The organism is Novosphingobium sp. FW305-C-30-35, assembly GCF_058783135.1.
Genome location: NZ_JBYSYJ010000001.1, coordinates 1 through 221837 on the forward strand (window position 1 = coordinate 1; position 221837 = coordinate 221837).

Here is a 221837-nt window from a genome sequence, read left to right on the forward strand (position 1 = left end):
CTATTCGCGCCTTGAAGCTCAGGCCCCATCGTGCTGCAGGAGTTGTCTCTTTCAGGGTGCAGCTTTTCAGCAGACCAATCGCCAACTCCGGCGTCCCCGCCATAACAGATCGGGCAGATTGGCCAGATGCCGTTAGTATCTCGGCAGTATCGATCGCCGAAAATGCCTTCGGTGATGTTGTTGTGCAAAGTCCCGTCGATGTCTTGAATGACCAGACACGGTCGTACTACGCCATTGTCGAAGGACTTGATGATGGCGGGACTGTTGTAAGCTTTGGCTATGCGCGTGGCGGTGATGGCACCAGCCTTGCGCAAATGCAGCGCGGGTTTTACCGGATGCCCAACGGTGCATGGAGTGCCGTCGGCACAGCCTCAGCAGCAGCGATCGAAGTTTTGACAGACAAGGCCCAGATCAAGGCCAGTGCCCTTCCAGCAACGACGCCCACTACAACCACATCTTCAGGCCCGAGCAAGCGACGCGGCTTGCTCCTGATGCTGGGCAGGACAAACCTCGTCTTTGATAATACCACGCCGACTACCCATCGGCGTGCGTTTACGCTGCCAGCCAATGCCAAGCGCATCCGTGAGGTGATTTTCAGCCATTCCTCGGCTTTTCAGGTGCCTGTCACTCTGGCTGCGATCACATCTGTTACTTCGGTTGGGAACTTCGCCGCGGCAGGGGCGGCGTGGCAGCCGTTGACGTTCAACGGTGGCGCGCCCACCGGCAACATGCCGCCGCGTGCTGGCGCCAATCGCTACGCCATGCTTGCCTCTGATTCCGCCAACTTTGCTTTGCTCGATCGCACAGATGTAGTGGGCGCTGGTAAAATCGTGATTGTTTCGGCGTTCCTTGGTGGTGGCGGGTCGCCAGTTCTGCTCGGCCAGGCAGGAACTGACGATTACCGAACGGACTGGGAAGCGCGAGCGGACTTCCCATCGGTCATGCGTTGGAACACTGGCGATTGCGTAACCAATCCCGCAAACTTCACGAGCACAGAGAACCGCGTTAACGGCACCTGCATCGCTGGACTTGTGGTGGAATGCGACGACGGCGAACTGATGAGCATCGGCTTTGTCGGCGACAGCATCACCAATGGCGCGGGCATCACCGGAGCCAATGGAGTGCGCTATGGCCAAGGGTGGGCAGAAAAGCTGGCCTATGGCCTGAATTCAAAGCATCGCGGAGTGCTTCCTACGCTGCTCGGGTGGTCTGGCACCAGCATGGCGAACATCCGCGCCAATGCGCTCGACCTATACGATTTCTGCGCGGCGCGCGGCTTGCCGGTGCCAAACATCCTTTTCACACCCAACGCTTCGCCGAACTCGATGGGCACTCCGCTGCTGGAAAGCCAGATGACGGCCCAGCGCGCGCTATCGGATGACATCGTGAACCGTGCACTGGCGGCAGGATCGCAGGTGGTAAAGTGGCTTTGCCTGCCGGTTGATCCGACCACAAAGGATCTCGATCCCAGCGCAGACCCGAATGATGGCGACAAGTTCCGGCGGAATTACAACGATGCCGACAGGGCATTGGCTGCACTGCAGACCGGAGCGGTCATCGCTGACTACGACGCCGCCATGGCCCTTGGTTTCGATGCAGATGGGCAGGCGCTGTTCAACGATGCCTTGGAGGATGATGGCATCCACCCGAATGCTGCTGGGCATGATGTGCTGCATGACATTGGCCGAAGTGCTGCGCGCGTTGTCATGCCAGCGGCGGGGTATGCCGTCGGTGGACTGGTGACCGTATGAACTGGCAAGAGATTATGCAGATGTGACATTATGCCTCCGCTTGTTCCGGTGCCGATAAGGTCCTCGGTGACGCTCATCGATCGGCATTGGTTCCGTTCGAGATGGATGTCGAATGAAGGTTGTGGCAATTGTCGCAGCAAATGGCGCGCGCAGTTCGATTCATTTTTTTGGGAAGGGACAATCCCAAAAAGCGCTTTTCTGCATTTCATGAGATGGCGCGGCGCTTGTCTGCTGAAGGCTACCTTGTCGAATTTTTCGAGTCCGTTCGTGCGCAGGCTAACATCGATCTCAACAGGCAGCTGGACCTCTTTTGGCCAGGTTTGTCCAACAAGATCGGTTCGGGACATCCGGCTCATCTCCGCATAATCAGGTTATGCGTGAAATCCCTACTGATGTTGCTGAGTCCGGAACGGATACTGCTCTTTCGAGGTGTTCTGTCAAAGGACGCCTTCAGGTTGGCTTTGGAGCTGGAGCGGTATCTCGATTCCGTTGCTGAGCATGTTGTTCTGATCGGCCACTCTGCGGGTGGAATTGCTGCAGCGAAGGCATCTGACCATTCGAAAGTAAAAGGCATCGTTTGTATGGGATACCCCTTTCGTCATCCCGATCGTCCACCCGAGCCCTACAGAACGAAGGTCTTGTCCAGAGTCTCCAAGCCCATGCTCATCGTGCAAGGGAGCCGGGACGAATACGGGTCGGACCCCGCCTCATTCGGGCAGTTCCTGCCTAAGGATTGCAAAGTGCTGATCGTTCCCTCCGGCCACGATTACAATGATTTATCAGAAGCGGACTTGGACAAGGTCCTTGCCAGCTTGAGGCTATGGCAGGAATTTAGCAGACCTGCCGCCGTGCTCAGCGCGAAACTCGAACTGTAGGCAAAAAGAAACCCTGCCAGTTGTGCGACGCGGCAGGGTTCCAGGTCGGTGTGGTCACACCATTGTCCGCCCATTTACTCACCCAGGCAGGCGGACCTGATGCAGCATTCGCACAGATGGTTCAAGGCATTCCAGTAAACCCCGGCTCTACTCGCGCGCGAAGATGACCAGACAGAGTTGATCGCAAGCACCGTTGCACCGCCTTCGTTGTCAGCAAGGCTCTGACAACGCTCCCCCACTGATTTCCGCGCGCGCGCGGGGCACCTTTCGGCATCGGTCGAACTGGAGCCCCGCACGATGTCATATCCATCAGGTTACGAGTGGCTGGGTCTGCAAGGCCAGCTCCCCCGAACAATCATAGAAAGCCTCAAGCTGCTCGACGTTGCCGAGGTGGTGGGCAAAGGATCGAACGCGACCATCCTTGGCTGGCGCGACGAGCTCAAAGCAGCGGGCGTTAAGATCCAGGGCTATTCCGATGACGACATTCCCTGGTGCGGCCTGTTCGCCGCGATCGTGGCGCATCGCGCGGGCAAGCGGGTGCCGGAAAATCCCCTTTGGGCGCGCAACTGGACGAAGTTCGGCTCTCCGGTGGTGAAGGCCGCGCTGGGTGACGTGCTCGTGTTCGAGCGGCCTGGTGGCGGCGGACATGTCGGCTTTTACGTGGGCGAGGACAGGACCGCTTTCCACGTCCTGGGTGGCAATCAGGGCAACGCCGTGACGATCACGCGGATCCGCAAGGAGCGCTGCATCGCCGTGCGCCGCCCGGAATACACCGCACCGCCTGCCAGCGTGCGCCGGTTCGAGCTGGCAGCAGCAGGCGCGCTTTCGGGCAACGAGGCATGACCGGCGAGCGCTTCTACTGCGCGCTGGCCGTCGCACGCTGGCAGGCGGGGCCATTTTCGCCCTGATCGACCAACTGATGGAGGCGTTCTGGTGATCATCAATTTTCTGAAGGCGCGCGGGACTCTGCTCGCCCTGATCTTCATCGCGGGATGGGGCGCTGCCCTCAAGTTCGACAACCATCGCCTCACCGGGCAGCTTGCCCAGTGTCAGCAGGGCAAGGTGCTGATCGTGGCGGCGGTGAAGGAAGCCGACGCGCTGGCCGAGGCCGCGCGCGAAGACGAAGAGCGGCGCCATGCCGCGAATGCGCAAAGGAGCGAGGTTTCCCATGATCAGGATCTGGAACGCGCGGCTGCTGCTGCTCGCAGCTATCTTGCTGCCCATCGCATCGCCGCTGGCGGGGTGCGCGACCAAGCCGATGGAAGTGCGGGCCGCAAAGCCCCTGCCACCGCCGAAGGTGGAAGTGCCGGGGTTCCTGCAGAAGTGCCCGCCGATCCCCTCGTGGCTGTCTCAAGTCGTGATCTGCAGGCCTGCACCGCCGCCGTGACTTATGCCGTGGCGGCGCACAACTGGGCCGCAACGATTGATCCGCCGGAGACCGAACCGGCCAACTGACCCCGCCCATCGCCGGGATCCGCAGAGGAACGATTCGCGCTATTGCCGAATCGTTCCTTTTTCGTTCTCAAAGCCGGATGGGGCGGCGCAAACTCGACAAGATCACCGATTACGTCCGCGAGGAGTATAACCTGCGGGTGACGTGCCTTGGGTGCGGTCATGTCGCGGTGCTGTGCTCGCGCACGCTGATGGTGATGAGCCGCCCGAACAAGAGCGACAGGCTTGACGTGATCGAACAACAGCTCAAATGCCGGAATTGCGGGGCGCGCAATGCGGCGTTGCAGCCGACATCGCGGGATCCTGACCCAATCGTCTAAGGGTTCTCAATCCGGCCGACGAGTGCCCCGGATGAAATCGATGGTACCGCGGACGGCAAGATACTCGCGGCGTGCCCAGAGCGCGCCCAGGATCACCAGCGGAACCGACGGGAAGCCAAGAATGACGGCGAACATTATCATCCGGCCATGCTCATCAGAGGGGCATCACTTTTCGAGCAGCGCCAGCGCCCCATCGTTGATCAGCTCGATGTCCTCTGGGCCGAAGCCGAGCAGGCGGCGGCGGGGGTACCTGGTGCGGACGCTCTTGCCGTTGGGGGCGCGGCCGACGAAGTCTTCCTTGCCATAGTGGTGCGCGGCGGCGGTGTGGCCGACCATGCCCTCGAACCCGATGGAGCCTTCATCGGGTGTGACGCGCAGCTTCATCGAGCGGGCGAGCTTGATCTTGGGGAACATCTTTTTCGCGCGGCGCACGCGGCCCTTGCCCGAGGTGAGGCGCTTCCTCGGCTTGCGCGGTTCCATGGCGCTGCCATCGGGCTGGATGTTGGCGGCGATGCGTTTGGCGTTCTCGCGGCGAAGAGCCTCCATGGCCTTGCGCATCACGCGGCGGCGCTGGCCGGGGGCGAGGCGGTTGAGATAGGCCGCGAGGAAGGGTTCGAGCTCGGCGAGGTCTTCCGCCATTGATCAGTCGGCCTCTATCGGCGCGACTTTCACCGGTTCGCCATCGTTCGCGCGCGTCCAGATCGAGGTGATCGGGCCGGAGGCATCGCGCAGCGGCTCGGCATCGGGGAACAGCGGCACCTGTTCGGGCACGACCTGCAGCTGCCAGCCACCTTCGACCGCATAGGCGACGATGATCTCGCGCAAGGGCAAGGTCATCTTCACGTCGAAAGTCTTGTCGCCCATGATGTCGACTTCGAAGGGGAAGCCCGGCGCGTTTGGCTGGGTGATGTCAGGCTGCTGATCGCGCAACCAATCCACCACGACGAAGAACAGGCCCTCCGGCTCGCCGGTGAAATCCTCGTACACCACGTTGAGCTGGTATTCCCAGGCGAAGCCGCGCTGGCCGTTCTTGCTGGCGCGCGTGGTGCCCTGTTCGATCCACATCGCCAGCTTATCCGGATTACGGACCAATTCGGGATACATCGCGGTGATGGCGGCGCGGAGCAAGTCGGGCTTCTTCACGGCATCAATCCTTGCGTTCGTGGCGTAGCACTTCGATGTGCCAGGTGTGCCGCACCGCCTTGGCCAGCAGAGCAAGGGCCAGCAGGGCGAACAAGGCCGAGACAGTGAGCAGGCAGGCCATCACGCTTCTCCGTTTGGACCTGCAGGCGGCTGTTGCAGGCCGATTCTGCGCCGGAACAGGAAGGCCGCGCCATCGAGCAGCAGGGGAAAGCCGACGAAGCCCTGCGCGATCGAGAGCAGCACGGCGGCGACCGGGCTCAACTGCTGATAGCTGACCAGCACGACCGAGATGGTTGCAAAGGCGGGCAGGGCGGAAAGCTCGGCCAGGGCGATGTATTGCCGGCGTCGACGCCAGTGCAGTGCCAGCACCGGATCATCGGGCAGATCGGGCGATGCGCCATAGAGCTTGATGCCAAGGCGCGCGACGACGACGGTGGTGGCGGCGAACAGCGAGGCTGCCCACCAGAACAGGAATTCGCGCCAGTCTTCGAGGTTGCTGCCCATCTTCAGTCCCACAGGTTCACAGTTTCGAGGGTTTGCGATGCGGCCTGCGGGGGATCCGGCAGCGTCACGGCGGTGCCCTTGGCAATCACGGGGCCAAGTGCTGCGAGCAGGGGATTGAGTTCGAGCGCAGCCTCGACCACGCCGCCCGAGGTGGTGCCCAGCTCGCGCCAGCACATCGCGTCGAGCGTGTCGCCCTGCTGTGCGGTTACAGTTCGGGGCATGGTGCCCTTTCCCTGATGATCCGCCACGAGACGCTGTTGACGAAAGTGTAGCGAGGGCACCGCTCGACGAGGCCAAGGGCCTCCATTTTGATCAGTTCGCGGCGCATCTTGCTGGCAGACACGCGCAACCGGCGGGCAAGAATGTAGCCCGGCTCTGACGGATCGGAAAATGCGGCGAGGATCTGCGTATGGTCCATCAGATCAGCTCCACGGTGGTGCGCGGCACGGCGAGGATGTCGCGGATCGCGGCGGTGGCGAGCTTGCGATAGTCCTCGGCGGTGAGCAGCTGGGGCTCGGCGCGGGTCTGGCCGTCGGTAGTGGCGGAAAGATCGCGGTGCAGCTCGGCCAGCTCGGCAGCGGCGTGGAACCGCACCGCGCGGGTATAGAGTAGGGTCAGGCGATGTTCGCCGCCGGTCGTGCGATCAGGCTCGACATCGGCCAGGGTGCTTGCGCCTTCCGATTCCTTCGTCGCGCGCCACCAGGCCAGCTCACCTTCGACGGTGAGCAGCCCGCCCTCGATCGCGCCGACGAGGCGGGTGTGGGTGACCTGATCGGTGATGCGCAGCGCATCGCGCATCGCGTTGCAATCCACGTCGGGATACCAGCCATCGCCATCGACTTTCGAGTTGGCCGGAGACGTTGGCGAGGCTGGCAGCGCGACGAAGGTCATTTGCGGTTCCTAAAGGGTGGGGGGTGAGGTTACGGCCTTTGGTTCGCTTGCGCTGCCTCGGTCGCTTCCGCCCCCCGGCTCGGGTGGAGCAGCTCGGGATCAGGTGGCAGGTGGGCTTGCCGGTTCGGACGCGGCCTTCTTCAGTTCGCGGTCGAGGGCTTCGATCAGCTTCTTGACGCCAGCGCCCTTGTCGAGCGTCAGGGCGGACTGGAAGCAATCGCGGGCGTTCTTGAGCAGGCCAGATTTGCCACCGGCAACGGCATTGTCGGCGGTGGCGTCGAAGGCGTCGGCGGCGCGCTGGAAAGCGGTGCCGAGCGCCTTGTAGAGCTTGGCTTCGACCTGGTCGAACATGTCGCGGCCCAGCAGCAGCTCGTCGAACTTCTGCAGCGTCACGAGGTCGATCGAGGAAGCGGGGGCGAGACCGGCCTCTGCCACCTGTTCGGCGATCAGGGTTGCGGGCTGGCGCTTGTAGCGCTCGGGCAGGGCCAGGCCGTAGCGCAGGAAGTGTTCGGCAAGGCGAAAGGCCAGATCCCAATCAGCGATATCGAGCGACCAGATCAGCATGTTGCCGACGATCTCGTCCTGCGCAGGGGTCTCGGCCGCAAGCGCGCCTTCCACCCATGGCAGGTACTGGCCGATCATGCCGCGCTTCGCCTCGATCTTCTTGTCGGTCGACTGGATCTGGCGCAGGCGGTTCATGTCGATCTGCAGCGCGGCAAGGAGCTGCTGATACTCGCTGGCAACGGGGCCGCTGGTGGGCATGGCAGCGCCGCCCGAGGCAGGTGCTGCGCCACTGGCCATCTCGGCCAAGATGCGTTGGCGATTGCGAAGGGCGGGGGAGAACATGGCGGCGGCTCCTTGGATGGGTGGCCAAGCTATCCGGCGCTTGGCCGGCCAGTCAGGTTATGGAGCATTTCGCTCCCCGTGCTGGCCTCTGTCTGGGCTCTTGCGGCACCGCCCCGAATGGCAGGAACCGCCGTCAAAGCCTCCCGGTGGTATCTTCAAAAATGCCCCTCTGGTTGGCTGAACCCGATAGGGTCACCGGGCCAGAGGGGCAGTCGTCGCACCGGAGCTGGGTCGAAGGCTCCGGCAGGGTCTGGGCTCAGGGCTTACGGGGCGACGCGGGCAGGGGCAGCGCCGAGGACGATATTCTCGACCAGGGCGACTTCCTCGTAGTCCTCGACCACGTAGTCCATGTTGACGCTTTCGTAGTTGGCGATGCGATCGTATTCCGGCTCATCGGCCAGACGGCGGCGGCGCGTGCCCTCCTGGTTGTAGATCGAGAGGTTTGCGAGACGCGTGATCAGCAGCGCGTTTGCCGGGAAGTATGGCACCTGGATTGCCTGCAGGCCGCCCAGCGTCTTGGTCGAGCGCAGGATGCGATCCGTGGCTTCGACCTCGGTAGCCGTTGCGCCGGTTTCCTGCGCGATGTTGAAGTACTTGTCGTCAACCAGATCGCTGCCGACGATCACCACCAGATCAGTGCTGTTGCGGATGCGATCGGGCAGGAGGCGCTTGGCATCAAGCACGAGGGCATCGATCGAGCTGTAATCCGCCTCGGCGTGGGCCGAACCGCCGGTGGCGTTGTAGGCCGCGTTGGCATCGAAGAGCTCAACGCCAGCCTTGACGTAGATCTTCTTGAGCGCGGCGTTGTTGGTCCCGTCGGTCTTAACCGTCAGGTTGCCATCGTTGAAGACCTGCGCCGGGGCCTTCGTGCGGATCTTGTGCAACCAGCCTTCGGCCAAATCCTGCAGCAGCGGGTTGGCCACGATATCGGTGGTGGCAGCGCGGCTCGTGCCGTTCCAGCCTGCCATGATCAGATCGCGGCCCTGCTGGCGCAAGATGGTGAGGGCGAGCAGCTGCTCGAACTCGGGGCGGTGACGCCATGCATCGAGCTTGTCGTACCGGCGCGACCAGTCGAAGTTTGTCTGCAGACAGTTGTAGCTGTTCGTTTCGCCGTTGTCGGTCGGATCGGTGGGGTTGCGACGGGTGCCGCCCGAAGTATCGACACGGCCAGCAATGGGGCGCGTGGTTTCAAGGCCGAGAGTCTGGCCGGACTGCTGCGGCACATTCTCGATATTGATCAGCCCGAGGAATTCGATCGATTCCTTGAGCTTTTCTTCGAAGCGCTGCTCGACCGTGGGCGCGACCGAGAAGGTGACGGACGGGTTTGACACGCCGTTGAGCGAGGCGATGGTCGAGAGGTAGCTGGTGAACAGCAGCCGGGTTTTATCAAGCATCTTTGGGGTCCTTCAGCATTGGTGCGGGACGAAAGGGGAAGTGCGGGGCTGGCTGCGGATCAGAATTCGGCCTTGAGGCCGGTGGCGTTGCCGCCGGTGGCGAGAGTGCGCTGCGCGAAGCCCTGCGGGTTCGAGTCGGGGGTGAGCGCCGGGGTGGCTTCGAGCTTGTCCGTTACCGCCTTGACGTCAGCGGTCAGCTTTTCGATCGAAGACTTGGTGTTGGTCGAAACCTCAGTCACCGTCGTCGCCAGCTGGGTGAGGATTGCGCCGAAAGCTGCAAATGCCGTGCCGTCAAATTCCGGTGCGGATGGGGCAGGCGGCGTCTTGGGCTCCTCCTGCGATTGCTGCTGGGCGGCGTTGCCGCCGCGCATGCCATCGAAGAACGCTTTGATTGAACCAAGCACGCCTGTCGGATCGGGATTGGCAGCGGGCTCATCTGCGAGCTCGAGGGTGAACTCAGTGGCGGCGGTGAAGAGGTTGTCCTTGTCGAGCTTGCGCGAGGCAAGGGGGTTTTTGTCGCCCTGCGAGGCAGCGAACTGCAGCATCTCCGTGCCGAGGCTGGCCGGGCTGTCAGTGACGGCGAGACCAACCAGGTAAGCCTTGCCGCTGTTAGCGAAGTTCGGGCTGATCTCGATCGAAGAGTAAAGCTTCTGGCGCTTCTTGTTCATCGCGATCAGGGCATCAGTGACGTCCAGCTCGGCAAAGAGTGCCAGCTTCTTTTCCGTCTTGCCGGCGAGTTCCAGCTCGATCTCTTCGGCCTTGAGCGAGAGCACATCGCCATAGGCCTGGAACGGCGCGTCGGCGGTGATGCCACGGACATGCTCCATGTTGATGCGCGCAGCATAGGTCTGGCGATTGTAGGTTGCAGCTGCATCGACGATCCACTGCCGTTCGATCGTGCGGCCATCGGTGGTCTGGCCTTCGACAGCCACTCGGAAAAATCGCGTCTTCGCCATGGGTTCGGCTCCGGTTCTCGGTTGGTGCCGTTCCCCTGGCGGGTGGGAGCGGCTGATCTGACAGTCGCCAAAGGACAGTTGCCGGGGCCTCTTCGCAACGCGGGCGCGTTGTAAGCCGCGCAGTCACAACGCAGCGGGGGCGAAAGGCCGGGAACAAGCGCCATAGCTTGCCCGCCATGGAGCCACCTGATCACGACCAGGGCGACGAGGAACCGACCGGCGGGGGCGGTGACTCAAACGTCATCAAGTTTCCGGGTGAGCTGACCCGGCTGAAGGCGCGCGCGCTCTACTGGCGGCACTGGACCATGCAGCAGATCTCGGAAGAGCTGCAGGTGCCCTATTCCACCGTCGCAACATGGAAAACGCGGCACAAGTGGGACGACGCCCCGCCGATCGCGCGCGCGCAGGAAGGCACGCTCGAGCGCTACCTCGCCCTGATCGACAAGGACAAGAAGACCGGCGGCGATTACAAGGAGATCGACCTGCTCGGCCGTCAGCTCGAACGGCTCGCACGGATCGAGCGCTATCGCGAAGGCGGGAACGAGGCCGACCTCAATCCCAAGCGCAGCAATGGCGCGAAGGCCGCGAACGCGAAGAAGCAGGAGGTGAAGAACCTGATCACGCCCGAGATGGCGGCGAAGCTGCGCGCCGACATGGAGGGCCGGCTGCACGGGCGGCAGAAGGGCTGGCTGCTGACCAGCACCAATCTGCGCACGCGCATGATCCTGAAATCGCGGCAGATCGGCGCAACATGGTATTTCGCGCGCGAGCGGTTCCTCGTCGGCATGGAGACCGGCAAGAACCAGATCTTCATCTCGGCAAGCCGCGCCCAGGCGAACATCTTCCGCAACTACATCGTCCAGTGGGTGCAGAAGGTTTGCGGGGTGACCCTGAAGGGCGACCCGATCGTGGTGCAGCGCGGATCGGACGACGAGGATGCAGAACCGCTCGAACCGTTCGAGCTGCACTTCCTCGGCACCAATTACCGCACCGCGCAGGGCTATCACGGCGATGTCATCATCGACGAGTGCTTCTGGATCTACGGCTTCGAGGAGCTGTTCAAGGTCGCCTCGGCGATGGCGACCCAGAAGCAGTACACCATCACCCTGTTCTCGACGCCCAGCACGCTGGCGCACGAAGCCTATCCGATGTGGTGCGGCGATCGCTACAACCGCAAGCGCCCCAAGGCCGACCGGGTGCAGATCGACATCAGCCACGAGGCGCTGAGGGACGGCCAGCTTGGCCCCGATGGCATCTGGCGGCAGATCGTCACCATCTACGACGCGATCGACGGTGGTTTCGACCTGGTCGACCCCGAGCAGCTGCAGCAGCAGTATTCGCTCGAGGAATTCGACAACCTCTTCCGCTGCATCTTCCTCGATGACAGCCAGAGCATGTTCCCCTTCGCCATCATGCGCCGTTGCATGGTCGACAGCTGGGATGCCTGGGCGAAGGACTTCCAGCCCTATGCCTTGCGCCCCTACGCGGGCGAGGTCTGGCTCGGCTATGATCCCAACGCCAGCGAGAATGGCACCGGCGACGACGCCGCGCTGGTGGCAGTGGCCGCGCCCAAGACGATCGGGGCCAAGTTCCGGGTGCTCGAAAAGAAGCGCCTGAAGGGCCTCGACTTCGCCGCGCAGGCCGAGGCGGTGCGCGAGTTTTACGACAAGTACAACGTCACCAAGATCGGGATCGACATCACCGGCGCGGGCAAGGCCGTGCACCAGCTGGTGAGCAAGTGGTTCCCGATGGCCCACGCGATCACCTATTCGGTCGCGACCAAGACGCAGATGGTCCTGAAGGCCAAGAACGTCATCACCAGCAACCGCCTCGAGTTCGATGCCGGGTGGCTGGACATGATGCAGGCCTTCATGGCGATCCGGCCCGAGATCACCAAGGGCGGCACGCAGGTCACCTATGTGGCGAGCCGCGCGGGCGGAACGGGCCACGCCGATCTTGCCTGGGCCGTGATGCACGCCCTGGCCTTCGAACCCCTCGACATCACCGAGCCCGCAAGCGGCACCACCACAGTGGAGGTTTACGATAATGACTAAGCGCAACAGCAGGGCTCGGCGGATGGCGCGGAACCAACTTGCCGACGTCGGGAATTTGCCGGTCTCGGCCAGTGCGATCAATGCCGATGGTACCAAGTCGCCGGTCCAAGCCGATATCGCTTTCACCTTTGGCGATCCAGAAAGCGTGATCGACCGGCGCGAGATCTTCGACATGTTTGAAGTGGCGCACAATGGCCGCTGGTATGAGCCCCCGATCAGCCTGACCGGGCTTGGCCGCGCCTATCGCATGGCACCGCACCACCAGAGCGCGATCCTGCTCAAGCGCAACCTGCTGACCGCGAGCTTCGTGCCCTCGCGCTGGCTTTCCATGGCCGAGTTCGAGAAGTGGGCGCTCGACTTCCTCGTGATGGGGAATGGCTACATGGAGCGGGTGGACAACCTTGCAGGCAGGCCGCTGGCGCTACGCTGCTCTCCGGCGGCATGGACGAGGGTAGGGCTCAAGCCTGACCAGTTCTTCTGGCAACCGCGCCAGGGCGGCGCGTGGGTGGCCGATGCGGTTGAATATCGCGCTGGCTCAGTGTTCCACATGCTTGAGCCCGACCCCATGCAGGAGATCTACGGCATGCCGGAATATCTCTCGGCGTTGCAGTCCGGCCTGCTCAACGAGGCGGCGACGATCTTCCGGCGCCGCTACTACCTCAACGGCAGCCATGCTGGCTTCATCCTTTACCTCGCCGACGAGGGGATCACCAACGAGAGCGCCGACGCGATCCGCAAGGCGCTGCGCGGGGCGAAGGGAATGGGGAACTTCCGCAACCTGTTCATCCATTCGTCCAAGGGCAAGCCCGACGGGATCAAGCTGCTGCCGATCGCCGAGGTGGGATCGAAGGACGAGTTCCTCAACATCAAGAGCGTGACCGCCGAGGACCTGCTCGCCGCGCACCGCACGCCGCCCCAGCTGCTCGGCATCGTGCCCAAGAACACCGGTGGCTTCGGCAACGTCAACGACGCCGCGGCGGTGTTCTACGAGATGGAGATCATGCCAATCCAACGCCGCATGCTGGCGATGAACGATTGGCTTGGCGTGCCGGCGGTGGCGTTCGAGCGGCCCGCGATTGCGCTGCAGGTTGGGCAGGCTGGGGGCGCAGCGACGGCGCGCGCGTGATGAGCAAAGAATTCCTCGTCGGTAGGCGGGGGCAGGGCCGTTGGCGCGGTCCTAACCGGCGGACTGGACTCCGCCACGAACCGAACGGTCCGGACGCGTCTTGCGGCCGAATCGATCCGTCCCGCCTCTCGGCCGAGAATGGAACGGATAGAGAACATAGAAGCGGAGTCCAGTCCCATGTTGAAAGAGTTTGATGACCTGTTGCCGGTTGATCCGGTCAAGCCGCTCGCCCCCTACATCGGCGGCAAGCGCAATCTAGCCAAGCGCCTGGTGCAGCGGATCAACGCCGTGCCGCATGATACCTATGCCGAGGTGTTCGTCGGCATGGGCGGAGTATTCCTGCGCCGGGATCGCAAGCCGAAGGGCGAGGTGATCAACGACTGGTCGGAGGACGTGGCGACGTTCTTCCGCGTGGTGCAGCACCACTATGTGCCGTTTCTCGACATGCTGCGCTTCCAGATCACGAGCCGTGCCGGGTTCGAGAAGCTGCTGGCGATGGAGCCCGGTTCGTTGACGGACCTGCAACGTTCAGCGCGGTTCCTATATCTGCAGCGCCTTGCGTTTGGTGGGAAGGTCAACGGGCGGGGGTTCGGCGTAGTTCTGGGCAGCGGCGGGCGCTTCGACGTGACCAAGATCGGGCCGATGATCGAGGCGGTGCACGAACGGCTTGCGGGCGTCATCGTGGAGCGGCTGCCCTGGTCGGACTTTATCACCCGGTACGACCGACCGGCCACGTTGTTCTACCTCGACCCGCCATACTACGGCTGCGAGACCGACTATGGCCGGGACATGTTCCGGCGCGAGGAGTTCGAGGCCATGGCCGAGCAGCTGCGCGGCATCCGTGGCCGGTTCATCCTCTCGCTCAACGATCATCCCGAGGTCCGCCGGATCTTCGACGGCTTCACGATCGAGGGCGAGCAGGTGACCTATTCCGTTGGCGGAGGCACGAATGCAAAGGCGTTCGGCGAGGTGATCATCTCAAACTAGACGTGCAGCTACGCCAAGAGTTGCATCAGCGTTCGCACACCGATTATGGATCAACCGCGCGCATTAACCCGCCCGGGCATCAACCCGGAATCGTTTCGGACGTCGGGTTAGGGCGTGCACTCTGGACCATTCAGTTTCATGGCCGGGCATAGCTTTCGGTGACCGCAATCTGGCGCCTTAGTTAAGCTGCTTCGTCATCCGCACCGTCATCCATAGCGGCCTTGCGCCACTCGATGTCCAAGCTGATATCCATCGGAAGCTCGATTTTTTCACCTTCCGGTCGGGTCGAATTCCAATGATCAAGGTCCAGCGACAGTTGCACGCCGTCGTCGACCATTTGTTCACGGCGCATGACCGCCGACTTGCGCATGTTCGACGGCGTTGTCTCGGGATCATCAATATCAATCCAGAAGAAAGCGCCTTGGCCCGCTGACGTGGGAACAGCATGGTACGCGCGGTAAGGGCGGCCACTCGCTCTATCTTTGCGAACCTCCTGTCGAGCAGCGTCACGGAATTGTGCAGCTAGCATGTCCACTGGATCTTTCGGTACAGGCATAGGCCAGCCCTTGCGCATCGCGAACAAAGCCACATCACGCATGTCGATCTCAGCTTTTCCCGTTTCCTCCCGATAGAGGCGGATAAGCTTCTGCATATCTTGAGCTTTTGACATTTCCCGTCCTTATTCGCCGACTGGCGCAATGTTTCCAAAACCGTCGACGTAGGCCGTCGGCAATACATAAGACCGAATTTTCACTTGATGCTGCCGGAAGCGTTCATATCTTCCGGTGATATGCTGCAACTGACCTGCGACAATGCCAGGATGAACGCCCTGACTGCGTGCAAAACCAATCATATCGCGTTCTGAGAACAGCGGAGCCTTCCGCTCAACGAAGGCCCGCATTTGCGACTTCGGAACACCAAAATTGGCTGCAGCTTCGTTGGCGAGCCGTTCTTCTTCCGGAATGTCAGAGCCAGTTCCCGCGCGCGCACCATCCAATTCGGCATCGAGCGTCATGGCGGACTTGCCATGGCCGAGACGCACGTGCTCCAACTCGTGGCGGAGCACGAACCAAAAGTTATCATTCCGGTCGTGACGCAGTGTCATGCCGACAACCGGCGAGTGATCGTTCAACCAAAAGCAAACGCCGTCGATTTTTGCAGTCGGCAGGGTTTCGACGACTACGTACCGGATTCCTGCCATCGCAAGGATTTTGGGGACTTTCCGGACGTTCTCAGCAGAAACCATAAGAGACCGAAGTTCGCGCAACGCTCCATCAAGTGCCTCCGGCGAATAGCGCGGGACAAGCATCTCTGATGCCATCGCACGAACCCGATATAGCCAAGCTAGCTGCGCGGGTGTTGCATCGACATTCACCTGCGTCTTCTTCGCAGCGTGGGGCAAAATCTCAATATCGCTGACTTGCGATACGCCGAAGAACGCAGTCAATGCTTCTTCGACCTCGGGAACGTTCCGAGGGTTTGCTGCCCCGAGCCACCCGCGCTTTGCCATTTCTGCAATTGGCAGACCGCCAAACAAATGAGCACGAGTAGAACGGGCTGGATCCGGACGAGCAGAAGCTTTCGCCAAAGCGAGATCATATTCCTTCTGCAAATTCAAGAATTCCGAGGCAGGAACGCCAAAAACCTCTTCGAGAAGCAGGGCGGTCTCCGCATCGAGGGACTGTTTACCCAGTACGATCTTATTGATCGTGGCATCGCCCTTGCCAATGACCATCGCGAGAGTACGCTGGCTCCAACCTCGCTGAGCGAGAAGCCACTCGATGTACTGTCCAGGTGTTTTGAACTCCGGCATTGCATTGATCCCCTACCACGACTCTGGCTGTGTTCCTATAGCCAAATTTCGAAATAGAGCTATTTAGAAATTTGGGGGCCGGGAACACCCATTCACACTTGCGATAACAGCCACGGCGGCATGCCTCATTCATGCAGTGGCAGGCTAAGCTTAACCGTGTAAGCGCTTTGCGTCACCAATCTGACCTGACACACTTAGGCGTGGCTAACGCAGACGCCCGCGGCAGCGCCGAGCGCGAGGAGCAGTGGCATGGGGCCGGTCTAATTGAATTGCCATGCGTTGCCACGGGAATAGGCATGTGCAGGGAGAGGCGCGCGGACTTCGTCAGTCTCTCGGCATGCGCAAAGGCTAGTCGGCCCCACCCCGCGCCCGCTGACGCCCAGATGCTCCTCCACTGGGAAGGCTCACCACTAGCCCCCGCGCGCCGCGCTTGCCCCCACGCCCCGCCTGCTCGCTTTTCGGGTTGAAATTACGCATGGGAAGGGACCGCTACGCGGGTTTATTCACATTGAGATGTGGGGTTTGATCGGGATCGACGGTGCAGTTGCCGATTAACGCAGAATTCCGATCATTACGCACCTCTCCGATAGAGTGAGGGTGCAGTTAGGCACAGTTCTTGCGCCCTCGGCCCCTGCCGAGCCCCCGGAGCGGCCATAGCCGCTCCGTACACGGGTGCGGCCCGTGCTCCGCCTTTGGCGGATACTGCGGTGAAGGTGGGGTGACGTGATCAAATTACGTGTGGCGAAGCCACTCCTTTCCATAGGGGATATATCCCCTCCCGGTTTCTCAAGCCCTCGAAGATTCGCGCTCCTGGTCCAACAGACGCGCGATGCGGGCAAGCGTTTCTCCCGCGAGGTTGTCGCCTGTCCACGTGTCGCGGACCAGTTCCTGCGCGCTGAGGCCATCCAGCATAGACTTCCACTCAGCCGCCTGCGCTTCCTTGCGCCAGCGCGCATCGTCGGGGATCGGTGCCTTGCCCAGGAGATGCTTGATGAGCCCCTCGATCGACTTCGGGATGAGCAGAGCATAGGCGTTGGTGATCTGTTCGACCTGCGGCCCTGCTTCACCCTTGCGCTCTGTCGGCCTGCTGCGCCGGACCCAGTGCAGGAAACCTGCAGCCCGGAGTCGGCGCAGGGCCGCGTGTACCGCCGCATAGGAATGACCCACCGCGTCGGCAATCGTGGCAATTGCCGGTTCCAGTTCGCCAGTCTTGAAGTCGACGAACCGGGTATAGAGCACCTCGAGTACGTCCAGTCCGATTTGCCCGAGCACTCCGTTGCGACATCCGGGGTGGGCGCGCTGACGTTCGCGCCTGGTCCTCCGTTCGAGCTCCCTCGCGCTCTTTAGAATGGCGCCGATGCGACGGCGGGCACCGCGCTTGGTGCCGTCGGCGATCGGACGCCAGATGCGCTTTTCGATCTGGCCTTCGGTGTAGCTGTTGCGCCAGACGGGCTGTCCGGACCGGAAGGCTTTTTGCGGCTTAGCGCTGGCGACGATTTCGCCGATCGAGCGGGCGCTCATGCTGCACCTCGCACTGCGGCGCGGTCACGTCCGGCATGATGGCTCCCGGTGGTGGGAAGCCATCCAGCAGTAGATCGGCCCACTCCTGCGCCAACTCGCGCCGGCGCGGCATGTAGAGGTAGCGATTGTAGATGATCTCGACGCCTTCCTGCACATGTGCCAGCATCAGATCGATGATCTCGCGATCGTCCTTTCGATCGGCCAAGGCGGCACGCTCGTTCATCACGGTGGAGAACGTTGCCCGCCAACCGTGAGGCACGTGCTTCCCGGTGAAGCCCACTTCCCGATAGTGCTTCGAGACGGTCGACGGCGATATCGGCTTGTCGGCCTTCGTCATGCCGGGAAACAGCCAGGTCTTGCTGTGGCTCAGCAGCATGGCGACTTTCACCACCGCTACGGCCTGTTTCGAAAGCGGCACAATGAATTCGTACGTCGCGTCCTTCTTCTGGCTGCGCGTGAGCTTCATCTTGTCGGCCGGAATGCGCCATATTGGCTCCGGGCCATCCAGCCCCTCGAACTCGGAGCGCGCTGCCATCCAGACCACGCCGGGGCGCGCCGCCGTCAACGCCAGCAGGCGCGAGGCCAAGCGAACGCCCCAGTAGACGCCCGACGTCGCCTCGGAGTTGCGCAGAACGCGTTGCGCGTTGAGCACGGTCAGCATTGCAGGCCGAAGTTCCGGCTCGCGCGGCTTCAACGCCTTCTTGATCAGCGCTGCCGGGTCCGTTTCCGCCAGCCCGCTCGAAATCGCCCAGACGAACACATCCGAGATGTGAATACGAACGCGGTGCGCCATTTCCAGCGCGCCGGTCTTTTCGATCTTCCGTATGGCATCCAGCACCATGGGCGCGGAGACCTTCTTGATCGGGATCGCGCCGAACTCCTTGAATACGTGCCGCTCGAATCGTTCCAGGATCTGCCGAGCATAGCGAGGCGCACGATTGGACGTGGTTTCGCGGTGCCACTCGCGTGCCACCAGCTCGAAGCTGTCGAGAGCCTCCGCCCGCTTGGTGACCTTCTCCTGATGGCGCACCACCGAAGGGTCCTGCCCGTCGTCCACCAGCGCTTGAAGTTCGTTCCGCGCCTTCCTGGCTGCCGCGAGCGATAACTCGGGATAGGTGCCCAGCACGATCTGCTTTTGCTTTCCGGCAAACCGATAGCGGAAGCGCCAGGACTTCGTCCCACCCGGCAGCGCGTGTAGGTAGAGGTTCCCGCCGTCCGCCAAGCGCTGCTCTGGCGAAGTCGACTTCAGGTTCTTGCAGGCCTTGTCGGTCAGCTTCATTCGATACCACCAGCGGTGCCATCAAAGTGATGGCACAGGGCTGATAACGAGTGGCAAAGGATGGGAAAAGAGGGAGGCTGAAATTCAGCGTTTCCGGGCACTTTTGCCAATGTGTGGCAATGGCTGGGAAAGTAAAGTGGCTCCCTGAGTAGGATTCGAACCTACGGCCGCTCGATTAACAGTCGAGAGCTCTACCGCTGAGCTATCAGGGAGCAGCCCCAGTTCCCCGGGGCAGGAGCGCGCTAATAACAGGCGATTCTCGTTTGGCAAGCACCTGTTTCGAGATTTTTGCTCAGACCATGAATTGCTCGGCGAAGATGCGGTCTTCGAGGCTCTGGCCGCGGTCGAACATCAGGGTAAGGCGGTGTTCGGGCCAGGCCTTCACACGCACTTCGCGGACATCGCGCACTTCCTTCTGATCGGCCACGACGAGAACCGGCCGCTTCACCGATTCGAGCGCCTTGAATACGATCTCGTAGGTGTCGGGCAGAATCGCGCCGCGCCACCTGCGGGGACGGAAGGGGCTGATCGGCGTCAGCGCCAGCATGTTCGAGGACAACGGCAGGATCGGGCCGTTGGCCGAGAGGTTGTAGGCGGTGGAGCCAGCAGGGGTAGCGACGAGGACGCCGTCGCAGGCCAGTTCGGGCATGCGCACCTTGCCGTTGACGCTGACCTCCAACTTGGCGGTCTGGCGGGTTTCGCGCAGGATCGAGACTTCGTTGATCGCGCAGACCGAATGTTCTTCGTCCGAGTTGGTTATCGCAGTCATGCGCAGGGGCGAGACCGAGATCTGGGTGGCCTTGGCCAGTCGCTCCTCGATGCCACGGCTCGACCGGTACTTGTTCATCAGGAAGCCCACTGTGCCGAGATTGAGCCCGAAGGCCGGCACGACGTGGTCAATATCGAGCATGTGGTGCAGTGTCTGCAGCATGAAGCCGTCGCCGCCGATGACCACGGCCGCCTCTGCCTGATCGAGAGAAACCCAGTTCCTGCTCTTCAGAAGGCTCTCGTAAGCGTCCTGGGCGCGCTCGCTGGGCGAAGCTACAAGCGCTAGGCGAGTGAAGTCCGGCATCAGTATCAAAGCCCCCATCTGACGCGACTGCATCGTACCGGAGCGGGGATATGGGGCTAACTGAAGCCGCGCAATGCACAAAAGTACTGGAGCGGGGGCTTGCCGCGAACGGGGAACGCTTTGGCAAGGTTCCGCTGCTATTCGACGCATCATGCCTCACCGCCTGACCTTGCCGGATGCCGATGCTGGCCGGGATGCTCTCACTGGTTTGCCGGGACTGGCTGCGGCAAGATCGTGGCTGGCGCGGCATGAGCCGGACTTTGTCCATGCCATGCTTGTCGGTCTGCACCGCTTGAGTTCGGTCAACTTGGCTTACGGCCATGCGGGCGGAGATACTGCGCTGGCTGAAATAGGGCGACGTATCGCCGATTTTGCGGTCGACGAACTGGACCCTGGTTCCTTGGTGGCGCGCGTGGGCGGTGGCGAGTTCCTGATCGCCAGCGACGGCACTATCAGTCGTGAGCGCTGGCAGTGGCTGGCAGAAGCACTGACGCGCCGCATCTCTCGCGGTCTGCCGGTGCGGGGCGAGATGCTGCACCTGGTTCCACGAACGGCGCTGTTGCGCGGAATTCCGGGCGAGGCCGGGGCGGCAATGATCGACCGCCTGGATCAAGCGCTCGGCGCGGTACAGCAGCAAGCCGGACGCCGCATACTCTGGGCCGATGGCTCGCACCGGGCGCGAGGTCGGAGTGCGGCGCGGCTTGAAGCCGATCTGATCGGGGCCATTTCGCGGGACGAGATCGGACTCGTGTTCCAGCCACAGTATCGCGTGGCCGACGGCGTGCTGGTCGGCGTGGAAGCTCTCGCGCGCTGGGACCATCCCCAACTTGGCCGGATCGGCGCGGAGACGCTTTTCGCCCTTGCCGAGCGTGGCGATCATGTGGCGCAGCTCTCACGGCATATCGCGGGCAAGGCACTGACGGCGGCGGCGGGGTGGGGCAAGCTCGCGTTGTCCCTCAACGTGACAGCCGAGGATCTGGCAAGCGAAGCATTCGCTGCAGACTTTCGCGAGTTATTGGTCGGAACCGGGTTCGTGCCGACGAGGCTTACGCTGGAAGTGACCGAACATGCGCTGGTGGCGGACTTTGCCCAATCAGCAGCGGCGCTGGCGGAGCTCGCTTCAGTGGGCGTGCGCATGGCGCTCGACGATTTCGGGACGGGCTATGCGAACTTCCGCACGCTGAAGTCGCTGCCGCTCGATACGATCAAGCTCGACGCATCCATGGTCCGAGACGTCGACAGCGATCCGCGCGACAGGGCAATCCTGACGGCGATCGTCGCGATGGCGCGTGCGCTGGGGCTCAAGATCGTGTGCGAAGGCGTCGAGCGCGAGAGCCAGCTTTCAGTGCTGCAGCAAGAGGGCTGCGACACGTTCCAGGGTTTCCTGCGATCAGGACCGATCAGCGCGGCAGAGGTCTCCGCTTTGCTTTAGGCGGCCTTCTTCGCACGCTTCACGATTGCAGCCAGACCCTTCGTCATCTGTACCAGGCCGTTCAGGCGTCCTTCGGCCGTGCCCCAAGCCCGGGTGATGACCAGCTTGTTGTCGGGACGAAGCTTGGCAACGCCGTTGAGCCTCTCGACATAGCCGATGAGGCCGACGGGGTCCGGGAAGGTGTCCTTGTGGAAGCTGACCAGCGCTCCCTTGGGGCCGACGTCGATCTTCGCGATATTGGCGGCGATGGCCTGGCGCTTGACCTCGATCAGGCGCAGCAGGTTCTGCGTGGGCGCGGGCAGGGGTCCGAAGCGGTCGATCATCTCGGCGGCGAGGGCCTCGACCGCGTCCGGTCCTTCGGCGTCGTTCATGCGGCGGTACAGGGCCATGCGCACGGCAAGGTCGGGGACGTAGTCCTCCGGGATCATGATCGGCGCGTCGAGCGTGATCTGGGGGCTCAGTGCCTCGCGTTCGCGGGCGAGGCCGATGTCGCCGGCCTTCGCCGCAAGGATCGCATCCTCGAGCATCGACTGATAGAGTTCGAAGCCCACCTCCTTGATGTGGCCCGACTGCTCGTCGCCGAGGAGGTTGCCGGCGCCGCGAATGTCAAGGTCGTGGCTGGCAAGCTGGAAGCCGGCGCCAAGGCTGTCGAGATCGCCAAGAACCTTGAGGCGCTTTTCGGCGACTTCGGACAGCGCCATGTCCTCTGGCACGGTGAGATAGGCGTAGGCGCGGATCTTGCCGCGACCGACGCGTCCGCGCAGCTGGTAGAGCTGGGCCAGCCCGAAGCGGTCGGCGCGGTGGATGACAATGGTGTTGGCCGAGGGGATATCGATGCCGCTTTCGACGATCGTGGTCGAAAGCAGAACCTCGTACTTTTTCTCGTAGAACGCGCCCATCCGGTCCTCGACCTCGGTCGGGCTCATCTGGCCGTGTGCTGTCACGAAGCGGACTTCGGGCACATTTAGGCGCAGCCATTCCTCGAGCTCGGGCATGTCGGCGATGCGCGGCACGACGATGAAGCTCTGCCCGCCGCGCTGGTGTTCGCGCAGCAAGGCCTCGCGCATGACCATATCGTCCCACGGCATGACATAGGTGCGCACGGCCAGGCGGTCCACCGGCGGGGTCTGGATCGTGGAAAGTTCACGCAGGCCCGACATGGCCATCTGCAGCGTGCGCGGAATCGGCGTGGCAGTGAGGGTGAGGACGTGAACGTCCGCCTTCAGTTCCTTGAGCTTTTCCTTGTGCGTGACGCCAAAGCGCTGTTCCTCGTCGACGATGACCAGGCCCAAGCGCTTGAACTCGACCGACTTGGACAGGAGCGCATGGGTGCCGATGACGATATCAACCTTGCCGCTGGCCAGCCCGGCCTTGGTTTCGGCAGCTTCCTTGGCGGGGACGAGGCGCGAGAGGCGACCGATTTCCAGCGGGAAGCCGTTGAAGCGTTCGACGAAATTCGAATAGTGCTGGCGCGCCAGCAGGGTCGTCGGCGCGATGACGGCCACCTGGACACCCTGCATGGCTGCGACGAACGCCGCGCGCAAGGAAACTTCGGTCTTGCCGAAGCCGACGTCGCCACAGACCAGGCGGTCCATCGGCTTGCCCTCGGCCATGTCGCCGAGGACGTCGTCGATCGCGCGTTCCTGATCCTCGGTTTCGTCCCATGGGAAGCGGTCGACAAAGGGGCCGTAGCTGGTGGGATCGACGGGGAGCACCGTGCCCTGTCGCAGGGCGCGCTGGGCGGCCGTGGCCATGAGGTGGCCGGCCATCTCCAGGATGCGTTCGCGCATGCGCGCCTTGCGGCGCTGCCAAGCCTCGCCGCCCAGCTTGTCCAATGCAACGCCATCGGCATCAGAGCCATAGCGTGAAAGGACGTCGAGGTTTTCGACCGGGATGTAGAGCTTGTCGCCACCGGAATATTCCAGCTGGACGCAATCGTGCGGGCTGTCGCCGACGCCAATGGCTTCGAGGCCGAGGTAACGGCCGATGCCGTGGTCCATGTGGACGACGAGATCGCCCGGCGTAAGCGCGGACAATTCGGCGAGGAAGGCGTCGGCATCCTTGCGCTTCTTCTTGCGGCGGACGAGCCGGTCGCCGAGGATGTCCTGCTCGGTCAGCAGTTCCAGATCGTCGCTGGCAAAGCCCTGTTCGAGCGGGAGGACCACGGCGGCGGGTTTTCCCGTCGCCGCAAGGCCCAGTGCCTCCTGCCAGGTTTCAGCCATCTGTGGCGTGAACTTGCCGGCTTCCGCCAGCAGCGAGGCGAGGCGTGAGCGCGAGCCGGCAGTATAGGCCGCGATGATCGGCTTCTTGCCGCGCGTGCCCAATGCCGAAATGTACTTGGCGGCCGCTTCGTAGATGTTGGTCCCACCGGAGGTTGCGGCAGCGCGCTCCGGCGTGAAATCGTGGCTCGAAGTGAAGCCGAAATCGACAACCTGCTTCGATTCCGGCTCGGCAAAGATGGTGGTGCGGTGCACCGGCCAACCGGCAAGCGCCCGGTCCAGTTCATCGCGCGAAAGATAGAGCGCGGTTTCGGCCAGTGGACGGTAGCTGCCCGGCGCCTTGGACGAGGAATCGAGGCGCGACTGGTGATAGTCGGCAATGTCGGCAATGCGTTGTTCGGCAGCCTTGATCGCAGTCGTGTCGATCAGGACAAGGTCATCCTCGGCCAGATGATCGAACAACGTGACGAGCCGGTCTTCGAACAGCGGGAGCCAGTGCTCCATGCCGGCAAGGCGACGGCCATCGGTGATGGCCTGATAGAGCGGATCGCCGGTGGCGTTCGCGCCAAACAGTTCGCGGTAGCGGCTGCGAAAGCGCTTGATGCTGTCATCATCGAGCAGGGCTTCGCTGGCTGGCAGCAGGAGATGCGTTTCGACCGGCTGCACCGAGCGCTGCGTGTTCGGATCGAACAGGCGCAGGGTTTCAAGCTCGTCGCCGAAGAAGTCCAGCCGAAGGCCGTGGTCGAGGCCAGAAGGATAGATGTCGAACACCGATCCGCGCACCGCGTACTCGCCAGCGTCGACGACCGTGTCGGTGCGCGAATAGCCTTGGCGCTGGAGGAGTGCGATCAGGCTTTCGCGGCCGATCTCGGTGCCCGGCGAAAGCAGGCGGGTGGATTCGCGGATACGGAACGGCGTCAGGACGCGCTGGAGCGCGGCGTTGATCGTCGTGACGAGCAGTTGCGGTCCGCTGCGCTTGCGCTGCAGCCGCTGCAGTGCGGCGAGGCGGCGGGAACTGACCGATAGCGCCGGGGAGGCACGGTCAAACGGCAGGCAGTCCCACGCCGGAAAGTCGATGACTTCAAGGTCCGGCGCGAAGAATGCGGCGCTCTCGACGATGGCCCGCATTGCCGACTCGTCAGGCGCAATGAAGACGGCGCGACCTTTGGCGGCGCGGGCGAGATCGGCGAGAACAAGCGGCTGCGCGCCACGCGCGACGGACGAAAGCGTTAGCGGCGTCTTGGCCGAAAGGATGCGGGCGAGGTCGGACATGGCAGGCTTAACGCGCGAGAGGCAAAATCAGCGCGGGATCTCGACGTAGTCCAGCTTGCGCATGGCGTCCATCATCGCACCGGCATACTTTTCGGGCACAGGCTGTGTGCCGAGCGCCCATGCCATGATCTCGACGTCGTCTTCCTCGATCAGCTCTTCGAACCAGGCTACCTGCTCGGCCGACCAATTGGCGTGGTAGCGGTCAAAATAACAACCGATCATGTAGTCCGCTTCGCGCGTGCCGCGGTGCCAGGCGCGGAAGTGCAGGCGACGAAGGCTCTCGGGGGCGATTGCAGCAGGCTCGGTCATGCTCTGCCGTTAGGCCCATCGGCCCAGCGAGACAAGGGTCCTGGCCCCATGCCAAAGGGCATCCCGGCGCCTCCGGCCGAAGCCGTCCTTCCCCGCGCCGGAATGCCCCATCGCTTGGCCGCGCGAGTTACTTGCCCCGCAGCGCGGCGATGATCTCGGTGGGCTGGCGACCGACCATGTCCTTGGCCAGTTCCTTGATGATCGCGTTCTGGGTGCCCTTGCCGATCTGGTGACGCAGTTCGCCCAAGGCGCGCGGCGGAGCGATCAGCACGAGCTGGGCGATCTTGTGACCCCGCACCTGCCGGTCGAGCCAATCGGCTACCGCGGCACAATGGGCGGTCTCGTCCTGCTGATGCGGCGATGCGTGGCTGCCGCCGCTGGAGTGATTGTGCTCGACGAGCGCAGGCGTTTCCATGGCCGCGAGTTCGGGGGCGGCTTCGGTCCCGGCGTTGCGGTAGAGTTCCCAGGCCTTGCCATCGACGACGGCAATGACGGCTCCATGAGGGATCAACATCGTTTTGCTCCTGCTTTCGTTATCTTCGAAAGCAACTCAAGCACCGGCTCAGCACCTGAACCATGCGCTGGGTCAAAAATGGCCGTGAATTTCGCTTTGGGCGGCATTGGCGAAACGTGGCCTTGCAGCCTATGTCGGGCGGGCGATGCGTCCTGACCTGCTCAACCCCCTGTTCGCGGAAAGCTCCAGCCTCAAAGGCGTGGGGCCTGGTCTGGCGCGCCCGCTAGAGAAGCTGGGGCTGACCCGCGTCAAGGATATCGCGTACCACCTGCCCGATCGCTGGGTGCTGCGCCGGGCGGTGGCCAATCTGGACGAGGCGGGGCTGGGGGAACAGATCGTGCTGCCGCTGACGGTGCGCGATTATCGTCAGTCGGCCGGGCGCGGTCCTTTCAGGGTCATGGCCGAGGATGCCGCTGGCAACTATGTCGCGCTTACCTATTTCGGGCGAGCGGCCTATACCGCGAAGAAGCAGCTCCCCTTGGGCGAGAAGCGCTGGGTGGCGGGCAGGCTCGACCAGTTCGGCCAGACCTGGCAGATCGTGCATCCCGATCATGTGAGCGAGGACAGCGCCGGCATGCTCGGCCAGCTGAACGAGCCGGTCTATCCGCTGTCAGAAGGGCTGACGCAGGGGCGGGTTCAGGCCCTGGTGGCGCAGTCGCTGGCGCACCTGCCCAAGCTGCCGGAGTGGATCGAGCCGGGCCTCATCGCGCGAATGGGCTGGCCGTCTTGGGACGCAGCGCTGCCGACTGCACACAAGGCCGAGGACAAGCTGGCCAAGGACCGGCTCGCCTATGACGAACTGCTGGCCAACAGCCTCGCCCTGATGCTGGTGCGGGAGAGCAACCGTGCGAAGAAGGGCACGCCGCTGCACGGGGACGGGCAATTGCGTGCAATGCTCAAACTGCCGTTCGAACTGACTGGCGCGCAGAAGCGCTCGATTGCCGAGATCGAAAGCGACATGGCGCAAGGCGCGCCGATGCTGCGTCTGCTGCAAGGCGATGTCGGGTCTGGCAAGACGGCGGTGGCGCTCAATGCCATGCTGATCGCGGTGGAGGCGGGCGGGCAAGCCGCGCTGCTGGCGCCGACCGAAATCCTCGCGCGCCAGCATGCCGAGACTCTGACGCGGATGGCTGTAGGGACAGGCGTGAACATCGCGCTGTTGACCGGACGCGACAAGGGCAAGGCGCGCGAATCGATCCTGATGGGGCTGCTCGATGGCTCGATCGACATTTGCGTCGGTACGCACGCGATCTTCCAGGAGGCCGTCGCCTACCGCAATCTTGCGCTTGTGGTGATCGACGAGCAGCACCGCTTTGGCGTGGGGCAGCGCCTGATGCTGACCCAGAAGGCGCGGCGGACTCCGCATTGCCTGGCGATGACGGCCACACCGATCCCGCGCACGCTGACCCTGGCGCAGTACGGGGAGATGGACGTCTCGCGGCTCGACGAAATGCCGCCCGGCCGTCAGGCCATCGACACCCGCGTGATTTCGACAGAGCGCCTTGCCGACGTGGTCGAAGGAGTGGCGCGGCACATTGCCAAGGGTGCGCAGGCCTACTGGGTCTGCCCGATGGTGCGCGAGCTGGAGACGGAAGACATTGCTGCCGCAGAAGCGCGCTATGCTGCGCTGAAGGAGCGGTTCGGGGATACCGTGGTCATGGTTCACGGCCAGCTGCGGCCCGAGGCCAAGGATGCGGCCATGGAGCAGTTTGCCCGAGGTGACGCGCAACTGCTGGTTGCGACGACGGTAATCGAGGTCGGCGTCGACGTGCCTAACGCGACGCTGATGGTGATCGAGCAGGCAGAGCGCTTCGGTTTGGCCCAGTTGCACCAGTTGCGCGGGCGTGTCGGACGGGGCAGCCAGCAATCGACCTGCCTGCTGCTGCGTGGTGAGGCTCTCTCGGAAACCGGGCGCGAGCGGCTTGCTCTGATGCGAGAGACGCAGGACGGCTTTCGCCTGGCCGAGGAAGACTTGCGGTTGCGGGGCGGCGGAGAGCTGCTTGGCACCCGGCAATCGGGCGATACGCCGTTCAAGGTGGCGGACTTCGAACAGATCGCGCGGTTGCTGCCGCTAGCGCATGATGATGCACGACTGCTGATGGAACGCGACGGCGGTTTGTCGTCGCCAAGAGGGGAAGCGGCCCGCGTGCTGCTCTACCTTTTCGAGCGGGATTGGGGCGTGCAACTTCTCAGGGGCGGCTAAGAGGCTGATCCGAGGGAACGGTTGGGCGGCGCGAAAAAGGGGTAAACGCGCCGCCCGCTCCCTGAATTGCTTACTTGCCAGCGGGCTTTGCGGCCGCTGCATTCGCACTCTGGTCGGCGCTCTTTGTAGCGTCTGCGAAACCTTGCGCGGTCATGCCGATCATCAGACCGGAGGCGCCCTTGGCGACCGAAGTCTTCGGCAGCTTCACGCGAACCGTACCCGCATCGAGCACGAATTCGGTATCGGTCACTTCGGCGACCTTGCCTAGCTGGGTGGTGCCATCCGAGGCATAGACCGGCGCATCGACAACGATCGCAGCAGCCGTATCAGCCTTTGCCGCTGCAGCAGCCTTTTCGGCAGCCGCATCCAGTTCGACCTTGGTCATGCCGAGGACCGGGCCCTTGGGACCAGTGCCGAGTGCGGTCAGCGCCAAGGTGGCGGTGTTCTTGCCGGTGTCGATCACGAAGTTGGGCGCGTTGACGCTCTTGATCTTGCCGACTTCGGCGCCGGCAGCATCATAGACAACAGCGCCGACGGCCGGTGTGGCCGCCGCCGGCGCGGCCGTGGTGGCTTCAGCCGTGGCCGTGGCTTCGGTGCCAGCAGCTGCGTCTTGTGCGTTTGCTGCGGTGGCGATGGGTAATGTGGCGACGAGAAGGGCAACAGTGAGTTTGCGGATGGTCACGAATGGAGTTCCTGTCCTGTTGATTGGGTAACCCGGACAAGGTCGTCTTTGTCGTTCCGCAGCGAAACCCGGTTTGCGACTTTGCGAGACGGATTTGCGGGCCAAATGAAGGAGTTGTGGCAGGTGCGCGATGAACCGAGCAGCCTGGCCAAACGAAAAGGGCGACCCGAAGGCCGCCCTTTCGATCACCTTCGAAGGTGAAATGGTCGGGGAAAGAGGATTCGAACCTCCGGCCCCTGCCTCCCGAAGACAGTGCTCTACCAGGCTGAGCTATTCCCCGACCGATCCGCCAACCGGTGACCCGGCTGCGAGGCAGGGGCGCCCTATACGAAGCAGTTCCAACGCTGGCAAGCGGGTAACGCCAAGTTTTTTCGCCGGGAAATTTCGGCGGCGATTTTGCTCGAGCCCGCCCGCGCAGCTAGAAGCGAAGCCATGCCTGAACGCGCCGATTCCGCCCGCCATTACGAACAGCAGTATCTCGATCTCATGCGCGAGATCTGGGAGCGCGGAGACGAGCGGGTGGATCGTACCGGCGTTGGCACACGATCGGTCTTCGGCGCGCAATTGCGCTTCGACCTTTCCGACGGGCGCATGCCCTTGCTTACGACCAAGCGGGTGTACTGGAAAACAGCGACCCGCGAGTTTCTGTGGTTCCTGACTGGCGATACCAATATCCGCAAACTGTGCGCTCAGGGTGTCGAGATATGGACGGACTGGCCGCTGGACAAATACCGCAAGGCTTCCGGCGATGACATTTCCCGCGCCGATTTTTCGGCACGCGTGGTGGAAGATGAAGCGTTCGCCCGTGAATGGGGCGATCTCGGTCCGGTGTATGGCAAGCAATGGGTAGACTGGCCGGTCTATGAACCGGCAGGCGATGACCTGTTTCGCCGGCGGGAGTATGGGGTGAACCAGGTTGCCGACGTGGTCCGCTCGCTGAGGACCAATCCCGGCAGCCGTCGCCATATCGTCGAGGGCTGGAACGTGGCCGAGCTTGACGCGATGGCGCTGCCTCCCTGCCACAAGACCTACCAGTTCCACGTCAGCGGGAACCGGCTGAATGGTCTGCTCTACCAGCGCAGCTGCGACGTGGCGCTGGGCCTGCCATTCAATCTGTGGGGTGCGGCCCTGTTCATCCGCTTGCTAGCGCAGCAGTGTGATCTCGAACCAGGAGAACTGGTTTGGATGGGGGGCGACACGCATCTCTATCTCAACCACGCCGAACTGGTTGAAACCCAGCTCGCCAGAAAGCCTTCAGGAGATCCTCGGCTTTCGATCCTGCGCCGGCCGGACTCAATCTTCGATTACAGGATCGAGGATTTTCAAGTGACCGGTTATGCGCCGCAGGGCGTGATCAAGGCCGACGTTGCGGTCTGAACCGGCAAAGGGCGTGGACTTACTGTTCGGCATCCATGAAATTGATGCGCTGTCCTTCAAACAATTCATGATCCGGATTTGATCTGGCGCAAGACGATTGGATGAGAACGCCGCCATTCCCTTGCAAGCAAGGCAGGAGAATTGGCGTGGCGATCATTGGCATCAAGCGGTTGACATGGATGGTAGAGGAGGTTGAACCTTGCGTTCGCTTCTTCCGCGATTTTGGGCTGACGTTGATCGAGCAGAACGATGGCTCGGCGCTTTTCGAAGCGGCCGACGGTTCTCAGTCATTGTTCTTGAAGCGCGGTCATCCCGATCTGCCCAAGGGTTCGGCGCAGACGACGAAGGGCGTCCATGAATGCGTTTGGGCGGTGGACAACGCGGAAGGGCTGGAACGCCTCAAGGCTCGCCTTGAGCGCGTCGTTGACCTGGCCACTGATGCTGAGGGCGCGGTCCATTTCGTCACGCCGTTCGGGCAGGCGATTGGGCTGCAACTGTGGCAGCCGCGTGCTGTCTTTGGCGCGCCAACCCCGCAGAATACGGTGGGCCGGATTGCCCGCCTCAACCAGCCGCGCAAATGGATTGATCGGGCGGTGCCAAAGCGCACGCACCACTGCGTCTGGACGTTTCCGGACGTGCAGGAGGCGGTGGCTTTCTATCAGGACATCCTCGGCTTCCGCATCACCGACATGCAGAAGGGCTTTGGCGTCTACATGCGGGCGGATGGCTGCTACGAACATCACAACGTGTTCCTGGCCGATGCGCACGCGCCAATGCCGGGCTTCAACGGGACGCTGAAGTTTCACCACGCCAATTGGGAAGTCGAGGATATCGACGAGCTGATGGTGGCCAAGAACTACCTCGACAGGCGCGGCTACACTTACGGTGACTGGAACTGGGGTTTCGGGCGGCACAGGCTGACCTCGGCCGCGTTCCTTTACGTGCCGTGTCCGGCGGGTGGCGAGGCAGAATACGGTGCAGATTGTGATTGCGTTGATGACAGCTGGAAGCCGCGCATCTGGGACGGCGCTTTCGGAACAGCGATATACATGACCAACCTGCCGGACTTCATGAAAGGCGAACCCAATTGGGACGTGCGATATGCCGGGCCTGACGAGTTGCGATATCACCCGGCCGAAACGGCACGTCTCTTGGACGCGGCCGAATAACCATGCATGGCATTGATTGGGGGGCATCCATGGATTGCCTTTGTCCTGCAACGGTCCATCTCTTATGCGCCCTTACGGTGCAAGCATATGGGAGAGGGTGTTACCGACATGGACGTGACGTTATACGTGCTGGCTGACCAAGGCAGTCCTGTCGCTCGCGCATGAGTGGTCTGTTCGATCTTTCTGGCAAAGCGGCCATCGTTACCGGCTCCACGCGTGGGATTGGTCGCGCGATTGCAGAGGCGCTTATCGCAGCCGGCGCAAGAGTGATGATCTCGAGCGAGGACCCGGCCGATACTGCGCGCGTGGCCGCGGAGCTGGGCATGCCGGGTTGCCCCTGCGACGTGAGCGATGACGCAGCGCTGGCCCACCTAGTGGCTGAAAGCCTCGAGGTTTTCGGGCGGATCGACCATCTGGTTTGCAATGCCGGAATCACCGGTAATCCGGGTTCGTTCGCGCAGATCGACATGGACGATTATGCTCGTGTCATGGCAATCAATCTGCGGAGCCAGGTCGTGCTGTGCAATCTTGCCCTTCCGCATATCGCGGCGAGCGGCGGCGGTGCGGCCTTGCTGATGGCCAGTCTCTCGGCTCTGCGAGGCAACCTTAGGATCAATGCCTACGCTCTTGCGAAGGCGGGCGTAGCGCAACTGGCACGCAATCTCGCTGTGGAGTGGGGACCTAGCGGAGTGCGGGTCAATGCCATCTCTCCCGGGTTCATCGCCACGGAACTTTCGCAGCCGTTGCTTGATGATGCCGCTTTCATGGCGCGTCGCATGGCGATGACACCATTGCGTCGTCCTGGAACGCCGGATGAAGTGGCGGGCGCTGCGGTGTTCCTCGCTGCGCCGGCCGGCGCGTTTGTCACCGGCCACAATCTCGTGATCGATGGCGGAACTCTGATCACTGACGGCAGCTGACCGGAGCATCGGGCTCCTGTTGGAACAAGAGGCGCTTCGGCGCTTTGTGATCCTCGGACGATATATTAGCCTTGCTAGAAAAGACCTTTTTCGATCCGCCGGACGGCGGAAGCGAGAAAAGCTCTGTGAAATAAAATAACAAGAGTATATAACTTTGCGTCTGTCATGCTTTCCCATATGGAAAGCGCGATTCGATGTGGGAGAGTTCAGATGCAGGTCTTCGCAGCATGAGCGGAAGCGTGCGCGGCAACATGGCGCCGTTGGCGCTGCATGTGCCGGAACCGAAGTTCCGGCCGGGCGACGAGGTCGATTATTCGCACCTCGAAATCCCGCCCGCCGGTGCGCAGCCGCGTCCTGACGAGCAGTGCACCGCAGCTGAAACGCAGGGGCTGTGTTTCGACCTGGTTCGCGTGCTGGGCGACGATCATCGCGCAATCGGGCCATGGGATCCGAAGCTCGATGCCGAAACCTTGCGGCGGATGCTTCGCACCATGGCGCTGACCCGGGCCTTCGATGACCGCATGTATCGCGGCCAACGGCAGGGCAAGACCAGCTTCTACATGAAGTGTACGGGGGAAGAGGCAACCTCCGTGGCCCCGGCAATGGCCTTGGCATCTGACGACATGGTCTTTCCGAGCTACCGCCAGCAGGGTATCCTGATTTCGCGGGGCTACCCGATCGTCGAGATGATCAATCAGATCTACTCGAACCGGGCGGACAAGCTGAAGGGGCGTCAGCTGCCGATCATGTATTCGGCGCGGGAGGCTTCGTTCTTCACGATCAGCGGCAACCTTGCGACGCAATATCCGCAAGCGGTGGGCTGGGCGATGGCCAGCGCGATCAAGGGTGACACCCGGATTGCGGCCACCTGGATCGGCGAGGGATCGACGGCAGAGGGGGACTTCCATTCAGCGATGACCTTCGCAACCGTCTACAACGCGCCGGTCATCTTCAATGTCGTCAACAACCAGTGGGCGATCTCTAGCTTTTCGGGATTTGCCGGCGCCGAGCGTACCACCTTTGCCGCTCGCGCAATCGGTTATGGCATGGCTGGGCTGCGGGTGGACGGCAACGACCCCCTGGCAGTCTATGCGGCCACCAAGTGGGCAGCAGACCGCGCTCGATCGAACGCCGGGCCCACGCTGATCGAGCACTTCACCTATCGCGCCGAGGGCCATTCGACCTCGGACGATCCTGGCCAGTATCGTTCGGCGCACGAGCGTGAGGAGTGGCCGCTTGGGGATCCGATCAATCGGCTCAAGCAGCATCTGATCGCGCTCGGCGAATGGTCCGACGAGCAGCACGCCGCGATGGATCGCGAACAGATGGACATGGTCAAGGCCGCGACCAAGGAAGCTGAAAAGAACGGCATCCTCGGCCATGGGCTGCATCACCCGTTCCACACCATGTTCGAAGACGTGTTCGAAGACTTGCCCTGGCACCTTCGGGAGCAGAGCGAGCAGGCAATTCACGAGCGTCGGGTCAAATGGCCAGAGTGGTCCGAGGAGGGGAAGCAGCCATGACCCACGAAGAATCGCCGGTCAGCCTCGCCGAGGCTCCGACCCGCCGCCTCAACATGATCGAGGCAATCAACGATGCGCTCGACATCATGATGGAGCGCGATCCAAACGTTGTCGTTATGGGCGAGGACGTCGGCTATTTTGGTGGCGTGTTCCGCGCCACCGCGGGCCTGCAGAAGAAGTACGGCAAGACCCGCGTGTTCGACACGCCGATCAGCGAGTGCGGGATCATTGGCGTGGCTGTCGGCATGGGCGCTTATGGCCTGCGCCCCGTGCCCGAGATCCAGTTTGCCGACTACATCTATCCGGGGCTCGACCAGTTGGTGTCGGAAGCGGCACGCTTGCGCTATCGTTCGGCCGGCGAGTTCATCGCGCCGATGACCGTGCGCTCGCCGTTCGGCGGCGGCATCTTCGGCGGGCAGACGCATAGCCAGAGCCCCGAGGCGCTGTTCACGCATGTCGCCGGCCTGAAGACGGTCGTGCCGAGCAACCCGCACGATGCAAAGGGCCTGCTGATCTCGGCGATCGAGGATAACGATCCGGTGATCTTCTTTGAACCGAAGCGCATCTATAACGGCCCGTTCAATGGCTACTATGACAAGCCGGTCGAGCCGTGGTCGAAGCATGCCGACAGCGCGGTGCCCGAAGGCTACTATTCGATTCCCCTGGGCAAGGCCCGCATCGTCCGTCCGGGCAACGCTTTCACGGTCTTGGCCTACGGCACCATGGTCCACGTGGCCGCCGCGGTTTGCGCGGAAAAGGGCGTTGATGCCGAGATCATCGACTTGCGCACCCTGGTTCCACTCGACATCGAGACGGTGGAAAAGTCGGTGGAAAAGACCGGCAAATGCCTGATCGTCCATGAAGCGACGCGCACTTCGGGCTTCGGTGCAGAACTCTCGGCTCTGGTTCAGGAGCGCTGTTTCTATCACCTCGAAGCCCCGATCGAGCGCGTGACGGGTTTTGACACCCCCTATCCACACAGCCTCGAATGGGCCTACTTCCCAGGCCCCGTCCGCATCGGCGAGGCCATCGACCGCCTGACGAAAGCCTGAAGCCATGGGAACCTATACATTCCGCCTGCCCGACATCGGCGAAGGTATCGCCGAGGCCGAGATCGTGGCCTGGCACGTCGCCGTGGGCGACATGGTCGAGGAAGATGGCCGCTTGGCCGACATGATGACCGACAAGGCAACGGTCGAAATGGAAAGCCCCGTGGCGGGCAAGGTCGTCTCGATCGCGGGCGAAGTCGGTGATGTGGTAGCGATTGGTTCGGCACTGGTTGTCATCGAGACGGAAGGGGAAGGGGAGGCGCAGGCGCCTGCTGCGGCGCCAGCCCCTGCGCCCGCGCCCAAGGCGGAAATCGTTGAAGAGCGCATCGAGGTCGAGACGTCGGACGCTGGCGACGCGGCGCGGGTTGAGGCAGCTGCACCGCCGCCACCTTCTCCACCGCCACCTCCGCTTGCCACGGCAGTGCCTAAGCCTGCTCCCGCGCAGGCGGTAGAGCAAGTTCGCCGCGGCTACGATGCCAAGGTCCTCGCGAGCCCGGCCGTCCGCCAGCGTGCGCGCGATCTCGGCATCGATCTGTCCGAAGTGCGCCCGTCCGAGGAAGGGCGCGTGCGCCATGCGGATCTCGATCAGTTCCTCGCCTACAATGCAACGGGGGGCTATCGCTCCGCCGGTCCGGAGCGTGGCGATGAGGTGATCAAGGTCATTGGTATGCGCCGCCGCATTGCCGAGAACATGGCGGCATCAAAGCGCCACATTCCGCACTTCTCCTATGTCGAAGAGTGCGACGTTACGGCACTTGAAGTGATGCGCGAACAGCTCAATAGCAGCCGCGGCGACAAGCCCAAGCTGACGATGCTGCCGCTGCTCATCACCGCGATCTGTCGTACCCTGCCGCAATTCCCGATGATCAATGCCCGCTACGATGACGAAGCTGGCGTGGTGACCCGTTACGGAGCGGTCCATCTCGGCATGGCGGCGCAGACGCCGGCGGGCCTGATGGTGCCGGTGATCCGCAATGCGCAGTCCCTCAACCTGTGGCAGCTTGCGCGCGAGATTGGCCGTCTTGCTGAAGCGGCGCGTAATGGGAGCGCCAAGTCGGATGAGCTTTCGGGCTCGACCCTCACCGTCACGTCGCTCGGACCCTTGGGCGGCGTGGCGACGACCCCGGTGATCAACCGGCCCGAAGTCGCCATCATCGGACCCAACCGGATAATCGAGCGGCCGATGTTCGTGCCCGACGGCATGGGTGGCGAGCGCATCGAGAAGCGCAAGCTGATGAACATCTCGATCAGCTGCGACCATCGCGTGGTCGACGGCCACGATGCCGCAAGCTTTGTCCAGGGAATCAAGAAGCTCATCGAAACGCCGGTGCTGCTACTGGCTGACTGATGTGATAGATGTGCGGATCGGAGGTACACATGCCGACGACCGATCCGCGCATCGATCAGCATATCGCGAATGCAGGAGCATTCGCTCGACCGGTTCTCGAGCATTTTCGGGCGCTGGTGCATCGCGAGGTGCCCGAATGCGTCGAAGCCATCAAGTGGGGCATGCCGCACTTCACGTTGGGCGGAAAGAACCTGGCAGGCATGGCGGCCTTCAAGGCCCATGTCTCGATCTTCTTCCATAACGACGAGGTAGCGGGCGGGACGGGTCCGTTTCGCAGGATCGCATCGCTCGAGAATTTCCCGGACGAGGCCACTGTTGTCGAACGACTGAACTCCGCCGTCGCCCGGCTTTCTGCGCCAAAGGCAAAGTTGCCGCGCGCTTCCCCCAAGCCAGTGCCGGAACTCCCCGAACCCTTCAGCGCCGCTCTGGCAGTCGCTGGGCAAGCAGAGCGCTTTGCGGCAATGCCTCCCGGTCAGCGCCGGGAGTACATCGAATGGATCGTCGAGGCGAAGACCGAACCCACGCGGGACAAGCGCATTGCGCAGGCGGTCGAATGGATTGGCGAAGGCAAGAGCCGCAATTGGAAGTACCAGAATTGCTGAAGGCACAGGCAGCGAGAAGAAAATGTCGATCGAGGCCAAATGCTCGTGGTTGAGCGTTGACAGCCTGCAAAAGCTGCCATAGAGGCGGCGCTCCCAACGGCGAGCGGGTGTAGCTCAGTTGGTTAGAGTGCCGGCCTGTCACGCCGGAGGTCGCGGGTTCGAGCCCCGTCACTCGCGCCATTGGGATGATGAAGAAGGCGCCTCCGGGCGCCTTTTTCTTTGTGCGCCACGCGGCGCTCCGTTGTGGAAAAATTCCCGCTTTCAAGCCCGTTGACAGCCCACACGGCCTGCCATAGAGGCGCGGCTTCCAAGAGGTACGCGGGTGTAGCTCAGTTGGTTAGAGTGCCGGCCTGTCACGCCGGAGGTCGCGGGTTCGAGCCCCGTCACTCGCGCCACCACTTGGTACGGTGCCTTCGTGGCACTTTTTTGACGTTACGCGGGTGTAGCTCAGTTGGTTAGAGTGCCGGCCTGTCACGCCGGAGGTCGCGGGTTCGAGCCCCGTCACTCGCGCCACGTCAGATGCGATGCAAAGGGCGCCTCAGGGCGCCCTTTCGCGTTCAGAGCGCCTAACCCTTGAACGGCGCGGTGTCGAAATAATCGCGCCACTTCACGATCTTGCCGTCAAGCACCTCGAAAATACCCATTAGGCGCAGGGATACGAAAGTCTCGCCTGCAGCGTTGACCATGTGATCGACCCGCTCGGTCAGGACCGTATTGCCGTTGGCAGCAATCGCCAGCATGTCGACCTTGATGCGCGCAATCCCCATGTCGTTTTCGAAGCCTGCGACCAGCGCAAGGCCTTGCTCGATGCCGATGGTGTGGGTCATCCCCACGTTTTCGTAATCGGTCTGCTCTGTGAAGTATTCCCGCACCGCAGCGGCAAATCCGCCGGGTTGCTCCCACATCGCGCAGAAGGCCTCGACGGTTTCAATTGGACCAGGCATGCCATTCTCCCCTTTGCGTTAGGCAAAAGGGTAAGGAATCGCGTTGCACTGTCCAGCAACCTTTGCGCTCAACCCCAGCGGCCGGTTTCCATCCAGATCAGGAAGCGCCGCAGCGGCAGGAGCCAGACGGTTCCAAGCACGATGTAGGCAAGGGTCTGCAGCAGGACGTGCCATTGCCCGATGACGCCGGACAAAGCAGCGACGCCCAACGCATAAACGATCAGGCCCAGGACCAGACCGAGAATGCCAATGGGCTTGCGCCAGGTCGGCTTGTAATCTTCCCTCACCTTTGGCGCTCCCACGGACCATAGATTCGCGTCGGCGTTACCACGGCATGCAGCGGGGCGTCATGCGCCTCGCGGGGCAGGTGCTCGACCAGCTGGCAGTCCCAGGCAAGGCCGATGGGAAGGGTGGACGGATGCGCTTCAAGCCAGCGGTCGTAATGACCGCCGCCCTGGCCAAGGCGCCCACCATCGGCGCTGAAAGCAACCAGGGGCACGAAAAGCACTTCGGGCACAACCTCTGCGGCATCCTCTGCTGGTTGGACTATGCCCTTCCACGGTCCGGGCGCGAGCAGTTCGTCCACCCACGGCGAACTCCACTCGCGAAACACCATCGGCGACGAGCGGTCGGCAAACCACGGCAGTGCGATCTTGTGACCGGCCTCATGCAGCACCTGCGCGTAGGCGGTTGCCGGTGCCTCTGCCGGGCCGGCGAGATAGATCCCGACGGTCGCGCCTTCCGGTACCATCGCCATGACGGGCGAGGGCGGCCGGCGGAACATCAGCGCCTTCACGCGGGCATCGAGCGCTGCGACGTGGGCATTGCGCCGCGCTCTAAATTCGGTGCGCAACGCATTCTTGGCTTCCACAAGGTGCTCCGGACAGAAAGGAGGGGGTGACGGGCCCACCATGGGTCGTTTGCTCGGAAAATCCTCTGACGCCTCGACGTCAGGTGGGGACCGCTTGCCCGGGACCAGGATCCCAGACAGGGGCAGCCCCCTTGGATTGCTTATAGCCTCAGGGATGTTCATGCGGCTCGTGCCGGGCAGATCCCGTCACGACCTAGTTAGGCGCTGACCGGCCCTTGCTCAAGGGCGGCAGCGAGTTTTTCGATGCGTTCTGCCAATGCGTTGACGCGATCGACCATTGCAGGGTCGATTTCCGTGCTTTCGATCGAGGCGGGAGCGGGCGTTACCGGTTGTGCGGCATCAGGGGCAGGAGCGCCGTTGTGCGCTTCGTGCAGCTCGTCTGCCATCATCAATGCCGCGAACAGAAGCATCCGCGTCTCGCTTTGCTGGCCACCGATCTTGCGAGCACGCTCGTCGACCATGCGGCCGAGCATCTCGATATGGGCTTCCTCGCCGTCAGCGCAGGACACCGCGAAGTTGCGGCCGCCGATCGGTAGACTGACGTTGCTCATGACAGGGGGCTCATGATCGGGGGCTCATTTCGGAAGACCTGCCAGCAACAGATCAAGCTGTCGCAATTCCTGGGCGACCGTGTCCTTCAGGCGTCGATGACGAACCTTGAGCAGCGCCAGCTCTTCGCCCGCTGCAGCCCCTGTGGTTCCCTGTTGCGCGACCACTCCTTCGACCCGCACGAGCGCCTGCTCAAGCCGGTCCAGAGCGGCGCCGAGTGCTTCCGTCGCCATGGCTTGGCACGCTAGCACAATCGCATGGACGCGCAACACCATGGCAGGACTGCGCCGGGGAAAGTCGGGCGCAGAAGCTCATATTGTGCATCTGCAATAAAGAAGCCGCCCTGCCAGCCTTGACCCTTGGCCCCATGGTGACCAAAGAGACCCCGCTCCGAATCACCGGATTCATGCGGCCACAGCCGTTCGGCCGCTCGCAGGGAAGGGCTTTTTCAGCATGACACGCGATTCCACCGCGCTGGCTCCCATGGCCAACGCGATCCGTGCGCTTGCCATGGACGCGGTTCAGGCAGCCAATTCCGGTCACCCCGGCATGCCCATGGGCATGGCCGACGTGGCGACGGTGCTGTGGACGCAGTTCCTGAAGCACGATCCTGCCGCGCCGAAGTGGTCCGACCGTGACCGCTTCATCCTGTCGGCCGGTCACGGCTCGATGCTGATCTATGCGCTCCTTCACCTGACTGGCTACGAAAGCCCGACGATGGAGGACATCCGCAAGTTCCGCCAGATCGACAGCGTCTGCGCCGGTCACCCCGAGAACTTCCTGATCCCGGGCGTCGAATGCACCACCGGCCCGCTGGGGCAGGGCCTTGCCATGGCCGTCGGCTTCGCGATGGCCGAGCGTCATCTCAACGCGCAGTTCGGTGATGACCTGGTCGACCACCACACCTGGGTTGTCGCCGGTGACGGGTGCCTCATGGAAGGCATCAACCACGAAGCCGTGGGCCTTGCCGGGACGCTCAAGCTCGGCCGCCTAAATGTCCTGTGGGACGACAACAAGATCACCATCGATGGCGACACGTCGCTGTCGACCACCGAAGACATCCTTAGACGCTACACTGCTTCAGGCTGGCACGTGACCTCGTGCGACGGTCATGACTTTGCCGACATCGCCCGCGCCCTTGCCGAAGCCAAGGCAGATCCGCGTCCGTCGCTGGTCGCCTGCCGTACGGTGATCGGCAAAGGTGCGCCCAACAAGCAGGGTGGCCACAACGTTCACGGCGCGCCGCTCGGCGCTGACGAAATCGCCGCCGCCCGCGAATATCTTGGTTGGACTTCGGCGCCGTTCGAAATCCCGGCAGATATCCTTGCCAACTGGCGCACGTCGGCAGAAGCCGGCAAGGCCGCTCGCGCCGAGTGGGAAAAGCGCGCTGCGGCCAACCCGCAGTCCGCCGAACTCGCCCGCCGCATGGCAGGTGACCTTCCGGCCGATACAGGTTTCGATGCCTACATCCAGTCGCTGATCGCCACCCCGCCCAAGGTTGCGACCCGCAAGTCCAGCGAAATGGCGCTCGAGGCGTTCACTGCAAACGTGTCCGAGATGGTCGGTGGTTCGGCGGACCTTACCGGTTCGAACAACACCAAGACCAAATCGACCGCCCCGTTCACGCCCGAAAGCTACGACGGCCGCTATGTCTACTACGGCATCCGCGAGTTCGGCATGGCCGCCGCGATGAACGGCATGGCGCTGCACGGAGGAATCATTCCCTACGGCGGCACCTTCCTGGTGTTTTCCGACTATTGCCGCAACGCCGTGCGCATGTCGGCCCTGCAGCACGTTCGCGCGATCTACGTGTTCACCCACGATTCGATCGGCCTTGGCGAAGACGGCCCGACCCATCAGCCGGTCGAGCATGTCATGAGCCTGCGCATGATTCCGAACTTGCTGGTGTTCCGCCCGGCCGACGCCATCGAAACGGCGGAAGCGTGGGCCCTGGCGCTGGCCAACAAGGATCGCCCGTCGGTCCTCGCGCTGACCCGCCAGAACCTGCCGCCAATCCGCTTCGACGCCGAAATGAAGAGTGCCAAGGGCGCCTATCGTCTCGTCTCGTCCTCGGCCGCACGCAAGGTCGTGCTGCTGGCAACCGGCTCCGAAGTCGAAGTGGCGATGAAGGTTGCTGCAGCTCTGGAAGAAAAGGGCCTCGGCGCCGACGTTGTCTCGGTTCCGTGCTGGGAACTGTTCGACGAACAGGACGCCGCCCACAAGGCAGACCTCCTGCCTGCCGACGCGCTCAAGGTCTCGATCGAGGCTGGCGTCACTCTTGGCTGGCAGAAGTATGTCGGTGATGGCCTGTCGATCGGCATCGATACCTTCGGCGCTTCGGCTCCGATCGACGCCCTCTATGATCACTTCGGCCTCACCGCCGAAAAGATTGTCCCGCAGATCCTCTCGCGGGTTTCGTAATTCAAACAGGAGATACCTGACATGGCGATCAAGGTTGCAATCAACGGTTTCGGACGCATCGGGCGCAACGTCGCCCGCGCCATCCTCGAACGGCCCGATTGCGGCCTTGAGCTGGTCTCGATCAACGACCTGGCCGATGCCAAGGCCAACGCCCTGCTGTTCAAGCGCGACAGCGTCCACGGCGCGTTCGCGGGCGACGTTTCGGTCGACGGCAACGATCTGATCGTCGATGGCAAGCGCATTCAGGTAACGGCCGAGAAGGACCCGGCCAACCTGCCTCACGCCGCCAACGGCATCGACATCGCGCTGGAATGCACCGGTTTCTTCACCGATCGCGCCGGCGGCCAGAAGCACCTCGACGCTGGTGCGAAGCGCGTGCTCATCTCGGCACCGGCCAAGGGTGTCGACCTGACGGTCGTCTATGGCGTGAACCACGACAAGCTGACCGGCGACCACCTGATCGTCTCGAACGCCTCATGCACCACCAACTGCCTCGCGCCGTTGGCCAAGGTCCTGCATGAATCGATCGGCATCGAGCGTGGCCTGATGACCACGATCCACTCGTACACCAACGACCAGAAGATTCTCGACCAGATCCACAAGGACCCGCGTCGTGCCCGTGCCGCTGCCATGAACATGATCCCGACCAGCACCGGCGCCGCCGTTGCCGTGGGTGAAGTTCTGCCCGATCTCAAGGGCAAGCTCGACGGTTCGTCGATCCGCGTCCCGACCCCGAACGTCTCGGTCGTTGACCTGACCTTCACGCCGAAGCGCGACACCACCGTCGAAGAAGTCAACGGGCTGCTCAAGGCCGCTGCCGAAGGTGCGCTGAAGGGCGTGCTGGGCTACACGGAAGAGCCGCTGGTCTCGATCGACTTCAACCACGATCCGCACTCGTCGACCATCGACAGCCTCGAGACCGCCGTGCTTGAAGGCAAGCTGGTTCGCGTCCTGTCGTGGTACGATAACGAGTGGGGCTTCTCCAACCGCATGCTCGACACCGCGGGCGCAATGGCGAAGTTCCTCTGAGGAACTGACGCGATGAGCGGGCGTCTCGGAGGCATTGCACGGCATGACCGGCCGCGCGGGCCTATCGAGACGCTCGATCACGTTTCCGTCACGCGCGAACTTGGTGTTCGCGGTGACCTGCGCGGGGCAATCCGTCCCGGCAAATCCGGTCGCAGGCAGGTCTCGCTGATCGAAGCCGAAAGCTGGGATGCCGCTCTGGCGGACCTCAAGCTGACCGCAGATGAAATGCTTCCCTGGCACGTGCGCCGAGCGAACCTGCTGGTCCGTGGCATCCGCTTGCCCCGCGAGGCTGGGAAGGTCATCGCCATTGGCAAGAGCCTGCGGATCGAGACAACCTGCGAATGCGACCCGTGCAGCCGCATGGACCAAATACTGCCCGGCCTGAAACTTGCGCTGATGCCTGACTGGCGCGGCGGGGTGCTCGGCCGGGTGATCAGCGATGGCGAAATTGCCGTCGGCGACGAAGTGAGGATCGAGGAATGAGCTTCAAGACTCTGGACGATATCGGCGATCTGACCGGCAAGACCGTGCTGGTTCGCGAGGACCTCAACGTGCCGATGCAGGGCGGCGTGGTGAGCGACGACACGCGCCTTCGCGCCACCGTTGCCACGCTGAACGAGCTATCGGACAAGGGCGCCAAGGTTCTGGTGCTGGCGCATTTCGGCCGTCCGAAGGGGCAGCCTTCGGAAGAATTCTCGCTGAAGAAGCTGGCAGAGCCATTGTCTCACGTGCTGGGCCGCCCGGTCAGCTACATCGACTGGGAAGGCGACAAGGCTGCGGTCGCGGCACTTGCGCCGGGGGCTATCGCGGTGCTTGAAAATACCCGCTTCTTCGGCGGCGAGGAGAAGAACGATCCGGCTGTGATCGAGCGCTTCGCCAGCCTCGGCGATATCTACGTCAACGATGCCTTCTCGGCTGCACACCGCGCCCACGCCTCGACCGAAGGCCTGGCCCACGTGCTGCCCGCTTACGCTGGTCGCGCCATGGAGGCCGAACTCAAGGCTCTGCAGAAGGCCTTGGGCGAGCCGGAACGTCCGGTCGCGGCCGTTGTCGGCGGTGCCAAGGTCTCGACCAAGCTCGACGTGCTCAAGCATCTTGTGACCAAGGTCGATCACCTGATCATCGGTGGTGGCATGGCCAATACCTTCCTCGCCGCGCGCGGGGTCAATGTCGGCAAGTCGCTGTGCGAACACGACCTGACCAACACCGCCGAGCAAATCCTCGACAATGCCGACAAGGCGGGCTGCACTGTCCACCTGCCCTACGACGTGGTTGTGTCCAAGGAATTCGCGGCCAACCCAGCCAGCTTGCGTACCTGCAACGTCCATGAGGTTGCCGAGGATGAGATGATCCTCGACGTGGGGCCTGCCGCCGTCGAGGCTCTGGGCGACGCGTTGAAGACCTGCCGTACGCTGGTGTGGAACGGTCCGATGGGCGCGTTCGAGACCGAGCCGTTCGATGCGGCCACTGTCGCTCTGGCCAAGACGGCCGCTGCGCTGACAAAGGAAGGGTCGCTGGTTTCTGTTGCCGGTGGTGGAGACACTGTGGCCGCGCTCAACCACGCCGGTGTTGCCGCCGATTTCAGCTACATATCGACGGCCGGCGGTGCGTTCCTCGAATGGATGGAAGGCAAGGAACTGCCGGGCGTGGCAGCCCTCGAACGCTAAAAAATTCCGGAGCGCGTGTTGCACTGCGGCACGCGCTCCTTTATGGCGCATAACCGCATAGGTATGCGCCATTTCAGACGCTCTTGGATCTTCGGGAGCGTCTTTCAAAAGCGCTTTTACGCATAGGTATGCGGAGACGGAATTCCGCCGTTTCTGCAAGGAACAGGACCCGCTGATGAACACGACCGAAATGACCGCGAAGATGGCCTCCGGCAACGGCTTCATTGCCGCACTTGACCAGTCGGGCGGTTCGACGCCGAAGGCTCTCAAGGGCTATGGCATCGAAGAAGGCGCGTGGGCCTCGGAAGAGGAAATGTTCGGCCTGATCCACCAAATGCGCGCCCGCATCATTCGTTCGGATGCTTTTTCGGGTGAGAAGGTCATCGGCGCCATCCTGTTCGAGCGTACGATGGACGGCACGGTTGATGGCAAGTCGGTTCCGCAGGCGCTGATCGAAAAGGGCGTCGTACCCTTCATCAAGATCGACAAGGGCCTCGAGGACGAGGCAAACGGCGTCCAGCTGATGAAGCCGATGCCGACACTTGACGACCTGCTGACCCGTTCGAAGGCTCTGGGCGTCTATGGCACCAAGGAACGCTCGGTCATCAACTCGGCCAACCGCGAAGGCATTGCTGCCGTGGTTGCGCAGCAGTTCGAAGTCGGCAATCAAGTGCTCAGCCACGGCATGATGCCGATCATCGAGCCTGAGGTAAACATCAAGAGCGAGACCCGCGCCGAGTGCGACGCGATCCTGCTGGAAGAAATCCTCAAGAACCTCGATGCCCTGCCCGAAGGCACGCAGGTGATGCTCAAGCTGTCGCTGCCGATCGTGCCGTGCACGTTCGACCCGCTCGTCGCGCACCCCAAAGTGCTTCGCGTGGTGGCCCTGTCGGGCGGATACAAGCGTCCCGAGGCTTGCGTCGAGCTTGCCAAGAACACCGGCATCATCGCCAGCTTCAGCCGCGCCCTGCTTGAAGACTTGCGTCACCAGATGACCGACGCGGAATTCGACGCTTCGCTCGCTGCGGCAATCGACGAAATCTATACCGGCTCGACGCAGAAGACTCTCATCGCCGCCTGATTACCGTTTGAGAGGACGGAAAGGCCACCCCGTCACCGGCACAGCCGGGGCGGGGTGTTTTATTGTGCGGTGTTATCGCGCGACGCTGAAGTGAAACAGGTAGTCCGATGGCTTCAGCTTCTTGCCTGCAAGACGGCCCGGCTCGACTGTATCGAGCATGATCCCGTCGGTCGGCTCACCAAGAGTGAAGCGCCTGGTCTCGAACGTGCCGCCGCGCTGCAGGGTTGCTTCGACGATCACGCGGCCAGCCCAGATGCAACGCGCATTCATCGGACAACGGCTGTCTTCGATCAGCGAATCGACGCGGACCTTGTCGGAGCCGACGAGCGTTGTCTGGCCAACCATCGCGTTCCCATCGGTGCGTTCTGGTTTCGTGGTGGTGGCGCAGGCGGCAAGAGCAACCGCAGGGACAAGGGCAAGGAAGGCTTTGGTCATCCCCCGACAATGCTCCCGCCGGATGAACCGTTCCGGAACCGAAGTTGCAGCAGCGGCGGCTAACCGATAAGGCGCGCGCCATGGCAAAGCTTTCCTCCGAACTCTACCTGATCTCGCCCCTCGATGTTGCGGGCACTTTTCCTGACAGGCTCGTGCGCGCCCTTGATGCAGGGCCGGTGGCCGCATTCCAGTTCCGGGTGAAGGACGTGGACGAGCACGAGGCTGCGCGCCTTGCCGAGCCGCTCCAGCGCATCTGCGCGGACCGTGACGTGGCTTTCATCGTCAACGATTCGATCAGCCTGGCCAAGCGTCTCGGTGCCGACGGCGTGCATCTTGGGCAAGATGATGGTGACGTGAAGGACGCCCGCGACCGCCTAGGCCGTAATGCGCAGATTGGCGTTACCTGCCACGACAGCCGGCATCTCGCCATGGACGCGGGCGAGGCGGGGGCGGACTATGTTGCCTTCGGCGCCTTCTTTCCTTCCAGCACCAAGGACACCAAGCACGTCGCCGGACTCGACCTCCTCGAATGGTGGCAGTCGATCTTCGAGCTGCCGTGCGTTGCGATCGGAGGAATCACGCCCCAGAATTGCGCGCCGCTGATACAGGCCGGCGCTGACTTCCTGGCGGTCAGCAATGCGGTGTGGGGTGGCGACGAAGTGGCCAACGTGGCAGCTTTCTTCGACGCCATCCGGGCAAATCCGCGACTGAACGAGGATAGCTGACGGAACCGGCGGCAAGGGCAGGGGGTTCTGGAGAGGAAATGTCTCCGGAGCGCCAATGTCCCGTTTCAACCTAGCCGCGTCGTCCTTACTCGTACTGAGTGCCCTGAGCCTCAGCGCCTGCAATTCGAACAAGCCTGAACCAGCCCCGAGCGAGACGGTGGCAAGTACGCCTGCGTTCGCGGTTCCCATGGCGTCGAACGATCCCGCCCCGGGTCAGCCGCCACAACAGGAAGACGCGGCGCGTCCGGTCATGCAGGCGCAAGTAGTTTTGGAACGGCTCGGGTTCTCGCCCGGCATCATCGACGGCAAGACCGGCCTATCGACGACAAATGCCGTGAGCGGTTTCCAGAAGGCAAACGACCTGCCTGTGACTGGCAAGTTCGATGATGCCACGATGAAGGCCCTGTCGCGCTGGTCGAATATTGCGGCAACACGCGTCGTCACGATTCCCGAAGAGTTCGCCGCAGGCCGCTATGCACCGCTGCCCAAGGACCCGGCGCAGCAGGCCAAGCTTTCGGAAATCGGCTACACATCGCTCGAGGAGAAGCTGGCCGAGCGCTTTCATACCACGCCAGAGGTGTTGCGGGGATTGAATCCCGCCCTGGCGCAAGAAGCAGCAGCGCGCGAAGCTTCAATGAAAGAGCGCCAGACTCGCAACCCGCCCACAGCCGACACACCCCCGGTCGAACCGTACCGCGCCGGAATGCAGCTTCGCGTGCCTAACACCGGTGGCGACCGCCTTGATCCCGGCATGGTCGATAACAAGGGCTGGCTTTCGACACTGGCCATGCTTGGCGTCAGCGACGCTCAGCCTGAAGCTGCGCGCATCGTCGTCAGCAAGTCCAAGGGAACTCTTGAAGCCTACGACAAGTCGGACAAGCTGGTGGCCGTCTTCACAGTGACAACCGGCTCCTCCCATGATCCTCTGCCGCTTGGCGACTGGAAGATCAACGGAACGTCCTACAACCCCGAGTTCTCCTACGACGCCAGCCTGTTCTGGGACGTGCCCGACAGCAAGGGTGAACATCTCCTTCCGCCCGGACCGAACGGCCCCGTGGGCGTTGTCTGGATCGACCTTTCCAAGGAGCACTATGGCATCCACGGCACCCCTGAGCCGCAGACCATCGGACGCACTGAAAGCCACGGCTGCGTTCGCCTGACGAACTGGGACGCAGCCCGGCTTGCGCAGATGGTAACGGGTGCGACGAAGGTTTCGTTTGTAAGCTGATGCCGCTTCCCATGCGTGCTTCATCGTGCAAGACAGGCCACCTGTTACACCGGATGGAGCGGAAATGAGCGGCATGGTCCCAAGGGAACTGACACTTCGTGGCGTGGTGCTGGGCGCGATCCTGACGATCGTGTTCACGGCCGCCAACGTCTACCTTGGCTTGCGTATCGGCCTGACGTTCGCGACTTCAATCCCTGCGGCTGTGATCTCGATGGCTGTTCTGCGTGCGTTTTCGGGCGCAACCATCCAGGAGAACAACATCGTCCAGACGATTGCGAGTTCGGCGGGCACGCTATCGGCGATCGTGTTCGTACTCCCCGGCCTCGTCATGGTCGGTTGGTGGGCAGACTTTCCCTACTGGGAGTCGGTCGCAGTCATTGCCGTCGGCGGCATCCTCGGCGTGATGTACTCGGTGCCGCTGCGCCGAGCCTTGGTGACCGGGTCCGACCTTCCCTATCCCGAAGGCGTTGCCGCCGCTGAAGTTCTCAAGGTGGGGGCAGGGGTCGGTGGCGCGGAGGAGAACCGGAAGGGTCTTGCTGCAGTGACTGCAGGAGGGCTCCTCGCTGCGCTCTACCCGTTGCTCGCCAAGATGAAGCTGGCCGTCGAGGAAGTGGGCGGGGCGTTCAAGGTCGGAACCGGCGGCTCGATGTTGACCGGTGGACTGTCGCTCGCCCTGGTCGGCGTTGGCCACCTCGTTGGACTTGCCGTCGGTATCGCCATGCTCGTCGGTATTGTGATCAGCTTCGGCATTCTGCTTCCACAACTGACGGCAGGCGGGATTCCGGCCGGAACCGAACTGTCCGAATTCGTCGGCACGGTTTTCCGCCAGAAGATCCGCTTCATCGGCGCTGGCACGATCGGTGTCGCAGCGATCTGGACGCTGCTCCGTGTGATTGGCCCGATCGTGAAGGGGGTGACTGCGGCCATCGCTGCCAACCGCGCCCGCAGCGGTGCCGGGATGGGCAGCCTTGACCTGACCGAGCGTGACATTCCCATCGGCATCGTGGGAGGAACCATCATTGCGGCGATGATCCCGATTGCCCTGCTGCTGGCAGACTTCGCCACCGGAGGCCCGGTCGCGGCCGCGCTCGGGCTATCGCTGATCGCGTCGGTAATCTACGTACTCGTCGCCGGCATCATCATCGCCTCGGTCTGCGGTTACATGGCCGGCCTGATCGGCGCGTCGAACAGCCCGATTTCCGGCGTTGGAATCCTCGCCGCGCTTGGCATCTCGCTCCTTCTCCTTGGCCTGTTCGGACGAGGCCTGGGCGAGGATGACACCAAGGCGCTGGTCGCCTTCGCCCTGTTCGTCACCGCCATCGTGTTCGGCGTTGCGACGATCTCCAACGACAACCTGCAGGACCTCAAGACCGGCCAGCTCGTCGGCGCAACGCCGTGGCGTCAGCAGGTCGCTCTCGTGTTGGGCGTGCTGTTCGGGGCACTCGTGATCCCGCCGATCCTAGACCTGCTCAACTCAACCTTCGGCTTCCAGGGAGCGCCAGGCGCAGGCGAGAACGCGCTTTCGGCCCCGCAGGCGTCGCTGATCTCCGCCATTGCCCAAGGGGTGCTCGGCGGCAATCTTGACTGGAACCTCGTCGGCCTCGGCGCCGCGATCGGCGTGGGCGTTATCTTCGTCGACGAGATTCTGAAGCGTACCGGCAACCGCTCGCTCCCGCCGCTCGCTGTCGGCATGGGCATGTACCTGCCAACCTCGGTCACGGCGATGGTGATCCTTGGCGCGGTACTTGGCCACCTTTACAATGGATGGGCCGCCCGCCAGTCCGCGCCCGAATTTGCCGAGCGCATGGGCGTCCTCACCGCCACCGGCCTGATCGTCGGTGACAGCCTGTTCAACATTGCCTACGCCGCAATCGTCGCGGCTACCGACAATCCCGATGCCCTGGCTGTGGTCGAGGACTTCCCGGGCGCGCTGCCATTCGGCGTGATCGCGTTCGGGAGCATCATCGCCTACGCCTACTGGCGCATGCGGCGTGACAGTGCCGTGGGATCAGCCTGAGGTAGAGAGGTTGACCGGCCCGGCATGAACGCAACGCAGGTTGAGTTGCGTATCGTCCGTCGCCAGTTCGCGCAGGATTTCCTCGCCGTCCATCTGGAAGCGGCGGCCGGCGAACACGCCGCTGGTGATCGTCACCCGGTCTGCCAGGCGCAGATAGGTGCCGCGCGATCCATCAGGTGTGATATAGCTCGAATCCGGGATCGTCTTGAACCCCAGTTCAGGCTTCTCGACCGGAAGCACCGCGGCATCGCCCGGCACTTCGCAAGTCCAGCCGCCCTTGGGCAGGACCATCAGCCTGCCGCCCGGCACCGCCTGGGCAACGCCAGCAAGACCGAGAACTCCGACTGCGAAAACAACCATGCGCTTCATGCTCGTTGCGCTAGCACGTGGCAGCAGCGTTGGGCAATCGCGCTTGAAGCTTTGGGCCCGAACCGCTAAGGGCCGCGCTTCCCTACTCACGGTAAGGCTCTTTCCATCATGAAGATCAGCGGCGTGGACATCCGTCCGGGCAATATCCTGGAATACGAAAAGGGCATCTGGAAGGTCGCCAAGACCCAGCATACCCAGCCCGGCAAGGGCGGCGCCTTCATGCAGGTCGAGATGAAGAACCTCATCGACGGCCGCAAGACCAACGTCCGCTTCCGCAGCGCCGACACTGTCGAGCGCGTCCGCCTCGACACCAAGGACTTCCAGTTCCTTTACGCCGAGGGCGAGGACCTGGTGTTCATGGACGTCGAGACCTACGACCAGATCAACCTGTCCAAGGATCTGCTCGGCGATGCCGCGGCGTTCCTGCAGGATGGCATGACCGTACTTCTCGAAATGTATGACGAGCGCCCGATCTCGGTGCAGCTGCCGGAACAGGTGGAAGCCACCATCGTCGAAGCCGACGCCGTGGTGAAGGGCCAGACCGCCTCTTCGTCGTACAAGCCCGCCATCCTCGACAATGGCGTGCGTGTGATGGTGCCGCCGCACATCGAGAGCGGCACGCGCATCGTCGTCGACGTGTATGAGCGCAGCTACGTCGGCAAGGCGAACTGATCGATGGCAGCCATTTCCGGCCTGATGCGCGTGATGGAACGCGCGGCGCGCAAGGCGGGTGGCCGCCTGCGCCGCGACTTCGGCGAGATCGAGCATCTTCAGGTCAGCAAGAAGGGCCCGGCGGACTTCGTCTCGAAGGCCGACCAGCACGCCGAACGCACGCTGTGGGATGAACTGCGCGCGGCACGTCCGGGCTGGGGCTTCCTGATGGAAGAAGGTGGTGAGATCGCCGGTGAGCCGGGCAAGCCGCGCTTCATCATCGATCCGCTCGACGGCACCAGCAATTTCCTCCATGGCATTCCGCATTTCGCGATCTCGATCGCCGTGCAGGAACCCACGCTGGACGGGAAGGGCTGGGGCGAAGTCACCGCAGCGCTCGTCTATCAGCCGATCACCGACGAAAGCTTCTGGGCCGAAAAGTCGCAAGGTGCATGGCTGCAGGACCGCCGGTTGCGCGTTTCGGCGCGTCGCCATCTCGACGAGGCGCTGATTGCCACTGGCATTCCGTTCTCCGGCCGGGGTGACATGGGTGAATGGATTCGCATCTACAGCGAGTTGGGCCCCCGCATTGCCGGTATCCGCCGTTTCGGCGTCGCCTCGCTCGACCTTGCCTGGGTCGCAGCGGGCCGTTTCGACGGGTTCTGGGAATCCGGCCTCTATCCCTGGGATACGGCAGCAGGTTGCCTTCTCGTGCGCGAAGCCGGCGGTTTCGTGTCCGATTACAAGGGGCGCTCGCACCCGATCTGCGACGAGACGATCCTCGCCGGCAACGATGCGCTGCACTCGAAGCTCCACAAGCTTCTCGTTGGCGCACTCCGTAACGCTTGACGTTGCAGGACGGCGCTGGCTAAGGCCGGTGCCGTCCAGTGCCCCTGTGGCGGAATGGTAGACGCGAACGACTCAAAATCGTTTGTAGAAATACGTGCCCGTTCGAGTCGGGCCAGGGGCACCATTCCCTAATCGACAGCATCCGATCCGGATCGCAGCGCCGATTGCGCGGCAAGCGCGCTGACCTGCTCGGGCGTCGGCGTCATCTGCCCCTGTTCGAGGCGCTTCTTCCGTTCTTCCTCAAGTTTCCGCAGATAGGCTGCGCGTTGCGCAGGAGTCATCCGGGCAAGTGCAGCCTGGTCAACCTCGATGATGATCGTGCCGGGCGCGGTCGTCATTCCCTCGGGAATGATGCTGCTGTTGCCGTCCGACATCCCGCTGCCATCCATGGGCGCGCCGAACTGGCCATTGAAGCCGGCCTGTCCCGAGGACGACTTGCGCTGGCTGGAGCGGTTGTCCACCAACTTGGCCTTGCCGCTCCGCGCCTTGGCAGCCTGGCGCTCGGCATGACGGTCGGCCTGCGCCATCGCCTCCTGCGCATCGCCGTTGGCGAACACGGCAATCACGGTCGACAGGGCAACGGTGAGTACCGCAAAGTGGCGGTACATGCGGGGCTGGATACCAAGAAAATGATCAGACGGCGCGGCCATGGCTAAGGGACATACCTGATGCGCCGTTAAGGATGATGCCCCACAGCATGGTTAGCAAAGAGCTACGGAAATGGCGGAGATGCGCTTGCGTTCCGCCTATGTTCTGGTAATCGCAATCCATGGCCAAACCCAAACGTCGCTTTGTCTGCCAGGCCTGTGGCAGCGTCACCACCCGCTGGCAGGGGCAATGTGTCGATTGCAGCGAATGGAACACGCTGATCGAAGAAGCTCCGGAAACGATCTTCTCGGCCAAGCATGACCTGTCGAGTGGCGGCCGCCGCGTTGCCTTCGTGCCGCTCAATGCGCCGGTCGCGCTTCCGGTGCGCCGGTCCACAGGCATTGCCGAGTTCGATCGGGCACTGGGCGGCGGGCTTGTGCCCGGTTGTGCTGTCCTGATGGGCGGTGATCCGGGCATCGGCAAGTCAACCTTGCTCCTTCAGGCGGCGGCGAAGATCGCGATGGCCGGTGGCGAGGCAGTCTACATCAGCGGCGAAGAAGCGTCGGATCAGGTTCGTCTGCGGGCTGACCGCCTCGGCCTCGGCAAGGCGCCGATCCAACTGGCTTCGGCTACATCGGTGCGGGACATTCTGACCACGCTGGGATCGATGAACCCGCCCTCGCTGCTGGTGATCGATTCGATCCAGACGATGCATTCGGACCAGATCGAAGGTGCACCGGGCACGGTCAGCCAGGTACGCGGCTGCGCGTTCGAACTTATCCGCTATGCCAAGGAAACCGGCGTCTCGCTGGTGCTGGTCGGCCACGTTACCAAGGACGGCTCGATCGCGGGCCCGCGCGTGCTCGAACACATGGTCGATGTGGTCATGAGCTTCGAAGGGGAGCGCAGCCACCAGTATCGCATCCTTCGCGCAATCAAGAACCGCTTCGGCGCCGTGGACGAGATCGGCGTCTTCGCAATGGCCGGGGCAGGGCTGGAAGAGGTCGGCAATCCCTCGATGCTGTTTCTTTCCGGGCGCGAGGATCAGGTCGCGGGCAGCGCAGTCTTCCCGGCACTTGAAGGCACGAGGCCGGTGCTGGTTGAAATACAGGCGCTCACGGTCCGACTCGCGAGCGGGGCCACCCCGCGGCGCGCCGTGGTCGGGTGGGACAGTGGCCGGCTTGCAATGTTGCTGGCGGTGCTCGAAGCCCGATGCGGCTTGAGCTTTTCGACGGCCGAAGTCTATCTCAATGTCGCCGGCGGTTACCGCCTGACCGACCCGGCCGCTGATCTTGCCGTGGCCGCAGCGCTGATCTCAGCCTTGTCGGACCGTCCCTTGCCGGCGGCTTCGATCTGGTTCGGGGAGGTCTCGCTGGCTGGCGAGGTCCGGCCGGTGGCCCACACACCCGTTCGCCTGCGCGAAGCGGCCAAGCTGGGTTTCAGCCTCGGCTGCGGACCCGAAGCAGGCGCGGAAAAGGTCGACGGTCTGCGCTACTCCCCGCTCAAGCTGCTGCCAAATCTCATTGACCGCATAATGGGCGGCTCATAGGCTCGCGGCGCAATGACCGGTCTTGATTATGTCGTCCTGATCTTCCTGGGCATCGGTGCCGTCGGGGGATTCATACGTGGCTTCATCGAGGAAGTGCTCTCGCTGGCCGCGTGGTGCATTGCCTTGCTGGCAGTGCATTATTTCCACGCACCGCTGACGCTTTGGCTGGCCGGCCATCTGCCGACCGAGACTGGCGCCGGGGTCCTCGCATTCTTCCTGCTGCTGTTGCTCCCCTATCTTCTCACGCGGATTATTGCGCGTCGGATGGGGGCTGCCAGTCGGGATTCGGCGATTGGACCGATTGATCGCGTGCTGGGTTTCGGGTTCGGCGCGGTCAAGGGCTTCATCATCGTCGTGCTGGGCTATTCGATCATCGTCTTCGGCTATGATCTCGTCTGGGGTGAGGATGGGCGTCCGGAGTGGATCGTGCAGTCGCGCGCCTATCCCTTCCTCAATGCCGCAAGCGAAGAATTGCTGACACTGATTTCGGAGCGCCGTGAAGAGGCTGCCGATCAGGCCCGTGAAGTTGCCAGGCGCAAGGCGCGCAAGCAGTTGCTGGGCGAATAGAATGACCACGCGCGGGCTCTACACGCCCGACATCCTGGGCCAGGCCATGGTTTTGGCACAGTATCCGTGGGTGCCGGATGCGCCGTATCACGGCGCGGCCAGGTCACGCAGTTGTGGCAGTTCGATCGAACTTTCGCTTCGCACGGACGATACTGGCGCCATAGAGGCAGTCGGCGTTCGCCCGCACGCCTGCGCAGTTGGCCAGGCAGCGGCTGCGGTCTTTGCCGAGCAGGCTGCTGGCCGCTCCCGATCCGACATTGAACGGGCACGGGTGACGCTGGCGGCATGGCTGGCGGGGGAGGGCAACCAGCCTGAGTGGCCGGGCATCCACTTGCTCAATCCGGCGCTCGCCTATCCCGCTCGCCACGCCGCGATACTGCTCGCATGGGATGCCGCACTTGATGCTCTGCCGGAGCATGTCCTTCCCTGATCGAATGCGGGGCTTGCGGCAGGCGACGCCGCTTGGCTACAGCGCCCTCCGATAAGAGTGACGCGGGGGAAATCGAGTGCCAGATACCATGAAACACGGGGCCGCGGTGGAGCCGAGCGCTTCCGACATCAGGCTGGTGATCGCTGCCAGTTCGGCGGGTACCGTGTTCGAGTGGTACGATTTCTTCATCTACGGCACGCTTGCCGCGATCATCGGCAAGACGTTCTTCCCATCCGACAACGCAACGCTCCAGCTGCTACTGGTGTGGGCAGGGTTCGCCGTCGGCTTCGGCTTTCGTCCTCTGGGCGCCGTGCTGTTCGGCTTCCTGGGTGACAAGCTGGGCCGCAAGTACACATTCCTCGTTACCGTGACGCTCATGGGTATCGCCACCGCAGGCGTCGGCCTTATTCCCTCGGCTGACAGCATCGGCCTTGTCGCCCCCGCAATCGTCATTCTTCTGCGAGTCCTCCAGGGCCTTGCGCTTGGTGGTGAATACGGCGGCGCTGCGGTTTACGTGGCAGAACATGCACCGGGTGGTCGCCGTGGCTATTACACCAGCTATATCCAGGCCAGCGTGGTCGGCGGATTCGTACTCAGCCTCATCGTGGTCCTGACGAGCAAGAGCGTGATGAGCGAGGCGGTGTGGAATTCCTGGGGCTGGCGCGTGCCGTTCCTGGTCAGCCTTGCGCTGCTTGCGGTATCGTTGTGGATGCGCCTCAAGCTTTCGGAAAGCCCTGTCTTCAAGGCGATGAAGGAGCAGGGAGAGCTGGCAAGCAATCCCTTCGTCGAGAGCTTTGCCTATCCAGGTAACAAGCGCCGCATCTTCATCGCGCTGTTCGGCATCGCCGCTGGTCTGACCGTTATCTGGTATACCGCGATGTTTTCCAGCCTTGCGTTTCTCAAGTCCGCGATGCGACTTGACGACACCTGGGCGGAGGTCATCGTCGGCATAGGCGGAGCGATCGGCATGGCGTTCTACCTTATGGCCGGCGCACTTTCAGACCGGATCGGGCGCAAGAAGCCGATCGTGATCGGCTATGCCGTCACTCTCCTGCTGCTCTTCCCCACGTTCTGGCTTCTAGGGTCGGCCGCCAATCCGGAGCTTGCTGCAGCAGCGCAAAGAAGTCCTGTGCTCGTGTCCGGCGCGGAGTGTGATTACAGTCCGTTCCAGGGCGAACAGACAAGCAAGTGCGGAAAGCTGCTTTCCGATCTATCCGCCTCGGGGATTTCCTACTCTCTGGAGCAGAAGGGCAACTTTGCCGTAACTGTCGGAGGCGAAGCGCTAACTCTCGCGGACTATCCATGGACTGAAAAGGCAACGGTAAGGGCGCAGGCACTCCAGAGCGAACTGGCAGCCTTCGGCTATGATTTTGCCAAGGTTAAGCCTTCGCCACTCCGTCTTGCCCTCATCCTCGCCGCGCTGCTGCTGCTCATGGCGATGTCCGGCGCCACGTACGGCCCGGTCGCCGCCCTCCTGTCCGAGATGTTCCCGCCGCGGATCCGTTACAGTTCGATGTCGATCCCCTATCATCTTGGCACAGGATATTTCGGGGGTTTCCTGCCGCTGATTTCGAGCTACATCGTCGCCCGAACCGGCGATCCCTATGCCGGTTTGTGGTACACCTGGGTGATCGTCCTCGTTGCGTTTCTGGTCTCCCTGTGGGGCTTGAAGCCTGGACTGCCCGCTGATTTCACGGACGACTGACATCACCTTTCCTGCCCCGCCAGCCCCGACGCTCCGTCTCGGCTTCGATGCCGAAGCGCTCGCCGCCAACTGGCGCGCGCTTGATGCCCTGTCCGGCCGCGCGAGCGCTGGTGCCGCGGTCAAGGCTGATGCCTACGGGGTAGGCGCGGCGCGGGTGGTCCCGGTGCTTGCCGCAGCAGGCTGCGGCACCTTCTTCGTGGCGCACTGGACTGAAGCGGCAGAGATACTGCCTTACGTGCCCGCTGCATCCATAGCAGTGCTTCATGGTCCCTTGACCGGCGAAGAAAGCGAGTTTGCAAGGGCAACAGGTGTTCGTCCTGTCATCAACAGCCTGGAGCAGGCGCGGCGTTGGAGCAGTGGCGGAGGAGGCCCTTGCCACCTGATGGTCGATACCGGGATGAACCGTCTCGGCGTGCCGCTTGGTCAGATTGGCGATCCCGCGATCACTGCACTTCAGATCGACCTGTGCATGAGCCATCTGGCCAGTGCGGACGAGGACGTATCGCAGAACGAATCTCAGCTGCAGTTGTTCGAGGACGTCCGCCGCAGCATCCCGGCCCGGCGTTACAGCCTCGCCAACAGCGCCGGCATAGCGCTCGGCAAGGGCTATCACGCCGACCTGACCCGGCCCGGGCTTGCGCTTTATGGCGGCATCGCCAGACCCGAACTGGCGCCGCACATCCGACCGGTCGTCCGGCCCGAAGCGGCGCTGCTGCAGACTCGGACACTGCGGGCGGGCGACAGGGTGGGCTACAACGCACTGTTCACTGCCGATCAGCCGATGCGGATCGGGATCATCTCGCTCGGTTATGCCGACGGATACCTGCGATGCTGGTCCTGCATCGGCACGTTTCTTTGGCAGGACCGAAAGGCTCGGGTCCTGGGGCGTGTCTCGATGGACCTGACGATCGTGGATCTGGCGGAAATGCCCGATTGCCATGAGGGTGAATGGTTAACCGCGGACTACCAGCTCCCTGCTGCAGCCGCGCAAAGCGGGCTTTCGCAATACGAATTGCTGACATTGATGGGCAAGCGCTTCTCGCGCCAAAACGGATTCTGACTGGGGTTGTTAAGATTTGTTGCGCCGCACATGCTGCACATGCTAATACTAAGCAACGTCGCAGTGGGGGCCCAAACCATGGCCAGTGAGTCCAAGTCCGGCGGCACGGTTATAATCAAAAAGTACGCAAACCGTCGCCTCTACAACACCAGTACCTCAAGCTACATCACGCTCGACCATCTTGCTCAGATGGTTAAGGACAATGTCGACTTTCAGGTGATCGATGCCAAGACGGGTGCGGATCTGACGCACGCGATTCTGACCCAGATCATCATGGAGGAGGAGTCCGCCGGCGAGCAGATGCTGCCGACCAATTTCCTGCGACAGCTCATCTCCATGTATGGCAATTCGATGCAGGCATTCCTGCCCGGCTATCTAGAAGCCTCGATGGAACATTTCCGCGAGAACCAGGCCAAGATGCGCAAGGCGATCGAGGAAAGCATCGGCGCCAATCCGCTCGCCCAGATCGCACAGCGTAACATGGAAATGTTTAAGGCTGCTGCCGCCGCTTTCGTTCCCGGCGCGGCCACCAAGGACGATAGTACCCCCGTTGCCGAGGGCGACGACCTGGACGTCCTGCGCAAGCAGATGGCCGACATGCAGAAGAAGCTCGACGAGCTTTCCAAGTAAGCGGTTTTCCTTCCCGCCTTTCCGTCATTTTGAGCTGATGACGGCATTGCGGGAAGCGCTTTTGCGCTTTAACGCGCTGCCTCATGAACAAGCCCGCAATCAAGCACGCGCTCAACGTCAAGCGCGCTGACGACTTCGCCCAGTGGTATCAGGCCGTGATTTCCGAGGCCGAGCTTGCCGAGGAATCCGGCGTGCGCGGCTGCATGGTGATCAAGCCATGGGGCTACGGCATCTGGGAACGCATCCAGAAGCTGATGGACGCCGAGATCAAGGAAGCGGGCGTCGAGAACTGCTACTTCCCCCTGTTCATCCCGCTGTCCTACTTCGCCAAGGAAGCCGAACACGTCGAAGGCTTCGCCAAGGAAATGGCGGTCGTCACGCACCACCGCCTGATTTCTGATGGCAAGGGCGGACTGACGCCCGATCCCGAAGCCAAGCTGGAAGAGCCGCTGGTTGTTCGTCCGACCTCGGAAACGGTGATCGGCGCGGCGATGGCGCGCTGGGTCCAATCGTGGCGCGATCTCCCGCTGATGGTCAATCAGTGGGCCAACGTCGTGCGCTGGGAAATGCGCACCCGCATGTTCCTGCGCACCAGCGAGTTCCTCTGGCAGGAGGGCCACACCGCGCACGCCGACGAGGCTGACGCGATGAAGGAGACGCTGCGCGCGCTCGAGATGTATCGCGCCTTTGCCGAAGGTCCGCTGGCGATGCCGGTCATCGCCGGGCCGAAGCCCGAGAACGAACGCTTCCCCGGCGCGGTCGAGACTTTCTCGATCGAGGCCATGATGCAGGACGGCAAGGCGCTGCAGGCCGGCACTTCGCATTACCTGGGCACGACCTTCGCGCAGGCCGCGGGCATCCGTTATCAGGACAAGGAGGGCCAGCAGGCGCTGGCGCACACCACGTCATGGGGCGTTTCGACGCGCCTGATCGGCGGCGTGATCATGACACATGGCGACGACGACGGCCTTCGCGTCCCACCGCAGGTGGCGCCGCAGCAGATCGTGATCCTGCCGATGCTGCGCGACAACGATGGGGACGAAGCGCTGCTTGCCTACTGCGAAGAGATCCGCAAGGCGCTGGCCAGCCAGTCTGCCTTCGGCGAGCGTGTGCGCGTCCTGCTCGACAAGCGTCCGGGTAAGGCCACGCAGAAGCGCTGGGCCTGGGTCAAGCGCGGCGTGCCGCTGATTCTGGAGATCGGCGGTCGGGACGCAGAGGGCGGGCAGGTTTCGGCGCTACGCCGTGACCGGCTGTGGCGCGAGGACGCCAAGCCGAACTTCATCGGGCAGGCCAGGGAGGATTTCATCGCCTCGGCTGCGGTAGAGCTCGAGGCGATCCAGAATTCCCTCTACGAGGAGGCGCGCCAGCGCCGCGATGCGCAGATCGTGCGCGACGTGACGGATCTTGACGGCCTGAAGACCTACTTCGCCGAGGGTAACAAGTATCCCGGCTGGGTCGAAATGGGCTGGAGCAAGCCGACCGGTGCCGCGCTGGACAAGGTTGTCGAGCAGTTGAAGGCGCTCAAGCTGACGATCCGCAACACGCCCCTCGATGCCCGGAAGCCGGATGGGGTTTGTCCGTTCACCGGCGAACCGGCGGTCGAGAAGATCCTGATCGCCAGGGCTTATTGATCAACAAGGGTGGCAGGGAACTGCCGCCCTTTTTGTCAGGGCCCCTTGGCGCTGCCGGTCGTGGCGCTAGTCTCGGCCGCATGAGACACGCGCTTTACCTCGTCCCGTTCCTGTATTCGTCTGCAGTTCTGGCCGCGCCCGAGGACGCTATCTCCGAGGCACGGCTGCGGGCCGATGTGGAGAAGCTCGTCAGCTTCGGCACGCGCCATACGCTGTCGTCGCAGACCGACCCCGAGCGGGGGATCGGTGCGGCGCGTAAATGGGCCGAAGCGGAGTTTCGCAAGAGTTCGGCCGCTTGCGGCAACTGCCTGGAGATCGTCCTGCCGGAAACGGTGGTGAGCGGTGACCGTGTCCCGGTGCCGACCCGTCTCGTCAATGTGGTGGCCATCCAGCGCGGTACCGAACGTCCCAGCGAGGTTGTCATCGTGCAGGCGCACATCGACAGCCGCGTGTCGGACGTGCTCGACGCGACGAAGGATGCGCCGGGCGCTAACGACGACGGCTCGGGCACTGCGCTGGTAATCGAAGCTGCGCGTGTGCTGTCAAAGGAGAAGTTCCCCGCCACGATCGTCTATGCTGCGCTGTCGGGCGAAGAGCAGGGGCTGCTCGGCGGCAAGCTGCTGGCGGACTATGCGGCGCAGCAGGGCTGGACCGTGAAGGCCGTGCTCAACAACGATATCGTCGGCGGCTCGACTGGGTCCGACGGCTACAGGGACGATGCACACGTGCGCGTCCTGTCCGAAGGCCCTCGCGCCGATGCGACCGACGCCCTCCGCGCCCAGATGCGCCGTTATGGGGGCGAGAATGACAGTCCATCACGCAATATCTCGCGCTGGATTGCCAAGCTGGCGGATAAGGATGATGCCGGGCTGGCGGTGCGGCAGATCTGGCGGGCTGACCGGCTCGGCCGGGGCGGGGACCAGTTGCCTTTTTCCGACAAGGGCTACCCCGCGATCCGCTTCACCGTGGCGGTCGAGGATTACGAACACCAGCATCAGGACTTGCGCACCGAAGGCGGGGTGAAGTTCGGCGATACTGTGGACGAGATGGATTTTCCGTATCTTGCCAAGGTGACGCGACTGAACGTGCGTGCGCTGGCAAAGCTGGCGCGCACGCCGATGCCGCCCGCGCCCGTGGTCAAGGGCGCAGTGCAGCCCAGCACGGACATCGCGTGGCAACCGGTGCCGGGGGCCGCGCGCTATGTGCTGTGGCAACGCCGGACCGACGCGCCGATGTGGGAGACGCGCGTGCTCGAAACCGTGGAGACAAAAGCCAGCCTGCCTGGCGTTCGCGCGGACGACTGGCTGTTCGGCGTCAGTGCAGTCGCTGCCGATGGAGACGAAAGTCCCATCGCTTCGGCTGTACCGGGCGGTCAATTCGGCCCGTTACCCAAGCCGTAACTTCTTGCCATCGGCGGGCATAACGACCACATGCCGCCAATGGCCAAGAACAAGTTTCCGCAAGGGCTCCCGACGCGCCAGCAGGTGCTGGACTTCATTGCACAATCGGACGAGCCTGCGGGCAAGCGCGAGATCGCCAAGGCTTTCGGCCTGAAGGGCACCGAGAAGATCGCGCTCAAGACGCTGCTCAAGGACATGGCCGAAGAAGGCCTGATCGATGGCAACCGCAGCGCCTTCCACGCCATGGGTGGCGTGCCGCGCGTAACGGTGTTGCGCATTGTCGAAATCGATGAGGGCGAACCTGTCGCCATCCCCGACAGCTGGCAGCCGGAGGACGCAAGCCCGCCGCCGCGGCTGCGGGTCGTGGAGCCGCGGGGCAAGGCCAGGGACCGCGGCCCTGCGCTGCGCGTCGGTGATCGCATTCTGGCGCGCACTGAGGAAGCAGGGAAGGGCTGGCTCGCCCATCCGATGAAGAAGATTCAGGGCGGCGAAGAGCAGTTGATGGGTGTCGTCGAACTTGACGGCACTGGCAAAGGCTGGCTCGCGCCGGTCGACAAGCGCGTGCGCAATGCCGTGCCGATTTCGGACCTTGGTGGCGCAGAGGCGGGGCAACTCGTGCTGGCCGAGCCTGCGGGGCGCTCACCGCGTTCAGGCATGAAGGTGGTTGTCGTGCTGGGCGATCCGCTGGCGCCGCGCGCGTTCAGCCTGATCGCGATCCACAAGCATGGCATTCCGTTCGTGTTCCCCGAAGCCGCGCTCCGTGAGGCCGAGGAGGCGGCGAAGCTGCCGCTCAGCGAAGACAAGCGCGAAGACCTGCGGCATCTGCCGATCGTGGCGATCGACCCGGCCGATGCGCGCGATCATGACGACGCCATCTGGGCCGAGCCGGACGGACAGGGCGGCTTCAACGCCCTTGTCGCGATTGCCGATGTCAGCTTCTACGTTCGTCCCGGCGGCCAGACCGACCGTGAAGCCCGCAAGCGCGGCAACTCGGTCTACTTTCCTGATCGCGTCGTGCCGATGCTGCCCGAAGTGCTGTCGGCAGACGTCTGTTCGCTGAAATCGGGCGCAGACCGTGCCGCGATGGCTTGCCACCTCTCGATCGACAGCGAGGGGCGGATCAAGGATTGGCGCTTTACCCGCGCGATCGTGCGGATCGCCGAAGTGATCGCCTATGAAGAAGCGCAGCGGCGCATCGATTCAGGGGAAGCCGAGGCGCACCTCGCCAACTTGTGGGACGCGTGGCGGCTGCTGGAGAAGGCGCGCAATGCACGCGATCCGCTGAACCTCGAACTGCCCGAGCGGCGCGTGGTGCTCGACGAGCAGGGCAAGATCGCCGAGATCGCGATTCGCGAACGGCTCGATGCGCACCGGGTGGTCGAGGACTTCATGATCGCGGCCAACGTTGCTGCGGCCAAGGCGCTGGAGGCAAAGGTCGCTCCGGTCGTCTATCGCATTCACGAACCACCTAGCCGCGAGAAGCTGGTGGCGCTCAAGGACTATCTGGCGACATTCGATCGCAAGCTTTCGCTGGGGCAGGTGATCACACCCTCGCTCTTCAACCGCATGCTCAAGGACATCGCCGACGAGGCGGAAAAGGCGCTGATCATGGAGGCCGTGCTACGCAGCCAGACGCAGGCCTACTACGGTCCGCGCAATGCCGGGCACTTTGGCTTGAGCCTGGGGTCCTACGCGCACTTCACCTCGCCGATCCGACGGTATTCGGACTTGCTGGTCCACCGCGCGCTGGTCGACGCCTATGGTCTGGAGCAGCCACGGCCCAAGGCCGATCTGCCGCCGACGTCCGGTCTATCGGACCGTGACCGGGGCGATCTCGCGCGGGTTTCCGAAGCCATCAGCAATGCCGAGCGCCGCGCGATGGAGGCCGAGCGCGACACCATCGACCGTTACGTCGCGGCGTGGCTTTCGGGAAAGGTCGGCGAAGTGTTCGACACGCGAATCACCGGCGTCCAGAAGTTCGGTCTGTTCGCCACCATTATCGGTCTCGGTGGCGATGGGTTGGTGCCGGTATCGACCCTCGGGGCGGAGCGTTTCAACTATGACGAGAAGGCGCAGCGCCTGATCGGTGAACTGAGCGGCGAGGAGTTTGCCATGGGGCAGATTCTCAAGCTGCGGCTTGCCGAGGCCAACCCCCTTACAGGGGCGCTCAAGTTCGAGCCGGTTGACGTTGCCGAAGGCGTCCAACGCATCGAGCGGCGTGGCGGCAAGATGGAACACAAGCCCAGGCGGCAGGGAAACTATACCGCGGGCAAGCGGGGTCGCCCATCGAACATCCGGCACCAGGGCAAGCGCAAGTGATCAACTGAACCGGTCGATTTCCTCGTCGGAGATCGCGCCGGGGACGATCATCAGCGGGCAGGGGAGCTGCCCCGCAATGCCGGCAAAGTGGCTGACGAGAGGCCCGGGATTGCCGCCTCCAGCCGCGCCCAGCACCAGCGCGGAGACTTCGGGGTGCTCGCCCAGATATTCGCGCACGACTTTCGGTCCGTCACCCATACGCACCGAGATCTGCGGAGAAAGGCCTGACTCGCTGGCCAGGCTTCCGGCGGCAGTCATGGCGAGGACTTCCGCCCGATCGCGCGCTTCCTCCTCGATCGTGGCCTGTACCCCGCCGAATGCCACGAACTGCTGTTGCGGCACCAGGGCAAGAATGTGGACCGTGCCATCGGTGCGGACCGCGCGCCTTGCCGCAAAGCGCAGCGCTCCCTTGGCTTCGTCAGTCTCATCCATGATGACCAGATATATGCGCTGCGACATGGCGAACTGTCCTCTCGATGCACACGTATCGGCAAATTCGTATGCGGCGCAAGCGGCAAGCCACTTGACCCGACGCGCCATGCTGGTGAAATGGGCGTGACAAAAGGTGCAGGGGAGGTTTCCGCTACGGACTCCCTGCGGCTTGCCATCAGGACACGGAAAAACACGCCCATGCCCATCGCCATCAAGATGCCCGCCCTTTCCCCCACCATGGAAGAAGGGACGCTTTCCAAATGGCTGGTCAAGGTCGGCGACAAGGTTTCCTCGGGCGACATCATGGCCGAGATCGAAACCGACAAGGCCACGATGGAGTTCGAGGCTGTCGATGAGGGCACGATCGTTTCGATCGACGTTGCCGAGGGTGCCGAGGGCGTGAAGGTTGGCACCGTGATCGCGATGATCGCAGGCGAGGACGAAGATGCCAGCGCACCTGCGCCTGCCCCCAAGGCCGCTCCTGCTCCGAAGGCGGAAGCCGCGCCAACGCCTGCCCCTGCAGCAGCGCCTGCCCCGGCACCGGCCCCTGTTGCTGCCGCAGCGCCTGCCGCCAAGGGCGACCGCGTGATCGCCAGCCCTCTGGCCAAGCGTATTGCCGCCGACAAGGGCATTGACCTTGCGGGGATCGCCGGATCAGGCCCCAACGGCCGCATCGTCCGTGCCGACGTCGAAGGTGCCAAGCCTGCCACCGCCGCGCCTGCGGCCACTGCACCAGCCTCTGCTCCGGCAGCGGCACCTGCTGCGGCTCCGGCACCTGCAGCCGTGCCCGACTTTGGCATCCCCTATGAGGCGACCAAGCTCAACAACGTACGCAAGACGATCGCTCGCCGCCTGACCGAGGCGAAGCAGACGATCCCGCACATCTACCTTACCGTCGACATTCAGCTCGATGCCCTGCTCAAGCTGCGCGGTCAGCTCAACAAGGCGCTCGAGGCGCAGGGCGTGAAGCTTTCGGTGAACGACCTGATCATCAAGGCGCTGGCCAAGGCGCTGGTGCAGGTTCCCAAGTGCAACGTCAGCTTCGCGGGCGACGAACTGCGCACCTACAGCCGCGCCGATATCTCGGTCGCCGTCGCGGCGCCTTCTGGCCTGATCACGCCGATCATCGTCGATGCCGGCAACAAGTCGATCTCGGCCATCGCCACGGAAATGAAGACGCTTGCCGGCAAGGCACGCGAGGGCAAGCTGCAGCCGCACGAATACCAGGGCGGCACGGCTTCGCTTTCCAACCTCGGCATGTTCGGGATCAAGAGCTTCGACGCGGTGATCAACCCGCCGCAGGCGATGATCATGGCCGTGGGCGCGGGCGAGCAGCGCCCTTACGTGATCGATGGCGCCCTGGGCATTGCCACGGTCATGTCGGCAACCGGCAGTTTCGACCACCGCGCCATCGATGGCGCCGATGGTGCCGAACTGATGCAGGCGTTCAAGAACCTGATCGAGAACCCGCTGGGTCTGGTGGCCTGAGCCTGATCGCCTGAAACAAGTCGCAGGGGTGCAATGATGGCCGATCCGCTACCACAGGGCGAACCGGCCATCCGCATCACGGCGATGCCAGCTGATGCGAACCCCGCCGGCGATATCTTTGGCGGATGGCTCATGGCGCAGATGGACATGGCGGCAGGCATTGTCGCGGCAAGAAGGGCCAAGGGCCGCGCCGCGACGATCGCCGTGGAGGGCATGACCTTCCATCACCCGGTCCATGTGGGTGACGAGGTTTCGGTCTATGCCTCTCTTGCCAAGGCGGGACGCACTTCGATGACCATCGATGTGGAAACCTGGCGCCGCGCCCGCACCGGCGAGGATCGCCAGAAGGTAACGCAAGCACGATTCTTCTTCGTCGCCATCGACGACGAACGCAAACCGCGGCCATTGCCGCAGACAGACTGACAGGAGCATTTGCGTGGCTGACCAATACGACGTCATCGTCCTCGGATCGGGTCCCGGCGGCTATGTCGCGGCGATCCGCTGCGCGCAGCTCGGCCTGAAGACGGCCATTGTCGAGCGTGAGAACCTGGGCGGCATCTGCCTCAACTGGGGCTGCATCCCGACCAAGGCGCTGCTGCGCTCTGCCGAAGTGCTTAACCACATGAAGCATGCGGCCGCCTATGGCCTCGCCGCAGACAACATCCGCGCCGACCTGGACGCAGTGGTAAAGCGCTCGCGCGGGGTGGCCAAGCAGCTCAACCAGGGCGTCACGCACCTGATGAAGAAGAACAAGATCACCGTCCACATGGGCAACGGCGTGCTCAAGTCGGCAACTTCGGTCGAGGTGACCGGCGGCGTCGATGGCAAAGGGGGCACCGAGACGATCTCCGCCAAGCACGTGATCGTCGCAACCGGCGCCCGTGCTCGCGATCTGCCCTTCGCCAAGGCTGATGGCGAGCGCGTGTGGACTTATCGCCACGCGATGACGCCCAAGCAGATGCCGACCAAGCTGCTGGTCATCGGCTCTGGCGCGATCGGTATCGAATTTGCCAGCTTCTACAACGACATGGGCGCTGAAGTTACTGTCGTCGAGATGATGGATCGCGTCGTGCCGGTTGAAGATGCCGACGTGTCTGCATTCCTCGAAAAGGCGCTGACCAAGCAGGGCATGAAGATCATGACCGGCGCGGGCGTCGAGAGCTTGGCGGTCTCGCCCTCGGGCGTGAAGGCGAAGATCAAGGGCAAGGACGGCAAGGTTGCCGAGGCCGACTACAGCCACGTCATCGTCGCCGTCGGCATCGTGCCGAACACCGAAAACATCGGCCTCGAAGCATTGGGCGTGAAGGCCGAGCGCGGGATCATCGCCATCGACGGCTATGGACGCACCAACGTCAAGGGTCTCTGGGCCATCGGCGATGTGACGCCGGGGCCGTGGCTGGCGCACAAGGCAAGCCACGAAGGCGTCATTGCGGCAGAAGCCATTGCCGCCGAGCTCGGCAACAAGGACGTTCACCCGCACCCGATGGACCGCGCCAACATTCCGGGCTGCACCTACTGCCACCCCCAGATCGCCAGCGTCGGCCTGACCGAGGCCAAGGCCAAGGAAGCCGGCTACGAACTCAAGGTCGGCACGTTCCCGTTCATCGGCAACGGCAAGGCCATCGCCTTGGGCGAGCCCGAAGGCTTCGTGAAGACCGTGTTCGACGCCAAGACCGGCGAGCTATTGGGCGCGCACATGATCGGCGCGGAAGTGACCGAGATGATCCAGGGCTATGTCGTCGGCAAGACGCTTGAGACGACCGAGGCCGAACTGATGCACACGGTGTTCCCGCACCCGACCATCAGCGAATCGATGCACGAAAGCGTCTTGGCGGCTTACGGGCGCGCGATCCACATCTGAGGATGGGCATCTGGCATCAAAAAGGGCGCGGACGGTCATCCGTCCGCGCCCTTCTTTGTCTAACTTGTGAAATCAGTAAGGGATACTGTCCACGGTGAACGCGTTCACAAACTGACCCGGCTGCATTACGGCTGACCGTCCGCTCACGAGCCACGTCGCGAAAACAGCCGCTACAGTGTTCCCCTTGCCTTCCTGGCGATGCACTCCGCGCATGGCATAGTCGGTGCCGCGGACGTTGATCTTGTTGAATGTCACTTCGAATTTCCCGGACTTGCCCCCGACGGCCTTCCCGGTCTTCCACGTGATAGTTCCTTCGACCTTGGACCCACGAGGAATAGCGACCGTTCCGTTTTCCAGCACATCGTTGACCACTGAAAAGTTGAACTTGTCACCGACCTCGACCTTTTTCGAAGTGATCTCGGTGTCGGGAGTTACCGGAACCAAAGTGCTCGCCGGCAGCAATCGGGCGGAGGTCTGAACAACTGCGGATTGGGCAGTAGGCGTTGCGGCGACTGTTGCAGTTTGGGATGTGGCTTCTTGCGCAAAACCAGTGGTGGCCGAAATCAAAAGGATTCCAGCGGCGCTTATGACGAACTTCATGTGTTGCTCCATTCCCCTGTTATTTCAGAGGCGTCCCACACGTGTTGCTGAAAGACAAGGTCCAAATTGAAACAATTCTTGTTGGGAAGGAACGCTCGCCTTTCTCGTCGCTTTCCAAGGTGAGGAGAGAGTTCAATGGAATTCGAGATCGAAGAACCCGTGAATCCGCTGCCTTGGGAAGCAGAATGGCGCTGCAAGACGGTCAAGCCGGGTCATGCAGTCGACCGCGACGACATGAGCGTCAAGGCGCTGGAAATCCCGGAGTCAGAGGAAAGCTAAAAATTTGGCGGACAGGGTGGCCGTCGAACAATGCCGTAAAAATGGAGGATTTAAGCCATTTTCCTAATCTTTGCCAGAAACGATACCCCCAATGTTACCCCCACGCGATGCAAGCCAGCCTTCGTAGGCCGCCTTATGCTTCGGGCAAAGATCCTTCCCCGGCGCTGGCGACGTGGTGCATGTAGCACAGATCGGCGCGTCGCACGTACCGCTCTTGCGGGTGGGCACCTTCCAGTCGCATTCGAGCGTCGCCGGTCGGCCGCACGCGCAGCGCTTGCGCCGTCCGCTGGTGCAGACAAAGCCGCGACCGACGCCGGGAATCTCAACAGGGTGGCAAGTCACGCGCCATCTGCCTCAATGCAGATGAACGGATCGCCCTTGCAGCCGCAGCGGCAACCATCGTCGAACGGGAACCCGTCGTGCGTGCGACCATCGAGAACGCGGCCGGCGGCCTTCTTTCCAGCTTTGCGCATGACCACGAATCGGTCGCCATGAAAGCCGCAGCCGCCTGCGAGGTTAAGCCACTTCGACTTGCCGCCATCGACGTAAGTGTTGGTGTAGTCAGCCCGCCAATCGGGATCATCCTTTTCGCGGTCTATGGCCAGTTCCCACTCGCCCCACTGCTTGAACAGGAAAGGCACCCTCGCTTTCGCGCATTGGTCGCGCAGCGACCTTGCCCAATCCGGGTGCATCGGCCGGGCCTTTGGCCCACTTTCGCCGCCCACAATCACCCAATCAAGATCACGCAGCCACTCGTAGCGCAGGGCGACCTTACCCAGCAGCGGCTCCATGGACAGCCCAATCCACGGAATCCCGTACTTCACCTTGAGTGCGATCAGGCGTGGTATGTCACGGTCGGCTTCCTCCTGGTTGACGACGCTGGCGATCAATCCGGCGTTGCGCGGCCAAGCCGAGAGTGCGTGCTCGCCCAACGCTTCGATGCGCCTTTCGATCATAGGGAGGCGCTTGGTCACGATCTGCACGTCCATGGCGTCGACTGAGTGAATCGCACCCCATGCGGTAGCGAACCACTCGATCGGCACTTCCTTGTCGAACAGGTCGGACATGCTCTGCATGAACACGCGCCGACGGCGACCGTGATCTCGGATGAAACTCTCTGCACCTTCGTTGAGCTTGCGCAGCATGGTGAAGGCCCCTTTGATGGGCCGACGGGAAACGCCGGGCCCCCAAAGATTGCCACCGGTGCGCTTTGCCCACGTCTCGGCATAGCAATGGTCACAGCCAAGGCTAACCTTGGAGCACCCCCACCAGAAATTGACGGTGCTATCGGTCCACTCGATCGCGCTGGCTTCAGCCATCGACACTATCCTTCCTGACAAACTGCACCGGCGGCGGCATGAGGCTGGCAATCTCGGTCAGCCGCTGGAGCGCTAACTGCTCGCACGCCTGGGAGCGCGCCAACTCGAACCGGAGGTTACGCAGCTGCGTCGCCGCATAGGACTGCACCTCGAACAGACCATCGGCGGCCTTGTCGGCCAGCGCCTTGTGCTTCTCGACCTCGGCGCGAAGGCCACGCACTTCGGAGCCGTGCGACAAGCCACGCGCGAAAGCCTCGTCGCGCAGGCGCCGAACCTCGGCCCACGGGTTGAGCCACCAGGGTAGGGTGATCTTCATGCCTTCTTCCCCTTGGTCTTGCGCTCCCGCCTGCTTGCGGCTGCGCGCTGGCCAGCGATCACGCGCCGGCGCCACTCCTCGAAGCTCGGGCTAAGGCCGCGCTTCTTCACGATCTTCGACACAGCCTGCTTGCTGATGCCGTGCTTCCCGGCCAACTCCGCCATCGTCGCGCCCTTCGCGTACTGGCGTGCGATCTTGTCCCCTCGGCTGCCGGATCTCGGGCCGCGTCTCGTCATGCCGCAGCGCTCCATTCCGTCGGCTGCGCCATCCAGGCGACGACGTCGCTCTCGCGCCACGCCACGCTATTTGCGCCCAGCTTCACGGACTGCGGGAACGTGCCTTCGCCCATGCGCCGGTAGATGGTTCTTCTTGAGAGGGACGTGCGCGCCATGACGTCCGGCAGGCGCAGGAATGCGTCAGTCAATGCTACCTCCTGAAAATCTGTCGCAGCAGCGAACAAAGGCCTGGCGCACCGTCTCGAAGGGCAGGGTGACGCCGTAGGAATAGGCGACGTCGGCAATGGTCGAACCGATGCCCTTGCCGTTGAACCAGCAGCGAAACAGGAACTCGTCGAGCGGCTGGCTCGGTTCGGTGCGTCGGAAGCCTACGCGGCGGGGCATGTCGCCTCTCCCGCGTACTCTTCCACGGCAGCGACGACGTCGGCCACGCGCTCCCACTTGTGGTAGATCCCGTCTGGCGTCTCGAAACCGGCAAGCTCGTCAATGTCGGTCTGGATCGTCAGCAGATCGAGCTCGAACAACAGCAGGTCGGTGCGCAGGTGCGCCTCCTCGCCCAACGCATCGAGCCGCGCGCCCTGATAGGGATGGCGGAATCTTCTGCGGATTATGGCGAGAGCATCAGACACACTCGTATTCCTTGATCTGAAAGGGGTGCGGGCGGCGGTCGATTTCCCAGCGCGTCGGCGGTCTTGCGCCCGCTGCGGGCCAAGGCGACGCGCCCGCCTTCTTGCTGTCCCACCCGTTGAACAGGCGGACGTGGACGCTCCGAAACCCCACCTCCTGACCTTCCTCGTTGAAGATCGTGCAGTCGAAAGGCAGGTGGCCGGGGTTCGGAGCGTAGGCCACGGTGTCAGGCCTCCGTGCGCGGCCTGGTCAGTTCGGAGCGGCGGCGCGCGATCAGAGCGTCAAGCTCCTCGATCACGTCGTCGGGCAGGCCCACGCGGATCTTCACGTACTCGTCGTCGAAGTCCTTGATATGCTGCTTGTTCTTAGCTGCGGCGATGCCCTTGCGGATGGACTCGACCTTTGCCCACCATGCGGGGCGCTCGGCCTCGTCCTGCGGCTCCTCTGTCAGAACCTCGCCCGTATCCGGGTCGTAGTCGTGCCCTGCATCGAGCGCGCGGGCGGTGGCCTCGTCTACTTCGGTCATACCCCGGCTATCAGTCGCGGCAGGTTCCGGTTCTCTGCGCCCGTCCTGCTCCAACTGCACACCGGCCTCGGTCCCGGACTGGTCGGCCAGCATCGCGGCGTCGTCGCGGCCCGGCAGCGTGACCGGAGCGTCTGGCTCGACTTCGAGCATGCGCGCTGTCGATCGTGCGGTGATATCGAGATCGGCGCCCTCAACGTCGACAATGTCGCTGGACATGGGCAGCGACTTGCTATGCCGGCGCATGACGGTTTTCTTGGCCTGCTCACCGAACCAGTCCACCCAAGGGCCGGACGGCTTGCGCGGATTACCCTTCTTGTCCTTGGTTGCGCCGGTCTGCGAGCATTCGCGAACTTCGTCGATCTCGAAGCGGCGCATGACCTCGTAGGACTTGGAGCCGTCCTTGTAGGTTGCCATCGAATAGGCCGCGACGATCTGGTCGTCGGTGGTCTGCTCGCGGGACATTTCCAGCAAGGGGCGATGCCGGAGCATGCGCTCCGTGCCTTCCTCATAGATGAACGCGCCCTGCTCGACTTCTGCGCGGTAGACAACCTTGCAGGTTATGTCGGTGATCTCGCCGGACTGCAGGATCTTCTTCCGCAGGCCGTAAACCATCGGCATGTAGGCCACTTCGAGCGCCTGCTGCCACGCGCCCTGACCATCCTTGTAGTTGCGCTTGAACACGACGAGCGCAGCCTCGCGCTTGTCAGGGATCAGCCCGTCAATCGCGCACTTCTCGCAGGCATTCAGGAGCGAGCGGCGATCAGCGCGCAGCAACTCCGGGTCCGCCTTCACGGCAGCCATGAGAACGCGCTGAAACTTCTCGATCGTAATGTGGCTGGGCAGAACCATCTGGATCTGCTGCGCGACCTTCGACACCTGCCCGTTGAATTGTGCGAGGGCCTGGTCGAAGCCGGTCATGTTGGTGACGGCATTCATGTGTTACTTCTCCTGTTGGCGCGCCAGTTTTTCGGCGCGTGATCTGTAGTGGTGGTTGGCATTACCTCTGCCCATGGCGACCGCTTCCTGAGGTGTGCGGCCCCGGATTATCCGGTTGCGCAAAGTGCGAGAGGGGACGTCGATCCGTTCAGCCCACGCTTCCAGCGTGAGCGTCTCACCTTCGATTGTGATAAGGTGGTTGCCTCTGCGGTTGCGTCCCTGCGTGACGCGATCGGCCCAACGGCAATTTTCAGGACTGTATGGACCGTAATTATCGCGGCGATCTATTGTCGCGCCTGGATAAGGTCGTGGAGCCATATCGCTGTAGAAGGCATCGAACGAATGCCAGCGGTCGCAGACCAAAATGCCACGTCCACCGTAGTTGTGGAATGCGGCGCTTTCTGGGTTCCCGCAGCGGTCCATCATCGCCCACCAGACGCGATGGAAAGCCTTTCGCTCGGTTGCGTCTGAACGCTTTTGCTTGCTCGGCTTGCGGCACTTATCGCAACCTGTCCGAGTGCCATTGCGAAGGTCTCCAGCCTTAATAAGCCGGGTCTCCCCGCAATCGCAGCGGCACTCCCAGAAGCGCTTTCCAGTGAATCGCACGACAGTGAACTTGCCGAAACGCTGGCCAGAAATATCAAATCGGATGAAGCCCTGCCTCACCGGTAGTTCCCTTTGATAACAGGCCAGATGCGTGTTCCGGGGATCTCGCGCTTGCCAGCCTTGACGAGGCGCTGGATCGCCTTCTCGATCGCCTCCACGACCTTCGGGTCGTCCTTCACGGCGCGAAAAGCCTTCGAGACGTCCTCGACCTTGCTGGTCCATTCCTGCTTGCCCGACACGCTCGCGCCAGCATCGGAGCGCACCGGCTCGGACTTGGTCACGGTGGCAGCGGCAGCGAGGGACGCGCGCTGCATTTCCTCCTCGGCGGCGCGGCGCTTTTCCTCGGCATCGGCCAAGGCCTGCTGACGCTCCTCGTCGGTTGCGGCCTGCTTCTTCGCCAATTCAGCCTGGCGCTCGGCATCGCGCGCAGCCTGTTCGGCTGCGCGGGCACGATCGGCAGCCTCGCGCTCCTCGGCTTCACGCTTGGCCTGCTCTGCCTTGAGGCGAGCGTCGCGCTCGGCAACGTAGGCGTTCCCGATGCCTTCGACCTTGCGCTTGGCATCCTCGACGCGCTCGATCAGCGCATTCTTCTCCGCATCGACGAGGCGTCCACCCTGCAGGTATGGTTCCTTCACCGCCTTGTGCGTCTCGCTGATGTGCTTGATCTGCGCACGGTAGAGGTTCACGAGATCGCCGCACTTGGCGAGGCTTTCGTCGTCCTCGGCCTTGGCGCGATCGGCTGCGTCGATGGCGGCATCGAACCGGGTCAGAAATTCGGGTTTCTCCTCCAGGAGCTTCGCGCGAAACTCGACGGGGATAAGCTCCTCAAGCGGCGGCTTGTTGTGCCCCATGGACGCGACGGCGGGCTTTGCCTCGGGCCATGCAGGGACGTCATTGAAGATCGGCTGGGTAGCCATGTGCGTGCTCCTTCAAAACGGCAGGGGGTTCTTGGGGTCGAGCGGGTCGTACTTCTTGCCGACGACCGCGTAGGCGCTGTCCGGCGCATGCTCCTGCGCCCACTCGCGGCGCTTGAGCATGAAGTCGTAGTCAGGAAGAGTGATGGGATCGGTGGCGCAGGCGGGCCAGACGCGATCGAGATCCACGTATTCGCCGTTGGCCATGGCCTGCCAGCGATAGGAGCGGTCGAGCACTTCGCCGGTCACAGGATCAAGCGGCGGCCCATACCACACGCGGATTGCGGCCTTGATGGAGCCGGAGCGCAAACGCATCCGATAGTAGCCCGCAATGGGCTGGGTGACGTCGAGGCCGTATCCGGCGGGCGCTGTCCATGCGCGCCGTTCGCCGTAGGCCCGACCTTTGCGGCGGATCGTCACGCGAACGCCTCATGCAAACCGGCGACGAGCGCAATGACCGCAAAAACGATCATGCTTGCACGCTCAATGCCTGTGCTGCGCCCGGCTTCGGTAAGGCATAGCGCCGTGACCGCGAAGCAAACTCCGATCACAGCGTCCACCGCAGCACGAGGAAAATTCCGCCCCAAAGGACGAGAGAAATCCAGAACGCCGTGAACGGCTGACGGAAGGGGATAAGCAAAGACCCCCCAAGGCGGCATCTTCTCGGGCTCATGGATTTATCCTTTCATGGAAGGCTTGTGCGACCAGCAGGAAGCCGGTCGCAGCGGGAAGGGCTGCGAACATCGCCGCAGTGGTGAGAAGGAAATCGCGGGGATTTTCCCGGATAAGCTGGGCAGCAATCGCCAACTGACGCTTCACGACAGCACCCATGCGATTGCAGTAGCCTGCGCTTCGGACAGGCCGTGCCGAACCTGTGCGGCGGTGCGCGCCTGCACGATGGCGTAGTCAATGTCCTCGTTGGTGAACGCCGTGACCTTGTTGATCAGCGGGAACCCGGCACGGACAAGGAAGTCGAACCGCTCCTGCGTCGGATCGAACCAGAACCGGGCATGGTTGAAGAACACATCCCGTTCGCCGTTGCTGGCAAAGTAGCCGGTGGTGACGAGACGGTCGCTGTCTTCCTCGTCGTAGCGGTAGAGGGTCCAACCGTCGCAGGGGTTGATCCCTTCGACCGGCATGCACCACTGCGAGAAAGAGGTGAGGGCTTCGGTGGCCATGGTCAGGCCTTCCCGTCGATACGGGAGAGAACCTCACGCGCGGCGATCATTGCCTGAACGACGTCAGACTCAAGGCGGACAGGACCGTTTGCGACCAGAAGGCCGGCAAGCTCTGCGTTCCTCACCTGAGGATTGGCTAGCGCGCAGGTTAACCTGCGCAGCGCCTTCACCGCTGCATGAGCCTGCCCCGCAAGGCGTGCTTCGATAGCGGCGAATCCTCGCTCAATCTCGAACCGCTCGAAGTTGAGCGTGCCGCCATTGTCGAGATCAACCGAGCTTTCATCGGCCAGCGCGTCGCGCAGGTCGCAACCGATAGTGTTGCGCGCCTCGTCCTCGATCGTGCCGGAGATCGTCGCCGTGGCGAAGATAGTGACCGGGAAGGAGAATACCTGGTCGCGCCCGCCCGCTGCATCGGCGGGGGCGACGGTGAGGCTGGAAACACCGGCAGTAGCGGGGGCAGGGCCGGTGGGGACGGGGGGATTTGCAGCGACAGCCAGATTCGACATTGGTGCTCTCCATCATGCGATGGGAGCCTTATGTCTCAATGAGAAATGACCGTCAACCTATTTTGTCGCAATGCGACAAATGGACCGTAAACCTATAACTCCTGCCCGACGTACACGACGCGCCCGATCACGGTAAACGGAGCAGTCCCAATGGGAATGGGCTGGTGCTCAGGGTTGTTCGAGCATGGCAGCAGCGCCAAGGGATTCTGCGAGAATTGCTTGAACGTGCACTCGCCGTGCTCGTTCATCACGACGTAGAACTTGCGATCGACAAGCTCACGGCTGTCAGGATCGACCACCACAAAGCCGCCGTCCACGCCCTCAGGCACGATTCGATCCATCGAATCGCCATCGGGCCGCAGCACGAACAGGTTGTTGCCCGGAAGGTTGTCGGGAACAGGGATGGCTTCCTCGCTCATCTCGACAGCCTCGCGCCAGTTGCCCGCGGCGATCTTCCCCACAACCGGCAGGACACGCGCCGGGATGGTGTTGAGCAGTAGGTCGGTAGGGCTGACCTGCAGGACGTTGGCCAGGTCGAGAAGATAATCAGCCGAGAGTGCCATCTTTCGCGCCTCCAGCTTGGCGATGGTCGACGCTGTAAGGTCGGCAGCCATAGCAGCGCCCAACCCTTCCATCGTGAAGCCACGTTTGATCCGCCATTCCTTGATGCGGTTCGGTGCGTAAATTCGGTCACGGCTCATTCGCATATTGATACACCGCGCCACCTAGCACGGCACGTCACATAAAGCCAAATTTCTGATTGCCTGTCATGTCGCATTGAGACATAAGGTGTGCGCTATGGACTTCGCACACTTCAGAGAGCTCAAAGGCTGGACCCTCGACGAGGCAGCCAGCCACGTAAGACAAGGGCACGACGAGTTCGCCGGTGTCAACGGCAGCGTCGTGTCAAAGCACGAGCGCGGTTTGCGTTTCCCCAACCCTGACCTCGTCAAGAGATACAGCGAGATCACCGACGGCGCCGTCACCTTCGACGACTGGCACACCGTCTACAAGGCAGCGCGCGAGGCGCGCGAGGCACAGGCCGCAGCCTGACCCCTTCCGGCAAGGGGCGGCCAAGCGGCGCGACGCTCCTTTCCCGGCTTTCCCTTCGCGCCGTGGAGTGCCTGTCATGGATCTCTACCTCGGGACCAAGGCCGTACTGGCCCGTCCCATGTCCAGAGCGGACTACAACACCTATCGCGGCTGGGTGCTTCCTGCCGACGAGAACGGTGACGATGCCGGAATGCTTGTCGAGTACGTCGACGGCGGGAAGGCCAACCATCCTGACCACGCCGGTTATATCTCATGGTCGCCGCTCGACGTATTCGGTCGCGCGTACCGCGTTTCTGGCAATCTGACCTTCGGGCAAGCGCTCGAAGCCCTCAAGCAGGGCAAGCGCATCGCTCGCTCCGGCTGGAACGGCAAGGGCATGTGGCTTTGTCTCTCCGGCCCCCTCGAAGGCCGCACGATCAACGCGTCGTCTTTCTGGTCCGATCACTGCCGTGCCTACGCAGAGGCCAACGGCGGTATGGCCACCGTCCTCCCCTGCATCAACATGAAGACCGCCACTGGCGAGATTCTCATGGGCTGGCTGGCAAGCCAGTCGGATATGCTCTGCGAGGACTGGTGCGTTCTCGATGAGGAGGCCTCGTCCAATGACTGACGAAACCTTTGAGACCGCCGCCGCCGACGGCAGCCGTCGCACTGCCGCAGCCACCACCCTCTCCGACCTGATCAAAATGCTCAAGGACGGCCAGTTCGATGCGGACAGCGTCGAGCCGCTGCGCGAGTTCGCCAGCAAGCTCGAAGCCGTGGGCATGGATACCGACCGCCGCGCCAAGGGCACGATCACGCTCAAGATCGAGGTCGATTTTGACCCTGACCGCGAGTTCTCGGTCCTCACGCCCAGCCTCGCCTTCAAGCTCCCGGTCGAAAAGCACGGCTCCACCGTCGCTTGGTTCACCACCGACGGCAGGCTCACCCCGAACAAGCCCAACCAGGGCAACCTGTTCGGCTCGATCCGCGAGATCACCACGCAGGCCCGCGAAGTCCGCGGCTGACCTGAAACCCCCGAAAGGACAAGGCCATGGAAGAACCCACCACCGGCGAAGGCACTGCCGAGAACACGCAGGACAGCGCCGCGCCTGAGGCTGTTGCGCAAACCTACAGCAGCTCCGTACATTGCGATCACGTCGTGGATCGCACCGGCGAGCTTCTCAAGAGCGCCATTGGCGTTGCCGAGGAGCACTTGCGCCCCAGCGTCGGCATGATCCGCGACCCGCGCGACAACACGCCGGCGCACATCGTAATGGGGCCAAACGGTGCCGCGATCCTCGATCCCGGCATGTTTGACCTGTACCGCCAGTTCCCGCTGGCGAGAAAGGGCACCGTCCGCCTGACGACGCTCGACAGCTTCATCGAGGTCGTAAAGCGCTTCGCGTTCCCGACGTCGGCCATCTTCGCTTGCGACGACATGGCCAAGCCCAGCCTGACGGCGATTTTCGACTATCACCCTGCGAACGAATGGGCTGACGAAAAAGCCGCGCTGGCGATGATCCAGAACGGGCACCATCGCGCCTCTTACGCCTTCCCGCTTTCGCCTGAATGGCAGGCATGGGTCGGCATGGACGCCAAGCCGATGGGCATGGTCGAGTTTGCTCGATTCCTCGAAGATCATATCGTCGACGTCTCGGCCGATCCGATCGAAAAGTTCGGCGCTGCCTCGCAGGCGTTCGTGAAGGCCAATCGCGGCAACCTCGCCACGCCGACCAAGCTGATCGAGATTTCGCGCGGCCTGCAGATCTACGAAAGCTCCGTCATCAAGGAGGCCAAGAACCTCTCGACCGGCGAAGCGCAGTTCACGTTCGACAGCCAGCACACCGACGGGGACGGCAAGCCGCTGGTGCTGCCCAATATGTTCTCGATCGTGCTGCCCGTCTTCCGTGGCGCGTCCGACCCGTTCCGTCTGGTCGCGCGCTTCCGGTACCGCAAGACCGGCGAAGGGCTGAAATTCTGGTATGAGCTGTGGCGGCCGGACCTTGTGTTCGACACAGCGTTCCAAGAGTCGATCGCCGCAGTGGGCAGCGAAACCGGCCTGCCGGTCTACATCGGCGCGCCGGAGCTCTGACCGATGGCGACACCGGCCTTCATCCTGCGCCTGATGCACCACAAGGGACTGTCCTCGACCGCCTGCGCCAAGCTCGGGCCAGAGGATGCTGAAGCATATCGCTTCGCCCAAGACCTGCGCCAAGCCTCGATCGAGGGCCGGTTGCTCGCCGTATGGACCCACCCGGCCAACGAGCTCGCAGGCATCGGCAGGACCGTGAACGGCAAGTTCCGCGTCTCGGTCCAAGCCGCCATCGCAAAGGCTCTCGGGCTCGTAACCGGCACGTCCGATTACCTGTTCCTGTTTCGTGGCGGCTCAATCGCCATGGAGTTCAAAGCCGACGGCGGCAGCCTCAGATCCTCGCAGCGTGATTTTCGCGACTGGTGCCTCGCCACCGGTGTGCCCTTCCACGTCGTCAGATCGCGTACCGAGGCAATGGACGTGCTGCGCAACGCTGGTGTGCTCGTGCAGGAGCGCGGCTGGTGAGCCTGTTTGAAGAGTTTCAGTTGGCGCCGGACGTGCCGAAGGGGCTCGGTCCTGCCATGGTCGGCGGTGGACCAAAGGCAAAGCGGCGCGCGCTCGACTATTACCCCACACCGCCGGAAGTCACGCGCGCCCTGCTGCGCGAGGAACGGAACTGCATCGCTAGTTTCGCCCGCGATAACCGCGTGTGGGAGCCTTGCGGCAGAGGCGGCGCCATCATGCGCGTTCTGGCTGAGTACGGCTTCGTGCCCGTAGGCACAGACCTTGTCGCAGATTCAGAGAACGACGTCGCAGCCCTCGATCTCCTGCAGGCCAAGCGCGCCAAGGCGCGCGTCGTCGTGACCAACCCACCCTTCACACCTGCTGCTGCGATGATCCTGCACCTGCTGGAAGCCCTGAACGTCGATTACCTCGCCCTGCTGCTAAAGGCGACGTTCTGGCACGCTGACGAGCGCACCGCACTGTTCCACAAGCACCCTCCCGCTAGAATCCGCGCGCTGACGTGGCGACCTGACTTCTTGGGGGGCGGAAATCCCACCATGGAGTGCGCCTGGTTCATTTGGCAGCGTGGCTGGGCCAGCGGCACGCACTACAGCGTCCTGCCGCGTGAGGACGATCTGCAGGAATGCCTGCTATGACCCGCCCCCGCGCCGAGATTTTCGCGAGCAGGGCCCGCCGTCTCGCTTCGCAGGCCCGACGCTACGCCATCCTCGCCGCCTATGAGCGAGGTGAGAAGGCAGAAGCCATTGCCGCAGAGCACAGCGTCACCGTGCGCCTCGTCGCGCTCTACGCGGCGCAAGCGGGCATTTCCCGGCCAAGAGGCAGGGCGAGGAAGGCTGCGTGAGCGGTTTCATCGCCATGTCGCGCGATGCGCTGAACCACCCGCTCCTCAAGGATGCGGAGCGCTTCCGCGCATGGTTCTGGATCGTCGGCAATGCTTGCTGGAAACCCACGCGCGTCCGCATCAAGGGCGAGACGATCGAGCTACAGCGTGGAGAACTATCGTTCTCTGTGCGCTTCCTCGCGGACAATTGGGGCTGGTCGAAATCGCGTGTCGACCGATTCCTCTCCGATTTGCGCGATGAAGGCATGATCGAAACGCGATCAAAAATCGGGACAACAGCGGGACATGCAGCGGGACAAGGCCAAAGCATCATAACCGTCTGTAATTACGCGAAATATCAGGACGTAGACGGACCTAAGCGGGACAACGATAGCCCGCATAGCGGGACAACAGCGGGACAACAGCGGGACAACAGCGGGACAAATAAGAACAAAGAAACAAGGGAACAAGATAAGGGTTATATACGAGAGGGTAGTTCTATTACGCCGCGCGAAGGCGAAAACGAGCAAGCCTCCCCCCGCTTCGATCTGAAGAAACTGACCTTCGATCACGTCTGCGCTCACCTCGCAGCGAATGGCGTCTCGAAGTCCCGCGCAGGCTCCGTCACTGCCGGTTGGCGCAAGAAGTATTCCGACGGTCAGATTCTCGACGCCCTCCGAAGATGCATGGAGGCCAGTCCAGCGCCTCCCGATCCCGTCACCTTCATCTTCCAGCAACTCGCCTACCAGACAGCATCAAGGAACCCCGGCCATGAACGCAGTCACGAAAATTCACCCGCAGAGCCGAGTGATCCAATCGCAAGAGCCGCAGTTAAGCGACAGGCTGCAAGAGCTTCTGCGCAGCGGAGAGAGCAAAATCGTTGGCCCGAAGACAGCGGCCACCTTGCGCCAGTGGATCCTTGAAGCCGAGGCGTACGAAGCCAGCCTCGATCTTCCCACCATTGAGCGGATCGAAAATCTTGTCGGACGCCTCTCACTCGCCACCGCCAAGCGCAAGCTCGCTGAAAAGGAAGCCGCAGAGATCCATGACCTCTACTGGCGAGCCCTGCGCAATCTCCCCCTCATCGACCTGGCCGCTGCATTCGACGAGCTCTTGCGCACGGCAACATTCCTTCCCGTTCCGGCCGAAATCCACACCAAGGCCAAGGCCATCGGTGCCGCTCGCGGATATGCGATCTCTCGCGCCAAGCACCTCGTATGGCGACACGAGCGCGAATACATCCCTCCGCCGGCCGACATTGTCACCGCCGAAGAGCTGGCCGAGATCAAGCGCCAGGCTGGAATTGGACGGGATTTGTCGGGAGCACCCGCATGACGACCTTTGAGAAAGCGTTAACCGCCAAGCCCGAATTTTCGGGGGTTTCAGGCCATATGGTCGGGGAAACGGGGGCAAACGCGGCCAATGGGTTAGGTGTGGCGGGGGCAGCGCCTTTGGTCTCCGATGCCGAAATAGATGCCTTGGTTGGCGCAGGCTACGATTGGCACTCGGCTTATCGGCTTTTGCAATCCAGCGCCCACTCGCGGAACACCCCCACCCCACAAGAGGCCCGCCATGACTGACCTCTACCCCCTCGCCATCATCCTCACCCCCATCGCGCTCCTGTGCCTAGCCTATGTGGTCCGTGAATACCGCAGGGCTATGGATCAGTTCGAGTTGGCAGGTCGTGGGGTGCAGCATTGGAGTGAAGCGGAATGACTGGGACTGCACATACGCCTTTGCCTTACGAGTGCTTTCAGGATCGCAGCTACTACGACATGTGGTGCGTCCGTCGCGTGAACGAGCGCGAGTGGGGCAAAGGCTTTCATCTGGTCAACGGCGAAGAAGCCGCTGCATTGCGCGATATGCTGAACACGCGGGCAGACAGCCATCACCGGCTTATTGAGGCGCTGGAGTGGTATGAGGAACAGGAACGCTTGTGCCGACTGATCCACAGCGAAGGCGATGCAGGCCGACAAGCGCTGTCTGCTGACGGGGGGAAACGCGCCCGCGACCTTCTCGCAGCCCTCAAGGAGGCAGGCCGATGAGCCGTCGAGATTGGACCTTCACCGGCATATGCGGGCACGAAGGCTGCACAGAGCGCTTCACCTATCGCTATCCGACCCGGCGCGATCTGGTGAGCAGCTACGAGGTCAAGAACTACAGCGATGGCCGATGGCGCTGCGTAAGGCACACTCGCCCAAATGAGGTTCTGTCTGCCAGCAATCCGACGACAACGCACGAACTGGTCTGCGATCAAAAGCCATACGGCAAGTTCTGGGGGAATAGTGGTTTCGTTCACGGCCCCGGCTTCAAGGCATTCGCTGACGACTTCCCGGCAGGCACCAAGATCATCGTAACCACGCAGGTTATCCTGCCAGACGAGGAGGCAGGCCGTGGATAAGACCTGTGGAACGTGCCGGTGGTGGGGCGGTCGCGTGTCGGGCCGGGTTTACGATCCCGGGCCGTGCAGACGCTATCCGCCCCTTCGCATGGGGCCGACCAGTTACGAACAATATCGCCCCGTCATGTCCATCAATGACCTGTGCGGCGAACACCAACCCAAGGAACCAACCCCATGACCCACGTTCCATACCCCGGCTGCTATTGCGCCTATTGTGTCGAGGGAGCCAAACCAATCGGCTACATCAACGCAGAGATGCTGAACCGCAAGATCGAGTTCGAAGCGAACGGCATGGTAATGTTTGACCGCCCATGCGGCGCGGCCACTATGCCGCTTTATGCAGAAACCCCTTCCGCGAGGATAACGGGCGATAAGGACAGGCCAGTCCAGTCGAGGGCGACCACCGAAGCCACCCGCCGCCTTGCCATCGAATGCCACCGTCTCCGTTCGGTCCTGCGCTGGATAGCCGACACTGGCTACGTCGATCACCAATCCGGCAACCAGAACTTCGAGCACCTGCAAAGCATAGCGCGGGATGCACTCACCCAACCCAAGGATCAATCTCATGTCTGAAGTAAGCAAGAAAACGATGACGCTCAACCTGTCCGAGCGCGAAATGGCTGTTGTGGAAGAGATGGCAAAGGAAGCTGAGCTTTCGAAGACTGCCCTGATCAGATCAGCCCTTCGGCTTTATCAACTTGTTAACCAGCGTATCCGCGACGGCGAAACAATGAGCTTCAGTGGCGACAAGGAGCGTATCGCCATGTTTGTTGGCCCGAGCTTTGCGCCCTTCCACACGGGAGATGCGTAACCATGACCAAAGTAAGCCAAGAGGCGCGGGAAGCGGAAGTGACCCAAGACGATATTGGCTGGGCAACAAGCGCAGCGCAACACCTTTGCTCCCCGCAAGACAGGGATGCCGCAATACGATTGCTTGCCCAAGCCTTCGCCCGCCACCGCCAGTCTGCCGAGCGCGGGGAGGTGGTGGAAGTGGGCATTGCAGGACCGTTTACCGGTTCTGATGGTGGCTTCACGACTGCCATATTCCACGCATCGAAAGTGCCGGTCGGGACCGTCCTCTACACCCTCCCCACACGACCGGAGGCAAAGCCATGAGGTCGCCTAGCGTCGGAGAACCCGGCTATCTGCCTTATTGCGGCGGGTGCTCAACATTTAACCGGATGCGCAGGGATGAACAGAAACAGGCATTTGTCTGTAGTAGCTGCGGCTTGGAAACTCGGCGCGTCAACGGCGAGGATATGTTCGATAGGACCGCACCGGAGGCAGCATGACAGCGGAAGAGATAGCGGCCATGCAGACTGAACCTGAACAGTGGGCGGTAGAGTTGTGGACCGAAGCACGCCGACGCCATGACGTGGCGAAGCGTTCGCCGGGGTTCTACAATCAGGAATCGGAACTGATCGCCGCCCTAACCATCCAACGCGCCTTCGAGGAACGGGAGCGGAAGCTGCGGGAGGAGGCAAAGCGAGAGACGGAACTCCTTAATCTCGCAGTCCGCGCGCAGGAGGCATTGCAAGCCAGCGCATACCGGGCGGGAATGAAGTTCGGTTGGAATTGTTGCGATGCTGGTGCCTCTGAGAAGTACGCGCAAGCTATGGAAGGAACGGAGCACATCGCGGAACTGAAGCGCATCCGCCAAGCCCGCCAAGCCCTCAAGGAGACCCCCGATGCAGGATAGCATAACCCATGAAGCGCTTGAGGCGTTGAGCAAGGCGGCGGTGCAGGGGGTTTGGGAGATCGCTGCTTACTACACAGGCACCGGGCCGGATGAAAAATGCCACGGGCTTGTCGAGGTGGAAGATTTCCCCATCGGGATCATAGACGAGGAAGGGGCTACGGCGGAGAGCCTGTCTCCAAATCTTGAGTTTATCGTCGCCCTCGTCAACGCCTACCGCACCGGCCAGCTTATCCATGCTGTGCCGAGCGGGGATGAGGTGGAGGCTGTGGCGCGCAAGCTGGCCCCGTTTATGGAAGGCGGGCGTGAATACGATCAGATGCCCGCAACCCGTCGCGAACTCAAGATATGGAGCAGCAACGGCATGGCGCTGATTAACGATGCCACGCAGGATGACGCGCAAGAGGCTGCCACCGCCGCAATCACCGCATTGGACGCGGTAAGGGGGAAGCAATGACCGACACAAGACAGGCGCTGGAAGAGGCGTGGGAGCATCTGTGCCAAACCAGCCTATCATTCCGGCGATACGCCTGCACCACCATACCGGGCGGCGATGGATGGACCATGACTGGCAGGTTTTGCCGCTTCCTCGACGCAGAAGCATGGACGGATGCTGCAATGATGCTGGTGCCGGAAGGCAAAGGCTTCTGCATCATGGGGAATGCAGCCAAAGTGGGGAAGCATGTGGGAGTTGGCGACATGCCCGCCCTAGCCCTTCTCGCCGCCTGTCTCAAGGCTAGGGAGAACGGTGATGGATGATCTGGTGGCAAAGCCTACCGGACAAACGCGCCATGGTGTTCAGGAATGGTGCTTGCCGGACGGACGACTATTCGAGGTGGACTTTGCCGAGCAAGACTCGTCGCCCATGATCCTGACCAGAGCGGCTGAAATGGCGTATCACCGGGGCGGGCAGACACACCCGATTTGTGATTACGACACTCGCATGGCACGGCAGGAGATCACTGGCGAGGAGGATCGCGTTCTCACCCTAACCGCCCGCATCCGGGCCCTCGAAACCTCGCTTGCAGAGGCTGGAGAACAACTGCGCACAAACGCCGAGACGCTGGCCCAAGTGCCCGCCGCTATCGCAGAGGCCCGCCGACAAGCGCTTGAGGAAGCGGCGAAGGTGGCGGAGAGTGCATCTGACCGCAATTGGCCGCCGCCTTCTGACATTCGCACATCAATCGCCCAAGCCATCCGCGCCCTCGCATCAGATCCTTTGCTGGATAGGCAGGGGGATGGTAAGGAGGGGGTATGAGCGAGTTAGTCAGCGCGCTTTTCATCCTTGCCGTGCCATTCCTGTTCGGCATTGCGGTGGGGATCGAAATTAAGCGACGTCGCCCGCCATCAGCTTATGAGACGCTCGGCAAGATGGTGGCCATCAACATGGTGGCAGTCAACCGGGACCGGATTTGGGTCGGCAACGGCTGCTTGATCAGCAACACCATGGAAATGGAATACGATGGCCAGCGGCTTGAGGTTGTTGTCCGCAGTAAGGACCATGTGGTATAGGGGACACGTCTCTTGTCGCTGCGTAGCGGAGGCAAGCTAAATCCCGGTGACGGGTCGGGGACTTGATCACCCTCGTTATAAGGGCGGCGAAGGATTGGGGGTTCCCGGTCGCGCCGCCCTTAGTCGTTATGCGACGTACCCAAGTCGGCCTCATTGCGCATTAAGACATTCTGCGCGATAATGCGAGGCGATGCAGCGCCCCATGCCCCCCGAGCTACACCCCGGAGGCGCGTTCATGCCCGACAACGACGGGCTGGGCGCGTGGGCGCGCGCCTGTTTCATCGACGACGGCCACCCCCTGACCAACCCAGACCACGCCCACCTGCAGCAAGCCTCGATCGGCTGGCTATGGACGAACTACACCGCGACGGCAGCCGGGCGATTTATCGCCGGTGAGGCTCGCATTCCCCGCGACGGGGGCTCGAAGTGGTCGCAAGCGATGGCTGCATTTCAAGTCCAGCAATGGTTCGGCCACGTCCCCAACTTCATCATCACGATCAGTACCGAAGCTGCGGCGATCATGGACGACGCCTCATTCTGCGCGCTCGTCGAGCATGAGCTTTACCACTGCGCGCAAGCTGTCGACGAGTTCGGCGCTCCCAGGTTCAACAAGGAAGGCCTCCCGGTCTACACGATCAAAGGGCATGACGTTGAAGAGTTCGTGTCTGTCGTCGCACGATATGGCGCCGTAGATACCGCTGTCGCCGCTATGGTGCGAGCAGCGCAGGACGGGCCCACCGTCAGCCGTGCCAGCATTGCCGCGGGCTGCGGGATTTGTAGCGCACGGAGAGCCGCGTAATGCCGAAAGCGCGGGGGGACAAGGCGGGAACCAACACAGGCGTCGGCAAGCGCAAGCGCGGGAATCCCGGTGGGAACGGGCCACTGTCGGAGGCTGACAAGGTCGAGATCGTCACGCGCCTGGCCATGTACGACACCGTAGGAGAAATACACCGCAGCCTGGCCGAGCGTGGCGTGGAAGTGACCATACAGGCTGTGGCCAACTACAATCCGACCCGCAGCACAATCCTCGCGCAGAAGTGGGTTACGCTGTTCCATGAAACACGAGAGCGATTCCACGCCGAGATGATGGCGGAGCCGATGGCGCAGCGGGCCTACCGGCTTCGCCAGCTCCACAAGCTCTACCTGCAAGCCGAGAAGAAGGGGGCAATTCCGCTCGCGGCCTCGCTTCTTGAGCAAGCTGCCAAGGAAACTGGCGGGCTCTACACCAACGTCACTAAGGTCAAGGGACAGTTGGACGCCGCAACGTCGCCTGCCGAGGTCACATCGGACGAGCAGCGTATTATGCTGGCTGACCGCCTTAAAGACGCGATGATGAAGCGCGCGAAGGTTATCCCGGCCAAGCAACTGAGTGACCAGTCGGCCAAGGGCTGACGATCATGGGGGCGATCGACCAACTCGCTGATACCTTGCTGGGCCATAATGGCGGTCCACCGCTTGACGACGACGAGATTGAGAATCTCCTCTCCGAGCTATCCGATGAAGAGATCGAGGCGCTGCTGCAGCCTGTGCTGGCTGAAGAGCATCACGCCAAGTTCAACAAATTCGCCAACTTCTTCCCCGACGACGGGCCGCTCTCGCGCCATGGCTACCCAAAGCACATGGAGTTCTTCCGCGTCGGCAAACAGTACCGAGAGCGGTGTTTCATGGCCGGCAACCGCGTCGGCAAGACCATCACCGGCGCATACGAGACGACCGCACACCTGACCGGCCTCTATCCAGATTGGTGGGATGGCAGGCGGTTCTCCAAGCCTATTCGCGCCTGGGCGGCCGGTGACACGAACGAAACCACCCGCGACATTATCCAGGCCGAGCTCCTGGGGGCGGTTATCTACGGTGACGACGGAGTCCGCACGTTCGACGGCTCCGGCATGATTCCACGCGACTGCATCGGCGCGGCCAAGTGGAAGATGGGCGTGCAGGATCTCGCCGACTTCGTGTTCATCAAGCACAAGACCGGAGGTTGGTCGCACCTTGCGTTCAAGGCCTACGAGCAGGGCCGCAAGAAGTTTCAGGGGACAGCGAAAGAGCTAATCTGGCTCGACGAGGAGTGCCCGCTGGATATTTACAACGAGTGCCTGATCCGCACCGCGACAACGCGTGGCATCCTCATGCTGACCTTCACGCCGCTTTCCGGCCTGTCCGACACCGTCATGCAGTTCCTCGGCGACGATTTCAAACCGAAGGGCTAGGCGGCAGGGCTGTGACCTGGTCGGGCTTCCGCTGCCGCCTGCTCTAAAGCGGTTACATGGCAGCCTCCATCGCAAGCATTGCTGATTGAGACATAGGCAACCTAGCACGCCGCCTGCATTTGTCCTATAACGACGGTTGAGCGACGGTAGCGGGGGCACAAGTGCCAGAGGTCAACAGTTCCAAATTCTTTGTGACAGCGGGTTGGGACGACGTGCCCCATCTCGACGCGCAAACGAAAGAGGAGCTGCTTGAAAACACCCCTCCGCACCTGCGCGAGGCGAGATCAAAGGGCACACCATCACTTGGCTCCGGCGCCATTTACCCGATCGAGCAGGAGCAATTCACCTGCGCTCCGTTCGCCATCCCGCGCCACTTTGCAAAGGCCTATGGGCTCGACGTCGGCTGGAACAAGACGGCTGCGATCTTCGGCGCGTGGGACCGCGACGACGATATTCTCTACATCTACTCCGAGCACTACCGCGGCCACGCCGAGCCCTCGGTGCATGCAGCCTCGATCAAGGCGCGCGGCGAGTGGATCAAGGGCACGATCGACCCGGCAGCCAAGGGCAGATCGCAGCGCGATGGCAAGCAACTCCTCGCTGATTACGTCAACCTTGGGCTCAACCTGGTTGAAGCTGACAATGGCGTAGAGGCTGGAATCCTGCACGTCTGGGAGCGCATGGCGTCCGGTCGCCTCAAGGTCTTCACATCCTGCCAGAACGTGCTGGCCGAGCATCGGCTGTACCGTCGCGACGAGAAGGGCGCGATCGTCAAGAAGTTCGATCACGCGATGGACGCGCTCCGTTATCTTGTCCGCATGCTGCCGCTGATCGCCGGCACGCCGCCGGTCAAGCGCAACTTCGTCTCCGACAACACCACGGTCGCCGACACCCTTGGAGGGTATTGAAATGAACGTCCCGGGTAATGCCTTCTTCGACGTCAATGACAGTTCGGCACAGGCCGAGCAGAAGCGCCGCGAGTGGCAGAAGATTCAGGACGCGGTGCAGCCGATCATTCTGGAGCTAGGCAAGCGCATTGCCGACCGCATCACGCGCCGCAAGCCGATCGAGGAGCGCTGGCTGGAAGACCTGCGCCAGTATCATGGCATCTACGAGGGCGACATTGAGAATACCCTCAAGTCGGACAAGGAGCGCTCCAAACTCTTCATCAACATCACCCGCCCCAAGACGCGCGCCTGGTCGGCACGCCTGCAAGACATGCTCTTTCCGGCAGACGAGAAGAATTGGGGTATCGACGCAACGCCGGTGCCGGAACTGTCGCGCAAGCAGCGCGAGCTTGCGCGCCGGGCGGACGAGGCCGAACAGAAGACCGCAGAAGCCGTAGCGCAGCACAACGCCGACGTTGAGCAGGGCGGCGAAGGCAACCCCGATATGCTGGAAACAGCCACGTCACTCGCAGCCATGGCCCGCGCACTGCGAGAACAGGAACGCGACCAGCAGAAGGAAATCGAATGGGCTCGCAAGCGCCGCGATGCGATGGCCCGCGAGATCGACGACCAGTTGACCGAAGCCAAGTACGCCGCGCGTTGCCGTGACGTGATCGAGGACGCCTGCAAGGTTGGCGTCGGAATCCTCAAGGGTCCGATCGTCAACGACAAGGGGCGCGCCATGTGGGTAGGCGAGGGTGCTGACTACAAGCTCGAAGGTAGCGGGAAGGTCCGCCCTGGCGTTCGCCGAGTGTCCTACTGGCATTTCTTTCCCGATATGTCGGCCGAGAGCATGGAGGAATGCGAAGATACGTTCGAGCGTCATCTCCCGAACAGGAAGATGCTCCGACGCATGGCCAAGGATATTGGCTTCGACGCAACCGCAGTGCGTGAATTGCTGAAGGATGGCCCACAAGGTCAGGCATCGGGCGGTGGCTCCGACGATCTCAACTTCATGACCGAGCTTCGCGCCCTCGAAAACGGCGGCAAGAGCGGCGACGTTCTCAACGACTTCCGTGATCGCTTCGTCGTGTGGGAGTTCATCGGCACACTTGAGGTCGAGGAAGTCTGCAAGATGATCCGCGCGCTGGGCCGTGCCGAGGATGCAGAGCGCGTCGAGAAGGAACATGACCCGCTCGATCCGCTCATGGTTCGCCTGTTCTTCTGCGGGCAGAAGCTCTTGCGCATCGACGAGGATTACATCCTCGACAGTGGCGCCAGCATCTACAGCGTCTATTCGTTCGAGAAGGCCGAGAGCTCGATCCTCGGTGGCGTCGGTGTCCCGCGTCTCATGCGCAATGAGCAGAGCATGCTCAACTCCGCCGTTCGCATGATGATGGACAACGCAGCGCTGGCAACCGCGCCGCAGGTCATCATCGACAAGGAAAACATCGAGCCCGAGAACGGTTCGTGGAAGCTCTCGCCGCGCAAGATATGGCTGCGCCTCAAGTCGGCTGTCACACCCGGCCAGCAGCAGGCCAGGGTGTTCGAGACTGTCGACATTCCCATGAATCAGGCATTGCTGGCCGCGATCGTGGAGATGGCGGTCAAGTTCGTCGACGAGGCGGTGCAGATGCCGCTGATTGCACAGGGCGAGCAGGGGACACACGTTACCCGCACGTCGTCGGGCATGGCGATGCTGTTCAACTCGGCCAACGTCAATTTCCGCCAGGCCGTGAAGAATTGGGACGACGACGTCACCGCGCCGCTCATTACCCGCATCTACGACTTCAACATGCAGTTCTCCGACAAGCCCGAGATCAAGGGCGACATGAAGGTGGATGCACGCGGCACGTCCGTCCTTCTCGTGCGCGAGGTGCAGGCCGAACAGTTGATGCTCATGCTCCGCGAATGGTCGACGCACCCAATCCTTGGCGTTGGATTCCGCGCCTATCACTGCATGCGAATGGTCCTGCAAGCTATGTCGATCAGCCCCGACGACTTGCTCATTCCCGAGGAAGAGTACCTCGAGAAGCTCAAGGCCATGTCGGAAAGCGGCGGTGAAACCAGCCCTGAAGAGATCCGCTCGCAGACGCAGCTACAGATTGCGCATTTGGACGGCGAGAACCGCCTGCAGGTCGCAGAAATCAACGAGCGCATTGCCATGCTGCGCATGCAGGGCGAGTTCGCCAAGCTGGCGCAGAACAAGGACATATCGCTCGCGCAGATCGACGCCATGTTCAAGAAGTCCATTGTCGAAGCGCAGGCCAAGCTCGCGATCGAGCAGGGCCGCTCGCAGAGCGACGAACGCAAGCTGGCGGTCGAGGTCGCCATGGAGCGCGAGAACGCGCGCCGCGCCGAGCAGCAGGGCCTTGAGCCGACCGGCTCCGGCGGTGCGATCAGCATGGGCGCAAGGCCAGCGGCATGAGGTCGGACCCCACATACACCACTTGGGGAACGGTCAAGCCCAAGCTCGAAGATGAGCTTGCGCACGTCAAAGATCGCCTCGTCTCCGCAAGGCCGGAAGAGATCACGCTCCTGCAAGCCCGCGCGCAAACCCTCATGCAGGTGCGCAACTGGTTCAACCAGGGCGCTCCCGAAGACAAGCCCATCATCGGTGACGACCCCGCTTACTAACCCCCCGCAACAGGAACCTTGACGATGAATACCCAATCGGTGCAAAATGCAGGTCAATCCGAGGCAGCCGCCGACGCGCCTACCGAGGATATGGAGTTCGACGCCGATCTCGACGCCGCGATCTCCGCTATGGATGGGGCCCCTGCGGACAACGCGGCGGCAACCGGAGAGCGGGAAGAGCAGCAGCAGAGCGCCGCCGAAGCCCCGGCCCCCGCTTTCAATGCGGCGGCAGATGCACCTGGCGCGGACAGCAACGCTTCCCCGCAGGGCTCGGCCACAGACGATCCATGGGCAAATGCCCCCGCTGAATTGCGCGAAGCCCGCGAAAGAGAGCTTCGGGATTGGGATCTGCGGTTCCGTTCGGCCAACGGTCGGGTTTCTGCCTTGCAGCGCCAATTGGCGCAGTTCCAGCAGCAAACCCAGCAGCAGCCGGCGCAACAGCAGGAACCGCAGCAGCAGCGGGAAACGCAGCAGCCGGTCGCGGGCTCCTCAGGTATCAACCTGCAAGACCCCAAGTTCCAGCAGTTGCGCGAGGACTTCCCCGAGGTCGCAGGACCGCTTCTCGATGTTATTGCCGATCTTTCCTCGCAACTAGGCAATGTCCGCCAAGTCGCCGGAACCTTCGAGCAGCAGCAGACGCAAGCGTTTCTCGCCCAACAGGAACAGGCCCTCGCACAGGCGCACCCGGATTGGGTTCAGGCCGCGACGGACGACCGATTTGCCGGATGGCTGCAAACCCAGCCCACCGCGATTCAGGAAGCGTTCCAGCGGAACCATGATGCCATCGTCAACGGCCAGGATGCAGCGCTTGTCATTGGAATGTTCAAGCAGGCCGTCGGGTTCTCCTCGCCACAGCAGCAGACCCCAACCAATCCTGCACCGACCCAAGACTCTCGACGCCAACGGCAGCTTGCCGCCGGACGAGACGCGGGACGGAACAGTCCACCGGCAGCCAGCGGCATCGCAGACAATGACTTCGACGCTCACCTCGATGCGGCGATCGCGAAGTTGGACAAGCAACTCTAGGCGCTGACGGCCAAGGTCGTGGCGCCTGCGATTGGGGGCCACGATCATGGCAATCACGAATTACGGCGACATTTCGCCTCGTACCGCGGCTCACGCCATCCCGAAGTTTCTTTCGCACGTCATGCCGGTGCAGGTTCTTGCCCGCCTTGGTCAGCTCGTGCCCATTCCGAAGAACAAGAGCACGACGGTCAAGTTCCGTCGCGCAATTCCTTACGCGGCCGTCACGACTCCGCTGCAGGAGGGCGTGACCCCTTCGGTCAGCGGCACCTCGTTCGAGGACGTGACCGTCACCCTGCAGCAGTGGGGCGACGTGCATGGCCTGACCGATGTGATCGAGGACACGCACGAAGACCCGGTTCTCATGCAGATGATGCAGCTTTCCGGTGAACAGGCGGGCGCCACGACCGAGCAGGTCATCTACAACGTCGTGCGCGGAGGCACCTCGGTATTCTTCGCCAACGGCGCTTCGCGCTCGGCCGTCAACACCGCGATCAGCCTGAACAAGGTCCGCGCTGTCGTCCGCACGCTTGAACGCAACAAGGCCAAGAAGATCACTTCGGTCCTGTCGCCGTCGGTCAACATCGGCACCAGCGCGGTCGAAGCCGCCTATGTCGCTGTCGGCCACACCGACCTGGCGCCGGACATTCGTGCGATGAACGGCTTTGTGCCGGTCAGCAAGTACGGTTCGATGAAGCCGATTTGCCCCGAGGAAATCGGTGCAGTCGAAAACGTGCGCTTCATCCTCACCCCGGATCTTGCGCCGTTCGCCGATGCCGGCGGTTCGGCAAGCGGTTCGGTGCTGTCGACCGGCGGCAGCGCTGCGGACGTCTACCCCGTCCTGTTCTTCGGCCAGGAAGCTTTCGGGCTTACCCCGCTCAAGAACCAGAAGACCAAGGAAGGCAACAACCTCGCGGTCGAGCCTTCGGTCATCAACCCCGGCACCAAGACCAAGGACGACCCGCTCGGCCAGCGCGGTTACGTCGGCTGGAAGTGCTGGTTCGCCGCCGTCCGCCTCAACGAGACGTGGATGGTTCGCCTCGAGGTGGCCGCCTCGGCGCTCTGACCTGACGCCGGGCGGGAGTGATCTCGCCCGGTTCTTATGATCGCCATTCAGAAGGAACAGGACAATGGCAGCAGAAATTCGCACCGGCACTTATGTCGGCACCGGCGCTGCGGTGAACATCGAGCTCGGCTGGACGCCTGACTACGTCAAGGTCGTCAATGTCACCGACGGCGACGAGTATTGGGAATGGTTTGCCGGCATGACTGCTGCGCACGCCATCTACACCCGCTCCGTCACCGACAGCGCGACGACCGGCGTCGCCGGTATCTCGCGCATCACGGCCAACGGCATCAGCCAGCGCGTGCCTACCGATTTCGCGAGCAAGAAGGGCTTTACGGTCGGCACGGCGCTCTCGGAGAGCGGCGACACCTTCGCCTACATCGCGGTTCGCAACGGCGGTTACTGATCGTCACGAGGGCGGCCCTCATAGCGGGGCCGCCTTTTGACGAAGGGAAAAGGACACCCCTCACATGAGCGAAGAAAAGACCATCCGCTGCGTTGTGACCGGCCCTGACGCCGGCAAGCTGACGCACGTTCCCACGATCGAGGTGAACGGCAAAAAGGCCTCGTTCTCCCTCAACAACAAGATCTCCCTCCCCGAATGGGCCGTCGAAGCTCTGGAGAATAGCTCCGGTTACGACGTGCAACGCCTGGGTGAGGATGAACCAGCTTCGCCTCCCGTCCCTGCGGACGGTGACGGCGAAGGTGCCGACGCGAGCCCGGGGGGTGCAAGCGTCGGCACCACCACCTTCGACCCCGAGGCCATCATCGAGGGCAAGCTCGACGATGTGAAGGCAAAGCTCGTCGGCCTTACCGCCGAGCAGCTTGACCTCGTTGCGGCTGCCGAGATCGACCGCGAACAGCCCCGTAAGGGCGTCGCTCTCATGATCGAGGAAGCCAAGGCAGCGCTCGCGGGCGGCCAGTAACGCCCGCAACCCACCCCCCACCGTTTCACCCCCCAGAGGACGCAACCCATGGAAAACCGTATCAAGCTCGACCAGGCAGACGCCGCCACCCTGCGCCACTATGCAGAGGTTTCGCTGGGCCTCGAAGTGAAGACCGGCACGAATGCCAACCAGCTTCGCGCCAAGATCAAGCAGGCCGAACCCGATTGCGAGTATGTGCCTACGCTTCCCGGCAAGCCTGCGCCGATCGTGCAGCAGGCTCCCGAACAGCCGCAGGTCGTCGAGCGAATCGTCGAGAAGATTGTCTATCTCGAACGCCCGGCACAGACCGATGCGCAGATGCAGTCGACGGAGCGCCCGGCTGCCGTATCTCGCCCTGCGTCTCGTGAGCTTATGCACCCGTCTATGGACCCGAAGGTCCGCGTGCGCGTGCCCAAGACTGACGACAAGCGCCGCCCCAAGGACGTCACCTTGGGTGTCAACGGCGACATTTACCGGATGCAGCGCGGCCAGTGGGTCGACCTGCCGTATCGCTTTTACCTCGCCCTCGAAGATGCGGTTGAACGCGCCGCCGTACCAGATCCTGAGCGGATCAACCCGGTCACTGGCGAACCGCTTATGGTCTGGGAGGAAGTCCACTCTTACCCGTTCGAGGTCGACCGTACCTGCTTCCCCAGCGATGCGGAAATCGCCGCCTGGGAACAAGCCACCGGCTCCGGCTTCAAGAACGTCGCCTGACGAGGAGCGTCGGACGTGGCAACCTTCCTGCAGCTGGTCAACAAGGTCGAGCGCCTTTCGGGCATCATCAACCAAGGCCAGCGCCTCACGACGATCGTGGGCGCGCGTGGCAGGCAGGAGAAGATCGTCTATTGGACTTCGCAGGCGTGGGAGGAAATTCAGCGCGAACGACGCGACTGGACGTTCCTTCGCAAGCAGTTCGATGAAGCCCTTACCGTAGGGCAGGCCACGTACACTGCGGCGCAACTCGGCATCACGGACTTCGGCGGATGGGTGAGCGAGGCGGACAACTTCCGCCCGTTCACCCTCTACGACCCGGCCCTTGGTCGTGCAGACGAAACCCGCCTCAAGCCGGTAAACCATCGCGCCTGGCTCGACGCCTTCGACATTGGCAGCCACGACGCGACGCGGCCGAACGCCATCGCTATTGGATTCGACCGCACCCTCAACGTCGGGCCCAAGCCTGATAAGGGCTACGTTCTTCGTGGCTGGTATCGGCGCAAGATCCAGACCATCGCCGCAGACAGCGACGTGCCATACCTCGACGAGCAGTACCATGACGCGATCGTCTATCGCGCACTCATGATGCTCGGAGAGCACGACGAAGCGCCTGTCGCCATTGGAACGGCGCAGGCCAAGGCTCGCGTGCTGCATTCTCAAATGCTGGCCGAGTTTACGGACCCGATCGAGACGTGACCCAACGAGTAGACACATTCGCCTTCGGCGGAGGGCTAGATTCCAACTCGGCCGCGCTGGCTGTCGCGCCCGGCGCCATCATCGCAGGCATGAATTACGAGCCCTTGGCCGAGGGATACTCGCGTGTTCAGGGCTATGAGCGCTTCGACGGCAGGACGGCGCCCTCAGCTGCACGCTTCTGGACGCTCGACTTCGATCAGGGCGGGCAGGCCTTTGAGATTGGTGACGTCGTCACAGGACTCACCTCTGGTGCTACCGGCACGGTTATCCTCGATCCGGTAGACCTGACCGGCTCATGGGGTAGCGGAACGGCAGCCGGCACCCTTGTCATGACCAACGTGACCGGCGCCTTCGAGAACAACGAGGTGCTGCGGGTAAGTGGCTCGCCTTGCGCCATTGCCGACGGTATCAGCACAGAGGACAGCGCGCCGGACGCGACCTTGCGCACGACGTGGTCACGCGCTGCTATGGCCTATCAGCGGTCGATCATCGACAAAGTACCGGGCGAAGGCCCGGTGCGTGGCGTCGCAGTGCATCGCGGTGTGGTCTATGCCTGGCGCAACAACATCGGATCGACGCGCCTTGCCTGCTACCGCGCAACTGCAACTGGCTGGGTGGCAATGCCGACGCTCCGCCGGTTGCCGTTTACTCTGGGATCGACCGAGATCGTCGTTGGCGACATTGTCACTGGCGCATCGGCTGGCGGCAGCGCGCGCGTTGTCGATGTGGTTGTCGATACTGGCACGTTCGGGACAGCGGACGCGGCTGGTTATCTCGTCGTCGCGGACCTGTCCGGCACGATCAGCAATGCCGAATGGCTCAAAGTCGGCGGCGTTGACGTTGCGCGGGCAGGTGCAATCTCGGCATACAACCTCGGGCCCGGTGGGCGCGTGCGCTGGCTTTCGCACAACTTCTACGGCGCGTCGAACCTCTATCGTCTCTACGGCGCAACTGGCGCGTCGCCAGCTTTCGAGCTCATTCCTGACGAGGGGCTGGTGCTTATAGAAACTGGCATGGCCGTGGATACGCCAGAACGTATCTTCGAGATCAGCAATCACCTTGGCCTGACCTTCCCGGGTGGTTCGGTGCAGTTCTCTGCGATCCTCAATCCACGCTCGTTCGAGGTCGTCCTGGGTGCCGGCGAAATCGGATTCGGCACGGACGTTACCGACGTGGTGCAGGCCAACGAAACGGCAGTGGCGATCTTTGGCAAGGAGAAGATTGGCGTCCTGCAGGGCAGCGACCGCGAGAACTTCGCCCTCGACGTCTTGACCGAGGAGGCGGGGGCAGACGCAGACAGCGCGCAACAGATGGCGCGTACGCTCTACATGGATCTCCGTGGCCTGCGCAGTCTCGATGCAACACAGGCGTTCGGCAACTTCAAGACCGGTGCGCTTTCCGGTCGTTTCGAGAAGTACCTGAACAGCAAGCGCAAGGCTGGCGCCACGATTGTCGGCAGTTTCGTGGTCAAGAGCAAGAGCCACTATCGCGCGGTCTGGTCCGATGGGACCGGGTTCGCGGTGAACATGGGGGGTAAGAACGCCGAAGCCATCCCGTTCGACCTGGGCGATATGCGACCGTTCTCATTCGGGCGCGGCGAGCTTTCGGACGGCGAGGGCGTCTTTGTGGGCGGCGAGGACGGGTACGTCTACCGGCTCGACAGCGGCAACAGTTTCGATGGCGACCAGATCAAGGGCTTCATTTCCACCGGCTTCCTGCAATGGGGCGGGGAACAGGAATGGCGCATTCACAAGTGCGTGTGCGAGCTCGACGCGCCTGCTTCTGCCCACCTCTCGATCACGGCGCAGTTCAACTATGCCGATGGTGACGTTCCGATCTCCGGCGCCAACAGCTTCAACGTGACCGGCAGCGGCGGGACGTGGGGCGCGACTAACTGGAACGAGTTTTACTGGTCCCAGCCCGTCGAGGGGCGTGCGGAATCCGACATCGATGGTATCGGCTACAACGTGTCGTTCATCTTCGCGACGGCAGCGGACGTCGACGAAGATCCGCACGTCTTGCAAGCCTACAAGGTCTGGCGCTCTCCGAGGAGACAGCGGCGGTGACTTCTCCCTGGTACAATCCCAAGCTCCTCGAGCCCAACACCCGCGCGACAGCCGAGCAGGTCAATGCCGAGCTTACGAAGATTGCCGCGGCGCTGGACCAGTTGCCTGCGCCTTCTGCCATTGGGACAGGAGCCGGGACCCCCAATTACACACACTATGCCTATGCCGACAGCGCAGACGGCACGGCCAACTTCACGACCGGCGCGGCGGGGAATCGTAGCTACATCGGGATTGCCACCAATCAGGCCAGCGCCACGCCCAGCCCTTTCCCGGAAAACTACTCGTGGTCGCGGCTCAAAGGCGCGGACGGAACAGACGGTGCGGACGGGACCGACGGTTCAAATGGTCAGGACGGCGTCGACGGCGGCTATCGTGACTTCCGGTTCATTCGCTCGATCGCTCAACCCGCGACTGCGACTGGCGACGTTCCGGCAGGATCTTCGGATTTCATTCCAACCGGCACCGATCCGGTCTGGGTGACGTCGGCGTTCCGTGATGGTGCAGGCGCGCGCAAGTCGGCCTGGGAGCCATGGGTACGCCTCACGCCCCTCCCTGCTGCGCAACAATATTCCGCCGTGGTGACGTACTATGAAGGCATGCAGGTGCTCTACAATGGCGGCACCTATATCCTGATTGTGCCTTCGTCCATCGGGTTCGCGCCAACCGGCACCGCGCAAGCCAATGCCAGCTGGGACGTGGTGGCTGCGCCGGGCTCGCCTGGCGCGCCAGCAACGCCACCAAGCGGTTTCTCGGCGACGATCGACCTCACAAGTGCGTCGTCAGGGATCAACCTCCGCACGATAGCCGACGCAGCCGGATACACCGGCCTCAGCGACGCAACGATCACCTTTAACGTTCCAAGCGGTGTCACGATTACAGGCGTCGGCAATGGCGGTATAGCGATCGACAGCGGAACCTGGCCGAGTGCGAGTTACACGATTGCGCTCACCATTGTCGTTCAGAACGGCGGCGTCGTTTACGGCGGCGGCGGGCGTGGTGGCGAAGGCGGACAAAGCGGCGCTGGCTTGTCTGGCGGCGCAGGCGGCGATGGGATTTTCCTGCGCGAGAACATTTCGGGCGGAATCACGATCGACAGCGGCGGCACTCTCAAGGCTGGCGGCGGCGGTGGTGGCGGTGGCGGCGCAAATTACCGCGTTCTTAGCGGCGGCATCTATGGCGGCGCCGGCGGTGGCGGTGGTGGTGGTGCACCGAACGGCATTGGCGGCGCCGGTCAGACGACGGAAGTAGAGGCGGAAACGTCAGGCGATGGTTCACCTGGCACAACGTCAGGCGGTGGTGCAGGTGGCCTCGGCGCGTTCGACCTGACAGCTGCTGGCCGTGACGGTGGCGCGGGTGGCAACTTCGGAGCGGCCGGCGCCGCGGGCCTTGGCACTAATGGCGGCGCAGCTGGCGCGGCCGGATACGCAATCCGCAAGAACGGCAAGACCGCGACAGTCACCAACAACGGAACCGTAACAGGAACAGTCGGATGAGCACCTTCACCGAATGCTGGGATACGGCCACGCTTGGAGCGGCAGTAACAGTCTCCGATGGCCTGCCAGAGCCGAGCAACACCGAAGGCCTGCCTTGGCGGCTTTGGCGAAGCCACAATTTCGCGGGGACACTGACCGAGAAGAAAGCCGGCACGCCAAGGCGCATGATCTTCGAGCTTGAGCCCCTGAACGGCGCAACCGTGTCCTACGAGATTATCGACGGGCTGGGGCACACATTCACCATTGGGACATAAGCAGACTTCGCGCAGAGTGGAATTTACACTATTGTGGCGATGACGGGGGTTACGATCATGGCTTCGAGCGTTCGGTTTATCAGCATCAGCGACAACAATTCGGAGCGGACCGAGCTTTTCGACACGCTCACTGCAACCGGACAAACTGATCCCGTTCGCCTGCAAGGCAGAGTGAAAGTGCAGCTTTCTGGCAGTGCCACGAGCTTAACCGCGATAGTTGAGCACGCCACGCGCGATCCAGGTTCGGCGGAAGCGAATTGGGCGCCCGTCGAGGACGACCCATTCACAGGCGACCTGTCCGCCGGCATGTCCCCGCGCCCCTACGATGATCCAGCAATCGGCTGGTGGCGAGTGCGCGTCACTGCAATTAGCGGCGGAAACTGCAAGATCAGCATCATCGGAGAAAAGGCATGAGCCTGCTCACGATTGAAGCTCAGGCTGCCAAGAGCGCAAAGGCGGCAAAGGCAGATCGCATTCTTGCCCAAGCTGCGAGGGCAGCGGCCGACCTTGCCCAAGAAGCGACAGAAACGGCGCGCGACGGGGCAGAATCCGCACGCGACGAGGCTCTCAACTATGGCGGCGCTCGGTTGTTTCGCTCGTGGGCCGATGCCTCGGCAGCTACGTTTACCGCTGGCGAGTACGCCATGGTCATTTCGACCGACACGGGAACGCACACGGATCCAGTCGTGGGCGGTACCGTCAACAACGCGGGCGTTTTCAAGTACTCCAGCAGCCCTGCCGGTCTTGAGCGGGTGGGAGATTTGCAGGGCCAGATTGCAAAAGGCTGGGCAGAAAAGGCCAACACCGCCGTCCCGTTCCTCCTGCGATCTGACCTGCTTGCAGCACCGGGCGCGACCGATGGTTATGGCGCGACCGTCACGGTGGCGGATAGCGGCACGCATACGGCTGTTTCGGGCGAAGTGGCGCTGGGCGGTGCAGCGGCGACAGTGGGTGCGGCGATCCCGAACGAAGGGCGCTATACCCGCGTTTCGGGGGCCTGGCTTCGGACTGGCGATACTGACCGGCAGGGATCCAATGCATGGGCAGAAGGCACAGAGCCGGGCGGGCCGGGGACGAAGAGTGCGAAGGGGTGGGCGGAAGATGCTGCCGATCAAGTCGCGCTGCTTCAGTCCACACAAACCATAGGGCGTCCGGTTGGTTCAACCCTTGTTACTGGCGCAGGTGCGGCGAATGCTGGCACTTACGTTTTTGCCAACGCACTCCAGTTTGACGCAAACGGTAATTCCTCACTGCGGTTGTGGAACAGATCGAGCAGCGCGCAGACCATCAAGTTGCGCCGCTACACGGTCAGCAGTGGAACGGCCACACCGGTTTCGGGAAGCGCATGGGTGTCGGTGACGGTCCCGTCAGGGCCGGGTGCATTCACTATCGACACCACCGCCAATGGCTTTCTTGAAGGCGAGGCTGTCGGCATTTCGATGAGCGTGGCTTTTCTTGCCTATGTCACCGGATCAACCGGAGATAGCGGCGGGTATTACACGACTTCTACGGCCGATGCAGACGCATTTTCAGCATCGCTTGTTACGAACATTCAGCTTCAGATCGGCATCGATATGCCGTTCCAATACGTCACGACCGAACGTGTGCAGACGATTGAAGCTGATGTTGTGACCGCGCAGGAGTATGCGGCCACCGCTAACGCGGGCCTTGCTGATCTAGGCGAACTGGGTTCCGTGATTGTCGAGGATCATGCGGGCACGACCCAGTTTGCAGGCACCTCGTTCGGCGGCTGGGCTGGCGTTGTCGAATTAGCCGATACGCCGGTCGGCACGATCATCAAGCGCATCGGATTTGATGGTGTTTATGTTGCTGGCACGGCAACAAAGATCAACCTCAAGGTCTACTCTCGCGCCAATACGGAAACTGCCGCACCACCGACAAACTGCACGCTGGTATTTGATCAGGATTACACGCTGGCAAGCCTCGGCCTGCCCGCTGGCGCTACTGATCGCAAGTCAATCATGATGGAGTTTCCCGTCAGCTTTACCACGGCATCGGGGCAGGGCCTTGCCTACCGTTGGGAAGCGCAGGACGGTTCCAGTGCGCGTGTCGCATCTTCGGCGGGCTATCTCTCGGACGCCACTGCTACGGCCAGCGAGCGTGGTTGGTATTACTCAACCACTGGCACCAGCACGTACACGGCTGTCGGATCGCCAAATCGCCTGGCTGTGCGCGTTGCCCGCGATGGATACAGTTCAATCCTTAAAAGCGACTTCATGGCATCGGCTTCGCTTTCGGCACTTTCTGTAGCGGGAACGACTGTAACGATTGCGGGCAGCATCCGGCGCAACGGCAACGATTATCCGTTCTCAAGCAATGTATCCCTATCCCTGGCTGCGTCAGGCAAGGAACGCATGGACAAGATCGTGGTTGATCGGTCCACGCTGGCGGTTTCGGCGGTTTCTGGATCGGCACGCGATGCGCAGCTTGATAGCCTCGAATGGCAGGGTGCAACGCCCTCGAACGCGATTGTTGTGGCCCGCGCGAGGGTTGGCGACACACGCATTACAGCGCAGGATACCTCTAACTTCCGAGGTCTGATCAAGGTAGGAACGGAAGGGGAGGTGGCTGCGTATATTGAGCGCAATCGCCGCATTCTTCGCAAAGTCATCGGCAAGGCAATGCGTGGCGGCGCGATAACCTTGGCTGGCTACGGTGACAGCATCACCGCAATTCAGTCCAGCACGCCGCCGTTTACAGCGAATGGCACCATGCGCGACCGTGCCTTAACCTACTTGTCGAACTACCCATCCGACACGCTGGCGACCCTTACGCTCTACGATACCGGGGATGGCGCTGGACTAGTTCACACCCGCCTCGGGTGGAACTGGAAAATCAAGGCAGCACTGGAAGATTTGGGCGGTGTCGTAACATACGACAATTACGGCATCGGTGGAACAACCAGTCAGAGCACGACTGGAAACGGGCTTGATCCGTCTCGCATCGCTGTCCCGCTTGCTGCTGTGCCAGATGTGGTGGTCATTGCATTCGGCATGAATGAGCGCGGGGAGAGCTATACCTACGCCAACATCCTGAACATGATCCAGCAATTCCAAGCGGTTGGCACGACTTGCATTGTAATGGGTGTGCCAAGGCCGAACGCTAATCAGTCTGTTTCGGCGTGGCGCAGGACCAATGACCAGCTTGGAGCGGCAGCAATCGACGGCGGGGCAGCTTTTGTCTCGACGGTAGCCATTGCTGATGACCGCAACCTTGGCGGGATCGGCGTTCCGGCTGAAGCGCTGGCATCGGCCAACACGATCACGGGCGGGAACAATCATCCGGGCATCTATGAACTAGAGGTCTATGGGGATAGCGCGGTTGTGCAGTTGGGGTTGACATGACCCTCGCCCAAGCCATCCGCGAAGGGGAGCAAGGCCGCTGCCAGCGCATAGCCTCTCCCGGCAAGTGGAAGGTCTGGCGCGAGGGGGACAAGGTTAAGCACGAGGTGCTGAGATGAAACCGCAACCTACCCACCAGGAGCTTTCAGACCGAATGGACAAGTTCGATGGAAAGCTCGACGAGATCCTCAAAGCCTTTGGGGAAATGAGGGATTCCGTGTCCGAGGTGAAGCAATCCCTTGTGCAGGTGGAAAAGGACGTCTCCGAGACGAAGGATCTCGTCGAGGCTTGGGGCGCGGTGAAAACAGCCGGAAAGTTCATCAAGTGGCTGGGCTCGATCGCAACCGGGCTCGTGGCTGTCTACCTCCTCGCAAAGGCGGGGATGCAGCACATGGTAGGGAAGTGACTATGTCGGATCCGCGGTGGTTGGAGATCGCTAGGGGATACATCGGTGTGCGCGAAGTGCCCGGGGTAAAGCATAGCGGCGTCATCATGGGCTGGCTCAAGCGGCTCAAGTCGTGGATCAAAGACGACGAAACGCCTTGGTGTGGTGTTTTCTGTGCGGCGGTCATGCAAGAGGCTGGTCTTCCCTACCCGCCCACATACCCCCGCGCGAAGGCATGGGCAGACTATGGCGCCAACCTGCGCAGCACGCACGTAGCGCCCGGCGCAATCCTTGTGTTTTCGCGTGACGGCGGTGGGCACGTCGGCTTTTACGTGGGCGAAGATGCAACCGCCTACCAAGTTCTCGGCGGCAATCAGGGCAACGCGGTCAGCATCACGCGCATCGCCAAGAGCCGTTGCATCGCGATCCGCTGGCCGCGTGGCGAGCCGGTGCTTGGCAGACCTGTACGGATGGCCACAAACGGCGAGTTGTCGAGGAATGAGGCATGAATATTCGCAGCCTCGCCGTGCTGTCCCTCGCGCTGCTCGGCGTCGGGGTGCTGTTGCTTATGGCTTACCTCGCGTTCCGGTCAGGGGCTAACCTGGAAGCAGCCGGCTGGCTGACTGCGGGCTTCCTGTCGCTGCGTGAAGTCGTCTCGAAGATTGAGAACGTCGCAATGAACATTCGCAACGCTTCTGGAGAGCAGGCGAGCGGAAAGCCCGGCGATCCGGTTCATGTGCAGGAGGAAACGTGATGTTCGGCAAGCTGTTCAAGAAGGTGGTTCTTCCTCTCGCAAAGCGAGCCGTTGAAAGGGAGATCGAGAAGAAGCTGGGCAAGCCCGTCAAGATCGACGACGTGATCGACGTCGCCAAAAGACTGTGACCACTTGGCTCTTGCGCAACCTGCAGTGGGTTCTCGCGGCAGGGTTGCTCGGTTTCATCGTCATTTCGCTGGGTTCGGCCTTGCTGCACGCAGATCGAGACTTGCTCTGGCCGTGATTTTCACGCATTGAGACAAGGCTCCTCCACCCGAGGCGCCATGCGTTACTCCGGCCCCGCTTCGGCGGGGCTTTTTTCTTGTCCCAATGAGACACCTCCGGTAATGTCACCGATGATTTTCGGGGGCGATTATGGCTTACGACGCAAGCGGTAAGTGGTCGATGGAAGATGATGGCGTCGCATCGCGCGTCGCTGCGATCTCGTCGGGCAATTCCGACCTCATGAAAGCAGCCCGTACGCAGGGTTTGCAGTCAATGCAGCGGCGCGGGCTGGGCAACTCCTCGATGGCAGTTGGCGCGGCTCAGGGGGCAGCATTGAACGCTGCCGTTCCCATCGCTTCACAGGAAGCCTCGCAGATCGCGCAGAAGAACCTGACGCGCATGGGCGCAGATGCCGACATGGAGAAAACTCGGGCTGCGCTGGCGGCCGAGCAGCAGAAGGCAATCCTATCGTCTGTTACGGACCTGACCGGGCAGCGCTTCAACGCAATGTCCAACACCCTGGCCAACGACAAGATTCCGGCCGGCACGCGCTCGGCTGTGCAGTCCTCGATCAACGCACAGTATCAGCAGGCCATCGACCAGCTACAGAACCTCTATGGCATTTCGCTGTCGGCGCCCGCGCAGGCAGTTACCGCACCCGCCACAGGAACGCTCACGCCTGCCCAAATCGCTGCGCTGAATGCCACAGGCGGGTACAACGGCTTGTTCCGCGGCTGATGAACATTCGGCCCGCCCGCTCGGTCGACGCACCAGCGATTGCAGCGCTTCTCGCCGCTCGCGTGATCGACACATGCTATGCGGGGATTGACGAGGTCGACGTTCCTTTCGCGCGCAAGATGTTCGCATATGCTGCGCAGCGCCACGGCAACACCAACGAGGGCGGCATGTTCCTCATGGTGGCAGAAGACGAAGCAGGCGAGATCGCGGCTTTCTGCATGGGTTCACTCGGTCGGGTCTATGGCGTGGGCAAGCGCCTTGTTGCCTGCGACAACTACCTTCTTGGCCGCAAGGATTGCCCTGCCATCGTGCTGCGCAACCTGTTCGAACTCTACGTCGGCTGGGCCTCGGGCAATCCTCGGGTGGCAGAGATCGGCGCTAGCTGGTCCGACGCGCTGCCCGGCTCCGACAAGTGGACTCCGATCTTCAAGCGCATGGGCTTTGAACCATGCGCGCAGTCGTTCCGTCGCCTGAATGTGGCGCAAACCCAGGCAGAAGCAGCATGAGCAATCCCATCAAAGCTATCGGCAAAGCCTTCAAGGCCGTCGTGAAGGTGGTCAAGAAAGTGGCTTTGCCCGCTCTCGCGATCGCGGCAGTCGTGCTTACCGGTGGCGCGGCGCTTGGCGTCCTGCCCTCAGTCGGTTCTGTTCTGGGAGGGCTCGGCATAAGTGCCAGCTCTACGCTAGGCGGAATATTAATGGGGGCGGCGAAGGCCGCTACCTTCGGCGCGGTCGGTTCTGCGCTCACCGGCGGTAACATCATCAAGGGCGCTACGGCTGGATTCATCACCGGCGGCATTCTTGGCGGTGCAAATGCAGCGCTCGGTGGCCTTGGTAAGGCGGCTCAGGCTGGCGCCGGTGGTCTTGGCAATGCGTCGAGCATCAACCAGACCGCACTCGAAAGCCTGCGCAGCGGCACAAGTGCGGCTACGTCTGGTGCCTCTGGCGCAGTGACGCAAGGGCTTGGAACCGCTGCAAATGCAGCCGCGCAAGGCGGTGGGGTTGCCGCGGCGACCGGCGCAGGTGCTCCGGTTGTTGCTCCTGTCGCAGCTTCGGCAACTCCGGTTTCGTCTGGCGGCGTCATGGGCTTCCTCAACCGCAATCCCATCGTGGGCGGCATGGTTATTCAGGGGCTCGGTCAGGGCCTCATGGCAAACGAGCAGAACAAGGCGGCGCAGCGCGAGCGCGACCAGATCGCAGCCAACTACGCCGATACGTCGGGGCTGCCTCAGTATCAGTCGCCAGGCGGCAACGGCTACGCGCCGGCCGCTGACGTGTTCAACGCTGCAATCTACTCGGGGAAGAAGGTTTCCTACGACCCCAACACCGGCAAGCTCAAGGTGGGGAACTGACACATGGCGGGTCTTGGCACACCGGCGCCGCAGGGCATGCAGCAGCGTCAGCCGACGCAGCAGCCCATGCAGCAGGAAGAGGAGCAGCAATCGGGCGGCGGCCAGCAGGCCAGCGCAAAGGAGCAGGCTGCTTACGAAGAGTTCGCGCAGACCTTGACGGACGTGATCTACCCGCAGGACACGCCCGGGCAGGTCTACCCGCAGATACTCGCCAACCTGCAGGGTCAGTTCGATCCGCAGGTGCTCGGGCTGTTTGATGGCGTGGAACCTGCCCTGACCAACTCGCCGCAGGACAGCGTGGCGGCGACGTCGGTTCTCGTTACGCTCGTCGTCGACAAGAAGATGGGCCTTCTCGATCAGGCGTTGGCGGCAGAGGGCCAGCCCATGCAGCGGGAAAACGAGCCCGGCGAGGAAATGCCCGGCCAGCCCGAAGAAGATCCGGCTGGATACCGTGGCGAGAACGAGGACGAAGGCGATTACTCGCCGGAAGCCGTTCTCATGGAAGGCGGCAAGCTCGCAGTCGAGGAGCTTATCGAGGTCGCAGAGGCCGCGAACATTCACGATTTCTCGCAAGAAGAGATCGACGGCGCCTTCTATCGGGCGCTCGACCTGTTCCGCGTGGCTCAAGAGAAGGTCAATCCGCGCGTCGTCCAGTCGTTGCAGCGCGGCTTCGAGCAACTGCGCATGGCTGACCAGCAGGGTCAGCTTGGCAAGGTTCTCCCCGGACTGCCCGGCGGCGCACCCATGAAGCAGGGGGCATAAGCCATGGGCGGGCTCGGCACGGTACTCGGTGGAGCTCTGTCCGGCTTCGGTGCGGGCATTGCGAAGCAGGGCGAATTGGACTGGCAGCAGCGCCGTGACATGGCGCTCGAAGGCCTCCGCAATCAGAACCAGCAGGATAACATGCGTCTGCAGGCAAGCGAGCAGCGCACCACGCAGCGCGAGCAGGCGGACCTGAACGACCGCAACGACGCGCGCAAGACCGCGCGAGATACCTCGTCGACCATGACGATCGACAAGAATCGCAGCCAGCTGGACACGGCTTCGCGCGAGCGCCTGGCTCGCCTTGAATCTGCGCTGCGCAGCCAGCAGACAGCAGAGTCGGCGCGCATCGAGGCGCAGATCCGCAGCGGTGAGATTATCGACACCCTGCAGGACGCGGACGGCAACTATTACGCCTTGTACCGCAACGGCCAGCAGAAGCCCTTGAATATCAAGGGCGCTCCCAAGGCTCCGGCTGGCGGCGCTGGCGGCTCCATACTCGATCGCGCAGGCGGCGCGCCCGGCTCACAGCCCGCTACGCCCGGCGCGAAAGTTTCCATTTCCAACTGGTGAGGTCCAATGCCCCGTAGAGTCACGGTCACATTCGCGGATGGTTCCTCGCACGTTTACGAGAACACTCCTGACGACGTCACTCCGCAACAGATTGTCGACCGAGCTACGAGGGAGTTCAGCAAGCCAGTCAAGAAGCTGGACGGCGGGCGCGGCATGCTTGAGCGCGGCGCCCGCGCCGTGGCTGATACGGTGTCAGGAGCAGTCGGCGCGATAGACAATGCGATGCAGCCTCTCCGTGAGGCGGTCGGCTACGATCCTGAGGAGCAGAACCGCAAGACCGATGAGCTTGCCCGCCAGATCCGCGAACGGCAAAGGGCCGACCTTGCGAAACAGGACGGCATCCTCGACACGGCTGGCGACCTGTTCACGCGCGGCATGGCCGGTGCAAGTGCTGGCATTGAACGTGTAGCGTCCGGCCTTGCTCTGAATGACGCCGAGCGCCAGCGCTTTGTCAGTCGCGCGCGCGAGAACGAGGCCATCGCCAAGACCGGCATTGCTGGCGAAACGACGTGGGACGCTGCTACCGGAAATCTTGCAAAGATGCCGGGCTTTATCCTCGAAAAGGGGATCGAGAGCTTGCCCTACATGGCGACTGCCGCGGTTGGCCCGTTCGGCGCTTTGTCCAACGCAAGCGCGACGACAGGCCAGATCGCGCAGAGCCGCGCCGAGGCCGACCGCAGGCAGGACGCGAGCGGCACTGACGTTGCAATCGCTGCGCCGTTCGGAACCGTCTCTACCCTGATCGACAGCCTCAGCCTCGGCGCAATGCGCAACGGTATCGGCGGCGGCCTTGCGCGTGGAATCATGCGCGACGCTGCGACTGAGGGTCTGACCGAGGCGGTGCAGAGCGGCATCGAGTACACCGGCGGCGCCGTCGGGACGGAGCAGGGCTTCGACCTGGGCGAAATGGGCTCGCAGATGTTGCAGGGCGGCCTTGTTGGCGCTGGCGTCGGTGGTGGCTTTGGCGTCGTCACCGAGGGCGGCAAGGAGGCGTTCGACGCAGCGGGCCGCATCAAGTTCCGCCGGGCCGACGACACACGTTCGCCTGCCCCGGGCGTGCGCGAGATGGCGCTCAACGACGCGGTCAATCTCACGCCCGAGGATCTTGCCAGCCCGCTCGACAATGGGGACATTGCCGCCGGTCGCGCGGAGATCGCCAACGCGACGGCCAGCAAGAAGGTCGATGCCGCGCTTTCGCAGGCTGGCCTGCCCAAGGTCGGCAGCAAGGTCAACGTCTCGAACCTGCCCGGCGGACGGTCCATGGCTGGCACGATCGAGGACGTGTTCTCCGACGATACCGGCACTGGTGTTGTCGTTCGCCCCGAGGGCGGCGGCAAGCCCATGCGCGAATACCTCGACACGCTCAACGAGCTTGGCGTTTCGATTACCCCTTCCGACGCGCTGGCCGAGGCTGACGCGATCGACGCGGCGCTCGCCGCGCAAGCATCTGCACCGACGGAGGTTTCCTCTCCCCTTCCTTCGGCTGGCGCAGAGACGCCGTCGCCTCGCCCTTCGGGCCGCACTCCATCCAAGGCTGCAGGCGGCGGCGTCAACTCTGCAATCGTGGAAGGCCTCAAGAAGCGCGGCTTTTCGGAAGGCCAGGCGCTTGGCATCGCCGCAGGCATTCACGCGGAATCGGCCAGCAACCCCAACGCCAAGAACCCGACGTCTGGCGCGATGGGTCTTGGCCAATGGCTCGGCCCGCGCAAGGACGCGATCCGCAAGCGCTTTGGCGACAACCCGACGCTCGATCAGCAGCTCGACTTCCTCGCTGACGAGCTTCGCGGCGGGGACGCTGGCGGCAAGTATGTGCTGGCACAGAACGATCCGGCCAAGGTTCTCGACGCCTACGTGCGCAAGTTCATGCGCCCGGCGGCTGGCGCTGAAACCGACGGCGACATTGCGCGTGGTATGGCTGCGCTTGGCCAGGTTCCGACTGACGCTAGCCCGCTCGTTCCTGAAAGTACTACGCAGTTTGCTGATCGGCCGCAGCGCGAAACGCCCTCGGTCGAGGTTACTGCGGCTGCGCCGGATCTGCCAACCGGCGGCGACATGGCAGGCCCGGCGATTGATAAGGAATGGACCGCTTTCGCGCCTGATTCTGGGACCATCGGCATTCCAAGGGCGGAAATGCCGCAGGTCAAGGCCGAGCATCGCGGCGCCATGGTCAACTTCCTCAACGCCCGCGGCATATCGCATGCCGAGGAGGAGGTGGCAGCCGACACCCTCAAGCCATCGCAGGCGGAGTTCTCGCCATCGAAGGTGGAAAAGGCAAAGAGCTATGAGGGTGGCAATCGTGCCATCCTGATCTCGGCTGACGGATACGTGGTCGACGGCCACCACCAGTGGCTTGCTGCCCGCGACAACGGCGAGACTGTGCGCGCAATCCGCTTGGACGCGCCGATCCGCGAAGTGCTTCAAGCCGCGCACGAGTTTCCAAGCTCCGAAACTGCCGATGGCGCAACGTCAACGAATACCGCCGGGCCGCAGGATGGTGGGGTAGCTGCCACTGTCGAGGCCCCGAAGGCAGGTGGCTCCGAGGCCACCGCCACCGATAGCGCCGCGTCTGCGGGCGGTGCTGTCACTCCTGCCCGCGTAGAAGACACCGGCACCGGCAAGAGCGTTGCTGTGATCGGCGCCAACGAGGCAGAGATCGCCGCTATCAGCGCTGCCGTGCCCAAGGCCATGGGTATGAAGCGCAAGGACGGCGCGCTCGTCTACTCGAAGAAGTATGCCGACAAGATCCGCGCCGCGCTGGCAGGGGTGACAGAAACTGTCACCCCCAAGAGTGACGCCAAGCGCGAAGGCATGTCGAAGGACGAGATCGTCCGTCGTCGCGCCGAGTTGCTTGGTCGCGCACCAATGGCAGTCGATGAAGAGTTCGCCGACATGATCGCGCGCAAGGACTATGAGGGTCTGCGCGGCATCCTGCGTCCCGATAATCCGAAATCGCGCGCCGTGTTCGCCGAAGCAACCGGCATCACGCTGCCCAAGACGCAGCGCGACACGTTTGCGGCACTTCGTGAATGGGCAGGCGTCAGCGAGGAGCAGGAAGCGCAGCGGCAAAAGGCCGAGAACGATCGTATCAAGCGCGAAAGCGACGCCCGCGATCGGGAATGGGCGACGAATGCAGCCGAATCCACAAAGATGCTTGACGAGAACGGTGTCGAAACGACCGTCCGCCAGTGGATCGACAGCAAGATCGAGCAAGGCTTTGACCGGCTCGAGAACGTCAGCAACGGCGCTGTGCCCAAGTGGGTATTGCTCAATGCCCAGGGCAAAGGCTTCAAACTGCAGAAGGACTTTCTGCGGTATGCGCGAATTGCCTTGGAAGGCCGCGCGCCCGAGAAACTGACCGACGAGCAGATTGCCCAAGAAGAGGGCATGTCGGTCGAGGACGTGCGTGCCTCGAAGCATCTGTTTGCCAACGGTTCCGAGCGTATCAAGCTCGCTCGCGAGGAAGGCAAGGCTGCCTTCGATCGCGGCGATGAACGTGTGCTGCCGAGCTACCTCTCGGACATGCCGGCAGGCGTGAAAGAGGAGTGGTACGCCGGGTGGGATCAGGCGAACCTCGCCGATCCTGTTCCCGATGTTCCGGCGAATCCCAACACGAAAGACAGCATCGGCACCAACTCAAAAGGCTTTCCGCTTTACGAAGATGAGGACGGCGTCCGTTCCTATGTCGATCGGGGTATCCGTATTACGGAGCCCGTCGAAATGCGTCCGGTTCGCGGTGCTGGCATTCAGACGAGTGTCGACAAAGCTGCGCGCCGCGGCGAGTTTCTGACCGAAGAAGAGCGCCGCGAGAAGATGGGCGCCCGTCCGGTCGACCGCAGCGCCGCGATCATCATGGATCCCGCTGCTGGCACGGTGAAGACCGTGCCGCTCGGCGGCAAGCGCGCGACCGACAAGAAGGCGAACCCCTACGTCAAAGTGGGCGAGCGCTACACCCTGAAACAGGACGTTGATTATCTCAGCGCTGGCGGCACATACGTGGTCACATCGACCACGCGCACTGACGCATTCTTTGAGAATGTCGACACTGGCGGGCGCACGAGGGTTAAAAACTACCTGTTGCAGCCCGCGCTAGGCAATGGCGTGATGGTCCCGGCTGCAGAATCGACGACAGCAACAGTGCAGCCCGCTCTCAAGCCGACCGATCAGGCAACAATCGACCTCCTGACTCGCATGGCCGAAGCCGAAGATAACGGCAGCTATGTGACGATCGAGATCGGCTCAGCCCGCGTGAAGATGATGGTGGCCGAAGGTCTCATCATCGAGAACAAGGGCAAGAGCGATGCCATGTGGATCACATCGGAGAAGGGCCGCAAGCTCCTTGACGATGCTGGTGTACCGCACGCGCAGTCGCCCAAGCCTGCTCCCAGCCAGAACCGCCTCGTCACGGATGAACGCGCGGCAGAGCTACGCGAACGCCTGAAAGCCAAGCTCAACCCCGGCCGCCTGAATAGCGGCATTGATCCCGAGATCATCGCGATCGGCACCGAGCTTGCCGTCTACCACATCGAGAAGGGCGCACGCCGCTTCCAGGCGTTCGCCAAGGCGATTGCCGAAGACCTCGGAATGAAGGTGCAGGATCTGCGCCTCTACATGCGCGGCTGGTACAACGGCGCGCGGGACATGATGGAGGACGCGGGCGAGAGCGTGGCCGGAATGGACACGCCAGACGAAGTCGCAAAGTCGATGCGCACGCTTGAGCAGTGGGCAAACGAGCCTGCGGTGACAGAAGGCGCAAATGCTGATACAAGGGCCGTCGATGCTGAACTTCCGAACCGCGTACCTGCAAGCGATGCGGGAACAAGCCCCGGCGATGTTCAACGAACTTCGCCGGTCGGGCGCGATGGACGCGCACCTGAACAAGAAGGCAGCCGAGGCTCAGGCGATGTTTCGCGAACTGACGGAGGGCGCACCGACACTACCGGGCAGCGGAGTGCTGGCGGACCCGCAGACGGAGCGCGAGGCGACCGAGCAGGTGTTCGGGACGCTGATAGCCTTCCCGCCGGCGACCGCGACGCCGGATCTCCCCGAAAGGCCGCCGCAGCCGTAAAGGGCACGGATTGGGTTATCGAACCCGGTTCGCTCGACGAAAGCCGTTCTCTGGCGCAGAAGGCCCGCGACAACGTCGAAGCCATCGCCTTGGTCAAGCAGATCGAGCGTGAAGGGCGGCAGGCAACGCGCGAGGAGCAGGCCGTCATTGCCCGGTATATCGGGTGGGGCGGGCTCAAGAACATCTTCCCCGATCCGGTGACGGGTGAGTTTGGCAAGGGCTTCGAGACGCTGGGGCCGCGCTTGCGCGAGCTCCTGACCGACGAGGAATACGCGACCGCACGCCAGTCGATCCAGTACGCGCACTATACGTCAGAATCGGTCGTACGTCCGATGTGGGACATTGCGCGCCAGCTTGGATTCCGAGGCGGTTCCGTGTTCGAACCCGGCATGGGCACCGGCAATTTCCGTGGCATGATGCCCGCCGATATTGCGGCAGCCAGCAGCTACAGCGGGATCGAGTACGATCACCTGACCGCCTCGATCGCCAAGCTCCTCTACCCGCAGTCCGGCGTTCGGCAGGCCGATTACACCCGCATGCCCGGGATCAAGGGCGCGGTGGATCTCGTCATTGGCAACCCGCCATTTTCCGAGACGGCAATCTCGTCGGACCCTGATTACGCCAAGCACAAGTTCCTCCTGCATGACTTCTTCTTTGCGAAGTCATTGGATGCCTTGAAGCCCGGCGGCCTCCTCATGTTCATCACCTCGGCGGGGACGATGAACAAAGTTGGCGACAAGGCGCGGGCCTATCTGGCTGACCGGGCTGATCTCGTCGGCGCGATCCGGCTGCCGGGCAACGCATTCGAGCAGAACGCCGGTACGTCGGTCACGACCGATATCGTGATCCTTCGCAAGCGCATGCCGGGCGAGAAGCCAGGCGATATGTCGTGGGTGGGCACGCAGGCCATGAGCCTGCCAGATCGCGACGGCAACACCGTGCAAGGCAACGTCAATCGCTACTTCGTCGAGAACCCGCAGATGGTGCTTGGCGAGCAGGGAATGTTCGACAAGCTCGTGGCGGGCCCGCGCTATGCCGTGCGCGCACCGAAGGGCTTCAATGTCGAAGAGGCTATCCGCAAGGCGGCTGAGAGCCTGCCCGGTTCCGTGGTGGACACGACGCCGCCCGCCATGGCTCCCGGCTTCATCGCGCCGGACGTCGACCTTGGCAGCGGAGAGCGCAAGGACGGCTCGTTCTACCTCGATCCAGATGGTCGCCTGATGCAGTTCCGTGGCGGCGCAGGCCGCCCGGTACAGTCACCCGGCAAGGGTGTGACCGGCGGTATGTCGGCAGCTGCGCAAGAGCGCGTGCGCGGGCTCATCCCGGTGAAGGATGCACTGCGCGAAGTCTATGCGGCAGATCTCAAATCGGATGGCGTGGCTGGGGCAGCGGCACGCGAGAAGCTGAATAAGGCCTATGACGCGTTCACGAAGAAGTTCGGGCCGATCAACAAGACCGATATCTCCTATCGTCGCCCGAGTCGCGTCGAGCTCGAAGGCTTGCGAGCCGAGGCGCGAGAGGAAGCACGCCTTGCCGGAACCGAGTGGGACGATGGTTCCTTCGACGTGCAATCCTATCTGGACGCTGGCGCGAAGCTGACCGAGATCGCAAAGGCCCGCGAGGAAGCGCGCGAAAAGGCGCTGGCCGACGGGCGAATCTGGAACGAGGGCACGTTTGATTCGAACGACGTGCCCGACAAGGTAATCGAGAAGCGCCCGAACCTCGACCCGTTCATGGAGGACGACGAGGCTTATCGCCTGGCTGCGATCGAGCACTACAACAAGGACACCGGCGAGGCGGCAAAGGGCCGTGCGTTCTTCGAAAACGCCATCACGCTCGATCAGACGCCGAAGATCGCGTCAGCGAACGACGCGCTCCTCTACAGCCTTAACCGCTTTGGCCGCCCGAACCTACGGGAGATGGCACGCATTGCCGGGAAGTCGGAGACGGCGCTTATCGAAGAGCTTGGCGACCGGCTTTTCGAGACACCCGGAAAGCCCGGCTCATACGAGACGGGGGAGATGTACCTGTCCGGCAACGTCCGCGAGAAGCTGGCGATTGCACGGGCGGAAGCTGAGCGCGACCCCGCATTTCAACGCAACGTCCGCGCGCTCGAAGCTGCGCTTCCGGCCCCGCTGACGCCCACCGAGATTGCAGCGAACCTCGGCATGCCATGGCTGCCGACCAAGGTTGTGCAGCAGTTCGCAACCGAAAAGCTCGGGCTGCGGCAGGCGAACGTCACCTACCTCGGCAAGCTGGCGCAGTGGACTGCCACTGGCGATACGACCAGTGCCGCGGCGCGCTCCGATTGGGGCACAGAGCGCATGGACGCGATCAAGATCCTCGAAGCCGCCCTTAACCGGCAGACGCCGGTGATCCGCGACAAGATCGAGACGGCGCAAGGCGAGAAGACCGTCGTCAACGAGGTCGCGACCCAAGCGGTGCAGGACAAGATGGCCGAGATGAAGGCCGCTTTCCGTGAATGGGTGTGGACCGACCCGGACCGCAGCGCTGCGCTCGTGGATCTCTACAACCGCGAGTATAACAGCCTTGTCGCGCCCAAGTTCGACGGCTCCTACCTGACGACGCCGGGGATCGCCTCGGGGTGGTCATGGCGCCCGCACCAGCGCGCGGTCATTGCCCGCATCATCCAGAGCGGCAACACCTACATGGCCCATGAGGTCGGTGCCGGTAAGACGTCGGCGATGATCGGCTCGGGCATGGAAATGAAGCGCCTGGGCCTTGTCAGCAAGCCCATGTACGTCGTGCCCAATCACATGCTCGGGCAGTTCACCAAGGAGTTCTACGAGCAGTACCCGCTTGCCCGCATTCTCGTGGCCGATGAGCAGCGCTTCCACACGTCGCGGCGCAAGGAGTTCATTGCGCGCATGGCGGCGGAAGATTGGGACGCCATCATCATCACGCATAGCGCGTTCGGCTTCATCCCGATGTCCGACGACTTTACGGCTCAGATGATTCAGGACCAGATCGACGAGCTCGAGGATCTTATTGCGGAGATCGGCAAGGGGCAGGACGTCCGCATCACGCGGCGCAAGGTGGAGCAGCAGAAGGAAGCGCTCTCGCAGCGCCTCGCAGGTCTGACCAACCGCAAGCGCGACCAGGTGTTCACGTTCGAGGAAACCGGCGTGGACTTCCTGTTCGTCGACGAAGCCCACTTGTTCCGCAAGCTCGACTTCTCGACCAAGATGGGCAACGTGAAGGGCATCGACCCGGCGGGCTCACAGATGAGCTTCGACCTTTATGCCAAGACCCGGTTCCTCGAAGGGCGGCAGCCTGGGCGCAATCTGGTGCTGGCATCCGGCACGCCCATCACGAACACGATGGCCGAGCTTTTCAGCGTCAGCCGCTACCTGCAGCAGGGCGAATTGGAGAAGCGCGGCCTTGGTCATTTCGACGCTTGGGCGGGCGCTTTCGGCGATACCGTCACAGCGCTCGAACAGGATGCGGCCGGCGGATACAAGCCTGTCACCCGCTTTGCGCAGTTCGTGAACGTGCCTGAGCTGTCGGTCATGGTCCGGCAGGTCATGGACGTGGTCGGCGCGACGGAGCTTCGCCAGTACGTCAGCCTGCCCAATCTCAAGGGCGGTGGTCGCAACCTCATCACCGTGGAAATGACGCCGGAGCAGGAGCGCTACAAGGCGACGCTGCAATCGCGCATGGAAGCGATCAAGCAGCGCAGCGGGCCGCCTCAGAAGGGGGATGATATCCTCCTCTCAGTGATCGGTGACGGGCGCAAGGCAGCGATAGATTATCGCCTGATCGACGCCAGCGCGCCGAAGGAATCGGGCTCGAAGCTCGAACGCATGATCGAAGAGGTCGCGCGTCGCCACAAGGAGTTCACCCGCACGGCGTTCCACAAGCCGCTGCCGGGCGGCGCTGGCTTCTCCGAAAAGCCAGAAACCTATGGTCCGGCCACGCAGATGATCTTCTCGGATTTCGGGATCAACGGTGACTTCCCGGTCCACAAGTACATCAAGAGCGCGCTGATTGAGCGAGGCATTCCCGCCAGCCAGATCGCGCTCATTCAGGACTTCAAGACGCACATCGCCAAGCAACGCCTGTTCAACGACATGAACGAGGGCAAGGTGCGCGTGCTGATCGGTTCTGTCGCCAAGATGGGCACCGGCGTAAATGCGCAGAAGCGGCTTCGCGCTCTGCACAACATGGATGCGCAGTGGTACCCGGCCAACGACACGCAGCGTAACGGGCGTATTATCCGCCAGGGGAACATGAACCCCGAGGTGGAGATCCTCGACTACGCCACCAACGGCACCTACGATTCGACCATGTGGGGCCTGATGGCGAAGAAGGCCCGGTTCATCGAGGGCTTCATGCGTGGCGATCCGACCATGCGCGACATGGAAGACCTGGGCGAGGCAAGCCAGTACGAGCAGGCCTCGGCGATGACGACGTCAGATCCTCGCATCATGGACCTGACCGAGTGGAAGCAGGAGCTTGAAAAGATCGAGCGCCGCCAGATGGCCCACGAGCGCGAGCAGCAGAGCGTGCGCATGCGCCTCGCCTCGGCACGGAACGAAGTGACCGAGCAGGACCGGCTTATTCCGCTGATCCAGAGCGATATCCAGAAGCGCCAGTTGCAGGAAGGCGAAGAGTTTTCCGTCACCCTCAAGGGCGAGACGTTCGAGGATCGCACCGAGTATGGTGCAGCGCTCATGGCTACCATGGACGCGCTCGTCGAGAAGTCGAACGGCAGGGAGTTGCGCGAGGGTGTCGGCGAGTTCGGCGGATTCCCGCTGGTGGCCGAGGCCTACCCCCGCACCGGCGGCGAAATGGCGCTATCGTTTTACGTCAAGCGCGCCGGCGGGCGCGAGACCCGCGTCGACATGGGCACGGACGCGCGCGGGCTGGTGACGCGCCTGACCAACGCCATCAAGGGTTTCGACAAGGATCTCACCTATTCGGAGAACCGCAAGGCCGAAGCAGAGCAGCGCATTGCCGACTTCGAGCCCAAGCTCGGCGCGACGTTCGACGATGGCGGCAAAGGTGACGCGCTGCGGACCAAGATCCGCGATCTCGAAGCAACCCTGAAAGCCGAGAGCGAAGCGCGGGACGCAGCGCTGAAAGCGCAAGCAGCGCCGGAAGCACAGCAGTCGATTCCCGAGGCGGCGCCGCAAGGTGCCCGCCCGGCGGATATCCGCACAGCATTGCAGGAGCAGCTCGCGAACCTGCGCCTTGCCGACAAGGTCAAGGTGCGGCTGGTCGACACGCTGGGCGGCGCGGCCGGTGAGTACCGCGCTCAGATCGTGACGATCGCGCAGGACACGCCGCAGGGCGAAGTCTTCACCCTGAACCACGAGGCTATTCACGTTCTGCGCGACCTCGGCCTGTTCAACACGTCGGAGTGGGCCATCCTCTCGGCCAAGGCTCGACGCGAGACAGGCCTGATGCGCTCGATCCGTCAGCGCTACGAGGCGGGCTTCCGCCAGCGCGGCATGAGCGGCGCGGCGCTGGAAGAAGCGCTGATCGAGGAAGCCGTGGCCGATATGTTCGCCCGGCACCAGGACGGACGCTACAAGGCGGAAGGTACAACCGATCGCCTGTTCAAGATGCTGCGCCAGTTCTTTGAGGCGGTGCGCAACGCCTTTGCCGGTCGCGGGCTGCGCACCGCAGAGGGTGTCATGCAGGACGTGGCCGATGGCCGAGTAGGCGCGCGTAACAGTCAGGAAATGCTTGACGGTTCGGCGCGGCAGAGCGTCGCGGACGCCACCGGCACCGAGGCTTTCAAGCGCTGGTTTGGTGACAGCAAGGTCGTGGACGAAAACGGCAAGCCGCTGGTGGTCTACCATGGCGGACATTTCAAAGCCTCTGAGTTCCGCCAGTTCGACGCCGACCTAACCGATCCGACCAATGATCTTGGAGCAGGCTTCTATTTCAGCAACGATCGCGGAGACGCAGAAGGGTATGACTATAACCGCGAATATGGCGCACCACAGGTCATTGAAGCCTACCTCTCAATGCAGAATCCGTATCGCGTTGGGACGAGCTCTAAGCCTGCCGGCGCCACAAAGGAAAGCGGTGAGGTATTCCGCCAAGCAGTCGAAGCGGCTGGCTATGACGGGATTATCGACAATACCGTAGGCGCAAAGTTTGAGCCGGAAGGTAGCGGTTATCGCGCTGGTGATGGCCGCACTCACTATGTCGTGTTCCGCCCAGAACAGGTCAAATCTGCGATCGGCAACAACGGTGCATTCGATCCCAACAACCCCGACATTCGTTTCTCCATCCCCGAGCGAGACGACCTTGTCGCCCTGGGCGGCACGGAACCGACGTGGAAGGGCAAGGTGGCCGACGCGTTCGACCGTTGGCGCACAGCGATGCAGGACCGTTACCTGCCGCTGTTGAAGGTGCAGCGCCAGATCGAGGAGCAGACCGGCAAGTCGCTCCCCGTCTCGCGCAACCCGTACATGGGCGAGGAGCTTATGACGGGCCGCATTGGTGCGCGGCTGGAACGGCTGGCCGAGGAGCATGTGCAACCCCTGTTCGACGCGATGCACGCCGAGAAGGTCACGACTGAGGATCTGGAATCCTTCCTCTATGCCCGGCACGCACCGGAGCGGAACGCGCGGATTGCCGAGATCAATCCCGAGTTCACCGAGGGCGAAGGCTCCGGCATGACCGACCTTGAGGCGGCGGCGATCATGTCGCGCGTCCGCAAGGCTGGGAAGATGGAAGCAATGGAGCGGCTGGCGAAACGGGTCGACCAGATCCGCGACGACGCGCTCGACTATCGCGTGCAGACCGGGCTGATCTCCAAGGAGGAAGCGGACGAGTGGCGCAGCACCTATCAGTTCTATGTTCCGCTGCGCGGCTTCAAGGAAACCGGCACCGACGCCATCCCCGATCGCATGAACCGCTCGGGCGGCGGCATCAACGTACGCGGACGTGAGAGCAAGCAGGCATTCGGGCGGCGCAGCCAGGCAGATAGCCCGCTCGCCTACCTGATCCTGCAGGCCGAGGAGGCAATTATCCGCGGCGAAACCAACATCGTCGCCGCGCGCTTCTACAACCTCGCGAAGGCCAACCCTGACAAGGAGTTCTGGTCGATCAACAAGCCGACCGTGCGCCAGCGCATGAACGAGGAGAGCGGCCTCGTTGAATCGTACACGACGTATAACCTGTTGGCCGAGGACAAGGATTGGACGGTCAGCGCCAAAATCAACGGGCGCGAAGTGCGCGTTACCATGAACAAGCAGAACGTCGACGCAAGGCGGCTGGCTGACGCCATGCGCAACCTGACCCAGCACCAGCTTGATTGGGTGACGCTGCACATGGGCAAGGTGAACCGCTTCCTTTCGGCGGTGAACACGAGCTACAACCCCGAGTTCATCATCACCAACGCCTTCCGCGATTTGCAAACTGCGACGTTCAACCTGTCCGGCGAGGGCGTGAAGGGCATCGTGCGCGGCACCTTGAAGGATTACCGCAAGGCGCTGGCAGCATCAGCCAAGGGCGCGTTTGGCAAGCACTCCGGCGAATGGGGCAAGTGGTACGACGAGTTCGTGATGAACGGCGGGCGCGTCTACTTCAACAAGGTCGAGAACGTCGAGGAGATCAAGAAGCGGATCGCCAGCGCTGCCGAGATGGCCAAGGCCAAGGCGGGAGAAGGTGGGCCGCGCCTGCAGGCCAAGCGCCTGTTCCTCGCTGGCCGCGATATGATCGAGAACCTGAACAACGGTGTCGAGAATGCCGTGCGCCTGTCGGTCTACAAGAACGCGCGCGAAGCTGGCCTCACTCCCGCCCAGGCGGCGAGCATGGCGAAGAACGTGACCGTGAACTTCAACCGGCGCGGCACGGCAGGCCCGGCGATGAACGCGGCCTACCTGTTCTTCAATGCCTCGGTGCAGGGTTCGGCGCGAATCCTCATGGCGCTGCGCTCCCCGCGCGTGCGCAAGATGGTGGCTGGCGTGATGATCGCTGCTGCTGCTGCCGAGATCCTGAACGCGATGATGAGTGCGGACGACGACGACGGCGAAAGCATCTACGACAAGATCCCTGCCTTCGAGAAGTCGCGCAACATCATCCTCATGATGCCGGACGGCAAGAGCTACATCAAAATCCCGATGCCCTACGGCTACAACGCCTTCTGGGAGGCGGGCCGCTCGGCCGCAGAGATCGCGCGGCGCGGTGGTGACAGGTGGCTGGAAACCATGGGCCAGTTCGCCGGCACCGTGGCCGATGCCTTTAACCCGATCGGCGGCAGTGACAGCCTGCTCAACATTCTCTCGCCCACGATCACGGACCCGATCGTCGACCTGACGTTGAACAAGGACTTCACCGGCAAGCCGATCATGCCGGACCAGTCTCCCTATGGGCCGGAGGAACCGGACAACCAGCGCTATTTCAATAGCGTGGGTCCGCACTGGAAAACCATCACGGAGTTCCTGAACGCATCGACGGGTGGGGATGAGGTGCAGCCAGGCGCAATCGACGTTTCTCCGGAGACGCTTGAGTACCTTTCCGGCACGGTGATCGGCTCTGCCGGCGCCTTCCTTGATCGCAGTCTAGGGCTCATCGGAAAGTCGATGGACGAGTCCGAAGACATAACGGCCGATGATATCCCTGTGGCGCGCAAGGTTGTGGGTGGAAAGCCGAGTTGGGTCGACAAGTCTGCATTCTACGACCGCTTGCATGCGGTCGAAACAGCTATGGACCGAACGGAAAAGTACCTCGAAGCGGGCAATCAGGAAGCTGCTTATGAGTACGCCATGGACAACAAGGCTGCGCTCATGCTGGAGGGCGCGGCAAAGCAGGCGCGCAAGGATATGCGCGAGGTCAGAAAGGCCCGTAACGAGCTTGAGGTGGCAAAGGATCGCGATCAGATCGACGATGCCACATACAGAGACAAGAAGGCTATCGTCCGTCGGGCAGAGGAACTGGTGACGACCGATTTCAACTCCCAATGGGTAGCCGTGATGAAAGCCAGGCGTGACGAAAGCGGCGGTGACTGATACAGTCGCTGCCGCTCATGGCTGAAACCATTTCAAACATCATCATCTACGCGGTCGGAGCCGCGTTTGTTCTCGCGCATGTAGCGCTGTTTGGTTGGGGACTGTCCCTTGCCAAGCCAGAATCCCGACGTGCCATAGGGCTTTTCGGCACCGGACTGCTCGCGATGTTGTTTTCGGTGGCAGGTTGCGCCCACTACATATCTAGGTAGGCGCTGGGAGGCCGAACTCCTGCGCCAACTTGGCCATGCCCTTCGCCGTCACCCTGACCTGCTCGGTCACCTTGTCCCTGCCGTCCTGCGTCGTGACGGTCGTGACCTTATGCTCCAGATAGCCTTGCGACACCCGCCCGGCGTAGCCTAGCCAGCCAGTGCCGTGCCGTCGGTAAATCCAGTGCTGTTGCTGCAACCACGCGAACAGATCTTTAGGGCGCATTTGCAAGGCCTTGGCCGCATCCGTGATGCAAAACGATCCGTCGGCGCTGGCGATGCGATCCAGCGCTTCGGCTTTCGGGGCCAATGTCGCGTTGGCCTGCTCAAGCTCGATCACCTTTTCGCTGTATGAGAGGAGCAACCCGCGCATGGTGGCAGGGTCGTTGAGGGCCTTCATAGGATCGACCGGCTGAGCCTGTGCCTCCAACTCCTGCCAACGGTCAATGATGCGAGCGCGGAGGTGAACGTCGTATCCTGACACGAGAATGAGGCTTTCGCGCTTCGGCAGGTGATAAGCCATCAAAGGGCGTCCACCATTTGATGCTTCGGGCTTTTCCTCAAAAGTGAGGGAAAGGGCGCGAGCCATCGCTTCAACGTCACGTCGGACATTATCGTGCCGCTTGCCGGTCAGTTCCGCGATCTCGCGGCTCGACATGGTCTGGACGCCCTGAGCGTCTATGCGGGCAAGGCTGCTCACTGTGCTTCTGCCTGCTCGAGTTCGAACGCCATTACGTCGAACATGATGCTTTCGATCAGGTGCGTAGGGCATTCGCCTTCGCCGTACTGCGCGAGAATCGCGCTGCACTTGGAGACGATGGCCGAGAGATCGCAAGCCGGGTGCGCAACCAGTTCCTCGAACAGAGGGTAGATCGCTTCCTCTGCGCGCTCGATCTGCGCGTCGTCCTTTGCAAGCCGTCTCATGGGAAGAGCGGCGTTGTACGCAGCGAAAACGGTATTGAACCCTCTGGCAGGGCTGATAGGGGCAATAATAGCCATGACGTGGAAGCCTCACGTTTGTGGTTAGGGCGTCTTGGGAGGACCAACTCCCTTGACGCCCGCCTTTTATTGCGCCAGAAATTGCGCATGTCAACAATATCTGGCGCAAAGAAATCACGAGGTAGGCCGCGCGTGGATGGAGAGCCCGTCAACGTCCGCCTAGATCGCGTGATGATCGAAGCTCTCGACCGTTGGCGAGAAGCGCAGCCTGACATACCTTCACGGCCTGAGGCGATTCGTAGGGGTATGAAGGCATGGCTCTCAGTCGATTGATTTTATTGCCAGCACTGCTGGCGGTTTCAGGGTGCGTAACTACCCCTGGGAGCACTGTGACAGTGCTCAGCTACAACCCAGCAAGCGTAGTTCTCGAATACACTCGTTGGTACGATGGCGAATTTCAGTCGGCCATGCAAACCGCGCAGAATTACTGCGCTCAAATGGGTAAGAACGCGCAGGTGGGGGCTACGAGCCCGGCTGGGCCAAACCCAATCGACCGCGTCGTCACGTCTTTCAACTGCATTTAGCCCGCCCTACGCGCCACCGTCAGCAGATCCTCTGCTGGCCGCATGCCTTCCAGCAGCAGTTCAGCCCACTCGCAGGCGATCGCCCGGCGGCGCGGCATGAACTCGGCGCGGTTGTAGGCTGCTTCGACCTTGTTCTCGGGTACGTGCGCCAGCATGAGGTCGATCACGGCGCGGTCGTCGGCAATCCCAGCGAGCTTCGCCCGCTCGTTCATGATCGTGGAGAAGGCTGCGCGCCAACCATGGGGGACGTGCCTGCGGTGCCAACCTGCGCGGTTGTAGAGATAGCCGATCGCGTTCTCGGATAGCGGGATATGGGCGTGACGCTGGCCGGGGAATACCAGCTCGCCGCGCCCGGTCAGGCGATGGACGGCGCGCAGAACGTCGACGGCTTGCGGGGCGAGGGGAACGACGTGGTCAAAAGCCTGCTCATCCTTGCGATCGAGGGTGAGCTTCATGCGCTCGGCGGGAATGTGCCAGTACGGCTCCTCGCCTTCGAGATCCTTGAACTCCTCCCATCTCGCACCGCGGACAACGCCCGGGCGAACGGCGGTGAGGGCGAGGAGGCGCGACGCCAGCAGCGTGACCGGCGACGCGCCCGACTGCTCGGTCTTGGTCAGCAAGTCGCGCAGCTCGTCCAGATCGAGCACGGCTGGCTGCTTCTTGGCCTTCTTCTTTGGCAGGAGCGCAGCATTCAGATCCTTGGCCGGATTGTCGCGGGCGATGCGCTTGGAGATTGCCAGCACGAAAACACCGCTGATGCGCTGCCGGATGCGCTTGGCCGTCTCGACCGAACCGCGCTTCTCGATCTTGCGGAGCATGTCGAGGACGTCATGGGCTTCAATGTCGTTGACCTGCCGCTTGCCCAGCGTCGGGAATACGTCGCGCTCAAGCGAGCGCAGGACGTCGGCCTGATGCACGTCGGTCCAGCGGCCCTTGTTGAGCTCGTGCCATTCACGCGCGACCGATTCGAACGAATGCGCTTCCTCCAATCTGGCGGCCTTGGCCTCGCGCTGCTTCTCGGCGCTCGGGTCGATGCCTTGGCGCAACAGGCGGCGGGCTGCGTCGCGTCTCTCTCGCGCGTCGATCAGGGTGACGTCGGGATAGGGGCCGAACGAGAGGAGCTTTTCCTTGCCGGCAACGCGATACTTCATGCGCCAGAGCTTGCCGCCGTTCTTGCGCACAAGGAGAAATAGACCCTTCTCGTCGGCGAGCTTGTAATCTCGCTCGGCTGGTGCGGCTTTGCGGATCTTCGTGTCGGAGAGCATGCCGATACCCCTACTTGGGGGTATCGTTTAGAGCGTTACCCCCCGAATTACCCCCTTGGGCCCGGTCCATTGATGGCACGCGGTGGCACACCGCGCACGTCCCAATGAGACATAACCCCAGCAATTGCTAGGGTTTTTGGCATGGGATGGCATGGGATGGCAAGGTAAATTGGCGGACAGGGTGGGATTCGAACCCACGGTGAGCTTCCACCCACGGCGGTTTTCAAGACCCATGTGGGTAGCTCCTTTGTGCCGACATAAAACCACGATATTCCGGCATTGTCTAGCGCTTTCTACTCTGAAAAACCGTTGTGGGTTGTGTCGCTCATTGTGCCGACTCCGGTCTGTGCCCGCATCGCTTCCTCGGGCGTCAGGTATTGCAGATATTCCTCGGTCTGCTTGATCGTGCCGTGCCCGAGCTGGCGTTGCAGAGCGTAGAGATTGCCGCCATTCACAAGGTATTCGATGGCATAAATGTGCCGCAGGGCGTGCAGGCTGAAAGGCGTGTATTTCCACTTGCCCTTCTGTGCCGCTTTCCGTGCCCGCTTCTTTGCATCCTGCCAGTTCGTTGACGCCTGCTTGTAAGGGTGCGGTTCGCCGGTCTTCCGATCCTTGGCAGGGAAGGGCCAAAGGCTGTCACGCGGCTGCTTCTCCAGAATGGCGAGCGCTTGCTCGTTTAGGTGAACTGCACGCGTGCGGCGGCTCTTGGTATCTGTCAGCGTGGCGGATGCCCTGCCTACGTGAATGTCCGACCACTGCAACGTTGCGCCTTCGTCTAGGCGCATCCCTGTTGCCAGCAAGAACCGGGCGAGGGGTTGCAGGTTACCGTATGCGAGCGAGATGGTCGTCTCAATCGAGCGGGTGTCTGGCCTGATGAACTGCGGCTTGGTATAGCGCAGTTGCCGCTTGCCTATTTCACGAACAGGGTTGATCGCGCCCCATCCGCGCTCAATCGCAAACTCTGCGGCCTGAGAGAGCACGGTAAGATCGCGGCGGATCGTTGGTATCTTTGCGCCGTCGGCCTTGCGCTCATCAATGTAGGTGACCACTGACAGCTTGGTGATTTCATCCCACCACTTGCCCTCGAACCTGTCCAGCAACTGCAACGTTGAAACGTCGTAGCGGGTCACTGTTTTAGGCTTCAGGCGGCTCAAAGACTCGGTGCGGAATGCCTGCAAAACCTCTTCGAACAGCTTACGGCTTGTGCCGTGGTAAGGGCTATGCTGCTCCAAGAACAGCTTCAGGCGCTTCTCCGCCTCTCTGCGATTTGCTGTCTTAAGGGAATGCCTGCGTTCGACCCCTGCCACCTGAACGCGGGCGTAGTATATGCCGTTTCTCTGGTAGAGGTTGCTCGGCTTAGGCATTGGCTTTCCTTGTCCCTGATCCATCGGGCTAGTTTGAGAGTATCGAACGTCCACAGTTTTCCGAACTTGGCAGCGCCGGGAATTTCGCCACGCTGGGCCATGGCTTGAACTGCCCGTCGTGAAAGTCCGGTTTTCTCCATGACCTGTTCGACTTTGATGCGCTCGGCTGTCATCGGTCTGCCTCCGACATATCCAGGTATTCAGCAACGGTCTTGCGTAGGAGTAGGGCGGGCCATCTCATGCCACAGCCCTTTGCAGCTTCCCGGCAGTCTCAAGAACATCTGCCAGTGTGTCCCATGCTTCGTAGGTTTCGTCTGGAACCTCGATGCCTGCTTCGTCTCCGATGATCAGGGCAAGTTCGATCCTGTCCAGTGGATCTAGCTGTAGATCGTGGAAGGTGGCGTATAGGTCATCGGTGGGGATGCCTTGGTCTTTGAGGTAGGTGAGGATGTCAGGCATTGGTTGGCTTCCGTTGAGGCAAAGCCTTCTCAATCCTCTCCAGCAACTCCACAGCGGCAAAATAGCCCTTGGGGTCACGGTCCAGCTTGTCTCCGTGTTCTCTGTGACGGATGGTGGTGTGCCATTCGGTGTAGGTCATGGGGTCACCTCAGGTTCATCGCGGCGCGTTCGGTGGCTGCGGCTGTCCGCCATGCCTCGAACTTCATCCGCTTGGCTTCGGCCTGTGCGCGCAGGGTTTCCGCCTCGAATGCAGCGGCTTCCCAATCCTGGCAGGCAAGTTCGTATGCCGGGTCTGCCTCGGCCAGAGCCTCGGCTTCAGCCGCGCTCTTGACCGTCGCCCGGTGCTTGATGAACAAGGCGGCGCGGACACGCTTGCGGCGCATATCCATGCTTTCTGCCCTGATCTTGGCTTGACCGGCGTCCACGAAAAGGCGCTCTGCCATATCAACCGCCTTGTCGATGTCGGGCGCGGTCATTGCTTGGCGGCTCATTGATCGTTCTCCATTTCCCATGCGACCCGCCCCGGCCATGCGCGCCAGTAGGCATCGGCCATCGCAACGGCAGACTTCCCGCCAAGGCATTCCCCCTCGAACGTCTGCCATCCCCGCGTATGCTGGCGACGGTGGTGGCCTTCACAGAGCGGGATGGCGTGCTTATCGGCGACCTTGGTGCCCATGCCTTTGCCGCCTGCATGATCGACGTGCGCGGCTTCCATGCGGCCCTCACACAGGCCATAGCCATCGGCTGCGCAGGGACGCCCCCTGAGCCACTTGAGATAGCTTGTGGCTACCTTCCAAGCGGGACGGGGAGCGTTCTTGTGGCGAGGGCGGACATTTACCAGCATGACGGACCTCAGAACGGCGGTAAGCCGTCGTCATCGCCCCAACCGCCACCGTTCGAGCGATTGCTGGCCTGCTGGCGATCGGCAGCGGCGCTACGTCCACGCGGGTTGTCGTTGTTGTCGCGTGGCTCGAACAGGTTGGCGACACAGCGGCCTTCCGCGTCGGGGATGGGCAGGGCATCGAAAACGAGCTGGATGCCCTTATCCCCCTGCCATGCGGTGCCGATCTTGACCCAGAACGTCTTGTCGTTGCGGGTGCGCGGGGTGCAGATATCAAACCGGTTTGCCATTACGCTGCCTTCTTTCGTTCGTGATAAATGACGCCGGGAACAGGCGGGCGAGCGCCACGCGCGTCACGGTCAGCGAGCGTCTGGATCAGATCCATGAACTCGTCGGGGTGGCTCTTGAGGTAAGCGCGCAGTGCTGCGCCTTTGTCGGTTACTTCGGCTTCCCAATAGGTGCGCAGACCAGTCGGAGCCTTTGCGACACGATTGGCAAGTTTGGTCAGCTTGTCGGCTTCCTCAAGCTCCTGTTCCGCCTGGAACTTGGCTTCTAGGTCATCCGACTGACGCAGCGCCTCCTGTGCCGCCTTGCGCTTAGCCTCGGCCTCTTCGCGCGCCTTGTTCTCGGCCTCGCGCTGCGCCTTCAGTTTCGCTTCCCTGTAGGGCGTCAGAGCATCCTTGCAGGCGATGACGCCGCGATCAGCCTTTGCGATGATCGGCTTCCACTTCTCCTGCACCGCTTTGCCCGCCTCATCATGTGGGCGCTTTTCGTCGGCACGAAGCTTGTCTGCATCCTTCGACGCCTTGCGGAAGTCGTCCATCAATGCGTCGATTGCAGCTTCCTTGGCGTCGTCATCGACCTCCCCACCGGCAAGTGTGTCCGAAAGGAGCGAGAACAGGTCATCGACATGAATGACCATTGCGGCGTCGGCGGGCGGGTTATTGCCCCCGACCTCAATACGGGATTTCGTCATCGATCAGTTCTCCGAAGCCGCCACTGGCGGCATTGTTGGTTTCCGCCTTGGCCTTTTCCGCAAGTCGCGCGTTCAGGCGTTCGACCGCGTTTGCGTATTGCTGTTGGTTCAGAAGCTTGATGCTCTTGACCTTGTATTCCTTGAGGAGGGCATCGGCAGGGACGCCCGTCGCCTTGAGCAAATTGACAATCTGAGCATATTCGGCAGGCGGCATTTCCTTGGGCGCTTCGGCGCGCTGTGCAGGCGAGGATGCAGCCTTGGCCTGTGCTGGCTTGGGCGCATCGCCTTCGTCTTCCTCGGCGTGAAGGTCGCCCTTGTGCCAAAGGTCTAGAGCCGCACCGAACCGCATGGCTGCATTGCGCAGAGCGTCTCCAATGACTTCCTTTTCTCGCGCGCCGGGGTCCATCTGCGGCTTTGCAGCGGCATGACCGTATCCAAGGCGGGTGATACCGGCGACGGTCAGCTTGATCCACAGACCGCCCGACTTGTCGAATAGAGGCAGGCCAGTTTCATCGAATGCCAGCGGCTCCCAATACCATGCCGGATCAGCGTCAAGCAGGCGGTCGGTAAGGGCGGCGTGTCCAACGTAATCGAGGTGGACGGCGCGCGGGTGATGCCAGCCACCGCAGACGGTGCAGTTGATGCCCTCACGGTTATTCTTGCGGGCCTCGGCCTGTGCCTTTGTCTCCTTCGGCAACTTGCTGATATGGTGTGCCGGGAAAGGTGCGCGAAGCAGGGCCGCGCCGCTTTCAATCTTGGTCTGCGCGTTCACGCTAGTGATCCTTTCCCCCGGCCAGCCTCTGCCGGGGTTGATTGCGCGTTAGGTGAGGCTGCGCGGGTGAGGGTCTGGAACTGCCGGTGTCCACGCATGAAGGGGCGGACGTAGGGCTTGCCCATGGTGGGGATGGTGAGAGGGCGCGGGGTCATGCGGCGGCACTTTCCGGCGCGCGCAAAAGCGGCCCACGGCAGAACAAAGTAGAAGGCGCGATCTTCTCGCCAAACGTGTCCTTGACCCTCTGGCGGATGCCGGTCAGGGACGGCGGGGGGATCGACCCTTCGAAATCCCATTCGCCCATCGCGTCGATTGCGTTGGCAACCTGCATCGCCTCATCGAGAGGGGTGATGATGCCAAATGTGCGGCGGCCAGTGGGCAAATGAGTTAGCAGCCAACCGCCCGACAAATCCTCGTCCCATCCTTCAGACAGGTCGAAAACGCGGAAGTCCAAAGCCCATACGCCTTTTACCCAACCGGCAACGGGCTGCTTCACTTCCTCGCCATTGAAATCGACAACTACGTCGAACGCTTGCGCTTTCCAGCCAGCCTCAACCATTAGCCTTCTCCTGCTTGTATTGAGAGACGGCGCGGGCGAAGTCGACGGGATATTCCCGAAGTATTTCATCGGACAGCGCGTCATTCCATTTCATGAGTATCCGCTTCACCGCTTCCTCATCAGGATCGACGGGCTTGGTTTCGTGCTTGGCGATGATGGATGCGCCATGCCGAACGGTCACACGAAGCGTGACAGCATGTTCACCGCCTGCGCTCATTACTTGGTTGTAGTTTAGGCCCGCGCCTTCGCAGAAGCGTCGGATTGCCCAATCTGGGATCGTGTCAGTCATGGATTACAGTCCTTGCGATCAGGACAGCGAAGGGAGATGCAAACGCACCTGCGATCATCGCTGCCAGAAGAATGAGGTTTGTGCGGGCGAGAGGCGTAAGACGGGCCATCTCAATTCCACTCCGCATTGAGTTCCGCCCATCTTTCCGGCCCCATTTCAGCACGAGCCTGCGCAATGTGGCGCTCAAGCGTAAATGCAGGGACTTGCTCCGAAAGCTCGTCCAGATCGCGCCCGAACACCGTTTCGCCAGTCACAAGGTTGCTGGCCACCCAAGGGTCAGACACGGCTGCGGGATCGTAATGAACCTGCCAGCCTGTTGCGGACGTCTCGACAGCGTGGATGCTGCGGACGTTGGAGATAGGCGCGCTCATTCCGCCAGCTCCCGTGTCTTGCCCAGCTTGTAGCCGGGAGCCTCAATCGCAATCATGCGGCGGGCGGAAGCGATGGCCTGATCCGGCGTTTCAGCTTCGAGAATGTAAGCAACGTCCCACTGGAGGATGCCACGAACAACGCGCTTGGGCGGGGTGAAGTTGACTTCGTATTTCATGCCGCCCTCCGGTCCGAAAGGCTCAGCAGCTTGGCTGTAGCAGCAGCGCGCAGTGCAGTGATGAACGCGTCAATGTCAGCCAGCGCGTAGGTGGGCAGTTCGTCTACCGTCGCACACGCAAAGCAATCGTAACCCGGTGTGTGCAGATCCGAACCGCAGACCTCGCAAGGCGCTACGCCTTCACGACCGCCGCAATCGTCGCAGGTGGTTTCGGGATACGGGTTCCACGTCGAAGGACGGGCCTGCGATGCAACGCGACCAAGACCGTCGCAGGTGGTGCAGTGGTGAACGCCGGAATGGAAGTTCCAAGGGCGGGGGATGGGCTGATGGCGCATTATGCCGCCTCCACTTCCGGCTTTTCAGCCTTGGCAAAGGGCCTGCCAGTCGCGGCGCAAAGAGCCTGCAACGTCGCCTTGTGTTCCTTCCAGAACTCAAGCGCTCCGCTGTCCATGCGATCAATCAGGCAGTCGTCGAAACCCCACCAGCGTTCGATTGCGTGTTCCTGACAGCCAATCTGCATGTCCTGATCGGCAATGGTGATGGACCAACGCAGCCCGATGATGTGAATGGGAGTTTTCGACGCATCGCCGGAGACCCGCGCATTGCCGAAGACCTGCGCATCGCCGTAGACCCGCGCATCGCCGTAGACCCGCGCATTGCCGAAGACCTGCGCATCGCCGTAGACCCGCGCATCGCCGGAGACCCGCGCATCGCCGTAGACCCGCGCATCGCCGGAGACCCGCGCATCGCCGTAGACCCACGCATCGCCGGAGACTCGCGCATTGCCGAAGACCTGCGCATCGCCGTAGACCCGCGCATCGCCGTAGACCCGCGCATTGCCGAAGACCTGCGCATCGCCGTAGACCCGCGCATCGCCGGAGACCCGCGCATCGCCGTAGACCCACGCATTGCCGGAGACCCACGCATTGCCGGAGACCCACGCATCGCCGGAGACCCACGCATTGCCGGAGACCCACGCATCGCCGGAGACCCACGCATTGCCGGAGACCCACGCATTGCCGGAGACCCACGCATTGCCGGAGACCGACAGGCACTTCTCGCTTTCGACCCAACCGCCGAGCGTCCCGGCAGTGATGCCGAGCGCGGCAATGTCAGCGACGGCGCGGATACGGTGGAGTGTTACGCCGAGCCAATCCTTGGTCTCGCCGGTTGCTTCATACTTCGCGTTGCGGAAGGCGGGTTGCATCGTTCGGTCTCCGTTCAGCGGCGCGGTGCCGTTGTGTGGAGACTGGAATATATGCTTGTAGGAATATTGTCTAGCGGGAAAATGCTTGTGGGAATATTTTTATTCCTACGCTATCATCCCGTCACGGGGCACGAAAAAAGCCCCGCCAAACGACGGAGCCTCATATGGATGCGAGTAAGTTGGATGCGCTGGTTAGGCAGTGTCAGGCGGTGATGGCGGAATACCTGGTGCCGGGTGGGATCGATGCGGAACAGGCGATGGCGCGCATGATCGAGCTACTGGACGGGCCGGAGCAGAGGGAGGCGCAAGCCCCCTTCGAGCCGGGTGTTCCTTATCTTAACGGGAAACCCTTCATGCCATCCGAAGAAAATCAGACTCTTTCTGGCTATACCCCGCCCACGCGCGATCTTCATGCAACTGCTGTACAAACAACTTGTCGCTTGGATCCATGAATGCCCATGCGGCCTCTGCCACGGCAAAAGAGTTCGTGGCAGGGCCGACAATCCAAGCTGACTTCTGAAAAGACCAGCAATTCGGGTAGGTTTGGAGATGTTGGATTAGACGGGCGTAATCCTTGCCGGGATTACGCAAGTCATAGGTTACGAGAAAATTAGCCAATCGTTCCTCCTCACATCACAGATAGGGCGTCAGGCAACCCGTTCTGGAGCTTCTGCAGCGTAGCGTAAGACCGCCTCGTCTGCGGCCTTTCCCAAAGCTAAGCTTCCCCAAAAACCAGATACAGCTACCAAAGCTCTGTGGTGGCCGATGAAAAATGCTGCCTTCACTCGGTCGTCAGGATTGCACTCAGGATCGTTTGCTATCCTATCGAGATATTCGATCCGCTTTGGATCGCAGTCTCGCGGGTAAGGCATATCCTTTATCCTGAAGTCTGTCAGATACGTCTCTTTGAAGTCATTTTCGGCGAAGAATAGGTAGTATATTGCCCCGCTAATCCCGTTGAGAACCATAAGCCCAAGCACAATGAGTAGATAGGCGGCGACAGTGACGGCACCCGCCATGAGGGCGTTGTCTTGATCGTCATACCCTCTGCCTTGAATGAAGGCCCCTGCGAGGAACAGCAGCGTGAGGGTAATGATAAGCCGCTTGAGTATTGGCGCGAATGCCTTCTTCCCGACGTTCACATGCGCCTCCCTATCCAGATCACACGCCCCATGATGTGCATCTCTCCATCATAGGCTTCCGTCGGCCTCACAACAGCATTGTCAGGCATAAGCTGCACCGCACCACCTGGTAGCTGCCTCAAGCGCCGGATCATCCCTAGATCGCCGTAACTGACAGCCCACACCACGTCCTGCTCGTCCAAGCGTCGGCGCGACGTATCGACCAGAACAAAGTCACCGTCTCGGATAGTCGGCTCCATGCTGTCACCCCTGCCGCGCACAACCTTAAGGTGCGAGATAGGTCCCCGGTGCATGTCGCGGATCCAATCGGATGCGAACGGAATGATGCCAATGCGCTCGGGGGCGTTGTCGCTATCAAGGTAGGTCGCGCCCATACCTAGTGACAGGTCGATTTCATCGATGAGCACCCAACCATGCTCTGCCGCCAGATCGTCAAGGGTGGGCGGGGTTATATCGATCGCATTACCCTTTGGTCCCCACGGCTGCTCTGCGAACTCTTTAACGCTGACACCGGCAAGCCCCGCCATTTCACCCATGGGGATAGCGTCGGGCTGCGTGCCGCCCTTTTCCCACTTAGACACGTTGGCCTGAGCGGAACCAACGCGCTTGGCGAATTCGGCCTGCGTCATGCCAAGATGCCGACGAAGCGCCGCGATATTCCGTGCAAGAGTCGCGCTGTCCATGCGCAACGCATATCTTGACGGTGGCGAATAATCTAATTCCTGCGAGCATATTCCCTCTTGCGCAATTATGCCTGTGGGAATATCGTGCGTCCCTATGGAAGACATCCGAGACATCAGGCGTCAGCTCGGTTTGACGCAGAGCGAATTTGCCGACCGGTTGGGCCTCCACCAGTCGACAATCTCCAGGTTCGAAAGAGGCGATCTGCCCATCGACAAGCGCACCGTTCTTGCGGCGCAAGCGCTTCTCGCGGCGTCTCCGCAGAAAGCCGCCTGACCCATGGAAGCCACAACCATAATCCTGATCTGGACCGTAACGGCGCTGGCTCTTGGCTCCTGCATCGGTCGCTGGATGCGCCACTGTGCGGAGACGAGGCGGTGATGCGCGTCGAAACCATAGGACGCGCCACGCTGTATCTCGGCGATTGCCGGGATGTGCTTGAAGGCGTTGAGTTCGACTCCGTTGTCAGCGACCCGCCATACGGGATGTCCTTCCAGTCGAACCATCGGATTGAACAGCACGAACGCATTGCCAACGACGACAATGAAGATTTGCTGTTTTGGGCTTGCGGATTGAAGCCGAGCCACAGCTCCTACCTCTTTTGCCGGTGGGATAATCTTTTCTCGGTCCCGAAGCCGAAAAGCCTCATCACTTGGGTCAAGAACAATCACTCCATGGGCGACCTTGAGCATGAACATGCTCGGCAGACGGAAGTGGCATTGTTCTATCCCGGCCCTTTGCATGACTTCCCTGGTTCGCGTCCAACCGATGTGATCCGCTGTCCGCGAACTGGCAACGAGCATCATCCGACCGAAAAGCCGGTGCAGCTTATGCGCGCATTCATTGAATGGACGCGAGGGACTGTTGTCGACCCCTTCATGGGGTCTGGAACGACTGGCTGCGCCGCTGTCCAAATGGATCGCCCGTTCATCGGCGTCGAACTTCACGAGCCGTATTTTGACATTGCATGTCGTCGCATTGAGGCCGCCCATCGGCAGTCCGATCTGTTCGCGGGTGCCGCCTAAATGCGCCTCAATCCTTTCAAGCACGCTTTTGACCGCTTCCCCCACGGGAACGGCATCGCGCGCAACTGCCGGGTCTCCGGCAAACTCCGGGCGGCTGCGGGGTCTCCCCTCCCATCCATGTCCGCAGCCGCCTGTTTCTTCAATGCTTTCCATGACTTCGGAAATACATCGGAAGTGGAACTATAATCATGCCGCCCGAAACCATGATCGTTGATCGTGTCCGCGAAGAGCAAAAGCGCATGTTTCGCATTGCTCTGGACCCGATGCGCTACGGCCTCACGCTGAAGGCCATCCATCTCGACACCGGCATCTGCTACCAGAGCCTGCGCAACTATGCCGCTGGCGTCACCACGATGCCCATCACGGCGATCCATGCGCTCTGTGGCGTCATTCCGAACGAGTTGCTGTCTCTCCTGCTGCCTGCCGGTTTTGGCGTTGTGGCGCAGTCTGACGAGATCAACTTCACCGACATGGCGGCAAAGTGCGTTGACCTGCTGACTACCTACACCGCTGCTCGCTCCGAAAACAGCGAGTGCGGCACTGACCTTGGGCCGAACGAGCGCGAAACGCTTGGGGGCAAGGTCGCTGGTATCCGGGGGGTGGCATGATGCGCCTTCTCGACTTCTTCCGCCGCCGTCCTGATGGCCGCTGCGAGCCTGACACATACGACCTTGATGCTCGCCTGGCAGCACGTAAGGCAATCCGCAGCGAACCCAATCCCCACAAGCGCGGACACATGACCCGCGCCCTTGATGCACAGGTGCGGGGATGAGCGTGGCAGTAGCAAACGGCATCGCCCGTCGCATGTATGAACTGACCGGGTTCACCATGGCTATGGTTCGTGTCCCCGGCAGGCGCAGGGAGCAAGCTCGCGCAAGGCAGGCTGTGGCCTGTATCCTTCGTGAGCGCACCGAATGGTCGTTCCCGCAGATCGCGCGCTATGTCGGTCGCAACGATCACTCAACGGTCATTCATGCCTACCACAAGGCGCTGAGCGTCGCGGCGCAGGAACCGGACTTTGCCTGGTTTCTTGATGAACTGCGCGCCTCCGAACCATGCACGTCCGTCGAGCTGGAAAAGGCTTATGGCATCGACTTTGACAAGCTGGAAAACATCTTCAGCTTGGAGGCGAAGCGCAAGCCCCAGACAGGCCCCAAGTTCGATCAGGACGGCATGAACGACGATGGGGAAACCATCGACATGCACCGGGCCAAACTGGCGCAGCTTGCTGGTAACGACGCCTTCCTCGCCGCTCTTAACGCAGCGAGGGCGGCATGACCGTAGCTATTGACGATACGCCCGGCGAAGGCTGGTTGTTTCCTTCAGAGCGTGCCCGCTATGCTCTCAATCCGCATTCGCACACCGTCGAACGCTATCGCGCCAAGCACGATACGCTGACCATCGTTCACCGCGATCCATGCCCCAAGTGCGGCGTTCGTGGTGACATTGGCTGCAAGCATCGGAGGGCCGCGTTGTGGAGCGGCGTGCAAAATTGACCCCCATAGCGGGGTGATCGGCGTCTAAAATTGACCCCTTCATTCCTGGGTGTGAGGCACCGCCGTTTGGGATTTCCAAGCGGTGGGGGATGGGGATGTTGATTGTGGAGACGACGGCGAAGATCCGACGAGAAGCGAGGCAGGGTAAACCGATCAAGGCGATCGCGCGGGATATGCATTTGTCGCGCAATACGGTGCGCAAGGCGATCCGGGCACCCGAGGCGCAGTTCAGTTATGAGCGGCGAGAGCAGCCACGTCCGCAGACCGGCCCGTTCCGGGAGCGCCTGGATGAGTTACTGGAACAGAACGAGGAACGGCCCCGCCGTGATCGGCTACGGTTGACCCGGCTTCACGATCTGCTGGAGCGGGAGGGCTTCACCGGTTCCTATGATGCGGTCCGGCGGTATGCGGCGCGCTGGAAGCGGGAACGCCGGGTGGATGCCGGGGACATGAGTAAGGTGTTCATCCCGCTGCTGTTCCGCCCCGGCGAGGCCTACCAGTTCGACTGGAGCCACGAGGACGTCGAGATTGCAGGCAAGCCGATGCGGGTGAAGGTGGCCCATATGCGGCTGTGCTGGTCGCGCGCACCGTTCGTACGGGCCTATCCGCGCGAGACGCAGGAGATGGTGTTCGATGCCCATGTGCGCGGCTTTGCCTTCTTCGGCGGTGTGCCCACCCGGGGCATCTACGACAACATGAAGACCGCGGTGACGACCGTGTTCACCGGCAAGGAGCGCATGTTCAACCGACGGTTCCTGATCATGACCGACCACTACGGCGTGGAGCCTGTGGCCTGCAGTCCGGCGGCGGGGTGGGAGAAGGGCCAGGTCGAGAACCAGGTCCAGACTGGCAGGGAGCGACTGTTCAAGCCTCGCCTGCGCTTTGCCACTATCGAGGAGTTGAACGCCTGGCTGGAGGCCGAGTGCCGGCGCTGGGCCGAGCGCTATGCCCACCCGGACCTGGAAGACACGACCATCGCTGCGGCCCTGGAGAGGGAGCGCGCCATGTTGCAGCCACTGCCCGTGCCGTTCGACGGGTTCTTCGAGAGCGAACATGTTGCCACCGCGACCTGCCTCGTCAGCTTCGATCGCAACCGCTACTCGGTCATGGCCAGTGCCGCTCGGCAGGTGGTGCAGGTACGCGCCTATGCCGACCGGATCGTGATCCGCCATGCCGGCAAGGTGGTCGCTGAGCATGCCCGCATGTTCGGACGCAACCAGACCGTGCTGGATCCCTGGCATTATCTGCCAGTGCTCGCGCGCAAGCCCGGCGCCTGGCGCAACGGCGCGCCGTTCCATGACTGGGAGCTGCCGCCTGCACTGGCACAGCTGCGTCGCAAGCTAGGCAGGAGCGACGATGCCGACCGGCGCTTTGTGCGGGTACTGGCTGCCGTGATCGACGATGGCCTTGCCGCGGTTGAGGGCGCGATACGCGAAGCCTTGGCGGCAGGCGCGGTCAACGACGAAGTGGTCCTCAATATCCTGTCGCGCCGACGCGAACCGCAGGTAGCGCAGCCCATCGACGTCGTGGTGGACCTCAAGCTCAAGCATCCGCCCATTGCCGACTGCGCGCGCTACGACACGGTGCGAGGCCTTGATGCAGCGGCATGAGATGATCAGCGCCCTGAAGGGGCTGGGCTTGAAGGGCATGGTCGCAGCCTTCGACGATGCGGTCACCCATGGCATCCGCCGCGACCGCTCCGTGATGGAGATGTTGGGCGACCTCCTGCATGCTGAAGTTGCACACCGCGAAGCAGCGTCGATCCGTTACCGCATGACCGCAGCCCGCCTGCCTGCGATCAAGGATCTGGATGGCTTCGTGTTCGACGATACACCGATCAATGAAGGGCTGGTTCGTTCTCTACACGCCGGATCGTTCCTGCCTGAACAGCGTAATATCGTGCTGGTCGGCGGCACCGGCACCGGCAAGACGCACCTGGCCCTTGCCATCGCTGCCGCCGTGGTCCGTGCCGGGGCACGAGGGCGGTTCTTTAACACCGTCGATCTGGTCAATCGGCTCGAGGAAGAGGCCCGTCAGGCCAAGGCAGGCAGCCTTGCAGCGCAACTAGCCCGGCTCGACCTCGTCGTGCTTGATGAGCTGGGATATCTGCCGTTCGCCCGATCAGGCGGCCAGATGCTGTTCCACCTGATCAGCAAGCTCTACGAAAAGACCTCGGTGATCATCACCACCAACCTGGCGTTCGGCGAATGGCCGAGCGTGTTCCACGATGCCAAAATGACGACGGCGCTGCTCGATCGCATTACCCACCATTGCGATATTATCGAGACGGGCAACGACAGCTGGCGGTTCAAACACCGCAGCTGAACCCCTTCCCCCGGACCCCCATCCCCGGCGGTTAACCCGGTGGGTCCACAGGTACCTCCCACGGACGCCGCCGCCAGCGCTCCTGACGGCGCGCGTCGTCGTCCGCGGGGCCCTCCTATGGACTACCGGGATAACCGCCAAAACAACAATCAGCTGGGGTCAATTTTGGACGCCGATAGGGGGTCAAATTTGCGCGCCGGTTGACAGGCCGCGTGAAGCGCAACTTCCATGTAGCCCGCAAGACGTGCTGCAACGCCGGTCACGTGCATGACAGCAAGGCGGAGGCGAAGCGCTGCGACGACCTGTGCATCCTTGAGCGCGCTGGCCAGATCCTCGCCCTGAAGATTGCCCCACGCTTCTATTTCAGCGTCAACGGCATCGACGTGAAAATGCGTAACGGACAGGTTGCCCGCTACACCGCAGACTTCACCTACATCGAAGGCAATCGCCAGGTTGTCGAGGACGTGAAGCCCAAGGGCGGGCTTGTCGAGCGTGACTTTCCGCTGCGCTTCGCACTGGCGAAGGCGTCGTTCCCAGACATCGAATTTCGGGTAGTCAAATGACCCGTTGGTATCGTGCCTATGAGGGGACTGTAACCGACCCCAAGCTCGCAGAAGCCGCAATGGTCGCTGACACCTCGCGCTCGGTTTCCGTCGCCTCTTGGCACCTCATACTGGAAAATGCCGCTGCCGTTAATGACGGTGGCCGCATTGACATTCCGACCCGCCGCATCGCAGCCGCTCTATGCGAACCCCTCTCCGTTGTTGAAGCGCTCGTTGAAGCCTTCCGGACTATCGGGTTGCTGACCGGTTCCCATGTGGCCGCTTGGAAGCGCCGCCAGTATGAAAGCGACAGCAGCGCCGAGCGGGTGCGCCGCCATCGCCAGAAAAACAAGCAACCTGCGCAATGTAACGGCGATGAAACGTTACAAGCCGTTACCGTAACGCCCCCAAAGACAGAGACAGAGACAGAGACAGAGACAGAAGGTTCAGAAGCTAAAGCTTCTGGCACTGTCGCGCCGTTACCTTTGTCTGCTGCTGACGTTCAACGGGCCATTTTTGGCACTGGCGTGAACGTCCTGACAGCCAATGGCATTCCTGATCGCCAAGCCCGGTCACTCATCGGACGGTGGCGCAAGGAATACAGCGACAGCGCCGTGCTTACGGTCCTTTCCCGCTGCCAAGCCGAACAGCCTTCCGCCCCAATCGAATGGATCACCAAGACCCTGCAAGCCGAACAGCGCAGGGCAAGTGGAGTCGCACATGACCAACGTCCACAACCTGCCAAGCCATCGCTCATCGACACAGCCCGCAGCGTCGCGGAACGCCTCGAAGCCGAACATCGAGCCTACGCGGGCCACTGACGCAGTTGCCCTGCTGTCCACCTGCCTTGCCTTGGTCAAGCCGGTCGGAATGAGCGCCGAGGACGCCGACGCATGGCTGATCACCGCCGCCCGAGAAGTGTCCTATCTGCCGAACGACATCCTTGCCGACGCCTGTCGGGAGGTTCGCCGGACCGCCACGCATCACGGCCATATTGTTCCTGGCATCATCAAGGAAGGCGAGGAGCGCTATCAGAACCGGCGCAAGATTATTGGCCCCGCGCCACTGCCGCCTGAACGCCAGATCGAACATCACCGCTGGGCACCGACGCGTGACGAATTGGAAGCGCTTAAAGCTGAAGCTGCAAGCAACCTCAAAGCATAACGGAGACCAGACCATGAAGGCCCTGCAAACCGAATATCGCGGCATCAAGTATCGCTCACGGACTGAAGCGCGCTGGGCTGTCTTTCTGGACGAGCTTCGTGTGCCGTATAGCTATGAACCGGAAGGCTTTGACCTTGGCGGAGACTGGTATCTGCCTGACTTCTGGTTGCCAACGCCGGGAGTGTGGCTTGAGGTCAAGGGGGGTGAACCGACCGACCGGGAGCGCCGAGTTGCAGTCATGCTGGCTAAGGCGAGCCGCTGCCCTGTCCTGATTGCGGTTGGTGCGCCGCCTGTAACAGAGGACTTCACCATTCGAGCCGTCGATAGTTCGGGCAGTTGGATCGACGCCGCTTTCACTGGCGATATGTCCGACCTGTTTATTTCCAGCGAATGCCAGAACCTGATGCTGACCGTGCGCGGAAGTGTCGGCAATCTTCCAGGCATTCCTTTCCCGATTACAGGCCCTGCGCGCGTCGCCATGTCCTGCCGGTTCGGGGTGCATGAATGATCCACGACGTTCCCATTCACCACGCCAAGACGCTTGCGGAGTTCTGGCGGGAAGCAATTGACCACGGACGCCAGCACATGCGCACCCGTTGGCCAGCCTACAAAGGCAAGGTTCCTGACGCTCTGGCTCGGGACATTGTGGAGGGAGCGGGGAAGTGAGCGCAGACATTGTTCCATTCGCAAAGCCGAAGAAGGAAGAACCGCACCTCGCTGGGGAAGCGCTCTGCATTGGATGCCGCCACGAGTGGACCGCTGTTGCTCCTGTCGGCGTCTGGCAACTCGAATGCCCGTCCTGCACATCCATGAAGGGCATCTGGCGTTATCCGGTCGGCGGGCAGGAAGGTGACGCAGTATTCCAGTGCGCGTGCGGCTGCGAGGCTCTGACGGCCTACTACAGCCATGGCCTGTTTCGCCTCAAGTGCATGTCCTGCGGAAAGGAGCAGACCAATGCAATCTTCGGGGGATGAGAGCCGCGCAATCAACAAGGGGGATAGGTGATGGCAACAGCGCCATTGATCTGCAATCGCGAGAGAGACCGTATTATCGCAGCCGCGCAAGAGGTGTGCGGTCTGACTGAGGATGAGGTCATCATCTACGCCGCCATTTTCGACGCTGCGGAACGTGGCGCGCCATGTCCAATCGGCGATGATCTCAATGACCTAACTGAGCGGTCATCTGCCAGTGCGTCCAGTAGCATCATCAAGCGCCTTGCTGAACGAAAGGGTTTGATCCGCCGTGACATCAGCAACCAGCGATTCAGGCGCGTCCAGGTCATTGCTACAGGCAAGTGGACGGCAGCAAGTGAAGAGATGCGGACAACCGGTAATCACATGCCACGCGGCACGCACGATCCGAAGCCGTTGCTGAAGGCTATCGCTGATGTGCGCGATGCTGCTGAGGCGACTGACGAAGTGGTTGATACACTCAAGGGCCTGCTTCGCTTTGAAGCGCTTGTGGATCGCCTGAAGGAACTGATCGTGCGCCGCAAGATGCACTTCCTCATCACGCCGGGGGGTGAGTGATATGACAGGACGCCCGTCATCCTTCACGCAAGAGATTGCTGACCTGATTTGCGAGAGGCTGGCCGATGGCGAAAGTCTGCGCAAGATTTGCTTGGGCGATGACATGCCAAGCAAGTCGGCTGTGTTCCGTTGGCTGCTGGATAACCCTGACTTTCGTGACCAATACGCACGCGCGAGGGAAGCGCAAGCCGACGCGATCGCTGATGAAATCCTCGACATCGCAGACGACGGCACGAATGACTTTGTTGGGGAGGATGAGAAATACAACGGCGATGCTGTCCAGCGCTCTCGGCTTCGTGTCGACGCGCGTAAATGGCTGGCCGGGAAGATGGCTCCCAAGAAATACGGCGATGCCATGCTTCACAAGCACGCAGATGCCGATGGCGAAAAGCTGCAGCTCGACGATGTGGGGCGCGCTACTCGGCTAGCGGCCATCTTTGCGCAGATCGAACAGCGTAGGGCTGAAGATGAGCCTAGCTGATCCAGCCTATCTTGATGCGCTCTGGGAGGCGGCAACTCCCGAGGAACGTGAAGAGATCGCGCGGCTGCTCGACAACGACCTGCAGCATCATATCTGGCGGGCGCAGGTTGGTCGGCAATCCGAAGCTGCAGACAGTTTGGCTTTCATCACTGGCTATGGGGGCGCTGCGGGGGGCGGTAAGTCGGATCTGATCGCGGGCCTTGCTTTGACCGAACATCAGCGCACAGCGATCTTCCGGCGTGAAAAGACGCAGACTGAAGGCATAATCCAGCGACTGACGGAAATCCTCGGGGCGACTGACGGGTATAACAGCCAGAAATCCGCTTGGCGCATTGGTGACAGGCTGATTGAGTTCGCCGGTCTCGACAATCCGACTGATCATCAGAAATGGCAGGGTCGCCCACATGACCTGAAAGCCTACGACGAAGTGACCGAACAGCGCGAGGCGCAGGTGCGCTTCACAATGGGCTGGACGCGCTCCAATGACCCAAAGCAGCGTTGCCGCGTTCTCATGACCTTCAACCCGCCGACCACTGCAGAGGGTCGATGGGTAATCTCCTACTTCGCGCCATGGCTTGATCCGAACCATCCCAATCCGGCCAAGCCGGGGGAACTGCGCTGGTTCACCACGATCAAGGGGCAGGACGTGGAATGCGAGGATGATCGACCCTTCGTCCTGTTCAAAGGCGAACCGCTTTACGATTTTGACCCGTCCGAGTTCTCGGCTGAAAAGGTCATCGCGCCTCGATCGCGCACATTCATTCCATCGCGGGTAACCGATAACTACTTCTACGTTCGCTCTGGGTATATCCAGACACTGCAGTCGCTGCCCGAACCACTACGCTCCCAAATGCTGGAAGGCGACTTCAATGCAGGCGTCGAGGATGATCCGTGGCAGGTCATCCCCTCGTCATGGATCGATGCGGCGATGAAGCGCTGGCAACCGCGCGAAGTCAAAGGTATCATGGACAGCATCGGCGCGGATATTGCTGCCGGTGGTCGTGACAACATGGTCATATACAAGCGGCACGGCACTTGGTTTGATCAGCCTGTCCGCATTCCAGGCAACCAGATACCGCAGGACAGGGCTGGTCCGATTGCAGCCGGTCACATCATCTCGCACCGTAAGGACCGCGCTCCGGTTCATGCTGACGTTGTGGGCTGGGGCTTGTCCTGCTGCAACTTCCTGACGGCTAATGAGGTGCAGACCGTTCCAATCAACTTTGCCAATGGCTCAAAAGGCAAGACGGTTGATGGCAAGCTATCGTTTTGCAATCTGCGCGCCGAAGTGATCTGGCGGATGCGTGAGGCGCTTGACCCTGATAATCCAGTGCCGACCGCTCTGCCGCCTGATCCGTTGTTGCGCGGCGATCTGGCAAGCTATCGTTGGGAATTACGCCCAGGTGGCATTTTCATCATGCCGAAGGATGAGCAAAAGAAGAAGCTTGGTCGTTCCCCAGACGATGGGGACGCTTGCTGCATGGCGAACATAGTCACCCTGAAAACCGAGACCATCATGGAAGCGCTGGACGCGGCAATGCATAGCGGAGATCGTTATGGTGAACTCGATTGAACAACTGAAAGAGCGACTGGCTGAGGCACTGGCCGAGAATGAACGGCTGCGCGAGCTGGTGGTCAAATTCCAGAGAGGCGGGAAATCGCACCTGTATGAACAGCATGGTTGACCCTGAGTTCGAGGTCTATTGCCGCGCACTGGTCGCCAAAGGCCATGATCGCGATTGGGTCAGGCGCAACTCTGGTTCGCTGCGAGAGAGGTTCGCGCTAGACCCTACGCCATTTCCGGCCATGGCGGCTCCTGAGGTGCGTCATGATCGATATGAGGAACTGTGATGGATATTCTGGTTAGCCCTTCGATGATGCGGGTAATCGTTGCCACCGCGCCATTGTCTGAACGCAGACGTTGGGAACTGTATCAGGCTGTTCAGCAGGCAGTGCGGGATTGGTGGCTGTCCCGCGATTCAACGCACTCCTAGCCGCGCTTAAACCGCCTCCTGTCCATTCGATAGGAGGCTACCATCTGCGGCGCACCTGATATTCCGTCCGTCCCTGACCGGCAGGCGGTGAAGCTGCCCGATGCTGGCGCTCCTGCTTCTTCCATGGATGACAGCCGCCGTCGCCGCATGCTGATGGCTGGCCTTGTCACGTCGGCGCAAGGCGCGCTTGGTTCGCCTACGGTCAGCAAGGCCACCCTTGGCTGACGTTCGCGACATCACCGGCAAAGACGCGGAAATCCGCAAGCACTGCAAGCTTCGGCTTGTGGGCCTCAAGAACATTCGCACCGATTATGAAGATGAATGGCGCGACATTGCTCGCTTTGCGCAACCTGCCCGTTCGCGCTTCCTGACCACATCGAAGGATAAGAACGGCTCTCTTCGCCGCACGCGCAACAAGGCGCTGTTCGATCCGCACGGTATCGAAGCATTCCGCACGCTAGCCAATGGCATGACCTCGGGCCTGTCGAGTGCATCGCGGCCTTGGTTCACGCTCAAGCTTGCCGACGACGCCATGAACGAGGGTGAGGGCGTTCGGGAATGGCTCTCCGAAGTCGAGCGCCGCATGTATGCCTTCTTTGCGGGCGGCAACTTCTACGGCGCGGTGAAGGCCGGATATGCCGAGGAAGGGCTGTTCGGCACTGAGGCTTGCGTGATGGTGGAGCATCCGCAAGTCGGCTCGGTCTGCCATGCCCTGACTGCCGGGGAATACTGGATCGCGCTTGGCGATGCCATGACGCCTGACACGCTCTATCGCTTCTGCCCGATGACGGTGAAGCAGGCGGTCGATGCCTTCGGCAATCGCGTCTCGAACCGCATTCGCGGGCTTTACGACAAGTCCGAATACGAACAGCCGGTCGAGTTCTATCACGCGATTGAACCAAACCCTGACCACAACCCGCTCAAGTTCGGCTCAAAGCCGTGGCGCTCTGTCTATTGGGATGACCAAGACAGCGAGCGCCACCTTCTGCGCGTCTCGGGCTATGAAGAACAGCCATTCTGGGCACCGCGCTGGGATGTTGTGGGTGGCGATACCTATGGCGTCTCTCCTGGCATGGAAAGCCTGCCTGCGCTGCGTGAACTGCAAATGCAGGCCAAGCGTCGGAATGAAGCCATCGACGCGATGGTCAAGCCTGAGATGATCTTGCCTGCCGGTGTCCGTCTGACGGGTGAACCGGGCCGCAAGACTACTGCCTCCAGCGTCGACAAAGAACAGATCATCGTGCCCTACCAGATGCCTTATCAGGCGGTGAACGCGATCGGACAGGAAATCGACAAGTGCCACACGCAGATCGATGGGCTTTCGTTCGCTGACCTGTTCAATGCCATTACCAACATGCGCGGGGTCCAGCCTCGCAACATGGAAGAGATCGCGGCCCGCAACGAGGAAAAGCTGACGCAGCTTGGCCCGGTCATTGAGCGCGTTGCCAATGAGAAACTCGAAATCGCCATCGATCGCGCGTTCGGCATCATGTCGCGCGGGCAGATGCTGCCGCCTGTTCCTGAAGCGCTGTCCAACGCTCCCATCAACGTCGAGTTTGTTTCGATCCTGACGCAGATGCAGCGCATGGTCGGCATCGGTCAGATCGAGCGCGTGGTTGGCTTTGTCGGCAACATGGCTGCGGTCAATCCCGAAGCGCTCGACAAGATCAACTTCGACGAAGCCATCGATGAATACGGCTATCGTGCCGGTGCGCCTGCCAAGTTGATCCGCAACATGAAGGATGTGGACGCGATCCGCGCCGGTCGCGCGCAACAGCAGCAGGCGGCGCAAATGGCGGCAATGGCTCCAGCCATGCAGCAGGGCGCAGATGCGGCCCGCCTGCTTTCCGAAACTGACGTGGGCGGTGGTGAAAGCCTGCTCAACAGGATGTTACCTGCGTGATCCTAGATCCGAACGATGCTGAGTTCCTTCTGTCTCGCCCCGAGTTCCGACGCTTCCTGTTCGCCGCGATTCAAAGCGCTGGCATCCTCGGTCATCACGCTCCTGCCAATGGGCAAACAGGGCGTGACCTCGGCCATTTTGAGGGACGCCGAAGCCTGGGGTTCGACCTGCTGCAAATGGTCGATTGCGGTCAACCTGAACCGCTCCGTTCGCCGCAAGCGCTGGCGACCATCGATGCAGCAATCCGCGAAGCAATGAACCCCAAGGAAGCGACCAATGGCAGACGAAACCGTAATCGAGACATCGACCGATACAACGACCTCCCCGGTGGAGACGGCAACGACTGATGTTGCTGTCGAGGAAACCGTGCTTGGCGGCGCGCTGGCTGATGAACCGGCCAAGGCCGAGGAGCCGGAAGATAAGGCGGAAGAACCAGCCACCCCCGTAGTCCCCGAGAAATACGAACTCAGCCTTGAGGGCATGGAGATCGACGGCGAACTGCTCGGCGCTGCGGAACCGATCCTGAAGGAAGCGGGCCTTTCCAACGAACAGGCCAACGCTCTCTTGCCGATCGTCAAGCAGGCCATGGACAAGGCCATCACGGCCCAGACGGCGCAGATGACCGACCTCATGGCGGCGCAGCGTAAGGAATGGCTCGACGCGTTCAAGGCCGATCCTGACATCGGCGGCGGCAATCAGGAACAGACTGTGCATCTGGCGGGCAAGGGCCTCGATGCTCTCGGATACACTGAGGGCCACCCCTTCCGCCAACTGCTCACCGAAACCGGACTTGGCAACCATCCCGACATGATCCGCGCATTCAGGCGGCTTGGCGAGGCGGTTGGCGAGGATGGTGACTTCGTGCGCTCCGGCGCGGGAGGTTCAACCCAAACGCCGCTCGAGAAGCGGCTCTATCCCAACGACTGAAGGGGGTAATTATGGCCGTTCTTGGCACAACCTACTGGAATCTCATCGATGTCATGAAGGCAGGCGGTGACGGGATCGGCGATGTCGTCGAAGCCCTGACCCAGCTCACGCCGTTCATGAAGGACGCCAACGTCATCACCTGCAACAAGGGATCGAAGCATGTCTCGTCCATTCGGACCGGCCTGCCGTCTGTCTCTTGGGGGGCGCTCTACCAGGGCATTGCGCAGAGCAAGGGCGCATATACCCAGGTGGAAGACACGACCGGCTTCATCGAAGGTCTGTCGAGCGTCGATAGCCGTCTGCTGAAGCTCAAGCCGGATCAGGCTTCCAAGCTTCGTCTGATGGAGGCCAACGGCTTCCTTGAGACCATGGCGCAGACGTTGGAAAGCGCCGTTTTCTACTCGAACGTGCTGATCAACGGCAAGCAGTTCCACGGTCTCGCGCCGCGCTACAACTCGCTGTCGAACGTCAACGTCATCAACGGTGGCGGTTCGGGTTCGGACAACGCTTCGATCTGGTTCGTCACCCATGGCGACGGTCAGACCTCGATGCTCACCCCGGAAAACATCCCTGCCGGTGTGATGCGTGAGGACAAGGGCGAACAGCGCGTTCTCGATGCGTCGAACAACCCGTATTACGTGAAGGAAGAAATGTTCACGCAGCACGCGGGTATCGCCGTGAAGGACTGGCGCTACAACGCTCGCATCGCGAACATCGACGTTTCTGATCTGATCGCCGGTTCGACCGCGCTCAATCCGCTGATGCGCAAGGCTTACTACAAGCTGCAGGGCCGTCGTTCCTACAAGATGGAAAAGCCGGGTGAAATGTCGCCGGGTCGCACCGTCATCTACATGAACCGCACCCTGATGGAAGCGCTGGATGCGGAACAGACCAACGGACGCGGTGGCTCGACCGACAACTTCGTTCGCCTGCGCCCGATGGAAATTCAGGGCGAGGAAGTGCTGACGTGGCGCGGTATCCCGATCCGCGAAACCGACGCGCTCCTCAATACCGAAACCGCTGTTTCGTAAGGAGATCGACCGATGATTTTCGACAACTCGCTCCTGCTTTCGGATGGGCAGGCAATCACCGCAGACGCGGCTTCGACCAACGTGATCGATCTCGGCGCAACCGGCACGCCCTACGGCGGCACGGCTTTGACCCGCGATATTGGCATCGGGGACAGCGTTCCCCTGTCGGTTCGCGTCACCGAGACGTTCAATAACCTGACCAGCATCGTCGTGCAGGTGCAGACCTCGCCCGACAACTCGAACTGGACCACCATTCAGGGCGGCGCAACCGTGGCTGCTGCTTCGCTGGTGGCTGGCTACCAGTTCGATGTTCCTTCGCGCTTCCCTGAAGGCACGAAGGCTCGCTACGTTCGCCTCTATTACGACATCACCGGCACTGCCCCCTCGACGGGCAAGATCACCGCTGGCGTCGTGATGGCTCGCCAGACGAACAAGACTTTTGGGGGTGCGTGATGGCGACCTATCGCGCGACTGAAAACGTCTATGTCGACGAACGCTACATCTTCGCGGGTGAAGTGTTCACGACCGATGCCCCCAAGGGCAAGGCTTGGGAAGAGCTGGACGCTAAGGGCAACCCTGTCGACCCGCTCGACCATGACGCCGACGGACGCAAGGGCGGCTCCCGTCCTCGCACCAAGGCGGAAGACTAAGGGGGATGGGCCGGGGGAAACCTCGGCCCGCTTTCCATGTTCCAAGGCACAGACCTCAATTTCTCTTCGCAGCCGGTAAAGCGGCAACAGACGATACCTGCACCTACTGTCGCGGCAAACGGCGTGCAGGTTGCCAACCATGAAACACGCATTGACGCGCTGGAAGCTGCTGATGTGGCTCTGGATGGCCGTCTGGACGTGCTGGAAGCGCAATCGGCCTACGTGGCTACCACAGTGACCTTTACGCCCACAACGACGCCTGGAAGCCCTGTAGCGGGCATGACGTATTTCGACAGCGGGACGCTCAAGCTGCGGACCTATGACGGCACGGTCTGGCAGGATCATTGGTAGCGATTCAACCCCGCCATTGATGGCCATAGGCAGCGATAAAGGAGATTGCTGCCATGGGATCGTTCGTTTTCGGCGCGAAGTATGAGACGGTCGCTGCGTCTCAGACTGATCAAGTTCTTGGAGGTGCAGGCGCTGCGGGTGATTACATCGAGCGCCTTGTCATTATTCCGGCCACCACTTCGCCCGGTGAAGTCTCGATCAAGGATGGCTCTGGCTCGGCCATTTCGATTTTTACGGGCGGCGCATCGTCAGTCACAAGCCTTGCTCCGATCGTGGTCAATCTTGGCGTCAAATCCTCAGGTGGGGCGTGGAAAGTCACGACTGGCGCTAGTGTTTCGGTCATTGCAGTTGGCGACTTCTTCGGCTGATGGCTACGCTACTGGAACTCTGCAACCGCGCCCTTTCGCAAATCGCTGCTGGGGCGATTGTTGATTTTGACGAAGGCTCGCTTGAAGCGAGGGAAGTCGTCCGCTTTGCACAGCCTTTGCTCAATGAGATGGCCGACTGGACCGAATGGCACTGGTTGGTCAAGCGTTCGGCCCTTGCCTTGGTGTCGAACGACCGCCCCGCCGAATGGCTCTATGCCTATGCCATTCCCTCCGACATGGCGCAGCCTCTGGCGGTTCGTGAGGTGGAGGATGACGCAACGGTCCTGCCGACGTTCGGTCCTTACTCTTTCCCGCTGCAGGACGGCATAACCCTGGCCTTCCTGAACGAAGGAAGCGTGATTTATACCAACGTGCCAGATGTGGTGTTGGTCTATACCCGCAAGAACATCACTGCTGACGATCTTCCGCCCTTGGTGCAGCGGGCGTTTGAGCTTGAACTCGGCGCGCGGATCGCATTGCCCATCAAGAAGGATGCGAAGGTCGCTCAATACCTGTCACAACAGGCGGAAGTGGCGCGTCAACGTGCGATCGGGGATGAAGAGAACAAGCGCCAGTCCACCCCTCGCCGGTATGTTTCGGAAGCAGAATATGCGCGGGCGGGTGTCGGGAATTACGTGCCGTGACATTCCGCATTGCCCAGCCCAATTTCAGCCGTGGCGAACTTGCTCCTGACCTGCACGGACGGTTCGATGCGGATATGTATTCCGCTGCGGTCAAGAAGGCCCGCAACGTCCTCATCCTCAAGTATGGCGGCTTGACCAAGCGACCGGGCACGCAACTGGTCGCCGAGGTGATTGATCCTTCACAGCCGACAAGATTGGTCCCGTTCCAATTCTCGCTGACGCAGACATATGCCCTTGAAATGGGGCAAGGTTATATGTCGCCGTGTGCTTTTGGTGGCCGTCTCTTGGAAGAGGAGCTTGCCATAACGGCCATCACTAACGCTTCGCAAGCGCAGGTCACGGTCGCTTATCATGGCCTGGCTGAAGGAGACTTGTTCTACATCACCGGGGTTGCCGGTGAAATGGGCGATCTGCTCAATGGCAGGGCGTGGCCAGTCGTTGCGATTGTGGATGACAACACCTTCACGATTGAGGCTGACACGACGAGCGTTGCCGCCTTCACCACTTGCGAGGGCGGGATTACGCGCACTGAAGCCCCGGCTGTTGTCACCGCTCCGGTTGTTCCTGATCCTGTCGAGCCTGATCCAGAACCGGACTATTTCGGCGGCGCTGGTGGCAGTTTCGCCTATTGGAAATGGGGCGGGCTACTCTGATGGGCGGCGCACGCGTCTACAAGGTCGGTAGTCCCTACAATGGCGTCGAGCTGGCCGAACTCGATTTCGAGCAAACGGCGGACACGATGTATCTGGCGCATATCGATCATGCGCCGGGTAAGTTGGTGCGCCGCGCTCATACAGAATGGGAGTTTCTGGACGTAACCTTCGGGCCGACTCTCGACGCCCCCACTGACTGCTCCGCTGAGGGCACCGTTCCTAATCAGGACACGGAAAATGACGGCGTAAACTACTTCCCGCAATATGCCTATTACTGCGTCACGGCGGTCAACGATGAGACCGGGGAAGAGAGCCGCGCCTCTAACCAGGATGACGCCTATAACGACCTGACGCTCAAGCGGAACTACAACACCATCACATGGACCGGTGTGACCGGCGCAACCCGTTACAACGTCTACAAGGCGGATAATTCTCAGTTCTTCGGCTACATCGGAACGACCGAGGACACGACCTTCCGCGACGACAACATTGGCCCAGCCTTGGACAAGGCTCCTCCGCAGGCATACAATCCGTTCGAGGAGGCGGGTGATTATCCTTCAACCGTTACCCTGTTCGAGCAACGCGGCATGTGGGCGCGGACAAAGAATGTCCCGCATGGAGTGTGGGGCACTCGTTCCGGCCAGATTGAAAACATGGATCGCTCCCGCCCCCTTCGGGCCGACGACAGCATTTCCTTCACGATCATCGCAGGCCGCGTGAACTCGGTGAACCAGTTGGTGACCACTACGTCACTGATCGCCCTAACCTCGGACAGCGTGTTCAATATCGATGGTGATGGAAATGGTGGCGTCCTTGACGCGACAACTCCGCCTGCGACCCGTAGGCAGGTGGGGCGCGGTTCTTCACGCCTCCCGCCCTTGGTCATTGATAGCGTGGTGTTCTACGCACCTTCCATCGGGCAGAGTGTCCGCACGCTCGGCTTCGACTTCGCGATCGATGGCCTGAAGTCGAACGACGTTTCGATCTTCTCGCCGCACTTCTTCCAAGGCTTTGAGATTGTGTCCTGGTGCTACGCGCAAGAGCCGCGTTCATGCATCTGGGCCGCGCGCTCCGATGGCAAACTGCTTTGCTTCACATGGGAGCAAGAACAGAACGTCTGGGGGTGGACGCTGTGCGATACGGATGGACTGATCAAGTCAGTCTGCTCAATCACTGAAAACGGGGAAGATCGCGTCTACATGATCGTGGAACGCGAAGTGAATGGTTCCGCAAAGCAGTTCGTCGAGCGCATAGCCTCGCACCGTTGGGACACGGTGGATGATGCGTGCTTCATGGACTGCGCTGTCTCCGCGACCTTTGAAGAGCCGCAATCAAGCTTCACCGGCCTGTGGCATCTGGAAGGGCGCACCGATGTTGTCGGCGTCTGTGACGGTCAGGTGATTACCGGTATCACGGTGGCCAATGGCACTATCACCTTGCCTGAGGATTTTGGTTCCGTAACGCGGGTAACGTTTGGCATCCCCTATACCACTGAAGTCGAAACCCTGCCGGTGCGCATGAATACGCGGGGCGCGGGATGGAACGTCGGTCGCTCGCAAAGTCTGGGTGAGGTGGTCCTGACGCTGGCCAATACGCGATCGGTCTTGGCGGGCATCAATGAGGACAACCTGTTCCTGCTCAAGAGCCGAACGGGTGAAGCCTATGGCGCTGCAGACGATCTCATCAATGGGGAGATGACCGTCAATATGGCGAACAAGGCGGCTGAGAATGTGTCTGTGCTGATCCGGCAAGTCGACCCGATGCCGTTCACGCTGCTCGGCGTAGCACTGGACCCCGCCGTCAATGGATAGTCGCATCAGGATTGTCCCTGCGGCCTTCCGTCATGTGAATTTCATCGCGCGTCGGATGCGGGAGATTGACCGGCTTGAGGTAGAGGCGTTGGGGCGCACTCCGAAACAGGCGCTGCGGTATGGGCTGCTGTCGTCGTCAAAGGCATGGACGGCCTTGGTTGACCTTGAGCCGCACGCTATGTTTGGCGTTGTCGAGCATAATGCCCTGACCGGGGAGGCTTCGCCGTGGTTCCTCGGGACGGATGAAGTCTATCGACATGGCAGGGAATTGCTGATGTGGGGGCCGGGTTTTGTATCGCGCATGTGCGATTCACCGCGCCGACTGTCGAACCTAGTGTCCGCCGAGAATAGGCAGGCAATCCGCCTGTTGCAGCGCTGGGGCTTCACCGTGGATGAGAAACTGGTCGACGTGAACGGCACTGCATTCCGCTACTTTGAAAAGGTCGCTGCGTAATGTGCGATCCGGCCACACTGACCCTTGCTGCTACGGCGGCTGCGGCTGTCAGTTCCGTTACCGGGACTGTCATGGCTGTCCAGCAGGCCAATATGAAGGCCAAGCTGGCAGAACGGAATGCGCAGCTTGAGCGAAACGCGGTCCAAGATGAGATTCAGAACACGCGCGAACAGGCGTTAGCTCGCTATCGTGAAGTCGCCAAGATCAAGGGGCAGCAGCGCTTGGCGGCTGCGGCGAATGGTGTCGGCCTCGACTTCGGCACGGCGGCTGACGTGGTTGCCGATACCGACATGCTGGGCCGTGAGGATGTGCAGCGCATCTACACTGCAGGCGATCGGGCGATCAAGTCGCGTGATATTGCGGCATCGAACTACCAGGCAGAGGCTAACATGGCTCGCTCGCAAAAGACGGGCGCGATTATTTCAGGCGCGGCTGACTTCGGCCAGACCATTCTCGGTGGCGCTTCTCAATACAAGAAGCTCAAGGCTTCGCAGGGTGGTGCTTGATGCCTCGCGCTCCGACTTACAATCCGGCAACGCAGGGCATCCCTTCTGTCGAGGCGCGCTTCCGTGCCCCGTCTGGTCCTTCTGGCGGGCAGATGATCGCCGAGGCAGGACAGAGGCTCGCGCAAAGCGTTGGGCAGTTCGCTCAGGCGCAGGAAAATCTCAATGCGCAGTTTGACGACACGCAGGCCCGCAAGTTGGCATTGCAGGCACGAACAGCGGCGGCAACGGTAACAAGTGAGTTCTCGGCACTGCAAGGCGGCAATGCTGTCTCGGCGCGCGTCGACACTGAAGGGCGACTGCAGAAAATCCGCGAGGAAGCGCTTGGCAGCGTGACCAATCCTCGGATGCGGGCACTGTTTGAACAGTATTACGATGCGGGCCATGCCGAGGCGCTGCAGGCCATTGGTAGCCATACGATCAGGCAGGCGCAGGCGGAACGCGTTGGCGTGCTGTCGTCAGAGATCGAAAGCTTTGCCGACCTTGCCATCAACAATCCTGACAAGAGCGATGAACGCCTGAAGGCCATCGAGGCTGGCAAGGCGTCGATTGCGCAGCTCGGGCAGATGAAGGGCATGGGTGAGGCAGAGGTCGCACTGTCTCAAAAGAAGTTCGTTTCCGGGGTTCATGCGAACACGATCGACAAGCTGCTGGCCAGCGCAGAGCCGGATATTGACATGGCTGCTGCATACTTCTCGGCTCACGCTGATGAAATGACGAGCGCTGACCGAGAGCGGGCCATGAAGGACCTGCAGGGGCCTTTGCAGGATCGTTCCGACTACGCGTCCTACACCGAAGTCAATGCGGGGATGGTTAGTGCTGGCGCTCCGCCGATGGGTGTTGGCAAGGGCGACTTATCTCGCATGGCAGCGATCACGGCTGAGACTGAAAGTGGGAACCGTGACCACAATGCTGACGGCAGTTTCGTTACCAGCGTCAAGGGTGCGCAGGGGCGTATGCAAGTCATGCCAGGGACGCAGCGCGATCCCGGTTTCGGCGTCAAGCCAGCGGCCAACAACAGTGCGGCTGAGCTTGCCCGCGTCGGCAGGGATTACCTTGCTGCCATGATGACCCGGTATGGCAATGATCCGGCGAAGGCATGGGCGGCTTACAATGCCGGTCCGGGTGCAGTGGATGAGGCGCTGAAAGATGGCGGTAACTGGCTCGCCCGAATGCCAAAGGAAACACGCGACTATGTGAAGAAGAACGTAGCAGCGCTCGGAGGCACGGATAATGCTCCGCGCGAGTATGACAAAGCTGCGATCTACGACGCAATCGAGGCGCGGACTGACTGGACTTATGAGAAGAAGGAGCGGGTGAAGCGGGTTGCAGACCGTGAAATCGCCCGCGATGAGCAACTGCTGCAGCGCCAATACAAGGCTGCGGGTGATGAAGCCGTGCAAGCTGTGATTGGCCTTGGCGACAACTTCACTGACATCAGCCAAATCCCTGCCGCTACCCGCGCCAAGATGGACCCGACCGACCTTATGCGGCTGACTGAGACGGCCAACGCGAACAAGGCGAAGAAGTCGGCAATCCCTGATAATGGCGCTCGTTCGCTGGAATTGCAGATCCTTCAGCGCACCAATCCCGACGCGTTCCTTGCTGTGGATCTGGCTAAGGAAGTGGGCAAGGTTTCACCGAAGGAACTGCAGGCATTCGTTCTGAAGCAGGCGGACCTCATCGGGCAGAGAAACAAGCCTCAAAACTATGACCCGCGATCGGGCATTGGAAGGGCAATCGAGTGGGGCAAGAAGTATGGCGGCAACGACATAGGGGATAAGGACTTTCCCAAGGTCTATGATGCGATGGACGCCTACTTGCGTAGCGTCTTTGCGCAAAAGGGGCGTGTTGATCAGTCGGACTATGACGCGGCCTACAAGGGTGCTGTGCGGGATATTCCCAAGGCGGGAATCTTCGGCGGCACAATGAAGGCTTACAACGTCACCAGTGCCGACCAAATCCCTGATGTGACGCGGGCCGACATCGACCGCACATTCCGGGCTGCGAACCGGCGCGATCCGAACGATATGGAGCGGCTGCAGATGTATCGTTCGATGCTGGTCAATGCCGGGGCGCGGTAGTATGTCAGCCGAATGAGGCTGATTCCTATCATCGCCGTCCTGCTTGGCGGCTGCGCTTATGATGTTGCTGGCCGTGCCAATGTGACCGGCAATGAGGTTGGCGTCACGGTGAACAACGTATGGAATGCCAATCAAGGCCTCCCGATCGCGGACGCACATTGCAAGAAGTTCGGCAAGGCTGCACGATTGCGGGAATCCAGCGAATACGCTTTCAGTTACGACTGCGTTGCGCCCTAAGCCTGTGAGTGGATGACTGCGTTAACCGCTGCGGCGATATAAACGATGGCTTGAAAAGCAGCGTAAAAGGCGAGCCCCCATTCCCTATCGGCCAAATGAGCCAAGCACATGCGCGCAGGGATTATCGCAAAAAACGCGATGACGACACCCAAGGGCAGAAACAGCCAAGCCCACATAAACCCTCGGGCGATTCAATAGAGACGGGCGCGGCCATAGCACGTTTGCATGGCTCAAGCACCGCTCATCCCGTTTGATTACCTGGAGCGGCAAAAGCGCCGCATTGATGCACAGCGCGAAATCGATGATCCGGTGGCAAAGGCCATTGGTGTCATGCAGGTTGAGCAAGCACGTTCGACCATCATTCAAGCGCCTGATCCCGACACCACTGCTAAGGTCACGCGTGCGGCCCGCGAAACAGGTGAGCCGCCTGCGCTGATCGAGGATCGGCTTGGCGACATTGAAAAGGCGCAGCGTGCCGAAAAGATGGGCGCGTTGCTAGATCTGTTCCCGGTCTATCGTCTGTGGGCGCAGGAAGACCCGCGCGGGGTTGTCGCGGCCTCGGATGACCACAAGGCTCTGGGCATCATCGGCAGCGCTTGGGAGACGGTCAAGAAGCTGCCTGCGACTGCCAAGGCGGCGGGCTTTGGCTTCATGGGGTCTGGCGCAAAGATGAATGCCGTCTTTGCCGACTACCTCGGCGGCTTGGGCGACTTTCTCGATACGATCGCTGCTCCAAACACCCTGACTGTCGGCCAGATGCAAGAGCGCCAAGCATCGCGCAAGGCATACTGGAATGCTGGTGTATCCGCTGCTGCAACTGCGGCAAAGCAGGCGCGCCCAGCCTATAGCGGGTGGCTTGAACAGAACGTCCTGCAGGGCATTGAACAGACGCCTTCGTCACTGGTGGCGGTGGGGGCAGGCGCGATCACGCGTAGCCCGTCAATGACCATGATGCTGATGGGCACTCAAACGGGCCTGCCTGCGGTCTATGAGGCACGGCAGCAGGGTCTCGATCGCGTCCGGGCAGGAACTTACGGTTTCACTCAGGGATTGATCGAAGTCGCTACGGAAAAAATTCCAGCGACCGAGCTGCTGAACGCGATTGCCAAGAAAACTCCCTTTGGCCGCGCTCTGATGGTGCAGCTAACGGCGGAAATACCCCAAGAGCAGGTCGCAACTGTCCTGCAGGATTTGTCAACTTGGGCTTCCCTAAACCCTGACAAGCCTTTCTCTGCCTACCTCGCAGAGCGGCCAGAGGCTGCTTTGTCCACGTTAGTGCAAACTGCTGTCGGGACGACGGTGCAAACCGCCGTCGCTACGAGTGTTACCAGCACAATCGAAGCGGGCGGGAAAGTCGCTGGCCGTGTCATGCAGGCGCGACAGGCCAAAGAGACCGAACCGTTCTTCGATCAGGTAGAGCGCGCTGCGGCTGAAAGCAAACTGCGCCAACGCGACCCCCAAGCCTATGTCGACCTTATTGCTCGCACGGCTAACGATGCTGGTGTGTCGCAAGTGTTTGTGCCTGCCGAGGCAATCCGCGCCTATCAGCAATCCGATAGCTACGATCAGTTCGATGATCCGTTTGCGGATTATCAGGCACAGATTGACGAAGCCGATGCTGTGGGGGGTGACGTGGTTCTCCCTGCTGGCTTTGCGCTCGGAACACTCCCCGGCACAACGGCATGGGCAGCGGTAAAGGCTGACCTTCGCTTGGCTCCTGGCGGTATGTCGGCGCGCGAGGCTGAAGCGCTGCAGTCCGAACTCGATGACGTGATGGCGGAACTATCCGACCAAGCGGCGCAGCGGGACCGGGCGCAACAGGGGGAGCGCACGGCACGCGAACAGATCGTGCAGCGCGTTACCGCCATGCTCCAGAACGCGGGCTTTACCCCGGCAAATGCAGCCATGCAGGCGGAACTGATTGCGCAGCGTGAAGCCACGCGGGCCGCACGCATGGGGCGCGAACTGACTGGTAACGAGTTCACGACGCAGGTTGCGCAAGTGCTGCCTGAAAAGCTGGGCGAGATCGTCAAGGCTGACCAACTGGACCTTGTGGTCAACGCTCTGCGCAAGGGTGGTCCCGCCGTTCGCCAGCGTGGCAAGTCGCTGCTGGAATGGATCAGCGCACGCGGGGGCATTGAGGATCGTGGCGGCGATATTGCCTCGATGGGCGGCGACAAGTGGCACAAGGGCAAGGTTGGCAAGCGCAAACTGCTGAAGCCCTTTGACGCGGCGCAGGGTAACATTCTTGGCGGCGCTACTTCTGATAACTCGGTCGAGCGTTTGTTGGATGCTGCGATCAGTGAAGGCTATTTCCCTGACCTCTACGCCATTCGTGAGAGCGGGGAGAGCATCGACAACAATGTCCTGCTTGAAGCGATCGGGCAGGAACTTGCTGGCTCGCCGCTCTACGCGCAAGAGCCTGTCACCGACAACGTGCGGGCCGCTGCCGATGAACTGGCGGCGATGCTGGCGCAGCGCGGCCTTGATGCATCGGCAATGTCGGATGAAGAAATCCGCGTAGCAGTGTCGCAAATGTCGCAAGAGGGCACAAGCGATGTCGTTTATGACCAACTGCCCGAAAGCATCGAAATAGACGGCGTAACCCGTCCGACGCGCAACAGTGAGGGGATGCCGCTTGCTGGCTCTGAGGAAGGTCTGCGGGCGTTCTGGAAGTGGTTTGGCGATAGCAAGGTGGTGGACGAGGAAGGGCGTCCGCTGGTTGTGTATCATGGGACAAACCAGCCCATAGAACAGTTTTCGCCGGATCGGCTTGGCATGTCTACCCGTAGCGAAAGCGCAAACTATGGGTTCTTCTTCACGTCTGATCCTTATGTCGCGGGTCTCTATGCTAATAGCGCCGCCTCCAAGGTTGCACCGGACATCGACGCGTTTGAGCGCAAAAGCGCGGAATTGCAGCGCAAGGTTGAGCGTCTCGAAAAGCAGGCTGTCCGCACTGGCAATTGGGATGCCTACGAAGCGGCAATGATGGAATGGGAGACGCTGGAAATTGATACCATGCGCGCTGATGACAGTGGGCAGAATATCGTTCCGGTCTATCTCGCCATCAATGATCCGGTTGTGATCGACTTTGGTGGTGAGGGTATTCTGAAGCTCGACGGTGGCTTCGGTGCCGCGATCAAGGCTGCGCGGGATAGTGGGCGTGGCGGTCTGTTTCTGAAGGATATTGATGACACGCCAGGGGAAAGCCGCGCGGCTGACCATTACGTCGCCTTCTCCCCCGCCCAGATCAAATCCATCAACAATCGCGGCACGTTCGATCCTGCCGATGCGCGGATTCTGTATCAGTCACCGACGCTGACAGCAGAGGAAGTGAGGGCTTGGTCTACCGAAGTGGAACAGCGCCTTGGCCTGAAGTCATTTGATGTGTGGCTGTCCCGTGGTGCCCTAAAGCTGAATATGCTGATTGCGGGCGAAAAGGGGCGTGGGGCTGGCACCAAGGCCATGGAGGAACTGACCGCGCTCGCCGACAAGTATGGCCTGCGGATTACGCTTTCGCCTGCACAGGCCGACGATAATCATGGCACTACCTCGCGCGCCAGACTTGTGAAGTTCTATAAGCGCTTTGGGTTCTACGAAAACAAGGGCCGCAAAAAGGACTATGCCGTCAGCGAGGGCATGATCCGTGAGCCGTCGCGCACATATGAACAATCCTACGGTGAAGGCCCGCGCGGTCGCATCCTGTTCGACAACGCTCGCCCGGTTCGCATCGAGCTATTCCAGGCGCGCAACCTGTCAACGCTGCTGCACGAACTGAGCCACCAGTGGCTTGAGGAACTGCGCCAAGATGCCGAAAGCCCTGACGCGCCGGAACAGGTCAAGGCCGACTGGCAGGCTGTGCAGGACTGGTTTGCGAAGAACGGTCATCCCATTGTTGATGGTGTAATCCCTGTTGAAGCCCATGAAATGTGGGCGCGTGGTGGCGAGCGCTACCTGATGGAAGGCAAGGCTCCGTCCTCTGCCCTACAGCGCCTGTTCGAGACGTTCCGTGGCTGGCTGCTATCGATCTACAAGACTGTGGAAACCCTTCGTGCGCCTATCACGCCGGAAATCCGCGAGGTGTTCGATCGCCTGCTTGCGACTGACGAAGAAATTGCAGCCATGGCAGAGCAACAGGCCTTGATGCCGATGTTCAAGGATGCGGCGGCAATCGGCATGACGGGCGAAGAGTTCAACGCCTATATCGCACAGGCACAGGCGGCACGCGACGAAGCCAACTCGACACTGCTACAGAAAACCATGGCGGCAATCCGTCGCCGGGAAACCAAGCGGTTCAATGACGAACGCAACGCGGTGAAGGCTGACGAGGCTGAACGTCTCGACAATGAGCCGCTGCTCAAATCCATCCGTCTCATGCAGGCCACACCAATCGACCTTGAATGGCTGGTTGATCGCATGGGGCAGGATGTGGTTGACCTGCTGCCAAAACGTGTGCTGCCTCTGTGGCGGGAACGTGGCGTCAATCCCGATAGCCTTGCCGAACTCGCCGGGTTCGGTTCGGGGCAACAGATGATCGAAGTCCTGATCGGTGCTGAACGCCAGCACAGGCAAGCTAAGGAAGGGGGTGATCAGCGGACCTTGCGTGCGAGGATGATCGACAACGCAGCCGACGCGGAGATGACGCGCCGGTATGGCGACGATCCCTTGAACGACGGGTCAATCGAGCAAGAAGCCATCGCTGCCGTCAATGGCGAGCTGCAGGGTGAATTGCTTGCCTCCGAAGTCCGGCTCCTGGCGCGGCGAACCGGGGCGCGTCCTACGCCCTACAAGATCGCAAGGCAGTGGGCGCGCAATCGCGTCCGCACTGGTCTGGTCAGTGTGGAAGCCTCGCCGGGAGCAATCCAGCGTCATGCCAGGAACGTGGCCAAGGCTGGGCGCGATGCTGAAAAGGCGATGCTTGCTGGCAAGATGGATGAGGCGCTGCGGTTCAAGCAACAGCAGATGCTGTCGTCTGCCTTGCTGGCCGAAGCCAAGGCCGCGCATGATGAAGTGCAGGACGCGGTGAAGCGCATGGGCAAGATTGCCAAGCGCGCTACCATGAAGTCGGTTGATCAGGACTATCTCGAACAGGCGCACGCTCTGCTTGAGGCAGTGGATCTGAAGCCGCGCACGCAAAAGTCGATTGAGCGTCAGGGCCGGTGGGAAGCGTGGGCTGCTGCTCGGGAAGCGGAAGGCTATGAGGTCGTGGTTCCCCCGTCTTTCGAGGCTACGCTGGGGCAAACCAACTGGTCGCGCCTGTCAGTGGAAACCCTGCTCGGTCTGGATGAGGCCGTAAAGCAGGTGATGCACCTTGGCCGCTTGAAGCAGACCCTGCTCGACAAGCAGGAACAGCGGGAATGGGATGAGATATTCCAAGAGGCTGAGAATGCTGGCGGCAATATCGATGGTCCCCCGCCGAAGGACATGACCGAACCGGGCTGGTGGGATGCCATCAAGGGAGGTGTGGGTCTGGCCGATGCTACGCTGCTCAAGATGGAAACCGTGTTCGACTGGCTCGACGGCGGTGATCCCAATGGCGTGTTCAACCGCATTGCCTTCCGCCCGATAGCTGATGCGCAGGCGCGCGAACAGGACATGCTCAAAGACTACTACGGCAGGATCAAGGCGCTGTTTGCGTCCGTCCCTGCCGAGGTAGGGGCGCGGTGGCAGGATAAGCTTGAACTGCCGTTCATCGATCCGCTGACTGGCGCTCCTGCCAGAATGAACCGGCACAAGGTCATTGCGATGGCCCTGAATGTCGGCAACGAGGGTAACCTGCAGCGCTTGTCCGATGGTTATGGTTGGAATCCGCAAGCGATTGAGGAATACCTGAATGCCACGCTGACCCAAGAAGAATGGCAGTTCGTGCAGGGCGTGTGGGACACGATCGATACTCTGTGGCCTGAGATTGCGCGCATCGAACGCGAGGTCAATGGCGTGGCTCCTGACAAGGTGGAAGCGCGTGAAGTGCAGACGCCTTTCGGCCCGTTGCGCGGTGGCTATTACCCTGCCGTCTATGACACGACACGCGACTACAAGGCAGAGGAAAACCGGGGCCGGGAAAGCGATCTGTTTGAGGGCGGCTATACCCGCGCCACTACTCAGGCATCTGCAACGAAGGAGCGCTCTGAAAAGGTCTCCCGCCCGCTGCTGCTCGACCTTGGGGTTATTAACCGGCACTTGGGCGAGGTCATTCACGACATTACCCATCGTGAAGCCGTGATCCGCGCCAATCGGTTCCTGACCAATGAGCGCGTCATGCGTGTCGTCGACCAAGCTTTGGGGCCGGATATCCGCAAGCAGTTCCGTCCGTGGCTGAAGTTCGTCGCGAACTCCTGGGCTGTCGAGCGTGCGGGCAATGAAGGCTTTGGCAAGTGGATCGGCAAGCTCCGCGCCAATGCTACGGTGGTCGGCATGGGTCTGCGTGCTACAACCATGGTCACGCAGATTGCAGGCTATTCCAACTCGGTTGAAGTGGTTGGCGAAGCGCCAATGGCGAAGGCGCTGGCGCAGTTCTATCGCAATCCGGCTGCGGCAATCCGCTGGGTCATGGAAGCCAGTGATGAAGTGCGAAACCGCATGGACACGCTTGACCGCGATCTACGGACAGAGCTGGCGCGGCTCAATGCGGTCACGCCTACGTCAAAGGTCATGCGCCAGATCATCGACGCCAAGAAGTTCATGTTCCACGGCATCGGCTACATGGACCGGCTCGTTTCGGTTCCGACCTGGATCGCGGCCTACAACAACGCAATTGCAGCGGGCATGGATGAACAGGTCGCGCGCTATGCCGGTGACAAGGCGGTGAGGCAGTCGCAGGGCGCGGGCGGGCCGAAAGACTTGGCGGCGATCCAGCGTGGGACGGGTAAGTGGGGTGAAGCGCTCAAGCTGTTCACGATGTTCTATTCCTACTTCTCGGCGCAGTATCAGCGGCAGCGCACCCTTGCCCGCGATGTGCAGGGCGTCGACGTGCGCAAGTCTCGCTCGGTTCCGAAACTGGCGGCGCGTGCGTTCTTCCTGCTGGTCCTGCCTCCGTTGCTGACCGAGGTTCTAAGGGGGGCAGTCGGTGCGCCTTCCGGTCCTGATGATGAGGAATGGTGGGCACAGTGGGGCTTGCGTAAACTGCTTGCCAATGCGCTTGGGCCTATCCCCTTGGCGCGCGACGTGTTTGAGCCGACATGGAATGCCGCTGTCGGTAACAAGTTCTTTAACCCGTCCGTATCTCCAATCCAGCGCGCTTATGACACGGTGGTCAAGGTCGGGCGTGACGCTGGTAAGCTTGCAGCGGGCAACGAAACCAAGACAGCGACAAAGGACGTTCTCGAACTTGCTGGCTACACGACCGGGCTTGTGCCGGGGCAGGTCGCCAGCGCAACGCAGTTCCTTGTCGACGTTGGGAGCGGCGATGCTGATCCGCAAGGTTTCAGTGATTGGATTGAAGGTCTGTCGACCGGCAAGATCAAAGAGGACTGACGGGCGATTCAACCCCCTATAGCTGACCCGTAAACCCGCAGAAACCTTCTGTGGGGCTACTATGGCTGTCAGCACGTCCAACGCATTCTCGGGGCCTTACACCGCTAACGGCACCACAACCACGTTCCCCTTTACCTTTGCGGCGATGGCGGCGACAGATGTGGCGGTTCTTCTTAGGGATGCCGATGGCGTCGACGCGGTTGTCGACCCTGCCAGCTACACAGTCTCACTGACCGGGAGCGTTCCCTCTGCTGGCTCGGTGGTGTTTGGAACTGCCCCAGCAAGCGGCAACGAAGTCTTCGTCTACCTTGATCCCGCATTTGAACAGCAAGCGACATTTGCCGATGGCTCGGCATGGAAGGCTGCTGCGGTCAACAACGTCAACGATCGTGCAGCGCTGCGTGACCAAGCGCTGAAGCGAGATAGTGATCGGGCAATCAAGGTTCCTATCGATGAACAGGCGCTGCCAATGGCATCGCTGGCCGACGCTGACGGCAAGGTTCTTGGCGTTGTTAGCGGAGTCATCACGCCCATAGAGAACTCTGTTGTGGCGGCGGCTGATTATGCGTCAGATGCGCAGGATGCGGCGGGTAGTGCCGGAACGGCGCAGTCAGCGGCAGAGGGGGCGAGGGATGAAGCTCTTGCCGCGCAGGCTGCTGCGGAGTCTGCGAGTGCCAATGCCAACGCCTCCGTAGTCGCCGCACAGCAGTATTTCCCTGGCGCGCGTTCCTATGTGCCACAGGGGGCAGCAACCGGCGCTGCAACGATCAGCACGGCGGGCAGCGGTGGCACTGATGGCACCTTTGACCTTGCCTTCAGCGGCGGCAACTTCGCCGTCAATCCTACCGGCACGTTCACGGTCACGGGCGGCGCGGTCACGGCGATCACTATCACCGGGCCGGGTCTGTATATCGGCAATTCGCTGTCCAAGCCTACCATGTCGTTCGCGGCTTCGGCGGGTCTGACCGGTGCGGCGGGTGCATTCGACACGACCTATCTCAAGACGGCGGGTGAATACTGGCTGACCGATACCTCGCCAGCATCTGATTATCTCTCGCTGTTCCAGAACCAGGCGAATGCCGCTGTCGAGATCGACGCACAGTTTGATCCGATGAGCGCAGGAGCTGCGGCGGCAAGCGCTGCTGCCGCTGCTGCTCAAGTCGCCCTGCTTCAGGCCACGCAAACCATCGGTCGTCCGGTTGGGGCCACGCTTGTTACAGGTGCGGGCGCGGCGAATGCTGGCACTTACGTTTTTGCCAACGCACTTCAGTTTGACGCAAACGGCAATTCCTCGCTGCGGCTTTGGAACAGATCAAGCAGTGCGCAGACCATCAAGTTGCGCCGCTACACCGTCAGCGGTGGAACGGCAACGCCGGTTTCGGGAAGCACTTGGGTGTCTGTCACAGTCCCGTCAGGGCCGGGTGCATTCACTATCGACACCACCGCCAATGGCTTTCTTAAAGGCGAGGCTGTCGGCATTTCGATGAGCGTGGCTTTTCTTGCCTATGTCACCGGATCAACCGGGGATAGTGGCGGGTATTATACGACTGCGACGGTCGATGCAGACGCATTTTCGGCATCGCTTGTTACAAACATTCAGCTTCAGATCGGCATTGATATGCCGTTTCAATACGTCACGACCGAACGTGTGCAGACGATTGAAGCTGATGTTGTGACCGCGCAGGAATCTGCGACCACCGCTAACGCGGGCCTTGGTGATCTAGGCGAACTAGGTTCCGTGATTGTCGAGGATCATGCAGGCACGACCCAGTTTGCAGGCACGTCGTTCGGCGGGTGGGCCGGTGTTGTCGAATTAGCGGATACGCCGGTCGGCACGATCATCAAGAGCATCGGATTTGATGGTGTTTATGTTGCTGGCACGGCAACAAAGATCAACCTCAAGGTCTATTCTCGCGCCAATACGGAAACTGCCGCGCCACCGACAAACTGCACACTGGTATTCGATCAGGATTACACGCTGGCAAGCCTCGGCCTGACCGCTGGCGCTACTGATCGCAAGTCAATCATGATGGAGTTTCCTACCAGCTTTACCACGGCATCGGGGCAGGGCCTTGCCTACCGTTGGGAAGCGCAAGACGGGGCTAGTGCGCGCGTCGCATCTTCGGCGGGCTATCTCTCGGATAGCACCGCTACGGCCAGCGAGCGCGGGTGGTATTACTCAACCACTGGCACTGGAACTTATACGGCTGTCGGATCGCCAAACCGCTTGGCTGTGCGGGTTGCCCGTGATGGATACAGTTCAATCCTTAAAAGCGACTTCATGGCATCGGCTTCGCTTTCGGCACTTTCTGTAGCGGGAACGACTGTAACGATTGCGGGCAGCATCCGGCGCAACGGCAACGACTATCCGTTCTCAAGCGATGTATCCCTATCCCTGGCAGCATCGGGCAAGGAACGCATGGACAAGATCGTGGTTGATCGGTCCACGCTGGCGGTTTCGGCGGTTTCTGGATCGGCACGCGATGCGCAGCTTGATAGCCTTGAGTGGCAGGGTGCAACGCCATCGAACGCGATTGTCGTGGCACGCGCGAGGGTTGGCGACACACGCATCACAGCGCAAGATGCTTCTAACTTCCGAGGTCTGATCAAGGTAGGAACGGAAGGGGAGGTGGCTGCGTACATTGAGCGCAATCGCCGCATTCTTCGCAAAGTCATCGGCAAGGCGATGCGTGGCGGCACGATAACCTTGGCTGGCTACGGGGACAGCATCACCGCAATTCAGTCCAGCACACCGCCGTTTACAGCGAATGGCACCATGCGCGACCGTGCCCTAACCTACTTGTCGAACTACCCATCCGACACGCTGGCGACCCTTACGCTCTACGATACCGGGGATGGCGCTGGAACGGTGCATACCCGCCTTGGTTGGAATTGGAAGATCAAGGCTGCGCTTGAGAACTTGGGCGCGACGGTCACATACAACAATTACGGCATCGGCGGAACGACTAGCGAAAATACTACGAACAACGGATTGGACCCGGCGCGCATCGCAGTGCCTCTGGCTGACGGCCTTGATGTGGTGGTCATTGCTTTCGGTATGAATGAGCGCGGGCAGAGCTATACCTACGCCAACATCCTGAACATGATCCAGCAATTCCAAGCTGTCGGGACGGCTTGCATTGTCATGGGTGTGCCGCGCCCGAATGCCAATCAATCGGTTTCGGCGTGGCGTATGACCAATGACCAGCTTGAAGCGGCGGCAATCGATGGTGGTGCGGCGTACGTTTCGACCGTGTCGATCAGTGATGACCGCAACCTTGGCGGGATCGGCGTTCCGGCTGAAACGCTGGCATCGGCCAACACGATCACGGGCGGGAACAATCATCCGGGCATCTATGAACTAGAGGTCTATGGGGACAGCGCGGTCATGCAGTTGGGGTTGACATGACCCTTTCCGAAGCCATCCGCGAAGTGGAGCAAGGCCGCTGCCAGCACCGAAAAGGCATGAAATGACCGACACCGGAAACGCGGCTCAGACGCGCATCATCGCTGAACAAGTGGCCGAGGCAGCGGTCGTCAAGTTCGCCGCCGAGCATCCCGAGATCCGCAAGGACAGCGGCTTCAGCAACTTCCAGAAGGGCGTCGTCGGTGTCGGCGTCACCCTTCTGGTTTCGGCCGTCCTGTGGCTGGTCTCGACGGTCAACCAGATGCAGCTGACATTGGCCCGGCTCGACGAGCGCATTGCCAGCGGCGGGGTCAAGGATTCTCGCGTCGATGATCTGGAGCGGCGCGTCACTTCGCTTGAAGGCTATCACAAGCAGGGAGGCGGGCAGTGACGATCGAAGCAATGATCGACGCCACGATCGGCAAGGAAGGTGGCTACAGCAATCATCCGGCAGACAAAGGTGGGCCGACCAAGTGGGGCATCACCGAACGCGTGGCACGGAAGCACGGCTATTCCGGAGACATGCGCGACCTGCCGCGCGACAGGGCCGTCGCAATCTACCGGCAGGCCTATGCCATCGATCCGGGTTTCGCCGCGGTTGCGGAAATCATGCCCAGCGTGGGCGAGGAACTGTTCGACACCGGCGTCAACATGGGGCCTGCCGTTCCCGCGATCTGGCTGCAGGAATGGCTCAACGCTTTCAACAACGGCGGCACGCTCTATCCCGACATACGCGAGGACGGTGACATTGGACCCGGTACGCTGGCAGCGCTCAAAGCGTTCAAGGCGGCGCGTGGGCCCGAAGCTGAAAAGGTTCTGCTGCGCGCGCTGAATTGCAGCCAGGGCGAGCGCTACAAGATCCTGTCGCGCAATCGCGCTGCCAACGAAGCCTTCACCTGGGGCTGGCTCAGGACGCGAGTGGGATGAGCGCGCGGCTTTGGGCCCGCGCTGCGCTCGAACTGTTTACGATCGCCGTCTTGATCATCGGAATAGCGTCCTGCGGGAGTATGTGCAGATGAGCTTCTGGGAATGGGCAGACAAGCGCTGGCCGACCGAGCGGGGATGGGTAACCATTGCCACCTTCACTCTCGCCGCTTCGATGCTCAAGATGGCCGAGGTTCACCGCGAGTTGTGGAACGTCGAATTGTTCAAGACGCTGCTCACGCTCGTGATCGGCACTGCCATCGTCAACATGATCCTCGCCTTCCACTTCACCGCCAACAAGGGCGACGAGAAGAAGGCGGACAACACGGCCAAGGCCTTCGAGGCAATCACAGCTGCGGCGAACGCAGGTGGTGCGGCCCCTGAGGCCGATGTGATCCTGCAGCCAGGTGAGACGGCCAAAGCGCGGGAGGTGTCGGAATGACCGCCCTCACCACCCTATGGCGCCTCCGCATCCCCATCGCGATCGTGCTGGCGTTCCTTGCGCTCTGGTGGGCACTCGACCGCTACGTCAACGACGCGGTGCAGGACGACCGCCAAGCCAGCGCCATTGCTGCTCATGAAGCCGATGCCCGCGCCGATGATGCCGCCGGCATGGTCGCAGCGTCAAAGGCTTCCACAATTGCTCAGGAGAACGAAGATGCGCGCGAAGCTGCAAATGCTGGCACTGATCCCCTTGGCGATGGTCTGCGTAGCCTGCGGACAGGAAAGGCCCGCGATCGCGAAGCCTCCCGCTGATCTGCTGGTCTGTGCTGACGAGCCGGTTGCGCCGTCATTGCCGGGGCGTGAAGAACAAGCGCGGCGCGATGCTATGACGCTGGATTACATCTTGGCTCTGCGGTCGGCTTGGGGTGATTGTTTCGCCAAGGTGGCGGGGGTCAGGGCTTGGGCTGATCGGGTGGACTAAGGGCGGCTCCCGAAAGAACCGCCCTCGAATGCTCGCACTACGCTTGGCAGCCGAGACTATGGCGAAGGTGCTAGGATTTGAACCTAGACTAGCGGTTTTGGAGACCGCCGTGCTACCGTTACACCACACCGACATAAGTGACCCGGCGCAGTGTGCTTCACTACTCGGTCGATCAAGCCTTTCGCATTGAGAGGCAGGCCGGGTTCTATCCATCCCCTATACCACAGGCGGGGGTGAAGGGGAATCCCTCAAAAGCCAGCGTATGAAAACACGGAAAGCATTCCTCCGCTTGATACTGCCAGCACACTAAGAATGATACGAATGACACCTTGGTCGGTGGAATAGCGTGCGCTGTTTTCAAACGTGTCGCAGTAGGTGTAGAAGCCCACCAGCATCATGATTATTCCGATTAAGATTGCCGCAGCGCTCATACCCCCTCCTTACCATTCCCCTGCCTATCCAGCAAAGGATCTGATGCGAGTGCGCGACGTTCCCTTTCGATAGCGCAATTCTCCCACACGAGAGCAAAGGGCAATACTGCGACTGCGGCAATCGCCAATGTGGCTTCGATGACCTGCCAAATCACTTCTTCCACTCCCCTGTTTCGAGTGCGTCGACTGCCTCGCGATAGCCTTGCGCTATCCTGTCAAATCCGCTCCACCCATCGTCGTTCTTGTCGTGCCAATCAGCCTGCCCCCGCAACCAAGCCGCCACCTCAGCAATCACCCGCCCCTCTGCCTCTGCAAGCGAGGTTTCGAGGGCCTGGATGCGGGATGCGGCGTCAGTCATAGCTGCCTCACTTCGATACCTTGTGATGCTGCCAATCGTTTTGCTTGTTTGGCAAATGTGCGCCTGCCTTCGCAACCGCTCCACCAGATCATCCATCACCGTTCTCCCTAGCCTTGAGGCAGGCGGCGGAAACACCACCTTGAACGCCTCTTCCAGCGCCTGTCTTGTGTCGGTCATTGCTTCCCCCTTACCGCGTCCAAGGCGGCGATTGCTGCGGTGGCTGCTTCTTGCGCATCATCTTGCGTGGCATCGTTGATCAGCACCATACCGTTGCGGCTCCATATCTTGAGTTCGCGACGGGTTGCGGGCATCTGATCGTATTCACGCCCGCCTTCCATAAACGGTGCCAACTTGCGCGCCACAGCCTCCACCTCATCCCCGCTCGGCACAGCATGGATAAGCTGGCCGGTGCGGAGTTTGTCGGCGATGGTGCAGAGCATTGTCACAGCGTCCTGGAATTTCTCCAATGGCGCGATCTGTGCATCAAGCGCCAACCGCTCCAGTTCTACAGGGTCAATGGTCATTGTCCTGCCTCCGGTGCGGCGGGGAGGGTGTAGAGGGGGTGAAGCGTCTCAATGTCGCTGTAGCGGAGGCGTGGGTCACGCATCGAAACGGCGGGCGCAAAGCCTTTCCGCTCATACAACCAAGCCACCACCTCCCCGCGCTCGGCAGACTGGCGGTGGCGGGCGGCAAACCTGTCCAGAACGCGAGCCTTCATTGCCTCAGCGTCAGGGCAGTGGCGGTCAGGATCGCCATTCATGCAATAGCGGAACTCACCATCACCACCGGTGGCAAGATCGATCTCCCTGGCCATCTCCTGACGGCCTTCGTCGATACCGATCTTGTGCGCTTCCTCTTCTTCGCGATCGGCTTGCTGGCGGATGGACTGCTCGAACTTGGCGAAGGCTTGCAGGCCAGTCGTATTATCCCAACGACCGGCGCGAACATCCGCTGCGTCAAACTCTGGCAGCATGCTCATGGATAGATACGCTTCCCGCGCCTCTTGGCTTACTGTGGTCATGGTTACGCATCCCCTGTGTGAAATGGCGCAAAATTCGGGCCGACAAACATGGCGATACGCTCCTTGTCGCCACTGAAGCTCATTGTTTCACCGTCGCGGATGCGCTGGTGAACAAGTTGATAAAGCCGAAGGGCTGATCTGATCAGGGCAGTCTTCGAAAGTTCAGCTTCCTTGGCCATCTGTTCCACAACCGCCATTTCGCGTTCGGACAGGTTGAGTGTCATCGTTTTCTTGCCTGTGGTGATCATGGGGTTGGTTCCTTGGCGAGTGCATCCCGCGCAATGCTTTGCAGATGTTCGAAGTTCTGGTTGCCGGATTGCTGATCGACGTAGCCAGTGTCCGCTATCCAGCGCAGGGCCGAACGGAGACGATGGCATTCGAGGGCAAGGTGGCGGGTGGTCGCCTCAAGTGGCGCGCCCTCGACCGGGTTCTCCATGACGGGCATCCTTTCTTCTACGTTTCCATTCCGCGCGGTTTTTCCGTTGGCATATGCGACACTGACGCCATCCCTCTTTGCTGACATAGATGTTGTCCTCTGTCAGAGGATGACCGTGCAAGCATTCCGTCTTTGCAAGATTATACTCGCCACGAGATAGATTGCCCAAGTTGACCCGCCCTTTGCGCACAGCATCTACCATGTTGTCCTGATGAGAGCCGACAAACAGGTGGCTAGGGTTGACGCATGACGGAGTATCGCAATGGTGGCATGCGAGTTCTTGACTGGACAATGCCCGCCCTCGTTGCAAGGCGAGCATCACACGTGTCGCTACCTCGTAACTCCCGCCTATATGAAACTTGCCATAGCCTTTGCGATTACGCAGGCCGGTCCAAAGCCAGCACTCGTCTTGAGACTGTGTATCAACTTTTGACCAGAACCGGGCCAGAACCTTACCTTTGGCCAGAAGGGCGAGAATATCTGATGAACGGGTGGGCGCCCTCGACTGGACTGACCTGTCCTTATCGCCCGTTATCCTCGCGGAAGGGGGTGGCGTGGCGAACTCCCGCTCAATGGCATCGGCAGCTTCATGCCATTCACCGAAACCATCTTGCTCGCGAAGGAACCGCGCAACCTTGGTGACGGCATCTTCGCCGCCCTCGACACAATCGGCGCAATAGCAGCCGGGGTATGGTACGTGGGTCATTCACCCACTCCACATTGACGGCGCAGCGCCCGGTTGCGAGGATCGGACAGACGCTCCGCAGTCTTAGCGCGCCATGCATCAAGGTGCTTAGCTGCGAACGAAACAGCCTCCTCTCGGGTGGCAAATGCGCGTGCCGGGATTTGTTGCGTCTGCGCCTTGCCGGAAGACGCAAACCGAAGCACCGGAACATACGGGCGATCAGCCCACTGCCCACGCTTCACAGCGCCTGCAACATAGGCTCCGCAGAAGTGTTCAACGCCTTCAGAGATGGTCCTGTTCGTCATTGCACTTGCCTCCTTAACCGATATCGTCTATCTATAAGAGATATCGGAAACTGTCAATAGGCGATATCGCAAATGAGCGGGCTTGCAGAAAAAAGGATATCGGATAGTCAGTCCCGTATGGGACGCCCGCCGCTTGGAGTCGTGGCAACCGTTGTCCGGTTGTCGCCTGATCTACTCGCCCGCATTGACGCGCTGGCGGGACCGGGGAAGCGCGCCGACTTCATCCGCAAGGCCGTGGAAGCCGAACTTGCCCGCCGCGAGACCAAGGACTGACCGGCACGTTCCACAGGTCTTATCCACGGCCTGCCTCCAGATATTCAAGGCACCATGTCGGGTGGTAGATGCCGGAGTAGTTGTCGCCATCGAGACGTATGCGAAGATGCGGGCCTGCCGCGCTTGTGATCGTGCCAAACCTTGGTTCCCGCCCACCTGTAAAGCAGATACGCAATCCACGCTTTGCCGGGACTCCGTGAGCCTTGCGGATGTAGTCCATGCTCACCGGCCCAACTCCTTGAGTGTTTCGTCGATCTTGGCGATGGCATCGCGGTCATCGTCCAGAAGTTCACCCATGCAGCAGGCGCATTCCTCGCCCCAATCGCCACGACCGGGCCGCTTCATGTAGTCGTCGATGTCCGCGATGATCTCACGCGCCTCACGCAAAGCCTCGATAAGATCGTGGTGGCTTTCTGCCCGCGTTGGCATGAAAGACAGGTCAGCAAAGCAATAACCGAAACCAATGCTCAGGCTGTAGGCAACACGCCCGTGGTTCTTGTTGGTTGGCTCGCCAAACTCTTTGATGGCAAAGTTTGCGATAATGTCGTCAATCACTTCGCGGGGCGTCGATACATCCTCTCGCCAAGGGATTGCCACCACATCGAAGTCGCGGGCCATTGATCCATGCACCATCAATCCGGCTATCCGATGAAGGCCCCCAATAGGCTGGCCACGGTAAACCATCCGCTTGATAGTAAATGAGGATCGTCGGGCCTAGAAACTCGCCAGCCTCGTTCTTCGGCGCGGTGCTGATTGGTTTCCAGTCAGTAGTCACGGGGTAAATCCTTTTCATTAAAGGCTGGACAATCAGGTAATTCCATCCAGTGCGTTGCCCAGAAAGGTTGACCAGTTACTGCCATAAAGACCCGCCCTTTGCGCTGCTTAGGCCTTAGACTGGCAACAATTACATGGCGATAATTGGCCTCATCACGCTCCCAACCAAATATCGCTTTAAAAAGCGTGGCCTCGGATTTTTCGCGCATAACGCAGGCCAAAAAATACCCATCCCTCGGCGCGCTTTCGATCGGCAACCACGCTGCCCCCACATCACCCAACCCATTGGCCGCATTTGCCCCCGTTTCCCCGACCATATGGCCTGAAACCCCCGAAAATTCGGGCTTGGCGGTTAGTCCTGCCATGACAGAAGCTCCCTTACGCGTGCGACTTCCGCAAGAATGTCCGGGTGAGGGGCGAACCATTCGCCTTCTACGCGCCATGGGTGGAAGGCATCGTGATACATGCGCTCCCATTCCGGCATCGTGCGAAACACCAGCATTTCCGCTTCTTCGCTTGGGCCTCTATCGTGATGCAGTTTTGAAACCCGGTAAGCTGGCTGCTTGGATTTCCCGATCTTGATCCGGCCGCTCCACTTGCCGCGCGCAAAATAGGTGAACTCCTTTGCGCCTGCCCCCCACTTGATCCAATCGTCCTCTGTTACGCCGTCCCCAAAGTGAAGCTTGGGAGGAACACCGGGGCGACCATTCAGGTAGCCGCAACGTGCCAGGAATGATTGAAAGCGATCAGGCGAAAATAGACACCGGAACTCGCAATCCCAATGATGGAACCAATACCAATCATCTGCGCAAAGTGTGCCGATTTGCGTGCCATCCGTAACAGTTGGAACAGCACATGAACAACGCGCCGTGCGCGTGTCCGAAACCTCAGCATTTGCTAGGGAATTGGCGGACAGACTGGGATTCGAACCCAGGGAAGTGTTGCCACTTCGGCGGTTTTCAAGACCGCTGCCTTAAACCACTCGGCCACCTGTCCGCACTGCCGGCTTCGCCTTCTGGCGATGCTGGCTCGGCTCGCCGTTAGCGGGTTTGGCGTCGGTCGCAAAGGGGATTCCCAACCATGATGTTCCGTGCGACATCGGTTTGATGATGTTTCTGAAGAATGCGAAGGCGATCCGGGCGTTTGGAGTGGCTGCCATGGCTCTGCTCGCCGCCGGCCCTGCCGCTGGGCAGGCCGATGAGGAAGAGGCAGGCTTTCAAGGGTATCTGCAACTTCTTGCCGCGCGTGGACGGGCTGAAGGCGTCCGCGAATCGACAATTGCGGCAATGACTTCGGGCCTCACTCTCCACCAGCGTGTCATCCAGCTCGACCGTGCGCAGCCGGGATCATCGTCCGGCACCATCCCGGCTTTCGAGCCGTACCGTCGCCAGCATGTCGATTCGTCGCGCATTCTGCGGGGGCGTCGGCAATATGCGGCGGTAAGCGGCCAGATTGGCGCGATCGAGCAGCGCTATGGCGTGCCTGGGCCGGTCCTGATGGCCATCTGGGGCCATGAAACCGATTACGGAGGCTATACCGGCAATTTCGATCTGCCACGAGCGCTGGCAACGCTCGCCTACGAAGGACGGCGACGGGAGCTGTTTGCCGACGAATTTGTTGCGGCGATGAAGATGGTCGATCGGGGCGTGCCGCGGTCGAAGCTGGTCGGCAGCTGGGCAGGGGCTTTCGGCAATCCGCAATTCTTGCCCTCGGTCTATCTGCGCGTGGCGCAAGACGGCGATGGCGATGGTTTTGCCGACATCTGGAGCAGCCGCACCGATACGCTCGCCTCGATCGCAAATTACTTTCGCGATGCCGGTTGGCGCCCGGGGCAGCCTTGGGGCATTGCCGTCAGCGTGCCGGATGGGCTGGATCGCAACAGCCTTGGAACCACGCTGAAAAGCCCACGGTGCCCGCGCGTGTTCGACCGGCATACCGGGTGGAAGACCATGGCCGAATGGCGCGCTCTGGGCATAATGCCGCGGAGCGGCAGCTGGCCCGGCGACAATGTCATGGCCAGCCTGCTCGAACCCGATGGCAGAGGGCGGACCGCCTATCTGCTAACCGGAAATTATAGGGTTATCCTCGATTACAACTGCTCGAACTTTTACGCTCTGTCCGTAGGACTTCTTGCAGATGAGATCTCCCGTTAGCCGAATTGCACTCGTTGCCACGCTGCTGCTTGCTGCTTGTGGCGGTGCGAATGCCCGCGTTTCAGCAGTTTCCGAGGCTAGTGGCCCAGGTCCAGCGGGCGATTATCCGATGGTGCTGGGGGCGCCGTTCGTTGTCGACGGGGTGACCTATACGCCCGCCGACACGCTCAATTACGATTCGGTCGGCTATGCCGAGGCTGTCGCCGGGGCGGGCGTTTCCGGTGCCCACAGAACCCTGCCGTTGCCGAGCTACGTCGAAGTCACTTCGCTCGACACCGGCAAGACCATCCTCGTCCGACTGACCGAACGCGGCCCCATGACCGGCAATGGTCTGGTGGCGCTGTCGGCGGGCGCATGGACGCAACTCGGTGCTGCGCCAGGTGCGCGCCTGCCTGTGCGCGTTCGCCGTGTGAACCCGCCCGAGGCCGAGCGGGCGTTGCTCAGGACAGGCCATCAGGCTCCCGCACGGATGGATACGCCGCCGGGCTTGCTGGCTGCGCTGAAGCGGAAGCTCGGCATCGCGCCTGCTGCCTTGCCGGCCGACACCGTCGCCGAGCCGACCTTGCCGAAACCCGCCGCGCCCGCGAAGCCCGAACCGAAGGTTGCCGCCCAACCTGCCCCTGCCAAGCCTGCTCCCGCCAGGCTGGATGCGCCGGTTGCGGCCAAGGAAGCGCCCCCGCCTGCTACTCCGAAGCCCGCTACCCCGAAGCCTTTACCCACTTCTGCCTCGGCAAAAGGCTTTCTTATCCAGGTAGGCGCATACTCCACGCAGGCTCGTGCCGATGCCGCCGCCAGGGCGACCGGCGGTTCGGTGTCGCAGGTCGGCAAGCTGTGGCGCGTGCGTGTCGGACCGCACAAGGATCGTGGACAAGCCGATGCAGCGCTGGCGAAGGTTCGCGCGGGCGGCTATGCCGACGCAAGGGTCGTTGTCGCGCCGTGACCTGACAGTCGCGAAGCGACCGGCGTTGTCCGGGGATTGCACTTGCGTTTGAAGGTCGTGACAATTGCGATGGCTGCCACGCTGGCAGCCCTGCCGGTACAAGCCGCGGCGCCAGAGTTCCGTGGAGCGGATCCGCTCGGTTCGATGCCCCGGATCGACGCGCCGATTGCGTTGATGCTTGATGTCGGCTCAGGGCGCGTGCTTTTCTCGCGCGATCCGCATCGGCGTTTCGTCCCAGCCTCGATCACCAAGATCATGACCAGCTACGTCGCGTTCGACCTGATTTCGAAGGGCAAGCTGCGGCTCGACCAGCGCATCCCGATCCGGCCCGAAACCTTCCGCAAGTGGCGCAATGTCGGCAGCACGATGTTCCTGCCCGCCGAAGCGCAGCCCACGGTGGCGGAACTGATCGAGGGCATCGTCACGGTTTCGGCCAATGATGCCTGCGTCGTGCTGGCCGAGGGGGCAACCGGCTCGGTGCCCGCCTTCACTGCGCTGATGAATCAGGCCGCCGACGAGCTCGGCATGCGCGACAGCCACTTCAACACGCCCAATGGCTGGATGGACGAGGGCCAGACCTACGTTACCGCTGCGGACCTGGCGACGCTGAGCGGCGCGCTGATGACTCGCTTCCCGGACCTGTACCGTCGCTTCTATGGCCATTCGCAGATGACCTGGAACGGCATCACCCAGCCCAACCACAACCCGCTCTACGGCCACACCGAAGGAGCGGACGGCGTGAAGACGGGCTTTACCAACGAGGCGGGCTACGGCTTCGTCGGCTCGGCCCAGCGCAACGGGCGGCGGCTTGTCATGGTGCTTGGCGGCTATGACCGGCCGATTGACCGCACCAACCAGTCACGCGCGTTCATCGAATGGGGCTTTGCCGCCTGGGATGCCAAACCTATCTATCGCAAAGGCTCTGCCCTTGGCTCGGCGGCGGTGCAGGGTGGCGAAGCTCGCCAGGTATCGCTTGTTGCGCCTCACGACCTGAGCGTGACCATGCCCAAGGGCGCGGCGAGCAAGTACAGGCTGTCGGTGCGCTACAAGGGTCCGTTGAAGGCGCCCATCCGCAAGGGTGAAACCGTGGCGAGCCTCCTCGTTCGCGTGCCCGGAGAGCCGGTTCATGTCCTGCCGCTCGCCGCCGGTGAGGATGTGGCACGCGGCGGTGTTCTGGCCCGCCTGCGCAATGGTGCAATGGGGCTGGTCGGCCTGTGAGCGCTGCACCGGGCCGCTTCATTGCGCTTGAAGGCGGCGAGGGCGTTGGCAAGTCGACGCAGGGGCGGATGCTTGCTGAAGCCTTGCGAGCGCGCGGGCTGGAAGTCGTGACGACGCGCGAACCGGGTGGGACTGCGGGCGCCGAGGCGATCCGCACCATGCTGCTCACCACCGAGGGGGAGGGGTGGGGCGCCCGCGCCGAGGCCCTGCTCTTCGCCGCGGCCCGTGCCGATCACGTCGAGAAACTCATCCGGCCTGCCATCGCGCGCGGGGCGTGGGTGATCTGTGACCGCTTCGTCGACAGCAGCCGTGCCTATCAGGGCGGTGGCGGCGGGCTCTCCGACACTGACGTTCTTGACCTGCACCGCATCGGCAGCGAGGGCCTCTTGCCGGACCTTACGGTCCTGCTCACCGTACGCCCGGAAGTGTCGGCACAGCGTCTCGCCATGCGTGATGGTGGCGCGGGTGATCGCATCGAGAGCCGCGGTGCGGCCTATCATGCCCGTGTGGCCGAGGCTTTCCGCGCCTTTGCCGCGCAAGACCCGGACCGCTTTGCAGTGATTGATGCCGAGGGATCGCCCGCTGACGTGCATTCGAGGATCATGGCCCGTATCGCAGGCTTTCTCACATGAGCGAGCGCATGATTGGCCATGACGAAGCCTGGCGCATCTGGCGCGCGGCCATTGCCGGCGAACGCATGCACCATGGCTGGATTCTCGCCGGGCGCGAGGGCCTCGGCAAGGCCAGCTTCGCTCGTGCGACTGCCGCAGAGCTTGTTGCCGAACCCGGAGTGCCGCAACCGCCGGTCGAGGCGCATCCCGACATTCTGACGCTCTTCCCGCTCCCCGCCAATGACGACGAGGCCAAGAAGCGCGACGAGGGCAAGCCCTATCAGTTGAAGCGCAGCATCTCTGTCGATCAGGTCCGCGCGCTGCAGCGGCGCCTCACGACCCGCCCAACACTGGGGCGGCGGCGTGCGGTGATCATCGATTCGGCTGACCTGCTTGAGAAGAGCGCGGTGAACGCATTGCTCAAGAGCCTTGAAGAACCGCCCGTCGGCACCTTCTTCCTGCTCGTCGTCCACGCTCTCGGCCGCTTGCTGCCGACAGTCCGGTCACGCTGCACCGTGGTGCGGTTCCATCCACTTTCGGCAAGCGACGTTTCGCGCGCCCTAGATCATGCAGCACCAGAACTCGATGCCGAGACCCGCAAGGGCGCATTGGCGGTCGCGGGAGGATCGCCCGGCGCGGCCCTGGCCTTCGCGGCGCAGGACCTGGGCAAGGCGCAGGCGCTGTTCGCCCGGATCGTCGAACATGGGGATCCTGACCTCTCGCTACGTGGCGCCTTGGCCGGGGCGCTCGGCGCGCGACCGGACCGTGAAAGGATCGCCGCCGCCATAGAAGCTGCGCGGATGACCGTGGTCGGCGCGCTCGATCGTGTCGACGATGCTGCCAAGGTGCGGCTTGTCGAAGTCCATGCCCGCCTTGTCCGGCTTGCCGGCGAAGCGCCGATCTACAACTTTGATCCATCGATGCTGACCATGGAAATCGGCTCCTTGCTGGCATCGGCCGCGCCGACTAGGGAAGGGCCGCGATAAGCCACCGGATTCCCTTTCAGAAAGCGACTGGCCCAATGGGCGAACCCTTCTACATCACCACCGCCATTTCCTACCCCAACGGGAAGCCGCACATCGGCCATGCCTACGAAGCGATTGCGGCTGACGTGATCGCGCGGTTCCAGCGGGCCATGGGGCGCGACGTGCGCTTCCAGACGGGCACGGACGAACACGGCCTGAAGATGGCGCAGAAGGCGCGCGAGCTGGGCATAACGCCGCGCGAACTTTCAGACGAAATGTCCTCGTATTTCATAAAGATGTGCGATGAGCTTAACGTTTCGTACGACGTCTTTATCCGGACAACAGAAGAACGCCATCACGCCTCGACCCAAGAACTCTGGCGGCGCATGGAAGCCAGCGGCGATCTCTACCTTGATCGCTACGAAGGCTGGTACTCGGTCCGCGACGAAGCGTTCTATGATGAAAGTGAACTGGTGGCCGGGGAAGGGGGCGAGAAGCTCTCGCCGCAGGGAACACCGGTAGAGTGGACCGTCGAGGAATCCTGGTTCTTCCGCCTCTCGAAGTATGCCGAGCCTCTCCTGAAGCTCTACAACGAGAACCCGCAGTTCATCCAGCCCGACAGCCGCCGCAACGAGGTGATGCGCTTCGTCGAAGGCGGTCTGCGCGATCTCTCGGTCTCGCGCACCAGCTTCGACTGGGGCGTGAAGGTGCCGGGCAGCGACGGCCACGTCATGTACGTGTGGGTCGATGCGCTGACGAACTACATCACCGGGCTCGGGTTTCCCGATGAATCCGGCGACTTTGCAAGGTATTGGCCAGCGAACCTCCACCTGATCGGCAAGGACATCGTCCGCTTTCACACGGTCTACTGGCCGGCGTTCCTGATGAGCGCGAACATCGCCCTGCCCAAGCAGGTCTTCGGGCATGGCTTCCTGCTCAATCGCGGGCAGAAGGAATCCAAGTCGCTCGGCAACGTCACCGATCCGCTGGAACTGGCGGAGCGTTTTGGCGTCGATCCGCTGCGTTATTTCCTCATGCGCGAAGTCGCCTTCGGGCAGGACGGGTCGTACTCCCCGGAAGCGATTGTCACGCGCTGCAATGCAGAGTTGGCAAACAGCTACGGCAATCTTGTCCAGCGAACACTGTCCATGATTTTCAAGAACATGGACGGGACACTTGAGAAGTTTGCAAGCTCCGAGGCCGACGATGCGCTGCTCGCCACCGTGTTCACAGCCTGCCGGGACGAACTGCCGCGCGAGTTCGAGGCACTGAACTTCTCTGCAGGTATCGATGCGTGGATGCGCGCGGTCTTCGCATGCAATGCCTACGTTGACGAGCAGGCCCCCTGGGCCCTGCGCAAGACCGATCCGGAACGAATGAAGGCGGTGCTGCTTACCCTGTTCATGGCCATCAGGGATCTGACAATCGCGATTGCGCCGGTGGTGCCCGCCGCTGCTGCCAAGGTCCTCGACCAGCTCGGCGTACCCGGCGACGCTCGCACCTTTGCAGCCCTGACCGATGCCGACTGGTATCTGGCGCGCGTGGCTACCGGTGAAAAGCTCGCGCAGCCGGTGCCGGCGTTCCCGCGCCTCGAAATGCCCGAGGAGCCTGCCTCGGCATGATGCTGATCGATTCGCACTGCCATCTCAACTACAAGGGTCTGGTCGAAGATCAGGCCCAGGTTCTCGGGCGTGCGCGCGAAACCGGCGTACGCGGCTTTCTCAACATCTCGACCCGCCAGCGCGAGTGGGCCGATATCGTCGCCACGGCTGAGCGCGAAAGCGATGTCTGGGCGAGCATCGGCATCCATCCGCACGAGGCTGATGGTCATGCAGATCTGGGCGAGGCTGCGCTGCTGGAAGCCGCCGCGCACCCGCGGGTCATCGGCATTGGCGAAACCGGGCTGGATTACTATTACGACCATTCGGACCGGCAGGTGCAGCAGGACCTGTTCCGGGTCCACATCCGCGTGGCCCGCGAAACCGGCCTGCCACTCATCGTCCACACGCGCGATGCGGAAGACGACACGACGCGGATCATCGAGGAAGAAATGGGGAAGGGAGCCTTCCCCGCATTGATCCACTGCTTCACCGCATCCGCGCCGTTTGCTGCCAGGATGCTGGAACTGGGCCTGTCAATCTCGCTTTCCGGCATCGTGACGTTCAAGAATGCCAAGGACTTGCAAGCGATTGCCGCCGAACTGCCTGAAGATCGAATCCTGGTCGAAACCGACGCGCCGTTCTTGGCGCCGGTGCCGCACCGGGGCAAGACCTGCGAACCGGCGTTCGTGTCGGACACTTGCGCCTTCGTCGCTGGCCTGCGTGGAACCTCGCAGGAAGCCCTTGCGGATCGCACCGGCGCCAATTTCTTCAAGCTGTTCAGCAAGGCCAGCCTGTGAAGCTGACGATCCTCGGCTCCGGCACGTCGACGGGCGTGCCGCGCATCGGCAACGATTGGGGCGATTGCGATCCGAACGAGCCGAGAAACCGGCGCACCCGGGTTGCCATCATGATCGAAGGCTTTGACGGCAGTCGCCTGCTGGTCGACACCCCGACGGACCTGCGGCAGCAGTTTCTCAGTTGCGGCATCGATCGCGTTGATGGGGTACTGTGGACTCACGACCACGCCGACCACTGCCATGGGATCGATGACCTCAGGCCGCTCCGTTATGGTCGGGCTGGACCCATTCCGGGCTATGCGGCAAGCGAGACTGTCCGCCGACTGCGCCAACGCTTCGGGTATGTGTTCGCCGGGCAGCACGGTTATCATACCATTGTAGAGCTGGACAATCTCGACCGTGTCAGGATGTTGTGCGGCATTGGCATCGGTCATTGCCAGATGCCGCACGGTCCGGCGCAGTCCACCGCGTTTCGCTTTGATCAGGGCGGAAAAACAATTGGTTATGCCACAGACTTCAGCGAAATTACGAATGAAATGATCGACCTGTTCTACAAGGTCGACGTTCTGGTCGTCGATTGCCTCAGGCGGCAGCCGCATCCGACGCATTCGCATCTGGGCATGGCGCTCGAACTGATCGAAGCCACAAGAGCAGGACACGGCATCCTGACGCATCTCGACAAGTCGATGGATTACCGGACATTGTGCGCCGAAACTCCGGACCATGTCGAACCTGCGTACGACGGGCTCGAAGTAACCCTCTAGGCGGTGCTATATGGACAGTCACGATATGGTGCGCATCATCGGCATTTCCATGGCGCTTGTCTTGGCCGTCGCCAACTTCAAGGGCCGTGAGATCGGACTTTCTGACGGCTTGAGAATGGCCGCTTTATGGGCCTTTCTGTTTATCGTCGTGGCTCTGGTATTCTCCGTACTGGGATGGTGACGACGCGCTCCTCTCCGCGCTTAGTTTACATAATCATTATTATCAAATCTGATTTGGCCGGTTGGATCGACACCCTAACTCCGGTCAACCGAACCGGGAAAATACGATGAGCGCAGCTTCCACGCCCAATCTCTCGCGGCTCCTAGCCATCATGGCCCGCTTGCGAGACCCGGCGCGCGGTTGCGAATGGGATTGCGCGCAGACTTTCGCGACGATCGCGCCGTACACTATCGAGGAAGCTTACGAAGTCGAAGATGCCATCGCCCGCAACGACATGGCCGCGCTGAAGGAAGAACTTGGCGACCTGCTGCTTCAGGTCGTGTTCCATGCGCGCATGGCCGAAGAACTCGGCCTGTTCTCGTTCGATGACGTGGCCGAAGCCATTTCCGCGAAAATGGAAGCACGCCATCCTCATGTGTTTGGCAACGAGGCTGACGAAGGCCAGTCGCGTGAGGACCGCTGGGAGACCGCCAAGGCCGCTGAACGCAGGTCAAAGGGGGCGAACAGTGCCATGGACGGCGTAGCGCTGGCGCTTCCGGCGCTGATGCGGGCCGAAAAGCTCCAGAAGCGCGCTGTCAGGCAAGGCTTCGATTGGCCCGATCCATCCGGCGCAACTGCCAAGGTTTATGAAGAGATACAAGAGCTTGCAGAAGCTTCCTCAGACTCTGAGCGCGTTGCGGAAGCCGGTGACCTGCTTTTTGCGGCGGTCAACCTTGTGCGCAAGCACGGCGTCGCGCCGGAAGAAGCGCTGCGCCAAGCTAACGCCAAGTTCGAGCGGCGCTTCAGGGGCATGGAGCAACTGGCCGAGGGCCGCTTTGCGCAGCTGACCCTCGACCAGCAGGAAGAGCTTTGGCAGGCAGTGAAAGCGTCAGAGCGCAGTGAAACGGCCTAGCTCACGCTGGGTCAACCGCACCTTGATGCGCAGCGCCGGATCGCCACCCGCAGTTTCCGCCTCGGCTTCCTCCAGGATATCGCCGTGGGCGTGCAGCCAGGCAATGCGCTGACCGTCTGACAAAGGAATCGTAAACTCCAGCATCTGCGCCCCGCCGGTGAGCATCTGGCCCAGCTGCTCGAGCAGCTCATCCACACCCGCGCCGGTCAAGGCCGAGATCGGCACCACCGGAACTTCGGCAATGCGCGCGGCAATGAGGTCCCGGCGCATCGCCTGCTCTTCGGCAGTCAGCAGGTCCCACTTGTTCCACGCCTCGACAATCGGGATCTTCGAGCCCCCTTCCCCGATCACATCAAGGTCGGCGAGGATCTGTTCGACTTCAGCCTTCTGATCCGCCGTCGCGGGATTGGAAACGTCGCGCACGTGCACGATCACGTCCGCCGCCGTGACTTCCTCGAGCGTGGCGCGGAAGGCCGCGACCAGTTGCGTCGGCAGCTCGGAAATGAAGCCTACGGTGTCCGACAGGATGGCCTTCTCGACGCCCGGCAGCCGGATTGCCCGCATCGTCGGATCAAGCGTGGCGAACAGGAGATCTTCCGCCATGACGTCAGCGCCTGTCAGGCGGTTGAACAGCGTGGACTTGCCGGCATTGGTGTATCCCACCAGAGCAATCACCGGCCAGGGCGCTCGCTGCCGCCGTTCGCGGTGGAGGCCGCGCGTGCGCCGGACCTGTTCCAGTTCCTTGCGCAGCCGCGCCATGCGTCCGCGGATCTGGCGACGGTCCGCCTCGATCTGGGTCTCGCCCGGGCCACCAAGGAAGCCGAAGCCACCGCGCTGACGCTCAAGGTGTGTCCATGATCGCACCAGTCGCCCGGCCTGATAATCGAGATGCGCCAGTTCGACCTGCAGCCGCCCCTCGGCGGTTGCCGCACGCTCGCCGAAGATCTCGAGGATCAGGCCGGTCCGGTCGATGACCTTGCGCTTGAGTTTTTCCTCAAGGTTACGCTGCTGGATTGCCGACAGCGAGCCGTCGACGATGACCAGTTCGGCGTCTGACTGGTTGCAGGCCACGCCGATGCGTTCCACCTGCCCCTCACCGAACAGGGTGGCGGGGCGGACGGCGCGGATCGGCAGAATGAAGGCATCGACCACTTCGATGCCGATGGCGCGGGCGAGGCCCTGCCCTTCTTCGAGGCGGCTTTCCGCATCCGAGCCGAGCCCCCCTCCCCGTTGCTTGATATCGGGGAGGACGACAACGGCGCGCGCGCCACGGGTGACTTCACCGGCTATTTCGCCGGTGTTGTTGCCAAATTCAAAAGTACTCAGGAATCCTCCCCATCCCAGTCGCCGGTGAGATCAACATGACCGGCAGGCTGAATTGTCGAAACGGCATGCTTGTAGGCGAGCTGTACGTAACCCTCGCGCTCGAGCAGCATGCAGAAGAGATCATAGGACGCGACCTTGCCCTGCAGCATGACGCCGTTCACGAGGAACATCGTCACCTGCACGCCGGAATCGCGCACGCTGGACAGGAACACTTCCTGCAGCAAGCGGGCCTTCTTGCCGTTTTCCTCACCACCCGTCTGGAAGTGCGCAACCGAAAGCTGCTGCCCGGGCATGATCGTCGAGATCGCGTGCTTGTAGACCAGCTGCGACTGGCCATCGCGGCGCAGCAGGATCGAGAAGTTGTCGAACCACGTGACGATGCCCTGCAGCTTGACACCCTTCACGAGGAACATCGTGACAGGGATCTTGTTCTTGCGCAGGTGGTTGAGGAAAAGGTCCTGAAGGTTCTGCCCCTTACCTCCGCTCGGGCCGGTTACCGGTGCCGAAGCTTCCGCGACTGGAGCGGGTTCGGGCTTGGGCCGAGGGCGGGCAGACAAGGTCTTTCCGGTCATTTCACGTGACTCCGTTTTCTATTGGCTCAGCCCTGCGGGGGCCTTCGCGATCTGGCCTTCGTGCTGATCGCACTCTGGCCGGGTTCATTGACGAGTTTATGTCCCCCCGCGCGCTCCGTAAACATGGGAAATTGCACAGGGTTCCGAATTAATGCGTATTCACACGCGAGAAATCAATCGGTCGCGCGATTATTCGTCGTCCTCATCCTCCCGACGCTCCGCCATTCCCAACAGCTTGAGCTTGCGGTGCAGGGCCGAGCGTTCCATGCCGATGAAGCTCGCAGTCTTTGAAATGTTTCCGGAAAACCGCCTTATCTGGACCTTCAGATACTCGCGTTCGAAATTCTCCCGCGCCTCGCGCAGTGGCACGCCCATCAGGGCAGAACCTGCAGACTCTCCGCCCATCGGAGTGCTGACGATCTCTGACGGCAACATGTCCGAGTCGATCCGCGCCAACCGGTCACGCGGTGCCAGAATCACCGTCCGTTCGACAACGTTGCGAAGCTGGCGCACGTTGCCGGGCCAGTCATAGCTTTGCAGGGCCGCCATCGCCTCGGGCGAGATTGCAGGCGGCGCTACGCCCTGTTCGCTAGCGTACCGGGCGAAGAAGTGGTCCACCAACGGCGGAATGTCGTCGCGCCGGTCGATCAGCGACGGAATGGCAACCGGCACCACGTTCAGCCGGTAATAGAGGTCTTCGCGGAACCGCCTTTCGGCGATCTCCTTTTCCAGCGGGCGCGACGAGGACGACACTACGCGGACGTCCACCCGCAGCTGGCGGTGGCCGCCGACCCTTGCAAAGGACTGCTCGGTCAGCACGCGCAGGATACGCGCCTGGCTGGAGGCGGGCATGTCGGACACTTCGTCCAGGAAGAGCGTTCCCCCGTCTGCCATCTCGAGCAACCCCGCCCTCACCAGCTTGCCGTCGATTTCCTCTCCGAACAGCTCCTGTTCAAAGCGCTCGGGCGTGATGCGGGCGGAATTGACGGTGATGAACGGGCTCTGCGCCCGCGGGCTCCAGGAATGGAGCAGGCGCGCCGCAACTTCCTTGCCGGAACCGGCCGGGCCGGTAATCAGCAGGCGGCTACCGGTGTTGGCAACGCGCTTGAGTGTCGCGCGCACCTGGTTGATCGCCGAACTGTTGCCGGTGAACTCCTCGGCCATGGCAAAACCCTGGCGCAGGCGGGCGTTCTCACGGCGCAGGCGCTCGGTCTCGGTCGCCCGTTCCACCAGCAGCAACAGACGCTCGGCCTCGAAGGGCTTTTCGAGAAAATCCATGGCCCCGCGGCTGATCGCGGAAACGGCTGTGTCAATGTTGCCATGCCCTGAGAAGATGATGACGGGCAGCTCTGGCTCGCGCTTCTTGATCTCGTCGAGGACTTCCAGTCCATCCATCGGGCTGCCGTGCAGCCAGACGTCCAGCAGTACAAGGCTGGGCCGACGCTCGTCGATCGCGGCAAGTGCCGAGGTGCTGTCCGCCGCAAGTCTGCAGCCATAGCCTTCGTCGGAGAGAACGCCTGCGACCAGTTCGCGGATGTCGCGTTCGTCGTCTACGATGAGGATATCGAGTGCCATTGCTTGGGTCCTGTCAGTCCTGTTCGGCCATTGCGCTTGATGTGGAAAGCGGGTCGCGGGCAAAGCGCATGGTCACGCGTGTCCCTCCGCCCGGCTCGGGGGTGAAGGCCATTTCGCCGCCGTGCTCCTCGACGATCTTGTGAACGATGGCGAGGCCCAGGCCAGTGCCCTTCTCCCGGGTGGTCATGTACGGTTCGAGAATGCGCTCGCGCTCCGCTGGAAGCCCGATGCCATTGTCGGTGACGCTGACGGTCACCGTGTCGTGGTCGCCGGCCAGGGTCACCGCCACGCGCCCACGGTAATCGACGTCCTCGCTCTTTGCCCGCGTTTCAATGGCTTCGACGGCATTTTTCAGAACATTGGTCATCACCTGACCAAACTGATGGCGATCGCACTGCAACGGCATCGACGCGGCATCGCAGGCGAAGCTGAAATCGATCCCGGTATGCGCCACTTCCTGCAGGAACAGGGATTGCCTGACGAGGTCGCTGGCGTCCTCGGCCCGGAAGACAGGCTTGGGCAGCCGGGCGAACGAGGAAAATTCGTCCACCATCTTCCTCAGATCGCCGACCTGCCTGATTATGGTGCTGGTCAATTCCTCGAACAATTCGGGATCATTCTCGATCTGGCGGCCATAACGGCGGCGCAGACGTTCGGTGGCCAGCTGGATCGGTGTCAGCGGGTTCTTGATCTCGTGGGCGATGCGGCGGGCCACGTCCGACCAAGCCGCGCGACGCTGATCGAGCAGTTGCCGGGTAATGTCCTCAAAAGTGATGACGTGACCGTTGCTGTCCTGCACGACGCGCACCGCCAGCGTGCGCAGGTCACCATCGAGCGGATACTGGATCACGTTGTTGGGCTGGCCCGAGTTCACGAGCTGCGCAAAAACCGGTGAAACTTCCGCGAGGGGACGGCCGATCGGGTTCTGGGCCGCGTCCGCAAGAAGCACGCGCTGTGCAGAAGAGTTGATCAACTGAACCGCGCCATCGCGCCCGATTGACACGATACCCGCCGTGATCGATTCCAGAACGGCCTCGATGAACGCGCGTCGCACCTCGAGCTGCGCATTGGCGGTAACGAGAGCTTGCGTCTGGCCTTCGAGCTGCTGGGTCATGCGATTGAAGGCACGCGCCAGCAGCCCGACCTCATCGGTCCCGCTGCTCTGCGCCACGCGCATCGAGAAATTTCCGCTACCGATGGTTCGGGCTGCGGAAACCAGTTCGGCAAGCGGTGCCACCTGCCTGTCGGCAAAGCGCAGAGCTGCCCATACCGCAACCCCTACCAGTGCGAGGCTGACACCGAACAGGGCGAGGTTGAAGCGCAACTGCAGTGCCCTCGCCCGCGTCGTCAGCATGTCGTAGGACTTGAGCACGGTCTGCGCCCGCTCCCACTGCTGGAGCGCAAGTGCGTTCGACGTCCGCGCGGCAAAGAGATAGATGCCTCGGGCCTTGTCGATGGGCGTTACCGCTTCGATCCGTTCGGCCGATGCGCGGACGACCACGGCTTCGCCGGCATCGAGACGTTTCAGATCCGCCTGCGTCACGCGCTGCTGGCGGTCGGTCTTTTCGGGATCTACTATGGCGGCAGTGCGAAGCGTGCCGTCGCCTGCGCGTTCGAGGATCGCGGACTCGTTGAGCTGGCGACTGAGAACCTGGAAGGAGTACCCTTCGGCAAATTCGGTTGAGGTGATCGGCGCCTGGTCGAGGTAATCGCGAATGTCACCAGCCATGGTGACCGTTTCGTTGCCGACGTCGCGCAGCTTGTCCTCGTAATAGCCCCGCGCGAGCTTGTTTGCATTCTCCAGCATTCCGCGGGAATTGTCAGAGAACCAGAATTCGACGCCGGACTGGAACAGGAAAGAGGCGAAGATCACGACCAGAAGCGTCGGGATTGCTGCGATCAGCGAGAACAACCAGACCAGGCGGACGTGGAGGCGCCCGCTCGATCCAAGCACGCTTTGCGCGGCGCGTCTGATTGCCAGTCTCCGGCCCCACAGTATCTGGAGGGCCATGGCCGGGACAAGCGTTCCGATCAGAAGACTCGACGTGAGGCGCGAAGGCAGGATCTGGCCTTCGCTGCCGCTGCCGGTGACCGTCAGCCAGCTGACTGCCAGCATCAGCGCAAGGACCGTAGAGGCCGCCACTTCGAGCAGGAAGAACACGTTTGCGCGGCGCAGGCCGACGGCCATTCGCCGCACCCATCGCGGCATCCTGCGGACCGTGACTCTAGACTCCTGCATCATCGTTGCATGGTCACAACACCACTGTTGCAGAAATGCAAGAGGAAACCGACGAGTGTCTGGCGGTGGACGACAAGTGTCGCAGCCATCAGTCGCGCAGGGCGAAGTCCTCCGCAATAATGCCAAGCTCGGACAGCCGCTTTCGCAACGTATTGCGATTTATGCCGAGGATCTGGGCAGCGCGCAGCTGGTTGCCACCGGTCTGGCTGAGGATCGCTGCAAACAGTGGGCGTTCGAATGCGGCGAGCGCTGCGTCATAGACGTCTCCCGGTGCCGGACTGTTGCTCGAAAGCCAATGCTTTACAGCCACGGCGATGTCGCTTTGAGCAGATTCGGTCGTGTGCTGCAGTTCCTGAGCCGGAGAGCTGCCTTCAGCGTGAACAAGCAAGGGTTCGATTGCAGTGGCGTCGATGATCTCGTCGCGTGCCAGCAGGGCGAGCCGATAGATGAAGTTGCGCAGTTCGCGCACGTTGCCCCGCCACGGCTGGCGCGACAGAAGCTCGGCGCCGGACTGGGTCAACTGGCGGCGAGGCAGGCCTTCGGCTGCGGCATTCGCCAGAAAATGGCGGGCGAGAGCCTCGATGTCGTCTGCCCGGTCTCGCAACGGTGGCAGCTCGATCGGCACCACGGCCAGGCGATAGTAAAGGTCTTCGCGGAACGTCCCTGCGGCAATCATCGGCAGGAGATCGCGATTGGTGGCGGCGACGATCCGGCAATCCAGTGTGATCTCGTCACGCCCGCCAACGCGACGGATCCGTCCAGACTGCAAGGCGCGCAGCAGGCGCGTCTGGGCCTGCATGGGCATGTCGCCGATTTCATCGAGGAACAATGTGCCACCGCTCGCCTGTTCGAACTTGCCGATCGAGCGGGCAACTGCGCCCGTGAATGCACCTTTCTCGTGGCCGAACAGCTCGCTCTCGATCAGCTCGGCGGGGATGGCAGCGGTATTGACGGCCACGAAGGGCCCGGACCGGCGGTTGCCGAGCTGGTGGATCGCTTCAGCCACAAGCTCCTTGCCCGTCCCGGATTCGCCCAGGATCAGCACGGTCAGATCGTTGCGCAAGACCCGCGTTATCATGCGGTAGACCGCCTGCATTGCGGCGCTACGGCCAACCAGCGGAAGGCCCTGCGTGACGTCCTGCGGCACGTCGATCTCGGCGGCTTCGGCCTTGCCGATGGCCTGCGTGACCGTGCGGACCAGTTCCTCAAGGTCGAAGGGCTTGGGGAAGTATTCGAACGCTCCGGTCTCGCTGGCGCGCACCGCCGTATCCAGCGTGTTCTGCGCTGAAAGGATAATGATCGGCATGGAGGGATGTGCATCGCGCACCGATCCCAGCGTTTCGATCCCGTCGCCGTCGGTCAGCATCACGTCGGTCAGCAACAGGCGATAGTCAGCGCCCGCAAGATGCCGGTCACGCGCAGCGACCGAATCGCAGTGATCGACGTCGAAGCCTTCGGCTTCAAGGGCAGCAGTGATGACGAGGGCGATCGACGCGTCGTCTTCGACCAGAAGAACGCGCTTGGTCATCAGGGCACCGATCCGGCAACGGGGAGGTGAATACGGAAGTGGGTGAGGCCGTTGGCCTCGTCCCGGTCATGCGTGATGCGCCCGTTCATTTCACGCACCAGCTTCTGGACCAGCGCAAGGCCAAGGCCCTGCCCGCTCTTCTTGCCGGTCACGAACGGTTCGAAGATGTGATCGCGCAGCTTGGGGTCGATGCCCGGGCCATTGTCTGACACGCGCAGCTCGATCGGCAGGCGCAACGGCTTTCCGCCCGGCCCGACATGCAGCTGGATGCCGCTGGCAAAGCGCGTACGCACCGAAATTCGCGGCTGCAGCTGGTGCTGGCAGGCTTCCCGCGCGTTGCTCAACAGGTTGAGCAGGACCTGCACCAGCGAATCCGCATTGGCTGTCACCGGGGGAAGCGATGGGTCGAACTCCTCCTCGATCACCACGTTCGAAGGGTGCCCGGCCACCAGCACCGCCTCGGCGCGCCGAACGGCCTCATGCAGGTTGCACTCCTGCGCCGGCTCGGCACTGCGCCGCGACAGCGACTGCATCTGGTCGATCAGCTTGGCAATCCGGTCGACCTCGGCCGTGATCAGCCCGGTCATTGCCCGGTCGCGTTCGCTCAGCTTGCGGTCGAGCAGCTGCGCCGCGCCTCGGATGCCGGCAAGCGGGTTCTTGATCTCGTGCGCCAGCACTTCCGGCGCACGCAGGGCCACGCCCTCGCCGCCGCCCGCGCCTCGCCCGTCGCCGGTCAGCGCCTCGACGCCGACGCCTTCGTGCAGCATCAGCAATTGCCAGCCCGGACAATGGGTCACCGGGCTCGTCATCACGTCGAACGTGCGCACCGGCTGCCCCATGATCCGCACGCCCACGCCGCGTGCAAACAGGTTCGCCTCGCCATCGGCCAGACGCCCGAGGATCAGCGGTTCCTCGAATTCGAACAGTTCCGCCACGGACTTGCCGACCAGGCGCCGGTAGCTCTGGCCCATCAGTTGCTCGGCGGCGGGGTTTACCGAAGCCACCACCAGCTCCGGATCGAGCTGCAACAGGGCGAGCGGCAGGCTGGCGACGACGCGCTTGGGATCGGGCTTCTGCCCGGGCTCGGTCCCGCGCCAGTCGGGCAGCAAGCTCATGCCGCCGCGCGCTGCCCCACCTGTGCCGAAAGGCTGTGCTCGATCGCGCGCTTGTAGAAATCGGCCAGGTTGGCGAGCACCGCCTTGGGGTCGTCGATGAAGTTGACCTTGTTGCGGAAATCGGCCGAACCGTGGAGGCCCTTGGTGTACCACCCGATGTGCTTGCGGGCCATGTTGACCCCGGTGACCGTCCCGTAGTGCTCCTGCATCGCCTCGTAGTGTTCGACGATCAGCGCATACTGTTCGGGGAGAGTTGGATCGGCCCGGCGCTCGCCCGTCTCCAGCCAGTGCATGACCTGGCCGAGCAGCCAAGGCCGCCCGTAGGACCCGCGCCCGATCATCACGCCATCGGCACCGCTCTGTTCGATCGCAGTGGCAACGTCCTCGATCCCGCAGATATCCCCATTGACGATGACCGGGATCGACACCGCGTCCTTCACGCTGCGCACGAAACCCCAGTCGGCATTGCCCTTGTACATCTGGTTGCGGGTGCGGCCGTGGACCGTGATCATCTTCGCACCGATGTCTTCGGCAATCCGCGCGAGTTCGGGCGCGTTGAGGCTGTCATGGCACCAACCCATGCGCATCTTCACGGTCACCGGCACCTTCACCGCCTTGACCGTTGCCTCGATCAGGCGTGTGGCGAGCGGGATGTCACGCATGAGTGCGGAACCGGCATCGCCGTTCACCACCTTGCGCACCGGGCAGCCCATGTTGATGTCGATGATCGCCGCGCCCTGCTGCTCGACCAGCTTCGCCGCTTCGGCCATCTGCGCCGGGTCACAGCCGACCAGCTGCATCGAAACCGGCTCTTCCATCGGATGCCAGGCTGCCTTCTGGATCGACTGGCGCGTCTCGCGGATGGCAGCCGGGCTGGCGATCATCTCGGTCACGTTGAGACCCGAGCCGAAGCGACGCACGATCGTGCGGAACGGCAGGTCCGAAACCCCGGTCATCGGTGCGAGCACGACCGGGCAATCGACCGTTACAGGGCCGACCTTGATGGGCTTGAGCACGGGCGGGACGGGAGCGTCGGACATCGGGATCAAATCTGCCTAAAAAACAGGCAGGCGCTTAGTCGATTACAGGTGAAACGGCAAGACGGTTGCTCATCCGCCCCAAGCGCTGGTAGAGGCGCCGCGAATGAGCGATCCCCTTCCCTCCCGCACCGGGCCGGTTGCCGCCGTCGTCGTGGCCGCGGGCAAGGGCTCGCGCACCGGCGGCAGCGTGCCCAAGCAGTTCGTCACATGGCGCGGAAAGCCTCTCGTCCGCCATTCGGTCGAAGCACTGGTGGAAGCGGGCATCGCCCCGATCGTCGTCGCCATACCACAGGGCTTTGAGGCCGAGGCGGCGCAGGCGCTTTCGGGCCTTCCCGGCATCAGCTTCACGCACGGGGGCGCCACGCGGCAGGAATCCGTCCGCCTCGCCCTGGAAACACTGCAGCACGACGCGCCCGCGCGCGTGCTGATCCACGACGCGGCACGCCCAGCTCTGCCACAGGCCGTGATCGCTTCACTTCTAGGCACTCTCGACCGTGGCCTCGCCGCGATCCCGGTCCTCCCCGTGGTCGACAGCATGATCCGCGGTATCGACCACGCGATGGCGCAAAAGGTCGTGCGCGAGGAACTCTACCGCGTCCAGACCCCGCAGGCCTTCGACTACGCCGCAATCCTCGCCGCGCACCAGGCGTGGACCGGCGAGCCCGACGCGGGCGACGATGCACAGGTTGCCGCCTCAGCCGGCATTAATGTGCTGCTTGCCAATGGCGACGAAGTTCTGCGCAAGATCACATTCGCCGCCGACCTTGAGGAACAGGACATGACCCGATTGCCCCGCACCGGCATGGGCTTTGACGTGCATCGCCTGGTCGAGGGCGAGGAGCTTTGGCTCTGTGGCGTGAAGATCGCGCACAGCAAGGGGCTGTCCGGCCATTCGGACGCCGACGTTGCAATCCATGCACTGGTCGATGCGCTGCTGGGCGCCGTGGCCATGGGCGATATCGGCGATCACTTCCCGCCATCCGACCCGCAGTGGAAAGGCGCATCGTCCGACCGCTTCCTCGCGCACGCTGCACGTCTCGTCCGGGAAGGCGGGTACGAGATCGGCAACCTGGATGTCACGATTATCTGCGAGGCCCCGAAGATCGGGCCGCACAAGTTCGCGATGCGCGAGGCGCTTGCCCGGATTCTCGGGATTGACTCAAGTGCCGTCTCGGTCAAGGCGACGACTACGGAACGCCTTGGCCTTACCGGCCGGGGCGAAGGTATCGCGGCACAAGCGGTGGCGACGGTCGTCCCCCGCTGATCCGCAGGAGCAAAGACGTTATGGTCTCTTCCCGTATTCTTTTCGGCGCGCTTGCAGGTGCAGCGCTCATGCAGGCCCAGATGGCGCAGGCCGCAACAGCAACGGCGCCTTGTCTCAGTGAAAGCGAAGTGACCGCGCTGGTCGGCTACGCCCTGCCCTCGGTCATCGACGGCACGATGAAGGGCTGCAAGCCGCACCTTGCCGCAAATGGCTACTTCGCCACCCGGGGCAGCGAATTCCTGAACCGCTATGCCGCGCGCAAGGATCAGAACTGGCCGCTCGCCAAATCCGCATTCCTCAAGCTTGGCGGTTCGAAGGACGCCAAGATGGCGGACATGATGCAGAACCTGCCCGACAACGCCATTCAGCCCTTCGTCGAGGCGATGGTCAGCGAAATGGTCAGCGGCGAGATCAAGCCCGATCAGTGCACTGCTATCGAACGCGGCGTGCGCATTCTCTCGCCCCTTCCGCCGGAAAACACGGCAGAGCTGGTGACCTTCATCCTGGTCATGGCGGACAAGCCGAAGCCCGGCAAAGCCTCGTCGTTCCCGATCTGCAAGCCGGCGGCCTGATCAATGCCGATGGAAAGCCTGCTTCCTGAAGAGATTGGCGATCTTGCACGTCGCGTGATTGCCGAGAATGCCGCTCTCGGTCGCAAGGTCGCGGTAGCCGAAAGCTGCACCGGCGGGCTTGTTGCTGCGGCCCTTACCGAAGTCCCCGGCAGCTCCGCCGTGCTCGATCGCGGCTTCGTGACCTATTCGAACGAGGCCAAGAACCAGCTTCTCGGCGTCTCGGAAGATCTCATCGATACCTTCGGTGCAGTTTCGATCGCCGTCGCGTGGTCGATGGCGCAAGGGGCGCTCAAGAAGTCCGGGGCCGATGTCGCCGTGGCCATCACGGGCGTGGCCGGGCCGGATGGTGGTTCGGAACAGAAGCCGGTCGGCACCGTCGTCTTTGCCTGCGCCAAGCGCGGCGAGGACCCCGAAGCAACCAACGCGGAGCTCAAACTGTTCGACAGCGCCAGCACGCGCGCCGAAGTGCGCTTTCAGGCGACGCTCACCGCGCTGGAACTCTTGCTGCCGTAAAGCTGCTCGGCCCTCTTCTCGAACGCGGCGACCATCTTGCGGAACGCGGCGTCGAGATACTGCCCGGCGAGCTTTTCGAAGATCGCGCTGCGGAACGTGAAATCGACGCAGAAGTCGATCACGCACCCCCCGTCGGGCCCTTCCCGGAACGTCCAGTCGTTCTCGAGCCGCTTGAGCGGGCCGTCAATGTACTCGACCTTGATCGACCGCGGTCGGTCCTTGACCACGCGCGAGGTGAACTTCTCGCGCAGTGCACTGAAGCCTACGAGCATGTCGGCGATCATCTCGCTTTCGCTATCGGACTTGATCCGGGTGGCGACCACCCACGGCAGGAACTCCGCATAACGACGCACGTCGGCAACAAGGTCGAACATCTGTTCGGCCGACCATTGCAGCGTCCGGGTTTCGGTAATCCTGGGCAAGTCAGGCCTACATTCCGACCTTGGCAGCAGCCTTGGCCAACTGGGCATCGCGCGCGGCGCGCATCGCGCGGAAATCGTCGCCTGCGTGATAGCTGGAACGGGTCAGCGGGCTCGCCGCAACCTGCAGGAAGCCCTTGGCGCGCGCGATCGAGCCATACGCCTCGAATGCCTTCGGCGTAACAAAATCGATCACCTTGGCGTGCTTCGGCGTCGGCTGCAGATATTGTCCCATGGTCAGGAAGTCGATCTGCGCTGAACGCATGTCGTCCATGACCTGGTGAACCTCGAGGCGCTCTTCACCAAGGCCCAGCATGATCCCCGACTTGGTGAAGATGCGCGGATCGTGGCGCTTGACCTGCTCGAGCAGACGCAATGACGCATAATAGCGCGCGCCTGGACGGATCGTCGGATAGAGGCGGGGGACCGTCTCGAGATTGTGATTGTAGACGTCCGGCCCCGCCTCGACGATCGATTCGACGGCCGCTTCCATCTTGTTGCGGAAATCGGGCGTCAGGATCTCGATCGTGGTGTTGGGTGTGAGCTCGCGCAGAGCCTTGATCACCTTGACGAAGTGGCCGGCACCGCCGTCGGGCAGGTCGTCCCGGTCGACCGAGGTGATGACGATGTGCTCAAGCCCCATCTTCGCCGCAGCCGTCGCCACGTTCATCGGCTCCATCGGATCGACAGCGCGCGGCATCCCGGTCTTCACGTTGCAGAACGCACAGGCGCGGGTGCAGACCTCGCCGAGAATCATCACCGTGGCGTGCTTCTTGGTCCAGCATTCGCCGATGTTCGGGCAGGCCGCTTCCTCGCACACGGTGTTCAGCCCGAGTTCGCGCATGAGGGCGCGAGTCTCGCCATAGCCCTTGCTGGTCGGAGCCTTGACGCGGATCCAGTCGGGCTTGCGCTGGCGTTCGGGGCGGAGATTCTGGGCCGGTTCGGTCATGGCGCCCAGATAAGCCGTTACGCCAGCACTTGAAAGACCCAATCTATGTGGTCATTAGCTCAGGCCATGACCCAGGCATCTCCCGAACTCGACCGCCTCATTGCAGGCTATCGCCGCTTCCGCGAAAGCGGCTGGACCCCGAAACTTGAGCGTTGGCGCGAACTGCGCGAGGGTCAGGAACCGCAGGTGATGATCATTGCCTGCTCCGATAGCCGGGTCGATCCGGCACAGATCTTCGATGTCGATCCGGGCGAAATCTTCGTGGTCCGCAACGTGGCGGCTATGGTGCCTCCGTTCGAAACCAATCCCGGCCATCACGGCGTTTCGGCGGCGCTGGAATTCGCGGTACAGGTGCTGAAGGTCAAGGAAGTCGTGGTCATGGGCCACGGCATGTGCGGCGGCTGCAAGGCGGCCCTGACACAGAGCCTCAAGGGCACTGAGCCGGGTGAAGGCGGCTTTGTGGCTGACTGGATTTCACTGCTCGACGATGCACGAGAGGACGTCGTCTCGCACTTCGGGACCGAAGGACATGAAGCCGAGCGGGCGATGGAGCAGGCCGGCGTTCGTGCCAGCCTTGCCAACCTGCGCACATTCCCGTGCGTTCGCCGCAAGGAGGCGAGCGGCGAGCTCAAGCTTCGCGGTGCATTCTTCGCGATTTCAGACGGCGTGCTGCATGTGCTGGACGAACCCAGCGGAGCATTCGCTCCGGTCAACTGACCACGGCAATCGTTCCAGAAGCAAAAAAGGGCGGCCTGCGAAGGCCGCCCTTTTCGTTTGCCAGAAGCCTCAGGCTTACTTTGCCTGGGTGTTGGCGAAAGCCAGCCACAGGCGGCCGAGCGTTGCACGGGCGCCGCCGACTTGGGCAAAGGTCGCCTTCGCATCGGCGAACTTGTCCTGGTCGAGCTGGGCGATACCCAGACGGGTCAGGGCACGGTCCTTGTCGATGCCACCCTTTTCGATGGCCATCTTGTAGAACTCTTCCGCCTTGGCGGCTTCGTCGTACGAAAGGTACGCATCGGCCATGGCCATCGGGCTCTTGCCGTCCTTGGCAGCGCGGGCTTCCTTGTCCAGCGCCGGGAGCGAGGCCTTGTCAGGCGCGATGCGACCCTTGGCCTGCGAGATGGCGTCCGTGACGAAAGCATCGTTCGCCTTCAGCACGCCGGCCTGCACGCCCATGTTGGCAACCTTCAGCACTTCGCCCGGCAGACGACGCGGGTCAGCTGCTTCGATGTACTCGACGTATTCGCGCTCGACGTACTTAGCATCGTTCTGGAAACCGCCCGAACGCATCAGCAGACGGCCGAGGTCCAGCGACTCCTGGTTGGTGAACTGGCTGAACTCGCGAACCAGCTGGCCCGCACCGAGCCAGTTCAGCGGGGTCGGGTTGTTTTCCACCATCAGCGTCGACCATTCGATCGCCTGCGGCCCGAGCTTGTTCTTGTAGGCAATCAGGTTTGCACGCTTGAACCAGCCTTCGGGCACTTCGGCACCGGCCGCCTTGCGCGCATCCAGTGCCATCTTCAGCGCGGTCAGCGCTTCAGCGTTCTGGCCCTGCTGCGAGTACGAGTCCGCCAGCAGCTCGGCTGCCGTATCGTCCTTGTAGTTCGCTTGGACAACCGGGGTCAGCGCCTTGACGGCGGTGGCGTAGTCCTTGTTCGAATAGGCGAAGTTGCCGAGGTAGAACTGGTACTCGGTCACGTTCGCCGCCGGAACCTGCCCGCTGTCGAGCATGTTCTGGATGCCGCGCTGGCGCATCGCGATGTCGTTCAGCGTACCGCCGATGCTGACAGCCCAGCCGCCTGCCGCCATGCGGTCGAGCGGTGTCTTGATCGCAGCTTCGGCAGCAGCGAGTTCAGCCGGAGCGTTGGCCAGCAGCGCCTTCTGCGCAGCGGCATCGGCACCCTTCTTCTTGGCTTCATCAAGCGCGGTCACGGTCTTCTGGATCGGGCCGGCAGCGGCCACGAATTCCTTCGAGTAGCTGGCCTTCTCGGCCTTGGCTTCCTTTTCCTTGGCGAATGCCGCGGTCGACGTGACCGACAGTGCGCCGGCCGAAAGCGCGAGGGCCATCGCCGTCTTGCCAATCAGTCCGAAAGTAGCACGCATAGAAATCGTCTCCTGTTCGACCGGATGCGTCTGGCGGGAGCGACCCTGCCCCGACACCTTCGCACCCCGGTGTCCTCTCACCTCTGGTCGATCCCGCTAGTGGCGCGGAATTGGGCCCTTGGCAACGGCTTGCGCACTATCCTTTTCACGGTGAACGCCATTTGAATGGCGTCTCGTCCGAATATTCATGCATCTGGTCGCAGGTGTGGAAAACCGGCTTCGTTTCAGGCCCACCGTGGCCCGATTGCTGGCTATCGTGCGGCAATTGGCCTAGGGCCATCTTTCATCCCTTGTAGCTATAACGAAAAGCAGTTCCCGTGAGCGACGACACCACGATCATCGACCCCCCAGTCCCCGCCCCGGAAGGCGAGTTCCAGCGGATCGACATCGTCGACGAGATGAAGACCAGCTACCTCGATTACGCGATGAGCGTGATCGTCAGCCGCGCGCTGCCCGATGTGCGCGATGGCCTGAAGCCGGTCCACCGTCGCATCCTGTGGACCAGCCACGAAAACGGCTTCGTCTCGACCAAGGCCTATCGCAAGTCCGCCCGTATCGTCGGCGATTGCATGGGCAAGTATCACCCGCACGGCGACGCCGCGATCTACGATGCCCTTGCGCGCATGACGCAGGACTGGTCGATGCGCCTGCCGCTGATCGATGGGCAAGGCAACTTCGGCTCGATGGACCCCGATCCGCCGGCCTCGATGCGCTACACCGAAGCGCGCCTTGCCAAGGTCGCGGATTCGCTGCTCGGCGATATCGAGAAGGACACGGTCGACTTCATCCCGAACTACGACGGGTCGGAGCATGAGCCGCAGGTCCTGCCCGCGCGCTTCCCCAACCTGCTGGTCAACGGCGCGGGCGGCATCGCCGTCGGCATGGCCACGAACATTCCGCCGCACAACCTCGGCGAAGTGATCGACGGCTGCCTCGCCTACATGGACAACCCGCTGATCTCGATCGACGAGCTGATCCAGATCATTCCAGGGCCGGACTTCCCGACGGCCCCGCTGATCCTCGGCACCGCGGGCGCCCGCAAGGCCTACCACGAAGGCCGCGGCTCGATCATCATGCGCGCCCGCCACCAGATCGAGGAAGGCCGGGGCGATCGCCGCTCGATCGTGCTCACCTCGATCCCCTATCAGGTCGGCAAGTCCGGCCTTGTCGAAAAGATCGCCGAAGCCGCCAAGGACAAGCGGATCGAGGGCATTTCCGACATTCGCGACGAATCCAACCGCGAAGGCGTGCGCGTCGTCATCGATCTCAAGCGCGATGCTACGCCCGAAGTCGTCCTCAACCAGATCTGGCGCAACACCCCTGCGCAATCGAGCTTCCCGGCCAACATGCTCGCCATCCGTGGCGGCCGTCCGGAAGTCCTCAACCTCAAGGACATCATCGAAGCCTTCGTCCGCTTCCGCGAAGAGGTCATCACCCGCCGCACCAAGTTCGAACTGAACAAGGCGCGCGACCGGGCGCATATCCTGCTCGGCCTCGTCATCGCGGTGACCAACCTCGATGAAGTCGTGCGCATCATCCGTGGCTCGCCGAACCCCGCCACGGCGCGCGAAACCCTGCTCGCCCGCGAATGGCCGATGGGCGAGATCGCGCAGTACATCAAGCTGGTCGAAGCCATCGAAGACATCGGCGTGGCCGATGCTGCCACCTATCGCCTGTCCGAAATCCAGGTCCGCGCCATCCTCGACCTGCGCCTCCACCGCCTGACCGCGCTGGGCCGGGATGAGATCGGCGAAGAACTCGAAGGCCTCGCCACCGCGATTGCCGAATACCTCTCGATCCTGGCTGACCGCGTGAAGCTTTACGGCGTCATGCGTCAGGAACTGCTCGAAGTCCGTCAGGCCTTCGCCACGCCGCGCCGCTCGGAATTGACCGCGCCTGCCGATGGCATCGAAGACGAAGACCTGATCGAGCGCGAGGACATGGTCGTCACCATCACGCTTGACGGCTATATCAAGCGCACGCCGCTCTCCACCTTCCGCGCCCAGAACCGGGGCGGGAAGGGCCGGTCGGGCATGGCGACGAAGGACGAGGATGCCGTGGCGACGATGTTCGTCACCAGCACCCACACTCCGGTCCTGTTCTTCTCGACTGCGGGCAAGGTCTATCGCCTCAAGGTCTGGCGCCTGCCCGAAGGGGGGCCGACCACGCGTGGCCGCCCCGTGATCAACATGCTTCCGGCGCTCGACAAGGACGAGACCATCGCCACCGTGCTGCCGCTGCCGGAAGACGAGGCGGAATGGGGCAAGCTTTCGGTCGTCTTCGCCACGGCCAAGGGCAATGTCCGCCGCAACTCGATGGATGCCTTCGCCAACATTCCGTCGAACGGCAAGTTCGCGATGAAGTTCGATGAAGACAGCGAAGATCGCCTGATCGGCGTCGCCCTGCTCGAAGCAACCGACGACGTGCTGCTCGCTACCCGCGCCGGGAAGGCCATTCGCTTCGCAGGCGACGAAGTCCGAGAATTCACCAGCCGCACCTCCACCGGCGTGCGCGGCATGACGCTTAAGGGCGACGACGAGGTCATCTCGCTGTCGATCCTGCACCGCGTCGGCACCACGCCTGACGAGCGCGAGGACTACGTCCGCTTCGCACCCTGGAAGGGCGAAAAGGAAGGCGAACCGGCCTTGTCGGCCGAGCGCTATGCCGAACTTCAGGCACGCGAACAGTTCATCCTTACCGTCTGCGCCAATGGCTACGGCAAGATGTCCTCGGCCTATGAATACCGCCGCACCGGACGTGGCGGTCAGGGCATCACCAATATCGACAACATTGCCCGCAACGGCCCGGTCGTGGCCAGCTTCCCGGCGACGCAGGCCGACCAGCTCATGCTCGTCACCGATCAGGCCAAGCTGATCCGCCTGCCGCTCGATTCGCTTCGCGTGATCGGTCGCGGCTCGGCGGGCGTGCGCCTGTTCAACGTCTCGGGCGACGAACATGTCGTCAGCGCCGTGCGTCTTGCCGAAGGCGAAGGCGAGGATGCCGAGACGACCGAGCCCAGCAGCGGCGATGAAAGCGCAGCACCTGCCGCACCGGAAGACGGCACCGCCGAATGACTGACCTCCCCCTCCTCGCCTACAAGGTCCTGACCGGCCCGCAGATGGCGCAGCTTGAAGCGGACGGCGTGTTCAAGGGTGCCGCGGTCGATCTGGCGGATGGCTACATCCACCTGTCGACCGAGGCGCAGCTGACCGAAACCGTCGACAAGCACTTCGCAGGGCAGGACGATCTCCACGTCGCCGCCGTCGATCTCGCCGCACTTGGCTCTGCGGTAAAGTGGGAGCCGTCGCGCGGCGGCCAGCTTTTCCCGCATATCTACGGCGATCTGCCGTTGAATGCAGTCGTCGCCTATTCTCCGATGGAGCGGGATCAGAACGGAACGGTCAGGTTGCCGATCGCAAGCTGACCGTCTGGGCTAGGGCGGAAACCGCTCTAGTTGCCCGCGTCGATCAAGGCCTGAACTTTCCGATAGAAGCTTTCGCGCGCCTCGGGCTGTGGTCCGGCGCTGGCGCGCGGCCAATCCGAATTGCTGGCAATCACCAGTTTGCGCTTGGGGTCAATGAATATCCCCTGGCCGAAGATGCCTTGCGCGGCGAAAGTGCCATCGTCATTGGTCCACCACTGGAAGCCATAGCCGCGCCCTGCCCGGCCGATATCCTTCTGCTTGGTCGTCGCCTCTGCGAACCAGTCCGACGGCACGATCTGCCTGCCATCGCGCCCCTTGCCACCGTTCAGCACAAACAGGCCGAACCTTGCGTAATCGCGTGTCGCGGCCTGCAGACAGCAACCACCGATCTCGAGCCCGGTCTTCCCCAACAGCCACGTCGCCTCGGCTTCCATTCCGGCAGGTTGCCAGACCTTCTCCTGCAAATAGGCGGACAATGACTTGCCGGTGGCCGAACTCACAAGCACGCCGATCAGGTTGGTCTCGCCAGTGTTGTAATGCCACACCTCGCCGGGCGGATGGGCGCGCGGCAGCTTGCGCATATAGCTGACGGTGGCATCGAGGCCGTCCTCCGGCTGGGCCCGATTGAACTCGGCAACATCCGACTTCGGGTCTTCGTAATCCTCGTTCCAGCGTACGCCTGATGACATGGTCAGCAGCTGTCGCACGCTCACGTCATCGTAAGCGCTGCCCTTGAGGCCAGGAATATACTGGCTGACCTTGTCGTCCAGGCTCCTGATCGCGCCAGGTCGTGTCCCACGGGGTGGTGTAGGAAGGTTTCTCTGAGAGGGTGGCCACCGTCGATCTTCTGGTAGGGTTCGGATGCGAACTCGAACCTGGAGAAGAAGACGATGACCGACGACAGAATGGCCCTTGTTGAGCTGATTGAGCAAGGGGCAGACAGCGATTTGGTGCGCGATATGCTGGCATTTGCCGCCGAGCGCATGATGGATCTGGAGATTGAGGCCAGAACGGGTGCGGCTGCGGGCAGTCGCAGCCCGGCGCGGCTCAACCACCGCAACGGCTATCGCGAACGGGGCTGGGACACTCGGGCCGGCCGGATCGAGCTGGCGATCCCCAAGCTCAGGAAGGGCAGTTACTTCCCGAGCTTCCTTGAGCCACGCCGCACGGCTGAGAAGGCGTTGGCGGCGGTGATCCAGGAAGCCTACGTCCACGGTGTCTCGACTCGCTCGGTCGACGATCTGGTCAAGGCGATGGGCGCCAGCGGCGTCTCGAAGAGCCAGGTGAGCCGTCTGGTGGCCGAGATCGACGAACGGGTGAACGCCTTCCTGCAGCGGCCGATCGAGGGCGAGTGGCCCTACCTGTGGATCGACGCCACCTACCTCAAGGTCCGCGAGGGCGGGCGGATCGTCTCGACGGCGGCGATAATCGCCGTCGGCGTCAACACCGATGGTCGGCGCGAGGTTCTGGGCGTTGCCACCGGCCCTTCAGAAGCGGAACCCTTCTGGAAAGCCTTCCTGCGCTCGCTCGCCGACCGGGGACTTCGCGGGGTAAAGCTGGTCATCGCGGACGACCACAAGGGGTTGCGCGCCGCCGCCAGCAAGGTGTTCGCCGCGAGCCAGCAACGCTGCCGGGTCCACTGGATGCGCAATGCGCTGGCACATGCCGCGCCTAAGCAGCGACCGGCAGTCATCGCCATGATCAAGACGATCTTTGCGCAGGAAACGGCTGAAGCGGCTCACCAGCAATGGGAACAGGTCGCCGATGCCCTGCGCGAGAAGTTCCCGAAGCTGGCCGACATGATGGCCGGATCGCGCGAGGACGTGCTTGCCTACATGACCTTCCCGAAGGAGCACTGGGCGCAGATCGCGTCGACCAACCCGCTGGAAAGGGTGAACAAGGAGATCAAGCGAAGGGCCGATGTCATCGGCATCTTTCCGAATGACGCCGCCGTCGTCCGCCTCGTCGGAGCACTCATGCTGGAACAGAATGATGAGTGGGCGGTGTCACGCCGTTACATGACGCTGGAAACCCTCGGCTCGGTGAGCCATAACCCCATTGTCAGCCTGCCAGCTCTGGCTGCCTGACCCGAACCTGATCCTACTGCGGATCGACGGTTCCTACACCACCCCGTGGGACACGACCTCGCGCCATCCTGCAAGGCTGCGCCGACAAGGGTCGAGGTGAATGACTTCGCCACCGAAAAGCTGGTCCAACGACCCTTGGCATCGAAGTCCAGCCCGTAGCGCTCCAATCGCACTTTGCCATCCTGCACGATCACCAGCCCCGCCGTGCGCTGGCTTGCCATGTATTCGTCCAGTCCCGGCACGGTCAGCGGCTTGCCTGCTGGAAGAGGCAAAGGTTCGGCCGCAGGCGCAATCGTGTTGGCCTTGGCCAGAAACGGCAACCTGTCCATCGCCCGGAAAGCCGCATCACGCTGCCCTTCCCGCCAAGACAGCACATCGGCATTGGTCGGCAGCGCAAGAAGAATCCCCCGCGTTTCCTTGTCAAGCGAGGCAAACCCGGCGCCCCCTGCCAGCACGACCGCTCCTAACAAAACCCACCGCTTCCGCATCCACCGCTCCCGTTATTGACACTTGGGACAATAGCGAGCGCTGGCAGGGCGGCAAGTGACGTCAGGCCACCAACCGCACCTGCGATTGGGTGGAACCCGCAATCTTTTCAACGGCGAAGCGGCCGTCCTTCTTGAACACTTGCAGCCAGCTCCTTGATCCGAACGAGGCGGGTTGGAGCTTCGCCTTGCTCAGGACGGTAGCGAGCTCCCGCAATGCCACCCATTCCCGCTGGCTGGCCAACTCGTTCAAAGCTTCCCTGACTTTGGCCCAGTTGGCGGCTTCCGATTTGGACGGCTCTTGCGGGGGCTTGGCTTTGGTCGCAGCTGCCGTTGGTTTCTCGACTTTCTCAGAGGATGTTGCGGCAGCCTTCCTCGTGTTCAGAACGATATGGTATTTCGAGCAACTGTTTCGGAGTTTCAGGTCAGCGGCATCACCGCCGAAACCATGCACTTCGGCGCCCTCCCTGCGCAGAAATTCGACAAGTGGCTGAAAGTCACGGTCATTCGATGCAATGCAGACGCAATCAAACCCCTTGCGCAGGACGATTTCGACTGTCTCGACAGCCAAGGCGATGTCGGTGGTGTTCTTCTTGTTCTTTGAAGGTGTAACCTGTCTCACATCGAGCGGATGGTCTTTGGAATGGTCTATCCATTCGCCATTCGCCCCGTTTGCAAAGTTTCCATAGACACGGCGCAACTGCACGTCCCCCAACGACGTTGCGATCGCTTCAATCTTTGACATCGTGCTTGCGGGCACGTTCTCGCCATCAATCATGATGGCAACACGCTTCTTGTTCTGCACAGTATTCATCAATGTGCTTATTGCGGCAGAAGGCTAACGAAATCCCAATATGTAGTCACTTCGGATTGGAAACGCTTTCCTACAGGGCAGGTTTTTGCCATGGTGCCGACTGTCAGCGAAGCACCTTGAAAGCCCCGGAAATCCGCGCCAAAACTGCGTTCCAACTCCCGTTCCGCAGTTCTCTCTGGACAGTGTAAACCCCGTAAACCCCCATTCAGCATTCCAGGGACAACGATGAACGACCTCACCCATCTCGATTCGACCGGCACCGCTCGCATGGTCGACGTCGGCGGCAAGACCGAGACGCACCGCGTCGCGATTGCGCGTGGTATGATTCGCATGTCTGACGCCACGCTCGAGGCGATCAGGTCCGGCAATGCTCCGAAAGGCGATGTGCTTGGCCCAGCGCGGATTGCCGGGATCATGGCGGCGAAAAGGACAGGCGACCTCATCCCGCTCTGCCATCCGCTGGTGCTCGATGCGGTCAACGTCGATTTCGCCTTCGTCGCCGACGGCATCGAATGCACTGCCACCGCTTCGTTGACCGGTCGCACGGGCGTAGAGATGGAAGCGTTGGTGGCGGTGAGCCTCGCCCTGCTGACGATCTACGACATGGCCAAGGCTCTCGACAAAGGCATGGTGATCGAAAGTGTCCGTCTGATCGAGAAGCGGGGCGGCAAGTCCGGAACCTGGCGCGCTCCGGAATGAAAGCGCCGCCCCTACCCCTTGCCGAAGCGCAGAGCCGGTTGCTCGCGCTCGCGCCTTCGCTGCCCGTCGAGCATCGCTCGGTTGCCGAATGCCTTGGCCATTACCTCGCCGAGGACCTCCTTGCCCGGCGCACGCAGCCAGCGGCAGCCCTTTCGGCGATGGACGGCTATGCCATGCGCAGTGCCGATCTTCCGGGCCCGTGGCGCGTGATCGGTGAAAGCGCGGCCGGCCACCCCTTCGGCGGCGAGGTCGGCCCCGGTGAAGCCACCCGCATCAGCACTGGCGCCATCCTGCCAAAAGGCGCGGACATGGTGCTGCTTCAGGAGGACAGCGCGCGCAACGGCAACGAGCTGAGCTTGACCGGCGAGCCACCGCAGCCCGCTTCGCGCCACGTTCGACCCGCAGGCATGGATTTCAGCTCTCGCGAAACGCTGATCTCTGCGGGTAGCCGCATTAGTCCTGCGCAAATCGCGCTCGCCATCGCCGGTGGCCACAGCCATCTCCCCGTGCGCCGGCGTGTCAGCCTGGCCGTCATCGACAGCGGCGACGAACTGGTTCCTCCCGGCCACCTGCCCGACCTGCACCAGCTTCCCGCCAGCAACGGGCCGATGCTCTGTGCGATGGCCGCCTCCCTGCCGGTCGATATCCGCCATGCCGGTCCTGTGGCGGACGAACTCGCAGAATTGGTCCGCGCGCTGGACGCGGCAAACAACTCGGACATCATCGTCACAAGCGGCGGGGCGTCAGTCGGGGATCACGATCTCGTTCGCCCGGCGCTCGAGGCCGTTGGCGCCTCGATCGACTTCTGGCGCATCGGCATCAAGCCGGGCAAGCCGCTGCTGGTGGCAACGCGTGGATCCCAGATCATTCTCGGCCTGCCCGGCAATCCCGCCTCGGCCTTCGTCACGGCCTACCTGTTCATGCTCCCCCTGCTGAGAGCGATGCTCGGCGCGAGCGCGCCTCTGCCAAAAGCCATCCCAGCCCGGCTTGCAGAGCCACTGGCGCAGGGCGGGAGCCGAATGGAGTTCCTGCGCGCGATATGGGACGGAGCGTCGGTAAGGCTCGACCCGCTCCAGGATTCCGGAGCGCTCTCTCCACTTTCAAGGGCCAACGCGTTGGCCGTGCGGGAAGCAGGGGCCGAGGCCAAACCGGCCGGAACGGATGTTCCTATCTACCTCCTCGAAAATGGCGGAATTGCTTGACGAGTCGCAACAGGTTGCTTATCCGTTCCGCATTCGTTCGCCGGGATGGAACATTCACTCCCGGTCCATGAAAGACCAGCGGCTTTGCCTCGAAGCCGCGCATTGCGGAGTGGCCGCCGATGTTGACGCGCAAGCAGCACGAACTGCTCACCTTCATTCAGGTCCGGCTTGAAGAGTCGGGCATCTCCCCCTCGTTCGAGGAGATGAAGGAAGCGCTCGATCTGAAGTCCAAGTCGGGCGTCCACCGGCTGATCTCGGCGCTTGAAGAGCGTGGCTTCATCCGCCGCCTCCCCAACCGCGCACGGGCACTCGAAGTCCTCCGCCAGCCAGACAGCGCGGTGGGCAAGCAGAGCGCCGTTCGGCAGATTGCCAATGCAGATGGTGGAGCAACGGGCGGAAGCGTCACGGCGCTTCGTCCTGCACCAAAAGCGCCTCCCGTGCCTGTGGCGGCAAACGACGTGATCGAGCTGCCGCTGCACGGCAAGATTGCAGCCGGTGTGCCAATCGAAGCCCTCGAGACGACGGCGACCCTGCCGGTTCCTGCCGCGCTACTGGGCGCAGGAGAGCATTACGCACTCGAAGTGTCCGGTGACTCGATGGTTGAAGCCGGGATCTTCGATGGCGATTACGCGCTTGTCCGCAAGACAGATATGGCGCGCGATGGCGAGATCGTGGTTGCACTTGTGCGCGGGGAAGAGGCCACGCTCAAGTATCTCCATCACGAAAAGGGCATGGTTCGGCTGGATCCCGCCAACGCTGCCTATGATCCTCAGTTCTATCGCCCCGACGAGGTGACCGTGCAGGGCAAGCTTGCAGGCTTGTTGCGGCGCTACCACTGACGTTTGTTGCAACATAGCGCCCGGCCTTCGGGCGTGCCTGATGATAAAGGCCGCTGCGCAGGAAATGCGCGGCGGCTTTTTTTGCATCAGCATGTTATGGCAAATATCAATCGATTTGGTTGAGATTCTTCTGGATGTGATCCAGTGTGAAGTATAGTATCCACTGTTACCGAATGCCCCGCCATGGGGCGCCCCTTTCCGGGACGGCCCGCCAGAACATGGGGCGTCGGCAACGGAAGAGGTGTTGCCAATGGCTTATGCAATCGAGAATACGAGACGCAGGCAGACACAGACCTTCATCGCGGTCGGGCTGCTTCATGGAGTGGCGATCTGGGCGATCGCTTCAGGGTTCGCCAACAGCATGGTCACGATCCTGACGGACCGACTTCCTGCCAAGCAGTGGGAGGACGAGGAGGTGAAGGTAACGCCTGTCGCTCCTCCGCCGGACGTGAAACCTTCCCCACAGCCTGGCAGCCGCTCGCTGGTGGCCCCCCGCCCCGACATCGCGATTACGCCGGTGGATCCTTCAAGCACAGTCCGGGATATCGAGGTCACCCCGATCACGCCAGTCGACCCTATCCCGAACGTCCTGCCCGAGCCCCGCCCCTCTCCCTCGCCGAGCTTTGCCGTGCGCACAGCATCGCCGAAGGGATCGCCGGGCTCATGGATCTCGGACCGCGACTATCCCTCGGCCGCAATCAGAGAGGAAAGAGAAGGGCTAACCCGGTTTCGCCTCTCGATAGGCGTGGATGGCCGCGTCACGGGATGCGAGATTACCGGATCGAGCGGGTCTCCTGACCTTGATGCAGCGACATGCACGAAAGTCAGCGCGCGAGCGCGGTTCACTCCTGCACTTGGCAGCGACGGCATGCCGACTGCGGGGAGCTACGTCGGATCGGTGCGCTGGGTCCTCCCCTGATGAATTGAGCCGGGCGAACGTCAGGTTCGCCCGGCAAGTTCGGCGGAAAGGAGCGCTGCTTTGAGATCATCGCCCGCCGGACAAGGAAATGGACCGCCCTGGGTCGCATTCATCGCTTGGAAGCCACTAGCGCCGTTACCGGCACGGTTGCTTCAGACGCATCTGGCGTTTCGGCTCCGGCGTCGTGGAGGTGCGTTTGGCTGAGCGTCGGGCGCGGTACTGGCCAGCGATACCAACCATGCTGGCCCTGCGCCTCCGCTACGGTGCGAATCCGGCCAGAGGCAAGATCGATGGATATGCCTCCCGTATTGGCGAGATAGGATCGGTCTGCCTTCAGCATGCGCGGGCGGCACGATGCCGGAAGGCGTCGATCGGCGATGACGATGTCGGCCCGCTCGCAGGCCGCCACAAGCGCCATGTCGTCAATGTAGTTTCGGCTGCGGGCCATCAGGAGCGTAAAACGCCGTTCGTTTCTGAGCACCGTTGCAGCGCAGAAGTCTTCATTGCAGCGAGCACCCGGCCATTCATCGAGGCGACGAAGGCTGCCTTCCATTCCGGCAAGTTCGAGCAAGTTGTCCCGCATGTAATCGCCCCTTCCCATGCGCAGGACGATCAGGTCCGATCCTTCGCCGGCTATGCCGACATGATGGCCATCACCGGTGACAAGCACATCGGGCCGCGGCGTCAGGACCATAGCGGTGATGGCAAGACCGGCGGGTATGGTGCCAAGAAGGCGCACCTTGCCCACCCAGAGTGCCAGCCACAACATGCCGACGAGGAACAGCGCGTAGCTCCATGTTTCGAAGGGCGGCATTGCAGTTACTGAGCCGGGTTGTGATGCCACGAAGTGTGCCAGCGCCAGCAGCAGATCGAGGGACTTGCCAACCAGCCACCAAACCGGTGCGCCAAGGCCTGCGAGATCAAACACCAGGGCCAAGCCGATCAGCGGCATGGTCACGAAAGTGGTCAGCGGAATGGCAATGACGTTTGCCAGCGAGCCATAAACGCCAGCGCGATGAAAATGGAACAGGCCGATTGGCATCAGTGCGAGTTCAATGACCATGCCGGTAGCCAGCAACATTACGAAGCTTCGCCCAGCCCGGACCAGGGGCCCATGGTGTTCACCGGTGAGGAACGAGCGGACCGGGCCCGCCGAGTGAAAGGCGATGATCGCAATCACGGCCGCGAAACTCATCTGGAAGCTGGGGCCAAGGACGGCATCGGGCCAGAACAGCATGACGACAAAGCCGCCAACCGCGACCATTCGCATCGATAGTGGATCGCGTCCCAAGGCCAGCGCACCAAGGACAAGCAATGCCCCGATGCACGACCGGATGGTGGGCACTTCCGCTCCGGTCAGCAAGGTATAGCCAAATCCTGCCAGGGCGCCTGCCAGCGCAGCTGCAAGAGGCACGCGGATCCTGAGCGCAACCCAGGGAAAGAGCGCGAGCAAGCGCGCAACCAGCCAATAGACGGCCCCCACCAGCGCGCTGACATGCAAGCCGCTGATCGACAGGAGGTGGGTCAGTCCCGCATCGCGCATGGCGTCTTCATCGCTGGCAGCAATCGCCCCGCGATCCCCGCTGGCAAATGCGGCCGCAATTGTCCCCGCCGATCCGGTCAACCGTGAGCGGACATGCTCGGCCAGCGACTTCTGCAAGCTGCGAAGCGTGGTATCACGATCTGATCTTCCGACCACTCGCACATCGCCCAGCACCGTTCCCGTCGCTGCAAGGCCATCGAACCAGGCCCTGCGAGCAAAGTCATACGCGCCCGGAAGCATGGGAGCGGCCGGTGGCATGAGCCGGGCGCCCAGGGCGACCCGGGCACCTTCAGCCACGTCTCCCGGATCCTTGTCGTAAGGCAGGTTGACCCGCACGCGGACAGGACCGGCCATGCCATCCAGCATCACCCGCAATACGAGGCGCGCGCGCGCCTTTGCCGGCTCCTCCCGTCGTTCAAGAACTTCTCCGGCAAGAGCAGAAACCTGCGGTCTCGCTATGCCCGGTTGCCCCACCAGCGCGGAGCGCGTCCAGATGGTGACCTCGCCGGCAGCCACCATGATCGCCAGTCCTGCCACGGCGAGGCGCAGGTGAGGCCGCTTCTCGGCATTGATCGCCAACAGGGCAAGGATGGCGATGGCCCCAAGCGCCAACAGTGCGGCAATCCAGTCGGAGCGGGAGGGAAGCGCTACCCACAGCACGATGCCTGCGGCAAAGGCCACCACCAGCCAGAGCCCGCGTTCGAACGGGTGTGCATCCAGGAAGCGTTCTGCAGCGTCGATCCGACCATCAAGCATGCTGGACAATCGCGCGCGGATGTCCCAATGCCGCGCGCGTTCGCCCGGTTCAGGGACCGGTTCGGCGGCGGGGTAGTCTGCCGCTGGCCGATCTGCAGCCGGAGACGCCATGACATTCAAAGCAAAGGAAAGCGCGGCCGATGGCAAGCGCCACTGACACCGTTTCTGCAGGATCGCCCGGCAATGCCCCGGTCGTCACCCGTTTCGCCCCTTCGCCCACTGGCTTCCTGCACATTGGCGGCGCGCGTACGGCGCTGTTCAACTGGCTCTATGCTCGCCACAACGGCGGCAAGTACCTGCTGCGCATCGAGGATACCGATCGTGCTCGCTCGACCGATGCGGCCATCGAAGCGATCTTCGACGGGCTGAACTGGCTGGGTCTGGGCGGAGACGAGGAGCCTGTGTTCCAGTTCGCCCGCTCGGAACGGCACGCTCAGGTCGCGCACCAGATGCTGGAGGCCGGACACGCCTATCGCTGCTACCTGACGCAGGAAGAGCTCGCCGCTCGTCGCGAGAAAGCCCAGGCCGAGCGCCGCCCCTTCCGCATCGATAGCGAGTGGCGCGATGCGACGCCTGATCAGTGGCCGGCCGACCAGTCCTACGTGGTGCGCATGAAGGCGCCGCGGGAAGGCGAAACGACGATTCCCGATCGCGTTCAAGGTTTTATCACGGTCCAGAACAGCGAGCTTGACGACTTCATCGTGCTGCGTTCGGACGGCACGCCGACATACATGCTCGCTGTCGTGGTCGACGATCATGACATGGGCGTCACCCATGTGATCCGCGGCGACGATCACATCAACAATGCGTTCCGTCAGCTGGTGATCGTCCGTGCGATGAACGAGATCGAAGGTGGTTGGCCCGATCCGATCTACGCGCACATCCCGCTGATCCACGGTGCCGATGGCGCCAAGCTCTCAAAGCGTCACGGTGCGCTGGGCGTCGACGCCTATCGCGACGAGATGGGGCTGCTGCCCGAAGCGGTGTTCAACTACCTGCTGCGCCTCGGCTGGGGCCATGGTGACGAGGAAATCATCAGCCGCGATCAGGCGGTTGAATGGTTCGATATCGCCAACGTCAACAAGGGCGCATCGCGCTTCGATCTCAAGAAGCTGCTGAACCTCAATGGCCACTACATTCGCGAGGCTGACGATGCCCGGCTTGCCGGGCTGGTCGCCCCGCGTATGGCTGTGCTGGAGCCTGGCTTCGACGCCAAAGCGGGCATGGATCTGCTGACCAGAGCGATGCCGGTGCTGAAGGTGCGCGCTGCCGATCTCAACGAACTGGCGACCTCCTCGGTGTTCCTGTTCGCGCAGCGCCCCCTGCCCATGGCGGAAAAGGCGGCCGCACTACTGACCGACGATTCGCGCGCGATACTGGCCAAAGTGGTGGCTGCGCTCGAGGCGGAAAACGGCTGGACAATCGAAGGGCTGGAGGCCACTTTGAAACAAATGGCCGAGGAGCTTGGGATAGGCTTGGGCAAAATTGCCCAACCGTTGCGCGCGAGCCTGACGGGACAGACTACCTCGCCGGGAATATTCGACGTATTGGCACTGCTCGGCAAGGACGAGTCGCTGGCGCGCATCCGCGATCAGTTGGCTTGAACCCGGGCATAAACTGTAAAGACAGAAGAAACAGGAGGGCTTAGGCGTGAGCGAAAACCAGGCTTCTTTGACCGCTGGCGGCAACAGCGTGGACATGCCGATCAAGAGCGGCACCATCGGGCCGGACGTCATCGACATCCGCAAGCTCTATGGCCAGACGGGCATGTTCACCTATGACCCGGGCTTCACTTCGACGGCAAGCTGCGACAGCGCACTGACCTACATCGACGGTGATGAGGGCGTGCTTCTGCACCGCGGTTACCCGATCGGCCAGTTGGCCGAGCATTCGTCGTTCATGGAAGTGAGCTACCTGCTGCTTAACGGCGAACTGCCGAGCCAGCAGGAACTTGCGGACTTCAGCCGCACGATCACCCGCCACACGATGCTGCACGAGCAGCTTGCCACGTTCTATCGCGGCTTCCGTCGCGATGCGCACCCGATGGCGATCATGTGCGGCGTCGTCGGCGCGCTCTCGGCGTTCTACCACGACAGCACCGACATTGCTGACCCGACGCATCGCAAGATCAGCTCGCACCGCCTGATCGCCAAGATGCCGACGATCGCGGCGATGGCCTACAAGTATTCGGTTGGCCAGCCCTTCGTCTATCCGGACAACAAGCTGTCCTATACCGGCAACTTCCTGAAGATGACTTTCGGCGTTCCGGCCGAAGAGTACGAAGTGATCCCCGCTGTCGAGAAGGCAATGGATCGCATCTTCATCCTTCATGCCGATCACGAGCAGAACGCTTCGACCTCGACCGTCCGTCTGGCCGGTTCCTCGGGCGCCAATCCGTTTGCCTGCATCGCGGCAGGCATCGCCTGTCTGTGGGGCCCGGCGCACGGCGGCGCGAACGAAGCCGCGCTCAACATGCTCAAGGAGATCGGCACCCCCGATCGCATCCAGCACTACATCGACCGCGCCAAGGACAAGAACGATCCGTTCCGCCTGATGGGCTTCGGTCACCGCGTCTACAAGAACTACGATCCGCGCGCGACCGTGATGCAGCAGACCGTGCGCGAAGTGTTCGACGCGCTGAAGGTCAACGATCCGCTGTTCGAGACCGCCCTGCGCCTCGAGGAAATCGCGCTCAGCGATCCGTACTTCGCGGAGAAGAAGCTGTTCCCGAACGTGGACTTCTACTCGGGCATCATCCTTTCGGCGATTGGCTTCCCGACGACGATGTTCACCGTGCTCTTCGCCCTCGCCCGTACCGTGGGCTGGGTCGCACAGTGGAACGAAATGATCAGCGATCCTGGCCAGAAGATCGGGCGTCCGCGCCAGCTCTACACCGGCCCGACGCAGCGCGACTACGTGCCGCTGAGCGAACGCTGAGGCGTGAGAGGCGCGGCCGCACTTTTCGTGCCGGTTTCTCGAGAGAAACCGGATGGCCGCGCCGGCTCTACACCGGCCCGACGCAGCGCGACTGCGTGCCGCTGAGCGAACGCTGATCGATTGAGAAACAGGAAAGGGCGACGATGGCGACAGTTCTCAGGATTTTCGGCATCGTCGCCCTTCTCATGGGCGGCTTGTGGATCGGACAGGGGCTGGGCCTGATCATGTGGCCGGCATCGAGCTTCATGCTCGCCCAGACACAATGGGCCTATATCGGCGCAGGCTTGATGCTGATCGGCGCGCTTGCAATCTGGCGCGCATCGCGGCGGGGCTGAGCGTCAGCCCGCTGCGGTTGCCTGCGCGGCAGTGTCAGCCGGCAACAACAGCACGAATTTCGCGCCGCCATCTGGCGCCTGCTGGACAGTGAGATCGCCTCCCATCGCGCGTGCCAGTCTGCGCGAGATATAGAGGCCCAGTCCGCTGCCGCCATCGCCACTGCGACCAAGGCGCTCGAATTTCTCGAAAACCTTTTCGGCGTGCTCCTGAGCAATGCCCTGCCCCTGGTCCAGTACGGTGATCCAGGCGAACTCCCCATCGATACCGCAATCGACCTCGACCCGGGTATGTTCAGGCGAGTATCTCACGGCGTTGCCGATGAGATTGAGGAGAATTTGCAGCACGCGGCGGAATTCCGCGATGGCTGGCGCTGCCACATCGAGCGCGGGGAGTACGAACGCAATGCCCCGTTCCTGCGCCCGCACGCCGAGGATGCCTGCTGCGCGCCGTGCACAATCTACAAGATCGATGTGATCGGGAGCAGGTGCAAAGCCTTCATCTTCCACCGTCTCAAGGTCGGCAAGGTCTTCGACCAGAGACAGCAGGTGCCGCCCCGCCTCTGCAATATCGCCGGCGTACCCTACGTACTGTTCTGCCAATGGACCGGCGAGGCGTGTCCGGATGGTTTCGGCATTGGCCACGATCCGGTTGATTGGCAAACGCAGTGCCGGCGCCAGCTTGCGCCCCAGCAATCCCTTCCAGTCTGGCTGTGGGAGGGGTTCCGGCGCAGCAGCGACAGCCTTGGCCGGGACATTGATCAACACAGTCTCTGCTACGAGGAGCAGTTCGAACCCCCCGGCACGCAACGGAAGAATGCGCGTCTTCCACACACGGGACGAGCCGGGGACGGCCACCCGGGCTTCGTCAAGCAATCGCCAGTGCAGCGGTTGGCGGTGTGCATTGCCTTCAAGCGTTACGAAATCGGTCCAGTATTTGCCAAAGCCTTGCTGCAGGCCCGATGCGAGGTCGGCAAGATCGCCCGCCGTTACAGAACCCGATACGATGCGCTGCTCAGCGTCCAGAACAATGTGCGCCTCGGCCAATTGGCGGACCAGTGCTTCATCGGCGGATGCGGCTTCATCGCCCTGCCAGGCGTCCGAGGCGACCTTCCAGTCGCTGATCTCGATTCTTGTGCCCGCCCCATCGGGGATGGCGCGCGCCGAAAACGAAAGCGGTTGCCCTTCGTCCGTCACAGTCATGGCGGCACCCAGGGTCGCTCCCGCCATTCGCGCACGACGAACCAGCGACAGGAGACCGGGCAGCGCAATCACTCCGGGGTAACCCCCGCCCAGCCGAACCTGCAGCGCCGCAAGGATCTCGTCGGACTCGACCAGACGGTCCGCACTGTCGCAGCGGGCGCTGATTAGACCTGCGGTGGTCACGGGGATACCTTCATCTGCTGATCGCTATCCGAACGCTTCGCGACGCATCAGGGAAGACGCCAGCATCGCCGCAGCTGCATCAGGTACGATCTGATCGATGCCATCGGGCAAGCTGGTCTGCGGATGAAGCGCGGCGAAAGTGGTCACCAGATTCGTGCGGTCAGCTCCTGCAGCCGACAGTGCGAGAGCCATTCGCGCCATCTGACTTTCGGTCGTGCACATGATCGCCATCTCGCGCGACATGCCCGCTCCCGATGCAAGCGTCGATAGAAAGAGCGCAATGCCCGCAGTATCAATTTTCAGACCGCGGCCTGAATCTCCGGCCAATTGGCCAATGACGTGATCGAGAAGTTCAAGACGCGATGCCGCAGTCATCCGTTGCTGGCGCAGCGTGCTTTCTGCCGCCCCGGCAGCAGCCAGTCCGGATGGGTCCTCGGCAACATAGGCCTGCATCGTCATCAATGCGATATGATGAAGGTCACCCGGAAGTTCCGAAAGCGGAATCTGCATGCGTCGCATCAATTGCCCGAATCGCGCCTGCGCCGCGAGCAGGTTCATTCCGCGCGCGGCAAGATCGGGATCGCGCGAAGCGATGATGTCTTGAAGCAGGGGGGTAAGCACAGGATCCAGTCCGAGCCTGCCCTGCATCTTCTCGGTGAGTTGCCACTCCACGGCCAGCATGTGCAGATGATTCAACAGGGCCTGGTTGCCGGCGAGCATATCCGCCAGGCCATCGCTCGCCTCCCGCGCCCAAGCGGCAGAATTGTCATGACCCGCAGCCTCGCCGACCGCTTGCACAAGCTGCCGGGCAAGATCGGACAGCATGCCCCGGACCCGGGCAATGATCTCGTCGCTGAAGATCGAGTTATCGTCGTTCCGGAGAAGATGCTGAAGGATCGGCCCCATGTGAATCATGACCTGATCGGCGTGAGCCAGGTCATCGCGCAGAAGCGCCTCTATCGCGCCGGGATCGGGGGTGAAAGGTACGGTCAATGCCATAAGTCGCTCTTACGGCCGACTGGTTAACTGCGAGTTAGGCGATCTCTCGGTTGCTGGCGATCTTCCGAGCTGAAGCAACAGTAGGCAGGTGCCGAGGAGCGCCAGAACGGCAAGTCCGATCGTCGCATCGAATGGCAGCGCCACGCTGACGATGGCGAGCAACAAGCCAAACACCAATCGATCTTCCAGCCAGGCGGAACGGGGGAAACGCGGCAAGGCAAGGCGCACAAGGCGCGCTCCGCCGACAAGCAGGATCGGGGTGAACCAGTTGAGTCCAAATGGAATCGCGCTGGTGTAGGGCAACTCGCTGCGCCACGCGGCCAACGTCACCAGTCCAGCGTCGACAATGAGATGGAACAGGACCACGGCCTTGCGTTCAAGACCCGACGCCAGGAGCGAATCACGCTCCACCTGCCCCATGAGGCTGGCCACGCGCTCCACCAGCCAGGATAACCCGACAAGCAGGAACCCGGTGGCGGCGTTGCCAAGCCAGCCAAGGCCCAGACCGAGCAGCCCCAGTATCCCGGCAGCAAGTCCGATCAACGCAGGCCGGGTTCCTGCATGAAGCATGGCTGGACCGAACCTGCGGACGAACGCCATGGCCAGCAGCACCCCCGGAGACCTCTCCGCCGCGTCACCGGTAGCCGTATGCAGCCGCAGCCACTGGCGTTCTGCGGCATGGGCTTCTGGCTCGCTGCGGACCATGGTCCAGCGGCCATCTCCCAGCATGGCGGCAGATACACCGCGCAAAGGCAAGCGGGCCTGAACGGCGAGGCGCAGCAGCGCCGATTGCGCGTTCCATTCCGGCGGCAGGTCAGCGAGGCCTGCAGCGATCCGTCCCGGAAAGCGCATTGCTCCGGCAAATGCGTGGTTGATGTCGATGCGCTCGAACCCGAGCGGCAAGGCGCTTTCCGCTGGAAGGGTGAGGACACCCGGCCCTGCCTCGATTAGATCCCGAAACACATCGGGCATGGCGATCAATCCATCACCCACGACGATCACGTCGTCTTCGGGCGCGAGCAATGGCACGAGTGCGCGTGCGGTCGCTACGACATGAAACTGCGCTCCGCCTGCCTCGACAACATGCTGAAGCGCAACCAGCTCGCCACTGATCCCCTCGGCCATGACCACAAGGCGTTTGGCGCCCAGCGAGAGGGCCAGTCCGATCTGGTGGCGTAATAGCGAGCGTCCGCCTATTGGCAGATACCCGCGCAGCCCCGAAGGCGTCGTCGCCGACGCACCCGCAGCCTGCGCCGGATGGGAAGTTTCAATCAGGGAAAGAACCGCGACCCGCAACAATTGCCTCCTGTCGCACCATCGTAGGGACTGGCGACGGTCGTGCCAAGGCGGACCGCGGTCGTATCGGGGATTAAGGTTCTATCGCCAAGTCGGCCAGCATCTGGCGAAGGCGACGAAGAATCGCCGGATCGCCGGGGGCACCGTCCAGCGCCTCCTCCGCAAGGTCGATCAGGCCTTCGGCGTGGAAGCTTGCCGCAAGGCCTTTCAAACGCAAGGCAGCAACGTGCCAGTTGCCATCGCAGCGGGCCCGACCAAGTAGATCTACCTGCCGCTCGGCACTTTCGATGAATGCCGCGCGCAGTTCGCGCACGAGTTCGGGATCGTGCCCGGCAGCAGCGGCGAGGTTTGCGTCAAGGGAGGCGCCTTCGTAGGCCATGTGAAAGCGCTACGGGCCGAAGCGTTAAGGCGGGGTTTATGGATGGGTCGAAATCGTGATATGACAGCGTCATGAACGGGGGAAGACGGATCATTCCGATCGATGGCGTCAATGAGGACGCCGGTGAGGCAACCATGGCCGGGCCAACTGCGCCCGACGATCCCGGTCTGGCATATGTGCCTCCAGCTTTCCTTGAAAAAGCGTCTGCAAGCGATTGGGATAGCTCTGAAATGCCTCCGCCTGACAAGGCTTGGCCGGTGCTCCTGCTGGCCGGTGGGGTGATCGCGGGTTGGACGGCTTTCTTCGTATGGGCCGTGATCCTTGCGCAGCCGGCACCCGCGTCCGCACAGCAATGGGCATGGTGGTCAACGCAATGGAGCGTGCCTGTCCTGCTTGTGCTCGTCCTGCTCCTGGTGGTCATGCGTACAAGCCGGCGGGAAGCGGCCCGCTTCGCCGATGCGGCGCGTCTGCTTTCGAACGAATCGGCCGACCTTGAAAGGCGCCTCGTCTCGATCAACACCGAACTCGCGCTGGCCCGCGACTTCATGGCCGCGCAAGGCCGCGACCTCGATTCGCTGGGACGGATTGCGGTCGATCGCCTTTCGGGCAGCGCCTCACAGCTTGATGGGCTGATCAGCAGGAACGGTACGCAGATCGACAGGATCGCCGAAGTTTCAGCAGCCGCTCTCGACAACATGGAGAAGCTGCGTGGACAGCTGCCGGTCATTGCCAATGCCGCCAAGGACGTAACCAACAACATCGGCAATGCCGGACGCACCGCGCATCTGCAGCTTGAAGAACTGGTCTCGGGCTTTCAGCGCCTCAACGAGTTCGGCCTTGCGAGCGAACGGCAGGTCATGTCGTTTCGCGACCGGGTCGACTGTGCTCTTGAAGGCTTTGCCAAGGCTTCCGAAGACCTCGGCCTTCTTGCCGAGAATCGCTTCGATGCGCTGACGCAGCGCAGCGCCGATCAGGCAGCCCTGGCAGCCGATGCGGAGCAGGCTGCCCTTGCGGCTTGGCGGGAGCGGAGCGATGCGCATGCGGCATCCCTCAAGGAAACTCTCGCCCAACTCGGCGAGGCGCACGAGGGACTCATCGCGGACTCGGCCGGACGTCTGGCACGCTTCGAGGAGGCCGCGCGTTCGCTCACCGCAATGCTCGAAATCCAGGGCCGCGACCTTGACGAACAGCTGGCGCGAAGGCAGGCATCTGCCGAAGCCGGCGCTGCGGAACAACGCCTGGCTCTCGAAAAGCGTCTGGCGGAAATTGACGAAGCCGTTGCCGAGCGCCGCTCTGCGATGGAGCGAGCCGCCGCTTCTGCTGCCGAAGCTTTGGCGTCCAAGCTGGCCGAGCTTGACCAAGCGATCGAGGCACAGCGCAGGACCCAACTTGTCGAGGCGGAGAATCTCGCCTCCAGATGCGAGGAAATCGGAAGCAAGGTCAGTGCTTTCTCCGAAGTACTTCGCAACTCTGGTGAACAAGGCGCGCAGACAGCGTCCCAGGTCGACCAAGCAATGGCTGACCTTAATGCGCGGTTGGGTGAAATGCGCCACGCGCTTTCGGGCACGGACCTGCAGATCGGTGAATTGACCGACTCCGCCGTACGGCTTCTCGAACTGATCCAGGCCGGTGGCGACCACACGCGCACCCAGATTCCGGAAGCCCTGCGCAGCACCGAGGCCGGGCTCAAGGGTCTGGAGGACCGCGTGTTCACTTTGCGCGATACCTTGCGCGAGGCAGGCGACGGTGGGCGCAGCCTGGCCGAAACCGTTGGGTCTGCTCGCAATGAAGTTTCCAGCACGATCAAGGAATTGCAGAAGGCGCAGAAGACACTGTCCGAGCAAGCGGCCGAGCGCGAGAAGCAACTCGATGCGTTGCGAGAGGTGCTGGCAGGGGTGCGCGCGGAAAGCGATGCGCTTTCGCGTGACATCGAGAGCCGGCTTTCGGGAGCAATTGGCAGCTTGAACGAGGCTGCGGCCAAGGCTGGCGAAGACCTGCGCGCCAGCACTGCGGGTGAAATCGAAGGCTTGGCCGAAAGGCTTGGCGAACAGAGCAGCGCTGCCATTGCGCGCGTGCTTCAGGGGCGCGCGGCCGAACTTGTCGGTCGCCTGGAGGAAGCCATCGATGCTGCCGCGGCAGCAAGTCGCGACACCGCAATCCAGATGCGTGACCAGTTGGCCAAGGTTGATGAACTGGCCGGCAATCTGGAGGCGCGGGTCGATCGGGTTCGCGAAAAGGCAGAGGAAAAGGTCGATAACGACTTTGCCCGTCGTGCCGCCTTGATCACGGAATCGCTGAATTCGTCAGCCATCGACATCGCCAAGGCGCTTTCGACGGATGTCTCGGAAACCGCTTGGGCATCGTACCTGCGCGGGGACCGCGGCATCTTTACGCGCCGCGCCGTTTCGCTGCTGGAGAGTGCCGAAGCAAAGGCGGTTCAGGCGCATTATGAAGCCGAAAGCGAATTCCGCGAACACGTGAACCGCTACATCCACGACTTCGAATCCATGTTGCGCCAGTTGCTTTCCACGCGTGACGGTAACGCTCTGGGCGTTACGTTGCTCTCGTCCGACATGGGCAAGCTCTATGTCGCACTGGCGCAGGGGATTGAGCGCCTGCGTACCTGAGCTTGCGCCTCTAATGAAAATCGCGTGACTTGGGGATGATCCTCACGTCACGCGGGTGCGTGCGGGCACCGGGTCCGGCTCTTTCAGGGATCGGCCTGTTGCACTCGTCCGCGCGCGCAATCGGCGGCAGCAGCTTGTCGGCATCTGACAGCGCATCCAGGCTGGCGCTGGCGTCGGTCAGGTGCATGGCGATGACATGGATGACCTCGTCGTCGTACTCTACCCGCCCACGCACTTCCATCAGCCGTGCCCCCATGATGACCTTGCGCTGCTTCTCCATAAGGTCAGGCCAGATCACCAGATTGACCACGCCGGTCTCGTCCTCGAGCGTGATGAAGCAGACGCCCTTGGCGCTACCGGGGCGCTGGCGCACCAGAACTACGCCGGCCACCTGCACCGTTGCGCGATACTTGTGGCTCCTGAGGTCTGCCGCCCGCACGAAGCCACGCTCGCCCAGCATCGGTCTCAGGAAAGCCAGTGGGTGCGCCTTCAGCGACAGGCGATGCGTCTGGTAATCAGCCACGACCTCTTCCGACAGCGGCATCATCGGCAGCACGGCGCGGGTACGCTCCTCGCCTTCCGAACGTGACGTCATGGCGGCAAACAGCGGCAGTTCCTTGGGCGCGACAAGGCTGCGGGCATCCCACAGCGCCTGCCTGCGCGACAGGCCAAGCGAGCCCAGTGCATCGGCTGCGGCAAGCCGCTCAACCACTGCCGGAGACAGCCCGGCCCGCTCCTTGAGGCTGGCCGCATCGGTGAAGGCCCCGCCCGCGCCCCTCGCCGCGACGAGCATGGCAGCCGCATGTTCGGGAAAGCCATCGATCTGCCTGAAGCCAAGGCGGAGCGCGCCTCCCCCCTGCTCCAGCGTACAGTCCCAGTCCGAGTGGTTCACATCGACCGGCAGCACCGGCACGCCATGCCGGGCCGCATCGCCCACGATCTGTGCGGGCGCGTAGAAACCCATCGGCTGCGAATTGAGCAGGGCACAGGCAAAGGCCGCCGGATAGTGGCACTTGAGCCATGACGAAACGTAGACGAGGTGGGCGAAGCTGGCGGCGTGGCTTTCGGGAAAGCCGTACTCGCCGAAGCCCTTGATCTGGTTGAAACAGCGTTCGGCAAAATCGGGATCATAGCCGCGCTCAACCATGCGGCCGACCATCATGTCCTCAAGTTCGTGCACCATCCCTCGCGAACGGAAGGTGGCCATGGCCTTACGCAGGCGATTGGCTTCAAGGCTCGAGAACTTCGCTGCATCGAGCGCAATCTTCATCGCCTGCTCCTGGAAGATCGGAACGCCTAGGGTGCGGTTGAGAATCGAACTCAGTTCATCTGCAGGGCCATGTTCTGGGCCGGGCGCAGGTATCTCCACCTTCTCCTCTCCCCGCCTGCGTTTGAGATAGGGGTGGACCATGTCGCCCT

The 221837-nt window shown here is 62.1% G+C and carries 245 protein-coding genes, 7 tRNA genes and 1 pseudogene (1 of these 253 running past the window's edge); 157 read left to right on the forward strand and 96 right to left on the reverse strand.

The window, feature by feature from the left end:
* Positions 1-203 precede the first annotated feature (203 nt).
* The 5 genes from AC3WLM_RS00005 to AC3WLM_RS00025 all read left to right on the forward strand — a co-directional run bounded on the left by AC3WLM_RS00005 (position 204) and on the right by AC3WLM_RS00025 (position 4398).
* Complete coding sequence (locus AC3WLM_RS00005; protein ID WP_492476162.1) at positions 204-1751, forward strand: SGNH/GDSL hydrolase family protein; 1548 nt, start codon at positions 204-206, stop codon at positions 1749-1751.
* Positions 1752-1891: 140 nt separating this feature from the next.
* Positions 1892-2626: an alpha/beta family hydrolase gene (locus AC3WLM_RS00010; protein ID WP_492476163.1), complete on the forward strand. Its 735-nt coding sequence runs from the start codon at positions 1892-1894 to the stop codon at positions 2624-2626.
* Between the two features lie 297 nt (positions 2627-2923).
* Positions 2924-3469 (forward strand): TIGR02594 family protein, encoded by a 546-nt coding sequence (locus AC3WLM_RS00015; protein ID WP_492476164.1) that lies wholly within the window; start codon positions 2924-2926, stop codon positions 3467-3469.
* Between the two features lie 90 nt (positions 3470-3559).
* Positions 3560-4081 (forward strand): hypothetical protein, encoded by a 522-nt coding sequence (locus tag AC3WLM_RS00020; protein WP_492476165.1) that lies wholly within the window; start codon positions 3560-3562, stop codon positions 4079-4081.
* 77 nt (positions 4082-4158) lie between these two features.
* Positions 4159-4398: a hypothetical protein gene (locus AC3WLM_RS00025; RefSeq protein ID WP_492476166.1), complete on the forward strand. Its 240-nt coding sequence runs from the start codon at positions 4159-4161 to the stop codon at positions 4396-4398.
* Between the two features lie 6 nt (positions 4399-4404).
* Here the strand turns inward: AC3WLM_RS00025 and AC3WLM_RS00030 are convergent, their stop codons facing one another.
* The 10 genes from AC3WLM_RS00030 to AC3WLM_RS00075 form a co-directional block, all read right to left on the reverse strand.
* Positions 4405-4539 carry a hypothetical protein gene (locus AC3WLM_RS00030; protein WP_492476167.1) on the reverse strand — a complete coding sequence of 45 codons (135 nt, stop codon included), beginning with the start codon at positions 4537-4539 and terminating at the stop codon, positions 4405-4407.
* Positions 4540-4563: 24 nt separating this feature from the next.
* Positions 4564-5037 (reverse strand): phage virion morphogenesis protein, encoded by a 474-nt coding sequence (locus tag AC3WLM_RS00035; protein ID WP_492476168.1) that lies wholly within the window; start codon positions 5035-5037, stop codon positions 4564-4566.
* Positions 5038-5040: 3 nt separating this feature from the next.
* Positions 5041-5541, reverse strand: coding sequence for a phage tail protein (locus AC3WLM_RS00040; RefSeq protein ID WP_492476169.1), 501 nt, complete (start codon positions 5539-5541; stop codon positions 5041-5043).
* A 120-nt stretch (positions 5542-5661) separates the two neighbouring features.
* The gene (locus AC3WLM_RS00045) at positions 5662-6045 is read right to left on the reverse strand and encodes a hypothetical protein (protein WP_492476170.1); all 384 of its coding nucleotides are present in this window, start codon (positions 6043-6045) and stop codon (positions 5662-5664) included.
* Between the two features lie 2 nt (positions 6046-6047).
* Positions 6048-6266, reverse strand: a complete 219-nt coding sequence (locus tag AC3WLM_RS00050) for a tail protein X (protein ID WP_492476171.1) — start codon at positions 6264-6266, stop codon at positions 6048-6050.
* Positions 6251-6463 (reverse strand): hypothetical protein, encoded by a 213-nt coding sequence (locus AC3WLM_RS00055; RefSeq protein ID WP_492476172.1) that lies wholly within the window; start codon positions 6461-6463, stop codon positions 6251-6253. Before AC3WLM_RS00055 ends, AC3WLM_RS00050 begins: the two co-directional genes overlap by 16 nt.
* Positions 6463-6936 (reverse strand): head completion/stabilization protein, encoded by a 474-nt coding sequence (locus AC3WLM_RS00060; RefSeq protein ID WP_492476173.1) that lies wholly within the window; start codon positions 6934-6936, stop codon positions 6463-6465. The genes AC3WLM_RS00055 and AC3WLM_RS00060 overlap by 1 nt, the downstream gene beginning before the upstream one ends.
* Before the next feature lie 99 nt (positions 6937-7035).
* Positions 7036-7782: a phage terminase small subunit gene (gene gpM, locus AC3WLM_RS00065; protein ID WP_492476174.1), complete on the reverse strand. Its 747-nt coding sequence runs from the start codon at positions 7780-7782 to the stop codon at positions 7036-7038.
* A gap of 263 nt (positions 7783-8045) precedes the next feature.
* Positions 8046-9176 carry a phage major capsid protein, P2 family gene (locus tag AC3WLM_RS00070; RefSeq protein ID WP_492476175.1) on the reverse strand — a complete coding sequence of 377 codons (1131 nt, stop codon included), beginning with the start codon at positions 9174-9176 and terminating at the stop codon, positions 8046-8048.
* 59 nt (positions 9177-9235) lie between these two features.
* Complete coding sequence (locus tag AC3WLM_RS00075) at positions 9236-10132, reverse strand: GPO family capsid scaffolding protein (RefSeq protein ID WP_492476176.1); 897 nt, start codon at positions 10130-10132, stop codon at positions 9236-9238.
* 176 nt (positions 10133-10308) lie between these two features.
* Between AC3WLM_RS00075 and AC3WLM_RS00080 the strand changes: the two genes are divergently transcribed.
* The 3 genes from AC3WLM_RS00080 to AC3WLM_RS00090 all read left to right on the forward strand — a co-directional run bounded on the left by AC3WLM_RS00080 (position 10309) and on the right by AC3WLM_RS00090 (position 14299).
* A complete protein-coding gene (locus AC3WLM_RS00080; protein ID WP_492476177.1) occupies positions 10309-12186 on the forward strand; it encodes a terminase large subunit domain-containing protein in 1878 nt (625 codons plus the stop codon).
* A gap of 22 nt (positions 12187-12208) precedes the next feature.
* On the forward strand, positions 12209-13312 hold the full coding sequence (locus tag AC3WLM_RS00085) for a phage portal protein (protein ID WP_492476178.1): 1104 nt from the start codon (positions 12209-12211) through the stop codon (positions 13310-13312).
* A gap of 177 nt (positions 13313-13489) precedes the next feature.
* Complete coding sequence (locus tag AC3WLM_RS00090; protein ID WP_492476179.1) at positions 13490-14299, forward strand: DNA adenine methylase; 810 nt, start codon at positions 13490-13492, stop codon at positions 14297-14299.
* Between the two features lie 181 nt (positions 14300-14480).
* Here the strand turns inward: AC3WLM_RS00090 and AC3WLM_RS00095 are convergent, their stop codons facing one another.
* The 6 genes from AC3WLM_RS00095 to AC3WLM_RS00120 all read right to left on the reverse strand — a co-directional run bounded on the left by AC3WLM_RS00095 (position 14481) and on the right by AC3WLM_RS00120 (position 19984).
* Positions 14481-14969, reverse strand: coding sequence for a hypothetical protein (locus AC3WLM_RS00095; protein WP_492476180.1), 489 nt, complete (start codon positions 14967-14969; stop codon positions 14481-14483).
* A gap of 9 nt (positions 14970-14978) precedes the next feature.
* Positions 14979-16112: a helix-turn-helix domain-containing protein gene (locus tag AC3WLM_RS00100; RefSeq protein ID WP_492476181.1), complete on the reverse strand. Its 1134-nt coding sequence runs from the start codon at positions 16110-16112 to the stop codon at positions 14979-14981.
* A 786-nt stretch (positions 16113-16898) separates the two neighbouring features.
* Positions 16899-17633, reverse strand: coding sequence for a replication protein A (locus tag AC3WLM_RS00105; RefSeq protein ID WP_492476182.1), 735 nt, complete (start codon positions 17631-17633; stop codon positions 16899-16901).
* Positions 17593-18912: a tyrosine-type recombinase/integrase gene (locus AC3WLM_RS00110; protein WP_492476183.1), complete on the reverse strand. Its 1320-nt coding sequence runs from the start codon at positions 18910-18912 to the stop codon at positions 17593-17595. Before AC3WLM_RS00110 ends, AC3WLM_RS00105 begins: the two co-directional genes overlap by 41 nt.
* 137 nt (positions 18913-19049) lie before the next feature.
* Positions 19050-19124, reverse strand: a tRNA-Asn gene (locus AC3WLM_RS00115).
* 80 nt (positions 19125-19204) lie between these two features.
* A complete protein-coding gene (locus tag AC3WLM_RS00120) occupies positions 19205-19984 on the reverse strand; it encodes an NAD kinase (RefSeq protein WP_156135716.1) in 780 nt (259 codons plus the stop codon).
* Between the two features lie 151 nt (positions 19985-20135).
* On the opposite strand from AC3WLM_RS00120, the gene AC3WLM_RS00125 reads away from it, so the two are divergent.
* Positions 20136-21416 (forward strand): EAL domain-containing protein, encoded by a 1281-nt coding sequence (locus tag AC3WLM_RS00125; protein WP_492476184.1) that lies wholly within the window; start codon positions 20136-20138, stop codon positions 21414-21416.
* On the opposite strand, the gene mfd is transcribed toward AC3WLM_RS00125, so the two are convergent.
* From mfd to AC3WLM_RS00140, 3 genes are all read right to left on the reverse strand, one after another.
* Positions 21413-24907: a transcription-repair coupling factor gene (gene mfd / locus AC3WLM_RS00130; RefSeq protein WP_492476185.1), complete on the reverse strand. Its 3495-nt coding sequence runs from the start codon at positions 24905-24907 to the stop codon at positions 21413-21415. The genes AC3WLM_RS00125 and mfd overlap by 4 nt on opposite strands.
* Positions 24908-24934: 27 nt before the next feature.
* The gene (locus AC3WLM_RS00135) at positions 24935-25216 is read right to left on the reverse strand and encodes an FAD assembly factor SdhE (RefSeq protein WP_039332261.1); all 282 of its coding nucleotides are present in this window, start codon (positions 25214-25216) and stop codon (positions 24935-24937) included.
* A gap of 127 nt (positions 25217-25343) precedes the next feature.
* Entirely contained in the window at positions 25344-25730 is a 387-nt protein-coding gene (locus tag AC3WLM_RS00140; protein WP_492476186.1) for a host attachment protein, read from the reverse strand.
* A gap of 145 nt (positions 25731-25875) precedes the next feature.
* Here AC3WLM_RS00140 and recG point away from each other — a divergent pair, with 145 nt between their 5' ends.
* Entirely contained in the window at positions 25876-27933 is a 2058-nt protein-coding gene (recG, locus tag AC3WLM_RS00145; RefSeq protein ID WP_492478072.1) for an ATP-dependent DNA helicase RecG, read from the forward strand.
* Positions 27934-28003: 70 nt separating this feature from the next.
* Here recG and AC3WLM_RS00150 read toward each other — a convergent pair whose 3' ends face one another.
* Entirely contained in the window at positions 28004-28615 is a 612-nt protein-coding gene (locus AC3WLM_RS00150; RefSeq protein ID WP_052242064.1) for a hypothetical protein, read from the reverse strand.
* Between the two features lie 203 nt (positions 28616-28818).
* Positions 28819-28895: transfer RNA gene (locus tag AC3WLM_RS00155), tRNA-Pro, on the reverse strand.
* Between the two features lie 152 nt (positions 28896-29047).
* Between AC3WLM_RS00155 and thyA the strand changes: the two genes are divergently transcribed.
* The 10 genes from thyA to AC3WLM_RS00205 all read left to right on the forward strand — a co-directional run bounded on the left by thyA (position 29048) and on the right by AC3WLM_RS00205 (position 37116).
* Positions 29048-29992, forward strand: a complete 945-nt coding sequence (thyA, locus tag AC3WLM_RS00160) for a thymidylate synthase (RefSeq protein WP_492476187.1) — start codon at positions 29048-29050, stop codon at positions 29990-29992.
* Positions 29993-30138: 146 nt separating this feature from the next.
* Positions 30139-31161: a VOC family protein gene (locus tag AC3WLM_RS00165; protein ID WP_052242066.1), complete on the forward strand. Its 1023-nt coding sequence runs from the start codon at positions 30139-30141 to the stop codon at positions 31159-31161.
* 161 nt (positions 31162-31322) lie between these two features.
* Positions 31323-32081 carry an SDR family NAD(P)-dependent oxidoreductase gene (locus tag AC3WLM_RS00170; protein WP_492476188.1) on the forward strand — a complete coding sequence of 253 codons (759 nt, stop codon included), beginning with the start codon at positions 31323-31325 and terminating at the stop codon, positions 32079-32081.
* 227 nt (positions 32082-32308) lie between these two features.
* Positions 32309-33604, forward strand: a complete 1296-nt coding sequence (locus AC3WLM_RS00175) for a 3-methyl-2-oxobutanoate dehydrogenase (2-methylpropanoyl-transferring) subunit alpha (protein WP_492476189.1) — start codon at positions 32309-32311, stop codon at positions 33602-33604.
* Complete coding sequence (locus tag AC3WLM_RS00180) at positions 33601-34656, forward strand: alpha-ketoacid dehydrogenase subunit beta (protein WP_039332271.1); 1056 nt, start codon at positions 33601-33603, stop codon at positions 34654-34656. Before AC3WLM_RS00175 ends, AC3WLM_RS00180 begins: the two co-directional genes overlap by 4 nt.
* Positions 34657-34660: 4 nt before the next feature.
* Complete coding sequence (locus AC3WLM_RS00185; protein WP_492476190.1) at positions 34661-36001, forward strand: dihydrolipoamide acetyltransferase family protein; 1341 nt, start codon at positions 34661-34663, stop codon at positions 35999-36001.
* A gap of 29 nt (positions 36002-36030) precedes the next feature.
* Positions 36031-36603 (forward strand): YdeI/OmpD-associated family protein, encoded by a 573-nt coding sequence (locus AC3WLM_RS00190; RefSeq protein ID WP_039332274.1) that lies wholly within the window; start codon positions 36031-36033, stop codon positions 36601-36603.
* 103 nt (positions 36604-36706) lie between these two features.
* Positions 36707-36783: transfer RNA gene (locus AC3WLM_RS00195), tRNA-Asp, on the forward strand.
* 138 nt (positions 36784-36921) lie between these two features.
* Positions 36922-36998: transfer RNA gene (locus AC3WLM_RS00200), tRNA-Asp, on the forward strand.
* Between the two features lie 41 nt (positions 36999-37039).
* Positions 37040-37116: transfer RNA gene (locus tag AC3WLM_RS00205), tRNA-Asp, on the forward strand.
* A gap of 53 nt (positions 37117-37169) precedes the next feature.
* Here AC3WLM_RS00205 and AC3WLM_RS00210 read toward each other — a convergent pair.
* From AC3WLM_RS00210 to AC3WLM_RS00230, 5 genes are all read right to left on the reverse strand, one after another.
* Entirely contained in the window at positions 37170-37547 is a 378-nt protein-coding gene (locus AC3WLM_RS00210; protein WP_492476191.1) for a limonene-1,2-epoxide hydrolase family protein, read from the reverse strand.
* Positions 37548-37615: 68 nt separating this feature from the next.
* On the reverse strand, positions 37616-37834 hold the full coding sequence (locus AC3WLM_RS00215) for a DUF2842 domain-containing protein (protein ID WP_062348370.1): 219 nt from the start codon (positions 37832-37834) through the stop codon (positions 37616-37618).
* Positions 37831-38418: a 5-formyltetrahydrofolate cyclo-ligase gene (locus tag AC3WLM_RS00220; protein WP_193828230.1), complete on the reverse strand. Its 588-nt coding sequence runs from the start codon at positions 38416-38418 to the stop codon at positions 37831-37833. The genes AC3WLM_RS00215 and AC3WLM_RS00220 overlap by 4 nt, the downstream gene beginning before the upstream one ends.
* 197 nt (positions 38419-38615) lie before the next feature.
* Complete coding sequence (locus AC3WLM_RS00225; protein WP_492476192.1) at positions 38616-38969, reverse strand: cell division protein ZapA; 354 nt, start codon at positions 38967-38969, stop codon at positions 38616-38618.
* A 24-nt stretch (positions 38970-38993) separates the two neighbouring features.
* Positions 38994-39200 (reverse strand): hypothetical protein, encoded by a 207-nt coding sequence (locus AC3WLM_RS00230; RefSeq protein ID WP_492476193.1) that lies wholly within the window; start codon positions 39198-39200, stop codon positions 38994-38996.
* Positions 39201-39420: 220 nt separating this feature from the next.
* Here AC3WLM_RS00230 and tkt point away from each other — a divergent pair, with 220 nt between their 5' ends.
* The 5 genes from tkt to AC3WLM_RS00255 all read left to right on the forward strand — a co-directional run bounded on the left by tkt (position 39421) and on the right by AC3WLM_RS00255 (position 45165).
* On the forward strand, positions 39421-41388 hold the full coding sequence (tkt, locus tag AC3WLM_RS00235; RefSeq protein ID WP_492476194.1) for a transketolase: 1968 nt from the start codon (positions 39421-39423) through the stop codon (positions 41386-41388).
* Between the two features lie 21 nt (positions 41389-41409).
* Positions 41410-42417, forward strand: coding sequence for a type I glyceraldehyde-3-phosphate dehydrogenase (gene gap / locus AC3WLM_RS00240; RefSeq protein WP_492476195.1), 1008 nt, complete (start codon positions 41410-41412; stop codon positions 42415-42417).
* A 12-nt stretch (positions 42418-42429) separates the two neighbouring features.
* On the forward strand, positions 42430-42900 hold the full coding sequence (locus AC3WLM_RS00245) for an MOSC domain-containing protein (RefSeq protein WP_492476196.1): 471 nt from the start codon (positions 42430-42432) through the stop codon (positions 42898-42900).
* On the forward strand, positions 42897-44084 hold the full coding sequence (locus AC3WLM_RS00250; RefSeq protein WP_492476197.1) for a phosphoglycerate kinase: 1188 nt from the start codon (positions 42897-42899) through the stop codon (positions 44082-44084). The genes AC3WLM_RS00245 and AC3WLM_RS00250 overlap by 4 nt, the downstream gene beginning before the upstream one ends.
* 175 nt (positions 44085-44259) lie before the next feature.
* Positions 44260-45165 (forward strand): fructose bisphosphate aldolase, encoded by a 906-nt coding sequence (locus AC3WLM_RS00255; RefSeq protein ID WP_492476198.1) that lies wholly within the window; start codon positions 44260-44262, stop codon positions 45163-45165.
* Between the two features lie 72 nt (positions 45166-45237).
* Here the strand turns inward: AC3WLM_RS00255 and AC3WLM_RS00260 are convergent, their stop codons facing one another.
* The gene (locus AC3WLM_RS00260) at positions 45238-45600 is read right to left on the reverse strand and encodes a hypothetical protein (protein ID WP_492476199.1); all 363 of its coding nucleotides are present in this window, start codon (positions 45598-45600) and stop codon (positions 45238-45240) included.
* An 80-nt stretch (positions 45601-45680) separates the two neighbouring features.
* Between AC3WLM_RS00260 and thiE the strand changes: the two genes are divergently transcribed.
* From thiE to AC3WLM_RS00275, 3 genes are all read left to right on the forward strand, one after another.
* A complete protein-coding gene (gene thiE / locus AC3WLM_RS00265) occupies positions 45681-46325 on the forward strand; it encodes a thiamine phosphate synthase (protein ID WP_039332295.1) in 645 nt (214 codons plus the stop codon).
* 55 nt (positions 46326-46380) lie between these two features.
* Positions 46381-47553, forward strand: a complete 1173-nt coding sequence (locus AC3WLM_RS00270) for a L,D-transpeptidase family protein (RefSeq protein ID WP_492476200.1) — start codon at positions 46381-46383, stop codon at positions 47551-47553.
* Positions 47554-47617: 64 nt separating this feature from the next.
* A complete protein-coding gene (locus AC3WLM_RS00275) occupies positions 47618-49570 on the forward strand; it encodes an OPT family oligopeptide transporter (RefSeq protein WP_062348395.1) in 1953 nt (650 codons plus the stop codon).
* On the opposite strand, the gene AC3WLM_RS00280 is transcribed toward AC3WLM_RS00275, so the two are convergent.
* Positions 49562-49939: a hypothetical protein gene (locus AC3WLM_RS00280; protein ID WP_492476201.1), complete on the reverse strand. Its 378-nt coding sequence runs from the start codon at positions 49937-49939 to the stop codon at positions 49562-49564. The genes AC3WLM_RS00275 and AC3WLM_RS00280 overlap by 9 nt on opposite strands.
* Positions 49940-50047: 108 nt before the next feature.
* Between AC3WLM_RS00280 and efp the strand changes: the two genes are divergently transcribed.
* From efp to AC3WLM_RS00295, 3 genes are all read left to right on the forward strand, one after another.
* Complete coding sequence (gene efp, locus AC3WLM_RS00285; protein ID WP_492476202.1) at positions 50048-50611, forward strand: elongation factor P; 564 nt, start codon at positions 50048-50050, stop codon at positions 50609-50611.
* Positions 50612-50614: 3 nt separating this feature from the next.
* Positions 50615-51439, forward strand: a complete 825-nt coding sequence (locus tag AC3WLM_RS00290) for an inositol monophosphatase family protein (protein WP_039332303.1) — start codon at positions 50615-50617, stop codon at positions 51437-51439.
* A 40-nt stretch (positions 51440-51479) separates the two neighbouring features.
* Positions 51480-51563 (forward strand) — tRNA-Leu (locus AC3WLM_RS00295).
* Between the two features lie 4 nt (positions 51564-51567).
* Here AC3WLM_RS00295 and AC3WLM_RS00300 read toward each other — a convergent pair.
* Positions 51568-52089: a hypothetical protein gene (locus tag AC3WLM_RS00300; RefSeq protein WP_156135719.1), complete on the reverse strand. Its 522-nt coding sequence runs from the start codon at positions 52087-52089 to the stop codon at positions 51568-51570.
* 119 nt (positions 52090-52208) lie between these two features.
* On the opposite strand from AC3WLM_RS00300, the gene radA reads away from it, so the two are divergent.
* The 9 genes from radA to AC3WLM_RS00345 all read left to right on the forward strand — a co-directional run bounded on the left by radA (position 52209) and on the right by AC3WLM_RS00345 (position 63318).
* Positions 52209-53576 carry a DNA repair protein RadA gene (gene radA, locus AC3WLM_RS00305; protein ID WP_492476203.1) on the forward strand — a complete coding sequence of 456 codons (1368 nt, stop codon included), beginning with the start codon at positions 52209-52211 and terminating at the stop codon, positions 53574-53576.
* A 12-nt stretch (positions 53577-53588) separates the two neighbouring features.
* Complete coding sequence (locus tag AC3WLM_RS00310) at positions 53589-54143, forward strand: CvpA family protein (RefSeq protein WP_492476204.1); 555 nt, start codon at positions 53589-53591, stop codon at positions 54141-54143.
* A 1-nt stretch (position 54144) separates the two neighbouring features.
* On the forward strand, positions 54145-54573 hold the full coding sequence (locus AC3WLM_RS00315) for an iron-sulfur cluster assembly scaffold protein (protein WP_492476205.1): 429 nt from the start codon (positions 54145-54147) through the stop codon (positions 54571-54573).
* A gap of 88 nt (positions 54574-54661) precedes the next feature.
* A complete protein-coding gene (locus tag AC3WLM_RS00320) occupies positions 54662-56278 on the forward strand; it encodes an MFS transporter (protein WP_492476206.1) in 1617 nt (538 codons plus the stop codon).
* Positions 56279-56366: 88 nt separating this feature from the next.
* Positions 56367-57338 carry an alanine racemase gene (alr, locus tag AC3WLM_RS00325; RefSeq protein ID WP_492478073.1) on the forward strand — a complete coding sequence of 324 codons (972 nt, stop codon included), beginning with the start codon at positions 56367-56369 and terminating at the stop codon, positions 57336-57338.
* A gap of 78 nt (positions 57339-57416) precedes the next feature.
* Complete coding sequence (phaR, locus tag AC3WLM_RS00330) at positions 57417-57968, forward strand: polyhydroxyalkanoate synthesis repressor PhaR (RefSeq protein WP_492476207.1); 552 nt, start codon at positions 57417-57419, stop codon at positions 57966-57968.
* Between the two features lie 83 nt (positions 57969-58051).
* Positions 58052-59599: a proline--tRNA ligase gene (proS, locus tag AC3WLM_RS00335; protein ID WP_492476208.1), complete on the forward strand. Its 1548-nt coding sequence runs from the start codon at positions 58052-58054 to the stop codon at positions 59597-59599.
* Between the two features lie 80 nt (positions 59600-59679).
* Entirely contained in the window at positions 59680-60999 is a 1320-nt protein-coding gene (locus tag AC3WLM_RS00340) for a M28 family peptidase (protein ID WP_492476209.1), read from the forward strand.
* Between the two features lie 39 nt (positions 61000-61038).
* Positions 61039-63318 carry a ribonuclease R family protein gene (locus tag AC3WLM_RS00345; protein ID WP_492476210.1) on the forward strand — a complete coding sequence of 760 codons (2280 nt, stop codon included), beginning with the start codon at positions 61039-61041 and terminating at the stop codon, positions 63316-63318.
* Here AC3WLM_RS00345 and AC3WLM_RS00350 read toward each other — a convergent pair whose 3' ends face one another.
* Complete coding sequence (locus tag AC3WLM_RS00350) at positions 63319-63777, reverse strand: universal stress protein (RefSeq protein WP_039332326.1); 459 nt, start codon at positions 63775-63777, stop codon at positions 63319-63321.
* A gap of 171 nt (positions 63778-63948) precedes the next feature.
* On the opposite strand from AC3WLM_RS00350, the gene AC3WLM_RS00355 reads away from it, so the two are divergent.
* Genes AC3WLM_RS00355 through lpdA form a run of 3 tightly spaced genes read left to right on the forward strand, consistent with a single transcriptional unit; the run spans position 63949 to position 67099 of the window.
* On the forward strand, positions 63949-65238 hold the full coding sequence (locus AC3WLM_RS00355; RefSeq protein ID WP_492476211.1) for a pyruvate dehydrogenase complex dihydrolipoamide acetyltransferase: 1290 nt from the start codon (positions 63949-63951) through the stop codon (positions 65236-65238).
* Positions 65239-65274: 36 nt separating this feature from the next.
* Positions 65275-65661: an acyl-CoA thioesterase gene (locus tag AC3WLM_RS00360; protein ID WP_039332329.1), complete on the forward strand. Its 387-nt coding sequence runs from the start codon at positions 65275-65277 to the stop codon at positions 65659-65661.
* Between the two features lie 13 nt (positions 65662-65674).
* Positions 65675-67099, forward strand: coding sequence for a dihydrolipoyl dehydrogenase (gene lpdA / locus AC3WLM_RS00365; RefSeq protein WP_492476212.1), 1425 nt, complete (start codon positions 65675-65677; stop codon positions 67097-67099).
* 72 nt (positions 67100-67171) lie between these two features.
* On the opposite strand, the gene AC3WLM_RS00370 is transcribed toward lpdA, so the two are convergent.
* Positions 67172-67699 (reverse strand): hypothetical protein, encoded by a 528-nt coding sequence (locus tag AC3WLM_RS00370; RefSeq protein ID WP_052242076.1) that lies wholly within the window; start codon positions 67697-67699, stop codon positions 67172-67174.
* 135 nt (positions 67700-67834) lie between these two features.
* Between AC3WLM_RS00370 and AC3WLM_RS00375 the strand changes: the two genes are divergently transcribed.
* On the forward strand, positions 67835-67978 hold the full coding sequence (locus tag AC3WLM_RS00375) for a hypothetical protein (RefSeq protein ID WP_156452230.1): 144 nt from the start codon (positions 67835-67837) through the stop codon (positions 67976-67978).
* Between the two features lie 338 nt (positions 67979-68316).
* Here the strand turns inward: AC3WLM_RS00375 and AC3WLM_RS00380 are convergent, their stop codons facing one another.
* From AC3WLM_RS00380 to AC3WLM_RS00450, 15 genes are all read right to left on the reverse strand, one after another.
* Positions 68317-69297, reverse strand: a complete 981-nt coding sequence (locus tag AC3WLM_RS00380) for a DUF5131 family protein (RefSeq protein WP_492476213.1) — start codon at positions 69295-69297, stop codon at positions 68317-68319.
* Positions 69290-69613: a hypothetical protein gene (locus AC3WLM_RS00385; protein ID WP_492476214.1), complete on the reverse strand. Its 324-nt coding sequence runs from the start codon at positions 69611-69613 to the stop codon at positions 69290-69292. Before AC3WLM_RS00385 ends, AC3WLM_RS00380 begins: the two co-directional genes overlap by 8 nt.
* The gene (locus AC3WLM_RS00390; protein ID WP_492476215.1) at positions 69610-69849 is read right to left on the reverse strand and encodes a hypothetical protein; all 240 of its coding nucleotides are present in this window, start codon (positions 69847-69849) and stop codon (positions 69610-69612) included. The genes AC3WLM_RS00385 and AC3WLM_RS00390 overlap by 4 nt, the downstream gene beginning before the upstream one ends.
* Positions 69846-70037, reverse strand: coding sequence for a helix-turn-helix transcriptional regulator (locus AC3WLM_RS00395; protein WP_492476216.1), 192 nt, complete (start codon positions 70035-70037; stop codon positions 69846-69848). Before AC3WLM_RS00395 ends, AC3WLM_RS00390 begins: the two co-directional genes overlap by 4 nt.
* Positions 70030-70233, reverse strand: a complete 204-nt coding sequence (locus AC3WLM_RS00400; RefSeq protein ID WP_492476217.1) for a hypothetical protein — start codon at positions 70231-70233, stop codon at positions 70030-70032. The genes AC3WLM_RS00395 and AC3WLM_RS00400 overlap by 8 nt, the downstream gene beginning before the upstream one ends.
* Positions 70218-70478 (reverse strand): hypothetical protein, encoded by a 261-nt coding sequence (locus AC3WLM_RS00405; RefSeq protein WP_492476218.1) that lies wholly within the window; start codon positions 70476-70478, stop codon positions 70218-70220. The genes AC3WLM_RS00400 and AC3WLM_RS00405 overlap by 16 nt, the downstream gene beginning before the upstream one ends.
* The gene (locus AC3WLM_RS00410) at positions 70471-70698 is read right to left on the reverse strand and encodes a hypothetical protein (RefSeq protein WP_492476219.1); all 228 of its coding nucleotides are present in this window, start codon (positions 70696-70698) and stop codon (positions 70471-70473) included. Before AC3WLM_RS00410 ends, AC3WLM_RS00405 begins: the two co-directional genes overlap by 8 nt.
* A gap of 4 nt (positions 70699-70702) precedes the next feature.
* On the reverse strand, positions 70703-71938 hold the full coding sequence (locus tag AC3WLM_RS00415; RefSeq protein WP_492476220.1) for a recombinase RecT: 1236 nt from the start codon (positions 71936-71938) through the stop codon (positions 70703-70705).
* 3 nt (positions 71939-71941) lie between these two features.
* On the reverse strand, positions 71942-72604 hold the full coding sequence (locus tag AC3WLM_RS00420) for a hypothetical protein (RefSeq protein ID WP_492476221.1): 663 nt from the start codon (positions 72602-72604) through the stop codon (positions 71942-71944).
* A complete protein-coding gene (locus AC3WLM_RS00425) occupies positions 72601-73461 on the reverse strand; it encodes a hypothetical protein (RefSeq protein WP_492476222.1) in 861 nt (286 codons plus the stop codon). Before AC3WLM_RS00425 ends, AC3WLM_RS00420 begins: the two co-directional genes overlap by 4 nt.
* A gap of 12 nt (positions 73462-73473) precedes the next feature.
* Positions 73474-73878 (reverse strand): hypothetical protein, encoded by a 405-nt coding sequence (locus AC3WLM_RS00430; RefSeq protein WP_492476223.1) that lies wholly within the window; start codon positions 73876-73878, stop codon positions 73474-73476.
* A 249-nt stretch (positions 73879-74127) separates the two neighbouring features.
* Positions 74128-74277: a hypothetical protein gene (locus tag AC3WLM_RS00435; RefSeq protein WP_492476224.1), complete on the reverse strand. Its 150-nt coding sequence runs from the start codon at positions 74275-74277 to the stop codon at positions 74128-74130.
* Complete coding sequence (locus AC3WLM_RS00440) at positions 74274-74636, reverse strand: hypothetical protein (protein WP_492476225.1); 363 nt, start codon at positions 74634-74636, stop codon at positions 74274-74276. Before AC3WLM_RS00440 ends, AC3WLM_RS00435 begins: the two co-directional genes overlap by 4 nt.
* Before the next feature lie 2 nt (positions 74637-74638).
* The gene (locus AC3WLM_RS00445) at positions 74639-75142 is read right to left on the reverse strand and encodes a hypothetical protein (protein ID WP_492476226.1); all 504 of its coding nucleotides are present in this window, start codon (positions 75140-75142) and stop codon (positions 74639-74641) included.
* A 92-nt stretch (positions 75143-75234) separates the two neighbouring features.
* Entirely contained in the window at positions 75235-75843 is a 609-nt protein-coding gene (locus AC3WLM_RS00450) for a LexA family protein (RefSeq protein ID WP_492476227.1), read from the reverse strand.
* 97 nt (positions 75844-75940) lie between these two features.
* Here AC3WLM_RS00450 and AC3WLM_RS00455 point away from each other — a divergent pair, with 97 nt between their 5' ends.
* The 48 genes from AC3WLM_RS00455 to AC3WLM_RS00690 all read left to right on the forward strand — a co-directional run bounded on the left by AC3WLM_RS00455 (position 75941) and on the right by AC3WLM_RS00690 (position 121343).
* On the forward strand, positions 75941-76195 hold the full coding sequence (locus tag AC3WLM_RS00455; RefSeq protein WP_492476228.1) for a helix-turn-helix domain-containing protein: 255 nt from the start codon (positions 75941-75943) through the stop codon (positions 76193-76195).
* Positions 76196-76271: 76 nt separating this feature from the next.
* Positions 76272-76805, forward strand: a complete 534-nt coding sequence (locus AC3WLM_RS00460) for a DUF2829 domain-containing protein (protein ID WP_492476229.1) — start codon at positions 76272-76274, stop codon at positions 76803-76805.
* A complete protein-coding gene (locus AC3WLM_RS00465; RefSeq protein ID WP_492476230.1) occupies positions 76798-77202 on the forward strand; it encodes a YfdP family phage-associated protein in 405 nt (134 codons plus the stop codon). Before AC3WLM_RS00460 ends, AC3WLM_RS00465 begins: the two co-directional genes overlap by 8 nt.
* A 26-nt stretch (positions 77203-77228) precedes the next feature.
* The gene (locus AC3WLM_RS00470; RefSeq protein ID WP_492476231.1) at positions 77229-78269 is read left to right on the forward strand and encodes a DUF2303 family protein; all 1041 of its coding nucleotides are present in this window, start codon (positions 77229-77231) and stop codon (positions 78267-78269) included.
* A 3-nt stretch (positions 78270-78272) separates the two neighbouring features.
* Positions 78273-78734: a VRR-NUC domain-containing protein gene (locus tag AC3WLM_RS00475; protein ID WP_492476232.1), complete on the forward strand. Its 462-nt coding sequence runs from the start codon at positions 78273-78275 to the stop codon at positions 78732-78734.
* Complete coding sequence (locus tag AC3WLM_RS00480) at positions 78731-79369, forward strand: hypothetical protein (RefSeq protein WP_492476233.1); 639 nt, start codon at positions 78731-78733, stop codon at positions 79367-79369. The genes AC3WLM_RS00475 and AC3WLM_RS00480 overlap by 4 nt, the downstream gene beginning before the upstream one ends.
* Entirely contained in the window at positions 79366-79575 is a 210-nt protein-coding gene (locus AC3WLM_RS00485; protein WP_492476234.1) for a hypothetical protein, read from the forward strand. Before AC3WLM_RS00480 ends, AC3WLM_RS00485 begins: the two co-directional genes overlap by 4 nt.
* Positions 79572-80477: a hypothetical protein gene (locus AC3WLM_RS00490; protein ID WP_492476235.1), complete on the forward strand. Its 906-nt coding sequence runs from the start codon at positions 79572-79574 to the stop codon at positions 80475-80477. The genes AC3WLM_RS00485 and AC3WLM_RS00490 overlap by 4 nt, the downstream gene beginning before the upstream one ends.
* Positions 80458-80889, forward strand: coding sequence for a hypothetical protein (locus tag AC3WLM_RS00495; protein WP_492476236.1), 432 nt, complete (start codon positions 80458-80460; stop codon positions 80887-80889). Before AC3WLM_RS00490 ends, AC3WLM_RS00495 begins: the two co-directional genes overlap by 20 nt.
* Entirely contained in the window at positions 80886-81134 is a 249-nt protein-coding gene (locus tag AC3WLM_RS00500) for a hypothetical protein (RefSeq protein ID WP_492476237.1), read from the forward strand. The genes AC3WLM_RS00495 and AC3WLM_RS00500 overlap by 4 nt, the downstream gene beginning before the upstream one ends.
* Complete coding sequence (locus AC3WLM_RS00505) at positions 81127-81270, forward strand: hypothetical protein (RefSeq protein WP_492476238.1); 144 nt, start codon at positions 81127-81129, stop codon at positions 81268-81270. Before AC3WLM_RS00500 ends, AC3WLM_RS00505 begins: the two co-directional genes overlap by 8 nt.
* On the forward strand, positions 81267-81599 hold the full coding sequence (locus AC3WLM_RS00510) for a hypothetical protein (protein WP_492476239.1): 333 nt from the start codon (positions 81267-81269) through the stop codon (positions 81597-81599). Before AC3WLM_RS00505 ends, AC3WLM_RS00510 begins: the two co-directional genes overlap by 4 nt.
* The gene (locus AC3WLM_RS00515; protein ID WP_492476240.1) at positions 81596-81955 is read left to right on the forward strand and encodes a hypothetical protein; all 360 of its coding nucleotides are present in this window, start codon (positions 81596-81598) and stop codon (positions 81953-81955) included. Before AC3WLM_RS00510 ends, AC3WLM_RS00515 begins: the two co-directional genes overlap by 4 nt.
* A 174-nt stretch (positions 81956-82129) precedes the next feature.
* Complete coding sequence (locus tag AC3WLM_RS00520; protein ID WP_492476241.1) at positions 82130-82528, forward strand: hypothetical protein; 399 nt, start codon at positions 82130-82132, stop codon at positions 82526-82528.
* Positions 82521-82766 carry a ribbon-helix-helix protein, CopG family gene (locus AC3WLM_RS00525; RefSeq protein ID WP_492476242.1) on the forward strand — a complete coding sequence of 82 codons (246 nt, stop codon included), beginning with the start codon at positions 82521-82523 and terminating at the stop codon, positions 82764-82766. Before AC3WLM_RS00520 ends, AC3WLM_RS00525 begins: the two co-directional genes overlap by 8 nt.
* A 2-nt stretch (positions 82767-82768) precedes the next feature.
* Positions 82769-83071: a hypothetical protein gene (locus AC3WLM_RS00530; RefSeq protein ID WP_492476243.1), complete on the forward strand. Its 303-nt coding sequence runs from the start codon at positions 82769-82771 to the stop codon at positions 83069-83071.
* A 172-nt stretch (positions 83072-83243) separates the two neighbouring features.
* Entirely contained in the window at positions 83244-83654 is a 411-nt protein-coding gene (locus AC3WLM_RS00535; RefSeq protein ID WP_492476244.1) for a hypothetical protein, read from the forward strand.
* Positions 83644-84108 (forward strand): hypothetical protein, encoded by a 465-nt coding sequence (locus AC3WLM_RS00540; RefSeq protein ID WP_492476245.1) that lies wholly within the window; start codon positions 83644-83646, stop codon positions 84106-84108. Before AC3WLM_RS00535 ends, AC3WLM_RS00540 begins: the two co-directional genes overlap by 11 nt.
* On the forward strand, positions 84105-84410 hold the full coding sequence (locus AC3WLM_RS00545) for a hypothetical protein (protein WP_492476246.1): 306 nt from the start codon (positions 84105-84107) through the stop codon (positions 84408-84410). The genes AC3WLM_RS00540 and AC3WLM_RS00545 overlap by 4 nt, the downstream gene beginning before the upstream one ends.
* A complete protein-coding gene (locus AC3WLM_RS00550; RefSeq protein WP_492476247.1) occupies positions 84403-84909 on the forward strand; it encodes a hypothetical protein in 507 nt (168 codons plus the stop codon). The genes AC3WLM_RS00545 and AC3WLM_RS00550 overlap by 8 nt, the downstream gene beginning before the upstream one ends.
* Positions 84906-85163 carry a hypothetical protein gene (locus tag AC3WLM_RS00555; RefSeq protein ID WP_492476248.1) on the forward strand — a complete coding sequence of 86 codons (258 nt, stop codon included), beginning with the start codon at positions 84906-84908 and terminating at the stop codon, positions 85161-85163. Before AC3WLM_RS00550 ends, AC3WLM_RS00555 begins: the two co-directional genes overlap by 4 nt.
* Positions 85164-85398: 235 nt before the next feature.
* Complete coding sequence (locus tag AC3WLM_RS00560; RefSeq protein ID WP_492476249.1) at positions 85399-85962, forward strand: putative metallopeptidase; 564 nt, start codon at positions 85399-85401, stop codon at positions 85960-85962.
* Positions 85962-86555 carry a DUF2280 domain-containing protein gene (locus AC3WLM_RS00565; protein WP_492476250.1) on the forward strand — a complete coding sequence of 198 codons (594 nt, stop codon included), beginning with the start codon at positions 85962-85964 and terminating at the stop codon, positions 86553-86555. Before AC3WLM_RS00560 ends, AC3WLM_RS00565 begins: the two co-directional genes overlap by 1 nt.
* A 5-nt stretch (positions 86556-86560) precedes the next feature.
* Complete coding sequence (locus AC3WLM_RS00570) at positions 86561-87373, forward strand: terminase large subunit domain-containing protein (protein ID WP_492476251.1); 813 nt, start codon at positions 86561-86563, stop codon at positions 87371-87373.
* A 212-nt stretch (positions 87374-87585) separates the two neighbouring features.
* Positions 87586-88281 carry a phage terminase large subunit family protein gene (locus AC3WLM_RS00575; protein ID WP_492476252.1) on the forward strand — a complete coding sequence of 232 codons (696 nt, stop codon included), beginning with the start codon at positions 87586-87588 and terminating at the stop codon, positions 88279-88281.
* A 1-nt stretch (position 88282) separates the two neighbouring features.
* Positions 88283-90688, forward strand: coding sequence for a hypothetical protein (locus AC3WLM_RS00580; protein WP_492476253.1), 2406 nt, complete (start codon positions 88283-88285; stop codon positions 90686-90688).
* Complete coding sequence (locus tag AC3WLM_RS00585) at positions 90685-90897, forward strand: hypothetical protein (RefSeq protein ID WP_118072039.1); 213 nt, start codon at positions 90685-90687, stop codon at positions 90895-90897. Before AC3WLM_RS00580 ends, AC3WLM_RS00585 begins: the two co-directional genes overlap by 4 nt.
* Before the next feature lie 24 nt (positions 90898-90921).
* Entirely contained in the window at positions 90922-91923 is a 1002-nt protein-coding gene (locus AC3WLM_RS00590; RefSeq protein ID WP_492476254.1) for a hypothetical protein, read from the forward strand.
* Between the two features lie 46 nt (positions 91924-91969).
* Positions 91970-92986 carry a N4-gp56 family major capsid protein gene (locus AC3WLM_RS00595; RefSeq protein WP_492476255.1) on the forward strand — a complete coding sequence of 339 codons (1017 nt, stop codon included), beginning with the start codon at positions 91970-91972 and terminating at the stop codon, positions 92984-92986.
* 64 nt (positions 92987-93050) lie between these two features.
* The gene (locus AC3WLM_RS00600) at positions 93051-93392 is read left to right on the forward strand and encodes a hypothetical protein (RefSeq protein WP_492476256.1); all 342 of its coding nucleotides are present in this window, start codon (positions 93051-93053) and stop codon (positions 93390-93392) included.
* Between the two features lie 64 nt (positions 93393-93456).
* Positions 93457-93912, forward strand: coding sequence for a hypothetical protein (locus AC3WLM_RS00605; protein WP_492476257.1), 456 nt, complete (start codon positions 93457-93459; stop codon positions 93910-93912).
* Between the two features lie 48 nt (positions 93913-93960).
* Positions 93961-94629, forward strand: coding sequence for a hypothetical protein (locus tag AC3WLM_RS00610; RefSeq protein WP_492476258.1), 669 nt, complete (start codon positions 93961-93963; stop codon positions 94627-94629).
* A gap of 15 nt (positions 94630-94644) precedes the next feature.
* Positions 94645-95325 (forward strand): phage adaptor protein, encoded by a 681-nt coding sequence (locus AC3WLM_RS00615; RefSeq protein ID WP_492476259.1) that lies wholly within the window; start codon positions 94645-94647, stop codon positions 95323-95325.
* The gene (locus AC3WLM_RS00620; RefSeq protein WP_492476260.1) at positions 95322-97391 is read left to right on the forward strand and encodes a hypothetical protein; all 2070 of its coding nucleotides are present in this window, start codon (positions 95322-95324) and stop codon (positions 97389-97391) included. Before AC3WLM_RS00615 ends, AC3WLM_RS00620 begins: the two co-directional genes overlap by 4 nt.
* A complete protein-coding gene (locus AC3WLM_RS00625) occupies positions 97388-98884 on the forward strand; it encodes a hypothetical protein (protein WP_492476261.1) in 1497 nt (498 codons plus the stop codon). Before AC3WLM_RS00620 ends, AC3WLM_RS00625 begins: the two co-directional genes overlap by 4 nt.
* Entirely contained in the window at positions 98881-99138 is a 258-nt protein-coding gene (locus AC3WLM_RS00630) for a hypothetical protein (protein WP_492476262.1), read from the forward strand. Before AC3WLM_RS00625 ends, AC3WLM_RS00630 begins: the two co-directional genes overlap by 4 nt.
* A gap of 57 nt (positions 99139-99195) precedes the next feature.
* Positions 99196-99552, forward strand: a complete 357-nt coding sequence (locus tag AC3WLM_RS00635; protein ID WP_492476263.1) for a hypothetical protein — start codon at positions 99196-99198, stop codon at positions 99550-99552.
* Positions 99549-102503 (forward strand): SGNH/GDSL hydrolase family protein, encoded by a 2955-nt coding sequence (locus AC3WLM_RS00640; protein ID WP_492476264.1) that lies wholly within the window; start codon positions 99549-99551, stop codon positions 102501-102503. Before AC3WLM_RS00635 ends, AC3WLM_RS00640 begins: the two co-directional genes overlap by 4 nt.
* 151 nt (positions 102504-102654) lie before the next feature.
* A complete protein-coding gene (locus tag AC3WLM_RS00645) occupies positions 102655-102906 on the forward strand; it encodes a hypothetical protein (RefSeq protein WP_492476265.1) in 252 nt (83 codons plus the stop codon).
* 2 nt (positions 102907-102908) lie between these two features.
* Positions 102909-103394 carry a TIGR02594 family protein gene (locus tag AC3WLM_RS00650; RefSeq protein WP_492476266.1) on the forward strand — a complete coding sequence of 162 codons (486 nt, stop codon included), beginning with the start codon at positions 102909-102911 and terminating at the stop codon, positions 103392-103394.
* The gene (locus AC3WLM_RS00655) at positions 103391-103639 is read left to right on the forward strand and encodes a hypothetical protein (RefSeq protein WP_118072058.1); all 249 of its coding nucleotides are present in this window, start codon (positions 103391-103393) and stop codon (positions 103637-103639) included. The genes AC3WLM_RS00650 and AC3WLM_RS00655 overlap by 4 nt, the downstream gene beginning before the upstream one ends.
* The gene (locus AC3WLM_RS00660; protein WP_492476267.1) at positions 103636-103767 is read left to right on the forward strand and encodes a hypothetical protein; all 132 of its coding nucleotides are present in this window, start codon (positions 103636-103638) and stop codon (positions 103765-103767) included. Before AC3WLM_RS00655 ends, AC3WLM_RS00660 begins: the two co-directional genes overlap by 4 nt.
* 247 nt (positions 103768-104014) lie before the next feature.
* Positions 104015-104602: a hypothetical protein gene (locus tag AC3WLM_RS00665; RefSeq protein ID WP_492476268.1), complete on the forward strand. Its 588-nt coding sequence runs from the start codon at positions 104015-104017 to the stop codon at positions 104600-104602.
* Positions 104602-105108, forward strand: coding sequence for a hypothetical protein (locus AC3WLM_RS00670; RefSeq protein ID WP_492476269.1), 507 nt, complete (start codon positions 104602-104604; stop codon positions 105106-105108). The genes AC3WLM_RS00665 and AC3WLM_RS00670 overlap by 1 nt, the downstream gene beginning before the upstream one ends.
* Complete coding sequence (locus AC3WLM_RS00675) at positions 105105-105953, forward strand: hypothetical protein (RefSeq protein ID WP_492476270.1); 849 nt, start codon at positions 105105-105107, stop codon at positions 105951-105953. Before AC3WLM_RS00670 ends, AC3WLM_RS00675 begins: the two co-directional genes overlap by 4 nt.
* 3 nt (positions 105954-105956) lie before the next feature.
* The gene (locus AC3WLM_RS00680) at positions 105957-106715 is read left to right on the forward strand and encodes a hypothetical protein (protein ID WP_492476271.1); all 759 of its coding nucleotides are present in this window, start codon (positions 105957-105959) and stop codon (positions 106713-106715) included.
* Positions 106716-106718: 3 nt separating this feature from the next.
* Positions 106719-107288, forward strand: coding sequence for a hypothetical protein (locus AC3WLM_RS00685; protein ID WP_492476272.1), 570 nt, complete (start codon positions 106719-106721; stop codon positions 107286-107288).
* Positions 107289-107294: 6 nt separating this feature from the next.
* Positions 107295-121343, forward strand: a complete 14049-nt coding sequence (locus AC3WLM_RS00690; protein ID WP_492476273.1) for a phage tail tip lysozyme — start codon at positions 107295-107297, stop codon at positions 121341-121343.
* Between the two features lie 201 nt (positions 121344-121544).
* Here AC3WLM_RS00690 and AC3WLM_RS00695 read toward each other — a convergent pair whose 3' ends face one another.
* The 18 genes and pseudogenes from AC3WLM_RS00695 to AC3WLM_RS00780 all read right to left on the reverse strand — a co-directional run bounded on the left by AC3WLM_RS00695 (position 121545) and on the right by AC3WLM_RS00780 (position 131351).
* On the reverse strand, positions 121545-122249 hold the full coding sequence (locus AC3WLM_RS00695; RefSeq protein ID WP_492476274.1) for a phage antirepressor KilAC domain-containing protein: 705 nt from the start codon (positions 122247-122249) through the stop codon (positions 121545-121547).
* The gene (locus AC3WLM_RS00700) at positions 122246-122473 is read right to left on the reverse strand and encodes a hypothetical protein (RefSeq protein ID WP_492476275.1); all 228 of its coding nucleotides are present in this window, start codon (positions 122471-122473) and stop codon (positions 122246-122248) included. The genes AC3WLM_RS00695 and AC3WLM_RS00700 overlap by 4 nt, the downstream gene beginning before the upstream one ends.
* Positions 122474-123068: 595 nt before the next feature.
* Positions 123069-124337: a tyrosine-type recombinase/integrase gene (locus AC3WLM_RS00705; protein WP_492476276.1), complete on the reverse strand. Its 1269-nt coding sequence runs from the start codon at positions 124335-124337 to the stop codon at positions 123069-123071.
* Positions 124338-124630: 293 nt separating this feature from the next.
* A complete protein-coding gene (locus tag AC3WLM_RS00710; protein WP_492476277.1) occupies positions 124631-125701 on the reverse strand; it encodes a tyrosine-type recombinase/integrase in 1071 nt (356 codons plus the stop codon).
* 23 nt (positions 125702-125724) lie between these two features.
* Positions 125725-125874, reverse strand: a pseudogene (locus AC3WLM_RS00715) (helix-turn-helix domain-containing protein); the annotation flags it as partial.
* Between the two features lie 64 nt (positions 125875-125938).
* The gene (locus AC3WLM_RS00720) at positions 125939-126160 is read right to left on the reverse strand and encodes a phosphopantetheine-binding protein (protein ID WP_492476278.1); all 222 of its coding nucleotides are present in this window, start codon (positions 126158-126160) and stop codon (positions 125939-125941) included.
* Positions 126153-126299: a hypothetical protein gene (locus AC3WLM_RS00725; RefSeq protein ID WP_492476279.1), complete on the reverse strand. Its 147-nt coding sequence runs from the start codon at positions 126297-126299 to the stop codon at positions 126153-126155. The genes AC3WLM_RS00720 and AC3WLM_RS00725 overlap by 8 nt, the downstream gene beginning before the upstream one ends.
* Before the next feature lie 4 nt (positions 126300-126303).
* The gene (locus AC3WLM_RS00730; protein WP_492476280.1) at positions 126304-126651 is read right to left on the reverse strand and encodes a hypothetical protein; all 348 of its coding nucleotides are present in this window, start codon (positions 126649-126651) and stop codon (positions 126304-126306) included.
* Complete coding sequence (locus AC3WLM_RS00735; protein WP_492476281.1) at positions 126648-127004, reverse strand: DUF968 domain-containing protein; 357 nt, start codon at positions 127002-127004, stop codon at positions 126648-126650. Before AC3WLM_RS00735 ends, AC3WLM_RS00730 begins: the two co-directional genes overlap by 4 nt.
* An 8-nt stretch (positions 127005-127012) precedes the next feature.
* Positions 127013-127291 carry a hypothetical protein gene (locus AC3WLM_RS00740; RefSeq protein WP_492476282.1) on the reverse strand — a complete coding sequence of 93 codons (279 nt, stop codon included), beginning with the start codon at positions 127289-127291 and terminating at the stop codon, positions 127013-127015.
* On the reverse strand, positions 127291-127977 hold the full coding sequence (locus tag AC3WLM_RS00745) for a hypothetical protein (protein WP_492476283.1): 687 nt from the start codon (positions 127975-127977) through the stop codon (positions 127291-127293). Before AC3WLM_RS00745 ends, AC3WLM_RS00740 begins: the two co-directional genes overlap by 1 nt.
* Positions 127958-128749, reverse strand: coding sequence for a hypothetical protein (locus AC3WLM_RS00750; protein WP_492476284.1), 792 nt, complete (start codon positions 128747-128749; stop codon positions 127958-127960). The genes AC3WLM_RS00745 and AC3WLM_RS00750 overlap by 20 nt, the downstream gene beginning before the upstream one ends.
* 151 nt (positions 128750-128900) lie before the next feature.
* The gene (locus tag AC3WLM_RS00755; protein ID WP_492476285.1) at positions 128901-129308 is read right to left on the reverse strand and encodes a hypothetical protein; all 408 of its coding nucleotides are present in this window, start codon (positions 129306-129308) and stop codon (positions 128901-128903) included.
* Positions 129301-129597 (reverse strand): hypothetical protein, encoded by a 297-nt coding sequence (locus tag AC3WLM_RS00760; protein ID WP_492476286.1) that lies wholly within the window; start codon positions 129595-129597, stop codon positions 129301-129303. The genes AC3WLM_RS00755 and AC3WLM_RS00760 overlap by 8 nt, the downstream gene beginning before the upstream one ends.
* A gap of 110 nt (positions 129598-129707) precedes the next feature.
* Positions 129708-129968 (reverse strand): hypothetical protein, encoded by a 261-nt coding sequence (locus AC3WLM_RS00765; RefSeq protein ID WP_492476287.1) that lies wholly within the window; start codon positions 129966-129968, stop codon positions 129708-129710.
* A complete protein-coding gene (locus AC3WLM_RS00770; RefSeq protein WP_492476288.1) occupies positions 129965-130144 on the reverse strand; it encodes a hypothetical protein in 180 nt (59 codons plus the stop codon). Before AC3WLM_RS00770 ends, AC3WLM_RS00765 begins: the two co-directional genes overlap by 4 nt.
* Positions 130141-130479 carry a hypothetical protein gene (locus AC3WLM_RS00775; RefSeq protein ID WP_492476289.1) on the reverse strand — a complete coding sequence of 113 codons (339 nt, stop codon included), beginning with the start codon at positions 130477-130479 and terminating at the stop codon, positions 130141-130143. The genes AC3WLM_RS00770 and AC3WLM_RS00775 overlap by 4 nt, the downstream gene beginning before the upstream one ends.
* Positions 130479-131351: a bactofilin family protein gene (locus AC3WLM_RS00780; RefSeq protein WP_492476290.1), complete on the reverse strand. Its 873-nt coding sequence runs from the start codon at positions 131349-131351 to the stop codon at positions 130479-130481. Before AC3WLM_RS00780 ends, AC3WLM_RS00775 begins: the two co-directional genes overlap by 1 nt.
* Positions 131352-131515: 164 nt before the next feature.
* On the opposite strand from AC3WLM_RS00780, the gene AC3WLM_RS00785 reads away from it, so the two are divergent.
* Complete coding sequence (locus AC3WLM_RS00785) at positions 131516-131803, forward strand: hypothetical protein (RefSeq protein ID WP_492476291.1); 288 nt, start codon at positions 131516-131518, stop codon at positions 131801-131803.
* Between the two features lie 195 nt (positions 131804-131998).
* Here the strand turns inward: AC3WLM_RS00785 and AC3WLM_RS00790 are convergent, their stop codons facing one another.
* The gene (locus AC3WLM_RS00790) at positions 131999-132493 is read right to left on the reverse strand and encodes a hypothetical protein (RefSeq protein WP_492476292.1); all 495 of its coding nucleotides are present in this window, start codon (positions 132491-132493) and stop codon (positions 131999-132001) included.
* Entirely contained in the window at positions 132490-133290 is an 801-nt protein-coding gene (locus AC3WLM_RS00795; RefSeq protein ID WP_492476293.1) for an XRE family transcriptional regulator, read from the reverse strand. The genes AC3WLM_RS00790 and AC3WLM_RS00795 overlap by 4 nt, the downstream gene beginning before the upstream one ends.
* Between AC3WLM_RS00795 and AC3WLM_RS00800 the strand changes: the two genes are divergently transcribed.
* From AC3WLM_RS00800 to AC3WLM_RS00985, 38 genes are all read left to right on the forward strand, one after another.
* A complete protein-coding gene (locus tag AC3WLM_RS00800; protein WP_492476294.1) occupies positions 133271-133450 on the forward strand; it encodes a helix-turn-helix domain-containing protein in 180 nt (59 codons plus the stop codon). The two genes, AC3WLM_RS00795 and AC3WLM_RS00800, sit on opposite strands and share 20 nt — an antisense overlap.
* Before the next feature lie 104 nt (positions 133451-133554).
* Positions 133555-134199, forward strand: a complete 645-nt coding sequence (locus AC3WLM_RS00805) for a DNA-methyltransferase (protein WP_492476295.1) — start codon at positions 133555-133557, stop codon at positions 134197-134199.
* Between the two features lie 188 nt (positions 134200-134387).
* Positions 134388-134807 (forward strand): hypothetical protein, encoded by a 420-nt coding sequence (locus tag AC3WLM_RS00810; protein ID WP_492476296.1) that lies wholly within the window; start codon positions 134388-134390, stop codon positions 134805-134807.
* Complete coding sequence (locus AC3WLM_RS00815) at positions 134804-134971, forward strand: hypothetical protein (RefSeq protein WP_492476297.1); 168 nt, start codon at positions 134804-134806, stop codon at positions 134969-134971. Before AC3WLM_RS00810 ends, AC3WLM_RS00815 begins: the two co-directional genes overlap by 4 nt.
* A complete protein-coding gene (locus tag AC3WLM_RS00820; RefSeq protein ID WP_492476298.1) occupies positions 134968-135477 on the forward strand; it encodes a helix-turn-helix domain-containing protein in 510 nt (169 codons plus the stop codon). Before AC3WLM_RS00815 ends, AC3WLM_RS00820 begins: the two co-directional genes overlap by 4 nt.
* Positions 135474-135695, forward strand: coding sequence for a hypothetical protein (locus tag AC3WLM_RS00825; protein WP_492476299.1), 222 nt, complete (start codon positions 135474-135476; stop codon positions 135693-135695). The genes AC3WLM_RS00820 and AC3WLM_RS00825 overlap by 4 nt, the downstream gene beginning before the upstream one ends.
* Before the next feature lie 95 nt (positions 135696-135790).
* Positions 135791-137305, forward strand: coding sequence for an IS21 family transposase (istA, locus tag AC3WLM_RS00830; RefSeq protein WP_492478074.1), 1515 nt, complete (start codon positions 135791-135793; stop codon positions 137303-137305).
* Complete coding sequence (istB, locus tag AC3WLM_RS00835) at positions 137292-138020, forward strand: IS21-like element helper ATPase IstB (protein WP_492478075.1); 729 nt, start codon at positions 137292-137294, stop codon at positions 138018-138020. Before istA ends, istB begins: the two co-directional genes overlap by 14 nt.
* A 212-nt stretch (positions 138021-138232) precedes the next feature.
* On the forward strand, positions 138233-138583 hold the full coding sequence (locus tag AC3WLM_RS00840) for a DUF1064 domain-containing protein (RefSeq protein ID WP_492476300.1): 351 nt from the start codon (positions 138233-138235) through the stop codon (positions 138581-138583).
* Positions 138580-139383 (forward strand): hypothetical protein, encoded by an 804-nt coding sequence (locus AC3WLM_RS00845; RefSeq protein ID WP_492476301.1) that lies wholly within the window; start codon positions 138580-138582, stop codon positions 139381-139383. The genes AC3WLM_RS00840 and AC3WLM_RS00845 overlap by 4 nt, the downstream gene beginning before the upstream one ends.
* Before the next feature lie 49 nt (positions 139384-139432).
* Positions 139433-139726 carry a hypothetical protein gene (locus tag AC3WLM_RS00850; RefSeq protein ID WP_492476302.1) on the forward strand — a complete coding sequence of 98 codons (294 nt, stop codon included), beginning with the start codon at positions 139433-139435 and terminating at the stop codon, positions 139724-139726.
* Entirely contained in the window at positions 139674-140234 is a 561-nt protein-coding gene (locus tag AC3WLM_RS00855; protein ID WP_492476303.1) for a PDDEXK family nuclease, read from the forward strand. Before AC3WLM_RS00850 ends, AC3WLM_RS00855 begins: the two co-directional genes overlap by 53 nt.
* Before the next feature lie 154 nt (positions 140235-140388).
* Positions 140389-140700, forward strand: coding sequence for a hypothetical protein (locus AC3WLM_RS00860; RefSeq protein ID WP_492476304.1), 312 nt, complete (start codon positions 140389-140391; stop codon positions 140698-140700).
* Between the two features lie 30 nt (positions 140701-140730).
* On the forward strand, positions 140731-141255 hold the full coding sequence (locus AC3WLM_RS00865; protein WP_492476305.1) for a hypothetical protein: 525 nt from the start codon (positions 140731-140733) through the stop codon (positions 141253-141255).
* A 1-nt stretch (position 141256) separates the two neighbouring features.
* Entirely contained in the window at positions 141257-141736 is a 480-nt protein-coding gene (locus tag AC3WLM_RS00870) for a terminase small subunit-like protein (RefSeq protein ID WP_492476306.1), read from the forward strand.
* Entirely contained in the window at positions 141723-143309 is a 1587-nt protein-coding gene (locus AC3WLM_RS00875; protein WP_492476307.1) for a terminase, read from the forward strand. The genes AC3WLM_RS00870 and AC3WLM_RS00875 overlap by 14 nt, the downstream gene beginning before the upstream one ends.
* A complete protein-coding gene (locus tag AC3WLM_RS00880; RefSeq protein WP_492476308.1) occupies positions 143296-143421 on the forward strand; it encodes a hypothetical protein in 126 nt (41 codons plus the stop codon). Before AC3WLM_RS00875 ends, AC3WLM_RS00880 begins: the two co-directional genes overlap by 14 nt.
* A gap of 526 nt (positions 143422-143947) precedes the next feature.
* Complete coding sequence (locus AC3WLM_RS00885; RefSeq protein ID WP_492476309.1) at positions 143948-145633, forward strand: portal protein; 1686 nt, start codon at positions 143948-143950, stop codon at positions 145631-145633.
* Positions 145630-145980 (forward strand): hypothetical protein, encoded by a 351-nt coding sequence (locus AC3WLM_RS00890; RefSeq protein ID WP_492476310.1) that lies wholly within the window; start codon positions 145630-145632, stop codon positions 145978-145980. Before AC3WLM_RS00885 ends, AC3WLM_RS00890 begins: the two co-directional genes overlap by 4 nt.
* Positions 145910-146560, forward strand: a complete 651-nt coding sequence (locus tag AC3WLM_RS00895; RefSeq protein ID WP_492476311.1) for a hypothetical protein — start codon at positions 145910-145912, stop codon at positions 146558-146560. The genes AC3WLM_RS00890 and AC3WLM_RS00895 overlap by 71 nt, the downstream gene beginning before the upstream one ends.
* 11 nt (positions 146561-146571) lie before the next feature.
* On the forward strand, positions 146572-147591 hold the full coding sequence (locus AC3WLM_RS00900; RefSeq protein WP_492476312.1) for a major capsid protein: 1020 nt from the start codon (positions 146572-146574) through the stop codon (positions 147589-147591).
* 12 nt (positions 147592-147603) lie between these two features.
* Positions 147604-148044: a Bbp16 family capsid cement protein gene (locus AC3WLM_RS00905; protein ID WP_492476313.1), complete on the forward strand. Its 441-nt coding sequence runs from the start codon at positions 147604-147606 to the stop codon at positions 148042-148044.
* The gene (locus tag AC3WLM_RS00910; RefSeq protein ID WP_492476314.1) at positions 148044-148241 is read left to right on the forward strand and encodes a hypothetical protein; all 198 of its coding nucleotides are present in this window, start codon (positions 148044-148046) and stop codon (positions 148239-148241) included. The genes AC3WLM_RS00905 and AC3WLM_RS00910 overlap by 1 nt, the downstream gene beginning before the upstream one ends.
* A 36-nt stretch (positions 148242-148277) precedes the next feature.
* Positions 148278-148592, forward strand: coding sequence for a hypothetical protein (locus AC3WLM_RS00915; RefSeq protein ID WP_492476315.1), 315 nt, complete (start codon positions 148278-148280; stop codon positions 148590-148592).
* A 53-nt stretch (positions 148593-148645) separates the two neighbouring features.
* Positions 148646-148960: a hypothetical protein gene (locus AC3WLM_RS00920; RefSeq protein WP_492476316.1), complete on the forward strand. Its 315-nt coding sequence runs from the start codon at positions 148646-148648 to the stop codon at positions 148958-148960.
* Between the two features lie 128 nt (positions 148961-149088).
* Positions 149089-149604, forward strand: coding sequence for a phage connector family protein (locus tag AC3WLM_RS00925; protein ID WP_492476317.1), 516 nt, complete (start codon positions 149089-149091; stop codon positions 149602-149604).
* Between the two features lie 74 nt (positions 149605-149678).
* Positions 149679-150257: a hypothetical protein gene (locus tag AC3WLM_RS00930; protein WP_492476318.1), complete on the forward strand. Its 579-nt coding sequence runs from the start codon at positions 149679-149681 to the stop codon at positions 150255-150257.
* Positions 150257-152068, forward strand: coding sequence for a phage tail protein (locus tag AC3WLM_RS00935; protein ID WP_492476319.1), 1812 nt, complete (start codon positions 150257-150259; stop codon positions 152066-152068). Before AC3WLM_RS00930 ends, AC3WLM_RS00935 begins: the two co-directional genes overlap by 1 nt.
* Positions 152061-152522, forward strand: a complete 462-nt coding sequence (locus tag AC3WLM_RS00940) for a hypothetical protein (protein WP_492476320.1) — start codon at positions 152061-152063, stop codon at positions 152520-152522. Before AC3WLM_RS00935 ends, AC3WLM_RS00940 begins: the two co-directional genes overlap by 8 nt.
* Positions 152522-153028 (forward strand): virion core protein, T7 gp14 family, encoded by a 507-nt coding sequence (locus AC3WLM_RS00945; RefSeq protein ID WP_492476321.1) that lies wholly within the window; start codon positions 152522-152524, stop codon positions 153026-153028. Before AC3WLM_RS00940 ends, AC3WLM_RS00945 begins: the two co-directional genes overlap by 1 nt.
* Positions 153028-155109: a transglycosylase SLT domain-containing protein gene (locus tag AC3WLM_RS00950; protein ID WP_492476322.1), complete on the forward strand. Its 2082-nt coding sequence runs from the start codon at positions 153028-153030 to the stop codon at positions 155107-155109. The genes AC3WLM_RS00945 and AC3WLM_RS00950 overlap by 1 nt, the downstream gene beginning before the upstream one ends.
* Positions 155110-155121: 12 nt before the next feature.
* Positions 155122-155346, forward strand: a complete 225-nt coding sequence (locus AC3WLM_RS00955) for a hypothetical protein (RefSeq protein ID WP_492476323.1) — start codon at positions 155122-155124, stop codon at positions 155344-155346.
* Between the two features lie 225 nt (positions 155347-155571).
* The gene (locus AC3WLM_RS00960; RefSeq protein WP_492476324.1) at positions 155572-162819 is read left to right on the forward strand and encodes an ADP-ribosyltransferase-containing protein; all 7248 of its coding nucleotides are present in this window, start codon (positions 155572-155574) and stop codon (positions 162817-162819) included.
* A gap of 61 nt (positions 162820-162880) precedes the next feature.
* Entirely contained in the window at positions 162881-166228 is a 3348-nt protein-coding gene (locus AC3WLM_RS00965; protein WP_492476325.1) for a hypothetical protein, read from the forward strand.
* A gap of 61 nt (positions 166229-166289) precedes the next feature.
* A complete protein-coding gene (locus AC3WLM_RS00970; RefSeq protein WP_492476326.1) occupies positions 166290-166616 on the forward strand; it encodes a hypothetical protein in 327 nt (108 codons plus the stop codon).
* Entirely contained in the window at positions 166613-167152 is a 540-nt protein-coding gene (locus AC3WLM_RS00975; protein ID WP_492476327.1) for a glycoside hydrolase family 108 protein, read from the forward strand. Before AC3WLM_RS00970 ends, AC3WLM_RS00975 begins: the two co-directional genes overlap by 4 nt.
* A gap of 88 nt (positions 167153-167240) precedes the next feature.
* On the forward strand, positions 167241-167591 hold the full coding sequence (locus AC3WLM_RS00980) for a hypothetical protein (RefSeq protein ID WP_492476328.1): 351 nt from the start codon (positions 167241-167243) through the stop codon (positions 167589-167591).
* Positions 167588-167905: a hypothetical protein gene (locus AC3WLM_RS00985; RefSeq protein WP_492476329.1), complete on the forward strand. Its 318-nt coding sequence runs from the start codon at positions 167588-167590 to the stop codon at positions 167903-167905. Before AC3WLM_RS00980 ends, AC3WLM_RS00985 begins: the two co-directional genes overlap by 4 nt.
* 417 nt (positions 167906-168322) lie before the next feature.
* On the opposite strand, the gene AC3WLM_RS00990 is transcribed toward AC3WLM_RS00985, so the two are convergent.
* From AC3WLM_RS00990 to AC3WLM_RS01020, 7 genes are all read right to left on the reverse strand, one after another.
* A complete protein-coding gene (locus AC3WLM_RS00990) occupies positions 168323-168505 on the reverse strand; it encodes a hypothetical protein (protein ID WP_492476330.1) in 183 nt (60 codons plus the stop codon).
* Positions 168506-168656: 151 nt separating this feature from the next.
* Positions 168657-169040 (reverse strand): hypothetical protein, encoded by a 384-nt coding sequence (locus AC3WLM_RS00995; RefSeq protein ID WP_492476331.1) that lies wholly within the window; start codon positions 169038-169040, stop codon positions 168657-168659.
* Complete coding sequence (locus AC3WLM_RS01000) at positions 169037-169387, reverse strand: hypothetical protein (RefSeq protein ID WP_492476332.1); 351 nt, start codon at positions 169385-169387, stop codon at positions 169037-169039. The genes AC3WLM_RS00995 and AC3WLM_RS01000 overlap by 4 nt, the downstream gene beginning before the upstream one ends.
* Positions 169384-169842 carry a hypothetical protein gene (locus AC3WLM_RS01005; protein WP_492476333.1) on the reverse strand — a complete coding sequence of 153 codons (459 nt, stop codon included), beginning with the start codon at positions 169840-169842 and terminating at the stop codon, positions 169384-169386. Before AC3WLM_RS01005 ends, AC3WLM_RS01000 begins: the two co-directional genes overlap by 4 nt.
* A gap of 44 nt (positions 169843-169886) precedes the next feature.
* Positions 169887-170132 carry a transcriptional regulator gene (locus tag AC3WLM_RS01010; protein ID WP_492476334.1) on the reverse strand — a complete coding sequence of 82 codons (246 nt, stop codon included), beginning with the start codon at positions 170130-170132 and terminating at the stop codon, positions 169887-169889.
* Complete coding sequence (locus AC3WLM_RS01015) at positions 170129-170320, reverse strand: hypothetical protein (RefSeq protein WP_492476335.1); 192 nt, start codon at positions 170318-170320, stop codon at positions 170129-170131. The genes AC3WLM_RS01010 and AC3WLM_RS01015 overlap by 4 nt, the downstream gene beginning before the upstream one ends.
* Positions 170289-171026 carry a hypothetical protein gene (locus AC3WLM_RS01020; RefSeq protein WP_492476336.1) on the reverse strand — a complete coding sequence of 246 codons (738 nt, stop codon included), beginning with the start codon at positions 171024-171026 and terminating at the stop codon, positions 170289-170291. Before AC3WLM_RS01020 ends, AC3WLM_RS01015 begins: the two co-directional genes overlap by 32 nt.
* 401 nt (positions 171027-171427) lie before the next feature.
* On the opposite strand from AC3WLM_RS01020, the gene AC3WLM_RS01025 reads away from it, so the two are divergent.
* Positions 171428-171583 carry a YlcI/YnfO family protein gene (locus tag AC3WLM_RS01025; RefSeq protein ID WP_492476337.1) on the forward strand — a complete coding sequence of 52 codons (156 nt, stop codon included), beginning with the start codon at positions 171428-171430 and terminating at the stop codon, positions 171581-171583.
* Positions 171584-171805: 222 nt separating this feature from the next.
* Here AC3WLM_RS01025 and AC3WLM_RS01030 read toward each other — a convergent pair whose 3' ends face one another.
* From AC3WLM_RS01030 to AC3WLM_RS01045, 4 genes are all read right to left on the reverse strand, one after another.
* Positions 171806-172201, reverse strand: coding sequence for a hypothetical protein (locus tag AC3WLM_RS01030; protein WP_492476338.1), 396 nt, complete (start codon positions 172199-172201; stop codon positions 171806-171808).
* A 146-nt stretch (positions 172202-172347) separates the two neighbouring features.
* On the reverse strand, positions 172348-172722 hold the full coding sequence (locus AC3WLM_RS01035; RefSeq protein ID WP_492476339.1) for a hypothetical protein: 375 nt from the start codon (positions 172720-172722) through the stop codon (positions 172348-172350).
* On the reverse strand, positions 172710-173291 hold the full coding sequence (locus tag AC3WLM_RS01040; RefSeq protein ID WP_492478076.1) for a GIY-YIG nuclease family protein: 582 nt from the start codon (positions 173289-173291) through the stop codon (positions 172710-172712). Before AC3WLM_RS01040 ends, AC3WLM_RS01035 begins: the two co-directional genes overlap by 13 nt.
* A tRNA-Ser gene (locus AC3WLM_RS01045) sits at positions 173264-173353 on the reverse strand. Before AC3WLM_RS01045 ends, AC3WLM_RS01040 begins: the two co-directional genes overlap by 28 nt.
* 110 nt (positions 173354-173463) lie before the next feature.
* Between AC3WLM_RS01045 and AC3WLM_RS01050 the strand changes: the two genes are divergently transcribed.
* From AC3WLM_RS01050 to mazG, 10 genes are all read left to right on the forward strand, one after another.
* Complete coding sequence (locus AC3WLM_RS01050; protein ID WP_492476340.1) at positions 173464-174510, forward strand: lytic murein transglycosylase; 1047 nt, start codon at positions 173464-173466, stop codon at positions 174508-174510.
* Complete coding sequence (locus AC3WLM_RS01055) at positions 174494-175450, forward strand: SPOR domain-containing protein (RefSeq protein ID WP_492476341.1); 957 nt, start codon at positions 174494-174496, stop codon at positions 175448-175450. The genes AC3WLM_RS01050 and AC3WLM_RS01055 overlap by 17 nt, the downstream gene beginning before the upstream one ends.
* 57 nt (positions 175451-175507) lie before the next feature.
* Entirely contained in the window at positions 175508-176668 is a 1161-nt protein-coding gene (locus AC3WLM_RS01060; protein WP_236727072.1) for a D-alanyl-D-alanine carboxypeptidase family protein, read from the forward strand.
* A complete protein-coding gene (gene tmk / locus AC3WLM_RS01065) occupies positions 176665-177300 on the forward strand; it encodes a dTMP kinase (RefSeq protein ID WP_492476342.1) in 636 nt (211 codons plus the stop codon). Before AC3WLM_RS01060 ends, tmk begins: the two co-directional genes overlap by 4 nt.
* Positions 177297-178265 carry a DNA polymerase III delta subunit-related protein gene (locus AC3WLM_RS01070; RefSeq protein ID WP_492476343.1) on the forward strand — a complete coding sequence of 323 codons (969 nt, stop codon included), beginning with the start codon at positions 177297-177299 and terminating at the stop codon, positions 178263-178265. Before tmk ends, AC3WLM_RS01070 begins: the two co-directional genes overlap by 4 nt.
* A gap of 35 nt (positions 178266-178300) precedes the next feature.
* The gene (gene metG, locus AC3WLM_RS01075) at positions 178301-179866 is read left to right on the forward strand and encodes a methionine--tRNA ligase (protein ID WP_492476344.1); all 1566 of its coding nucleotides are present in this window, start codon (positions 178301-178303) and stop codon (positions 179864-179866) included.
* Positions 179866-180642 carry a TatD family hydrolase gene (locus AC3WLM_RS01080; RefSeq protein WP_492478077.1) on the forward strand — a complete coding sequence of 259 codons (777 nt, stop codon included), beginning with the start codon at positions 179866-179868 and terminating at the stop codon, positions 180640-180642. The genes metG and AC3WLM_RS01080 overlap by 1 nt, the downstream gene beginning before the upstream one ends.
* A complete protein-coding gene (locus AC3WLM_RS01085; protein WP_492476345.1) occupies positions 180639-181406 on the forward strand; it encodes an MBL fold metallo-hydrolase in 768 nt (255 codons plus the stop codon). Before AC3WLM_RS01080 ends, AC3WLM_RS01085 begins: the two co-directional genes overlap by 4 nt.
* Positions 181407-181416: 10 nt before the next feature.
* Positions 181417-181587 carry a hypothetical protein gene (locus tag AC3WLM_RS01090; RefSeq protein WP_492476346.1) on the forward strand — a complete coding sequence of 57 codons (171 nt, stop codon included), beginning with the start codon at positions 181417-181419 and terminating at the stop codon, positions 181585-181587.
* 106 nt (positions 181588-181693) lie between these two features.
* The gene (mazG, locus tag AC3WLM_RS01095; protein ID WP_492476347.1) at positions 181694-182479 is read left to right on the forward strand and encodes a nucleoside triphosphate pyrophosphohydrolase; all 786 of its coding nucleotides are present in this window, start codon (positions 181694-181696) and stop codon (positions 182477-182479) included.
* Here the strand turns inward: mazG and hflX are convergent.
* The 7 genes from hflX to dusB form a co-directional block, all read right to left on the reverse strand.
* The gene (gene hflX, locus AC3WLM_RS01100; RefSeq protein ID WP_492478078.1) at positions 182456-183805 is read right to left on the reverse strand and encodes a GTPase HflX; all 1350 of its coding nucleotides are present in this window, start codon (positions 183803-183805) and stop codon (positions 182456-182458) included. The genes mazG and hflX overlap by 24 nt on opposite strands.
* Positions 183802-184377, reverse strand: a complete 576-nt coding sequence (gene hfq, locus AC3WLM_RS01105) for an RNA chaperone Hfq (protein WP_082013224.1) — start codon at positions 184375-184377, stop codon at positions 183802-183804. The genes hflX and hfq overlap by 4 nt, the downstream gene beginning before the upstream one ends.
* A gap of 189 nt (positions 184378-184566) precedes the next feature.
* Positions 184567-185952 carry a nitrogen assimilation response regulator NtrX gene (ntrX, locus tag AC3WLM_RS01110; protein WP_062348433.1) on the reverse strand — a complete coding sequence of 462 codons (1386 nt, stop codon included), beginning with the start codon at positions 185950-185952 and terminating at the stop codon, positions 184567-184569.
* A 13-nt stretch (positions 185953-185965) separates the two neighbouring features.
* Positions 185966-188140, reverse strand: coding sequence for a sensor histidine kinase (locus AC3WLM_RS01115; protein ID WP_062348434.1), 2175 nt, complete (start codon positions 188138-188140; stop codon positions 185966-185968).
* 139 nt (positions 188141-188279) lie between these two features.
* Positions 188280-189719 carry a sigma-54-dependent transcriptional regulator gene (locus tag AC3WLM_RS01120; protein WP_492476348.1) on the reverse strand — a complete coding sequence of 480 codons (1440 nt, stop codon included), beginning with the start codon at positions 189717-189719 and terminating at the stop codon, positions 188280-188282.
* Positions 189719-190834 (reverse strand): two-component system sensor histidine kinase NtrB, encoded by a 1116-nt coding sequence (locus AC3WLM_RS01125; RefSeq protein ID WP_492476349.1) that lies wholly within the window; start codon positions 190832-190834, stop codon positions 189719-189721. The genes AC3WLM_RS01120 and AC3WLM_RS01125 overlap by 1 nt, the downstream gene beginning before the upstream one ends.
* On the reverse strand, positions 190831-191874 hold the full coding sequence (gene dusB, locus AC3WLM_RS01130) for a tRNA dihydrouridine synthase DusB (RefSeq protein ID WP_492476350.1): 1044 nt from the start codon (positions 191872-191874) through the stop codon (positions 190831-190833). Before dusB ends, AC3WLM_RS01125 begins: the two co-directional genes overlap by 4 nt.
* A 103-nt stretch (positions 191875-191977) precedes the next feature.
* Here dusB and AC3WLM_RS01135 point away from each other — a divergent pair, with 103 nt between their 5' ends.
* The 3 genes from AC3WLM_RS01135 to AC3WLM_RS01145 are packed head-to-tail and all read left to right on the forward strand — an operon-like array spanning position 191978 to position 194223.
* On the forward strand, positions 191978-193138 hold the full coding sequence (locus AC3WLM_RS01135) for a bifunctional 2-C-methyl-D-erythritol 4-phosphate cytidylyltransferase/2-C-methyl-D-erythritol 2,4-cyclodiphosphate synthase (protein ID WP_052241858.1): 1161 nt from the start codon (positions 191978-191980) through the stop codon (positions 193136-193138).
* Between the two features lie 20 nt (positions 193139-193158).
* On the forward strand, positions 193159-193710 hold the full coding sequence (locus tag AC3WLM_RS01140) for a hypothetical protein (protein ID WP_156452232.1): 552 nt from the start codon (positions 193159-193161) through the stop codon (positions 193708-193710).
* Positions 193711-193719: 9 nt separating this feature from the next.
* Positions 193720-194223: a CinA family protein gene (locus AC3WLM_RS01145; RefSeq protein ID WP_156135681.1), complete on the forward strand. Its 504-nt coding sequence runs from the start codon at positions 193720-193722 to the stop codon at positions 194221-194223.
* Here the strand turns inward: AC3WLM_RS01145 and AC3WLM_RS01150 are convergent.
* Together AC3WLM_RS01150 and lipA are read right to left on the reverse strand one after the other, a co-directional pair.
* Positions 194184-194645: a type II toxin-antitoxin system RatA family toxin gene (locus tag AC3WLM_RS01150; RefSeq protein ID WP_062348447.1), complete on the reverse strand. Its 462-nt coding sequence runs from the start codon at positions 194643-194645 to the stop codon at positions 194184-194186. The genes AC3WLM_RS01145 and AC3WLM_RS01150 overlap by 40 nt on opposite strands.
* Positions 194646-194652: 7 nt before the next feature.
* Entirely contained in the window at positions 194653-195591 is a 939-nt protein-coding gene (lipA, locus tag AC3WLM_RS01155; protein ID WP_039331029.1) for a lipoyl synthase, read from the reverse strand.
* A 66-nt stretch (positions 195592-195657) separates the two neighbouring features.
* Between lipA and AC3WLM_RS01160 the strand changes: the two genes are divergently transcribed.
* Positions 195658-196308 carry a carbonic anhydrase gene (locus AC3WLM_RS01160; RefSeq protein WP_039331031.1) on the forward strand — a complete coding sequence of 217 codons (651 nt, stop codon included), beginning with the start codon at positions 195658-195660 and terminating at the stop codon, positions 196306-196308.
* 75 nt (positions 196309-196383) lie between these two features.
* Here the strand turns inward: AC3WLM_RS01160 and AC3WLM_RS01165 are convergent, their stop codons facing one another.
* Positions 196384-197694 (reverse strand): tetratricopeptide repeat protein, encoded by a 1311-nt coding sequence (locus AC3WLM_RS01165; RefSeq protein ID WP_492476351.1) that lies wholly within the window; start codon positions 197692-197694, stop codon positions 196384-196386.
* Between the two features lie 317 nt (positions 197695-198011).
* Between AC3WLM_RS01165 and gyrA the strand changes: the two genes are divergently transcribed.
* Complete coding sequence (gyrA, locus tag AC3WLM_RS01170; protein ID WP_062348449.1) at positions 198012-200768, forward strand: DNA gyrase subunit A; 2757 nt, start codon at positions 198012-198014, stop codon at positions 200766-200768.
* Complete coding sequence (locus AC3WLM_RS01175) at positions 200765-201118, forward strand: DUF952 domain-containing protein (protein ID WP_492476352.1); 354 nt, start codon at positions 200765-200767, stop codon at positions 201116-201118. The genes gyrA and AC3WLM_RS01175 overlap by 4 nt, the downstream gene beginning before the upstream one ends.
* A gap of 26 nt (positions 201119-201144) precedes the next feature.
* Here AC3WLM_RS01175 and AC3WLM_RS01180 read toward each other — a convergent pair whose 3' ends face one another.
* Entirely contained in the window at positions 201145-202050 is a 906-nt protein-coding gene (locus AC3WLM_RS01180) for a serine hydrolase domain-containing protein (protein WP_492476353.1), read from the reverse strand.
* Between AC3WLM_RS01180 and AC3WLM_RS01185 the strand changes: the two genes are divergently transcribed.
* A complete protein-coding gene (locus AC3WLM_RS01185) occupies positions 202009-203205 on the forward strand; it encodes an IS256 family transposase (protein ID WP_004207098.1) in 1197 nt (398 codons plus the stop codon). The two genes, AC3WLM_RS01180 and AC3WLM_RS01185, sit on opposite strands and share 42 nt — an antisense overlap.
* On the opposite strand, the gene AC3WLM_RS01190 is transcribed toward AC3WLM_RS01185, so the two are convergent.
* Together AC3WLM_RS01190 and AC3WLM_RS01195 are read right to left on the reverse strand one after the other, a co-directional pair.
* Positions 203133-203693 (reverse strand): hypothetical protein, encoded by a 561-nt coding sequence (locus tag AC3WLM_RS01190; RefSeq protein ID WP_492476354.1) that lies wholly within the window; start codon positions 203691-203693, stop codon positions 203133-203135. The genes AC3WLM_RS01185 and AC3WLM_RS01190 overlap by 73 nt on opposite strands.
* 61 nt (positions 203694-203754) lie before the next feature.
* Positions 203755-204504, reverse strand: coding sequence for an NYN domain-containing protein (locus AC3WLM_RS01195; protein WP_492476355.1), 750 nt, complete (start codon positions 204502-204504; stop codon positions 203755-203757).
* 225 nt (positions 204505-204729) lie between these two features.
* On the opposite strand from AC3WLM_RS01195, the gene moaC reads away from it, so the two are divergent.
* From moaC to AC3WLM_RS01215, 4 genes are all read left to right on the forward strand, one after another.
* Entirely contained in the window at positions 204730-205203 is a 474-nt protein-coding gene (gene moaC / locus AC3WLM_RS01200; protein WP_492476356.1) for a cyclic pyranopterin monophosphate synthase MoaC, read from the forward strand.
* Positions 205200-206405 (forward strand): molybdopterin molybdotransferase MoeA, encoded by a 1206-nt coding sequence (locus AC3WLM_RS01205; protein ID WP_492476357.1) that lies wholly within the window; start codon positions 205200-205202, stop codon positions 206403-206405. The genes moaC and AC3WLM_RS01205 overlap by 4 nt, the downstream gene beginning before the upstream one ends.
* Positions 206406-206524: 119 nt before the next feature.
* On the forward strand, positions 206525-207244 hold the full coding sequence (gene lexA / locus AC3WLM_RS01210; protein WP_062344410.1) for a transcriptional repressor LexA: 720 nt from the start codon (positions 206525-206527) through the stop codon (positions 207242-207244).
* Positions 207245-207494: 250 nt separating this feature from the next.
* The gene (locus AC3WLM_RS01215; protein ID WP_492476358.1) at positions 207495-208163 is read left to right on the forward strand and encodes an energy transducer TonB; all 669 of its coding nucleotides are present in this window, start codon (positions 207495-207497) and stop codon (positions 208161-208163) included.
* Between the two features lie 109 nt (positions 208164-208272).
* Here AC3WLM_RS01215 and AC3WLM_RS01220 read toward each other — a convergent pair whose 3' ends face one another.
* Positions 208273-210573, reverse strand: a complete 2301-nt coding sequence (locus AC3WLM_RS01220) for a ComEC/Rec2 family competence protein (protein ID WP_492476359.1) — start codon at positions 210571-210573, stop codon at positions 208273-208275.
* A gap of 29 nt (positions 210574-210602) precedes the next feature.
* Here AC3WLM_RS01220 and gltX point away from each other — a divergent pair, with 29 nt between their 5' ends.
* The 3 genes from gltX (at position 210603) to AC3WLM_RS01235 (ending at position 213734) form a co-directional block, all read left to right on the forward strand.
* Positions 210603-212066, forward strand: coding sequence for a glutamate--tRNA ligase (gene gltX / locus AC3WLM_RS01225; RefSeq protein ID WP_492476360.1), 1464 nt, complete (start codon positions 210603-210605; stop codon positions 212064-212066).
* 46 nt (positions 212067-212112) lie between these two features.
* Positions 212113-213399, forward strand: coding sequence for a citrate synthase (locus tag AC3WLM_RS01230; protein ID WP_039331048.1), 1287 nt, complete (start codon positions 212113-212115; stop codon positions 213397-213399).
* 143 nt (positions 213400-213542) lie between these two features.
* Positions 213543-213734: a hypothetical protein gene (locus tag AC3WLM_RS01235; protein WP_039331050.1), complete on the forward strand. Its 192-nt coding sequence runs from the start codon at positions 213543-213545 to the stop codon at positions 213732-213734.
* Between the two features lie 3 nt (positions 213735-213737).
* Here the strand turns inward: AC3WLM_RS01235 and AC3WLM_RS01240 are convergent, their stop codons facing one another.
* The 4 genes from AC3WLM_RS01240 to AC3WLM_RS01255 form a co-directional block, all read right to left on the reverse strand.
* Positions 213738-215117, reverse strand: a complete 1380-nt coding sequence (locus tag AC3WLM_RS01240; protein WP_492476361.1) for a sensor histidine kinase — start codon at positions 215115-215117, stop codon at positions 213738-213740.
* A 24-nt stretch (positions 215118-215141) separates the two neighbouring features.
* Positions 215142-216116, reverse strand: a complete 975-nt coding sequence (locus AC3WLM_RS01245; protein WP_062344423.1) for a hypothetical protein — start codon at positions 216114-216116, stop codon at positions 215142-215144.
* A 9-nt stretch (positions 216117-216125) separates the two neighbouring features.
* Entirely contained in the window at positions 216126-217412 is a 1287-nt protein-coding gene (locus AC3WLM_RS01250; RefSeq protein WP_492476362.1) for a glycosyltransferase family protein, read from the reverse strand.
* 73 nt (positions 217413-217485) lie between these two features.
* Positions 217486-217791 carry a hypothetical protein gene (locus AC3WLM_RS01255; RefSeq protein WP_039331057.1) on the reverse strand — a complete coding sequence of 102 codons (306 nt, stop codon included), beginning with the start codon at positions 217789-217791 and terminating at the stop codon, positions 217486-217488.
* 230 nt (positions 217792-218021) lie between these two features.
* On the opposite strand from AC3WLM_RS01255, the gene AC3WLM_RS01260 reads away from it, so the two are divergent.
* Positions 218022-220418, forward strand: a complete 2397-nt coding sequence (locus AC3WLM_RS01260; RefSeq protein ID WP_492476363.1) for a coiled-coil domain-containing protein — start codon at positions 218022-218024, stop codon at positions 220416-220418.
* Between the two features lie 10 nt (positions 220419-220428).
* On the opposite strand, the gene AC3WLM_RS01265 is transcribed toward AC3WLM_RS01260, so the two are convergent.
* Positions 220429-221837 carry the end of an error-prone DNA polymerase gene (locus AC3WLM_RS01265; RefSeq protein WP_492476364.1) on the reverse strand. It continues 2008 nt past the right edge of the window, so the window shows 1409 of its 3417 coding nt (coding positions 2009-3417); the start codon falls outside the window, past its right edge — the gene reads right to left on this strand; the stop codon is at positions 220429-220431.

Excerpts from the sequence above, each read along its gene's own strand:
- AC3WLM_RS00010 (WP_492476163.1), top strand. The coding sequence starts at position 1,892 with ATGGCGCGCGCAGTTCGATTCATTTTTTTGGGAAGGGACAATCCCAAA.
- AC3WLM_RS00015 (WP_492476164.1), top strand. The coding sequence starts at position 2,924 with ATGTCATATCCATCAGGTTACGAGTGGCTGGGTCTGCAAGGCCAGCTC.
- AC3WLM_RS00025 (WP_492476166.1), top strand. The coding sequence starts at position 4,159 with ATGGGGCGGCGCAAACTCGACAAGATCACCGATTACGTCCGCGAGGAG.
- AC3WLM_RS00030 (WP_492476167.1), bottom strand. The coding sequence starts at position 4,539 with ATGATAATGTTCGCCGTCATTCTTGGCTTCCCGTCGGTTCCGCTGGTG.
- AC3WLM_RS00035 (WP_492476168.1), bottom strand. The coding sequence starts at position 5,037 with ATGGCGGAAGACCTCGCCGAGCTCGAACCCTTCCTCGCGGCCTATCTC.
- AC3WLM_RS00045 (WP_492476170.1), bottom strand. The coding sequence starts at position 6,045 with ATGGGCAGCAACCTCGAAGACTGGCGCGAATTCCTGTTCTGGTGGGCA.
- AC3WLM_RS00050 (WP_492476171.1), bottom strand. The coding sequence starts at position 6,266 with ATGCCCCGAACTGTAACCGCACAGCAGGGCGACACGCTCGACGCGATG.
- AC3WLM_RS00055 (WP_492476172.1), bottom strand. The coding sequence starts at position 6,463 with ATGGACCATACGCAGATCCTCGCCGCATTTTCCGATCCGTCAGAGCCG.
- AC3WLM_RS00060 (WP_492476173.1), bottom strand. The coding sequence starts at position 6,936 with ATGACCTTCGTCGCGCTGCCAGCCTCGCCAACGTCTCCGGCCAACTCG.
- gpM (WP_492476174.1), bottom strand. The coding sequence starts at position 7,782 with ATGTTCTCCCCCGCCCTTCGCAATCGCCAACGCATCTTGGCCGAGATG.
- AC3WLM_RS00070 (WP_492476175.1), bottom strand. The coding sequence starts at position 9,176 with ATGCTTGATAAAACCCGGCTGCTGTTCACCAGCTACCTCTCGACCATC.
- AC3WLM_RS00075 (WP_492476176.1), bottom strand. The coding sequence starts at position 10,132 with ATGGCGAAGACGCGATTTTTCCGAGTGGCTGTCGAAGGCCAGACCACC.
- AC3WLM_RS00080 (WP_492476177.1), top strand. The coding sequence starts at position 10,309 with ATGGAGCCACCTGATCACGACCAGGGCGACGAGGAACCGACCGGCGGG.
- AC3WLM_RS00085 (WP_492476178.1), top strand. The coding sequence starts at position 12,209 with ATGGCGCGGAACCAACTTGCCGACGTCGGGAATTTGCCGGTCTCGGCC.
- AC3WLM_RS00090 (WP_492476179.1), top strand. The coding sequence starts at position 13,490 with ATGTTGAAAGAGTTTGATGACCTGTTGCCGGTTGATCCGGTCAAGCCG.
- AC3WLM_RS00095 (WP_492476180.1), bottom strand. The coding sequence starts at position 14,969 with ATGTCAAAAGCTCAAGATATGCAGAAGCTTATCCGCCTCTATCGGGAG.
- AC3WLM_RS00100 (WP_492476181.1), bottom strand. The coding sequence starts at position 16,112 with ATGCCGGAGTTCAAAACACCTGGACAGTACATCGAGTGGCTTCTCGCT.
- AC3WLM_RS00105 (WP_492476182.1), bottom strand. The coding sequence starts at position 17,633 with ATGAGCGCCCGCTCGATCGGCGAAATCGTCGCCAGCGCTAAGCCGCAA.
- AC3WLM_RS00110 (WP_492476183.1), bottom strand. The coding sequence starts at position 18,912 with ATGAAGCTGACCGACAAGGCCTGCAAGAACCTGAAGTCGACTTCGCCA.
- AC3WLM_RS00120 (WP_156135716.1), bottom strand. The coding sequence starts at position 19,984 with ATGCCGGACTTCACTCGCCTAGCGCTTGTAGCTTCGCCCAGCGAGCGC.
- AC3WLM_RS00125 (WP_492476184.1), top strand. The coding sequence starts at position 20,136 with ATGCCTCACCGCCTGACCTTGCCGGATGCCGATGCTGGCCGGGATGCT.
- mfd (WP_492476185.1), bottom strand. The coding sequence starts at position 24,907 with ATGTCCGACCTCGCCCGCATCCTTTCGGCCAAGACGCCGCTAACGCTT.
- AC3WLM_RS00135 (WP_039332261.1), bottom strand. The coding sequence starts at position 25,216 with ATGACCGAGCCTGCTGCAATCGCCCCCGAGAGCCTTCGTCGCCTGCAC.
- AC3WLM_RS00140 (WP_492476186.1), bottom strand. The coding sequence starts at position 25,730 with ATGTTGATCCCTCATGGAGCCGTCATTGCCGTCGTCGATGGCAAGGCC.
- recG (WP_492478072.1), top strand. The coding sequence starts at position 25,876 with ATGCGTCCTGACCTGCTCAACCCCCTGTTCGCGGAAAGCTCCAGCCTC.
- thyA (WP_492476187.1), top strand. The coding sequence starts at position 29,048 with ATGCCTGAACGCGCCGATTCCGCCCGCCATTACGAACAGCAGTATCTC.
- AC3WLM_RS00170 (WP_492476188.1), top strand. The coding sequence starts at position 31,323 with ATGAGTGGTCTGTTCGATCTTTCTGGCAAAGCGGCCATCGTTACCGGC.
- AC3WLM_RS00175 (WP_492476189.1), top strand. The coding sequence starts at position 32,309 with ATGAGCGGAAGCGTGCGCGGCAACATGGCGCCGTTGGCGCTGCATGTG.
- AC3WLM_RS00180 (WP_039332271.1), top strand. The coding sequence starts at position 33,601 with ATGACCCACGAAGAATCGCCGGTCAGCCTCGCCGAGGCTCCGACCCGC.
- AC3WLM_RS00185 (WP_492476190.1), top strand. The coding sequence starts at position 34,661 with ATGGGAACCTATACATTCCGCCTGCCCGACATCGGCGAAGGTATCGCC.
- AC3WLM_RS00190 (WP_039332274.1), top strand. The coding sequence starts at position 36,031 with ATGCCGACGACCGATCCGCGCATCGATCAGCATATCGCGAATGCAGGA.
- AC3WLM_RS00210 (WP_492476191.1), bottom strand. The coding sequence starts at position 37,547 with ATGCCTGGTCCAATTGAAACCGTCGAGGCCTTCTGCGCGATGTGGGAG.
- AC3WLM_RS00225 (WP_492476192.1), bottom strand. The coding sequence starts at position 38,969 with ATGAGCAACGTCAGTCTACCGATCGGCGGCCGCAACTTCGCGGTGTCC.
- AC3WLM_RS00230 (WP_492476193.1), bottom strand. The coding sequence starts at position 39,200 with ATGGCGACGGAAGCACTCGGCGCCGCTCTGGACCGGCTTGAGCAGGCG.
- tkt (WP_492476194.1), top strand. The coding sequence starts at position 39,421 with ATGACACGCGATTCCACCGCGCTGGCTCCCATGGCCAACGCGATCCGT.
- gap (WP_492476195.1), top strand. The coding sequence starts at position 41,410 with ATGGCGATCAAGGTTGCAATCAACGGTTTCGGACGCATCGGGCGCAAC.
- AC3WLM_RS00245 (WP_492476196.1), top strand. The coding sequence starts at position 42,430 with ATGAGCGGGCGTCTCGGAGGCATTGCACGGCATGACCGGCCGCGCGGG.
- AC3WLM_RS00250 (WP_492476197.1), top strand. The coding sequence starts at position 42,897 with ATGAGCTTCAAGACTCTGGACGATATCGGCGATCTGACCGGCAAGACC.
- AC3WLM_RS00255 (WP_492476198.1), top strand. The coding sequence starts at position 44,260 with ATGAACACGACCGAAATGACCGCGAAGATGGCCTCCGGCAACGGCTTC.
- AC3WLM_RS00260 (WP_492476199.1), bottom strand. The coding sequence starts at position 45,600 with ATGACCAAAGCCTTCCTTGCCCTTGTCCCTGCGGTTGCTCTTGCCGCC.
- thiE (WP_039332295.1), top strand. The coding sequence starts at position 45,681 with ATGGCAAAGCTTTCCTCCGAACTCTACCTGATCTCGCCCCTCGATGTT.
- AC3WLM_RS00270 (WP_492476200.1), top strand. The coding sequence starts at position 46,381 with ATGTCCCGTTTCAACCTAGCCGCGTCGTCCTTACTCGTACTGAGTGCC.
- AC3WLM_RS00275 (WP_062348395.1), top strand. The coding sequence starts at position 47,618 with ATGAGCGGCATGGTCCCAAGGGAACTGACACTTCGTGGCGTGGTGCTG.
- AC3WLM_RS00280 (WP_492476201.1), bottom strand. The coding sequence starts at position 49,939 with ATGAAGCGCATGGTTGTTTTCGCAGTCGGAGTTCTCGGTCTTGCTGGC.
- efp (WP_492476202.1), top strand. The coding sequence starts at position 50,048 with ATGAAGATCAGCGGCGTGGACATCCGTCCGGGCAATATCCTGGAATAC.
- AC3WLM_RS00290 (WP_039332303.1), top strand. The coding sequence starts at position 50,615 with ATGGCAGCCATTTCCGGCCTGATGCGCGTGATGGAACGCGCGGCGCGC.
- AC3WLM_RS00300 (WP_156135719.1), bottom strand. The coding sequence starts at position 52,089 with ATGGCCGCGCCGTCTGATCATTTTCTTGGTATCCAGCCCCGCATGTAC.
- radA (WP_492476203.1), top strand. The coding sequence starts at position 52,209 with ATGGCCAAACCCAAACGTCGCTTTGTCTGCCAGGCCTGTGGCAGCGTC.
- AC3WLM_RS00310 (WP_492476204.1), top strand. The coding sequence starts at position 53,589 with ATGACCGGTCTTGATTATGTCGTCCTGATCTTCCTGGGCATCGGTGCC.
- AC3WLM_RS00315 (WP_492476205.1), top strand. The coding sequence starts at position 54,145 with ATGACCACGCGCGGGCTCTACACGCCCGACATCCTGGGCCAGGCCATG.
- AC3WLM_RS00320 (WP_492476206.1), top strand. The coding sequence starts at position 54,662 with ATGAAACACGGGGCCGCGGTGGAGCCGAGCGCTTCCGACATCAGGCTG.
- phaR (WP_492476207.1), top strand. The coding sequence starts at position 57,417 with ATGGCCAGTGAGTCCAAGTCCGGCGGCACGGTTATAATCAAAAAGTAC.
- proS (WP_492476208.1), top strand. The coding sequence starts at position 58,052 with ATGAACAAGCCCGCAATCAAGCACGCGCTCAACGTCAAGCGCGCTGAC.
- AC3WLM_RS00340 (WP_492476209.1), top strand. The coding sequence starts at position 59,680 with ATGAGACACGCGCTTTACCTCGTCCCGTTCCTGTATTCGTCTGCAGTT.
- AC3WLM_RS00345 (WP_492476210.1), top strand. The coding sequence starts at position 61,039 with ATGGCCAAGAACAAGTTTCCGCAAGGGCTCCCGACGCGCCAGCAGGTG.
- AC3WLM_RS00350 (WP_039332326.1), bottom strand. The coding sequence starts at position 63,777 with ATGTCGCAGCGCATATATCTGGTCATCATGGATGAGACTGACGAAGCC.
- AC3WLM_RS00355 (WP_492476211.1), top strand. The coding sequence starts at position 63,949 with ATGCCCATCGCCATCAAGATGCCCGCCCTTTCCCCCACCATGGAAGAA.
- AC3WLM_RS00360 (WP_039332329.1), top strand. The coding sequence starts at position 65,275 with ATGGCCGATCCGCTACCACAGGGCGAACCGGCCATCCGCATCACGGCG.
- AC3WLM_RS00370 (WP_052242076.1), bottom strand. The coding sequence starts at position 67,699 with ATGAAGTTCGTCATAAGCGCCGCTGGAATCCTTTTGATTTCGGCCACC.
- AC3WLM_RS00375 (WP_156452230.1), top strand. The coding sequence starts at position 67,835 with ATGGAATTCGAGATCGAAGAACCCGTGAATCCGCTGCCTTGGGAAGCA.
- AC3WLM_RS00380 (WP_492476213.1), bottom strand. The coding sequence starts at position 69,297 with ATGGCTGAAGCCAGCGCGATCGAGTGGACCGATAGCACCGTCAATTTC.
- AC3WLM_RS00385 (WP_492476214.1), bottom strand. The coding sequence starts at position 69,613 with ATGAAGATCACCCTACCCTGGTGGCTCAACCCGTGGGCCGAGGTTCGG.
- AC3WLM_RS00390 (WP_492476215.1), bottom strand. The coding sequence starts at position 69,849 with ATGACGAGACGCGGCCCGAGATCCGGCAGCCGAGGGGACAAGATCGCA.
- AC3WLM_RS00400 (WP_492476217.1), bottom strand. The coding sequence starts at position 70,233 with ATGCCCCGCCGCGTAGGCTTCCGACGCACCGAACCGAGCCAGCCGCTC.
- AC3WLM_RS00415 (WP_492476220.1), bottom strand. The coding sequence starts at position 71,938 with ATGAATGCCGTCACCAACATGACCGGCTTCGACCAGGCCCTCGCACAA.
- AC3WLM_RS00425 (WP_492476222.1), bottom strand. The coding sequence starts at position 73,461 with ATGGCTACCCAGCCGATCTTCAATGACGTCCCTGCATGGCCCGAGGCA.
- AC3WLM_RS00440 (WP_492476225.1), bottom strand. The coding sequence starts at position 74,636 with ATGGCCACCGAAGCCCTCACCTCTTTCTCGCAGTGGTGCATGCCGGTC.
- AC3WLM_RS00445 (WP_492476226.1), bottom strand. The coding sequence starts at position 75,142 with ATGTCGAATCTGGCTGTCGCTGCAAATCCCCCCGTCCCCACCGGCCCT.
- AC3WLM_RS00450 (WP_492476227.1), bottom strand. The coding sequence starts at position 75,843 with ATGAGCCGTGACCGAATTTACGCACCGAACCGCATCAAGGAATGGCGG.
- AC3WLM_RS00455 (WP_492476228.1), top strand. The coding sequence starts at position 75,941 with ATGGACTTCGCACACTTCAGAGAGCTCAAAGGCTGGACCCTCGACGAG.
- AC3WLM_RS00460 (WP_492476229.1), top strand. The coding sequence starts at position 76,272 with ATGGATCTCTACCTCGGGACCAAGGCCGTACTGGCCCGTCCCATGTCC.
- AC3WLM_RS00465 (WP_492476230.1), top strand. The coding sequence starts at position 76,798 with ATGACTGACGAAACCTTTGAGACCGCCGCCGCCGACGGCAGCCGTCGC.
- AC3WLM_RS00470 (WP_492476231.1), top strand. The coding sequence starts at position 77,229 with ATGGAAGAACCCACCACCGGCGAAGGCACTGCCGAGAACACGCAGGAC.
- AC3WLM_RS00475 (WP_492476232.1), top strand. The coding sequence starts at position 78,273 with ATGGCGACACCGGCCTTCATCCTGCGCCTGATGCACCACAAGGGACTG.
- AC3WLM_RS00485 (WP_492476234.1), top strand. The coding sequence starts at position 79,366 with ATGACCCGCCCCCGCGCCGAGATTTTCGCGAGCAGGGCCCGCCGTCTC.
- AC3WLM_RS00500 (WP_492476237.1), top strand. The coding sequence starts at position 80,886 with ATGACGACCTTTGAGAAAGCGTTAACCGCCAAGCCCGAATTTTCGGGG.
- AC3WLM_RS00505 (WP_492476238.1), top strand. The coding sequence starts at position 81,127 with ATGACTGACCTCTACCCCCTCGCCATCATCCTCACCCCCATCGCGCTC.
- AC3WLM_RS00510 (WP_492476239.1), top strand. The coding sequence starts at position 81,267 with ATGACTGGGACTGCACATACGCCTTTGCCTTACGAGTGCTTTCAGGAT.
- AC3WLM_RS00515 (WP_492476240.1), top strand. The coding sequence starts at position 81,596 with ATGAGCCGTCGAGATTGGACCTTCACCGGCATATGCGGGCACGAAGGC.
- AC3WLM_RS00520 (WP_492476241.1), top strand. The coding sequence starts at position 82,130 with ATGACCCACGTTCCATACCCCGGCTGCTATTGCGCCTATTGTGTCGAG.
- AC3WLM_RS00525 (WP_492476242.1), top strand. The coding sequence starts at position 82,521 with ATGTCTGAAGTAAGCAAGAAAACGATGACGCTCAACCTGTCCGAGCGC.
- AC3WLM_RS00530 (WP_492476243.1), top strand. The coding sequence starts at position 82,769 with ATGACCAAAGTAAGCCAAGAGGCGCGGGAAGCGGAAGTGACCCAAGAC.
- AC3WLM_RS00535 (WP_492476244.1), top strand. The coding sequence starts at position 83,244 with ATGACAGCGGAAGAGATAGCGGCCATGCAGACTGAACCTGAACAGTGG.
- AC3WLM_RS00540 (WP_492476245.1), top strand. The coding sequence starts at position 83,644 with ATGCAGGATAGCATAACCCATGAAGCGCTTGAGGCGTTGAGCAAGGCG.
- AC3WLM_RS00545 (WP_492476246.1), top strand. The coding sequence starts at position 84,105 with ATGACCGACACAAGACAGGCGCTGGAAGAGGCGTGGGAGCATCTGTGC.
- AC3WLM_RS00550 (WP_492476247.1), top strand. The coding sequence starts at position 84,403 with ATGGATGATCTGGTGGCAAAGCCTACCGGACAAACGCGCCATGGTGTT.
- AC3WLM_RS00555 (WP_492476248.1), top strand. The coding sequence starts at position 84,906 with ATGAGCGAGTTAGTCAGCGCGCTTTTCATCCTTGCCGTGCCATTCCTG.
- AC3WLM_RS00560 (WP_492476249.1), top strand. The coding sequence starts at position 85,399 with ATGCCCGACAACGACGGGCTGGGCGCGTGGGCGCGCGCCTGTTTCATC.
- AC3WLM_RS00565 (WP_492476250.1), top strand. The coding sequence starts at position 85,962 with ATGCCGAAAGCGCGGGGGGACAAGGCGGGAACCAACACAGGCGTCGGC.
- AC3WLM_RS00570 (WP_492476251.1), top strand. The coding sequence starts at position 86,561 with ATGGGGGCGATCGACCAACTCGCTGATACCTTGCTGGGCCATAATGGC.
- AC3WLM_RS00580 (WP_492476253.1), top strand. The coding sequence starts at position 88,283 with ATGAACGTCCCGGGTAATGCCTTCTTCGACGTCAATGACAGTTCGGCA.
- AC3WLM_RS00585 (WP_118072039.1), top strand. The coding sequence starts at position 90,685 with ATGAGGTCGGACCCCACATACACCACTTGGGGAACGGTCAAGCCCAAG.
- AC3WLM_RS00590 (WP_492476254.1), top strand. The coding sequence starts at position 90,922 with ATGAATACCCAATCGGTGCAAAATGCAGGTCAATCCGAGGCAGCCGCC.
- AC3WLM_RS00595 (WP_492476255.1), top strand. The coding sequence starts at position 91,970 with ATGGCAATCACGAATTACGGCGACATTTCGCCTCGTACCGCGGCTCAC.
- AC3WLM_RS00600 (WP_492476256.1), top strand. The coding sequence starts at position 93,051 with ATGGCAGCAGAAATTCGCACCGGCACTTATGTCGGCACCGGCGCTGCG.
- AC3WLM_RS00605 (WP_492476257.1), top strand. The coding sequence starts at position 93,457 with ATGAGCGAAGAAAAGACCATCCGCTGCGTTGTGACCGGCCCTGACGCC.
- AC3WLM_RS00610 (WP_492476258.1), top strand. The coding sequence starts at position 93,961 with ATGGAAAACCGTATCAAGCTCGACCAGGCAGACGCCGCCACCCTGCGC.
- AC3WLM_RS00630 (WP_492476262.1), top strand. The coding sequence starts at position 98,881 with ATGAGCACCTTCACCGAATGCTGGGATACGGCCACGCTTGGAGCGGCA.
- AC3WLM_RS00635 (WP_492476263.1), top strand. The coding sequence starts at position 99,196 with ATGGCTTCGAGCGTTCGGTTTATCAGCATCAGCGACAACAATTCGGAG.
- AC3WLM_RS00640 (WP_492476264.1), top strand. The coding sequence starts at position 99,549 with ATGAGCCTGCTCACGATTGAAGCTCAGGCTGCCAAGAGCGCAAAGGCG.
- AC3WLM_RS00645 (WP_492476265.1), top strand. The coding sequence starts at position 102,655 with ATGGACAAGTTCGATGGAAAGCTCGACGAGATCCTCAAAGCCTTTGGG.
- AC3WLM_RS00650 (WP_492476266.1), top strand. The coding sequence starts at position 102,909 with ATGTCGGATCCGCGGTGGTTGGAGATCGCTAGGGGATACATCGGTGTG.
- AC3WLM_RS00655 (WP_118072058.1), top strand. The coding sequence starts at position 103,391 with ATGAATATTCGCAGCCTCGCCGTGCTGTCCCTCGCGCTGCTCGGCGTC.
- AC3WLM_RS00665 (WP_492476268.1), top strand. The coding sequence starts at position 104,015 with ATGGCTTACGACGCAAGCGGTAAGTGGTCGATGGAAGATGATGGCGTC.
- AC3WLM_RS00670 (WP_492476269.1), top strand. The coding sequence starts at position 104,602 with ATGAACATTCGGCCCGCCCGCTCGGTCGACGCACCAGCGATTGCAGCG.
- AC3WLM_RS00675 (WP_492476270.1), top strand. The coding sequence starts at position 105,105 with ATGAGCAATCCCATCAAAGCTATCGGCAAAGCCTTCAAGGCCGTCGTG.
- AC3WLM_RS00680 (WP_492476271.1), top strand. The coding sequence starts at position 105,957 with ATGGCGGGTCTTGGCACACCGGCGCCGCAGGGCATGCAGCAGCGTCAG.
- AC3WLM_RS00685 (WP_492476272.1), top strand. The coding sequence starts at position 106,719 with ATGGGCGGGCTCGGCACGGTACTCGGTGGAGCTCTGTCCGGCTTCGGT.
- AC3WLM_RS00690 (WP_492476273.1), top strand. The coding sequence starts at position 107,295 with ATGCCCCGTAGAGTCACGGTCACATTCGCGGATGGTTCCTCGCACGTT.
- AC3WLM_RS00700 (WP_492476275.1), bottom strand. The coding sequence starts at position 122,473 with ATGAGACGGCTTGCAAAGGACGACGCGCAGATCGAGCGCGCAGAGGAA.
- AC3WLM_RS00705 (WP_492476276.1), bottom strand. The coding sequence starts at position 124,337 with ATGCTCTCCGACACGAAGATCCGCAAAGCCGCACCAGCCGAGCGAGAT.
- AC3WLM_RS00710 (WP_492476277.1), bottom strand. The coding sequence starts at position 125,701 with ATGCCTAAGCCGAGCAACCTCTACCAGAGAAACGGCATATACTACGCC.
- AC3WLM_RS00720 (WP_492476278.1), bottom strand. The coding sequence starts at position 126,160 with ATGCCTGACATCCTCACCTACCTCAAAGACCAAGGCATCCCCACCGAT.
- AC3WLM_RS00725 (WP_492476279.1), bottom strand. The coding sequence starts at position 126,299 with ATGACCTACACCGAATGGCACACCACCATCCGTCACAGAGAACACGGA.
- AC3WLM_RS00730 (WP_492476280.1), bottom strand. The coding sequence starts at position 126,651 with ATGAGCCGCCAAGCAATGACCGCGCCCGACATCGACAAGGCGGTTGAT.
- AC3WLM_RS00735 (WP_492476281.1), bottom strand. The coding sequence starts at position 127,004 with ATGCTGGTAAATGTCCGCCCTCGCCACAAGAACGCTCCCCGTCCCGCT.
- AC3WLM_RS00740 (WP_492476282.1), bottom strand. The coding sequence starts at position 127,291 with ATGGCAAACCGGTTTGATATCTGCACCCCGCGCACCCGCAACGACAAG.
- AC3WLM_RS00745 (WP_492476283.1), bottom strand. The coding sequence starts at position 127,977 with ATGACGAAATCCCGTATTGAGGTCGGGGGCAATAACCCGCCCGCCGAC.
- AC3WLM_RS00755 (WP_492476285.1), bottom strand. The coding sequence starts at position 129,308 with ATGGTTGAGGCTGGCTGGAAAGCGCAAGCGTTCGACGTAGTTGTCGAT.
- AC3WLM_RS00760 (WP_492476286.1), bottom strand. The coding sequence starts at position 129,597 with ATGACTGACACGATCCCAGATTGGGCAATCCGACGCTTCTGCGAAGGC.
- AC3WLM_RS00765 (WP_492476287.1), bottom strand. The coding sequence starts at position 129,968 with ATGAGCGCGCCTATCTCCAACGTCCGCAGCATCCACGCTGTCGAGACG.
- AC3WLM_RS00770 (WP_492476288.1), bottom strand. The coding sequence starts at position 130,144 with ATGAAATACGAAGTCAACTTCACCCCGCCCAAGCGCGTTGTTCGTGGC.
- AC3WLM_RS00775 (WP_492476289.1), bottom strand. The coding sequence starts at position 130,479 with ATGCGCCATCAGCCCATCCCCCGCCCTTGGAACTTCCATTCCGGCGTT.
- AC3WLM_RS00780 (WP_492476290.1), bottom strand. The coding sequence starts at position 131,351 with ATGCAACCCGCCTTCCGCAACGCGAAGTATGAAGCAACCGGCGAGACC.
- AC3WLM_RS00785 (WP_492476291.1), top strand. The coding sequence starts at position 131,516 with ATGGATGCGAGTAAGTTGGATGCGCTGGTTAGGCAGTGTCAGGCGGTG.
- AC3WLM_RS00800 (WP_492476294.1), top strand. The coding sequence starts at position 133,271 with ATGGAAGACATCCGAGACATCAGGCGTCAGCTCGGTTTGACGCAGAGC.
- AC3WLM_RS00795 (WP_492476293.1), bottom strand. The coding sequence starts at position 133,290 with ATGTCTCGGATGTCTTCCATAGGGACGCACGATATTCCCACAGGCATA.
- AC3WLM_RS00805 (WP_492476295.1), top strand. The coding sequence starts at position 133,555 with ATGCGCGTCGAAACCATAGGACGCGCCACGCTGTATCTCGGCGATTGC.
- AC3WLM_RS00810 (WP_492476296.1), top strand. The coding sequence starts at position 134,388 with ATGCCGCCCGAAACCATGATCGTTGATCGTGTCCGCGAAGAGCAAAAG.
- AC3WLM_RS00815 (WP_492476297.1), top strand. The coding sequence starts at position 134,804 with ATGATGCGCCTTCTCGACTTCTTCCGCCGCCGTCCTGATGGCCGCTGC.
- AC3WLM_RS00820 (WP_492476298.1), top strand. The coding sequence starts at position 134,968 with ATGAGCGTGGCAGTAGCAAACGGCATCGCCCGTCGCATGTATGAACTG.
- AC3WLM_RS00825 (WP_492476299.1), top strand. The coding sequence starts at position 135,474 with ATGACCGTAGCTATTGACGATACGCCCGGCGAAGGCTGGTTGTTTCCT.
- istA (WP_492478074.1), top strand. The coding sequence starts at position 135,791 with ATGTTGATTGTGGAGACGACGGCGAAGATCCGACGAGAAGCGAGGCAG.
- istB (WP_492478075.1), top strand. The coding sequence starts at position 137,292 with ATGCAGCGGCATGAGATGATCAGCGCCCTGAAGGGGCTGGGCTTGAAG.
- AC3WLM_RS00845 (WP_492476301.1), top strand. The coding sequence starts at position 138,580 with ATGACCCGTTGGTATCGTGCCTATGAGGGGACTGTAACCGACCCCAAG.
- AC3WLM_RS00850 (WP_492476302.1), top strand. The coding sequence starts at position 139,433 with ATGAGCGCCGAGGACGCCGACGCATGGCTGATCACCGCCGCCCGAGAA.
- AC3WLM_RS00865 (WP_492476305.1), top strand. The coding sequence starts at position 140,731 with ATGGCAACAGCGCCATTGATCTGCAATCGCGAGAGAGACCGTATTATC.
- AC3WLM_RS00870 (WP_492476306.1), top strand. The coding sequence starts at position 141,257 with ATGACAGGACGCCCGTCATCCTTCACGCAAGAGATTGCTGACCTGATT.
- AC3WLM_RS00875 (WP_492476307.1), top strand. The coding sequence starts at position 141,723 with ATGAGCCTAGCTGATCCAGCCTATCTTGATGCGCTCTGGGAGGCGGCA.
- AC3WLM_RS00895 (WP_492476311.1), top strand. The coding sequence starts at position 145,910 with ATGGCAGACGAAACCGTAATCGAGACATCGACCGATACAACGACCTCC.
- AC3WLM_RS00900 (WP_492476312.1), top strand. The coding sequence starts at position 146,572 with ATGGCCGTTCTTGGCACAACCTACTGGAATCTCATCGATGTCATGAAG.
- AC3WLM_RS00905 (WP_492476313.1), top strand. The coding sequence starts at position 147,604 with ATGATTTTCGACAACTCGCTCCTGCTTTCGGATGGGCAGGCAATCACC.
- AC3WLM_RS00910 (WP_492476314.1), top strand. The coding sequence starts at position 148,044 with ATGGCGACCTATCGCGCGACTGAAAACGTCTATGTCGACGAACGCTAC.
- AC3WLM_RS00915 (WP_492476315.1), top strand. The coding sequence starts at position 148,278 with ATGTTCCAAGGCACAGACCTCAATTTCTCTTCGCAGCCGGTAAAGCGG.
- AC3WLM_RS00920 (WP_492476316.1), top strand. The coding sequence starts at position 148,646 with ATGGGATCGTTCGTTTTCGGCGCGAAGTATGAGACGGTCGCTGCGTCT.
- AC3WLM_RS00925 (WP_492476317.1), top strand. The coding sequence starts at position 149,089 with ATGGCCGACTGGACCGAATGGCACTGGTTGGTCAAGCGTTCGGCCCTT.
- AC3WLM_RS00930 (WP_492476318.1), top strand. The coding sequence starts at position 149,679 with ATGTATTCCGCTGCGGTCAAGAAGGCCCGCAACGTCCTCATCCTCAAG.
- AC3WLM_RS00935 (WP_492476319.1), top strand. The coding sequence starts at position 150,257 with ATGGGCGGCGCACGCGTCTACAAGGTCGGTAGTCCCTACAATGGCGTC.
- AC3WLM_RS00940 (WP_492476320.1), top strand. The coding sequence starts at position 152,061 with ATGGATAGTCGCATCAGGATTGTCCCTGCGGCCTTCCGTCATGTGAAT.
- AC3WLM_RS00945 (WP_492476321.1), top strand. The coding sequence starts at position 152,522 with ATGTGCGATCCGGCCACACTGACCCTTGCTGCTACGGCGGCTGCGGCT.
- AC3WLM_RS00950 (WP_492476322.1), top strand. The coding sequence starts at position 153,028 with ATGCCTCGCGCTCCGACTTACAATCCGGCAACGCAGGGCATCCCTTCT.
- AC3WLM_RS00955 (WP_492476323.1), top strand. The coding sequence starts at position 155,122 with ATGAGGCTGATTCCTATCATCGCCGTCCTGCTTGGCGGCTGCGCTTAT.
- AC3WLM_RS00960 (WP_492476324.1), top strand. The coding sequence starts at position 155,572 with ATGGCTCAAGCACCGCTCATCCCGTTTGATTACCTGGAGCGGCAAAAG.
- AC3WLM_RS00965 (WP_492476325.1), top strand. The coding sequence starts at position 162,881 with ATGGCTGTCAGCACGTCCAACGCATTCTCGGGGCCTTACACCGCTAAC.
- AC3WLM_RS00970 (WP_492476326.1), top strand. The coding sequence starts at position 166,290 with ATGACCGACACCGGAAACGCGGCTCAGACGCGCATCATCGCTGAACAA.
- AC3WLM_RS00980 (WP_492476328.1), top strand. The coding sequence starts at position 167,241 with ATGAGCTTCTGGGAATGGGCAGACAAGCGCTGGCCGACCGAGCGGGGA.
- AC3WLM_RS00985 (WP_492476329.1), top strand. The coding sequence starts at position 167,588 with ATGACCGCCCTCACCACCCTATGGCGCCTCCGCATCCCCATCGCGATC.
- AC3WLM_RS00990 (WP_492476330.1), bottom strand. The coding sequence starts at position 168,505 with ATGAGCGCTGCGGCAATCTTAATCGGAATAATCATGATGCTGGTGGGC.
- AC3WLM_RS00995 (WP_492476331.1), bottom strand. The coding sequence starts at position 169,040 with ATGACCGACACAAGACAGGCGCTGGAAGAGGCGTTCAAGGTGGTGTTT.
- AC3WLM_RS01000 (WP_492476332.1), bottom strand. The coding sequence starts at position 169,387 with ATGACCATTGACCCTGTAGAACTGGAGCGGTTGGCGCTTGATGCACAG.
- AC3WLM_RS01005 (WP_492476333.1), bottom strand. The coding sequence starts at position 169,842 with ATGAGCATGCTGCCAGAGTTTGACGCAGCGGATGTTCGCGCCGGTCGT.
- AC3WLM_RS01010 (WP_492476334.1), bottom strand. The coding sequence starts at position 170,132 with ATGATCACCACAGGCAAGAAAACGATGACACTCAACCTGTCCGAACGC.
- AC3WLM_RS01015 (WP_492476335.1), bottom strand. The coding sequence starts at position 170,320 with ATGGAGAACCCGGTCGAGGGCGCGCCACTTGAGGCGACCACCCGCCAC.
- AC3WLM_RS01020 (WP_492476336.1), bottom strand. The coding sequence starts at position 171,026 with ATGACCCACGTACCATACCCCGGCTGCTATTGCGCCGATTGTGTCGAG.
- AC3WLM_RS01025 (WP_492476337.1), top strand. The coding sequence starts at position 171,428 with ATGGGACGCCCGCCGCTTGGAGTCGTGGCAACCGTTGTCCGGTTGTCG.
- AC3WLM_RS01030 (WP_492476338.1), bottom strand. The coding sequence starts at position 172,201 with ATGGCCCGCGACTTCGATGTGGTGGCAATCCCTTGGCGAGAGGATGTA.
- AC3WLM_RS01035 (WP_492476339.1), bottom strand. The coding sequence starts at position 172,722 with ATGGCAGGACTAACCGCCAAGCCCGAATTTTCGGGGGTTTCAGGCCAT.
- AC3WLM_RS01050 (WP_492476340.1), top strand. The coding sequence starts at position 173,464 with ATGATGTTTCTGAAGAATGCGAAGGCGATCCGGGCGTTTGGAGTGGCT.
- AC3WLM_RS01055 (WP_492476341.1), top strand. The coding sequence starts at position 174,494 with ATGAGATCTCCCGTTAGCCGAATTGCACTCGTTGCCACGCTGCTGCTT.
- AC3WLM_RS01070 (WP_492476343.1), top strand. The coding sequence starts at position 177,297 with ATGAGCGAGCGCATGATTGGCCATGACGAAGCCTGGCGCATCTGGCGC.
- metG (WP_492476344.1), top strand. The coding sequence starts at position 178,301 with ATGGGCGAACCCTTCTACATCACCACCGCCATTTCCTACCCCAACGGG.
- AC3WLM_RS01080 (WP_492478077.1), top strand. The coding sequence starts at position 179,866 with ATGCTGATCGATTCGCACTGCCATCTCAACTACAAGGGTCTGGTCGAA.
- AC3WLM_RS01090 (WP_492476346.1), top strand. The coding sequence starts at position 181,417 with ATGGACAGTCACGATATGGTGCGCATCATCGGCATTTCCATGGCGCTT.
- mazG (WP_492476347.1), top strand. The coding sequence starts at position 181,694 with ATGAGCGCAGCTTCCACGCCCAATCTCTCGCGGCTCCTAGCCATCATG.
- hfq (WP_082013224.1), bottom strand. The coding sequence starts at position 184,377 with ATGACCGGAAAGACCTTGTCTGCCCGCCCTCGGCCCAAGCCCGAACCC.
- ntrX (WP_062348433.1), bottom strand. The coding sequence starts at position 185,952 with ATGGCACTCGATATCCTCATCGTAGACGACGAACGCGACATCCGCGAA.
- AC3WLM_RS01115 (WP_062348434.1), bottom strand. The coding sequence starts at position 188,140 with ATGGCCGTCGGCCTGCGCCGCGCAAACGTGTTCTTCCTGCTCGAAGTG.
- AC3WLM_RS01120 (WP_492476348.1), bottom strand. The coding sequence starts at position 189,719 with ATGACCAAGCGCGTTCTTCTGGTCGAAGACGACGCGTCGATCGCCCTC.
- AC3WLM_RS01125 (WP_492476349.1), bottom strand. The coding sequence starts at position 190,834 with ATGAGCTTGCTGCCCGACTGGCGCGGGACCGAGCCCGGGCAGAAGCCC.
- dusB (WP_492476350.1), bottom strand. The coding sequence starts at position 191,874 with ATGTCCGACGCTCCCGTCCCGCCCGTGCTCAAGCCCATCAAGGTCGGC.
- AC3WLM_RS01135 (WP_052241858.1), top strand. The coding sequence starts at position 191,978 with ATGAGCGATCCCCTTCCCTCCCGCACCGGGCCGGTTGCCGCCGTCGTC.
- AC3WLM_RS01140 (WP_156452232.1), top strand. The coding sequence starts at position 193,159 with ATGGTCTCTTCCCGTATTCTTTTCGGCGCGCTTGCAGGTGCAGCGCTC.
- AC3WLM_RS01145 (WP_156135681.1), top strand. The coding sequence starts at position 193,720 with ATGGAAAGCCTGCTTCCTGAAGAGATTGGCGATCTTGCACGTCGCGTG.
- lipA (WP_039331029.1), bottom strand. The coding sequence starts at position 195,591 with ATGACCGAACCGGCCCAGAATCTCCGCCCCGAACGCCAGCGCAAGCCC.
- AC3WLM_RS01160 (WP_039331031.1), top strand. The coding sequence starts at position 195,658 with ATGACCCAGGCATCTCCCGAACTCGACCGCCTCATTGCAGGCTATCGC.
- AC3WLM_RS01165 (WP_492476351.1), bottom strand. The coding sequence starts at position 197,694 with ATGCGTGCTACTTTCGGACTGATTGGCAAGACGGCGATGGCCCTCGCG.
- AC3WLM_RS01175 (WP_492476352.1), top strand. The coding sequence starts at position 200,765 with ATGACTGACCTCCCCCTCCTCGCCTACAAGGTCCTGACCGGCCCGCAG.
- AC3WLM_RS01185 (WP_004207098.1), top strand. The coding sequence starts at position 202,009 with ATGACCGACGACAGAATGGCCCTTGTTGAGCTGATTGAGCAAGGGGCA.
- AC3WLM_RS01190 (WP_492476354.1), bottom strand. The coding sequence starts at position 203,693 with ATGCGGAAGCGGTGGGTTTTGTTAGGAGCGGTCGTGCTGGCAGGGGGC.
- AC3WLM_RS01195 (WP_492476355.1), bottom strand. The coding sequence starts at position 204,504 with ATGAATACTGTGCAGAACAAGAAGCGTGTTGCCATCATGATTGATGGC.
- moaC (WP_492476356.1), top strand. The coding sequence starts at position 204,730 with ATGAACGACCTCACCCATCTCGATTCGACCGGCACCGCTCGCATGGTC.
- AC3WLM_RS01205 (WP_492476357.1), top strand. The coding sequence starts at position 205,200 with ATGAAAGCGCCGCCCCTACCCCTTGCCGAAGCGCAGAGCCGGTTGCTC.
- lexA (WP_062344410.1), top strand. The coding sequence starts at position 206,525 with ATGTTGACGCGCAAGCAGCACGAACTGCTCACCTTCATTCAGGTCCGG.
- AC3WLM_RS01215 (WP_492476358.1), top strand. The coding sequence starts at position 207,495 with ATGGCTTATGCAATCGAGAATACGAGACGCAGGCAGACACAGACCTTC.
- AC3WLM_RS01220 (WP_492476359.1), bottom strand. The coding sequence starts at position 210,573 with ATGGCGTCTCCGGCTGCAGATCGGCCAGCGGCAGACTACCCCGCCGCC.
- gltX (WP_492476360.1), top strand. The coding sequence starts at position 210,603 with ATGGCAAGCGCCACTGACACCGTTTCTGCAGGATCGCCCGGCAATGCC.
- AC3WLM_RS01235 (WP_039331050.1), top strand. The coding sequence starts at position 213,543 with ATGGCGACAGTTCTCAGGATTTTCGGCATCGTCGCCCTTCTCATGGGC.
- AC3WLM_RS01245 (WP_062344423.1), bottom strand. The coding sequence starts at position 216,116 with ATGGCATTGACCGTACCTTTCACCCCCGATCCCGGCGCGATAGAGGCG.
- AC3WLM_RS01255 (WP_039331057.1), bottom strand. The coding sequence starts at position 217,791 with ATGGCCTACGAAGGCGCCTCCCTTGACGCAAACCTCGCCGCTGCTGCC.
- AC3WLM_RS01260 (WP_492476363.1), top strand. The coding sequence starts at position 218,022 with ATGCCTCCGCCTGACAAGGCTTGGCCGGTGCTCCTGCTGGCCGGTGGG.